Here is a 168,774-nt window from a genome sequence, read left to right as displayed (position 1 = left end):
CCTCGGCAAGCCGAGGCCTAAAGAGCGAATTGCGCAAGCGCAATCTGATTCCGGCGCAAGCGCCGGAATGAAATTCCGCAAGCGGAATTTAAAAGGCGAGGCAATTCGCGCAAGCGCGAATTGTGGGCACCCGCGCAAGCGCGGGCACCTGCGCCGGCAGTAGGGGAGGTGCATCGCGCGCGGGCCTGTGTAGGGTTTGGGAATCCCAGCCGTCATCCGTGCAACGAAGATGACGGGCCGTCGGCCTGACGGGGTGCTGGTCCCACCGCAGTGACGGGTTCCGCTGCGCTCCACCCGAACACCTCCCCCACCCTCGAAACCGGCCGCTCACGTTCACCAATGCTCCGTCAGCATACACGCTTAACCCTCCAGGTGGCGCAGAATCCGCCACCGCATCACCCTGGGCGAGCGAACCCACTACTGGAATGGTGCATCACGCTGGCTGGCTGTGTAGCTTTTGGGGCCTGGCTGCACCACCAACCCCGGCGAAAAACTACCGGAAGAATTCGAGAGTGCGCGGCCGTTAATTGCCCAGCCACAGGACGGAAGTCCTGATATGCGAGCGCCGAAATTCGACGGGCGGAGGTACCGGATCATGCGGAGTGACGGCCACCCCCACGACCACCTTCGTCGCGACATCGATGAACCACGTCACCCAGCCCTCGACCTCCATCCGCACCGGAACTCGCTTGTGATCCCCCTCCCAGCACGCATTGCGGTGCGTAGGCGGACGCTTGCCATACACGTCATAGCGGCGACGTGCCGCCTCACCGCTCCTTCAGACCCACCCGCTCCCCCGCAGACAAATCCCGCGCCACCGCACGCTGCAACGTCGCGGGAGACGGCACCGTCCCAGCCCGTCCGTCCCTTTCGGCCTCAGCAACCAGCTCACGGTGCACGCGGCCACGTTCCCACCGCACAACGCCAACAACTCACGCATCCGCGGCGTCACCGTGAAACGATCCCGCGGCACACTCCCGGCCAAGCCGCCCGTCCGGGCCGCATGCAACCACCGCCACACCTGGGGGTCTGTCCAATGAACGGTGTAACTCGGTTGGGTTGAGTTAGCGGCGGCCGGCGGAGAGTCGGCCGTCGAAGGCGATCTCGAAGGCGTTGAGCGCCGCCTTCCAGCGGGTCATCCAGCGCTTGCGGCCGGCGCCGGTCGGATCGAGGGACATGATCGCCATGTAGACGCACTTCAGCGCGGCCTGCTCGTTCGGGAAGTGCCCGCGCGAGCGGACCGCCTTGCGGATCCGCGCGTTGACCGACTCAATCGCGTTCGTGGTGCAGATGACCCGGCGGACCTCGACGTCGAAGCTCAGGAACGGCACGAACTCCGCCCAGGCGTTCTCCCAGAGCCGCACGATCGCCGGATACTTCCTGCCCCACGCCTCCGTGAACTCGACGAACCGCTCCAGCGCGGCTTCCTCGGTCGGTGCCGTGTAGACGGGCTTGAGGGCCTTGGCGACCTTGTCCCAGTCCTGCCGGGCCGCATACCGGAACGAGGCCCGGATCAGGTGAACCACGCAGGTCTGCGTGACGGCCTGCGGCCAGACCGCCTCGATCGCGTCCGGCAGTCCCTTGAGTCCGTCGCAGACCACCATGCACACGTCTGCGACGCCCCGGTTCTTGATCTCGGTGAGGACGTGCAGCCAGTACTTGGCGCCCTCGCCGCCGTCGCCGGCCCACAGCCCGAGGATCTCCCTCGTGCCCTCGACCGTGACCGCCAGTGCCACGTAGATCGGCCGGTTCGCGACCTGACCGTCGCGGAGCTTCACGTGCACGCAGTCGATGAACACCACCGGATAGACCGGATCGAGCGGCCGGTTCTGCCACTCGGACATACCCTCGATGACCTGGTCGGTGATGGTGGAGATCGTCTGCCTGGACACGTCCGCGCCGTAGACCTCGGCCAGGTGCGCGGAGATCTCACCACGCGTCAGACCGCGGGCCGACAGCGAGAGAACCATCTCGTCGACCCCGGCCAGGCGCCGCTGCCGCTTGCGAACCAGCTGCGGCTCGAACGAGCCCTCGCGGTCACGAGGCACGTCGATCTGAACTGGGCCGACCTCGGTCAGCACGGTCTTCGACCGGACGCCGTTGCGCGAGTTCCCGCTGCCGGCCCCAGCCGGGTCGTGCTTCTCATAGCCGAGGTGGTCCGTCATCTCGCCTTCGAGCGCGGACTCCAGGAGCTTCTTCGTCAGCTGCTGGAGCAGCCCACCGGCGCCGGTGAGCTGCAGCCCGCTCGCGCGGGCCCGGTCGACCAGCTGCCCGATCAACTGATCGTCCAGCGCGTCCGGCTGCAACTCGACCGGCTGGACAGCCTCCACGGCCTCAGCCGAGACGGACACGTCTGTCATCAGGTGCTACTTCCTTGATCGGGAGTTACACCGTTCTTTTTACAGACCCGCCGAGCCACCCGTCAGTTCTGCAGCGCTCGGAGGGTGGCGTCAAGGTCGGTGGTGCGGGGCTGGTTGTGGGGGAGCCTGGCGAGGGCGGCGGCCATGCCGCAGGTGTTGGTGGCGGCGGAGAAGACCAGGCCGCCTCCGATGGCGGCGGACAGCCAGCGGGCGGGGCGCCAGCGGGTGCCGACGGAGAGACCGAGGACGACGAGGGATCCGGCGGCGAGGCGGACCTGGCGTTCCATGGGCCAGACGGTTGTGACGTTGTCGGGGCGGTGGAGGGTGTGGCCCTCGCCGGCCCAAGCGGTGGTGCCGCCGGTGAGGGTGGTGGCGGGGATGTCGGCTGCGGCGAGTTCGGTGCAGGCGGTAGTGGAGCGGTTGCCGGAGGCGCAGACCATGAGGAGGGTCCCGCGGGCTGCTGCCGCCTTGAGGGCGGGCAGGGCGGTGTGGAGGTGGTCGAGGGGAATGTTGTGGGCGCCGGGCAGGTGCCCGGAGGCGTATTCGCCGGGGGTGCGCACGTCGATGACCGTGTAGTCGTCGAGGCGGGCGGCGGCCTGGGCAGGGATGAGGGCGGTGGGGGTGCTCATGTGCGGGGTGGTTCCTTCCGTGCTGTTCCGGGAGTCGGTGGCCCGATCCCGTATGATACCCCTAGGGGTATTTATGGAGGTGGATGGTGGAGCTTGAGATGGCGGCCGACGAGCTGAAGTCGGTCCTCAATCGGCTGCGGCGGGCTCAGGGCCAGATCGCGGGGATCATCAAGATGATCGAAGAGGGCCGGGACTGCGAGGATGTGATCACGCAGCTTGCGGCGGTCTCCCGTGCGCTGGACCGGGCCGGGTTCGCGATCATCGCGACCGGGTTGCAGCACTGCATGGCCGAGGGCGGCCAGGAGGCCGGTGACCGCGATCAGATGCGGGCGAGGCTGGAGAAGCTGTTCCTGTCCCTGGCCTGACGGACGCGGTGGCCGGGGTGCTCATGCGATCACGTCGATCAGCATGAACACGGCCACCGCGAGGAGCAGCCCGGCGAAGACCTTTTGAAGGCTGTTGCCGGAGACCTTGGTGCTGAGGCGTTTGCCGTCCCAGGCGCCGAGGATCGCCGCCCCCGTGAACGGCCCGATCAGCGCCCAGTCCAGGCCGCCGCCGGTCCCGGTGCGGGCGGTCAGGGCGGCGAGTGAGTTGACGGTGATGACGAGCAGGCTGGTGCCGACCGCCCGCCGCATGGTCAGGCCGAGGACGCCCACCAGGGCGGGCACGGCGAGGAAGCCTCCGCCGACGCCGAGGAAGCCGGTCACCGCGCCGAGCCCGGCGCCTGCCCCGGCCGCCTTGCCGAGCCGTATCCGCTCCGGCGGTCGGGAGGCGGACGGACGAAACATCCGCACGGCCGCCAGTGCCGCGATCGCCGCGAACGCGACGGTCAGCACGGCTTCCGGCACACGTCCGGCGGCGGCTCCCGCGAGGTAGGCGGGGATGATGCCGGCGGCCGCGAAGAGCGATCCGACTTTCCAGGCGACGTGGCCGTCGCGGGCGTGGGCGTACAGGGCGGTGGCGGAGGTGGCGGCCACGATGATCAGACTGGCGGTGGTGGCCGCGGACGGGGAGAAGCCGAGCAGGTAGATCAGGGCGGGCACGGCCAGGACGCTGCCGCCGCCGCCGAGTGCTCCGAGGGCGAGGCCGACGACGGCCCCGGCGATGAGGGCGAGAACGAGTGCGGTCACGCTATCTGGCCGTGGTTCCCGCGTTCGTCGAGGACGGGGTGTCCGGCGGCGGCCCACGCGTTCATGCCGCCCTTGACGTCGACGGCCTGCGCTCCGCGCTGGGTGAGGAGTTTCGCGGCCTGCTGGGAGCGGTGCCCGCTGCGGCAGATCACCACCAGCGACCGGCCGGAGGCTTCGGTCGGCAGGTCGGCGCCGGCCACGAGTTTCGACAGGGGTGCGTGGACGGCGCCGGGGGCGTGGCCCGCGTTCCATTCCGGCTTCTCGCGGACGTCGAGCAGAATCGCGTCCGGCATGTCGCCGCTGGTGCGGTCGCGTGCTTGGTCCACGCTGACGCGGGGCTGGCTGCGGCGGAAGAGGAACATCAGGGTTCTCCTGCTCCTTGTGGGATCTCGTGCGGTGAGCGGGGCTGTCTGTCAGCCGGTGGTCAGGGGCAGGCCGGCGTCGGTGGCGGCGTCGAAGCCGTCGTCGACGGCGACGACGTCGCGGCCGGTGGCGTCCAGCAGGGACGCGGCGATCGCGGCCCGCATGCCGCCGGCGCAGTGCACCCACACCGTCCCCGGCGGTACCTCCGCGAGGCGGCCGTGGAGCTCGTGGATGGGAATGTGCACCGATCCGGTGATCCAGCCGTTCGCCCGCTCGGAGTTCCGGCGCACGTCCAGCACCACCAGATCAGCGGTGCCGTGTGCGGCGAGTCCGGCGAAGGTGGAGCGGGGGAAGGAGGCCGGGGCCTGTCCTGTGGGCAGCCAGTCGGCGGGGGTGCCGGTGGCGGCGGCGGCCGGGCGGTCGATGCCCACCCGCACCAGTTCGCGCTGGGCGTCGGCGAGCTGCTCGGCCGTGTCGGCGAGCAGGGTGACCGGCTTGCCCCAGGGGATCATCCAGGCGAGGTAGGTGGCGAGCTTGCCGTCGGCCTCGAAGTTGAACGACCCGGCCACGTGCCCCTCGGCGAACGCGACACGGTTGCGCAGGTCGACGACCCACTCGCCGGCCGCGAGGCGGGCGGCGATCTCCTCGGCGTCCGCGAGGGCGGGCGGGGTCAGGTCGAGCGGTGCGGAACCGGCGGCGTTGGCAGGTCCCATGTGCGTGTAGTAGGCGGGCACGTCCTCCAGGCCGGCCAGCAGGTCCGCGACGAAGGTGTCCACATCGACGGTCAGCGCGGTGTTCGCGCTCTTCTCCTTGCCGATGGTGGTCTCCTCGCCCTCGGACTGGGCCGAGGAGCAGAAGCTGCCGAAGCCGTGCGTGGGCAGCACCGCCGTCTCGTCGGGAAGGTCGGAGGCCAGGCGGTGGGCGGAGGCGTGCTGGGCGCGGGCCAGTTGTTCGGTCAGCCGCGGCTCGACCAGGTCCGGCCGTCCCACGCTGCCGATCAGCAGCGACCCGCCGGTGAAGACGACCACCGCACGTCCCGCCTCGCGCAGCGCGTAGGAGGTGTGGTGCGGGGTGTGGCCCGGCGTCGCGATCGCGGTCAGCGTCACCCCGCTGCCGGGGTCGATGTCCACACGGTCGCCGTCGGCGACGGGGACGCGGTCGAAGGTGACGTGCGCGTCGGCCGGTACGAGGTAGCGGGCGCCGGTGATCCGGGCGAGTTCGAGTCCGCCGGTGACGTAGTCGTTGTGGATGTGGGTCTCCACGACGTGGGAGATCCGTACACCGCGCCGGGCGGCTGCCGCCAGGACCTGGTCGATGTCGCGCGGCGGGTCCACCGCCACCGCCGTGCTCTCGCCGCCGGCCAGCTGCGGTTGCCGAGACCTTCCAGCTCGATGGTGTCAACGAAGAACACGCCGGTACTCCTCACGAATGGAAATTACCCGGGGGGGTATCTGTTTCCACCGTAACACCAGTACCCCCGGGGGTATATTCCAGGTCAGGGGCTGCCCCGATCCGGTACCCGCCGGACATCGGACGCATCAGCGCACCGGACGACAAGAAGGAGAACGGCCATGGCCTACAGCCGCACCGTGCACGTGGACGGCGACTTCGAGGAGACCGTGAGCGCCGTACGCGAAGCACTGGCCGGGCAGGGCTTCGGGATCCTCACCGAGATCGACGTGCAGGCCACGCTGAAGGAGAAGTTGGGCCACGAGATGGAGGACTACCTGATCCTCGGCGCCTGCAACCCGCCCCTGGCCCATCAGGCGATCCAGGCGGACCGCTCCATCGGTCTGCTCCTGCCCTGCAACGTCGTCGTCCGCACCGACGGCGACCGCATCGCCGTCCAGGCCCTCGACCCCGGCACCATGGTCACCCTGACCGGCCAGGACGCCCTCAAGCCCGTAGCCGAGGAAGCCACCCGCCGCCTCGACGCCGCCCTGTCCGCGCTCACCGGACCGCCCGCATAGTTCTCGGTCCACGCGGCGCCAGGCCACCTGCCACGTCGAACACTCGCTGCGGCCGCTCCCGGACACCGGAGGCCCTGGCAACGTGCAGCATCCTCACAAGGAGCCACCCATGAACGTCGCCGCTTTCCTCGCAGGCACCACCGGCCGGGCCGTACGCGCCGCGGCGGGCATCGCTATGATCGCGATCGGCGCCACGGCCGGAGGCGCCTGGTGGATTTTGGCCGCCGCCGGGCTGCTGCCGCTGGCGGCTGGCGTGTTCGACTTCTGCCTGATCGGCCCGCTGATGAGGATGCCGCTCACCGGCACCGCCTTCCGCCGGCGCCTGGCCCCACCCCGCTGACCTCACCCTCGCCTGCCCGGCGCGCCCGACGCCCTCAAGCCGCCCGGGCCGGGGCCGTCAGAGCACCGCGGTCCGGGCCGTTTCCGCTCCGCGACGCGGACGCCTGGCCCGTCGGGTGGCGGGCTGCGGGCGCCATGTCGCGACCAGGGCGACGGCCAGGAGCAGTTCGGCGATGTCGCCGCCGTAGTACATGATCTGGGCGCCGCCCTGGACCTGGTCGACGGGGGCGTGGATGTTGATGCCGAAGCCGCCGTACATGAGCTGGGAGATCACCGCGTGCGCGGCGATCGCCACGCCCAGCACCACCAGCCGCACCGGAACACGGGGCCGGGCCGGGGCCGGGTCGGGTCCGGCGATGACGTAGGCGAACAGGCACCCCGCGAGCAGGAAGTGGGCATGCAGCAGCCAGTGCAGCCCCATGTTCGCCGACATCGTGTTGTACAGCGGCGTGAAGTACAGCAGCCCCAGCGTGCCGACGCTGAGCAGCAGCGCGGTGACCGGGTTCGCCAGGACGTGCACCGGCCGACTCTGCACCAGGCCGGTCAGACGCCGCCCTTGTTCGGCGGGCAGGTTGCGCAGCAGCAGAGTGACGGGCGCCCCCAGTACGAGCCCCAGCGGCGCGTACATGCCGATCAGCAGGTGCTGGAGCATGTGGCCTTGGAAGTCGCCGTGCGCCCACGATGCGATCGGGGGCAGCAGGCCGGCCGCCAGCAGCGCGCACCCGGCCAGGAACCATCCGGTCCGCCACCGGCTCCACCCGGCCTGCGCATTGCGCCGCCGCGCGCGGCCCGCCAGCGGCACATAGCCTCCGGCCAGCAGCACGACGAACACCGCCGGCAACGGAACGAGCGACAGTCATGATCGGTGAGCCTACCGACGGCCCGTGCCGCTGATCTTCAGCGGGTCGGTGGACGCCTGGCAGCCGCATCCGCTCTCGCCTGAGGCCTTCGGCGCGCAGGAGCAGGAGCGGCGACGCTGTCCGAGCCACCAGGTTCCGGCGGCGAGCACGGCCAGGACGACGGCGAGGGCGGGCAGCCAGCCCACCACCGCCCCGGCGCCGGCACCGACGACCCCGGCGGTGATGAGGACGGGCAGCGCGCAGCATGCCACGCAGGCCAGAGCGGCCAGGCCCGCGAGTGCTTTCGAGGCGCGCCCGGTGCGGGGGTCAGCAGCAGGGTCCGGCATGGCGGTTCTCCTCGGCGAGGTCGGTGAAGGGGATGGGGCAGCAGGCGCTGGACGCGCAGACGGTCAGGTCGTCGCAGCCCGCGTCGACGGCTGCGGCCAGGGCGGTGCGGATGGTGGTCAGGTCCGCGACCTTCGCGTCGACCTCGGCGAGCTTGGCCGCGGCGCGGTCCTGGAGCCCTGCCACGGGTCGTCCGTGGCGGTGGCGGCCGGCCTCCAGGAGTTCCGCGACCTCCTCCAGCGTGAACCCGAGCCGCTGGGCGGCCTTGATCACTCTCAGCGCGGTGACCGCGTCCTCGCCGTAGAGGCGGTGGCCGCCGTTGCTGCGTTCCGGTTCGGCCAGCAGGCCGCGCCGCTCGTAGTAGCGCAGCGTCTGGATGTTCACCCCGGCCGCCTCCGCGACCTGCCCGCTGCGCAGACCCGTGCTCACCGCTGCTCCCGGGCAGCGGCCGTCTGTGCGGCCAGGGCGTCCAGGACCGCCTCGTGCGCCTGGTCCACCGAGATGTCCAGACGGAGCAGGTCCTGGCCGGGGGTGGTGGTGAAGGTGAAGAACGAGCAGCAGCCGCTCTCGCGTTCCACCAGGTCCCGCACCCGCTCTTCCACACCTTCTCCGCCGGCCAGGTCAAGGCGCAGACTGAGCGGCTGGGGCCTCGACATGGAGGTCAGCCGCTCGGAGAACAGCGCGTCCCACTCCGCGACCCGCAGGGGCCGCTCCTCGGGGGGCAGCGTGCAGGACTGCGGCACCCACGCCAGGTCGTTCATCGCGCTCACTCCCGTCATCGCGTCCCCTGGGCGGGGACATCACCGACGGTAAACCTGTACCTGGGTACCGGATGCAAGCTCGTGAGCATGCGCCTGGTCATTCGTGGCGGGCGAGCTTGGCCGCGGAGACGAGCAGGATCGCGGCAAGCGCCGGGATGAGCACCAAGTCTGAGAACATACCCAGAAGCAGCCCGCCCAGCACGGCACCGGCGATCGAGCCGGCGGCCATCACCATGGTGAAGCGCAGGTTGGCACCGAGCACCGCGAAGCTGCCGTCACGGCTGTAGCGGGCGAAGGCCACCAGCGGCGGCTGACCACGCGCTGATCCGCCTGGCCATCATCAGGGCCAAGGGGCTCGGTCAGCGGCGGCGGAGTTCCTCGGACCAGTGCCGGAGCTGGTCTTCGAGGTTGAGGTTGTCGCCGCGAGCCACGGTCTGCAGCAACTGCGCGCACACGGTCGCTTCGGCTGCAAGGCCGACCGGACTGCCCAGGACGGGGAAGGCGTCGTGGACCCGGGCGGCGACGTCCTCCTGGAGCAGCGAGTAGGCGTAGAGCGTGGCGGCGTCGAATCCCTCCGGAGCGCGCCCCCATCCCTCCCAGTCCAGAAGCCGCAGCGGCGCCGCGGTGAGGTTTACCCAGTGCAGGTCGGAGTGGGCGGCGGTCCAGCGGGTCACGGCCGGGGCCGGGATGCCCACGAACTCGGGGATCGCCCGGTCCATGTACTGCTGCCGTACGGCGACGCGGTCGGTGTCGACGGCCGCCACCTTCTCCAGCGTCCCGGCGAGGTCCTCCCACCAAGAGTCGGGTAGCTGGAGGTCGCGCTGGAGGACCGGGTCGTCAGACAGGACCGGCTCATCGACGCGGGCCGACAGTTCCGCCCGGTAGGCGGTGGTGTCGTCGACGGTGTCGTGGACGGCCAGGAGGGCGGGCGTCTCCGTGGCAGGAGCAGGGTCATGGGCGACGTCGTAGTCGCGGGCGAAGCGGTTGGCCTCGAGAGCCGAGCCGGACATGCTGTGCAGCCAGAACCCGTAGGCGACCGACTCCATCTGCTCTGGCGACAGGTACAACACATGCCGGTTCGTGCCCTGCTCGCGCCGGGCCCCGCGCACCCGCTCCGCCAGCCCGGACGCAGGCGGCACCCGCAATTGGTCGGCGAGGGCGACGAACAGACGCAGCGCGGTCATCTGCGCCGGGATCAGCTCCACCCGTCGCAGCCCCGGCCCGGGGTCGTCCGGGGCGGGCTGGGGACGTAGACGGCTGTAGACGAGAAGGGCATGACCGCACGGGGTCGGACGCGCCGCCCATCGCACGGGACGGCCCTCCCACGCCGACAACTCCGCACGGTCCTCGCGGCCCGCCAGCTCCACCAGTCCCCGCCCGGCGAGGTTGAACACGCGCTGCTTGACCGGGCGCAGGTCCCCATCCAAGGCCCAGCCATGGCCGGCTGTCTCCTGCCGGTCGGCCACCTCCCGCAGCACCGCTACGGCCCTGTCATCGTGCAACGTCCCCACCCCCAAGCCACGGGATCACTCGTCCGCGTTGAGCGGTCCCAGCAGGGCAACGGGCGCCGGGGCGCTCAGGTCACTGCCGCCAGCGCGCGTGTGTGGCCGCGCCGTCGTCAGAGGCCGGCGTTCGCGATGCGGCGGATCCTTTCGCGCAAGCGGAAGCGCGGGATTGTCCGCGGCACGGTCGGCGACTTCAGAGGGTGGCTGGTCTGCATCGCTCCTCTGGGAATCGTGAGCGGCAGATGATCAACAGCGCCGTATCGGCCAACCCGCACCAACGTCCTGGTCCTGTCCGGACAACGGGGCGACCCGGGCGCCGGGCGCGTCCCACCCTGACCGGACTGCCCGGCGATCACCGCACCGGCCTGATCCGCCGCCGCACCCTGGACGGTGTGCTGGGCGATCCCACCCAGCACCACCGCGAGCACCCTGTACGGGAACTACCAGAGGTCGATGGGGACTGTCCGCGACCGCTCCCACAGCGGGCGGGCATGCCCAGTCCCCTCGCAATGAAAGCACTGGCCAGCCACGGGTGTGCGGGCGCCGGGAGTGCTGATGCCGAGGGTGCCGATGGATTCCCGCAGGAACTTGGTGAGGCCTGCGATGTGGCCGGTGTGCAGCGCCAGTTACTGCCGCCTGCCGACCGTGACCTCCAGCTCGATGTCGGGCACGAGAGCGAACTCGCCGATCCGACTGTCCCCGGAGAGGCCGCGCGTCACCATATTGATCAGTGCCTGTTTCTGAACTCACCCGCTACCAAAGCGAGTTGCTCGGCAGTCAAGGGTTGCTCCTGATTGCAGAGTTGGGGGTATGGATGAGACGGCGACGGTTGCTGCGTGGGACTGCCTGCGCTGGGCTGGTGAGCGTTCTCGTCGCGGGGACGGGATGCACGGGCCTTTCGCAGGGGGCAGAAGGGCCAGCCATGTCGGCCGCTGCCCGGTCCTACCTGTCGAAGGTGTTGGACATCATGGAGAAGAATGCGCTCCTGCGCCATCAGGTCGAGTGGACAGAGGTACGCCGCCAGGCGTTCTCGCAGGCCCGGGCCGCGCAGAAGCCATCAGACACCTACGACGCGATCCGCTCCGCCCTTCGGACAGTCGGCCACGGGCACAGTTCCTTCGTCGAACCCAACCAGGTGGCAAAGAGGATCGAAGCTCCGCCCGACTCCTCCTTCCGAGGGCCGGAGGCTCGCTCGCTGGGGGGTCACCTGGCCTACGTGTCACTCCCCGCGGTACAGGGATCTGACGCGGTGTACGAGCGGTATGTGCGGCAAGGCCGTGAGGCGGTCGCTAAGGCTGACCGTCCGGGGGCGTGCGGCTGGGTCGTGGACCTGCGCCATAGCCGTCGTAGCCCGCTACAAGTTCACCGCGCAGGGCATGTTCCGCGAGACGGCCGAACATTCTCGCGTTGTCGGTGAGATGCGCGAGGACGTGGCTGCGTGACCAACCCGGAAGGGCGGATGCCTCGGTGACCTGCTGGTCGCTCAGTCCGGCCACGAGCCTTTCCAGTGTCCGGTGGGCTTCGATCACTGCTGCGACAGGAGGTTGCATGACCCTCCGTCCTACAGGGCCGGGCTCTGGTTGAGGACTGCCGGGGCCTGGGCAGCGAGTTCCTTCAGTGGTTCACCGCTCAGCCGACATACCGTCCACTCGTTCAGCAGCTCCACGCCGAGCGACTTGTAGAAGTCGATCGTCGGTTCGTTCCAGGCCAGGACCCACCACTCGAAGCGCTCGTAGCCGTTCTGTTGACAGATCGCGGCCAATGAGGCGAGCAGAGCCTTGCCATGTCCTCCACCTCGGGCGTGCGACCGCACGTAGAGGTCCTCCAGGTGCATGCCGCGCGTGCCGGTCCAGGTCGAGAAGCGGGGGAACCACAGGGCATAGCCCACGGCCCGCCCCGTCTCATCGTCCTCAGCGATCAGTGCGGAAGCAGCGGGGTGTTCTCCGAACAGCGCGTCGCGGAGCTGCTCCTGGGTTGCTTGGGCCTGCTCGGCAGCCCGTTCGTACTCAGCGAGTTCGCGGATCATCGCGCGGATCTCCGCGATGTCGTCCACAGTGGCGGCCCGGATCATGCCGGAGATCATCGGCCACCGTACCGAGCCGTGTCCACCCGATTCCGCGCCTTCTCCGCGGCGTGAACCCGACGGTGGTCTTCGCCTCGACGGGGGATCTGCGGAACACGTCCGCAGCTGGGCCGACAAGAGCCTTGCGGCGCATCAACACGCTTGTCGATGCTGCCTCGATGATGACTTCCGTCGTTGCGTTCGTCGGTGCGGCCTTCCTGGTCGCCATGGTCCCAGGGCCAAGCACGGTCGTGATCCTGCGCCGAGCGGTGGTGAACGGCCGGAGGACCGGCATGGCCACGGTCCTGGGTAACGAGTGCGGGGTGCTGCTGTGGGGCCTGGCCGCGGCCTTCGGTCTCTCCGCCCTACTGCTGGCCTCGCAGGTCACCTACGACGTCATCCGGATCGTCGGCGCCGCGGTGTTGCTGTGGATGGGAGCGCGTGCCTTGTGGCAGTCGAGGCGAGCTGGACAACCGGATCAGGGACCAGCGGAAACAGCCGCGGTGTCGCTTCGGCGGGCGTACTGGCAGGGCCTCGTCACCAACTTCGCCAATCCGAAGGCCGGCGTGTTCGCCGTGTCCTTCCTGCCGCAGTTCGTGCCGCATGGAGCCCTGGCTTTGTTAGTGAGTTACGGGTTCTGGCACAGATCTTGGGGACCGGTCGCAGAGGGTGACAGTGTCGTTCGATTGAAAGGGTGATCACGAGCCCGGCTGTCCGGCTCGAGCACTCACCTCGTAGCCTCCGCGTATGACTGCTGATCCGTTCCAGTGCCGCTGCGTCCTCTGCCATGACTACGGTGACCGAGACGAAGCGGACTGCATGGATCTGACGATCAGCGAGAACGTGCAGCGGCACGGATGGCACGTCGTGATGGTTCCCGAGGACGACATCGGTCCTGGATTCGCCTACACGATCGGCCTCGCGCACACTCACAGCGCACCTGAACCGGCCATGTTCGGACTCGATATCCACGTCATGCACCGCATTCTCAACAGGCTCGGAGAGAAGTCCGCCGCAGGCGCTGTACTGGCTGACGGCCAGAGACATCCTGACGTTGTCGACGGTCACCAAGTCGCGCTCATGCGGGTTGATCTGCGCTGGTACCGGACTTTCTTCGGACAGGCCATCGGGTTCTACCGGCGGCCTCCTTTCCCTGTGCTGCAAGTTGCGTGGCCTGACGCGGATAACCGATTTCACTGGGACGAACTGGCTGAGGTGAGGCATCGGGGGTCACAGCCTCAGTTGTGGCTGCCACCGAGTGAGCACCCTGTCGGGATCTGGACGACCGAACTCTGACTCCGTGCCGGCCAAGCAACACCGTGGCGAGAAGCTACTGGAGCAAGATCATCTTGCGGAGCAGCTCGAATCCGGCTCGGCCGTAGAGTTGCCGCTTGATCTTCTTGATGCGGTTCACGGCGCCCTCGATGCTGCCGGAGCTCCAGTCCAGGCTGAGCCCGGCTGTCACAGCGTCGAGATCCCGGAGCAGGTGGAGCGCGAAGCCAGTGAGGCCGGGTAACTGTTGGCCTCGACTGCGTCGATCCAGGCAGGGAGCGTGGAGCCGAGGCGGTCGGTGAGTATCTCGCCGAAGTCGTGGACATGCCCGGCGGCCTTGTCCAGTTCGGGGCAGCGGGCCAGGACGTCCTTCATGCCAGCGCGGTCGTCCTCGCTCAGCGCGCTGGGGTGCCGGGTGAGCCAGCCGGTCACCTGCCGCACCGTAGGCGGCCGGGGCGGCGCCTCGGACGGAGCGCCACGCAACGTGGCGATGTGCGCGCGGACCATGCCGTAGGTCAACTGACGACCGGCTGGTCGCAGGAACTCGTCGGCGGCACTCTGTCCGGCCTGGTCCTCTCCGACCGTCTCCGATCTCGACTCTCCCTCGGACCGGCATGGGTCCCCTTCCGCCCGAGCTACCTGTGGATTCCCCCATGCCACGACGTGATCCACGCCGTCCACAGCGGCGGAAGCCTTGTGCACTCCAGATGATGAACGGCGCCAGCTGGAGGGCGCCCCTCGGCTGGACCGTGTCGGAGCCCAGTGGCCCGCTCGAGCCGTTTTCCGTCGACGTGGTGCCGCTCGACACCCGGCGCTCGGGCGTACCGCTGACGCGCCGGGAGGAGGCCCGCCTGGCGGCCGCCACCAACGAGGCGTTCGGGAGGCTCATCACCGCCGGCATCGACTTCGCCGTTCTGGCAGTCACCGCGCCCAAGGGCCCGATCACCTTCGGGCCCGCCCTCAAGTCGAAGGACGACGTGCTCCGTGAGCGCGCCGAGGCCGTGATCCGGCAGTGGGAGGCCGACGGTCGCCCACTCAGCGTGATCTATCTGCCAGAGCCGATCAAGTTCCGGTCGACGCCCGGCGCCTGGATCGACACGGCCGCGCTCGAGAAGGAGCTCCGCCGCCGGTGCCGCCTCGTCCTGGATGCGACGGTCGTTCAGCGACTCTGCAACGCAATGAGGATGTCGGCTTGTGACTTCATCATGGCGGGGTCCGCCTGCGGCATGAACGTGCGCTTTTTCGACGCCGGGAGCTGGCTGCCGATGTCGGCGTCCGCCACGGCGGTAACGGTCGCCTCGCCTGCCCGGACGGTTGTGATCAAGGAATACGTATCGGACGTGAACCCGTCGAGGTCGACCGTCCAGTGCATCCGGAAACTCACCGAGGTGTCGCCCAGCGCGTCCTGACTCGCCACGCGTTCGATGTCCGCAGTCGCGGGCGTGCCGTCCGAGCCCATGAAGGCCGACGACGGGCAGGCCGTCAGAGCCTTGTTCAAGGAAGCCAGGTAAGCCTCCGCGCCTTCTGGGCGGAAGCTGGAGAACGTGAGGGTCTCGGTCGGCGGGGCGAAACCGGAAGACGATATAGGGACCCAGGCGCTGGCGGCGGACGTGGTGGGAGTGCCGGCATGTGCATTCCAGAGCGGTAGGCACGCTTCAGGCTTCACACGTGAGACGCCTGGTCCGGCGGCGGCGCTCGACTTGGGCGTGCCGGTGACCCTGTAACCCGGCAGAGCCCCCTCCACTGGCAGCGCGGCCGCCAACTCGGCAGCGCCGAGTGGGCGCGCGCCCGCAGACGGTGTCCTCGAACGATCGGAAGACGTCCCCGACCGGGGTTCCGTATCGTCCGGCCCTGAAGAACAGCCTCCGACGAGAAGAAACAGGGCGCCGGCTGCTGCCAGGGCCAAGGAGGAACGATCTCGGTTCGGCCACATGCAGATCCCCATCATGAAGTGTCGAATGGCACGGAGTGTACGCACTGATCAACTTGCGCCTGCCGGTCATGTGGCGGGCATCGTCCGTCGTCGAGGAGAGCGGTGCACGATATGTCCCGTCGCCAGGGCGGGACTTCGCTTACGACCGGGCTGCGCGACGGGAGGTGTGGTCGTCGTCGCCTGATCACCTGTCCATGATCGGACCCGCTGCGCCGGTCCGGAGAAAGTTGCGCGACTGCTCCTCGATCTTCTGATTCCGGGCGCGGCCGGCAAGGAGACGGCGCAGGCGGCGGCAACAGCGGCGGCGGAGCCGGAGCCCGCCGCGCCCTCCGACTGAGTCCGGCCGTGAACCCTTTCGGGGGCTGCGGGTAATGAGGGGTGTCGCCCATCGACCGATGAGGTGACAGCCCGTCGACAGACACGGAGACCGTGTGAACAGTCCACCCGCCAGATCCGGCGACGACGCCCGCGTCATCGCCGACTCCCTGGACCGCCCCGAGCTCTTCGGCGAGCTCTACCAGCGGCACGCGGCCGTGATCCACCGGTACGCGGCCCGTCGGCTGGGCGAGGAGGCGGCCGAGGACATCACCGCCGACACCTTCCTGAGCGCGTTCCGCACGCGCAGGCGCTACGACCTGGCGCGTCGCGACGCCCGCCCCTGGCTGTACGGCATCGCCGCCAACCTCATCGGGAAGCAGCGCCGTGCCGAGGTCCGGGCGCTGCGCGCGCTCGCCCGCACCGGACTCGACCCGGTGGCCGCGTCCTGGACCGACCGCAGTGACAGCCGGGTCACCGCCCACGCCGCCCACGGGCTGCTGGCCGGTGCGCTGGCCGGGCTGTCGCGGGGCGACCGGGACGTCCTGCTGCTGGTCGCCTGGGCCGACCTCGGCTACCAGGAGGTCGCCGAGGCCCTGTCCATCCCGGTGGGCACGGTGCGCTCACGCCTCAACCGGGCCCGCAGGAAGGTCCGTCACACCCTCGGGGGAGCCGACCCCACCCTCGTACACGACGCCACGGAGATGATCGGCCATGGATGAGATGACGACTGTCCGCGGCCTGCGGGCCGACGCTCCCGTACCCGACCACGCCCGGCTCGCCCCGGCCCGGCAGCGCCTGCTGGCTGAGATTGCCGGGCCGCGCCGCGACCGTTACGGCTGGCGGCTCAAGGCCCTGGGCGCGGTCGCCGCGGTGGTGGCCGCGGCGTCGCTGTCCACGGTGACGCTGCGAGCGGACCACTCGGCGCCGGCGAAACCCGCACCCCGGCCGAACCAGTGGGTGTACCAGCACGTCCGGATGGACGGATGGCAGTGCGCCTACACGAAGAGCGGCGGCGAGTACAGCGAGATCGGGGTGCTTGATCTGTCTCCCCACGCCGGGCGGGCCTGCAGCGCCACGCCGACGAAGTCCCAGTTGTCGGACCGGTGGGTCCGGTACGACGGCAACGCGTGGGCGGGACCGGGCTGGAGAGGGAACAGACCCGACGCCGCCCTCGGTCATCACGCCTGGGAGATGCTCGCGCCGCAGGAAATGGACGCCCTCGTGGCGACGCTCCCCGACGACCCCGACGCCGCCCTGCGGACAATCCTGAAGAAGTCCGTGCCCAGCCGGTCGAGCAGCGCGTGGCGGCTGACCCAGGCCCAGCGCGACTTCGACGAGATCCTGGAGGTCCTCTCCGGATCCGCCGACCTCCCGCCGGACAAGGCGCGCACGATCCACCGGATCATCATGGGCCTGGACGGAGTGACCGAGCCGGTGAAGGTGACCGACGGGGCGGGCCGGACCGTCCTCGCGATCGGCGTCGACGGCAACTTCCGTGACTACTCCTTCCAGCGCAACGGCATCCAGGTCCTGCTCGACCCGGAGACGTACGCCTACCGGGGCGTCCGGTGGGTGGCCGGGCTCGGCTACTACGCGGGCGGCAAGGCCTCCGGGGGGCCGTTCATCGCGAAGGGCACGGTGATCGCCATGGAGACCCGCGTCGCCACCGAGATCGTCGACGGGGCGGGGAAGCGCGGCTGACGACCACGCCACCTCGGTCGCCGCCGCGTGGTCAGGCGGCCCCGGCCAGCAGGCAGTTGACCAGATAGGTCAACTGGGCCGGGGTCCTGGCGTCGGCGCACTCGCCCCCCGCGATGGCCACCCCGAACTCGCACTCCAGCCAGCCGGTCGTCTCCAGCAGGGCCGGGGAGTCCTAGCCCAGGTCGGCATCTGCTCGCCGCCGACCCCGCGGCCGCCGTGGATCACCGCGGACTGAGGGCGCCTGCCCCTTTTTCGGCTGGTGAAGCTACAGGACCTGGACGGCCCGCAGCGCCTGGTCCACGCGGTGCATGGCGTCGGCGTCGACCGGGCCGAGACACTTCGCACCGTCTCGGCACCGTGTGCATCGCCGTCGTCTGGCTGCCCGGTGAACAGCGAGACGGTGACGGCTACCTGAATGCCGCTGGACTGGTCTAGGGCGGTGATCGACTCCTCCCACGTCCGGGCCGCCCGCCGGGGCCCAAAAGCGGTCCCAGCCCGGTCGACCGCGCACGGCCGGGCAGCAAGCACCACGTCCTCACCGACGGACAGGGGCATCCCGCTCGCGGTGTCCCTGACCGGCGGGAACCGCAACGACGTCACTCAGCTCCTGCCCCTGCTCGACAAGGTGCCGGCTGTCGCCGGGGCTGTCGGCAGGCCGCGCCGACGGCCCGACATGCTCTTTGCCGACCGCGGCTACGACCACGACAAATACCGGCGCCTCCTGCGCGAGCGCGGCATCCGGCCGGCGATCGCCGAACGGGGACAACCGCACGGCACCGGCCTGGGCACCGTCCGCTGGGTCGTCGAACACACCATCGCCTGGCTCCACGGCTTCCGCCGACTCCGCATCCGATGGGAGCGACGCGACGACATCCACGAAGCCTTCCTCGGCCTCGCCGTCTGCCTGATCACCCACCGCCACGTCCAACGCCTATGTTAGCCTCGCGCTTTCATGAAGCGGGCTGTCCGGCAGGCGGTCAGGAAAGCAGAAAGTGCCTCTGACCAGCAAGAATGAGGATTGTCGAGGTCCTTGTTCCTGCCACCGCCGGAGGCACTTCCCAGGTGAAGCACTCTATCGGGTCCTATCCCCGTGTCCGCGTCCAGGACGACGGCCGCCAGGTCGTCTCCCAGGCCGGGACGGTCCTGCTCGTCGAAACGGCCCGCAAGTCCGGTCTTGACCAGGTCATATCGGCAGCTCTGGCGCCGTGGCGCAAGCCGCGGGCCGTCCACGATCCCGGTAAGGTCCTCCTGGATGTCGCCCTGGCGGTCGCACTGGGCGGGGACTGCCTCGCGGATGTCGCCATGCTGCGGGCCGAGCCGGCCGTCTTCGGTCCGGTTGCCTCCGACCCGACCGTCTCCCGCCTGATCGACACCCTCGCCGCCTCCGGCGAGAAAGCTTTGCAGGCGATCCGGTCCGCACGCTCCGAAGTCCGTGACCGTGTCTGGTCGTTGGCCGGTGAGAATGCCCCGGACACCAATGGTCAGGTCGTCGTCGATCTTGACGGCGTCCTCGTGATCGCGCACTCCGACAAGGAGGACGCGGCCGCGACCTGGAAGAAGACCTACGGCCACCATCCGCTGACAGCCTTCGTCGACCACGGCCCGGGCGGAACCGGCGAGCCGGTCGCGGCCCTCCTCAGGCCGGGGAACGCGGGCTCGAACACAGCAGCCGACCACATCACCACCGCCCAGCTCGCCCTGGCCCAGCTGCCCAAGCGCTACCGGCGAGGGCGGCAGACGCTGATCCGCACGGACTCCGCCGGCGGCACCCACGACTTCGTGTCCTGGCTCGCCAGGCGAGGACGATGGCTGTCCTACTCGGTCGGCATGACGGTCACCGAGGCGATCCACGAACACGTGCTGAAGGTCCCCGCCCCGGCCTGGACGGCGGCCGTCGAGACCAATGGTGAGGTCCGTGACGGGGCCTGGGTCGCCGAGCTCACCGGCAAGCTGCTGGACGGCTGGCCGGAGGGCATGCGACTGATCGTCCGAAAGGAACGACCCCACCCCGGAGCCCAGTTGAGGATCACGGACGCGGACGGCATGCGGATCACGTGCTTCGCCACCAACACCGCCGGCCGGCCGATCGCCGAACTCGAGCTCCGCCACCGGCTGCGGGCCCGGGCCGAGGACCGGATCCGGGCCGCCCGGGCCACCGGCCTGCGCAACCTGCCCCTGCACACCACAGCCCAGAACAAGGTCTGGCTCGAGATCGTCCAGATCGCCCTCGACCTGCTGGCCTGGATGCCCATGCTCGCACTCACCGGCAAGGCCAGGCTCTGGGAGCCCCGCCGCCTGCGGCTCCGCCTGTTCACCGCGGCCGGACAACTCGTCACCACCGGCCGCCAGCGGATCCTCCGCCTGGCCCGGCACTGGCCCTGGACCGGCCACATCACCGCCGCCCTCGAACGGCTCGCACTCCTGCCGAACCCCGGCTGACCAGCGGATTCACCCATCCCTACGACAGCCCTTCACTCCCCGGAGCAGTGGAACCCGGCGCCGCCCCGAGACGACACTCGGGCCCTCGGCCTGCCCACCCCCAACTCACGGCACGAAAACGGGCCACCGACTCCGTCGGCGGCCCGTCACGAAACTTCGAGGTTAGGAGTTCTTAGTGGACGTTAAGTCCGATCTTTCTCGGTTCGTGATCGCTCGATCGAGCCGATGATCACGGCCTGGAAACAGGACCGGGTGGCACGGTCAGCGACCGGAGATCCTGGATCCTGTGATCTGCGGGAGGTCGTGAACGTGATCTTCTATCAGAACCGGACGGGCTGCCAGTGGCGTTATCTGCCCCATGACCTGCCGTCCTGGTCGGCGGTGTTCTACTACTTCGGCCTGTGGCGCCAGGACGGGCTCGACCAGCGGATTCAGGAACTCCTGCGCTGCCAGGTACGGGAGAGAGCCCGGCGATTAGAGGACCCGTCCCTCGTGATCATCGACACCCAGTCCGTCCGCGCGGCCGCGGGTGTCCCGAAGACCACGACGGGACTGGACGCCAACAAGAAGGTCTCGGGCCGCAAGCGGGGACTGGCCGTGGACGTGCTGGGGCGTCGAAGCCCTGGTCCTCACCCTGGAGCGGCAACGCTGAAGAAGCTCAATGGTTATCTCGAACCTGCATTTCCCACGGCGGGCTACAAGGACCAGTTCCCCGGGTAGACATTGATTACTCTTCTCGGGATTACTGACCTGAAGAGGGAAATCGATTCAGTGATCGATTCCAACTCATAGAGCGAGCGAAGAAACTCCCGAAAGTTCGACTCACAAAAGTTCGAGAGACCAAAAATAGCGAGAATAAGGGGAGTCTCATCAGCCTCAACCACGTCCGCATAGCAATCAAGAAACGCGTCCCAATTTTCGCCGTAGTATTCTGGAAACTTATAAATCTTGCCGAGCAACACGAGGAATTTATGCTCCGTGACAACATTTGTCGCGTCAACCTCCAGAAGGTCGACACCGGCGCCGCCAAACTCACCTCTAATTCGCCTATATTCTTCTTCCTTAATCAGGAATGGACGCTGTCCTATATTGAGGCTCGCCGCTCCGAGGTCTTCCCACCGGGCCAGCCTTCGACGTGCCGCGACCACATAGGGGTCGTCCGTATCGGCGGGAGCCGACCTCAGCAGCGCCCACTTTCCTCTCGCGCCGTTATCTTCCATACCGCCCACAGTTGCACTCTTCCCTAATAGGTGTCCACGAGCCGGACTTGTAGTGGGGCGTGTATCAGGCTTCACCCCTCTGTCCGATGACGATGCGCCCCATGCCGCCCCGCCTTGCGCCAGCCTCAGTCGGCCAGACGTCCATCTCGGTCCAGTAACCGAGAGGCTTATCACTTCCGCCACCGGGGATGTTGTGCCCCCGATATACGCCGACGTTGTCCACGTCGATACCGCCTTGCATAACGCCAGCCGGAGGCTTACCGGTCTTATCGAAAGCATCTACAACAGTCTGTATCTGATCATGCAGGTAGTCGTCAACCGCCTCGAGATTCAGCGGGCAGCTGTTGTGAACGAGAACGGGGGCCGCACCTACCAGCACATAGTACGTGTGGAGGTCGCCGACTGTGAGGTTCCAACGGTTGGCGGATCCCGGTGTGGGCCGCGCGGAGATGACGTAAGCGTGGTGGCCGGTGGCCGTGTTGAGAGTGTCGCCGCGGTGGAGGTCACCGGCGGGGACCCATGCGTGAGTGGAGTCGTTCCAGAAGGGATGGTTGGCGGTTGTGTGGAGAGTGGCGGTTTTGCCATCCTCGCCGCGAAAGGTCAGATCGAGCAAGTCGTAGTCGCGGTTGAGCAACACGTGTTGGACCGTGCGGGCGCCTACGTGCTTGCCTGTCTTTTGATCGGCTGCTTCGACCTTGTCGCCGACCTCAATCTCACCGATGGGCTCTGTCTTGCCACCCTCCATGATACCGGCGTGTCTGGTGAGAAACTGCATGGACGGCCTCGGGAGCCGGACCCTCGGGAGCCGGTGCTCCCCTCTCCGAACCTAATGCCTTCGCCAGCGGCCAGAGCCATGACGAAATCGTCAGCAACCCCTAGGGCGCGTTCCCAAACCCGGGCATCCTTCTTGCATTCTTCCTCATTTATGACGCAGTAGGTGGCAGCAATCTCCTTTGCTCCGGCTACATCATCCGGGTGGTCAAGGTAATAGGAATATGCACGATTACAGGCGAGGCGGCCGTAGCAAACAGTTTCCGGTTTACCGAAGACATTCGTTTGCGGTGCCCAGTAACCGCCCCCCGTGGCTGTGAGCTTGTTACTGCTGAACTGATAGTAGGAACTCCCCAGCCTTCGCGCGTTGTTTGACGACGGGGTTGTTGAAGCTACCCAGCCCTGGTGTGTGCCGGCCTTACTGTTACTGGGGGTGCTACCCGAGTTGGCGTGGTCACGCATCGCGGCGTTGACGCTGGCCCTGTTTCCCGGTGTGGCATTTATGCATGACGGGCAATTACGTGTCGGGCAGTCAGGTCCTGCGCAGAGCCCGGAGGGGTCACTGTTCGTGATCGGATTGCCTGCGGCGTAAGCGTAGCCGGCGAGTTGTTGGTCGTCAGTGGTTTCGAAAAGGGGGTCGAGGCTGGTGAAGCGGCCGAGGGTGGGGTCGTATTGGCGGGCGCCGAGTTGAGTGAGGCCGGTGTTCGCGTTGTCGGGTGCGTTGAGGAAGCCTCGGTTGTCGATCCAGGTGACCGCGGTGCCGCGGGTGCCGCCGTAGGGGGTGAACTGGCGCCATGTGGGGGTTTGCGCGGTGGAGTCCAGGTAGAGGCCGCTGGTGCCGTGCGGGTCGCTGATCTGGAATTTGTAGTTGGTGCCGGTGCCTGTTCGCACTACGGTGCCGCCGCCTGGCAGAGGTCGTGTCCAGGAGTGGCCGGTGGTCGCGATCGGAGCTTCAGAAGGCGGGATCGGCCGCTGCGGCCGGCGCAAGGCAGTTCGACCGGGACGCCAGGTGCTCTACCAGTTGGTCAGGTCCACGAGGAGATCGCAGTGTGGGTCGTCCGAGGACGGCCTGTGGTGCTGGGCTTCCCCGATGAGGCTCGGAAGGGAGGCGATCAGGGCGGTGGTCGTGTCGGTCAGGCGAACGTCGACACCGACGATGCCTGGGCGGTCGGGACGCTGCACGTACAGGCGCAGCAGGCTGTGCTCCAGCATCAGGAACCCGACCAGGAAGGGGTTGTCCTCGTCGCCTGGGTCGGACAGGGCGCGTACGACGGTGAGGGTCTGGCCGTACTCGTCTTCGGGGTCCGGGGTGATTTCCTCGGGGTGGAGGCGGATGAGTGTCATGCCCATGGTTTCGCTGATGTCGCTCGTCCCGTAGAGCTGAGTGCCCGTCAGCACCGTGCGCAGGAGGCCGGGGATGTAGTACGGGGCAACGGTGTCGTGGGGGATCTCGTAGAGGAAGGTGGTGCCGTCCTCGTTGTCTCCGGCATGGACGGCAACACGGACGGCGCCGGGGGCGGGCAGAACTCCGTGAAGCCGGCACCCCTCGGCCAGGGGGCTGTTGAGGTAGTACAGCAGCAGACGGCTGACGGCCGCTTGCTGCTCACGGTCTTCAGAGTCGATCACTGGTTCATCCATGCGGGACACTTGTTGTGGGGCTGGTTGCGGCAGAAGGCATTGATGACGCCGATCTTCTGTCCCCGACCGGCATCGTACTTCTGGACCGTTGTCTTACGCGTGTACTGAACGATTACCACGAACTTGACCTGGGCCGGGTGCCCGCCGGTCCTGATGGCGACACCGTCGTACTCCAGGCGTCCGTGACCGTTGTCCCGGTCGACCTTGTCACTGCGGCGACCGACGGCAATCCGTGCGCCGACGCGCTGCGGGAGCTGGGCGCACGCTGGGACTGCGTGTTCACCGCTCTGCCTGGCGTCAGCGCGACGGCGCGGATGGTGAACGAGGAGCGGTGACCGGGCGTGCCTGTCGGCCGGAGCCCCGAGTGGCAGAGCACAACGTCCGGCATTTGAGTGGTCGCGTGCCTGTGCTCCGTCCGGGGTGGGCTCCATGACGGGCACCCGTCGTCGCAGAACTCCTTCTACACTCGAACAGGTTCGGCGCACCCAGAGAGGAGTCTCCAGGGTGCCGGAACCCGGTGCCAGCTTCATTACACCGCGGCTATGCCCTCCATGCCGGAGTCGGCGAAGGCGGGCAGACCGGTGGCCGTGGTGACCTTGGTGAGGGAGCCGTTCTTACCGACGCGGAAACCGTCGACGGTGCCGGAGGTGCCGTTCTGTACGTACAGGAACTTCTCGTCCTGTGTCACCGCCAGGTCGATGACTCCCTGGGACATGGCTGACGGCGGGGTAGCGATGCCGACGTCGTTGGTGAGCGCGAGCCTGCCGTGCCGGTCGGTACGGTAGCCGGTGACGGTTGAGTTGCCGGTGTTGCCGCCGTAGAAGAAGTCCCCGGCACGCTCGAGCCAGCACAGCGTGTTCTGGCCGTTGGTCAGGGGCCTCTGGACGACCTTGAGGCTGCCGTCAGCGCGCACCTTGTAGGTACTGACCGTCGACTTCTCGGCCTCTGCCACCAGCATACGGCCCGCCGTATCGAAGGTGACCGCGAACGGCACGCCGCCGGCCGAGTCGTTGATCTTCGCGCGATGCGCGGGGCGTCCGTCGGGTCGTATCGGGAACACCTCGATTGTGTTGGCCGACTTCGTGGTGACGACCAGTTCACGGCCGCCCGGAGTGAAAACAACCTGGCCGGGCGAGCTGCTGAACAACGGCACCTTGTCGTTCTTCAGCCCCAGGGAGCGATATGAACCGCCCAGCGGCTTGAGTCCGTTAGCGGTGATCTTGAAGCCCTGGACACTGCCTGCACCTCCCGCGTTCATGACGTAGGCGAGGTTGCCGGACACCGCGATCGACGAGGGGAAGTCTCCGCCCGAGCGCACCACATGCCGGTCCGTCAGCTTCTGTCCCTCAACCCTGAACGAGGTCACGGTGCCGCTGCCCGCGTTGACTGCCAGCAGCAGATGCGAGCTGCGGTCGTAGACGAGTGAGCCCTGGGAGGCGAGGGAGTCGGTGGGTGCGTCGACCTGGTCGCCGCCCTGCCCGCCGGTCGCGTAGGTGTTCGAGGCCGTCAGCTTTCCGTCCTCGTCGCGCTTGAAGACATGGATGGTGTTTCCGGCGAGCTCGTTGCCCTGCACGAAGACAGCGTGGTCGGCTCCCGCCTTGGCACTCTTCGTTGTCGCGCTTTCGCCTGCGCGGGGGACTTCGTCCGCCGAGGCGATGGCCACCGTGGTCGCGACCGCCGCCGAGGCGAGGATCCCGGCCCCGGCGATGGTCATCCGGACCTGCGTTTTCGACCTGCGCCTGTTGTGCCTGCTCACGTCTGACTCCTCGTACCTCGCCGCCACCACCGGCCGGTGACGTGCAGAGCAAGAGTCGCCTGTGGGGCGGATGAGTTGAACGTGTTTGGTCTCTGCGTCAGCTTCTCGTAAGAACTTCCGCTCGCCCCGGAAGACTCGATGCCGGTCTGGTGTGCAACTGACGATCAACGATTACGCCTGGGTCGTGGTCTTCTGCTTGAGGCGTTCGTAGGGGGCCTGGCCGCCGAGGCCGCCGTGGGCCAGCCGTTGACCGTGGCGTTGACGGTCGCCTCGTGCCCCGCGTTCAGCAGCAGCACGGCCGTCGAGATCAGTTCCTGCTCGGTGAGCCGGTCGCCCTCGTCGTGCGCGGCGATCAGACCGGACACCACCGGGGCGGCGCGGGCGCGAGCGCGGTCCGGATGGGAGAGGCCGCGTGGGCGGCGGAGCGGGCGGCACAGCATCGGTGGGCCAAGGTGGTTCTGCCGCTCCTGGCGGCGGCCGCCGCGGTGGTCGGCTGGGCCGTGGGCACCGTGGGGAACTGGCAACTCGGCCTGGTGGCCGCGCTCGTCGTCGGGCTCGGCGTCCGGCGCCTATACCGGCGGGCCCACAACAGCTGGGCGGTGGGTGCCGCCGTAGAGGCGCGGACGGCCAAGCTGCTGGCCCCGCTCGTCCGCCGGGGCCACGCGGTGGTGCTTCACGATCGGGCGGCCAGGGAGCGCGCCAACCCGGACCACCTGGTCTTCACGGCCGCTGGCGCCGTGTACGTCGAAACGAAGAACTGGACGTCGGACAAGTCCCAGCTGACCGTGCAGGGTGGCACCCTTCGCCCGGCCACGCTTCAGCGTAGGTGCATGCATACAGCGCTGTATGGGGCTGTTGGAGGACGCGGGACCCGACGGGCTCTGGGGACGCCGGGTACGAACGTCGCACAGGCGACACTGAGCCAGGTCGGGATGCCACGAACCGTGGAGCGGATTGATCGCTTCGAACGAGTGAACATCGGCGTGGGTGCCTTTGCGGTCCACGATTCTCCTGTTATCCGGGCATCGGTGTCTTGTCTCGTCGGCTGCGCAGCAGCGGCGCGAGGGAACGGGTGTCCTGCCGGTCACTCGTTCGTTGATCTCCGTCTCGGCCGGTCCGGCCCGTCTGCATCCTGAGATCGGATCACGGCGACCTCACGTTTCGCCGCCCTTGGCCCCGGCCGGGCCACTCGTCCCGCCTCCTGGCGGACCCGCCTGCTCCAGGCATGCCCGCCTGGGTCGGCTTCGTCTTCGACCGAGCCACCGGAGTACGACACGTGAACCACCGCACTCGCAGCACTTTGTCCGCGCTGGCACTGACTGCGGCTGCCGCTCTGGCGCCAACCGCGGCCACCGCCGCCGAGGACGTCGGCCCCCGCGCGGTACCGGCCACATCCCTGCCCGCCCCGTGTACCGGCGAGTACCAGGGAGATGCGCGGCTGGGACCGCAAATCCTGCCCCGCTCGTGGGAAGCACCGGTCGGGCCGTTGCTGAAGCACTATCAACGCATGGGTGAACTGTCCCCGCGGGCTTTCCTGGGCAAGTACTGGAAGGACGACAGCCCGCAGGGACCGGGCGGGTGGAAGTACCCGCCGAACGACGGGTTCGCCGAGACCAACTCCGGCCAGGCCGACAAGCACGTCGAGGTCCTCGAGCCCGGTGAAAGCCTGGACCGCTTCGGCTCCGAGTACGGCTCGTACCTGGCCCCTGCCGGCGACTCCTACGCCAAGCGGGCCCTGCCGCCGCAGAACCTCAACACCCGCGACCCGAAGTACCCCTGCGACTACCACCGCTACGCCGTGAAGCAGCCCTTCCTCGTCTGGCAGGGCCGCATCGCCCCCTGGTTCGAACAGCCCGGCGGCGGCCAGCAGATCAAGCTCGACCCGGCCCTCCTCGACCCCGGCACGGGTGAGCGACTGAACGTGAAGTGGCTGCTGGACCACGGCTACCTCGCCCCTTCCGCCGGCTGAACCCGGCCGGCCGGTGGACCGCAGATGTCTGCGCACCGTCCTGCGCGCCCGGGGCGTGCGGGACGGCCACTACTACATCGAGGAGGTCCACCAGCCCTCCCCCCTGCCCACCGACTTCATGTATCTGCGCCGGTCACCTGCCCTTGCAGGCATGTGGGAGACCGGCGCCTACGAGCGAGGCACCTGAGAAGTCACCGCCCAGCACACACGCGAAGAGGACGCATGCACCTACCTGCTGCGGTTGCTGACCGACGACTGATGGGTCCGGCCGGCACACGTTGTCGTCATTCATACGACCAGGCCTCTCAGTTGTTGTACGCGGCTGACGTGAGATGCCATCCGTGGTTGTCGCCCAACCAGGACCACACACGCTCCAGATCAGCCCTCCTCATGCCACCAGCACCGGACCGAGCGGCGTGGGAGACGAAGACTCGTTGCTCAGATTCTGGCCGTGACAGCCGAAGGCCGCTTCCTCGCCCCGTTCCCGGCGAGCGGTGTCGAACACGGCTCCGGCGAGGCTGCTGATCCCGGCCACCGGGCCAGCAGATCACTCCGGAGCGCGCCTTTCCCCGCGGTCGGGCCGCGCCGGTTGGCCGGCCGGTTGTGCTTGCCGAGTTCTTCCGGCACCGCCGCGATGCGCGACGTTCACCCCCGTGCGGAAATGGAGGCGAGGTGTCGACCGGTCCGGCAGGCGGACGCTAGGGAGCCCGAGGCAATGGGAAAGTGGAAGGCGCTGGCCGTGCTGGGCACGGCCCAGTTCTTGATGGTCCTCGATACCGCCGTGATGAACGTGTCCATCAGCCGGCTGGTGGAGGACTTCCACACCACCGTCACCGCGATCCAGACAGTGATCGCCCTGTACGCGCTGGTGATGGCGGCGTTCATGATCACCGGGGGCAAGCTCGGCGACCTGCTCGGCCGCCGCCGCGCCTTCGGTCTCGGGCTCGTGGTCTACGGGGTCGGCTCGGCGATCACAGCTGCTGCGCCGGTGCTGTGGGTGCTGGCGCTGGGCTGGTCGGTCATCGAAGGCCTGGGCGCCGCGATCGTCCTGCCCGCCTTGGCGGCGCTGGTCGCGGGATCCTACCGAGGCCGGGATCGCGCGCTGGCCTACGGGGTCATCGGCGGGCTCTCGGGCGTCGGCATCGCCGTCGGGCCGCTCCTGGGCGGATGGGTGACCACCTATCTCACCTGGCGGCTGGTCTTCGTGGGTGAGGTGGTCGTGGTCGTCGTCATCCTCGCGCTGCTGCGCTGGATCGAGGTCCCACCGGAGGCCGCCCGGCGGGTGCGGCTCGACGTCGTCGGCGCGGTGCTGTGCGCGGTGGGTCTGGCGGGGATCGTGCTCGGCATCCTGCAGAGCAGTTCCTGGGGCTGGCTGCGGCCGAAGGAGTCGCCGTTTACCGTATTCGGGTTCTCCGCCACGCTGTTCGTCGTGGCGGCGGGAGGCGTGGTGCTCAGCCTGTTCGTCAGCTGGGAGCGGCGTCGGGAGTCGCGCGGCGCGGACCCGCTGGTCCGCCTGGAACTGTTCCGGGTGCCAACGTTGCGGGCCGGGCTGTTCATGCTGCTGATCCAGAGCACGGTCCTGCTCGGCCTGTTCTTCGTCATCCCGCTCTACCTCCAGGTGGTCCAGGAGTTCAGTGCCTTCCAGACCGGTCTGCGGCTGCTTCCCGTCTCGGCGACCATGCTGGTCGCCGCCATGAGCGGCTCCGCGCTGGCCCGCGTCGCCTCGCCCCGGACGGTGGTGCGCTGCGGTCTGCTCGTCATGCTCGGGGCCGTCGTCTGGCTGCTGGCCACCGTCAAGCCGGTGATCGACGACCTCTCCTTCGCTGTTGCCATGGCCCTGCTCGGGCTCGGCATGGGTCTGCTGGCGTCACAACTGGGCAACGTCGTTCAGTCCAGCGTGGGCGAGAAGGCACGCAGCGAGGCGGGCGGCCTGCAGAACACGGCCCAGCAGTTCGGCTCGGCTCTGGGCACGGCCCTGATCGGCGCCATTTTGATTGCCGCCCTCGCCGGAGCGTTGAACAAGCAGATCGAGGCGGACCCGCGGATCTCCCAGGCGGTACGTCAGCAGGTCGGCGTGGCGCTCGAGGCCGGAGTGCAGTTCGTGCCGACCGACCAGGTGTCCACCGCATTGAAACAGGCGCAGGTGCCCCCCGACCAGGCCCAGCATCTCGTCGATGCGTACGCCGCCGCGCAGCTCAACGGGCTGAAGGCCGCGATCCTCGCGGCGGGCGGCATCACGCTGTGCGGCTTCGGCTTCACCCGCCATCTGCCCGCCCGGCGGCTCACCGCGGAGAAGGACGTCCCGAGCAAGCAGGGGTGAGCTCCGGGCGCACTCTGCAAAACCGGAAGCCGTCGTGCAGGTGGGGTGAGCGGGCCACCGATCCCTTTATGCGCTGGCACGAATACCGCCGCCCTGTGTGGCCACGGGAAACAAGCAGCTGACGTAGTGCAGCACCCGCCGTCAGGGCGCTGTGGCTGCCAGAACCCGGTAGGCGCCTCCGGGCCATGGGCGCACAAAGCCAGCGAGGCTGGCAGAACAAGCACCGTTGCCGTACCAGGCCTTCTTCCGGCTCGTGACTTCTCCGGCTCGTGAATTCTGTGAGAAGCATTGACGCCGGCGGCCGGATCTCTATGAGGCTCTTCGAGTTGGCCACCGATCGGGTGATGGGCCGTGAAGCGCAACGCGCGAGGCCCCCGGGCTGTTGATCGAGATGTCTGACGTCTCAACCACGCTGCTCAGGGGCCTCATTGGTCATCTATCCTGCCGCACTCGACCTGCCGCATGCACTCGTGGAGTGGGTCACCATGCTCATCGTCACCCGTGAGGGCGACCGACGCTGCAAGCTCCGCCCGTCCCAGCGCGCGATGGTGGCACTGGTGTACCTGCGCGAACACACCACTCTGGCGAAGATCGCCGCTGGATTCGGGATCAGCGAGTCCACCGCCCACGCCTACACCAGCGCGGTCGTCGGCCTGCTCGCCGCACGTGCACCGGGCCTGTTGAAGACGCTGCGCGAGCACGAACCCGACTTCGTCCTGCTCGACGGCACCCTCGGCGAGCGCGACCGGGTCGGCGACGGCCGGGCCGACTACTCCCACAAACACCGGCGCCACGGTGTGAACGTGCAGGTGGTCACCGACCCCGGCGGCCGGCTGCTGTGGCTCTCGCCCGCCCTGCCGGGCCGCACCCATGACCTGACCGCCGCCCGCACCCACCGGATCAACCGGATCCGCGAGCGCCAGGGCGTTCCCATCCTGGCGGATCTTGCCTACCAGGGCGGTGGCCCCTGGCTGACCACGGCCATCAAGCGCAGACCCCTGCAGGAACTCACCCCCACCGAGAAGACCGTCAACCGGGCCCTGGCCGCGGCACGGGCACCGGTCGAACGAGGCGACGCCCGCCTGAAGTCCTGGCGGATCTTCCGCAGAGCCCGCTGCAGCCGAACCGCATGACGTCAATCGCCAAAGCCGTCCTCACCCTGGAGCGGCAACGCTGAAGAATCTCAGTAGTCGATCTGACGTGCTGCTGTCAGGGTCTCAGCGTTCCGCCTCTGGTCAACCGGGTTAGCGGGCTGTGATCGCACGACGGGCGGCATCCCAGACCGCCTCGAATTCTTGCGCGGTCAGTTGATCGGGTTCGTGTCCCTCCCACTGTGAGACAGGGAGCTCAGCAGTAGCCCCGAACGTTTTTTCGTACTCGGCCAGACCCCCTGCCTGCTGGGCACGCTGCCATTCGTCCAGGGACGCAGCCGCGGTCGGGGTCAGTTCGGAACCCTGGAGTTCGACCTGTCGGGTCACCCAGCCGCTGGCGTCGACCTCGAAGTAGAACCAGATGGCTTCCTCGTCCCAGAAGCACTGCATCCACGTCGTCACCGGTCGGCCTGCCTCTGCGACAGGGCAATGCGGCGCCGTACGAGATCGACATCCATGATCTTCACGGTGAGGGTGTCGCCGATTTCGATAACGTCCTGCGGCGTTTGATCCAGCTCGTCGGTGTGGACGAGCCCCTCAAAGCCGTCCTCTCGGTCTTCGATGCGGACGAAGACACCGAACGGCACGATCTTGGTGACGGGCCCTGTGACCACCTGGCCGATCCTCTGCGCTACCTGCGGCCATGGGTCTTCCTGCACTGCTCGAAGCGACAGCGGCACTCGCTGCCGGACCATGTCGACGTCGAGTACCTCAGCTATGACCTCCTGGCCGACGCTGACGACGTCGGACGGGTAGTTGATCGGACGCCAGGACAGTTCCGGAATATTGATCATCGCGGTGAAGCCGCCGATGTCCACGAAGGTGACGCCGAAACTGGCGATGGACGTCACCGTGCCGGTGACGACCTGGCCGCGGCGCAGGGTCTTCAGGAACGCCCAGTCCCGGTCGCTGGGTGTCGGCTCGGTCTGCCAACGCGCGCGGAGTACCCCGTCGCTGTCAGGCAGCACGGCGGTGAACAGCGGGAGATCTTCACCGGCGTACATGGATACGACGCCGGCTCCACGCGCGCCGGCAAGCTGGGAGGGCACGTCCTCGAACTGGGTCTCGTCCGCGACCGTGCTGGTGATCTGCCCGTCTTCCTTCTCCCAGATGATCTTCACCAGCCCTTCGTCGGGCAGGGCGGCCACGGCCGTGTCGACGTCGGTGAGCAGGTCCGGCCAGACGGCCAACTGTGCGCGTGGAGTCAGCTGGGAGCGCACGGTCGCGATGTTGTCGCGGCTCAGGCGGTGCCACCGGGAGGCGTTGAAGGCGAAGGTCTCCTCCAGGAACGTGGCGCGGTGGGCGCTGACGGTCCAGCCAAGGCGGGCCCAGAAGTCGGCGTCGGCCGGGCGCTGCACGTATGCGGGGTCGTCGGGGGCGAAGTCGTACGGCGATGCGTCCAGGCGTTGCGGGAACAGGCCGAGAGCTCGGGTGCGGGTCAGCGCGGCTTCGCAGGGCCGGCTGCTGCCGAGGTAGAGGTACTGGTCCCAGCCGACGTGCACCGTGAACTCCCCCTCGACTTCCAGGCGGCACCAGGCCCCGTTGTCGCGGAGCATCGCTCGGACAAGCTCCAGGCCGACACCGATCGGCACCAGTGCCCCGTCGTGGAACCCGGCGGGGCCGGCGGGGAAGAGGCCGGCCAGGCCGTCGCCGTCGACCGGTGGCTCCAGGCCGAAGTGGACGAAGCCTGCGAGCTCCGGCTCGCGGATGGCCAGCTGGTCGACGCAGCTGTCCTCGGCGAAGGCGGCGACGGCCTGCAGGTAGGCGGCTTCGACCGGCCCGTGGTCGCTGGTCGTGTCCTCAGTGCCGGCGTAGCGGCCGTGGTGGTCGCGATCGGCGGGGTCGTACTTGGTGACCTGATAGACGTAGGGCAGCACGTCACTGCCCACCGGAGGTCGACCGCGTGGCTGCGTTCTGGTGGCGTTCAAGAACGCGGTAGACCGTGGCGCGGCTGACGGAGAAGAGCTCGGCGAGGTCGGCGATGGTGTACTCGCCGGACTGGTGCTGCTGGACCAGGTGGCTTTGCTGGCGGGCGGTGAGCTTGGGCTGCTTCCCCTTGAGCTTGCCCTTGGCCCGCGCCACCGCCATGCCTTCACGGGTGCGCATGCGCAGGAGATCGACCTCGAACTCGGCGAAGCTAGCCCGGATGTTGAAGAACAGCGGCATGATCCTTGTCGGCGTCAGCGACAAGGTCGAGCCGGGCACTGACCGCGTCGTCGGCGTTGACGCCCAAGACTTGATCGACAGGGTCGCCAGCGGCTGTCGTGAGAAGTTCGCCCCTCCCTGGGAGCCGACCTTCATCCCTGTCCCTTTCGGCGACGGCTCCGGACTCAGCGTGGTGGTCATCCGGGTCGACGCCAATACCGCCCCCCGTCCCCTGCTGATAGACCTGAAGGCCCCGATCCGACTGAGCGGGCAGAACTCCACCGCCGACCGCGACCGGCTCCTCAGGCTCGCCCGTGAGGAGCCGGCTGCGACCGTGCTGCCCATGGGCCAGGGCCTCACGGCCTCGCACCTCTGATCTCCTCGCAAGCCGAACCAGTCACACGAGCACGCCGAATCGCGTGACGCTCAAGCACCTGCTCCAACGCCTCAGCCCGCCACGAACCAGCAGCCTCGAGATTCACCAGCGACACAGCCAGGCGGACACCGACCATGTTGTCATGCTCAAACTTCACTCACCCATTGCAGCACATCCGCTGTATCCGCCGGTGAGCCAGCCGGAGTCGGCATCGTACGACACGGCGGCGACGTGCCCGGCGAGCTCGGGGGCGATGGCCGCCCACCGCTCCCGCAGCGTCGCGCCGGCGGCCGGGAGCACTCACGCGCGCTAAGGCGAGTCCGGCGGATCTTGAGCACCCCGCGCAGACGGCAACGGAGCCGGACGGAGATTGCCTGGTCCCCAGCATGGTCAGCCAGCACCATGTCCAGCAACAATGTGAGCATCTTCGGACCGGGCGTTAGTCGCGTTCCGGAGTCTTGCAATCGGAGCGGAGCGACACCATGGCATGGCCAGCTGCTGACGCTTCGCCCAAGCCAGGATCACACCGATCCCTCAGGCGTCTGAAGGACTCCGGCAGATCACGACCGGAGCCATAGGCGGATCGCAGCCACGGTGACGGTGCCGTGAAAGACGTAGGCTCGCTTGTCGTAGCGGGTGGCGACGGCGCGGAAGCTCTTCAGGCGGTTGATCGTCCGCTCGACTTCGTTGCGGCGCTTGTACTTTTCCTTGTCGAACCCGGCAGGCCGGCCGCCGCGGCTCCCTCGGGGCTGACGGTTGGCTCTCTGGTCCTTCGGCTCGGGAACGGTGTGCTTGATGTGGCGTCTGCGCAGGTAGCGGCGGTTCCTGCGGGAGTAGTACGCCTTATCCGCACTCAGGTGTACCGGTCGGGTGCGCGGGCGTCCTTCGCCGTTGCGAGCCACGCGGACGCGTTCGAGTACGGGGATCATCTGTGGTGCGTCGCCCCACTGGCCGGGGGTGACCAGCAGTGCGAGAGGTCTGCGACCACCTTCGCTAACGAGCTCGTGCATGGTTGGCGGTGAGACGTCGAGCTCTTGATCGTTGATCATGGTTGTGTGGTGGGGAACTCGACTCGTGCACTGGTCATCAGCAACCGGAGGATCACGGGCCTGACGGCCGATGTGATCGCTGAACTCGTCGCCGAAGTCGGCCCGTTGTGGCATCAACGCCACCAGACCAGGCTTGCCTCCCGGCAGCGGAAGCGGGCCATGGGCGCCGGCGCGAAGCACCGGCTGGTGTTCGTCGACCGACTGCTGGCCACTCTCGTCCATCTCCGTCACGGAACCACCCACGACGTGCTGGCCTGCTGGTTTGGCGTGGACCGCTCGACCATCACCCGGGCCATCAACGAGGTGCGGCCCCTGCTCGCCGAGCGAGGGTGCACCATCAGCCCCGACGTACGGCTGCGGACTCTGGCCGAAGTCGTCGACCATCTCGGCGCGACCGGAAAGACCGGCATCATCGACGGCACCGAGATCCGGGTCCGGCGGCCGGCCCAAGGGCGAAAGGACCGGGACAAGTTCATCTCCGGGAAGAACAAGCAGAACGCCGTCAAGTCCATGGTGGTCACGGACGGCGAAGGACGCGTGCTGTGGTGCAGCCCGACCAAGCCCGGGAGTTGCGCGGACATCACCCATGCGCGCCAGTTGGGGCTGGTGGGGCTCCTGGCCGGTGGGCCTGCGGTCAAGATCCTCGCCGATGCCGGCTACCAGGGGCTCGGCGCGCAGACCGGCGGACGTGTAGTGACACCACCGCACCGCAAGTTCAAGAAGAACGCCCCGGACTGGTACGAGGAGATGTACGAGCGCCAGCGCAAGGCGCATTCCTCACGCCGTATCCGGGTCGAGCACGGCATTGCACACCTGAAGAACTGGCGGGCACTGGCCCGCCACCTCGGGCGCCGCGAGCACATGAGCGACACGGTCCGAGCCATCGCCGGCCTGCTGTCCCACCAGCAAATAGCGGACCTGACATCGGCCCAGCAGATGTGAACCCCGGGCCCCCACCGAAGTCCTCGACGTCTCACCGCCAACCATGCACGAGCTCGTTAGGTAGGCGGTGATCACGGTACGCATGTGAGGGAGGGAGGGCGGCATCAGAACCTCGGCGCTGAGGGGACGGGTGTGTCACGCGGAACCGGCTCGAGCACGTGTTGAGCCGGGCACGGGGTCAGGGGCGGCTCGAACGTCAGTGATAGAGGACGGGCGTGACGGGACGTCATAGGTGCGTGGTCCTGGGGAGAGTTCCAGGAGTTCGAGGAAGGTTCCGCCGGCGTTGATCGCCGTACCGGCCCTGCTCGGTGATTCGGCCGTGCTCCTTCACGATGACGTGATCAGCGATCTTGGTGTTCTCCGGGCGGTGGGTGACCATGATCGTGATGCGGTCGGTGGCGATGGTCTTGATCTGCTCGAAGAACTGGTGCTCGCCGCGGGGGGCCATCTGGGAGGTGGGCTCGTCGAGGATCAGCAGCCCCGGTTGCCTGTCGACGACCGGACGCTGTCGAGGGACCAGCAGGTGCTCGTGTCCGGCAAGCGCGGTGCGACGCGACTGGGCTTCGCCGTGAAGCGGGCGGTATGCCACCGGGGCTCTCCCACGACGGCTTTTACCCCGGCTTCTACGCGTTGCAGCGGCTCATGCGCTGGGTGAACGACGAGTGATCCGGTTACCGGGAGGCAGCGGTCCGCTGGCTCCTGCCTCCGGATGCCGGGGTGCGCCCGGGACCGACGGGGATCCTCTCCGCGGCGGGCAGCGCGCGTTGCCGCAGGCCGACCACCAGGCCGGCGATCACCACGGCGATGCCCAGCCAGACCGACGGCCCCGGCACACCCGTTCCCGAGACGGTGCCGACGACCGCGGCCGCCAGGGGTGCGATGCCGGTGAGCAGCCCGGCCCGTCCGGCCCCGACGGAACGGACCGTCGAGTACCACAGGACGAACGCGACCGCCGTCACCAGCAGCGCCAGAAAGCCGACGGCGGCCCACTGGACCCCGGTCAGCTCCCGCACGGCCGAAGGCCCTTCCCGCGTTATGCCGAGGACGGCCAGCAGCACTCCGCCCAGCCAGGTCGCGTGCACGGACACGCCCCACGGGGTGTGCCGGCCCAGCACCGGCACCGCCAGCAGGGTGAACGCCGCCTCGCAGCTCAGGGCCAGCGCCGCCCAGGCCACGCCGACCGCGTCGGTGCGGCCCGTCCCCTCCACCAGCACCGCGCCCGCCATCACCACGGGCGCCGCCAGCAGGACCTGCCGGCTGGGCCTGCGCCGCTCCAGCAGGGGGCCGATCACCCCGAGCAGCAGGGGGACGCACGCCACCGCGACGGCGATCACCGCGGGCTCCGCATGTGCGACGCCACGGACCACGGCCACGTTGAACAGCACCAGTCCGGTGACGGCGAGACCCACCAGCCACAGCCACTCCCGTCCGCGCGGCCACACCAGACGGGTGCCGGCGAGCCGGGCCATGACCACGAGGATCGCGGTCGCGGCCACATATCGGACGGCCTGGGTGCTGAACAGCGGGGCGCTCACGAGGGTGTGCGAGACGGTGACGCTGCTGCCGACGAGTGTCATCCCGACCATGCCGGGGACGAGCCGGGCGAACGAGGGGGAGGGGGTGTTCATGCTGTCCACCCTGCCCGCACAATGGACGTCATGGGCAGGTCCACAACCCCGCCGTCCGAGGGGTCCAAAGAGCCGCAGCCGGGCATCGGCTCGGACTTCCTCCAACTGGACATCGGTCAGGCGCCGCCCGGCGGCCGTACCGCCTGGCTCGCCGACAGCCTGCGGTCCGCCATCGCCGACGGCAGGCTGCCCGTCGGCACCCGGCTGCCCGCCAGCCGCGTCCTCGCCGACGAGCTGCGCGTCACCAGAGGCGTGGTCACCGAGGCCTACCGACGGCTCGCCGAGTCGGGCCAGATCGCCGGCCGCGGCCGGCTCGGCACGGTCGTCGTGGCGGCACCCGCCGAGCCCCGGGGCCGCATCCACACCGCGAACGGTCCCGCACACCCCGGCGACCCCCACAACCTCTCCGGCTCGGCACCGGCCGAGCGCCGCTACGGCCTTCCCGGCCGTGCACCCGGCGCCCCCACCCGAGCCGCGTCCGAACCCGGTCACCCGCTCTTCGGATCGGCGGTCCGCGAGGGAGTCGTCGACGCCCTGCGCGCCCTCCCGTGCCGCATCGACCTCTCCCCGGGCCTGCCCGACCTCGCCGCCTTCCCCCGCACCGCCTGGCTGCGCGCCGAGCGAGCCGTCCTCGCGGACGTCACCCCGGCCGACTTCGGTTACGGCGATCCCCAGGGCGCCCCCGCCCTGCGGCGGGCCGTCGTCGGCTGGCTGGCACGCAACCGCGGCATCCGCGCCGACCCGGAGGAGGTCATGATCGTCGCCGGTGTGGCACAGGCCTTCGTCCTGCTCGGGCAGCTCCTGCGGGCCGACGGCATCCGCCGTGTCGCCGTCGAGGACCCCGGATCCCTGGGCGCCCGCCAGCAGTTGGAGTACGGCGGCCACACCGTCGTCCCCGTCCCTGTGGACGCGGGCGGCCTCGACGTCGGCGCGCTGCGCGCCAGCGGTGCCAAGGCGGTGCTGTCGACCCCGGCCCACCAGTTCCCCACCGGCGTCGTCCTCGACGGGGAACGCCGGCGCGAGCTGCTGAACTGGGCGGCCGAGGGCGGGGTGGTGATCGAGGACGACTACGACGCCGAGCACCGCTACGACCGGCCGCCGGTGCCGGCCCTGCGCTCGCTGATGTCGGACGGCGTCTGCTACGCGGGCAGTGTCTCCAAACTGCTCGCGCCCGCGCTCCGGGTGGGCTGGCTGCTCGTCCCGCCGGACCGGCTGGACGCCGTCGTGACGGCCAAGCGCTACGCCGACCTCGGCAACGGCATCCTCACCCAGCTGGTCCTCGCACGGCTGATGGACTCCGGGGAGTTGGAACGGCATCTGCGCCATGTCCGGCTGCGCCACCGCAGACGCCGGGACGCCATGCTGCGGGCCGTCGAGACACATCTGCCCGGCGCCCGCGTACACGGGGCCGCCGCAGGCTTGCACCTCATGGTCACCTTCGGCGAGACGGGGACCGGCATCCGCGACACCGACCTCGCCGCGGCCGCGCTCGCCCGGGGCGTCAAGGCGCACCCGCTGTCCTGGCACCGGATCTGCCCCGGAGCACCCGGTCTGGTCCTCGGTTACGCGGCGGGCGCCGCCCACGAGATCGACGAGGGCATCGCCCTCATCGGCGAGGCCCTGAACGAGGGAGTCGCGGTGCCCACGTGAAGGGCCGGGTTCAACGGCCGGGTGCCGCGCCGCCGCTCGCGCGGATCACCAGGTCGACCGGGACGAGCGACTCGGGCCGGGGCGGTTCCCTCGAGTCGTCGATCCGGCACAGCAGGAGCTGCAGCGACCGGGTGGCCCACGAGGCACTCGCACCTGCCGACGCGTACATGGAACGGCTCGACGCCGGCGCGCGGGCCGACACCTGGCTGACCCACGGCGAGCAAAAGCACCACGTCCACCTGTCCCATGCGCTCACCTCACTCGGAGACACCCGCCGGGCACGCGAGAACCGGGCAAGGGAGCTGTCCGCGCCGACCTCCACCATGACCCGCTCCCGGCTGACCGTCGACGCGGCCGCATGCGTCCACCACGACGGCCGTACCGACGAGGCCTGCCGCCGCTCGTCGCCGTCCGGGGACGGCCTCCCCGACGCCTACCGCGCCGGACTCGTCCACCGCCGCGCCCTGGACCTGTACCGCTCGACCCCCGCCCAACATCAACGCGAAGGCGCCGTACGCGAGCTACGAGACGCCGTCGCAACCTGAACGCGGTGAAGTCAGCCCACCCGCAACCGGAGAACTCACCCTAACGAGCTCGTGCATGGTTGGCGGTGAGACGTCGAGGACTTCGGTGGGGGCCCGGGGTTCACATCTGCTGGGCCGATGTCAGGTCCGCTATTTGCTGGTGGGACAGCAGGCCGGCGATGGCTCGGACCGTGTCGCTCATGTGCTCGCGGCGCCCGAGGTGGCGGGCCAGTGCCCGCCAGTTCTTCAGGTGTGCAATGCCGTGCTCGACCCGGATACGGCGTGAGGAATGCGCCTTGCGCTGGCGCTCGTACATCTCCTCGTACCAGTCCGGGGCGTTCTTCTTGAACTTGCGGTGCGGTGGTGTCACTACACGTCCGCCGGTCTGCGCGCCGAGCCCCTGGTAGCCGGCATCGGCGAGGATCTTGACCGCAGGCCCACCGGCCAGGAGCCCCACCAGCCCCAACTGGCGCGCATGGGTGATGTCCGCGCAACTCCCGGGCTTGGTCGGGCTGCACCACAGCACGCGTCCTTCGCCGTCCGTGACCACCATGGACTTGACGGCGTTCTGCTTGTTCTTCCCGGAGATGAACTTGTCCCGGTCCTTTCGCCCTTGGGCCGGCCGCCGGACCCGGATCTCGGTGCCGTCGATGATGCCGGTCTTTCCGGTCGCGCCGAGATGGTCGACGACTTCGGCCAGAGTCCGCAGCCGTACGTCGGGGCTGATGGTGCACCCTCGCTCGGCGAGCAGGGGCCGCACCTCGTTGATGGCCCGGGTGATGGTCGAGCGGTCCACGCCAAACCAGCAGGCCAGCACGTCGTGGGTGGTTCCGTGACGGAGATGGACGAGAGTGGCCAGCAGTCGGTCGACGAACACCAGCCGGTGCTTCGCGCCGGCGCCCATGGCCCGCTTCCGCTGCCGGGAGGCAAGCCTGGTCTGGTGGCGTTGATGCCACAACGGGCCGACTTCGGCGACGAGTTCAGCGATCACATCGGCCGTCAGGCCCGTGATCCTCCGGTTGCTGATGACCAGTGCACGAGTCGAGTTCCCCACCACACAACCATGATCAACGATCAAGAGCTCGACGTCTCACCGCCAACCATGCACGAGCTCGTAAGGGCTGTCCCGCAATGATCTTGAAGTCGCCTCGGGCAAGCGGGCCGCGTGCGGCACGCTTACCTATCCGGCGACGGCGAGGTTGTGCATCCGGGCGATGCCGAGCATGGCGTGGTGGATGCCGTCGCCTTTGAGGCGGCAGTCGCGGAGGATCTTCCAGGTCTTCATGCGGGCGAAGACGTGCTCGACGCGGGCCCGGACCTGCTTGTGGGACTTGTTGTGTTCCTCTTTCCAGTCCGGGAGGGGCCTTGCCCCTTGATTCTGGACACACGAGACACTGGATCCTGAGGATCTGAGAACGGACATCTCGTGGTCATGAAGAACTATCCGCCGCAGTTCAAGGCGGACGCGGTCGCGCTGTACCAGTCGCGGCCCGAGGCGACGATCAGGCAGGTCGCCGCCGATCTGGGGATCAATCCCGAGACCCTGCGCAACTGGGTCCGGGCAGCCGGTGCGAGCCGGCCCCGGGGGCGCCGGGCGGAGGTGCCGACCGAGCCGCCGACGCTGTTGGAGGCGGAGAACGCCGCTCTGCGGAAGAAGGTCCGTGAGCTGGAGGAAGAGCGCGAGATCCTGCGGAAGGCGGCGAAGTATTTCGCCGGGGAGACGCGCTGGTGAACCGCTTCCAGTTCGTCGCTGACCATCAGCGCCGTTACGGCGTGAAGCGGCTGTGCACCATCCTGGGCATCGCCCGCTCCAGCTTCTACTACTGGCGGGCGACGGCCGCGGACCGGGCCGCCCGGCAGGCGGCCGACGCCCGCCTCGCCGCCCGGATACGGGCCGTGCACCGCGATTCGGACGGCACCTATGGCGTCCCCAGAATCACGGCCGAGCTCCGCGAGGCGGGCGAGCGCGTCAACCACAAGCGGATCGCGCGGGTGATGCGGGGTGCCGGTCTGGCGGGCATGCGCTTGCGCCGCAGACACCGCACCACTGTTGCGGACCCGGCCGCGGCGAAGGCCCCGGACCTCATCGGCCGCGACTTCACGGCAAGCGAGCCGAACACGAAGTACGTCGGCGACATCACCTATCTCCCGCTGGACGGCGGGAAGTTCCTGTATTTGGCCACCGTCATCGACCTCGCCTCACGCCGCCTGGCAGGCTGGTCGATCGCGGACCACATGCGCACCGACCTCGTCACCGGCGCCCTGGCCGCCGCCGAACGGACCCGCGGCAGCCTTGCCGGGGCGGTCCTGCACACCGACCACGGAGCCCAGTACACCAACCGGGCCTTCGCCGACGCCTGCCGCCAGGCCGGCGTCCGCCAGTCCATGAGCGCGATCGGCAGCTCGGCGGACAACGCGCTCGCCGAGTCCTTCAACGCGACGTTCAAACGCGAGACGCTTCAGGGCCGAAAGCACTGGTCCAGCGAACGCGAGGCCCGTCTCGACGCGTTCCGCTGGCTCAACCGCTACAACACCCGACGCCGTCATTCCCGCCTCGGACAACGCAGTCCCATCGCCTACGAGACAGCACTCGACACAACATCAACTACCCTGGCCCAAGCCGCATAGCCCGTGTCCAAGATTCCGGGTCAAGGCCCCTCGCCGACTTCGCCCGGTCCCTGGACACCTCACGAACCACCGGCTGAGCACCTCACCGGCTCTTCAGGCTGCTCGGTACTCGGAGTCAAGATCTTTGCGGGACAGCCCTTACGAGCTCGTGCATGGTTGGCGGTGAGACGTCGAGGACTTCGGTGGGGGCCCGGGGTTCACATCTGCTGGGCCGATGTCAGGTCCGCTATTTGCTGGTGGGACAGCAGGCCGGCGATGGCTCGGACCGTGTCGCTCATGTGCTCGCGGCGCCCGAGGTGGCGGGCCAGTGCCCGCCAGTTCTTCAGGTGTGCAATGCCGTGCTCGACCCGGATACGGCGTGAGGAATGCGCCTTGCGCTGGCGCTCGTACATCTCCTCGTACCAGTCCGGGGCGTTCTTCTTGAACTTGCGGTGCGGTGGTGTCACTACACGTCCGCCGGTCTGCGCGCCGAGCCCCTGGTAGCCGGCATCGGCGAGGATCTTGACCGCAGGCCCACCGGCCAGGAGCCCCACCAGCCCCAACTGGCGCGCATGGGTGATGTCCGCGCAACTCCCGGGCTTGGTCGGGCTGCACCACAGCACGCGTCCTTCGCCGTCCGTGACCACCATGGACTTGACGGCGTTCTGCTTGTTCTTCCCGGAGATGAACTTGTCCCGGTCCTTTCGCCCTTGGGCCGGCCGCCGGACCCGGATCTCGGTGCCGTCGATGATGCCGGTCTTTCCGGTCGCGCCGAGATGGTCGACGACTTCGGCCAGAGTCCGCAGCCGTACGTCGGGGCTGATGGTGCACCCTCGCTCGGCGAGCAGGGGCCGCACCTCGTTGATGGCCCGGGTGATGGTCGAGCGGTCCACGCCAAACCAGCAGGCCAGCACGTCGTGGGTGGTTCCGTGACGGAGATGGACGAGAGTGGCCAGCAGTCGGTCGACGAACACCAGCCGGTGCTTCGCGCCGGCGCCCATGGCCCGCTTCCGCTGCCGGGAGGCAAGCCTGGTCTGGTGGCGTTGATGCCACAACGGGCCGACTTCGGCGACGAGTTCAGCGATCACATCGGCCGTCAGGCCCGTGATCCTCCGGTTGCTGATGACCAGTGCACGAGTCGAGTTCCCCACCACACAACCATGATCAACGATCAAGAGCTCGACGTCTCACCGCCAACCATGCACGAGCTCGTAAGGCTTGTCCCGTAAATGATCTCTGACGTGGTGGGTGACCTGCTCGTTTCTCCGTCATCCGGCCAGAGTGAGGTTGTGCAGTCGGGCGATACCGAGCATGGCGTGGTGGACGCCGTCGCCTTTCAGGCGACAGTCGCGGAGGATCTTCCAGGTCTTCATGCGGGCGAAGGGGTGCTCGACGCGTGCGCGGACCCTGCGGTGGGAGGTGTTGTGTTCTTCTTTCCAGGCTGGGAGTTCGGTCTGGCCCCGCTCGCGGCGGTGCGGGATGACAAGACCGGTGCCCCGGTAGCCGCCCGTCCGCGATCACGGTGGTCTTGCCGACGGCGTCCTTGACGCCAGACAGTTCCCACGCTTGCAGTCGTTGCGGTTGCCGGGCAGCGGCCGTCCGACGGCGACCACGAGCCGGGTATCAGCGTCGATGACGACCTGGTGATTGGTCGAATACCGGTAGTTCTTCGACTGCTCGGCGATGCTGTGGTCCCGGGTGGGCACCAGGGTTCCGTCCACGATCAACACCGTGTCCTTCCGGAACCGCTTGCGTTGCTGCAGTGCCAGCGCCGGCCCGAGGTGGTTGACGATGCGGTCCGCCGCAGACTTCGACACCCCGAACAGCGGCGCGAGTTGGCGCAGTGTCAGGTTGGTTCGCCAGTACGCGGCGACCAGCAGGACACGGTCCTCCAGCGGCAGGCTCCAGGGCCGGCCCTTGCGGACCGGGTCCGCGCCCTCGCGTAGCAACGCGGTGAGAACCTTGCCGAACTGACGCGGGCTCAGCCCCGTGAACGGGGATATCCAGGACGGCTCCGACGCCGTGATCACACCAGCCACACCAAGATCATCTCACCGGTGACCAGCAGTTACGGGACAAGTCTTACGAGCTCGTGCATGGTTGGCGGTGAGACGTCGAGGACTTCGGTGGGGGCCCGGGGTTCACATCTGCTGGGCCGATGTCAGGTCCGCTATTTGCTGGTGGGACAGCAGGCCGGCGATGGCTCGGACCGTGTCGCTCATGTGCTCGCGGCGCCCGAGGTGGCGGGCCAGTGCCCGCCAGTTCTTCAGGTGTGCAATGCCGTGCTCGACCCGGATACGGCGTGAGGAATGCGCCTTGCGCTGGCGCTCGTACATCTCCTCGTACCAGTCCGGGGCGTTCTTCTTGAACTTGCGGTGCGGTGGTGTCACTACACGTCCGCCGGTCTGCGCGCCGAGCCCCTGGTAGCCGGCATCGGCGAGGATCTTGACCGCAGGCCCACCGGCCAGGAGCCCCACCAGCCCCAACTGGCGCGCATGGGTGATGTCCGCGCAACTCCCGGGCTTGGTCGGGCTGCACCACAGCACGCGTCCTTCGCCGTCCGTGACCACCATGGACTTGACGGCGTTCTGCTTGTTCTTCCCGGAGATGAACTTGTCCCGGTCCTTTCGCCCTTGGGCCGGCCGCCGGACCCGGATCTCGGTGCCGTCGATGATGCCGGTCTTTCCGGTCGCGCCGAGATGGTCGACGACTTCGGCCAGAGTCCGCAGCCGTACGTCGGGGCTGATGGTGCACCCTCGCTCGGCGAGCAGGGGCCGCACCTCGTTGATGGCCCGGGTGATGGTCGAGCGGTCCACGCCAAACCAGCAGGCCAGCACGTCGTGGGTGGTTCCGTGACGGAGATGGACGAGAGTGGCCAGCAGTCGGTCGACGAACACCAGCCGGTGCTTCGCGCCGGCGCCCATGGCCCGCTTCCGCTGCCGGGAGGCAAGCCTGGTCTGGTGGCGTTGATGCCACAACGGGCCGACTTCGGCGACGAGTTCAGCGATCACATCGGCCGTCAGGCCCGTGATCCTCCGGTTGCTGATGACCAGTGCACGAGTCGAGTTCCCCACCACACAACCATGATCAACGATCAAGAGCTCGACGTCTCACCGCCAACCATGCACGAGCTCGTAAGGCAGACCCCCCTGCGAACGAGACGCCCTGGCCAGCCTGCTGACGGCTCTGGACGCGGTGACGAGCCGACCCGCACTACCCCTCCTGCCCACATCACGTGCAGCGCCGTAGTGATCGACCGGCGTCGGCGAGTCCTGCACATCCGGCACAAAGCGAGCGGAGGACTGCTGCTCACCCCGGGCGGACACGTCGAAGCAGACGACGACACTCTCCTGGCCTCGGCCCTGCGCGAGGTTGAGACAAGGGCCGCAATCCCAGCCACAGCCAGGAGCGGCTCGAAGGCGTCCGTTCCATCCTGCGGTTCGCCGAGAGACGCATCGCGGACCTGGAAGCCCAACTGCTTGAAAAGTGTCAATCACGACGAAGTCTCCTTGCCGGTGTCGCCGCTCGCCAGCAGCCAGGGGCGGCCGCTCCCGTTGTCCGCGAACAAGTCCCGGGCACGGCGCAGCAGTGCCTCCCGCACTTCGTCCGGCGACAGAACCCGCAGCGGGGTAGCCAGGCTGAGCAGGTATCTGGCGAGCCCGTCCGCGTCGGGACCGCCGATATCGACGATGGTGGCGGCGGGGCCATCCGAGCGGTGCCGGTGACCCGCACCCTTGCGCCTCATCCCTTGCCCGACCACGCCCCCGTCGCCGCGGTCTCCTCGGCGTAGGTGGCGAAGCGTTTCGGGGGACGGCCGGTGAGGCGGTGGACGGTGTCCGTGGGGTGGGCGTCGCCGAGGGCGGTCAGGGCGGTGAAGGCGCTGATCTCGCGCTCGACGTCCTCGGCGGGGCGGCCCTCGGCGAGTCCGGTGGCGCGGTAGGTGTCCTTGTCACCGTGGAAGTCGACTGAGAGGCCGGCGGCGCGCCCGATCAGTGTCAGCGCGTCGGTGAAGGAGAGCGCCTCGGGGCCGGTCACCTCGTAGGTGCGGCCGCAGTGGCCGTCCTCGGTGAGGGCGGCGACGACGACGGCGGCGATGTCGTCCGCGTCGACGAACGTCTGGCGGCACTCCCCGAGCGGCAGGGCGAGCGTGCCGTCGAGGACGGCCTTGCGGAAGATGCCTTCGTCGAAGTTCTGGTCGAACCAATCGGCCCGGACGATCGTCCAGTCCGCCCCGGAGTCGCGGACCAGGCGCTCGGCGGCCATCAGCCGCCCGTCACCCATCTCCTCGATGGCGCGGCTGGACAGCAGGACCAGTCGGCGTACGCCCGTCGCGAGCGCGCGGTGGACGAAGTCCGGTGCCAGCGGCAATGCGTGCGGCAGCATGAGGTAGACGCGTTCGACGCCGGTGAGCGCCGGCTCCCAGGTGGTGTCGTCGTGCCAGTCGAAGGGGACGGCGGAGCCGCGGGAGGCGGCCCGGACCGGATGGTGGGCGTCGCGCAGGCGGGCGGCGACGCGGCGGCCGGTGGTGCCGCGGGCGCCGAGGACGAGCACGGGGGGCGGACAGACGTGGGGGGTGTGATCGTTCATGCCCGGCGAAACGAGGCGGCCGCCGGCAGGACACCCGGCGGCGGTCTCACCGCACCTGGTCGGACTCCATGGCCGCGGCGACCTTCTCGCAGAGTTCCGCGAACAGGGCGCTCTCGCCCTCGGTCAGGACCGAGGCGGCGAGCCGTCCGACGTCGTGGTGGCCGCGGGCGATCCGGGCGAGGAACAGATGACCCTCGGGGGTGAGGGAGGTGCTCAGTTCGCGGCGGTCCTCTCCGGCGGGCACCTGCGCCACCAGGTTCAGGTCCTTGAGGACGCGCAGGGCCTTCGACGTGGTCTGCCGGGAGACCTCCAGCACGTCGCTCAGCTCGGAGGGCCGCATGGAGCCGCGCGCCCGCAGGAGTTCGAGGACGTCGTACTGGTGCCAGTTGACGCCCTCGGGGTTGACGCGGGAACGGCGGGCGACCAGCAGGCACTGAAGGTGGGTCAGGGCTGCCTGTAGAACCGTCGGTTCCGCATAATGGGTGGGGGTCGAGCCGTCTCGTGGAGTCATGAGTGCTTCCGGTACGGGGGTGACCGGTGGGGGGGTTCCACTTTATCAAGGAGTGTCGCGCCGGGGCCGCCGTCGGCCGAAAAATGATTTCCCTGAGGACACCATCGGGGGCGTGAGCCCGCGAAGCCGGGGTACGGGAGTGCGAGGGCCGGTCGCGAACGCGTACCGGTCGACCGCACCGAACGGGCGGCGCGCCGGACATGCCGGACCGACACGGAGGCGGGGCAGAGCCTCATGCCCCATTCCATCGGCCGGTGTGTGCGCGTAACGCACGGGGATACCCGCACAACCTGCGGATCAGCACACACGTTTGACATCGATGCGAAACCGTGATTAGCATCGATTTCCAGACGGAAACCATATTTTCACCTTTAACCGCTGACCATGCACGAGCCCAACTCAGGTTCTCCACGACATGCGCGGTACGCGCAGGGGAGCCCCGGGAGCCCTTCCTCCGGACGAACCCCCGAGGAGATCAGCGATCATGGAAAGCAATTCCCCGTCATTATCGACGGAAGAGTCGACGGAAAAGCTGGAAGCCGCATTACGGGCGGGAAGTCCACCGACCCAGGACTCCCCTCTCGTCCTGACGACCCTCTTCGCACGGACGGTCCGCCTGCACGGCGGGGCCGTCGCCCTCGCGGACGGCGCGGAACGCTTCACGTACGACCGGCTCAACCGGCGGGCCAACCGCATGGCCCGGCACCTCCAGGGTCGCGGCGTCGGCAGAGGCGACCGCGTCGGAGTGCACATGCACCGCTCTCCCGACCTCTACGCGGTCTGCCTCGCGGTCCTCAAGGCCGGAGGCTGCGTGGTCCCGCTCGACCCCGCCCATCCCACGCAGTACCTCGCCCGCATCCTCCGCGAGGCCCGCCCGTCGCCGGTGATCTGCGACGACCCCGACGACCTGCCCCCCGAGGCCCGCGCGGGCGCGCTCTCCCGGGACGACCTGGTCCGAGGCAGCGAGGGACTCCCCGACGGCGACCCCGATCCCGGCACCGGCCCGGAGGACACCGCGTTCCTCATGTACACCTCCGGCTCCACCGGCCGGCCCAAGGGCGTACGGATCGCGCACCGCGGACTGGCCCGGCTCGGCCCCCACAGCGGCCCCCTCGACATCGGCCCCCCGGACGGCCTGACCCAGTCGGCCGCGTTCTCGTTCGCCGCCTCGACCATCGAGATCTGGCTCGCGTTCCTGCACGGCGCCACCCTGCTGCCGATGCCCCCGGGACTCCCCTCGCTGCCGGTGCTGCGCGAGGCCGTCGAGGAGCGCGGCGCGACCGTGCTCAGCCTCCCCTGCGGCCTGTTCAACGCCCTGGTCGACCAGGAGCCGGAGTGCCTGCGCTCGGTGCGGATCGTGCTGCTCAGCGGCGACTTCCCTTCCCCTGACCACTTGCGCCGCGCCCTCGCCCGCACCGACGCGGTCGTCTACAACGGCTACGGGTGCACGGAGAACTCCTCCATCACCGCTCTGCACCCGCTGACCTCGCCCGACGACGTGGACGGGGCGGGCGTCGTCCCGATCGGCCGCCCGCTGCCGACGGTCACCCTGGAGGTCTACGACCCGTCGATGCGCCCCTGCGACGCCGGCGAGGTGGGCGAACTCTGCGTGGGCGGCACCGGCGTCGCCCTCGGCTACGCCGACCAGCCGGAGCTGACCGCCGAGAAGTTCACCCGGGACCCGGACGGCGACGGACTGCTCTACCGCACCGGCGACCTCGCGCGGCGGAACAACAACGGCGACATCGTGCTGGTGGGGCGCTCCGACAGCATGGTGAAGATCCGCGGGTTCCGGGTGGAGACCAGCGCCGTGACGCTGGCCGTGCGCGCCCTCGACGGGGTCGCGGACGCCGCCGTCAAGGCCTTCGAGGACGAGGACACCCACGAGAAGCGACTCGTCGCCTTCTACACCACCGGCGACGGCTGCCCGGCCGACCCCGCGGACCTGGTCCGGCGGCTCTCCGCGGACCTGCCCTCGCACATGGTCCCCTCCGTGTTCCGGCACCTGGAGAAAATGCCGACGAACGTGAACGGGAAGATCGACCGCACCGCGCTCACCGTGGAATCCCGGAAGAACCAGAAAATCCGGAACAACAGGAACGAGAAATCCGAGAAAGGCGAGAAGACCATGCAGAACCCCCTCGAAGCTGTCGTCCTCCAGTCCTGGATCGAGATCTCCGGAATGGACGACTTCTCGACCACCGACTCTTTCCTGGGACACGGCGGTAATTCCCTCCACTTCGTGCAGCTGGCCTCCCGTCTCCAGAAGATATTCGGGCTCGAGATCACCACCGAGTCGGTCTTCCGGCACGGCACGGTCGAGCAGCTGGCGCGCTTCATCGAGGAGTCCCGCGACCAGGCGGCCACCACCTCGTCGTCGCACGGCTGACGGAGACCCGACAGCGCCCGGCACGCGCGCCGCGCCGGTCGCCCGACGTCTCCGGAGGGGGCGGACCGTGAACAACCCTTTGACATCGGCTGTTCTGGACCTGGCCAGGAGAACCCTCGGTTCCCCCGGTCTCAGGCCCGACGAGGCCTTCTCCGACCACTGCGACGACCCCGCGCTGCTGGAGCAGCTGGGCGCGGTGCTGCGGGCGGTGTTCGCCGTCGACCCGCCGGTCGGGGAACGGCTGGGCGCGCAGAGCGCGGCGGCCGTGGCCGAGCGGCTCGCGCGGGGCCGCTCCGGCTCCGGCGGACAGGAGCTGACGGCCGGGTCCGCGCCACGCGACGGCGCCACGACGCAGGCCTCGTTCGGCCAGAGCGGCATCTGGCTCATCGACCAGTACCTGCCGACCCCGCAGGCCTACAACGGCCCGTTCCTGACGCGGCTGCCGTTCCGGCTCGACGGGGAACGGCTGCGCCGGGCCGTCGCCGGGGTGCTGCGGCGCCAGGAAGTCCTGCGCACCACGTACGCGTTGCGCGACGCCCGGCTCCTCCAAATCGTCTCCGACGACGACACGGCCTTCCACTACGGCGTCGAGCACTACGGTGACGACAAGGAACTCGACGCGCTCGCCCGGCGGGTGGCCAACACCCGCCTCGACCTGGAGCACGGGCCCGTGCTCTCGGTGTTGTGTGCGCTCGGTCCGGGTGCGGAGAGCGCGATCGTCTGCAACATCCACCACATCGCCTCCGATGCCGCCTCGGCCGGGATCTTCCTGCGCGAACTCCTCGACGCCTACGACCGCACCGGGCGGGGCCTGCCGGTGGAGGCCGTGCCGGGACGCCCTCAGTACGCCGACTTCGCGGAGTGGCACCGCAGGCACCTCACGCCCGAGCGGTCCACCCGGCTGCTCGACGAGTGGGCCGACCGGCTCGCCGGAGACCTGCCCGTGCTGGCCCTGCCCTCCGACCGGCCCCGGCCCGCCGCACAGGAACACCGGGGCGGCACCGTCCCGTTACGCGTCCCGGCCGGGGTGACCGAGAAGCTGGAACGGCTCGCGGAGCGCGAGGGCGTCACGCTGTTCATGGCGCTCCTGGCGGTGTACGGCACGTTTCTCGCCAAGCTGAGCCGCCAGGAGCGGGTGCTGATCGGCTCGCCCGTCTCCCTGCGGGACGACCCGCAGACCAAGGACCTCGTCGGCTACTTCGTCAACATGGTCGTGCTGCGCCAGGACGTGACGGGCGCGATGACCGTGCGCGAGGTGCTGGGGCGGGCGCGCGAGGAGGTGGCCGGCGCGCTGCGGCTGAAGTGGGCCCCCTTCGACAAGGTCGTGGAGCGGCTGCGGCCCGACCGCACCGGCGCTCACACGCCGGTCGTGCAGACGATGCTCGTCCTGACCGATCCCGGCTCCGCCCAAGTCACCTACGGAGCAACGCCATTGACCATCCGGCGTGACATGGCGCACGGCGCGAAGTACGACCTGTCGGTGGTGTTCGCCCGGGAGGCGGACGGGCTGCTCGGCAGCCTGGAGTACGACGCGCACCTCTTCGACGAGGCGACGGCGCGGAGCATGGGCGAACGGCTGGGCCGGCTGCTGACCCGGTTCGCCGAGGCGGCGCCGGACACCCCGGTCCGCGATCTCGGTCTGCTTGCCGCCGACGAGGAGCGGGAGGTGCTGGCCCACGACGACCGTGTGGACCGCTCGGCGCCTCCGGTGCCGGTGGCCGAGCTGTTCGAGCGGCAGGCGGCGGCGACCCCGGACGCCGTGGCCGTGACGGACGGCGCCCGCAGGTGGACGTACCGCGAACTGGACGAGCGGGCCGGACGGCTCGCGCGGGTCCTGCGCGAGGAGGGGGCGGCGGCGGGCCGCCGGGTGGCGATCGCCCTGCCCCGCTCGGTCGAGATGGTCGCGGGACTGCTCGCCGTCGTGAAGTCAGGGGCGTCCTACGTGCCGCTGGACCCGTCGCACCCGCCGGAGCGGGTGGCGTACGTCCTGGACGACACCGAGGCCCTCCTCGTCCTCACCGACAGCGCCACGGCCGACCGACTTCCGCCTGACACACGGCTGTTGGAGATCGACCGGGAGGCGGACCGGATCGCCGCCGCCGACCCCGCGCCGCTCGGCCCGACCCGGACGCCCGACGACGAGATCTACGTCATCCACACCTCGGGGTCGACCGGCGCCCCCAAGGGCGTCGTCATCCGGGACCGCACCGTCGGCAACCTGGTCGCCGCCCAGCACCGGATCAGTCCCTGCGGGGCGACGGGCACCACCCTCCAGTACATGACACTCTCCTTCGACGTCTCCGTCATGGAGATCCTGGGGACGCTCTGCGTCGGCGGGACGCTCGCCCTGATCCCCGGTGAACTCCACAAGGACCTGCACCGGCTGGCCGCGTTCGTCGCCGAGCACGACGTCACCCGCCTGTACCTGCCGTACATCGCGCTCCAGCGGTTCGCGGCGCTCGCCGTCGCGGAGGACCTGTGCTGCGACGCGCTGCGCGAGGTGACCTCGGTCGGCGAGGCGCTGGTCGTCTCCCCGCAGATCCGGGAGTTCTTCGCCCGGCACCCCCGCGCCCGGCTGCTCAACATGTACGGCCCGTCCGAGACCCACCTCGCCACCTGGCACGAGCTGTCGGGCGACCCCGCCGACTGGCCCGAGGCCCCGCCGATCGGGCGGGCGGTCGACGGGATGCGGCTGCGCGTCCTCGGTCCGGACCGCGAACTCCTCCCGCCGGGCGTCACGGGCGAGCTGTACATCGGCGGCCCGTACCTGTCGCCGGGCTACCGGGGCCGGCCCGAGGAGACGGCACGGCGCTTCCTGCCCGACCCGTACGGCGGCGAGGGCGAGGTGATCTACCGTACGGGCGACCTCGTCCGGTGGAACGCACGCGGCGACCTGGAGTACCTGGGCCGCGCCGACGACCAGATCAAGATTCGGGGCTACCGCGTGGAGCCCAGCGAGGTCGAGGCCGCCCTCGACGCCCTCGACGGGGTGCGCGACTCGGCGGTGGTCGCGGTCGAGTTCGGGCCGGGCGACCGGCGGCTGGTGGCGGCCGTCACGGGCGACGGCGCCGAGGACACCGTAGGGCTGCGGGCCGCGCTGGCCGAGCGGCTGCCGGAGTACCTGGTGCCCGCGCACCTGGTCCGGCTGGACCGGCTGCCGACCACGCCCAGCGGGAAGATCGACCGGGGCGGGCTGGCCGGGCGGCTGGCCGCAGAGGTGCGCGACCGGGGCGCCGACCAGGGCGCCAAGGCGGCACAACCGCCGCGGACCGGGACCGAGCGCGCGATCGCCGAGGTCTGGGCGGACATCCTGGGCGGTGGTGTCCCCGGACGGGACGGCGACTTCTTCACCCTCGGCGGCAACAGCATCATCGCCACCGAACTCGTCTACCGGCTGCGGACGTCGTTCGAGGTCGACATCCCGCTGCGGACCCTGTTCGACAACCCGACGGTCGCCGGGATGGCCGCGCGGATCGACGAGCGGCGGGCGGGCGACACCACCGCCTTCACGGAGCCCACGGCCGACCTGCGCGCCGACGTGACCCTGCCGGACACCGTCCACCCCGGCGACCGGACACCGGTCCCGCCGGACGCCGCGACCCGGTTCCTGCTGACCGGCGCGACCGGCTTCCTCGGCTGCTGGCTGCTGCGGGAGCTGACGACCGTCCCCGGGCACACCGTCACCTGTCTGGTGCGCGCCGAGGACGCGGACGCCGCCCTGGCCCGGCTGCACGCCACGGCCGACCGGTACGGCATCACCGGTGGCATCGACTGGGAACGGGTGCGCGCCGTCCCCGGCGACCTGGCCCGGCCCCGGATGGGCCTGTCCGACGCGGACCACGACGAGCTGGCCGGATCGGTCGAGGCGGTCCACCACGCGGCAGCGCACATCAACTTCGTGCTGCCGTACGCCTCGGTGAAGCCGGCCAACGTCGACGGCCTGCGCTCCGTACTGGAGTTCGCCGCCACGGGACGGCTCAAGCACGTGCACCACATGTCGACCGTCGCCGTGTTCGCCCCCGGCCGAGAGGGCGGGACGATCACCGAGGAAGCGGTGCCCGACAGGTGTGAGGGCCTCGGCATCGGCTACACGCAGAGCAAGTGGGTCGCCGAGGGCATCGCCCGCCTGGCGCGGGAGCGCGGGATGCCGGTGACCGTCTACCGCATCGGCCGGATCTCCGGCGACAGCGTCACCGGCGCCTGCCAGGCCGACGACTTCCTGTGGCGGCAGATCAAGAGCTTCATCGAACTCGGCTCGGCCCCGCCCGCCGAGGAACTCACCACCGACCTGCTGCCGGTGGACTTCGTCGGCCGGGCCGTCGCCGCCCTCTCCCGCGAGCCGTCCGCCGACGGCGCCACCTACCACCTGTTCCACCCGCGCGGTTCCGACTTCACCCCCGTGCACGCCGCCGTCCGCGACTGCGGGCACCCGCTGGACACGGTGCCCGCCGAGGAGTGGCTGACGCGCCTGGAGGAGTCGGCCCGCCGGCCCGGGGGCAACGCCCTCGCCGCGGCCGTCCCGCTGTTCCGGGAGGGCGCGCTCGAACTCGGCGAGAACACCTACGGCAACGAGCGGACGACCCGGCTCCTCGACCGTCTCGGGCTGCGCTGGCCCGACATCGACCGCCGGTCCCTCGCCCGCATGATCCGCTGGTTCGAAGCGGCCGGTGAGCTGGACGACCGGGCCCTTGCGCGGCAGGGCGCGTAGACCGGCCGTTCAGCGGCTCCCCCCACCCAGACATCCGCAGGCGGTCACTCCCCTGGCCGCTCATAACGAAGGCCGACAGCATGTCTCGATACCCCTTTCCGGGCGCCGGACACGACCCGTTGATCGCCTCGATGGTGGCCGCTCTCCCCGCCCGCCAGCAGCCTCAATGGCCCGAGCCCTCCCGCCTGGCCCCCGTGCACGACCGGCTGGCCCGCGAGTCGCCGCTGGTGTCGTACGCGAGCGTCCGCGAGCTGCGCGGGCTCCTCGCGCGGGCCGCCGAGGGCGAGTTCTGCCTCATCCAGGCCGGCGACTGCGTGGAGTTGACCACCGAGTGCGCACCCTGCGACGTCGAACGCAAGGTGGAGATGCTCGACGTCCTCGGCGACGTCATGCGCACCGGCTCCGGTCTGCCCGTCGTGCGCGTCGGGCGGATGGCCGGTCAGTTCGCCAAGCCCCGCTCCGACGACTGGGAGACCGTGCCCGGCGGACGGCTCCCGGTGTTCCGGGGTCCGGTCGTCAACGCGCCGGACGCCTGCGAGGAGGCCCGCACACCCGACCCGTCCCGCGTCATCACCGGACTGGAGGCCGCCCGCTGCGCCGTCACCGCGCTCGACCGGCTGGGCCGCGGCGAGGGCGCCGCTCCCGAGGACCGGGTGTGGACCAGCCACGAGGCGCTCCTGCTCGATTACGAACTCCCCCAGGTGCGGCGGCACGCGGACGGCGGCAGCTATCTGGCGTCCACGCACTGGCCCTGGATCGGCGAGCGCACCCGTCAGGCCGACTTCGCACACGTGCGTCTGATGACCGAACTGGACAACCCGGTGGCGTGCAAAGTCGGGCCCGAGGCGACCGTCGACGAGGTGCTGGACCTGTGCGCGGCGCTCGACCCGCACCGGACCCCGGGCCGGCTCACCCTCATCGCCCGGTTCGGCGCGGACCGGGTCGCCGCACTGGCCCCGCTGGTACGGGCGGTGCGGCAGGCCGGGCATCCGGTGCTGTGGATGTGCGACCCGATGCACGGCAACACCGTGAAGACGCCCGACGGGCTGAAGACGCGACGCCTCGACACGATCATGTCCGAGATCCGGCAGTGCGTGGACGTCCTGGCGGAGAACGGGGAGCGGTGCGCGGGGCTGCACCTGGAGGCCTCCCCCGACGACATCTGCGAGTGCGAGGGCGCGGGTCGCGTCCCCGTCCGCGGGCCGGGCTACCGCAGCCTGTGCGACCCCCGGCTCAGCCTCGTCCAGGCCGTCGCCGCCGTCGCGCACTGGCGGCTGCCCGTGGGGGCGGCCGTATGACCGCGCCGCCCGCCACCGCCGCCGCTCCGGCGCAGGCCCACGACGCGCTGCTGCCGCCGCCGGGCCAGCCCTTCGCGGTGCTGCACCGCTCCGGCTCCGGCCGCGCGGCACCGGTGGAGATCCTCAGCGGCCCGGTACGGCGCGAGGACGACCTGGACGCCCTCGGCCTGGACCGGCCCGGCGGGGCGAAGCGGCCCACGGACGGCGGCGCGGACGCCCCGGACACCCTCGTCCTCGCCCCCTACCGGCAGATCCGGGAGCGCGGCTTCGCGCACCCCGACGACGGCGAGCCGCTGCTCGCCATGGAGGTGCGCGAGCACCGGTGGGTCCCCCTCGACCGGCTGCTGGCCTGCCTGCCGGACCGGGCGCCGCGGGTGGAGGACACCCGCTTCGACATCGACGACGACGGCTACGCGGCGGCCGTGGACGCCATCGTCCACCGCGAGATCCACCGGGGCGAGGGCTCCAACTTCGTGCTGGCCCGCAGCCTGCACGGCCGCATCCGCGCCTTCGACCGCACGGCCGCCCTCGCGGTGCTGCGGGGGCTGATGACGGCCGAGACCGGCGCCTACTGGACGTTCCTGATCTTCACCGGCGACCGGTACCTGATCGGCTCGACCCCGGAGCAGCAGGTGCGGGTGCGGGGCGACCTGGTCGAGATGAACCCGATCAGCGGGACCTACCGCTACCCGCGGACCGGCGCCGACCTGCCGGGGCTGCTGCGCTTCCTGCGCGACCCCAAGGAGACCGACGAGCTGTACATGGTCGTCGACGAGGAACTGAAGATGATGGCGGCGCTGTGCGGTGACGAGGTCCGGGTCAGCGGGCCGTCCCTGAAGTGGATGTCCCGGCTCGCGCACACCGAGTACTACCTCTCCGGCCGCTCGGACCGCCCGCTCACCGAGATCCTCCGCACCACGATGCCCGCGCCGACCGTGACGGGCAGCCCGGTGGAGAACGCCTGCCGGGTGATCGAGCGTTACGAGCCGCGCGGCCGGGGCTACTACAGCGGGGTCATCGCCCTGCTGGGCCGCGAGGGCGGGCAGCGGCGGCTGGACGCGGCGCTGATGCTGCGCACGGCGGACCTCGGCGTGGACGGCACCGTACGGCTGACGGCGGGCGCCACCGTCGTACGGGAGTCGGTGCCGGCGCACGAGACGGCGGAGACCACCGCCAAGCTGTCGGGCCTGCTGGACGCGCTGTCCGGTCGGCGGCCGGCGAAGGCGCCGGTGCCGGCGTCCGCCGCGGGGCTGGCCGAGGCCGGTCCGGTGCGCGGCGCGCTGGCCGCCCGCAACGACGGGCTGGCGGCGTTCTGGCTGCGCGGGACCGGCGACGTCAGCGCCGCCCGGGCCGTGGCGGGCGCCGACGTCACGATCGTCGACGCTGAGGACGGGTTCACGTCGATGCTCGCCTACCAGCTGCGGTCGCTGGGCTGCTCGGTGCGGGTGGTGCCCTGGCACCGGACGGCGGGCGGGGTCGCCGGGGCGCCGGGCGTGGTCCTGCTCGGACCGGGGCCCGGCGATCCGCGGGACACGGCCGATGCCCGGGTGCGGGTGCTGCGGGCCACGGCCCGCGAACGGCTGACGGCCAGGCTGCCGTTGGCGGCGGTCTGCCTGGGACACCAGGTGGTGTGCACGCTGCTGGGGCTGCGGGTGGCCCGGCTGCCCGACCCGGCGCAGGGCAGACGGCTGAGGGTCCCGCTGTGGGGCAGGCCGCGCCGGGCCGGCTTCTACAACAGCTACGCCGCGCGGGCCGACGGCGACCGGCTGCACCCCCCACTGGGCGGCGGGCCGGTGCAGGTGCAGCGCGTCGGCGACCAGGTCATCGCGCTGCGCGGCCCGGCCCTGTCCACCATCCAGTTCCACGCGGAGTCGTTCCTGACCGAGGACGGCCCCGGCATCCTGGCCGACCTGCTGACCGGCGCCCTGGCGCCGCACGCGGCACCCCGGCCGGGCGTCCACGACAGCGACGGGGCCGGTGTCCAGGGCACCCGGCTCCGGGAGTCCAGGGGGACCCATGAGCATGCCTGAGCGAGGGGGCGTGGACACCGCGCCCCGTCCGATCGACCCGCGCGCCCTGCGCAGTTGCATGGGCCAGTTCGCGACGGGGGTCACGGTGATCACCTGCCGCCGCGGCGACCTCGTGCACGGCACCACGGTCAACGCGTTCACCTCGGTCTCGCTGGACCCGCCGCTGGCCCTGGTGGCGCTGGACCGGCGCAGCCGGGCGGGCGCGCTGCTGCGGGAGGACGGCGACTACGTCGTGAACATCCTCGACGCCTCGCAGCGCGACCTGGCGATGCACTTCGCCGGTCGTCCCATGGCGGAGCCGGTGCCGTGGGTGGACGAGGACGGGCCGCACCCGCGGCTGGCGGGCACGGTGGCTCATCTGGTCTGCCGGCCCTGGCAGATCCACGACGGCGGCGACCACACGCTGCACATCGGGAGCGTCGAGGAGTTCGAGAGCCGTCCGGGACGGCCGCTGCTGTTCCACGGCGGCGCCTTCCCGGAGCTGGCGCCGGACGACTCCGCCGTCGCCTGGTCGCTGTGCCTGGACGGCATGGACCCGGTGACGCACCTCCCGGTACCCGAAGAGCCCGACATGACAGACAGGACAGGGGACTGACGTACATGACGGACACGAGGCACAGCACGGGCGCGGCGGACACCCCCGACACTGGGACCACCGGCGCCGCGGGCGCCACCGGTGATGCGGCGCCGCGCCGCACCACCCGTCCGATGACCGGTGACGAGTACCTGGAGAGCATCCGCGACGGCCGGGAGATCTGGGCGTACGGGGAGCGGGTCGACGACGTCACCAAGCACCCGGCGTTCCGCAACACGGCGCGGATGACGGCGCGGCTGTACGACGCGCTGCACGACCCGGAGCACCACGACACGCTGACCACGCCGACCGACACCGGCAGCGACGGCTACACGCACAAGTTCTACCGGGTGCCGCGCAGTGTGGAGGACCTGGTCGGCGACCGGGACGCGATCGCCCGCTGGGCCCGGATGACGTACGGCTGGATGGGCCGCAGCCCCGACTACAAGGCGAGCTTCCTCGTCACGCTGGGAGCGGACCCGGACTACTACGGGGAGTTCGCGGACAACGCCCGCCGCTGGTACGCGGAGGCACAGGAGCGGGTGCTGTTCTGGAACCACGCGGTGATCAACCCGCCCGTGGACCGCAACCGGGCGCCGGACGAGGTCGGCGACGTGTTCGTGCACGTCGAGAAGGAGTGCGACGACGGCCTGGTGGTCAGCGGCGCGAAGGTGGTGGCGACGGGGTCGGCGCTGACCCACTTCAACTTCGTTGCGCACTACGGACTGCCGGTGAAGAAGAAGGAGTTCGCGCTCGTCGCGACGCTGCCGATGGACGCGCCGGGGGTGAAGCTGATCTGCCGCCAGTCGTACGAGCTGGCCGCGAACCGCATGGGCAGCCCCTTCGACTATCCGCTGTCGAGCCGCCTCGACGAGAACGACACCGTCTTCATCCTGGACAAGGTGAAGATCCCCTGGGAGAACGTCTTCATCTACGGCGACACCGCGAAGGCCGGGACCTTCCTGAACACGTCCGGGTTCACCCACCGGCTCACCTTTCACGGCGTGACCCGGCTCGCAGTGAAGCTGGACTTCCTCGCCGGCCTGCTCCTCAAGGGGCTGGACGTGACCGGCACGAAGGATTTCCGGGGCATTCAGACCAGGGTGGGCGAGGTGCTCGCCTGGCGGAACATGTTCTGGGGTCTGAGCGACGCGATGGCGCACAATCCGAACGCATGGCACGACGGCGGACTGCTGCCGAACCTGGATTACGGCATGGCATACCGCTGGTTCATGACGATCGGCTATCCGCGGGTCCGCGAGATCATCCTCCAGGACCTCAGCAGCGGCCTCATCTACTTGAATTCCCACGCCAAGGATTTCCAGAACCCCGAACTGCGGCCGCATCTCGACCGCTACATGCGCGGGTCGAACGGATACGACTCGGTGGAGCGGGTCAAGCTGATGAAGCTGATCTGGGACTCCGTGGGCACGGAGTTCGGCGGCCGGCACGAACTGTACGAGCGCAACTACTCGGGCAACCACGAGAACGTCCGTATCGAACTGCTGATGGCGCAGACCGCCTCCGGCCTGGTCGACGGCTACCGGGGCTTCGCCGAGGAGTGCATGTCCGAGTACGACCTGGACGGCTGGACGGCGCCGGACCTCATCGGGCCCGACCAGGCATGAGCGGCGGGCCGGCACGACGACGGGGGCGGCGTACGGCCGGTGTCCGGTCCGCCGCCGCCCCCGGAGGGCCGCCCTCCCGCCGGGCGTCAGCGCGGGCCGGGCGCCTCGGGCCGGTCGTCCGGGTCGGGCAGGATCACGGCCAGGGTGAAGCCGTCGTAGCCCTTGGCGCCCACCGTCTGGATCGTGGTGGCGCTGACCCTGGGCTCCGCGGCGACCTTCTCGTGGAAGCGCCGCATCCCGCGGACCCCGCCGTCGGGGTCGTCCGCGTCGGCGACGGCGCCGCCGAGCACCACGTTGTCGACGACGATGACGCCGCCGGGCCGGGACAGTTCCAGGGCCCAGTCGAAGTACTCCGGGGTGTCGGGCTTGTTGGCGTCGATGAAGACCAGGTCGAACGGCTGCTCCCCGGTCTTCGCGAGGTCGGGCAGGATGTCGAGCGCCCGCCCCACCCGCTGGTCGACGCGGTCGGCGACACCGGCCCGCGCCAGATGGCCGGCGGCGGTCTCGGCGAACGAACGCTCCCACTCGATGGTGACCAGCCGTCCGCCGGGCGGCAGGGCGCGGGCGAGCCAGATGGAGCTGTACCCGCCGAAGGTGCCTATCTCCAGAATGCGCTCGGCGCGCTGGACGAGGGCCAGCAGGTGCAGCAGCTTTCCCTGGGAGCGGGAGACCCCGATATCGGGGAGGTCGAATCCGATGTGTGCCTGGGCGGCGGCGGCCAGTGCGGGGTCCTCGTCACCGAGAACCGTGTCGAAGTAGCCGTCCACCGCGCTCCACTGATGCTGTGTCATGACCCCAGTGTTCCCCGCGAGGACGGAATTCGGCACCCCGAAGGGAGGAATTCCAGAAAAACGGCGGATTCATGTCGTCCACTTATCCCCGTCGGTTAGTGGAGCGGATTTTCGGGAATTCGCCCGCCTGAACGAGAAAGCAACGCCTTTCGTCTCCCCCCATCAGTCCACCCCTCGATCGCCCCTGGCACGACTTCAATGAGAGGAGCGCAGAATCTTGCAGCGAACCGGGACCACGACAGAGCGACCGCCCAACCCCGACCCCGGCCCTGATCCCGCCTTCGATCTCCACCTCGTACCGGAGCTGCACCACGTGGGCGTGCAGACGGACGACCTCGACAACTGCGCCGCCTGGTACGAGGAGTTCTTCGGCTGCCGGACCAACTGGACGCTGGACACCTTCTCCGACCTGACGCTGAGCCGCCTGCCCGGCATCACCCGGCTGACCGAGGTGATGGTGGCCGGACTGCGCTTCCACCTCTTCGAGCGCACCGGGCACGACGGCGCCGTCCCCGGCGCCAACACCCGCCAGTTCCAGCACGTCTGCCTCGCCACCGGCTCCCCCGAGGAGCTGCGGGCCTGGCGCGAGCGCTGGTTCCGGCTGTACGAGTCCGGCCGCTTCACGTTCGCCGGTGACGAGAAGCCCACCGACATCGTCATCGACGACGACGGAGTCCAGAGCTGCTACGTCCTGGACGTCAACGGCCTGGAGTTCGAGTTCACCTACGTGCCGCCAGGAGGAGACCGATGAGCATGCGCGCCCCCCGCACCGTGACCGAACTGCCGGTGCCCGACGGCTGGGACTTCGGGGACTTCCCCTACGGCCTGGAACCGCTGACGCTGCCCGAGCCGCCGACCCCGGGAACGGAGACCGCGATCTCGGACGTGCTTCCCGCCGACACCTCCCGCGTGCGGAGCGCCGCGCCGTGCCCGCGCACGGGGCCGGCGCTCGCCGCCGAGGAGATCTCCCACCAGCTGTTCTGGTTCCGCTGGATCACGGGACACCAAGCCACCTTCGCCATCTGGCAGTTGACGGCGCACGCCCTGCACCAGGCCCGCTCCCGTTCCGACCCCGCGCCGTCCCTGCGGGCGATGACGGACCTCACCGACGCCTACACCGCGATGCTGCTGTACACCAGTTCCTGCCCCGCCGACGTCTACGGGACGGTGATCCGGCCGAGCATGTACCTCCAGCACCGCAGCTTCAGCGGCACCTGGGCACCGGACTTCATGCCCGTGCGCTCGCTGCTGCGGGGGAAGAAGACCGAGTGGGAGGGGACGCCGGAGGCCGAGCGGCTGAAGAAGGCGGTGCAGATGTACCACAGGGTGCACGCGGGGGTGGCGGCCAAGCTGGTGCCGGGCGGCCGTTCGCTGCTCCAGGAGTCGGCCGCGGAGGTCGCACCGACCCGCCCCGAGACTCAGGCACTCATCTACGACCACTACTTCCTGACCTTGCGGGCCCCGGTCGACGCGACGGAGCTGGTCGGCCAGTTGCGGAGCCGGCTGCGGGCCATCACGCAGGACGTGGCGACCAACGGCCTCTATCCCGGCCTCGGTCCGCAGGAGGACGTCGCCTTCCCCGAGGAACTGCGCGGCGACGAGGTACGCCAGGGCTACGAGGAAGGCTTCGCGTCGGTCCTGGGCAGGATCGACGCCGCCGCCGGGCAGCTCAGGCCACGGGTGCTGCACCACAGCGCCCCCTGACGGGACGGCGTCCGGCACGACGAGGCCGGACAACGTCCGGCACGACGGAGCACCACGGCATCCGGTACGACGAAGGAGGAGTACGCGTGCGGCACGGAGTGGTGATCCTGCCCGAGCGGCGCTGGTCGCGGGCGCGCGAGCAGTGGGTCCTGGCCGAGCGGCTGGGCTTCGACCACGCCTGGACCTACGACCAGCTGATGTGGCGGTGGCTGCGGGACGAGCCCTGGTTCGCCTGTGTCCCCACCCTGGCCGCCGCCGCGGCCGTCACCTCGCGGATCACGCTGGGCACGATGGTCGCCACGCCCACCTACCGCCATCCGGTGACGCTGGCCAAGGAGGTGATGTCGCTGGAGGACGTCGCCGGAGGCCGATTCGTCTGCGGACTGGGCGCGGGGGCGGGCGGCCTGGACGACCGGGTGGTGGACCCCACCGAGCGGACCCCGCGCGAGCGCGCCGACCGGTTCGCCGAGTTCGTCGAGGCGCTGGACCTCCTGCTCACCGAGCGGAGCGCCTCGTACGCGGGCGAGCACTACGCCTTCGACGGCGTGCCGGTGAACCCCGGCTGCCTGACACGGCCGCGCGTGCCGTTCGCCGTCGCCGCGACCGGGCCGCGCGGGATGCGGCTCGCAGCGCGGCGGGCGGACACCTGGGTGACGGCCGGTCCGCCCGGGCGCTTCGACGCCCTGCCCTACGAGAAGGCGCTGCCCGACATCGCCCGGCAGCTGGACGAGCTCGACGCCGCGTGCGAGGCGACCGGCCGTGACCCGGCCACGCTGGACCGGCTGCTGCTGACCGGCGCCCTGGTCGGCGGGGTGCTCGAATCCGTCGAGTCGTACCGGGACGCGGTGGGCCGCTTCGGCGAGCTGGGCGTCACCGACCTGGTCGTGCACTGGCCGCGCGCGTCGTTCCCGTACGAGGGCGACCCGCTTTTGCTGGAGGCCGTCGCGCAGGAGGTGCTGCTCCCCGGACGGGAGGCGGCTGCGCGGACCGGGCCCGTGTCACCCCGGCCGGGCGGCGCCCCCGGTGGCGAAGGAGAGCGACGTTGATCGCGTACGAGATCGTCGACATGTTCACGGACACCCCGTACGGCGGCTGCGCCCTCGGCGTCGTCCCCGACGCGGCGGCGCTCTCCACGGCGGACATGCTGGCCGTCGCCCGCGAGACCGCCCTGACGGAGACGGCGTTCGTGGTGCCGCCGGCCCTGCCGGGGTCGACGTACGGAGTGCGGGTGATGACCCCGGACGGGGAGTCGCCGTACGGCGGGCACAGCGCGGTGGGCACCGCGAGCGCGCTCGTGCGCGCCGGGCGGCTCGCGGCCGGGAAGGCGGTGCAGGAGTGCGGCGGCAGGCAACTCGCCGTGACCGCCGGGGCCGACGGCTCCACCCTGTCCGTCGCGGGCGAGCCGCTGCTGCGGCCCGAATGGGACCCCGGCCCGCTGCTCACGGCGTGCGGCCTGACGGACACCGATCTGACGGGCACTCCACGTCTGACCGGCTTCGGACCGGCGTTCCACGTCCTGCCGGTGGGCGCGAAGGCCCTCACGCGCGCCGCGGCCGACCTGACCGACCCGGTCTGGGCGGACTGCCCGGACGCGGTGCTCGTCGCCTGGGACCAGGCCGGCCGCACCGCCCGCGTCCGCGTGTTCGCCCCCGGTTACGGCATGCCCGAGGACCCGGCCTGCGCCTCCGCCGCGCTGGGGCTCGGCGCCTGGCTCGCCGAGGAGAAGGCGCTCCCCGGCGCCGACGGCCGCCACGCCTACCAGGTCCGTCAGGGCGAGGGCCTCGGCCGCCCGGCCACCCTCTCCTGCACCGTCGACCTCACAGAGGGCCGGGCCAGCGCCGCCACGGTCCACGGCCGGGTCACCGTCACCGCCTCCGGCCGGATGACACCCCCCGGACGCCCCTGACCCCCGCTCCGTCCCGCGGTCCGACCGTACGACCAGAAAGGATCTTCCCAGGTGCTCTTCCGACCGGAACTGCACGGCACCCGCGGTGCCGTCGCCTCCACCCACTGGCTGGCCTCCCAGACGGGCATGTCCATGCTGGACCGCGGCGGCAACGCCTTCGACGCCGCGACCGCCGCCGCCTTCGTCATCCAGGTGGTGGAACCGCATCTCAACGGGCCGGGCGGCGACGTCCCGATCCTCGCCCACCGCTCGGGGACCGGCTCGGTCGACGTCGTCTGCGGGCAGGGCCCGATGCCGGCCGCGGCGACGCCGGAGGCCTTCACCGAACGGGGTCTGGCCGTCGTCCCCGGTTCCGGACTGCTGCCCGCCGTCGTCCCCGGCGCCTTCGGCGCCTGGCTCCGCCTGCTCAAGGAGTACGGCACGCTGCCCCTGGAGGACGTGCTGGAACCCGCCATCGGCTATGCCGAGCACGGCTACCCGGTGCTGCCCAAGTGCGCCGCCATGATCGGCGCGCTCACGGAGCTGTTCCGCGACACCTGGACGGAGTCGGGCCGCACCTACCTGCGGGGCGGGGTCGCCCCGCGCGCCGGGGAGCGGGTCACCAACCCGGCGCTCGCGCGCACCTACCGGCGGCTGGTCGCCGAGGCGAAGGCGTCCGGCCGGGACCGCGAGGGACAGATCGACGCGGCGACGGAGGCGTTCTACACCGGCTTCGTCGCGGAGGCCGTCGACACCTATGTCACCAAGGCCGAGGAGATGGACTCCACGGGCCGCCGCAACAGCGGCCTGCTCACCGGCGCGGACCTCGGGGCGTGGCGACCGCGTGTGGAGCGTCCTGTGAGCCTCACCCACCGGGACCTCACCGTGCACAAGGCGGGCCCCTGGTCGCAGGGCCCCGTCTTCCTCCAGCAGCTCGCCCTGCTGGCCGACGCCGACCTCGCCGCGACCGGCCCGGAGAGCTCGGAGTACGTCCACACGGTGGTCGAGGCCGCCAAGCTCGCCTTCGCCGACCGCGAGGCCTGGTACGGCGACCCGGACCACGCCGACGTCCCCGTCGGCGCCCTGCTGGACCCGGCCTACACCGCCACGCGGCGGGCGCTGCTCGGCGCGGAAGCCTCCCACGAGCTGCGGCCGGGACGGCCCGGCGGGCGCGAGCCGCTGCTGCCGCCGCTGCACGACGAGAGCGCCGCGCCCGCCGACCCGGCCTGGCTGGGCGAGCTGGAGCAGGGCATCCCGGCGATCATGAAGCTGACCGCGGCGACCGGCGACACCTGCTGCGTGAGCGTCACCGACGCCGCGGGCAACATGGTGGTGGCGACGCCCAGCGGCGGCTGGCTGAAGAGTTCCCCGGTGGTGCCGGGGCTGGGCTTCCCACTGGGTACCCGGGGACAGATGGCGACCCTCACCCCCGGCCACCCCAACACGGTGGCGCCCGGCAAACGTCCGCGGACCACGCTGAGCCCGACCTTGGTCCTGCGGGACGGCCGGCCGTACCTGGCGTTCGGGACGCCGGGCGGCGACCAGCAGGACCAGTGGACGCTCAGCTTCTTCCTGCACCACACCGAGCACGGGCTGGGTCCGCAGGCGGCGATCGAGGCGCGCACCTTCCACACCGACCACGTGCCCACCTCCTTCGCCCCGCGCCGGTTCCGGCCGGGCACCGTCGTCCTGGAGGGCGGTTGGCCCGCGGCGGAGGTCGAGGCGCTCCGGCGGCGCGGTCACCAGGTGGACCTGGTGCCCGACTACTCGCTCAGCAAGGTGTGCGCCACCGGGCTGACCGCCGACGGGCTGGTTCTCGGTGCGGCGAGTCCACGCGGCGCGCAGGCGTACGCGGTCGCGGGGTAGGAGAGGAGGACAGGACATGGTTTCCTCCAGGAAACCACCCCTCCTAGCACGGAAGGTGCTGACATGGCCGCTCACCGGAAGAACCACCGTGGGGACTTCATCGTGCTGGGCGAGGCCCGGCAGAACAATCTCAAGGGCGTCGACCTGCGCATCCCCAAGGGGAAGCTGACCGTCTTCACCGGGGTCTCCGGGTCGGGGAAGTCCTCCGTGGTCTTCGACACGCTGGCGATCGAGTCGCAGCGCCAGCTCAACGAGACCCTGCCGGCCTTCGTCCGTCACCGGATGCCCAAGTACGAACGGCCGGACGCGGGGGCGATGGAGAACCTCTCCACGGCGATCGTCGTCGACCAGCGGCAGGTCGGTGGCAACGCCCGCTCCACGGTCGGCACGATGACCGAGATCCTGCCCATGCTGCGGGTGCTGTTCTCCCGCGCGGGCACGCCCGGCGCGGGCCCCTCGCACATGTACTCGCCGAACGACCCGCGCGGCATGTGCGAGGAGTGCCAGGGCCTCGGCACGACGGTCCGTCTGGAGCTCGACAAGCTGCTCGACGAGGACAAGAGCCTCAACGAGGGGGCCATCCGCTTCCCGTCCTTCGCGGTCGGCACCTTCCAGTGGCAGCTGTACGGCGAGTCCGGGCTCTTCGACCCCGACAAGCGGTTACGCGACTTCTCCGCCGAGGACCGCGAACTGCTGCTGCACGGCAAGGGGTTCACCGTCGACCGGACGGGCCGCAACGGCGTGTACAAGAACGAGTACGAGGGCGTCGTCGAGCGCTTCACCCGCCGGTACATCACCCCCGGCCTCGACAACGCCAAGAGCAAGGAGCGCGCGGAGATCGAGCGGGTGGTGACCCAGGGCCCCTGCCCCGTCTGCAACGGCGGACGGCTCAACGAGGCCGCCCTCGCCTCCCGCATCGACGGCGACAACATCGCGGACTTCTCGGCCATGGAGATCACCGACCTGATCGAGCGGCTGGCCCGCATCGACGCGCCCGCCGTCAAGCCGGTGGTGGCGGGTGCGCGGGCCGCGCTGGAGCGCATCCAGGCGGTCGGGCTCGGATATCTGAGCCTCGAACGGCAGACCAGGACGCTGTCCGGCGGCGAGGCCCAGCGGCTCAAGATGGTGCGCCACCTGGGCAGCAGCCTGACCGGACTGACGTACATCTTCGACGAGCCCAGCGTCGGCCTGCACCCGCGGGACGTGCGACGGATGAACGACATCCTGCTCGCCCTGCGCGACAAGGGGAACACCGTGCTGGTCGTCGAGCACGACCGCGACGTCATCGCGATCGCCGACCACGTGGTCGACATGGGCCCCGGGGCCGGCCGCGACGGCGGCGAGGTGACCTTCGAGGGCACCCCGGCGGCGCTGCGCCGCTCCGCCACGGTGACCGGCAAGCAACTGCGGAGCGTGACCGGGCTCAAGGAGGAGGTCCGCTCCCCCACCGGCGAACTGACCGTGCGGAGGGCGAAGCTGCACAACCTGCAAGACGTCACGGTCGGCTTCCCCACCGGGGTGCTCACCGCGGTGACGGGCGTCGCCGGCTCCGGCAAGAGCACCCTCGTGTCGAAGGTGTTCACCGCCCAGCACCCCGACGCCGTCGTCATCGACCAGTCCTCGGTGGGGATCTCCGCGCGGTCCAACCCGGCGACGTACACCGACATCATGGACAGTTTGCGGCAGCGGTTCGCGCGCGCCTCGGGCGAAAAGCCGGGACTGTTCAGCTTCAACTCCGAGGGCGCCTGCCCGCAGTGCGGCGGCAAGGGCGTCATCGAGACCGACCTGGCCTTCATGGACCCGGTCACCACGGTGTGCGAGGCGTGCGACGGCCGCCGGTTCAACGACGAGGCGCTGCGGCACACCGTGGGCGGCCGGACGGTCGTCGACGTCCTGGCCATGACCGCCGAGGAGGCGTCGGACTTCTTCGACGACGCGCCCGTACGCCGCAAGCTGGCCCTCCTCACCGAGGTCGGGCTGGGCTACCTCACCCTGGGCCAGCCCCTGTCCACGCTTTCCGGCGGCGAGCGGCAGCGGCTCAAGCTGGCGCACCGCCTGAAGGAGACCGGCACCGTCTACGTCTTCGACGAGCCGACCACCGGTCTGCACATGAGCGACACGCGCCGGCTGCTGGACCTGTTCGACCGCCTCGTGGACGCCGGCAACACGGTGCTGGTGATCGAGCACGACCTCGACGTCGTCAAGCACGCCGACTGGGTCGTCGACCTCGGCCCGGAGGCGGGCAGCCAGGGCGGCCGGGTGGTGTTCGAGGGCACCCCCGCCGAGCTGGCCCGGGCGAAGGACTCGCACACCGGCCGCAGTCTCGCGGCGGACCTGCGCACCGCCCATGAGCACAGCTCGTCCTGAGACACGGTTCCGCAGCCCACGACACAGCCCGAGGGCACAACCCCGGGACACGGCCCCGGCACACCGTCGGGACGCGTCCCGGGGCGCTGTCCCGGTCACGCGACCGAAGGAGTCGGAGATGCCCCTCATCCGCGTCACCCTGCTGGAGGGCCGCTCGCCGCAGGAGGTGGCCGCCCTAGGTGAGGCGCTCACCGCGGCGGCGCACGAGACCCTCGGCACCCCGGTGGAGGCCGTCCGGGTGATCGTGGAGGAGACGAAGCCGGAGCGCTGGTTCGTGGGCGGCCGGTCGGTGACCGAGCGGCGTGCCTCACCTTCGTGACCCGCCCCGTCACCGCCGCGGGCCGCCCCGGAGCCACCGGGGCGGCCCGCATGTCCGGGAGCGCCGGTTCAGCGGACGGCGGCCCCGCGCGGGCCGCGGTCGGCGCGCGCGAAGCGCTCCCGGACCCGCTCGACGCGGTCCGGGGACCAGGACGCGAGGTCGTCGCGGGTGAGGCGGCCGCTGCGGGTGATCAGATGGGCGTTGAACGCGTCCGGTTGGAGGTCGGCGTACCGGTCCAGTTCCTCGAACCACTCCTGGCTGGTGCGCGCGGTGCGCTGCATGGCCGCGACCTCCGGCAGACGTTCGGCCTCGTAGGCGGCGAGCGCCTCCGGCACCGACCCGTGCTCGTCCAGGGCCAGGGCGAGCGCGAGGGCGTCCTCCATGGCGAGCCGGGTGCCCGAGCCGACGGAGAAGTGCGTGGTGTGCGCGCTGTCGCCGAGGAGGGCGATGCGGCCGTGGCTCCAGCGCCGGTTGCGGACGGAGACGAATCGGCCCCAGCGCGACCGGTTGGTGCGCAGGTCGTGGCCGTCCAGGACGTCGGCGAAGAGGTCCGCGAGCCGGTCCGTGTCGCTCCTGCCGGAGGCGTCCGGCTCACCGGCGTCGCCCTCGGTGAAGCCGGCCGCCTCCCACACCCGGTCGTCGACCTCGGCGATGAAGGTGCTGAGGCCGGGGGCGTAGGGGTAGGCGTGCGCGTGCAGGGTGCCGTGGTCGGTCTCGGCGACGGCGAAGGTCAGGGCGGTGAAGGCTCGCTCCGTGCCGAGCCACAGATAGCGCGAGCCGCGCCGGGCGGTCTCGGTGCCGAATTCCTCCCGACGGGTTTCGCGGGATGCGGAGTTGACGCCGTCGGCGGCCACCACCAGGTCGTACGTGCGGGCCAACTCGTCCGCGTCGGGGGCGCGGGTGCCGTGGCGGAGGGTGACGCCGAGGTCGGCGCAGCGGGCGCGCAGCAGGGCGAGCAGGGCGCGGCGGCCGATCGCCGAGAAGCGGTAACCGCCGTTGCGCGAGGTGCGGCCCCGGTGGTGGACGTCGATCCTCGACCAGTGGGCGCACTCGGCGCCGAGCGCGGCGAACAGCGGGGGGTCGGCCGCCTCGATGCCGCCGAGCGCCCCCTCGGAGAAGACCACGCCGAAGCCGAAGGTCACGTCGGGGGCGTTCACCTCCCAGACGTCGATCTCGCTTCCGGGGCGCAGCCGTTTGACGAGCGCGGCCGTGTAGAGGCCGCCGGGCCCGGCTCCGATGATCGCGATTCGCATGACACCTCACGGGGACTCGGTCGAGTGACGGGGTGGCGCGCGCGGGGGACGGCAAGTGGCCCCTCCAACGGACTACGTGTTGCCCGTGAGACCGAAAGTATTGTCCGCAGGGAAACCAATCGCCTCGGGCGGTCCGCCGCCGCGCGGCCGACCGGAAGGGGGCGCGGTCGATGAGGCCGACGACGGACGCGAAGGTGCTGGAGCGGCTGTACGGGACGGACGTGCCGCCCTTCGCGCTGCTGTGCAGACAGCGGCCCGGCGCGACCGGACCAGCACCGGTGGAGCTGCTGTTCGGGGACGTGTACACCGGTAAGTCGTGGGAGTCATTGGAGTTGGAGAACGCGGAGACCGTCGGGCCGCTGGACGGGGCCGGTCCGCCCGGTGCCGCGCCGGGCCCGGGCCTCCTGGCTCTGCTGCCCTTCCGGCGCCTGGCCGAACACGGCCTGCCCTGCCATGACGACGGCACGCCGGCGCGGGCCCTGCGGGTGCGCGAGCACCACGTCCTGCCGGCGGAGGCCTTCACCGACCCTCGCCTTCCCGGTGCGGGGCCGCTGGAGTGGCGGGACGCGGGGTTCACGACGACCGACACCCAGTACGAGGACCTGGTGCGAGGGTTCGTCGCCTCGGACGCGGCCCGCGGCGGGCTGAACGTCCTGCTGCGCCGCGACTGGACCGCGCGGCTGCCGGACTTCCGGCCCGCGGTGGCAGTGGACCTGTTCCGGCGGTTGCTGACCGCCGAGTCGGGCGCGTACTGGACCTTCGTCGTGCACACCGGGGCCGCGCGGCCGCTCACCCTGGTGGGTGCCACGCCGCAGGGGCACGTGGGGGTCGGGGGCGGCCGGGTGGTGATGCACCCGCTGTGCGGCACATACCGGCGTCCGCCGGCGGGACCGGACGCCGGGGACCTGCTCGCCTTCCTCGCCGACCGCAAGGAGTCGGAGGAACTGGCGACCACGGTGGACGCCGAACTGGCGGTGCTCTGCGGGCTGTCCGGGCCGGGAGTGCGGGTGGAAGGGCCGTTCCTGCGCCGGATGGCGCATCTGCTGCACACGCAGTGCCGCATCAGCGGGCCCGCGGCAGCCGGGGCCCGGGAGACCCTCTCGCGCGCCCTGTTCGCGTCGACCGTCGTGGGCAGCCCGTACGCCGACGCCTGCCGGGCGATCCGCCGCCACGAGACGACGGGGCGCGGCTACTACGGCGGCGTCCTCGCGCTGATCGGCCGCGACGCGGCGGGGGCGGAGGAGTTGGACTCGGCGGCGGTGATCCGGACCCTGGTCGTGGACCACCGGGGTGAAGCGCGGCTGTCGGTGGGGGCGACCGTGGGCGGCCGGTCCTCACCGGAGGCGGAGGCGGCCGAGACCCGCACCAAGGCGCGGACCGTGCTGACCGCCCTCGCCGCGCCACCGCCCGCCGCCGGGCAGGCGCCCGGGCCCCGCGCCCCCGGCGTGCCCGTCCTCGACGCGGCCGTACGGGACGCGCTGGACCGGCGCCACGCGGCGCTGTCGTCGTTCTGGACGGAGGGCACCGTCGCCCCGCCAGCGGGCGCCGCCCCGGTGCTGGTGCTGGACCCGGGCGGCGACCCGGTCGCCGAACTGGCGGCCCTGCTGCACCTGGTCACCGCCGTGCACGGCCCCGCCGTGGTGGTCCGCTACGACGCCCCCGGCGCCGCCGACACCCTGGTCCGGCACGCGGGGCCCGTACTGCTTGCGTCCGGGCCGGGCCGCCCGGACGACCCCGGGTGCGTACGGATGGCGGCGCTGCGCCGGACGGCCGCGTCCCTGGTACGGGAACGGCTGCCCGGCGGGCCCCCGGTGGCCGGGGTGGGACTCGGCTTCCAGTTGCTGGCGCTGGCCGCCCTGCCGAAGGCCCGGGTCGTGCCCAGGACCGGCGGCACAGGACTGGCGCGGGAGGTCGAGGTCTTCGGCAGGCCGGTCACCGCCGCGTTCCGCAACGCCCACGCGATCGTGTCCGGTCCAGCCGGGCACGAGGTGGTCGCGCTCGGCGAACAGGCCGTGCGGGGCGTGCAGTTCCATCCGGAGTCGGTGCTGACGACCGACGGGACGGAGGTACTGCGCCGACTCCTCGGCTGACTCCCCCGGCCCGTCGTGGTCCGGTGCCGTCGTCTCCCGGCCCCGTCGGCGCGGGCTCAGGACGCGTCGGCGGCCGCGCCGAGTTCCACGAGGGTGCGGGCCGCGGACTCCAGGGCGAAGGTCATCGAGCCGCCGTTGGGCTCGAACCCGGCGTGGTCACCGGCGAAGTGGATCCGCCCCTCGGGCCTGCGGATCACCGGCATCAGGGCACTGTGCCCGCGCTCGGGAAGGATGTACGCACCTTCCGCGTACGGGCGTTGGTCCCAGCAGACGGACGTGCTGGTCTCGTAGTGCTCGCGGGCGCCCGGGAGCATCCGTTCGACCTCGTCGAGCACGAAGTCCAGGCGCTCCTCCTCGGTCATGACCGACACCGCCCGCGCCCGCCACCCCGTCATCAGACACTCCAGGATCTTGCGCGGGCCCGGGAGTCGGGGGGTGGCGTCGCGTATCCACCGTATGGGCAGGTCGGTGGAGAAGCTGGCGTTGCGCTGCGGCCAGAACTGGCGGCGCATCTGGAGGTAGACGCGAACGACGGACGAGTATTTCACCCGGCGCATCACGTCGTGCTTGGCGTCGGTCAGGCCCGCGTCGGTGAAGTCGATGTGCCGGATCGCGCTGAACGGGACCGTGACGACGACTCGTTCGGCCTCCAGGGTCTGCATGCGACCGTGGGCGAGGACGGTGACCCGGGCCCGCTCCGCGTCCTGTTCGACGCGGACCACCGGACGGCGGTAGTGGATACGGCTCTTGAGACGCTCGGCGAACGCCTGCGGGAAGCGGTCGGTGCCGTGCTTGACCTTCGCCCAGCGGGGATCGGCGTTGCCGAGCGAGTGCGGACTCGCCTCGTGGCGCAACCAGGACAGCGCGGACGCCGCCTTCAGGTCGCCGCCGCGCATCTCCAGGAAGAGGGGTTCCATGAGGTCGATGGCCGCCTGGGAGGCGCCCCGTTCGGTGAGGACCTCGTGCACGGACAGGTGGTCGTAGGGGGCGAGTCGCTGGGTGACCGCCCAATCGGGGGCGCTCAGGTCGGGCTGGAGACTGTCGGCGACCGCCGAGACGTACCGCTCGATCATCCCGCCGACGCCGAGATCCTTCTCGTGCGGGTGCAGGCCCAGCCCGGCCTCGGCGACCGACTCCGGGTCGGGGGTGAAGAAACGGCCGCGCGCGAAGTAGGAGAACGTGGTGTCGACGAGGTCGGCGGTCTCCGTCTCGACGCCGAGTTCGCGCAGGTAGTGCATGGCGTAGTGGCAGTGCGGGGTGAGCGTCATCGCGCCGGCCTCGGCGTACAGGCCGTCGGCGAACGGCTCCCTTAAGGTGTACGCGCGCCCGCCGGGCCGGTCGGACGCCTCCAGGACGGTCACCTCGCAGTCCCTCGCGGCGAGTTCGTGGCCGACGGCCAGTCCGGCGAGTCCGGCTCCGACGACGATGACGGATCGCGGGGGCCGCAGCCCCGGCAGTCCGCTGTCGAAGGCACGTCGTACCTCGGTCTGAGTGGCTTCCCGCATGGAGTGCTCCGTTTCGGTGGCTCGGTGGCTCGACGGCTTGCGTAGTGCGGTGGTTCAGCGGCCCGGTGGCCGCACACCCGCGTCTGCGCCGCTCTCTGCTCGTCTACCACCTGCCACCGGGGCCATGTTCCGGCCGGCCGGCCTTCGCGGGAGTCCGGCCGGGCGGCGGCCGCCAGGCCGGCGTCATCGTTGCGCGTGCCGTCCTCGACGGCTGCTCGCAGCGCGCCGCAGATGTCCGTCACCTGAGATGCCCGCCTACTGAGGTTTTCAAGGTGGGGTCGGTGGGTCGAAAGCCGGGCCGGTGCCGGTGAGGCAGCAGTCGGTCAGCAAAATGGACCTTGACCAAGTCGGTCGCGGTCGGCAAGGACTCGCAGGATGCGTTGGTAGTCCACCGACAGCGCCGACCAGGTCAGCCCCGCACGCCACATCGGCACCATCGACTTCGACTTCGCCGGTTCCAAAGCCCCGGCGGGCAACGGCTGTTCACCGCCATTCGGCAGGTCCACAGCGACATCAGGACCGGCGACGTCACCTTCGCCTGGGGCCAGTGCCTCGCGGACACGCAAGCGAGCGATGACCCACTCGTTCCAATCGTGCTCGGCCACGGACAACTCGGCCTGGATCCGGTCGGCCTCCTCCCGCAGTTCGTCCACACGACGGCGAGCGGCGCACTCGCGCTGTTCCAGCAGTCCCACGACCGACGGCATTCCTGACCTCCACTGGAGCGACGACACAACAGGTCACCACTGCAACGGAACCGCCGCACCTATGCTTGACCAGCGGAAATGCAGTCCTCAAGCTCGGAAAGACAACGGCTTCTCAGGTACCTCAGCCAAGGGTACGGAGGGGGTCCGACAACCGGCCTCCCGTTTACAGGGCGGCCGAGGGGGCCCGCAGCGCTGGCAGGCGCCCATTCGTCGGGGGCCAGGTCCCTGCTCGGGGTTAGCTCTGGGGGCGGCGGCCATGGTGAGGACGCTGAGCGGGCCGAGGACGGAGCCGATGGACACCCTGGGCCACGCCCTGAGCCAGGACCCCCGACGGCCCACGTACCGCAGCCGTCGTCCGCTGACGTTGCCGTCAGACACCCCAGCACCTCACCGAAAACATTTCGGTGAGGCCGCTGCGGCACTCCGTGCAGAGCGGAAGCCCGCAGCGCACCGTCGACTTCTCCTGCCCATCCCTTCAGGGATGCCGAACACTGATGCACGTCTCTACTTATTCGTTACATCAGGATCAAGTACCTCTGGCAAGGGAACTATCAAGCCGATACATGCGATCACCCGCGTAAGATCAGCACTCAGGAACACTATAAAGCGATACTCTCCTCTTTCGCGGTCATCAATAAACCCGACCAGAAGTTCTTGATTACCGATTTCCTCGAGGTTAGCCACCGCCTCCTCGAACCCCAATGATGGGCGCTCGAGTTTCTGCAATCTCCGCAACCGTCTCGCGTAGGTGTGATGCAGCCTCGCGGCGGGCATCCTCCCTGGCCATATTTCGAACGACGCCCCAGCGGCAAGGGCGCTCTTGGCCTGCGAGTTGACAGTGGATTCGACAGCAAACGCTTTAATCAGCTCACCTCGCTCCACGTGCGCTCCTATCGTGATCGCGGATTGAACCATGACCCGTTTCCTATCCTGATCTCAGCCGCTTCAACGACTCCTTCGAGTAGATGTTCCTCCTCGAAGAACCCGGAGTCGATGTCCGTATCATGAACCTGAATATCTCTACTCGGATCCACGTCGGAGCGACGGATTCGCATCACTACTGAGCCCGGCCCCCAATCGTCAACCTCTTCCTGAGCTCTCCCCTCGCTGTGGCTCCAGGAAGTGTACGGACTGTCCGTATTGTTGCCGCCTACATGGCTCGCTGGAGTGGACGGACCACCGATCGGCACAGCTCGACCTTCAAGTGCATCAGCATGCTTCGGATGCCCGTCGCCGACTCCTCGATAGTAATATTCACCATCGCCACCACAATTGTGGACCAGGACCGGCGTCTCGCCCGCCAGCACATAGTACGTGTGCGTGACGGTGACCGTCAGATCGTGGGTCAGGTGTGGACGGTGCCAGATCTTGACGGCAGTTATCACAGCTACCGCACCCGAGGCCTCGTGCAGCGTCATTCCGGCCTTGAGGTGACCCGCATCGACCCAAGCCGCCTCGGACTCCGCCCAGAATGGGTGGGTCACCGTAGCCACGATCTTCGACAGCTTGCCGCCGTCGGGGTCGCGGATCGTGATGGTGGCGAAGTCCTTGTCGTGCTTGGTGGTGATTAGTTTCGCGACGGTGCGGGGCTGACTCTTGCCGGTCTCAGGGTCGGTGGCAAGGACCTTGTCGCCCTGTTTGATGTCCTTGATCTGCGTCTCGTGGCCGTCCGCCATGAGGACCTTGGTCGCGGGCAGGAAACTGTGGTCGCACTTGGCCGCGCCGCTTCGAGGTGCCGCCGACTCCGCGCGCTGGCTTCCCTTGGCCGCGCCGCTGGCGGCAGTTCCCTCCGCAGCTGTGTCCGCCGCCTTGGCCCCCGATCGGGTCGCCGCCTTGGCGGCCGAGGCAGTCTCGGTGCCCTTCGCGACTGCTGCTGCGCCGGCCCCCGCAAGGCCCATCGACCCGGCAATGACGGCACCGCCTTCAGCCGCTACTCCCACGGATGCGCCCACCAGGGCTCCTCCGAGGCTGCCCGCCTCAGCACCAGCTGTGAAACCTTCGGCGCCCGCCACCAAAACGGCCGCGCATCCGCCCGCTGTCGCGGCGACACAGGCGACCACGCCCACCACAACGGCTGTGGCTACCACGGCTGCGATCACCGGATGCTGTTGGACGGCGCGGTATGCCTTGTGAGCGACATTGGAGACGTGGCAGGACAGGGACCAGCCGCAACTGTGGTGCGAGCCGTTGCCAATGTAGTGGGAGCCCCCACCGCCACCGCCGCTGTGATGGGTCCCGCTGTCGTTGAGGGAACCGGTGTCGACCAGCGCAGACGCCTGAGCAGGCTGCGCGCAGCTGGTGCAGCCCTGGTCAACCGGCATCTGGAGGCCGGAGGGGTCGCTGCCTCTGACCGGGTTGTCAGCGGCGTAGGTGTAGCCGTCGATCTGCTGGGCGTCCGTGAGTTCCAAGATCGGGTCGTCGGAGACGAACCGGCCGATCGTCGGGTCGTACTCCCGGGCTCCCAGGTGTGTCAGGCCGCTGGTGGTGTCCTCGACGCCGGCTACAAAGCCCTTGTCGCCGAGCCAGGCGGCCGCCGTCGGCTGGATGCCGCGTGTATCGCCGAACGGGTCCAGGCGACGGCGGGTGATCGCCTGTGTGGTGGCGTCGACCGCAGTCTCCGCGGTGTCGTGGGCATCCGTCACCTTCCACTGCAGGCTGCCCGTGCTGCTGCGGACCGCGATCGTCTGCCCGGCCCAGCTGTAGTACCTAGTGCCCGTGGTCGTCGTCGTGCCCTTGGCGAGGCGGACCTCCGTGTCGCCCAGGTAGAGCGTGGTGCCCGAGGCGTCCCGGGACAGCAGCCGGTTGCCGCCCGCGTCGTACAGGTAAGAGGCCGAGGTGCCGTCCGTATTGGTGACCTTGGCGAGATGGCCTTCGTCGTCCCAGTCGAGCGTCTGGGTCTTGCCGTTGAGCGTGCGGGTGTGGGTGTTGCCGGACGCGTCATAGGTGTAGGAGTTCGTGGTGGTCGTGTCTGCGGTGACCGTTGTCGACGAGCTTAGAGTGTGTGCCTGGCTGGTGCCCGGCGTCGGGTAGGCGAAGGATGTGGTCCTGTCGTTACCGCCTGCCGTCGTGGCGTGGTTGACCTGTGTTTTGCGGTTGCCGAGGTCGTCGTAGGCGAAGCTCTGCCAGTAGGGGGCCGGTCCGCCGAGGACGGCCGTGGACGGGTCGGCGGAACAGCCGTCGGTGGCGGTCCAGGCCTCGGTGAGGCGGTCATGGCCGTCGTAGCGGTAGCACTGGACGTCGTCGGTGGCGTCGGCGTGCATGGCGACCTCGGTGGGGTTGCCGTAGTCGTCATAGGTGTAGGCGGTGTCCTGAACGGGGGCCGTCTGGGCGTCGTCCGTGACGAGTTCACGCTTGAGGCGGTGGGTGCCGTCCTCGTAAGTGTTGGTGATCTGGAGCCACTTGGCAGTGTCGGATGAGGACACCCCCAGCGTCACCTGGCCGATGTCGCTCAGCTTGGTATAGCTGGTGTCCTGGACATATCCCGTCGCGCCCTTGAGCGTCGTCGGCATGCTCAGGTCGTTGTAGCCGTAAGTCAGGGACTCGGAGGGCAGTCCGCCGGCCGCCGGGTCGGAGGTCACCTGGACGGTGCCGTCGAGGTTGTAGCCGATCGTCGACGTGTACGAGCCCGCCAGGGCCTCCTCGCCGGTGACCGAGGGGATCGTGACCCGCGTCAGGGTCGGCCGGTACAGGGAGTCGTACGCGCCGACCTGGCTGATGTACGCCTTGCCCGAGCTGCCGCCGACGTAGCGGATCGACGACGTGGGCTGGCCCTTGGCGAGCGAGTCGTACGTCCACTTGGCGAGTTCGTGGGCGGCGTCCTTGGTGGTGCCGTCGTACATGTCGGTCTGGCGACCGAGGACGTCGTAGGAGTAGCTGAGGGTCTTCGCTTCGGCGGTGCCCACTGCGGTCGTGGTGGAGGCGACCTGGTCGAGTTCGTTGTAGGCGGTGGTCGTCGTGCCGGCGTCCGGGTCCGTGGAGGTGGCCTTGCGGCCCATCAGGTCGTAGCCGTAGGACCAGGTGTTGCCGTCGTCGTCGACGACCGACTTCAGGCGGCTCTTCGCGTCGTAGGCGTACTTGATCGACGTGTACGTACCGGACGGGCTGCCGTTGTCGTACTGCCGGGTCTCGGTCGTACGGCCGAGGGTGTCGGTCAGGGTCGTTGTCGCGATGCCGCCGTTGGGCGGGATGACCGTCGTGCGGTCGCCGCCGTACGACGTGGAGGTTGTCCACCGCTTGGCGCCGTTGGCGTAGAAGTCGGCTGCTGTGGGACGGCCTGCGCCGTCGTAGGTGGTGAGGGTCTGGGCGGGGACGGCGGAGGTGATGGTGGCGAGGGTGCCGGAGGGGTTGGACGTGTCCGTGTAGTCGGCGTCGGCTTCTACTGCTAGGCCGCGGCTGTCGTACTTGGTTTCCGCGATGACGCGGCCGCCGCCCGGTGCGGGGGTCTGCGTCTGGCGGGGGCGCAGGAGTGCGTCGTACAGGGCGTGGGTGGTGTCGTAGGTCGTGCCGTCGTTGTTGAGCTTGCCGGTGGTGACCACCGAGGCGGCGGTGTTGGAGACGGAGTAGCTGTAGACGAGGCTCGCGGACTGGTTCGAGGCTTTGGACCGGTTGGCCAGCCACAGTCCGGTGACGCGGCCGAGGCCGTCGTAGGCGTATTCGGTGCGCTTGCCGTTGGGGTCGACGACGGACGTGGCGACGCCGCGGGCGGGGTCGAAGTTCGTGGTCGTCCCGTACGTCTTGGCATCGGAGGTGAGCGTGCTGGTGAGCGGACCGCCGGTGGCGGGGGTGTATTTGGTGGTGCTGACGGTCGCCGAGTTGGTGTCCTTGACCGAGTCGACGCGGCCCTGGCTGTCGTAGTGGCTGGTGGAGACCGTCTGGTAGACCGGGCTGCCGCCGCTGTAGGAGGACAGCCGCTGGGTGGCGGTCTCGTCGCCGATCGTCGGCGCGGCGCCGAAAGCTTGGCTGTCGTAGAGGGTGCGGACGTCGGAGACGACGTCGTCCGGGCGGTTGGTCGTGGCGCGGCAGGCCACGTCGACCGTCTCGACCCGTACGGGGAAGGCCCGCAGCCAGGCATTCGTATTGTCGGCGAAGGTGGTGCGGGTGCACTGCTCGTCACCGGTGACAGCGGCGTCGCCCGAGTCGTCGACGGTAAGCGCCGCGCCCGTCGTGTCGTCGTAAGTCGTGCTGACGGTGGTGTCGCGGGTGCCGCCGGAGGACAGGTCGGTGCGGGTGTGGACGGTCTGGGCGCGGGTGTAGGCGGAGGCGCGGGTGCCGTCGGTGCCGGTCTGGTGGATCCAGGGGTCGGTGATCGTGCCCGACACCTCGATGCTGCCGTTGTAGGCGATTGACTCGCGGACGGTGCCGGCGAGCGGACCGGCGTCCGTCACTGCCGTGCCCGTGGAGTCGGTGACCTTTGCGGTGCGCGTGGTCCCGTCGGACTGCTTGTCGCCGTCCATTCCTCGGAAGTACGTCGAGACGGCCTTCGTGCGCGTGGACTGTGCGTCACCGGACGTCGAGGTGACGCTGCCGTAGCCGCGCCAGACCGACCACGTCTTCCGCTTGGCGGGGGAAGTGACGTTGTCGCTGTCGTAGTGCCAAGCCGGCGTGCCGTTGTAGGTGTAGTCGGTCTCCTTCAGCGGTGCCCCGCCGGTCGGGTCGGACTCGGTGACCTGGGTGATGACGTACTTGTGGAACCAGTCCAGTTGAGGGTCGGTGGTGTAGGGCGGCTGCCAGTAGGTCGGGAAACAGCGCAGGGTGTCCGAGTCGGGGCTGCTCGGCATGGTCGTTCCCGCGACGCACTGCGGGTCGGAGTAGTTGACGGTGAGGACGGAGCCGGTCTCCGAAGTGATGGTGCGGACACGCCATTTAACGAGAGCGGCGATGTTGTCGTGCGTGGTGTCGACCCGGTTGAAGAGCTGGATGCCCTGGAAGGTGACCGGTGGCATGGCCGTAGTCGCGCCGTCCTTGCCCGTGCGGGTGATGGACTTCAGCCACAACCCTGCGGAGGTCCCGTCTCCAGGGTCGGGGAAGGAGTGCGCGAGCGCCCAGGAGTCGACGTCCCGGTAGGCCGGGGTCGCCAGGCCAGCGTCCCAGATGCTGGTCGTGACGCCGGTGAGGCGCTTGCGGGAGAAGAACGTCGGCCCGCTCGCGTCGCAGACCTTGCCGGAGGCGCAGATCTCGTCGAAGGGCACGTCAGGCCAGTGCGAGGCCGTGCTGGAGGTGAGCGAGGAGCAGGCTTCGGTGCTGGTGACCAGGCAGCGTTCGGCGGTGGTGAAGGTGACCTTCTCCGGCGCGGTGCCGAAGACGGTAGAGGCGGTGATGCCGTAGTCGATGCGCGTAAGGTAGCCGCCGCGGTCGTAGGCCGTGCCGTTGGCGGTGGTGGTGCCGTTCTTGGCGTAGTAGTTGGTCTCTTTGGTGTACCAGTACGACATCGCGTTGCCGTGTGGGTCGACTACGTAGTCGAGGTTCCAGCGCCAGGCCTGGGTGAGGGCTCTGCCGGAGAAGGCGGTGCCCTGGTCGTAGCCGGGCTCGCCGGAGTCGTCGCCGAAGACCGGCGCGGTGTAGGTGGAGTTGGTGACGGCGGCCCCGGTGGTCCAGCCCGGCAGTCGGTTCCTGCCGAAGACGTACTCGGTGCCGTCCTGGGTGGTGACGGTCCAGTACTCGCCGTCGTCGTCGCCGTTTGTGGCACCGGTGGAGCGGACGACGCGCTCGCCGTCGTCGGTCTTGGGGTGCCAGGTGCCGCTGGTCTTGTCCTTGATCAGGGGGCTGGACTTGCCGCCGAGGACGAGGGTGGCGTTGTCATTGGCCCAGCACTCGTCGTTCTTGCCGTTCTGGCCGTCGTCGTCGCAGGAGTCGTAGGAGCGTTCGATGTAGGAGGTGGAGAGGTCGAAGCCCTCACCGGCCCAGGACGGCTGGTTGTTGGTGGACGGCAGCCGGCCGTCGACGCTCTGCGAGTCGTAGGTGATCGCCAGGTTGGGAGCGGGACCGCCGTTGGAAGGCGGCACGGACAGCGGGTACGACCAGGTGAAGTCACCGCTGGAGCCGCCGGCGTTCCAAGAGGCGGAAGGGTTGAGGGAGGTCGCCTGGTAGGAACCGGCGCCGGAGCTGGCGGCCGCGGCAGTCGCGGCGAAAGCCGTGATCGAGGAAGAACTGACCGGGGCGGTTGTGGTCAGGGTGTGGTGTGGGAGGTCGTTCGTGGTGGCGACCGGTGTCGTAGTGCGGCACCTATTCAGGGCCGGGGTGGTGAGCGCGCAGGCGGGGAGGCGGACGAGGGTGAGGCGGGAGGCGTAGTCGCCGCCGTAAGCGTTCGCGAAGCCGGAGTAGTCCAGGGTGAGTCGGGTCTGGGCAGTGCCCTTGCGACCGTCGGCGCGGGCCACGGACAGCACGGGGCCGTTGATGCCGAGGGCGGCCACAGTGCTGCGCGAGGCCACCTTGATCGCTACCTTGGCCGGGGCGACGCCCTTGGCAGGGGCACTCACCTTGACCGGCAGTTTGCCGACTGAAGTGGCACTTGCCAGTGCTGCCTCGCCCGTCACGGGCAGGGTGGCGGCGGACGCGACGGGCCAGACGGCCGGCTTCGTCACTGCCGCGGCCGTACGGGCGGCGGCTGCCTGCGTCGCGTCCTTCTTCGCGAACGCTCTGGCCTTGAACGTCTCGGCCGTGCCGTTCTTGACGTCGGGCGTGTCCACCGTGTTATGCCCGTGCCGCTCGGTCGCCCACACGGCCGGTGCAGTGCCCAACCCCGCGGCCACCAGGGCGCTCGCTGTGACAGCGACGACCCACAGCCGTGTCCGCCGTAGCCCACCCATGACTGCACTCCCCATCGTGTGACGTGTAAAAAAGTCCGCTGGTGATCTGTCGCGTGCGCCGTGCCGGCGGACGGTCTTACAGAGGGATGGGCACTTCGTTGACGTACATCTGGTCGATTGCGGTGTCGGACATGACGCCCGTCCACACCCGTACGTCGTCCACGAGGCCACGCGCGTAGTCGCTGTAGGCACCCGTGCTGATCCGTCCGCGGCCGATGTTGAAGGTGCCGGTGGCCTGCCAGGGCTGGGTGAAGACGATGCCGTCACCGGTGTCGTCGTCGGTGTCGGTGTCGCCCTGGGCGCCCTGCCGGACGCCGTTGACGTAGAGGAACAGCTGGTGGTGGGCGCCGTCGTAGACGCCGGTGAGCAGGGTCCAGTCGCCCGGGTCGATCAGTTGGGCCGAGGCGATGTTTGCGGGCACGGTGACGACGGCGCCGCTGGTGGTGTCGGCTGTGGTGCGGCCGAACACCCACATGCCCTGGGTGGAACCTGCGGCCTGGTCATACCAAAGGCCCCAGGAGTCGCGGACGCCTCCCGACTGGGTAGCGATCCTCATGTGATGGGCCACGGATGTGTCGGACAGCGCCGAAGCGTCGAGCTTGGCCCAGGCCGCCACGGTGAAGTCGCCCTGCGAATCGATGATGGGGCCGGTCGCGGTGGCGTTGGCGGTCGACGTCCCGGCCAGGGAGAGTACGTTGCCCTTTCCGCCGTCGGTGTCGGTGCTCCAGGTGCCGTCGGCCGCGACGGTGGCCGTGTGGCCGTATCCGGAGGAGTCGGCGGCGGTGGTTCCCGAGGTCTCCTCCATGCCCCACTCGGCTGCCAGGGCCGGCCGGGCCCGGCCGGTGCTCGCGTCGGTCGTGGCCTGGAGGTCGGCGATCTCCTCCTCGGAGAGGATCCGGTTCCAGACGGTCACCTCGTCGACCTGTCCGGGGAAGTAGTTGGAGAAATGGCCGCCGTACTGGCCCCGGGCGATCTGGAGGCCGCCGGTGCCCTGCCAGGCGGTGGTGTAGGCGACGGGAGCGCCTTGGGGGATGCCGTTGACGAAGAGCTGGATGGTCTGTTCCTGTGCGTCGTACACACCCATCAGGTGCGTCCAGACACCGGCCTCCGGAAGGGTGGTCGAATCTGAGCGGACGATGGTCGGGGCCACGACGTCGGTGGTGTACCGGTTGAAAACCCAGGCGTTGTATGAGGTCGAGTAGTACAGGGCGAACGCTGACCCGCTGACGCCGGCCTGTGCCAGGGCCACGGAGTTGTGGGAGAGGCTGCTCAGGCGGGCCCAGGCGGACACGGTGAAGCTCTTGGTGGTGTCCAGCACCGGGGAGGTGGTGGCCGCGTACGACGTGGTGCCGTTGGCCTGCACCGATTTGCCGAGCCGGGCGTGGTCGGACCAGGCGGCCGACCCGGCCAAGGTCGCGGTCTTGCCGCCGATCGCGTCCGCCGCCGTGACACCGGTGCCTTCGTCCATGGACCACTGGGAGAGCGGTCCCGCCCCGGCCGCGACCTTGAACGTGTAGGTGTAGCTGCTCGAGGCATTGCCCGCAGGGTCCCAGGTCTGCACGGTGAGGGTGTTCACTCCCCGGACGTCGGGGGCGAGGGAGGTGGCGTAGCCGGCCGTCGCGGCTGTGAAGGTTTTGGTCCGCACCGGGTTGTCATTGAGCTGGTACGTGTACTTGATCACGTCGGTTGCGCCATTGGCCTTGAGCGTGAAGGACGCAGGCGCGCCCACACCGCCGTAGGCCGTGCACACATCCGGAGTGTCCGGACTCGCACACTCCGGATACGTCGCGGAGTCCACGTCCGGCTGGACGGGAGCGGAGGTGTCGACCCTGAACCAGCATGCTGCGCTCCAGGCCGAATACATGTAGCCGGTCGTGCCGCCGAAGGAGTATTTGTACTGACTGCGGGCTCGGAACCAGTAGGTCTGGCCGCTGGTGAGCGCCGCGGTCGTCCACGTGCCGACCGTGCCCGACGTCGTGAATGCCGACGGACTGCCTGAGCCGACCAGGGGGTCGCCGACCTTCGCGTCATAGCGGTAGACCTCGAAATTCGGGCGCAGTGTCGACTGCGAACCATCCGCCGATTTCGGCGCCCCTGCCAGCGTCGGGGTCGCATCCCGGATCACGGCGGCGGTGCCGAGGCTCGTCGCGCACGCAACGCTCGGGCTCGACAGCTTTACCGCGGTCGGCGTGGACGGCTTGGAAACGAAGGTCACCGACAGGGTGGGCTTGGTGTCCGAAGGGGAGGCGAACTGCTTCCAGGCGATCTCATCACCCTCATCGGCAGTCCGCAGACCGAGCGTAGTGGTTGCCGAGGAATGAGCGGCCGTGTAACTGACGGCGCTGGTCGCGTCGAAGGAGACGTTTCCGCCGGGGCACGCGGACGAGTAACCCTTGGCGGCACTGACGGAGTCCACCTGGGCAGACCACGATGGCTGCGCCGACCACTTCGTCGACGACGAGATCGACCCGGTGCGCCACAACTGCACCGCCTTGGCCGTACAGTTCGCCGACCACACCTCCAACGCCGTGAAGGTCGCCGAGAGGATTTTCTTGCCGCCCAGAGTGTGGGTGTCGAACTGGTAGAGCGAACGTGCCTTCTTGTTGTCCACCCAGGCGTCGTAGCCCACACCCAGTGCGTGTGAAGTCTTCCAGAAGGACGTGGAGGGGGAACTCGACCACACCGTCGTCCAGCCCGAGAGCGAGGCGCTGGTCGTCTGCGGGTCCAACACCACGGGATACGTAGTGTCCGGGTCATCAAGGAAGGAGCGGTCGGGCTTCAGCGTCAGCGCCTCGTCAGAAACCGTCACATCCATGACCTGCGACCTGGCTCCCGGCGCCGGGCCGTCCAACTCGCCGCTCCCCGACGTCGCAGCCTGGCCGGACGAAGCGGCCCTCGCGGTGTACGAAGCCTTCGAGGCAGTGGCCGACCCAGCAGGCCGCGGGGACGCGGCGACCGCCGACGAGTCGTACATCAGCGCGGTCCCCGTAGTGAACACAGGGCGCCCCTGACCGTCCACCAACGCGGCGCCGCCAGCATGCGTGTCGTACGCGGAAACACCGTCGGTAGAGACCGGAAACGCGATGCTCGAAAGCTTCTCGTTTCGAGCCGCGTCGCGGGACTTGACCACCAGGTTCTCACTGAAGCCGTCCGGCGTTGCCTGCACCACCAAATCTGTCCCGGGCATGACATCCAGATACGTTGCGGTAGAACCCGACAGCTTCGGCACCGGCAGCACCCACGGCGAACCGACGCTGTACGTCTTTCCGCCCCGCGTGATCGTGGCGAGGGCGTCGCGTGAGCCGCCTCCGGAGAACGAGACGTCCGCCGCGGCGGCTTTCGGCACGATGGCGCCGGACGAGGTCGCCTCCAGATCGGTGTCGACCGGAACCCATCCGGACGCCTTCTCCACCCGTACCGGCACCGGATCGACCTCAACGGTGAACGTGCCGTCCGGCTTAGCCGTAACCAGTTGCGTGGGAGTCGTCTCCGCACCTATCTCCACGGGCGAACCGGAGTCTGCGGCTTTGCGCGATGCGACTGCCTCGGGCGACAGGTCCCCGGCATCGGCTTTAACCGGCGCCGCTTGCGAGACTGCGGCGGCAACCGCCTGGGCGTGCGCGGCACCCATCACGGGCACGAGAAGTACCAATGCCATAAGCCAGGCCGTTCGCCCTGGAACCCGTCTGCTGCTCACACCCGCGCCGACGATACGACGCACTCCGCCCCGCCCCATGACCCCCACCTCGCGTTTACAGATCCCTCACAGCCGGGTGATCAAAGCCCGGGCGATCACCTCCCGTCAATCGATCAACGGAAGGACCATTAGGACGAAGCCATCCCATAGGGGACATCAGAGAGGCAAAGAAAATAGATAGAGTGAATAATGTAATCACCAACAATGAGTAACAAAACACTCAAGAGTTCAACGGCAAACGCAGATAGATCCAAAAGATCAACAAGGGACGGGAAAATCCCTTCCCACTTATCGATCACGCGGTGAGGCCACAGGGATCGTTCCCGTGGTGCATACGCCGAGCCAGGTCGCCCCGGCGTTGAACGCCGCGCGGACGACATCGATCGCGCCGAACCCGTAAGCGTCGGCGATGACGACGGCCATCACGGTGGTGATGGGCAGCCGACGAATTTCAGTGCGCCATCGGCCCGCCACCGGACTTCGTCGCCGGTGCGGTACACCGGCGAGGACGTCCACGGCGGCCGTCGTACCGGGCGGGCAGAAGACGCAGCCCGCGCAGGCTGAAGGGATGCTGTTGGTCGCTCAGTCGAGGTCGGCAGCCACTTCCCGGGCGGCCCGCGCTCCCTTACGAGCTCGTGCATGGTTGGCGGTGAGACGTCGAGCTCTTGATCGTTGATCATGGTTGTGTGGTGGGGAACTCGACTCGTGCACTGGTCATCAGCAACCGGAGGATCACGGGCCTGACGGCCGATGTGATCGCTGAACTCGTCGCCGAAGTCGGCCCGTTGTGGCATCAACGCCACCAGACCAGGCTTGCCTCCCGGCAGCGGAAGCGGGCCATGGGCGCCGGCGCGAAGCACCGGCTGGTGTTCGTCGACCGACTGCTGGCCACTCTCGTCCATCTCCGTCACGGAACCACCCACGACGTGCTGGCCTGCTGGTTTGGCGTGGACCGCTCGACCATCACCCGGGCCATCAACGAGGTGCGGCCCCTGCTCGCCGAGCGAGGGTGCACCATCAGCCCCGACGTACGGCTGCGGACTCTGGCCGAAGTCGTCGACCATCTCGGCGCGACCGGAAAGACCGGCATCATCGACGGCACCGAGATCCGGGTCCGGCGGCCGGCCCAAGGGCGAAAGGACCGGGACAAGTTCATCTCCGGGAAGAACAAGCAGAACGCCGTCAAGTCCATGGTGGTCACGGACGGCGAAGGACGCGTGCTGTGGTGCAGCCCGACCAAGCCCGGGAGTTGCGCGGACATCACCCATGCGCGCCAGTTGGGGCTGGTGGGGCTCCTGGCCGGTGGGCCTGCGGTCAAGATCCTCGCCGATGCCGGCTACCAGGGGCTCGGCGCGCAGACCGGCGGACGTGTAGTGACACCACCGCACCGCAAGTTCAAGAAGAACGCCCCGGACTGGTACGAGGAGATGTACGAGCGCCAGCGCAAGGCGCATTCCTCACGCCGTATCCGGGTCGAGCACGGCATTGCACACCTGAAGAACTGGCGGGCACTGGCCCGCCACCTCGGGCGCCGCGAGCACATGAGCGACACGGTCCGAGCCATCGCCGGCCTGCTGTCCCACCAGCAAATAGCGGACCTGACATCGGCCCAGCAGATGTGAACCCCGGGCCCCCACCGAAGTCCTCGACGTCTCACCGCCAACCATGCACGAGCTCGTTAGCCTCGCGCTTTCATGAAGCGGGCTGTCCGGCAGGCGGTCAGGAAAGCAGAAAGTGCCTCTGACCAGCAAGAATGAGGATTGTCGAGGTCCTTGTTCCTGCCACCGCCGGAGGCACTTCCCAGGTGAAGCACTCTATCGGGTCCTATCCCCGTGTCCGCGTCCAGGACGACGGCCGCCAGGTCGTCTCCCAGGCCGGGACGGTCCTGCTCGTCGAAACGGCCCGCAAGTCCGGTCTTGACCAGGTCATATCGGCAGCTCTGGCGCCGTGGCGCAAGCCGCGGGCCGTCCACGATCCCGGTAAGGTCCTCCTGGATGTCGCCCTGGCGGTCGCACTGGGCGGGGACTGCCTCGCGGATGTCGCCATGCTGCGGGCCGAGCCGGCCGTCTTCGGTCCGGTTGCCTCCGACCCGACCGTCTCCCGCCTGATCGACACCCTCGCCGCCTCCGGCGAGAAAGCTTTGCAGGCGATCCGGTCCGCACGCTCCGAAGTCCGTGACCGTGTCTGGTCGTTGGCCGGTGAGAATGCCCCGGACACCAATGGTCAGGTCGTCGTCGATCTTGACGGCGTCCTCGTGATCGCGCACTCCGACAAGGAGGACGCGGCCGCGACCTGGAAGAAGACCTACGGCCACCATCCGCTGACAGCCTTCGTCGACCACGGCCCGGGCGGAACCGGCGAGCCGGTCGCGGCCCTCCTCAGGCCGGGGAACGCGGGCTCGAACACAGCAGCCGACCACATCACCACCGCCCAGCTCGCCCTGGCCCAGCTGCCCAAGCGCTACCGGCGAGGGCGGCAGACGCTGATCCGCACGGACTCCGCCGGCGGCACCCACGACTTCGTGTCCTGGCTCGCCAGGCGAGGACGATGGCTGTCCTACTCGGTCGGCATGACGGTCACCGAGGCGATCCACGAACACGTGCTGAAGGTCCCCGCCCCGGCCTGGACGGCGGCCGTCGAGACCAATGGTGAGGTCCGTGACGGGGCCTGGGTCGCCGAGCTCACCGGCAAGCTGCTGGACGGCTGGCCGGGGGCATGCGACTGATCGTCCGAAAGGAACGACCCCACCCCGGAGCCCAGTTGAGGATCACGGACGCGGACGGCATGCGGATCACGTGCTTCGCCACCAACACCGCCGGCCGGCCGATCGCCGAACTCGAGCTCCGCCACCGGCTGCGGGCCCGGGCCGAGGACCGGATCCGGGCCGCCCGGGCCACCGGCCTGCGCAACCTGCCCCTGCACACCACAGCCCAGAACAAGGTCTGGCTCGAGATCGTCCAGATCGCCCTCGACCTGCTGGCCTGGATGCCCATGCTCGCACTCACCGGCAAGGCCAGGCTCTGGGACCCCCGCCGCCTGCGGCTCCGCCTGTTCACCGCGGCCGGACAACTCGTCACCACCGGCCGCCAGCGGATCCTCCGCCTGGCCCGGCACTGGCCCTGGACCGGCCACATCACCGCCGCCCTCGAACGGCTCGCACTCCTGCCGAACCCCGGCTGACCAGCGGATTCACGCATCCCTACGACAGCCCTTCACTCCCCGGAGCAGTGGAACCCGGCGCCGCCCCGAGACGACACTCGGGCCCTCGGCCTGCCCACCCCCAACTCACGGCACGAAAACGAGCCACCGACTCCGTCGGCGGCCCGTCACGAAACTTCGAGGTTAGTAGGTCTCGACTACGCTTCAGCAGAGCTCGCTGCGGATGTACTTGCCCGGCTGTGTGATGATTGAGTAAAATTCAAAAGACGGCAGTCAGTAACGCTCAGGCTTGGGGACGCCGCGTGGGGCGAGGAAGTGCAGTGCGACCAGGAGTCCGACGACGGATAGGTGCTGGGCCTATACTCTGTAGGCCCAATCATATGGTTCTCGCGTTGGGCTGGTTCGGGTGTCATGTACTCTCGTGAAAGAGATCTGATAAAGAGATCTGATAGCGACATCGAGTGACCGTTTCGGAGGGATTTGATTGACTCAACTACACGGGGTAATCACTTGAATGTCGTTGCAGTTGTGAACCGATATGGAGTGGAAGCAGTCCCAACCATGGTTGCTAGGGCGATGGGGGCAGCCTGGTACAGGGACCATCTGGCCAGCATGGATCCGCTACGGGGCACGCGGCCTGAGGGGGCGCTGGTCGAGTACGTCGCTGACGTGGATGCTGTGGCCCACGTACGCGGGAACCCGGTTCTGGTGCTGGCCTCGCACGGACGCAGAATCGCGGCACGTCTGGTAGACACCCTGCTCGCGTTCGGGGTGGCATACCTTGTCCTCGTCACCCTGGCGGGTTCGGTGAACGACGACGGGGCGATACTGATCATCGCGCCCTTTAGCCTGGTGGCCGGCGCGGTGCTCTACTATCTGCCCTTGGTGCACTGGTGGGGTACCACTGTCGGTAAGCGCGTCTTTGGGCTCCGCGTGGTCCGGCTGTGGTCGGACGGAACGCTTGCGCCGTCCTGGAAGGACACGTTTCTTCGGGAATTCGACCGGGCGGCCTTCTTGTCAATCCCTGTGTTAAATCTTTTGGTCGGCGCGATTCTGTTGATTCAGATGGCTAAAGACCGGGGAACCTACCACCAGAGCAAGTACGATCGCGCGGCGCGCACCGTTGTAGTGCGTGTCTGAACTGAAACTGTAAGACGTTCGGTGTAACTCCTGGCCAAGGAAGACGCACCGATGTGATGACCAGTGAGCTTCTTCGAGTTGGCCACCGATCGGGTGATGGGCCGTGAAGCGCAACGAGTGAGGCCCCCGGGCTGTTGATCGAGATGTCTGACGTCTCAATCACGTTGCTCGGGGGCCTCGTTGGTCATCCATCCTGCCGCACTCGACCTGCCGCATGCACTCGTGGAGTGGGTCACCATGCTGATCGTCACCCGTGAGGGCGACCGGCGCTGCAAGCTCCGCCCGTCCCAGCGCGCGATGGTGGCACTGGTGTACCTGCGTGAACACACCACTCTGGCGAAGATCGCCGCCGGGTTCGGGATCAGCGAGTCCACCGCCCACGCCTACACCAGCGCGGTCATCGGCCTGCTCGCCGCACGTGCACCTGACCTGCTCAAGACGCTGCGCGACCACGAACCCGACTTCGTCCTGCTCGACGGCACTCTCGCCGAATGCCACCGGGTCGGCGACAGCCGCGCCGACTACTCCCACTGTGAGGATGGTGGGGCCTTCCCCCATGAAGGTGGGCACGCGGTTATTGATCACGCGGCGAGCGTGAGTTTAGCGGTGTGGTGTCGGCGTTCGTATTCGTTGGGGCTGAGGTGGCCGTTGGCGGAGTGTCGACGGCGGGTGTTGTAGCGGGTCAGCCAGGCGAAGACGGTCCTGCGGCAGGTGCCGGGGTCGCCGTAGTCGTGGGCGCCCTGAAGGGTCTCGCGTTTCAGGGACGCGTGGAAGCTTTCGCAGGCCGCGTTGTCGGCACTGGTGCCGACTGCGCCCATCGACCGGGTGACCCCGAACTGGTCACAGAGGCTGGCGAAGGCCCGGGATCCGTACTGGGCGAGTTCAATTGGTCGGAGTGGAACACGGCGCCCTCCAGGCCGCCGCGGGTCGAGGCTGCCATCCGCAGTGCGTCGGCGACCATGTCGGTGCGCATGTGGTCGGCGATGGACCAGCCGACGACCTTGCGGCTGAAGCAGTCCAGCACGGTCGCGAGATAGAGGAACTCCCCGCTTGCGAGCGGGAGATACGTGATGTCGCCCATGTACTTCCGCCCCGGCTCGGTGGCGGTGAAGTCCCGCTGGAACAGGTCCGGAACCGGATGGGCTGCCGGGTCCGGGACGGTGGTGCGCACGCGTCTGCGCAGACGGATGCCGGTGATGGAGAACGTCCGCATGATCCGGGCGACCCGTTTCTCGTTGACCCGCCGCCCTTTCCCGCGGAGCTCGGCGGTCACTCGCGGGGAGCCATAGGCGCCGCCGGACTCGCCGTGGACCGCGCGGATCTCCTCGGCCAGGACCCGGTCCTTGTGCTGCCGGGCGGCCCGGGCCTCGGCGCTGGCGAGCCACTTGTAGTAGCTGGACCGGTTCACCCCCAGGACCTGGCAGAGCCGCTTCACCTCGTAGGTGTCCCGGTGGTCGTCAACGAACTGGAAGCGGCTCATCACCAGTTCGTCTCCCCGGCGAAATACTTGGCCGCCTTGCGGAGGATGTCCCGCTCGGTCGCCAGCTTCCGCTCGCTCGCCTCGAGCTCTGCCACCCTCGCCTCCAACTGCCGAATCCGCTCGTCCGGAGCGTCGGACGGCACCGCCGCCCCCGCCTGGACGGTCGGCTTTTCAGCCGTGGCGGTGACGCCGCGGCGTTCGCGGTCCCGCAGCACCCACTCCCGCAGGGTGGCCCGGTTGACGCCCAGATCGGCGGCGATGCTCTTGTACGTTGCCCCGGGTGTGGACTCGTACAGGGCCACGGCATCGGCCTTGAACTCGTCCGAGTAGTCCTTCATCGCCATCGGCGGTCTTCTCGCTTCCTCCGGATCAAGCAGATCCAGTATCAGCGTGTCCACCACTCAGGGGGAGGCCCCGTCTGGCGTCGGTGCCATAGTAGGCAGTGATGTTCATTGAGCAGACGACCTTGCAGTCGTCGGTCTTCTGCTGGAAGAACCAGCCCGGTCCTGACCCCGGCACGCACACGTCGTGCACCACGACCAAGCCGGGCGACAGCGGTGTTCGGTCGGCGTACGCCTGCGCCACGCCCCGAAGCCGTCGCTCCACCCGCTCCCGGCCCTGCACCGCTTGGCCGCTCTGGCCGAGCTTGCGCAGCTGCTTGTCGCTGACGGCACGGTCTGGGGTCGTGGAACAGCCCGAGACGGCCAACAGGACGACCACCGCCCATGATCCCCACACGCTCTTCGAGCCGGCGGCACGCCGCGCTAAGACGTCGTCTCATTTGGCGAGTCGGCGGTAGCAAATGAGGGTGCAGGCGATAGCGGTGAAGGCCAGGAAGTGTTCGGCTTTGCGTTCGTAGCGGCGGTGGAGCCGACGGCAGCCGGCGAGCCAGGCCATGGTGCGCTCGATCGTCCAGCGGTGACGGCCCAGCCGTGTGGAAGACTCGATGCCCTTGCGTGCGATGCGGTGCGTGATACCGCGCTTGCGCAGCCATCGACGCAGGTGGTCGTAGTCGTAGCCCTTGTCGGCGTGCAGCTTGGCGGGCTTGCGTCGGCGTGGGCCGCGGCGGGAGCGGATCGGCGGGATCCCGCGGACCAGGGGCTGCAGGGCCTGGCTGTCGTGGAGGTTGGCGCCCGATATGCCGACGGAGAGGGGCAGACCAGTCCGCTCGGTGATCAGGTGGATCTTCGAGCCTTTCTTCCCCCGATCGACAGGATTCGGACCTGTCAGGTCCCCCCTTTCAGGGCCCGCATGTTCACCGAGTCGATCGCGCACCTCGACCAGTCCAGGTCCCCGCGCGCCGAGTTCGTCCAGCACCAGGCGGTGCAGCTTGGCCCAGACCCGGGCCCGGCTCCATTCGCTGAACCGGCGGTGCGCGGTCGGCCCCGACGGGCCGAAGGATGGCGGCAACTGCTTCCACGTGCACCCTGACGTGGCCACGAACACAATCGCGGCCAGCACCTCGCGATCTCCATACCGCCGTCGGCCACCACCTTGAGGCCGTGTCGGGGCCGGTGGCACCACCCGCGCGAACAACTCCCACAACTCATCCGGCACCAGACGCTCCACGATGTCCACGACCGCAGACTATCGAACACGCCAAATGAGACGACGTCTAAGGCCCTCATACTGTCCGCCTCTCATCGGCAACTGCCTCTCCGTTGCCGTACGCCCGGCCCGACCGTCACTGTCCACCAGGACGGCCGGGCCGGGCATGAGCACCCGTACTCCGAGGGCCACAGGCTCATGCCTGCCATCTTGCGCTCTCCCGGAGCAACTGCCGGCCACGTCTCCTGAAGCGTGCTCCAGGGAGCTGGCGCAGAGGGAGTGGTCCCGTCGACGAAGCCTTGGGCGAGATCGAGACTGAGCGGTCAGCGGTAGATGACGATGAAGGAGGCCAGAAGCAGCAGGACGCAGTGGACAGCCCCAGGATCCGGTAGGGCCGCCAGACGAGGGCGGCAGCGGCGCTGCCCGCAGATGCTGATCCGGTTCAACTACGGCCCCGAGGGCGCCCGCACGCCGCGCGCGGCTGTGCACGCCGCACCGCATCGCGCGCCCCGACCCCATCCGGCAGCCTAGTACTGCAACGGTGTTTGTTCTGAGTGCTGGGCAGTTTTCAGGGGCTGTGTCCGCGTCGTTTGTAGTGACTGATGCGGGCTTGGTGCTGGCGTCTGCGGCGCCATGTCGACCAGTGCAGGATGTGGCCGACCGGGGTGGGGCGGCGGTTGGTGAGGCGGGTGATCAGGCGTCGGATCTCGGCGAGGCTGAGGTGGATGAGCTGGGAGGATCCGTTTCTGCTTTCTCCGTGTCCAGTTGACGGGCTCGCAGGACGGCGAGGCAGGCGTGGGCGGCCATGGCCAGGGTCATGTGGCGGTGCCAGCCCGGGTAGCGGCGGACCTGGTAGTCGTCCAGGCCGCACTCCTGCTTCGCCGTCTGGAAGCATTCCTCGACCGCCCATCGGCTGCCCGCGACGCGGATCAGCTCGTCCAGGGTGGTGTCGGCGGGGCAATAGGCGATGTAGTAGGAGATCTCCTCGGGCCGGGTGACGCTGCGGCGGGCGAGAACCCAGTGCCGGCGGTCCTCGCGGTGCCAGGGGCGCACTTCGACGCGGGCCCAGTCGTAGATCCGCCGGCCGTGGGCTCCTTCACCGCAGGAGCGGCGTTTCCACTTCTGCCGTGGCAGTGCGGGAAACAGGTCGTGGACGGGGTGGTCGATGGACCAGCGGGTGACGACGGTGTCGTGCCGGGTGGTGGCCATGACGTGGAAGACATCTGCCTGCTCCAGCTCAAACCGCCAGCCCTTGCTGTACCCGTAGGCGGCATCGGCCGTGACCCAGCCGAACGGGATCTTGTCGGCGATGGCCTTGCGGACCATCGCCTTGGCCATCGCCACCTTCGTCTCGAAGGCGACACTGTCATCGATACCCGCCCGCCGGCATCGCTCATGGTCATCCGTCCACGACGTGGGCAGATACAGCCGCCGGTCGATCAACGTGCGCCCTCGACCGGTGGCGTAGGCGAGGAACACCCCGATCTGGCAGTTCTCGGTGCGGCCCGCGGTGCCGGAATACTGCCGCTGCACTCCTGCCGAGCGGATGCCCTTCTTCAAAAAGCCGGTGTCGTCGACGATGAGCACCGCCTCGCGGTCACCGAGGTTGTCGACCACGTAGCGGCGCACGTCGGCGAGGACTTCGTCGGCGTCCCACTCGATCCGGTTCAGCATCCGCTGGATACGGTCCGGCCCGCCATGGCCCGCTTCCTCGGCCAGCGTCCAACCGTTCTTGCGCTGCAAAGGAGCGATCAGGCCCCGCATATAGGCCAGCGCCGACTCCCGCGGCTCCGACCGGCTGAACCGGTGCACGAACCGCCCGTGCACCGCATCCAATTCACGCGCCCACACCCGCACATCAGCAAGGTCCCCACCCATAACCACAACAACGACGAACCTGGCCAGCAGTCACGGTAGACACCGTTGCAGTACTAGACGAATGAGTCCGATGTGATCAGTGGTCATACGCGATTAGCGAGCGGGTGACAGGTGCACCGATCTTGTTGTTGTGCCAGATGCCGGCGGCCAACGCGAGGACGCGCTGGGCGACCCGGATCGCGACGCCCTCGAAGGTCCGCCCGCCGTGTTGTTCCAGGTCGAGCTGCCCTTTGAGGGTGTCGTTGACCGACTCGATCAGCTGGCGGACCTTCTTGAGCATCGGCTCGCCGTAGCGCTTCTTCTCCCGTTTGAAGGACGGTCGCAGCAGCTCGACGCCGAGTTCGGCGAGGTCCTTCTCGAACACCTTCGAGGCGAAGCCCTTGTCCGAGATGAGCAGGATGCCCTCGCGCTGGGCGATCAGTTCGGCGTCGACTTCGAGCATCGCGGCCAAGACCTCGCGCTCACCGATCTCCGGGTTGGCCAGCGCCCACAGGATCGGCATGCCGGTCGACGTGCAGACCAGGTACAAGCGCAGCCCCCAGAAGAACCGGGAGTGGGAGGCGCAGTAGCCGTAGCTGGCCCAGCCCGCCAGGTTCGAGCGCTGGACGGTCGGGCGGGACATGCCGCACGGCACCGGGGTGGAATCGGTGATCCATACCGTGTCCGTCCAGAAGTCGCTGTCCATGGCCAGCTCCCGAATCATGCGCTTGACCAGTGGCAGAGCCGCCCGCAGGCGCTTGTTGTACCCGGATTGCTGGGGCAGATAGGGGAACAGGCCGGACAGGCGCTTATGGGCGAAGCGTAGCCACCGCGCCTCGGAGCGGTGGCCGAGCAGTGCCTGGGCCACCGCCAGGCAGACGAGTTCGGAGTCGCTGAGAAGGGGCGGGCGTCCCATCCATCGCATTCCTCCGATCTCGTCGTCGATCTTCACATAGAGTGCGGTCAAGAGGGTCTCCAAGTCGGGCATCACAACCGGATCTTGGGGGCCCTCGTCCGGTCAGCAGGCCCAAAGTCCTGAAGTTCTGGCCCAGCGCGCGAATGTCGTCCACACGTTGACTGAACGGAGTCCAACAGCCATGCCGGAGACAACCTCGGCCAACCTCGGCCCTCGTGAGGTCTTGGCCCGCTATCAGCAGGCAATGCTCGACAAATCCGCGGACGACCTGGCCGATCTGTACGCCGTCGATGCCGTGCACGAGTTTCCTTTCCTCTTCCCCGGCATGCCTGAGCACTACCAGGGACGCGAAGAGGTCCGCGCGGGCTATCGAGCGGCCTGGGGTGCAAGCCCGGCGCAGCCGCAGGAGATCCGCGAAGTCGTCGTGCATGAGAACACCGACCCGGAGGTGATCGTCGTCGAGCAGATCGTCTCCGGGATCGTGACCACGACCGGCCAGTCCTTCAACTTTCCCGGCCTCCTCGTGATCCGGATCCGGAACAGCCAAATCGTGCATGTCCGCGACTACATGGACGGGCTCGGCGTGGCTCACGCGATGGATCGACTGACCGCCGTGGCCGCCAGCCTCAGCAACCGCTCCTGAGCCTCTGACATCGGACTCATTCGCCTAGGCGGACGGACCGCTGCCTCCGTATGACGGTGTCCGGTCAGCAGGCACCCTGCCGACCGGATACGCATCACCAACGCCCGCGCCGGGGTAAAGCTCATCGCATGGTGCGCGCCCCGATTTCGCGTCCGGTGACCAACTCGGACTCGATGCGCAGGAAGACTCCGTCCCGCACGTGCATCCAGGAACGCGGGCCGTTCTGCGAGAGCCGGTCGTGCTCGGCGGGGTCGGTCACCACGCCGGCTCGGCCGGTGACCACCACGCTCCAGCCGGACCGGGTCGCCGCAGTGAACTCGTCCGCCTCGAAGGCGACGACGACGCCGTCGATGGCGCGTACGAGGTCGGAGCCGGCCGAGGTGTACAGCAGGACGGAGGCATCCTCGTCCAGGGAGAAGTTGACCGGGAGGACCGCGGGCAGCGCCTGCCGCGTGTACACGACCCGGCCGACCGGCACCTTGGCCAGCAGGCGAAGGCATTCCCGCCGGTCGAGAATGCGAAAGGCGTCGTTCTCGAGCATCTCACCATCCTCAGCGCGGCGGCTTGGCACCGGATAGGGCCGGTCGGCCCTACTTTCGTCATCCCGGCGGCAGAGGCCGCAGCCGCCGTATGGAAGGAGTCGTGCGAGCAATCCAGGACAAGGGGCAGTGGAGGAGGGCCGGCCGGATCGGAGTGGGGACCGTCAGCCCGGCGGCAGGGACCCTTGGCCCATGCCGCCCAGGTGCCCCACAGCCGACAGTGGCTGAGGAACCGCCGGTCCGCAGGCAAGGTCCCGGGGATTCCTCTGCGGCCCATGCCGCAGAACGACATGAGCAAGAGGGAAGGGACGGACAGCATGGTCCAGTCTTCGACGACGGAGAGCAGCAGGACGGCCTCGGGTGCGCCGGTATCCGGCCGGGCCTGGCTGATGCTGGCCCTGGCCACTGTCGGGTTCGCCGTCAACTTCTGGGCCTGGGCGCTGCTCAGCCCGCTCGGCCCTCGTTTCAAGGACACCCTGGACCTGACCTCTTTCCAGCAGTCGCTGCTGGTGGCTGTGCCGGTCGTCGTCGGTTCCGTGGGCCGTATCCCGGTCGGCGCGCTGACGGACCGGTTCGGCGGGCGTGTGATGTTCCCGATCGTCTCGGCGGTCACCATCGCTCCGGTGCTTTATCTGGGGCTGGCCGGCCATTCCTCGCTCGCCGCGTTGCTGGCCGGCGGGTTCTTCCTGGGTATCGGCGGTACCGCCTTCGCCGTGGGCGTGCCCTTTGTGAGCGCATGGTTCCCGCCCGAGCGGCGGGGTCTGGCCATCGGCGTCTTCGGCATGGGGATGGGCGGCACCGCGATCAGTGCCCTGACCACGGTGAAGCTGGTCGATGCGAACAGCATGTCGACGCCCTTCCTGATCACCGCGGGCTTCCTTGCGGCATACGCGGTCGTGGCCGCGCTGGTGCTGCGGGACGCCCCGGGCCGCACCGTGCCGACCGAGCCGCTGGGGCGGCGTTTGGCCGCCACCCTGCGCCTGGGCGTCACGTGGCAGGCGTCCGTTCTGTACGCGGTGGCCTTCGGCGGCTACGTCGCCTTCTCCGTCTACCTGCCTACCTACCTCAAGACCGGCTACGCCCTGCCCCAGGCCGACGCGGCCAACCGGATGGCCGGCTTCGTGCTGCTCGCGGTGGCCATGCGGCCGGTGGGTGGCTGGCTGTCGGACCGCATCGGGCCGGTGCGGGTGCTGGCCGGCACGCTCGCGGTGGTGCTGGCCGGGGCGCTCGCGCAGTCCTTCACCCCGGCCCTGGCGCCGGTGGGCACGATCGCCTTCCTGGCCATGGCCGCCGCGCTGGGCGCGGGCAGCGGTGCGGTGTTCGCGCTGGTGGCGCTGCTGGCTCCGGCGAACAAGGTCGGTTCGGTCACCGGCATCGTCGGCGCCGCGGGCGGCCTGGGCGGCTTCGTGCCGCCGCTGGTGATGGGCTCGCTGTACGGCGCCTACGGCTCCTACGGGATCGGCCTCATCCTGCTGGCCGCTGTCGCGGCGGCGGCGCTGGCCTTCACCGAGACCGGCGTGCGGCACGCACTCACCCGCCGCACGCCGCCCACCGTCCACTCAAGCTGAACCGACGCAGAGAAGCCGGAGTCCTCCGATGTGCGAATACTGCGGCTGTCAGTCCGTGGCGACGATCGACGAGCTGACCCGCGAACACGACGAGGTCGTCACCCTCGTCAGCCACGTGCGCGACGCCCGGCGCGACGGCGACCTCACCGGCATGGCCGAACTCGCCCGCCGCATCACCACCGTCCTGGTCCCGCACACCCAGGTGGAGGAGCACGGGCTGTTCCCCGCGATGGCCCAGGAGTTCCCCGACCACATCGCCACGCTGGAGGCCGAACACCGTCGCATCGAGGCGGTGCTGGCCGAGGCCGCTCACGGCATACCGGCGGATCCCGCCTGGCCCGACCGGCTGCTGGAGGTGCTCGCCCTGCTGCGTGATCACATCCTCAAGGAGCAGGACGGCGTCTTCCCCGCCTCGCTGGCGACCCTGTCGACCGAGCAGTGGGAAGCCGTCGAGGCGGTGCGCGCCGAAGCGGGCAGCGCCCTGTCCCGGCCTGCCGCCTGACCGCTCTCGGCGGGGCGGACCAGCCGCCAGCCCGCCCATGCATGGTGCTCGAAGACGGGGAGCCGCTTCGGCGCGCAGACGATCTCCGTCAGCCGCGTTTCGCCTGATTGTGGTGTGACGGTTGACCTTTCGGGGGACGGCGCTCATAAAGTCGTCTGTGACCGGACTTGATCACGACTCGAACGGGCTCACGTCGCCCGGAGCGGAGTGGCACGGTGAGCACGGAGACCAGCCGGGACAAGACACGGGCGGGCCTGGACGGCGATCTGGCGGAGGCGCTGGTGCGCAGCCGCCGGTTCTTCACCCGGGCGGAGGTCTCGGAGGATCTGCGCACCCTGCACCGCAAGGGCGGCCGGCAGGCGGACGAGTTCTACCGGGACCGCTGGTCGCACGACAAGGTGGTGCGCTCCACGCACGGCGTGAACTGCACCGGCTCGTGCTCGTGGAAGGTGTACGTCAAGGACGGCATCATCACCTGGGAGGCCCAGCAGACCGACTACCCCTCGGTCGGCCCGGACAGCCCGGAGTACGAGCCGCGCGGCTGTCCGCGCGGGGCGGCCTTCTCCTGGTACACCTACTCGCCGACCCGGGTGCGGTACCCGTACGTGCGCGGCGTGCTGCTGCAGATGTACCGGGAGGCCAAGGCACGCCTCGGGGATCCGGTGGCGGCCTGGGCGGACATCGTCTCCGCCCCCGAGCGTGCCCGCCGCTACAAGCGGGCACGCGGCAAGGGCGGCCTGGTGCGGGCGAGCTGGGACGAGGCGGTGGAGATGGTGGCCGCCGCGCACGTGCACACCATCAAGGAGTACGGCCCGGACCGGCTGGCCGGGTTCTCGCCGATCCCGGCGATGTCGATGGTCTCGCACGCGGCCGGGGCCCGTTTCTACTCGCTGCTCGGCGGGGCGATGCTGTCGTTCTACGACTGGTACGCCGACCTGCCGGTCGCCTCCCCGCAGGTCTTCGGCGACCAGACCGACGTTCCGGAGTCGGGCGACTGGTGGGACGCCGGCTACCTGATCATGTGGGGTTCCAACCTGCCGGTCACCCGCACCCCGGACGCGCACTGGATGGCCGAGGCCCGCTACCGCGGCCAGAAGGTCGTCGCCGTGTCCCCGGACTACGCGGACAACGTGAAGTTCGCCGACGAATGGCTCGCCGCCCAGCCCGGCACCGACGGGGCCCTCGCCATGGCCATGGGACACGTGATCCTCAAGGAGTTCTTCGTAGACCGGACCACGCCGCAGTTCACCGCCTACGTCACGAAGTACACGGACCTGCCCTTCCTGGTCGCCCTCGACGAGGCTGAGGGCGAGCCGGGCACCTTCACGCCGGGCAAGTTCCTGACCGCCGCCGATCTGGGCGGCGAACACGCCGAGGCCGAGCACGCGGAGTTCCGCACCGTGTTGCTGGACGCGGCCACCGGCCGGCCGGTGGTGCCCAACGGAACGCTCGGCGACCGTTACGGCGAGGCGGGCGCCGGCAAGTGGAACCTCGACCTCGGCGGCATCCAGCCGTTGCTGTCCGCCGAGGGCGGCGAGGAGGCGCCGGTCGCCGTCGACCTGGCCCGCTTCGACGCCCCCGACGGCAGCGCGGCGCTACTGCGGCGCGGGGTCCCGGTCCAGCGGGTCGCCGGGCGGCTGGTGACCACGGTGTACGACCTCCTGCTCGCCCAGTACGGGGTGGTCCGCGACGGCCTGCCCGGCCGGTGGCCGACCTCGTACGAGGACGCGGAGGAGCCGTACACCCCGGCCTGGCAGGCGGCGATCACCGGAGTGGAGGCCGGGAAGGCGGCGCGGATCGCGCGGGAGTTCGCGGCCAACGCCGAGGAGTCCGGCGGCCGTTCGATGATCATCATGGGGGCGGGCACCAACCACTGGTTCCACTCCGACACCATCTACCGCGCGTTTCTGACCTTGACGACGTTGACCGGCTGCCAGGGCGTCAACGGCGGCGGCTGGGCGCACTACGTCGGTCAGGAGAAGGTCCGCCCGATCACCGGCTACTCGGCGATCGCGACCGCCGCGGACTGGAACCGGCCGGCCCGGCAGATGATCCAGACCGCCTACTGGTACCTGCACGCCGACCAGTTCCGCTACGACCCGTTCTCCGCCGACACCCTCGCCGCGGCCGGCCCGGGCACGGGCGGCCCGTTCGCCGGGAAAACCACGGCGGATGTCATCGCGCAGTCGGCGCGGATGGGCTGGATGCCGTCGTATCCGACCTTCGACCGCAACCCCCTCGATCTGACCGACGAGGCCGAAGCCGCCGGCCGGCCGGTCGCCGAGCACGTCGTGGACGAACTGAAGGCGGGGCGGCTGCGGTTCGCGGGCGAGGACCCCGACGCCCCCGAGAACTTCCCGCGCGTGCTGACCATCTGGCGGGCCAATCTGCTGGGCTCCTCGGCCAAGGGCAACGAGTACTTCCTCAAGCACCTCCTCGGCACCGACCACTCAGTGCGGGCCACCGAGGCGCCGCCGGAGGCCCGCCCCCGAGACGTGGTGTGGCGGGAGGAAGCCCCCGAGGGCAAGCTCGACCTGCTGCTCACCCTGGACTTCCGCATGACCAGCACGACCGTCTTCTCCGACATCGTCCTGCCCGCCGCCACCTGGTACGAGAAGCACGACCTGTCCAGCACCGACATGCACCCCTTCGTGCACGCCTTCAACCCGGCCATCGCCCCGCCCTGGCAGACCCGAACCGACTGGGACGCCTTCCACACGATCGCCAAGGAGTTCAGCCGCCAGGCCGCCGATCACCTGGGCGTCCGCAAGGACGTGGTCGCCGCCGCGCTGCTGCACGACACCCCCGACGAGATGGCCAACCCGCACGGCCGGGTGCTCGACTGGAAGGCGGGCGAGTGTGAGCCGGTCCCCGGCCGCACGATGCCGAAACTGGTGACGGTGGAACGCGACTACGGCGCCGTCGCCGACAAGATGGCCGCCCTCGGCCCCCTGCTCGACACCCTGGGCGCCACCACCAAGGGCGTCACCTTCAAGGTCGAGCGCGAGCTGGAGTACCTGCGGCACAAGAACGGCACCGTGCGCGGCGGCACGGCCGACGGGCGGCCCTCGATCGCCCGCGACACACACGCCTGCGAGGCGATCCTCGCCCTGTCCGGCACCACCAACGGCCACCTCGCCACCCAGGGCTTCCACACCCTCGAAGCCCGCACCGGCACACGGCTCGCGGACCTGGCCGCCGAGCACGAGGGCAAGCAGATCACCTTCGCCGACACCCAAGCCGCCCCCGTACCGGTCATCACCTCCCCGGAATGGTCCGGCTCCGAGACCGGAGGACGCCGCTACTCCCCGTTCACCATCAACGTCGAGCGCCTCAAGCCCTGGCACACCCTCACCGGCCGCCAGCACTTCTACCTCGACCACGACTGGATGACCGCACTCGGCGAACAACTGCCCGTCTACCGACCACCATTGAACATGCACGCGCTCTTCGACGAGCCCCGCATCGGCGAGACGGGCGAACTCGGCGTGACCGTGCGCTACCTGACCCCGCACAACAAGTGGTCCATCCACTCCGAGTACCAGGACAACCTCTTCATGCTCTCCCTGTCCCGGGGCGGCCCGACCATCTGGATGAGCACCCAGGACGCGGCCAAGGTCGGCGTCAAGGACAACGACTGGGTCGAGGCGGTCAACCGCAACGGCGTGGTCGCCGCCCGCGCCATCGTCTCGCACCGCATGCCCGAGGGCACCGTCTACATGCACCACGCCCAGGACCGCCTCATCGACGTGCCCCGCACCGAGACCACCGGCCGGCGAGGCGGCATCCACAACTCCCTGACCCGCCTGCTGATCAAACCCAGCCACCTCATCGGCGGCTACGCCCAGCTGACATACGCCTTCAACTACCTCGGCCCCACCGGCAACCAGCGCGACGAGGTCACCGTCATCCGCCGCCGCACCAACCAGGACGTGGAGTACTGACATGCGTGTGATGGCCCAGATGGCGATGGTGATGAACCTCGACAAGTGCATCGGCTGCCACACCTGCTCGGTCACCTGCAAACAGGCGTGGACCAACCGCACCGGCGTCGAGTACGTGTGGTTCAACAACGTCGAGACCCGCCCCGGCCAGGGCTACCCCCGCCGCTACGAGGACCAGGAGAAATGGCGCGGCGGCTGGGAGCTGAACAAGAAGGGCAACCTCGCGCTGAAGGCCGGCGGCCGGTTCAAGAAGCTGATCCAGATCTTCTCCAACCCGGTCCTGCCCTCCCTCGACGACTACTACGAGCCCTGGACCTACGACTACGAGACCCTCACCAACGCCCCGCTGCAGGAACACACCCCGGTCGCCCGCCCCAAGTCCCTGATCTCCGGCAAGGACATGAAGATCTCCTGGTCGGCGAACTGGGACGACGACCTCGGCGGCTCGGCAGCGACCAGCGAGCAGGACGTCCTGCTGAACCAGGTCTCCGAGAAGATCAAGTTCGAGTTCGAGCAGACCTTCATGTTCTACCTGCCGCGGATCTGCGAGCACTGCCTCAACCCGTCCTGCGCGGCCTCCTGCCCCTCCGGCGCCATCTACAAGCGGGAGGAGGACGGCATCGTCCTGGTCGACCAGGACCGCTGCCGCGGCTGGCGCATGTGCGTCACGGGCTGCCCGTACAAGAAGATCTACTTCAACCACCGCACCGGCAAAGCCGAGAAGTGCACCTTCTGCTTCCCGCGCGTCGAGGTCGGCCTGCCCACCGTCTGCTCCGAGACCTGTGTCGGCCGGCTACGCTACATCGGCCTGGTCCTCTACGACGCCGACCGCGTCCTGGAAGCCGCCTCCACACCCGACGACACGGACCTCTACGAAGCCCAGCGAGGCGTCTTCCTCGACCCCAACGATCCGGAGGTCGTTCGCCAGGCAGAGAAGGCGGGCATCCCCCGGGACTGGATCGAGGCCGCCCAGCGCTCCCCGATCCACGCCCTGATCAACACCTTCAAGGTCGCCCTGCCGCTGCACCCGGAGTACCGGACGATGCCCATGGTCTGGTACATCCCGCCGCTGTCCCCGGTGGTCGACGCCGTCCGCGACACCGGACAGGACGCCGAGAACCACCGCACCCTCTTCGCCGCCGTCGACGCCCTGCGCATCCCCGTCGACTACCTCGCCCAGCTGTTCACCGCGGGCGACCCGGCACCGGTGGACGCGGTGCTTCGCCGCCTGGCGGCAATGCGGGCGTACATGCGCGACATCAACCTCGGCCGCGAACCGAACGACGACATCCCCGAGGCGGTCGGGATGACCGGGGAGCAGGTGTACGACATGTACCGGCTGCTGGCACTGGCCAAGTACGACGAGCGGTACGTCATCCCTCCCGCCCACGCCGAACAGGCCCACAAGCTCGAAGAACTCGCCACCGAGTGCAGCCTCGACTACGAGGGCGGCCCGGGCATGGGCGGCTCCGGCCCCTTCGGGGAGACCTCCGGCGGCGCCGCGCCGATCGCGGTGGAGAACTTCCACGCCCTGCGCGACCGGCAGACCGCCGACACCCCGGCCACCCCCACCGACAAGGCCACCCGGGTCAACCTCCTCAACTGGGACGGCAAGAGCTCCCCACCCGGCCTGTTCCCGGACAGGCCGGCTGGCGACGGCACCGGTGCGAACCGCGACGGGCAGGTGGAACCGAAGCCATGAAACGGAAGACCACCCGCACCACCCGCATCCGGCCATGGCACGCCGACGCCTGGCAGGCACAGTCCTTGCTGCTCGCCTACCCCGACGAGCGGTTCGAGCAGTACCTGGCCCTGGCCGGACGGGCCGCCGCCGCCCTGCCGGAACCGGTCGCCCGCCCCCTGCTCCGTTTCACCGCACACGCGCAGCAGACCGACCCCGCCGACCTGGCCGCCGCCTACGTGGCCACCTTCGACCACCGCAAACGCTGCTGCCTCTACCTGACGTACTACGCACACGGCGACACCCGCAAGCGCGGCCTCGGCCTGCTGCGGCTGAAGCAGACCTACACCGCGGCCGGATGGCGCCTGGGGGACGACGAACTGCCCGACCACCTCGCCGTGGTTCTCGAGTTCGCCGCGACCGACCCGGCGACGGGAGCGGGCCTGCTCACCGAACACCGGGCCGGCCTGGAACTCCTGCGGCTCGCCCTGAACGACGACGGCTCGCCCTGGGCCCACATCCTGGACTCCGTCTCCGCCACCCTGCCCGCTCTGGCCGGCGACGACCGTGAGGCCGTCATGCGCCTGGCCGCACAGGGCCCGCCCGAGGAACAGGTCGGCCTCGACCCGTACGCGCCCCCCATGCCATCACCCGGGTCAGCCCCCGTGTTCCTGCCCGACCCCGTCGTAGGAGGTCCCCGATGACCGCACCCCCGCAGCCCCTCACCCTGGCGGCGGAGGCAGGCACCGGCGCCATCCTGCTCTGGGTCGCCCTTCCCTACGTCTGCCTCGCGGTGTTCGTCCTCGGCCACATCTGGCGCTACCGCTACGACAAGTTCGGCTGGACCACCCGCTCCTCCCAGCTCTACGAGCGGCGCCTGCTGCGCATCGGCAGCCCGCTGTTCCACTTCGGCATCCTCGTCGTGCTCCTCGGCCACATCGGCGGCCTGGTCATCCCCAAGAGCTGGACCGAGGCGGTCGGGATCAGCGAGCACACGTACCACATCGGCGCGGTCGTCCTCGGCACCATCGCCGGCGTCGCCACGCTCGGCGGCCTGGCCATCCTGATCTACCGCCGCCGCACCGTCGGCCCGGTCTTCTCCGCCACCACCCGCAACGACAAGGCCATGTACGTCTCCCTGACCGTGACCATCGGGCTGGGCCTGGCCGCCACGGTGGCCGCGAACGTCGTCGGCGGCGGCTACGACTACCGCGAAACCATCTCCCCCTGGTTCCGCTCCATCTTCTACCTCCAGCCCGACCCCGGCCTGATGACCGAAGCCCCGGTGCTCTTCCAACTGCACGCGATCAGCGCCCAGCTGCTGTTCGCGGCCTGGCCCTTCACCCGCCTCGTCCACATGCTCACCGCACCGCTCGGCTACCTCACCCGCCCCTACATCGTCTACCGCAGCCGCGACACCCAACTCGGCGCCCGGGCCCCGCATCGGGGCTGGGAACGTACGGGTTCATGAGCGGCCGACACACGTCCTGCGGCGATCAGCCTCACGGAGCGGCCTGAGGGTTGCCCGGCGGCGGCTGACGCCCATGTCCGTGCACCTGCTCGGCGCCTTCGCCGTCAGCGGCTTCGATCACCAGCTCGCCGCCGTCGAAGGGCACCGCCGGCGTCACCAGATCGGCGCCGGACAGCATCCTGACCGTGGCGGCGACCCGGTGCAGGACCTGTTCGGGGTCGGTGCCCGACAGCAGGCTGCGCGTCAGTTCGCTGCTCGCCGCCAGCCACCGCTCCCGGCGTCGGCTGTCCTCGTACAGTCGGGCGTTGTCGATCGCAACACCGGCCGCGGCCGCGAGCGTGCGCAGCACCGCCTCGTCCTGGGCGTCCACCAGGGTGACGGCAGACTCGGTGATCCGCCGCAGCACCGCGTCGAAGCGCGCTGAGCGCAGTACCGGCAGGGGTACTTCGTCTTGCGGGCGCTGCACGGCGTTGAACGCACGCGGGGACCTGCTGACGCAGCGCCTCGATGGCCTGCTGCCGGGGCGCCGGGCGGCGCCGCCTGTTCTTGGCCCCTCACGCGCCACGGACCGTCAATGTGGTGATGCAGCACCATACGCCCAAGGCAGGGCAACGATCGCCCCTTTGACCCGCCCCGGTCTCTCCCGGCTCCCCAACGGGCGTCTGCGTACGTCCCGTTCGGTCGCCGCCTCCCCCGGCCGCGGGGCCCGCCCCGGTGTCCGTGTCCCGAGCCCGTCCCAGCGCCGGTCCGTCCTCGCAGGTCACAGCCGTGTCGGCGTCCCGGCGTCCCGATCTCGGCAGGCGGCGACCACGACGGGACGTCCGCTGCCAGCATCACTCGGGCCGGGAGGGCTCCTGGCGACTCACCAGCAAGAGGGGGAACACCAGATGGGAAAGAGGACGCTTCTGCGGGGTCTGACCCTCGCCGTGGCAGCGGTCCTGCCCCTGTACGGGCAAACGGCCATGCAGGCGGCACAGGCCGCGGCCACCGCGGTCTGCGGGCACACGAGCGCACAGCCCACGCTGCAACAGGGATCGACGGGGGACGCGACGGTAGAGGCGCAGTGCGAGCTCGACCTCGCGACGAAGCCGAGCCGGTACGCGCCGATCTCGGCCGACGGCACGTTCGGTACGGCGACGGAGACGCGCGTCAGGGAGTTCCAGCGGTGCGCCGGGCTGAGCGCGGACGGCGTGCTCGGCCCGAACACCTGGGCGGCGCTCCACAGCTGGGCCGCCCAGCCGCACACCTGCGCGACCCAGGGCACGGCGGGCCCGGCGCAGGCGACCGTGTGCGGCCACACCGACTCGCGCCCGACCCTGAAGAAGGGGGCGAAGAGCGACGAGGTCAAGGAGGTGCAGTGCCGGCTCAACCTCGCCATGGAGCCGTACCACTATCCCCCGCTGACGATCGACGGCGACTTCGGCGGCGGCACCGAGGACCGGGTCATCGAGCTTCAGCACTGCGCCAACCTCAGCGCCGACGGCACGGTGGGCCCGAACACGTGGGCGACGCTGGTCGACTGGTCCAGCCGTAACACGTACTGCACCCCGCCCCGCCCGGCCGGGCACTCGATCGACGGGCTGGACACGGCCAAGTACCAGCACCCGGGCGGTGCGCCGATCGACTGGAAGGCCGTCCGTGCTTCGGGCGTCGAGTTCGCGACGGTCAAGGCCACCCGGGGCATGAACGTCACCGACGAGTACCTCGCCACCGACCTGGCGGCGGCCCGGACGGCGGGGCTGGCCGTCGCGCCGTACCACTTCTACACGGGCTCGGCAGCCGACACGGGTGCCGCGCAGGCCGACCGGTTCATCGCCGCCGTGCGGGCGACCGGCTACACCGGCAAGCGCGCGGGCGACCTGCCTCCCATCTTCGACCTGGAGCGCATGGACGACGGCAGCGGGCGCTGTCCCACCTACGGCACGGTGGCCGACGCCAAGGCCTGGCTGGACCGGGTCGAGAACGCCTTCGGCCGCGTCCCGATGATCTACACCCAGAAGTCCTTCCTGGACGACTGCATGGGGTCGACCACCGCCTTCGCCCGGTATCCGCTTCAGCTCGCGGACTACCGCCAGTCGATCACCCAGCCTCCGCTGCCGAACGGCTCGACGACCTGGGCGATGTGGCAGTACACGGACGCCGCGCTCTTCCCCGGCCTGCGGGCGCCGGCGACCGGGGACGTGTTCAACGGCACCCAGGCCGACCTCGACCGCCTGGCCAACCGGTGATCCCGGCCGTGGCCATCACCGTACCGAGGAGGAACACCATGACCGACCGCCTCTCCCGCGCGGCCCTCGTCGCCCTGCTCGCCGTCCTGGGCTTCACCGCCCCGGCGCCCGCCTCGGCCGCCACCGCCACCGCCACCGCCACGAGCTGCTACGGCGGAGCGGTCACGGTCCACTACGGGGAGGTCCGCGACTTCGGCCCCTACGTGACCACGAGCCGCTGCACGGACATCAACATGCGGATGACGGGCGGCGACGCCGACTTCGGCTGGGCCTGCGTGCAGTTCGCGAGGGCCAGCGGCTGCAACTACTGGACCAAGATCGGCCGGAGCTGGACGACCATCGCCACCGACGTCCTGAACGGAACGAAGTTCACCGTGCCCAACGGCGTCGACCTGGAGGGCAGTTCCGCCACCTTCCAGATCGCCTTCTGACCTCCCGCCCACTTCACCGAACGGAGACCACCATGCTCAAGACCCGGGCGCTCGCCTCGGCTCTCGTCACCGTGGCCGCACTGCTGGCAGCGGGTGCCGCGCCCGCCGCCGCACAGTCCTCGGCCGCGGCGACCAGCTGCTACGGCGGCGCGAAGAACCTCAACTACCGCTACCAGGTGGGCCCCAGAGACTACGGGCCGTTCACCACGTCCTCGCGGTGCGGTGACATCAACATGCGGCTCACCACGGACGACGGCGGATTCCTCTACGCCTGCGTGGTGTTCGTCGAACACACCGACAAGTGCAACCACGACAACACGTACTCCCTGCACGGCACCCCGTGGGCGACGGTCGCCACCGACGTCAAGGACGGCACCCGCTTCGTCCTGCGCGTCGGCCCCTACGACACCGACGCGCAGAACGTGAACTTCCAGCTCGCCTACTGATCTCCCTCCGCACTTCTCGCGCCACCGTTCCGACCGTTCCGACCGTTCCGACCGTTCCGAAAGGACGACGATGACCTTCCTCTTCCGTTCCGCCGGCGGGCGCTCCGCCGCCGGCCACCCGCTCGACCGCCGCAGCATGCTGCGGGGCACGCTGGCCGTCGGCGCCGGCCTGGCGTTGGGCCCGCTGCTGCTCTCCGGTACCGCGCAGGCCTATTCGTGGTCGCGCACCATGAAGCAGGGCGACAGCGGCGCCGACGTGCTCGAGCTGCAGATCCGGGTCTCCGGCTGGGCAGCCGGCAGTGCGAGCCACACCCGGGTCGGCCTCGACGGCGACTTCGGCCCCGGCACGCTCGCGGCCGTCAAGCGCTTCCAGGCCGCGTACGGCCTCGACGACGACGGGGTCGCGGGCCCCAACACCCAGGCGAAGCTCAACGCGCTCGAGCAGTCGGACGGCTCCACGGCCCACTTCAACTGGAGCGAGTTCGTGGACCAGTCGAGCGGCACCTTCAACGGCGGCAAGCTGAGCGCTGCGCAGACCAAGGAGAACGCCCGCCGCTGCATGTACAAGCTGGAGGCGCTGCGCAAGAAGCTCGGGGACAAGCCGATCACGGTCAACTCGGGCTTTCGCAGCATCGCGCACAACGCCGACATCGGAGGGGCCAGCGACAGCATGCACCTGTACGGCACGGCGGCCGACCTCGACGTGCCCGGCGTCGCCACCAAGACGGTCTACCAGAAGGCGGAGACCTGCGGGTTCTCCGGCCTGGAGCGGTACACCGTCGACCACCAGCACGTCGACAGCCGGGCCGACCTGGGCCGCGACTGGTGGTGGGAGAGCGGCACGATCTGACGCGGTCACGGCCCGGCCGCGACCGTGCACCCCGGGTACCGCGGCGGCGGTACCCGGGGCTTCGCGCCTCAGGCCTTGGGCGTGTCCTTCAGCGCCGCCTCGCAGGAGGGCCAGTCGTGGAAGTCGTGCTGCGCACTCCACAGGCGGTGGGCCGCCTTGATGTTCCACTCCGGGTCGAACGCCCGCAGCGGGGTGCCGCCGAGCTCGCGCAGGCGGCCGTCGGAGATCTGGAAGACGCCCCAGTTGCGGCTGCCGTTGGTGTTGGGCAGGACCCACAACGGGTCCAGGAAGGACGCGCAGCGGGCGACGGCCACTGCGGACGCGGGATCCTCGGTGAACACCTGACGGATCCGCTCCGCCACTCTGACCGGCGACCAGGTCGACATGCTCACCGTCCGGGCGTAGAGCGCCTTCTTGGTGTCCTCGTCGACCACATTGTTGGCCGGCAGGCCCGCCAGCACCTGGAAGGCGGTCAGCCTGCGCAGGGTCTCCGGCCCGAAGTCCCCGTCGACGGCGAGCCGGCCCTTCGCCGCCACCAGCAGGCTCTGGACCTCGCGCACGCACTCGTCGTGCTGGCCCATGCTCACCGATCTGCACGCGGAGGAGTACAGCAGCCCGTCGTCCGCCGCCGGTGACCCGTCGGCGGAACGACCGCCGGGCAGCCACACGAAACCGGCCACCAGCAGCACCGCGACCACGGCCGCCAGCACCGCGAAACGGGGGGATACTTTCTCGGGCATCCGGGACCGTCCGGGCCGCCCCGCCGTACCGAGCTCTATCTCCAGCGGGACGACGTCGTCCGCCCCCGCGTCCGTCCCCGCGTCCGCCGCCACGGGCGGTACGCCGTGCCTGGAGCCGGGCTCCGAAGCCCCGGCCTCAGCCGTGGTTGCCGCCAGGCCGGCCTCCCGGCTCGCGTCGGCGTCCGATCGTGTCACCGTCTCCGCTGCGGCCTCGCGTTCCGCCGCGGGGCTCTCCTTGACGGTCCCGGTGACTACGTCCCGGTCGGTGTCCGCCAGTGCCCAGAGCCGGTGGAGTTCGCGGAGCTCCTCCGCACTGGCACCGCACACCTTGGCGAAGGAGTGCACGACCCGGTAGTCCGTCGGAACACCGACCCCCGAGCAGTACCGATGCAGACTGGAACCACTGACGCCCGCCTCCTTGCCGAGGCGGTCGTACCCCCGGCCGCTGCGCTCCTTCAGCATGCGAAGACAGGCGGCGAATTTATCGGTATGCGGAGAGGCAACCACACTTCCACCCTTGCTCAGGCCCCTACTGACGGGTAGAAGCTACACCGCACGCCGCAGCGCGTGCGCCCTTTCGCCCATGCAATACGATCGCCATCAGCCTTTCCCTCGACGCCATTTGAAGCAGTGACCTCTTTCAGCGTGGCCACTGGGTGAAGGGATCGGCGCCCTCAACGCACGAGGCTCCCGTGCCGTTGGGGGAAGTCTCGACCCACAGGCACCACCCTCCACTCAGTGCCCTGGAAGCTGATCGGCCGGCGCGTCGATGTCCGCTCGACCGCGCCCCTGGTCCAGATCTTCCACGAGGGCGTGGCAGGTGATCTCCAGGTCGTAACCCTCGTGCGTGCCGTCCTGGTCGATGGAGTTGACGCAGATCTGCCCCGCGCCGAGTTCCTCGCCCCGGCGCGCCCACGCGATGGCGTCCATGCCGGTGGCCTGCCTGGCACCGTCGATGAACACCTCGTACCCGCTGGGGGTCTCGGCCGTGACCGAGACGCGCTTGACCTGCATGGACTGCACGATGCACTGGCGGCCGAACTCGGCCGCCCCCTCGGTGATGATCGAGGGGTTGCGCACCGCCATCGAGTCCAGGCTGATCTTCTCCGCACCGGCGGCCAGCACCGCGTGCATGTCCTCCAGCGACCAAATCCCGCCGCCCACCGTCAGCGGCAGGAGCACCGTCTCGGGCGACCTTGCGGATCGTGGCCAGGTCCGCCTGGCGGCGCTGTGCGCTGGCGAGGATGTCGTAGAAGATGATCTCGTCGATGCCGTCCGCGTACACCGACGCGGCGACCTCGGCTGCGTCGCCGACGTCGATGTTGTTCTCGAAACGGCGGGCCTTGGTGACCCGGCCGTCGATGATGTCGAAGCAGGCGACGAGCCGGGTGGTCAACCCCGTCGCGGCGTTCAGGCCGGGCACAGCTCCTCCTGCGGGGTCCTGGCGAACCGCTCGATGAGGCCCAGCCCCAGCGGGCCGGACTTCTCGGTGTGGAACTGCGTGGCCATCATGTTGCCGTGCGTGACGGCAGAGGTGAACGGCAGGCCGTACTCCGTGGTCGCCGCGCCCTTCCTGCTGTCTGCGGGGTCGGCGTAATAGCTGTTCACGAAGTAGAAGTGACCCGCTTCCGGCAGGCCGGCCAGGAAGGGATGCGCCGAGGTGCGGTGTACCTGGTTCCAGCCCATCTGCGGCACCCGCACGTCGGCGCCATTGAAGGCCGTACGGTCCCGGGTAGCCGGCCCAGGCATGTCGCGTCCTGTTCTTCGCTGGTCTCGAAGAGGACTTGCAGGCCCACACAGATGCCCAGGAACGGGGGGTGCTGCCTGCCTTCGATAACCCGGGCGTGAAGCGCCTCGGGCCATCCGGCTTCGCACAGACAGGTCATCGTCGTCCCGGCTGATCCGACACCAGGCGGGCCCCGTTGGCGCTCCTGTACATCGAGGGAGAGCCTGGAAAGGCGTAGCAGGGACCAACCGGCCTGGAGGTGCCATGAACAGCAAGATCACCGTCGGAGGCCACCCATTCACCCGATGCCCGTCGGTCTCCCCATCGCCTGCTACACCGGCATGCTGGTGGGTTTCGCCGTCTGTGCGGCCAATGGACAGCAGTTCTGGCTCAACCTTGCCATCGCCCTGAACATAGCTGGGGTCGGCACGGCACTGCGGTGCAGAACGCCGAACTGATCCACCTGCATCGTGGCTCCCACGTGGCGTGAGCGGCGTAGCCCGGCCACTGAGCGGCGGGAGTTGTCGGCCGGCCGTTCCACCGACTCCGCACCCCTGGCCGGCCTCCTCCTCGACCAGGAGGCAGCGGATTAGCGAAAAGGGCGCCCTCAGGTGACACCTACACCGTCCAGTTCGGGTTCTCCATCCTCGGCACCGGATATGCCCGGGAGCCGGCAGCCGGACCTGCCAGATCTGAGCGACGTCTCGGCTGGCCGACCGGCACGCGTGGACGGGTACACGGAACTGCGCAACTACGCGGTGATCGGGGACGGCCGCTGCGTCGCGCTCGTCTCCCGGGACGGCTCGGTGGACTGGCTGGCCTGGCCGGACCTCGACTCGCCGACCCTGTTCGCCGCCGTGCTCGACCACGTTCAGGGAGGACGGTTCGTCCTGCGGCCGGAGGGGCCCTACACGACCTCCCGCCGTTACCTGCCTGGCACCAACGTGCTGGAGACGACGTTCACCACCGCAGGCGGCACGGTTCGGGTGACCGACGCACTGACCATTCCCGGCCACCGCTCCCTGGCGCCTGGCCGGGAGCTGGTCCGGCGGATCGAGGGCCTGGCGGGCAGCGTCCCCATGCGGTGGAGTGTCCAGCCGCGCTTCGGCTACGGCGCGCACGCCCCCCGGCTGACCCGCCGCGCAGGAGTTCCCGTCGTCACCTTCGGTCCTGAGGCGGTCGGGATCTGTGCCTGGAACGCGGGAGAGCCCCAGCCCACCTCCGAGGCCGTCGCATCCCGCTTCCGTGCTGATGCGGGCACCCGGTCCCTGCTCGCGCTGCCGTACGCACACCGGGAACCGCTGGTGCTCCCGACGCGCGCCGACTGCGAGGCCCGGCTGGACCACACGGCCGCCGCCTGGAGGCAATGGACCGACAGCCGCACCTACACGGGGCCCTGGTACGAGGCGGTGCTGCGCAGTGCCCTCGCTCTCAAGCTGCTGGTCTTCGCCCCCTCCGGCGCGGTCGCCGCCGCGGCGACCTGCTCCCTGCCCGAGGAACTCGGTGGGCAACGCAACTGGGACTACCGCTTCAGCTGGATCCGCGACTCCGCCTTCACCCTGAACGCCTTCCTCAAGCTGGGCTGCGCACCGGAAGCGACCGGCTACTTCTGGTGGCTGATGCACGCCTCCCAGCTCACCCACCCCCGCCTGCACGTCCTGTACCGACTCGACGGCGGCGCCCGCGCACCCGAGAAGACCCTTCCCCTGGCGGGCTACCGCGGCTCGACGCCCGTACGCATCGGCAACGCCGCCGCCGATCAGCTCCAACTGGACACCTACGGGGAACTGGTGCAGACCGCGTGGCTCTATGCCACAGGGGGTCACCGGCTGGACGCCGACATCGCCCGCCGGCTGGCTCAGACCGCCGACTTCGTCAGCACTGTCTGGCACCAGCCCGACACGGGCATCTGGGAGGTCCGCAGCGATCCCGAGCACTTCACCCAGTCCAAGATGATGTGCTGGGTCGCCCTCGACCGCGCCCTCGACCTCGCCCAGCGGCGGCTGATCCCCGACCGGCACGCACCTGTCTGGCGGCGCGAGCGGCAGGCCATCACCGAGTTCATCGACGACCGCTGCTTCAGCCCGCGGCTGAACAGTTACGTGCGTTCCGCCGACAGCGACGACCTGGACGCCGGCCTCCTGCTCGGGCTGCTCCACGATTATGGGTCGCCCGACGACCCCCGCATGCGCGGCACCGTCGCCGCGATCCAGCAGTCATTGCAGGACGGCCCGTATCTCAACCGCTACCTCGCCACCGACGGAGTGCACGGCAGCGAGGGCGCCTTCCTCGCCTGCTCCTTCTGGCTCGCCGAAGCCCTCGCGCTGACCGGCCGCGCCGACGAAGCCACCCGCCTCATGGATCAGCTCGTGCTCCTCGCCAACGACGTCGGCCTCTACAGCGAGGAGATCGACCCCACCACCGGCGACTTCCTCGGCAATCTGCCCCAAGGTCTGTCCCACCTCGCCCTGATCAGCGCCGCCTGCGCGATCGGCCAGGCCACACGATGAGCATCTGGGCCGCACTGGCGGGCGGGCTTGTCGGCACCCTGGTCCTGACCACCGGCCTGCGCGCGGCCAACGCCTTCAGCCTCACCCGAATCGATCTGCCGTTCCTCCTCGGGACCGCCTTCACCAGTGACCGGACCCGCGCCAAGGCCCTCGGCTACGGCGCACACTTCATCAACGGTCTGATCTTCGCCCTGCTGTACTACGCCGTCTTCGTCGCCATCGACTACAGCAGTTGGTGGCTGGGATGCGTCTTCGGCCTCGTCCACGGCCTGTTCGCCACCACCGCACTCGTCAACATCCTGCTGCCGCTCGTCCACCCGCGCATGGGCCAACCCGAAACCAGCGCCCCCCATGTCGCGCTGCTCGAACCTCCCGGATTCCTCATGCTCAACTACGGGCCCGGCACACCCGCCGTCACGCTCACCGCACACCTCGCTTACGGCACCATCGTCGGAGGGTTCCTCACATGGTCAGGCTGAGAACCCGTGACCGTGCCCCCCTGTGGGCCTGCTGGTGACGTTTCCAGCGAGCACGACACGGTCCGGGTAGCGTGGAAACCGGACCCGGAAACCTCCCAGGGAAGCCCTCGCATCGCGGTCGAAGTTGGTTGGAAGGGGGCCCTATGGCCTACCCACATGAAGCGGCGTCCTCTGGCCCGCTGCACGCGCATGCTGCACCGGGTTCGGACCCGGTCGACAGCGGATGGGATGCGCGCGGGCCCCGGCTGGCGTCGGTCGTGGTGTTCGTCCACGACCACGACGCATCGGCGGACTTCTACGGGGAGCTGCTGAACATGAAGGTCACCGTACGCACGGCGACTGCCGCACTACTCGTGAGTCGTAACGGCTTTCAGGTGTACCTGCGCGCCGTTGGCTCGCGCGCCCTCCACCCGTCGGGCCACGCCGGCGCGCAGTACGTGATCTGGACGGCGGACGGCCCCGACGACTTCCAGCGGTGCGAGCGCGTGCTCAGAGCCCGCTCCGACCGTGTCGACACGAGGGAGGCTGAGGGCTTCACTCTCATCGAGGGCCGGGATCCCAGCGGCTTGCCGGTGCTGGTGGCGTATCCGGGACCGGACGAAGTGGCGCGGCTCGAGATCATCTCTCGTTACTACGTGTGACACCGGAAGTAGCGTAGACCTGGCGGGAGGCCCTTCATGGCACAGAAGCGAACCGTGCACGTCCGCCGGGTCTACGACACACCGGCCCGGACTGACGGCACCAGAGTGCTGGTTGACGGCCTCTGGCCCCGGGGCATGACCAAGGAGAAGGCCCACCTCGACGAGTGGTGCAAGCAGGTCGCGCCCTCCATGGAGCTGCGCAAGTGGTACCTCCGCAACCCCGATCGTTTCGCGGAGTTCAGCCACCGCTACCAGGCCGAGCTCCAAGATCCCGAACGTGCAGATGCTCTGGCGCACCTGCGCGACCTCGCCGAAGACGCCACCCTGACACTCCTCACCGCCACCAGACATCCCGAGACCAGCAAAGCCGAAGTGCTTGCCGCGCTCATCCGGAGCTGACAGCACAGGAGACTGGTCTGCTGCCACTGTGGCGGTGGTGATGACGAGGGCGCCCTGGAGGGCGAGGTGGTTGGCGGTGAGGGCACCGCGGGCGGGTGACGACGACTCGATCCTGAGCTGGTCTTCGGTGTCGTAGGTGCCGCGTCAGTAGGTGGTGCGGGTGCTGGACTCGATCTCGCAGACGCCTCGCCTCTGCGTTCCCAGATGTACCGCCTCCAGGTGCACGGCGAGGCCGGGTGGTTGCCGGATCCGCTTGAGGGCGTCGGTGAGTTGCCGGCCGACGCGTTCCTCGATCGGTTCCAGTGGCTGCGGGGACGGGTCCTCGTCGGGTGCACTGCTGACAGGTCCGTGTTCTTCCAGGCGTTCAGCCTTCGCAATGTGCGCCACCACACTCGAAGTGACCCACCAGCAAGGCGCTCTCCGACCGGCTCGGCCAGCCGTCGATCATGGTGGACGAACTCCTGCGCCGTCCTGCGGACCCGACGGCCAAGCCGATGCGCAGGGACTGGAAGGGTGAGACCTCGGCACCGGTCTGGACTCGTGACGTGGCCTGGATGGTCCCCGGGCCTGGCCGGGCTTCGGTTCCCCGTCGGGGCCAGGTGGGCGAAGCCTGGCGAAGATGTCCTCGCCGGATTCACCACCGCCTGGGCGACCAGGTGAACTTGTCGCCGCCGACCCAGCGGACCACACCCGGGTCGTCCAGATCGTGCACGATGATGCCGGCCGCCAAGGCGGCGAGCAGCACGTCGGTGATGGTCTTCGCCTCGCCGACCACTTCGCCGTCGATTTCCACGACCCGGAAGGGCGGGGTGGCGGGCTGTACACCGAGCACCGTGATCCGTGGGCTGCCGATATGTGGGACTGCGCTTTCGGTCACGATGAGCCTCTCTTCTCGGATCCGTATCCGACAGCGCCCCGGCAAGTGAAGCACTCGGGCTCCGTCCGCTGGGCAGTCCATCGGGTCCGGGGCGGCGTCGGCGGGCGGGGTCAGTGCGGGCGTTCGGGTTTCGCCGGTTGATCGGGGCGTGGACGGATCTGCATGCCGGGGCGGCGTCGATGGACCGTGAGGTATTGGATGCCGCCGTCGCCCGCGGTGATGCTGCGCGTGGAGCCGTGCGGAAGCCAGAGCAGCATGCCCTCGGCCACGTGCTGCGGTTCGTCGGCCGTGCCGATGCCGACGGTTCCGTCTCCGCCGACGACGACGAGCAGGACATCCAGGTCCGGTTCGGTGTGGGTCTTGATGCGCTCACCGGGTGGCAAGTGGATGACGTTGGCGTCCATCTGACGCCCGGGCTCGGCCAGTTTCCACAGTGCTCCCATGGTTGCGGGCACCTGGCCGGTCAGCACCCGGGTGTCGCACAGGATCTGCGGTACAGCTTCCTGCGGGCCATCGGCGGCGTGCGGCTCAGTCATCCGAGCCCGCCTGCCGGCCGATGCGGACCTGCCATTGCTCGGGGCCCGACTCGACGTACTCCCAGGTGAAGGTGCCGGGGTGGGCGGACTGGAACTCGTGGTGCAGCGGCTTGGGGTCGTGGTTGTTGACCAAGGTGAAGGTCTCACCCGGTGCCAGGCGGGCGAAGCGTGTGAAGATCCGCGGGTGCCGCTGGCCGTGCGGGATCTCGCGTACGTCGATGACGGCGGGGCTCTCGAGCCGGCCGCCGCCGAGCAGCGTGTCCAGATCCGCGACCAGAGCGGGCAGGTCGGCACCAGGAAGGCGGACGAGGGCCGGCAGCAGCACACTCCGCTCCACCGCGAGATGCGCACGCAGTACAGCCTCGGTGGCCCGCGCGATCACGGCAGCGGAGGCTGCACCGTCGGCCGAGGACAGCTTGTCGATGTGCTGGCGTACCACGCTTGCGGTGGTGCGCAGCGCGCGGACCAGCAGCCGGGTCTCGGCCGCGCCCGCCGCGGCGGCGTACAGGGTCTGATCGCACGCGCTCAGGTAACGGAGCAGTTCGCCGGTGCAGAAGTCGCTCACGGCGGTGCGGACCGACTCCCCGGCGTCCGCGACGGGGTCGATCTCGGTCAGCGTGGCCAGCCGGCCCTGAAGCCGCTGGTTGGTCTGCTGCAGAACGCTCTGTGCCCGGACCACCGGGTCGGTCTCGGTCGACTCGATGTAGATCTCGGAAGGCGACGTCATCGTGGTGCCCCTTTTCTTTCCACCCCGTAGGTCAATTATTACATGTAGTATTCGTAAAAACCTGGGTACCTCCGGGATGCAAGGGAAGCGGGATCATGACGTATGTGATCGCACAGCCGTGTGTGGACGTGAAGGACAAGGCGTGCATCGAGGAGTGCCCCGTCGACTGCATCTACGAGGGACAGCGCTCGCTCTACATCCACCCCGACGAATGCGTCGACTGCGGGGCCTGCGAGCCGGTCTGTCCTGTCGAGGCGATCTTCTACGAGGACGACGTGCCAGGTGAGTGGCGGGACTACTACAGGGCCAACGTGGAGTTCTTCGACGTGCTCGGCTCACCCGGGGGCGCGTCCAAGCTGGGCCTGATCGAGCGTGACCATCCGCTGATCGCCGCGCTCCCGCCCCAGGGACAGGCGGCGAGCTGACATGCCCCCCGCGCCGAGGAGCCCTCGCCGCCGTGAGGTGCTGGACGAACTGCGTGCCGCCCCGGCGCCTCTGGGCGTGACGGAGGTCGCCGAACGGATCGGCGTCCACCCCAACACCGTGCGCTTCCATCTGGACGCACTGGTGGCCGAGGGCCTGATCGAGCGGCAGCTCGAAGAGCCCGCCGGCCCCGGCCGGCCTCGCACCGTCTACGCGCCGCAGCCGGGAATGGACCGCGGAGGCACCCGGAGCTACCGCCTGCTGGCCCAGATCCTGCTCAGCCACCTGGCGTCGACCGGACCCGACAACGCACACCGGGCCGCCATGGAGGCCGGCCGGGCGTGGGGCCGCTTCCTGATCGACCCCGTACCGCCCTACCACCGTCCCACGGCCGAGGAGTCGGCGGTCCGGCTCACGGCCCTGCTGGACGATCTCGGCTTCTCACCCACGCCAGAAGGGGGCGGCGACGGCGGGGCGCCGGAGCGGATCCGGCTGCGGCACTGCCCCTTCCTCGAACTTGCCCAGGAGCACGGGCAGCTGGTCTGCTCCGTGCATCTGGGGCTGATGCAGGGGGCGTTGGCCGAGCTGCGGGCACCGATGGCGGCAGACCGCCTGGAACCGTTCGCCGAACCGGACTCCTGCCTCGCCCATCTGGCACCCGCGCCCCCTGCCGGCTCCGCCACCGCCTGAAGCGGCCGGCTGGCGTCCTGGCCCATTGCCTGACCACGTATGCGCGCCAAGTTGATCCGTAGGAGAAAGGCAGTACATCGATGAACCACACGTCAGCCGCCGTGACCGGTGCGGCGGCCTTCCTATGGCTCGGGATGGTGCTGGCCATCTCGTTCCTGGAGACGCCGTTGAAGTTCCGCGCCCCCGGAGTGACCGTCCCCATCGGACTGGGTATCGGCCGACTCGTCTTCCGAGCGCTGAACCTCGCCGAGACGGCACTGGCCGGCGTGGTGGTCGTCGCGGCCGTCGGGGGAAACGCACCCGCTGCGGTCACCCTGCTGGCCGTCGTCGTGGCCGGCCTGCTCCTCGGGCAGCTGACCGTGATCCGCCCGCGGCTCAACCGGCGGTCCGACCTGATACTGGCCGGCGAGGACCTTCCGCGTTCGCACGGCCACCTGCACTACGTGATCGCCGAGATCGCCAAGGTCATGCTTCTGATCGGCCTCGGCACCAGCGTTCTGGCCGTGTGACCCTCCTCCTGGTCACCTTCCTCCCGGCGGGCTGACGGGCGTCATCCTGGCCTCCCCGCCACTGGACTTCCACGTCACCGACTCGTACTTCGTGGTGGCCCACTTCCCTTACGTGGTCTTCGGCACCGTGGTGTTCGCGATGTTCTCCGGGTCTACTTCTGGTGGCCGAAGTTCACCGGGAAAATGCTCGGCGAGCGCCTCGGGAAGATCCACTTCTGGACGCTGTTCGTCGGCTTCCACACGACGTTCCTGGTCCAGCACTGGCTGGGCGCGGAAGGCATGCCACGCCGCTACGCCGAGTACCTCGCCGCCGACGGCTTCACCGCGCTCAGGACGATCTCCACGATCGGAGCCTTCCTGCTGGGCTTGTCCACGCTTCCCTTCCTCTACAACGTCTGGAAGACCGCCAAGCACGGGCGTGCGGTCAAGGTCGATGACCCGTGGGGCTACGGCCGTTCGCTGGAGTGGGCCACGTCTTGCCCGCCGCCGCGGCACAACTTCCTCACCCTGCCGAAGATCCGCAGCGAGTCTCCGGCCTTCGACCTCCGCCACCCGGACGTCGCGGCCCTGGACCAGGCCGAGAACCTGGGCCGGTGCGCCGACGCCCGCCGTGGCTCAGCCCCCGCACGCACGAACGGCCTGGACGACGGTGCCATGGACTGAGGCGGAGGCGGCGCACCGATGGACAACCGACATGGCGCGGGCATCGCCCCGCCACGGCGGGGCGGTGAACCAGTCAGACCTCGATGCGGCGTCCCGACAGCGAAACTTGCGTGGAGGGGCCTTCGGCGGGACCGTGGAAAGGTGTTCCGCTGGCGAGTGTGGCCTCAGCTCATGGCCGCGTTTGCCAAGATGCGCGGAGGGCTGAGGGCAACGCAAAGGCATGGTGCGCAGCTGCCCGGCGTCGCGATGATGTCGGTGATGGCGTTGGCCGTTCTCCTGGTCCTGCTGGAGCTGGCGATCGGCGACAGCACGGTGAGACTGATTCCCCTCATGGTCATGTTGCCCGCGCTGACGGCAACGGTCGGCACGCTGCGCGAGACGGCCTACGCCGTCGTGTGGCGTACAGGCCGCTTCCCTCGCTCGGCGACCAGGTCATCGTGATGCTGCTGGCCTTGGCGCTGGGTGCGCTGTGCGTCCTGACCTGCCGTAACCGGATCAAACGGGAGGAGGAGACACGACGCATGCGATCCGGCGCTGCCACGCTTCAGCGTCAGATGCTGCGCGCGTTGCCCGTGGCCATGATCGGGTGATCGTCGACGGAGTGTGTCTGATGGTAGAGGAGACCTGCTGGTGGGCGGAGACGCCTACGAGGCCGGGGCCTCACCCTACGGAACGCGTCTGCTCATCGGCGACGTTCAGGGCGAGGGCTTGCCCGCGGTGGCAGCTGCCTTCGCGGTGCTCGGCGCGTTTCGGGAAACCGCCCAGAGTGAGCCTACGCGCACGGCTGTCGCCGACGCCCTGGGGGCGGCGGTGGAGCGGCACAACGCCTTCGCGGCGCGGTCCGGGCCCGAGCGCTTCGTTACCGCGCTGCGCTTTCCCGTACGGCGCGACACTCCTGCTCTGCAGCGACGGCGTCACCGAGACACGTGACGCCGCCGGCGAGTTCTCTCCCATCGAAGAGGGACTGCGGGGCTGGGCGGATGTGTCCCCATGGAAGGTGGCCCGCAAACTGACCGCTGACCTGCGCCGATATACCGATGGCGAGCAGCGGGACGATATCACCGCGCTGGTGGTCCGCAAGGTCAACTGAACGGGAAGGCATTCCATGACGCAGTCCACCACTCGTGCACCCGTCGTGGTGGGAACCGATGGCTCAGGAGCTTCGGAACTCGCCATGCGTTTCGCCCTGCAGGAGGCACAACTGCGCAGTACCAGCGTGCGTGCCGTGTGTGCGTACGACTTCACCGTCACCAGGGCAACTATGTCCGGCTGGCTGACCGTGCCGGATTCCTACGATCTGGACACACAGATACGTGACGCCACCTACGAGTCCATCGCCCGCACGGTGGAAGAGGCCAGGCAGGAGTTGGGCGGTCCTCCCGTCGAAGTGGAGATCAAGGTGGAGCCGGGTCGTCCCGCGCAGGTCCTGCTGGACGCGAGCGCAGACGCCTGCCTCCTGGTCGTGGGCAGCAGAGGCTCTGGGGCGTGGGGACGCCTCACCCTGGGTTCCACCAGCACCGAGGTCGTGCATCACGCCCACCTCCCCGTCGTCGTCGTGCCGTCCAGGACGCATGCAGAACCAACCTGACGCGTGCCCCCTGCCGCGTGCCACCGACAGACCCACAGGCATGTGGCCCGATCCGCAATCGGATGAGGAGGAAGCATCGTGGATGTGCTTACCCGCCTGTCGAAGAGTGGGGTGTCCATCTGGCTCGACGACCTGAGCCGGCAAAGACTGACCGACGGCAGCCTGGCGCAGTTGGTCAGGGACCGGCATGTCGTGGGCGTGACGACGAACCCGACGATCTTCGCGAAGGCCATCACGGGCAGCGACACCTACTCCCCTCAGATCAAGGACCTGGCGCTGCGCTCCGTCGAGGTGGGCGAGGCACTGCGGGCCCTGACCACGTTCGACGTGCGCTGGGCCTGCGATGTGCTGCATCCGGCCTACGAGGCAAGCGACACCGTGGACGGGCGGGTCTCGATCGAGGTCGACCCCAGGAACGCGCATGACACCGCCCGCACGGTCGCCGAAGCGCGGGCGCTGTGGTGGCTGGTGGACCGGCCGAATCTGTTCGTGAAGATCCCGGCAGCCAAGCAGGGCCTGGAAGCGATCAGCGCGTGTCTGGCCGAGGGCATCAGCATCAACGTCACGCTGCTGTTCTCGCTGGAGCGCTACGACGCTGTCGCGGAGGCGTTCTTGACCGGCATGGAACGCGCCCGCGACAAAGGGCACGACCTGTCCGAGATCGCGTCCGTGGCGTCGTTCTTCGTCTCCCGGGTGGATACCGAGATCGACCGGCGGCTCGACCGCCTGGGCGGCGACCGGGCCGCCGCCCTGCGCGGGCGGGCCGCGGTCGCCAATGCCCGGATCGCCTACGAGCACTACGAGCACACCCTCGCCACGGACCGGTGGAAGCGCCTGGAACGGGCCGGTGCCAGACCGCAGCGCCTGCTGTGGGCTTCCACGGGCGTGAAGGACCCGGCCTACGCCGACACCCGCTACGTGATGGACCTGGTCGCCCCCGACGTCGTCAACACCATGCCTGAGGCGACACTCAACGCCGTTGCCGACCACGGCGTGCTCCCGACCGGCAGCATCCGCGACACCTACGGCGAGGCACACGACATCCTCGACGAACTGGCCCGACTTGGCATCGAGTACGCCGACGTCGTCCAGACGCTGGAGGACGAGGGCGTGCAGAAGTTCGACGCCAGCTGGGACGAGCTGGCCGGGAAACTCGCTGAGAGCCTGACCACGCCGGCAGCATCCGGACGCGAAGCGGCCGACAAGAGCAGGAAGGACGCGTGATGGCCAAGGCCACGTTCGTGATCGCCGGGGCGAGCCTGGCCGGCGCCAAGGGCGCCGAAGCACTGCGCGGGCACGGCTTCGAGGGCCGGATCGTACTCATCGGGGATGAGCCGGAGCCGCCGTACGAACGCCCGCCGCTGTCCAAGGGGTATCTGCAGGGCAAGCAGGACCGCGAGACGATCTTCGTCCACCCTCTTCAGTGGTACACCGACCACGACATCGAGCTACGGCTGGACACCACCGTCACCGCGCTCGACCGCCACCGGCGCACGGTCACCGTCTCCGGTGGCGAGACGATCGGCTACGACAAGCTGCTGCTGGCCACCGGCGCCTCCCCGCGTCGCCTCCCGGTACCTGGCGCGGACTTCGACGAAGTGCTCCACCTGCGCCGCGTCGGCGACTGCGAACGCATCCGATCGACGTTGCGGACCGCCTCCCGCATGGTCTTCGTCGGCGGAGGCTGGATCGGCCTCGAAGTGGCCTCCGCCGCCCGGACCGCCGGCGTCGAGGTCACCGTCCTGGAAGCGGGCGAACTGCCCCTGCTGCGCGTCCTGGGCCCACAGATCGCGCCCGTGTTCGCCGACCTCCACCGGGAACACGGCGTCGACCTGCGAGTCAGCGCGCAGGTCACCGAGATCGCCGGCACCGGCCAGAAGGCCGCCGGGGTTCTGCTGGCCGACGGGACCCGCATCGACGCCGACGCTGTCCTGGTCGGCATCGGCGCCGTCCCCCACACCCAACTGGCCACCGACTCCGGTCTGCAGGTCGACAACGGCGTCGTGGTCGACGCCTCCCTGCGCAGCTCCGACCCGCACATCTACGCGGTCGGTGACGTGGCCAACGCCTTTCACCGCGGGCTGGACAGACACATCCGCCTGGAGCACTGGGCCAACGCCCTGCACCAGCCCGAGACGGCCGCCCGCTCCATGCTGGGCGAGCGGTCGATCTACGACCGGGTGCCGTACTTCTTCACCGACCAGTACGACCTGGGCATGGAGTACGCGGGCTATGCAGAACCCGGAAAGTACGACGACGTCGTCGTACGTGGCGACCTGTCCCGACGCGAGTTCCTCGCCTTCTGGCTGGCCGACGGACGTGTACTGGCCGGCATGAACGTCAATGTCTGGGACGTCAACGACACGATCCAGCACCTGATCCGCTCCGGCAACCAGATCGACCGGGACAAACTCGCAGATCCGGACCTACCACTGGACCAGCTCATCCCCAACTGACACAGCGCTTGGGCCAATTGCACCATCCACTGAGCGTTTTCAGAGCAGCCACTGATCTGCACGCCGCCGCTCTGCACCGGGGGCGGCTGTGGGGGCCGACCGGACACAGCTCTGACGGGTTCGGATGAGCTGTCGCCGATAAAATGGAGAATCGGAAACATCTGCCTCGCACGGGATGCACATGTCGGCCCGCCTGAGAGCTGGGGCGGGCGACCGACCTGAAAGGCACCCTTATGGCCAAACAGATCACCTATCGCCGAGTCTACGAGGAGCCCTCCCCGAAGGACGGCAAGCGCGTGCTGGTCGACCGTGTCTGGCCGCGAGGCATGCGCAAGGAGGAGGCGCGTCTGGACGAGTGGCTCCGCGATGTCGCCCCGTCGACCGAACTGCGTAAGTGGTACGGCCATGAACCCGGTCGCTTCGCCGAGTTCCGCCGCCGCTACCTCGCGGAACTGCGTGACGCTGGACACCGCGAGGCAGTCGAGCATCTGCGTGCTCTGGCTGGGAACGACAGGCTCATGCTGCTGACCGCCACCAAGGACGTGGACCACAGCCAGGCCGCCGTCCTCGCCGAGTGGCTGACCAAGAGCCGCTGACCAATGCGCGAGACACTGGTGGTGTCGGCCCCCGGCGGACCGCGATCGGGTACGGGCGTGCCCGATCGACCGTCCTCGCTTCGCCGTGCCGGGGAGTTCCAGCGTCCGGAGCCATGAAAAGGGATGATCATGCGAACGAACATCATCCGGCACGAGACCATGATGGTGAGCTACGACTTGGTCAACGGCTGGACGGTCGTCGAAGTCGACGGTGACGTGGACGCGCATACCGCCCCCATGATCCGCGAAGCAGTCATCAGGCTTGTCGACGAGGGGCACCGCCACTTCGTACTGGACCTGGGCTTCGTCACCTTCATGGACTCGATGGGGCTGGGCGTGATCGTGGCGATCACCAAACGCATCCGTGAACACAAAGGTTCGCTGCGTATCGCATCCGTCTCCGTCCGGGTACTCAAGATCTTCGACCTCAGCGGCATGCGCGAGAGCTACGACATCTACCCGACGACACCGGAAGCGACGCAATCCGTTCCCGCGTCCGGCAGCCTCGCGCACTGGCCGCATCGCTCCTCCCACTGAGGAACGCCGCTGGGCCGCCGACTCGGAGGTCCAGACGGCGACCAGCAGACGAGGCAGGCAGCCGCCGGTGACGTCCCGTTCCTGCTGTCCGACGGCAGGGGGACGCCGCGCGTGTCACTCACCCCCTTTTTGGGCTGTCCAAGGGGGTGCGCAGGGCGAGCAGGGCGACATCGTCGTCGAACACCTGCCGGCTTCGGCTGATCAGGGCGTCGCACAGTTCCTCCAGTGGGGCCGTGACCAGGCGTGCGGCCTGCTCGGCGAGGTCGTCAAGTCCGGTGTCGATGTCCTGGTCGCGACGCTCGACCAGCCCGTCGGTGAACAGCAGCAGGGTGCTGCCGGGCAGAAGGGGGTGTTCGTGGCTGTACCGGGAGACGGACGCATCGATGCCCACCGGGATGCCGTGGCGAGCGGGGGCGAGGTAGCGCGCGCTGCCGTCCGCGCCGACCAGCAGCGGCGGCAGATGCCCCGCGTTGCTCCAGCTGAACGTGTACTCCCCGCCCCCTTCACGGCCACGCTCGATGCGGCCGAGTACCAGGGTGGCCGTGGGCGGATCGTCGAACATCGTCAGGGCATGGTCCAGTCTCGACATGACCTGGCCGGGCGGCTCGCCCCGGTCGAGGGCGAGTGCCCGCAGCATGTTGCGGATCTGGCCCATCAGCGGGGCGGCCTCGACATCGTGGCCGGTCACGTCGCCCACCACCACGCAGATGGCGCCGTCGGGAAGGGTCATGGCGTCGTACCAGTCTCCGCCCAACCTGGGCAGAACCGAGGCCGGTTCGTAGCGGGCGGTCGCCTCGAGCGGCGCAAGGTCGGGAAGAACGGGCAGCATGCGACGCTGGAAGTGCTCGGCGGCGCGTTTCAGATGCTCGTAAAGGCGGGCGTTCTCGAGACTGACGCCCGCCGCACTGGCCAGCGCGGTCAGCAGCCCCTCGTCATCGTCGTCGAAGGGTGTGCCGTCCTTCTTGTCGGCGAGGTAGAGGTCGCCGTAAACGGTGCCACGCACCATGAGCGGAACACCTATCAGGGTCCGCATGAGCGGATGCCCGGACGGAAACCCGACGGAACGCGGGTGCGCGGCCACATCCGCCACCCGCAGCGGCTCCCGGTCGTCCACCATGGTGTGCAGCAGCCCGTGGCCCTGCGGCATGCCCATGTCGGCACACAAGTGCGGGTCTTCGATGCCCACCGTGATCAGGTCGATGACCTTGCCGCTCTCCGAGAGCACGCCCAGTGCCCCGTAGCGCGCGGCCACGAGGTCGGTGGCGGCCTCCACGATGCGATGCAGCACCGTGCGGGTGTCCATGTCGGAACTGACCGCCCCGATCGCGTCCAGCAAGTGGCGCAGCCGCTGCCGGTCCAGGTCACGCTGCGGCGGCCGGGCGGCCACGCCCTCCAGGGTCCGGCCCCGCTCCCGCCTGTGCCACGGGTTGTGCGCCATGGTGCTTCCTCCCGGCGCCATCAGGCACCGTCATCACGTCGCCGTGCCTTGTCACATTACGCGCTCACCTGAAGGGAAGCAGGCCACACCGGCACGCCGGACCTGCGCCCGCCCGACGAGGCCGCTGCGTCCGGCATTCCCGGCCGTGCCGACCGCACAGAGGCCACGGTCAGGCCACGATGACGACGGGGCAGTGCGCGTGGCGGGCCATCCACGCCGGCATGGTGACGGAACGCGTCGGCGACCTGGGCATCGTCGATGGCTTCGTGCGGGAGAGTGTCGACGAGCTCATGTTGGTGGCCCGCTTCCGGTGGTTGGCCAGTGGCGATCCGTCCACTGTGGTGCCCGCAGTCATGGCGGCGGCAGGGCTGCCGCATACGCCCCACCGAGCGAGCGGACAGTAAAAACGGCGACGGCCCGCCACGGCGCAGCCGTCGCTGAAGCCGAAGTGCCACCTGCAGGCCGCTGTTACCGCCGCCCACCCGGACGCGCCTGTTGGACCTCTACGGGTCGGCCGGCAGCGGGCCCGTACCTGACCGTCAACGCTACTCAATGTGCTGCCTCAGACGCGTTGTGAGCTCACGCAGCGCTCGCGCACGGATCGGCCGATAATGGAAGCGATCGACTTTCGGTGAGACGAGACGAGAGCGCACGTCGCGCGTCTTGAGGCTGCAAATGAACGATCAATCCATGCAGATGAATGGCCCCCCGCCGGTCGTCGGGCTGGTTGGTGAGAGCCTGGTACCCGTCACGGACGAGGTGGAGTGGGCGGCTGTGTCGCCGCGGCACATCGCCCCCGAGGAGTGGCAGCGGTTCGAGGGCTACGTCAAGGAGATCTTCGAGGCGCTCGGCCTGGCTGTGGGATCAGCGGCCACCGCGGACACGCCCCGCCGCTTCCTGCGCGCCCTCTTCGACGCCACCAGCGGGTACGAAGGCGATGAGAAGCTGGTCACCGCCTTCGAGACCGAATGCCACGGCGGTTCGGACTGCCGAATCAGTCAAATCGTCGAAGGGCCGATTCCGTTCTTCGCTCTCTGTGAGCACCACGCTCTGCCGTTCTTCGGCAAGGCGTACGTCGGGTACATCGCCCATGAGCACATCCTCGGCCTGTCCAAGCTGACCAGGCTGGTGCGTTTGTTCGCCCGCCGTTTCTCGGTGCAGGAGCGCATCGGCCGCCAGCTCGCCGAATCCTTGCAGCAGATCCTGCTGCCGCACGGCGTCGCGGTCCACCTGGAAGCGGTGCATCTGTGCACGCAGATGCGCGGTGTGCGGGAGATCGAGTCCAGCACTCGTACCACCCACTGGCGGGGCACCTACGACGAAGATCCTCAACTGCGCGGCGAATTCTTCACGCTGTGCGGCCAGCGCGGCCTGGCCGGACATGGCTGAGGCCGGCGCCGCGCACACCGCCGGCCCAACACGGACAGGCTCGGTGAGGCCCCTGGAGTTGCTGTATGAGAAGGCCGGGCAGCCCCATTTCGGTCTGCCCCCTGCGCTCGCCACCGCCTACGGCGGCAACCTGGGCTTCACCACGCCCTGCGTGTACGCAAACTTCGTCACCTCACTTGACGGAGTGGTCGCCCTCGGCCCCGCATACCCCTCTTCCGGATCGGCGATCAGCGGGCGTGAACCCGCGGACCGCTTCGTCATGGGCCTGCTGCGCGCATGCGCCGACGCGGTGCTCATCGGCGCCGGTACACTCCGAGCCACACCCCGCCACCTCTGGACCCCCGATCACGTCTGTCCGCAAGCCGCGCCCGACTTCGTCGACTTACGACGCAGCCTGAAACGTGCCACGCAGCCGCAACTGGTTATGGTCACAGCGAGCGGCGACGTGCCCACCGAGCACCCAGCGCTGCAGTCCGGCGCGCTCGTGGCCACCACCACGGACGGCGCCCGCCGGCTCGAGGGACACCTGCCGCCAACCTGCGTGATACTCACCGCGGTCGAAGGATCCGCCCTCCGTATGGCCGACGTCCTCTCGGCTCTCCACGCCCGGGGCCACACTGCGGTCCTCACCGAGGGCGGGCCGCAGCTCATCGGTCACCTGCTCGGCGAGGGCCTGCTGGACGAGCTGTTCCTCACTACGTCCCCAGTGCTCGCCGGCCGGGACGGCACATACCGGCCCGGGGTGATCTCCGGACTCGAACTGCTGCCGGACCAACCGGTGTGGACGGACCTGATCAGCGTCCGTCGACAGAACTCATACCTCTACCTGCGCTACCGGCTTCGTACCCCAAGCGGCCGAGGAGCGATCCCGAACGCCGAGCCGCCGGCGGACGATGCGGAACCTCCCGCTCAGGAAGGCGGTGCAAGGGACGCGTCCCTCTGAGCGGGACACACCTCAAAGAGGGACAGACGAAAAGCAGCGGCGCGCGAAGTTGCGGCGCCGAGGGACGAGTGGGACGAGGTTGGCGATGCGTGCATTGACGGTGCGGCCCGGCTCAAGGGGGCCCGTTGAGGTACGGGATGTGCCGGAGGCCGTCCCGGCAACCGGTGAACTGTTGGTGCAGGGCTTGGCGGTGGGGGTGTGCGGAACGGACAGGGAGATCGCCCGAGGTGAGTACGGCTGGGCCCCTCCGGGCCGTGAGTGGCTGGTCCTCGGGCATGAGTCTCTCGGGCGAGTGCGCCAGGCGCCTCCTGGCAGCGGTTTCTCGTCCGGTGACCTTGTCGCCGGGGTGGTGCGCCGGCCGGACCCCGAGCCCTGTGGGGCCTGCGCCCGGGGGGAGTTCGACATGTGCCGCAACGGCCGCTACACCGAACGCGGTATCAAGGAGATCGACGGCTATGGCGCGCAGGTGTGGTGCGTGGAAGCCGACTACGTGGTGAGGCTGGAGCCGCATCTGGAGCACGTTGGTGTGCTCATGGAACCGACCACCGTGGTGGCGAAGGCGTGGGAACAGGTGGGGCGGGTCGGTGCCCGTTCGTGGTTCGAGCCGCGCCGCGTCCTGGTGACCGGTGCGGGGCCCATCGGCCTGCTCGCCGCCCTCTTGGGCAAACAGCGCGGCCTGGAGGTGCACGTGCTCGACCGGGCGACCGAAGGGCCCAAGCCCGCTCTGGTTCGGGACTTGGGCGCCACCTACCACGCTGAGGGGATTGAGCAGGTCATCTCCGCCGTGTGTCCGGATGTCGTCATCGAAGCCACGGGCGCGAGCGAGCTCGTCTTCGCCTCGTTGACGGGCACCGCGCCCTACGGGGTGGTGTGCCTGACCGGTGTGTCGCCCGCAGGCCGCAGGGTGAGCGTGGACGCGGGCGCCATCAACAGGGAGATCGTGCTGGAGAACGACGCGGTGGTGGGATCGGTCAACGCCAACCTGCGCCACTACCGCCAGGCTGCCGACGCGCTGGCCAAAGCCGACCTGTCATGGCTTGAGCGACTGATCACCCGGCGTGTGCCGCTGGAGCGCGCGGCAGAGGCATTCACTCCGCAACCGGACGACGTCAAGGTGGTCATCGAGTTGTAGCGGGCACGATCCGCAGGCAGGCCCTAGCCTGGACGGATGTCGCACCACACCGCTCCGCTGGTCGTGATCATGGGCGTGTCGGCCTCGGGAAAGACCACGGTGGGCCAGTTGCTGGCGCAGCGCCTCGGTGTTCCGTACGCCGAGGCGGACGACTTCCACCCCCCAGCCAATGTGACGAAGATGCGAGCCGGCCACCCGCTGGATGACGAAGACCGCCGCCCCTGGCTGGACGAGATCGCACGATGGCTGGTTGATCATGAGGACAGCGGAGGGGTGGTGTCCTGCTCGGCGCTGAAGAGGCGTTACCGTGACCGGCTGGCTTCCGCCGCGGCGCACGTCTTCTTCTTGCACCTCGATGGCTCGCGTGAGCTGATTGCCGCACGGATCACTGCGCGAAAGGGCCACTTCATGCCGCCCGGCCTGCTCGATTCGCAATTTGCCGACCTAGAACCGCTGGGCGACGACGAAGCGGGCGCGGCCATCCCGGTCGACGGTACGCCGCAGGAGACCGCTGCCCTCGCTCATGCCGCCGTCACCCCCTCCTGAACATTGCGCTGCTCCATCCCTCGAACCGCCTGCCAGCCAAATGGAGGGCATCGCCGCCGCTGCCGTGCCCGTTCTCCGTGTCCTAGCGTCGTCAGTGGTTCCGGTTCGGCAGCAGCACGCCGGCAGCGTCGAAGCCAGGAAATCGAGCAGCACAGCGGGCTTGACGACCCGTCTCCTCGATGTACGGACAGCCCGGTTCACCGATCAGCGGGAAGAGGTGAAGGCGGGCCGGGTGACAAGTTCAGCTGTCGCGGCGCGCCGGGTCGGTAGCCGACCGATGCCGAGACCGAAACGTTCCTTGAGGGACACATCGCGAACGAGAACGTCCAACAGTTTGTCAGTACGCGAGTTTGCGGGCCAGCAACTGGGCGGGCACGCGCCGAGTCGGGATGAGGCGGGCGGGGCTTCCAGGTGCTCGCCGGAGACGACTCCGCCGCCAAGAGCAAGATCGCGGAGCTTGTCCGCTCCGGCGCGATGCGCCCGTTTGACGTAGGTCCGCTGCGCAGAGCCCGTGAGCTGGAGGCGATGGGATTCCTGCACATCGCCGTCCAGCAGCCCCTCCAGCTGAACTGGCACAGCTCGATCAAGATCCTTCCTTGACCGACGTCTGGTGCGTGGACCTGTGTCTGTGGCAGACAATCCGCCGGTGCCTACCAGCCAGAATGCCGCGACGGAAAGCCGGCTGAGCGCGCAGCGCACGGTGGTGGACGGCGTCTGTGTCGTGACCGTGCACGGCGAGATCGACCACCAGTTCCGCTGCTGATGCGGCGCAGCAGTTCTCGTCCCACTTCTCCGTCGGTCAGGTCGGTGCCGGGCACGAACACCGGCCCGGGGTCGATGTCGCGGGCGAGCAGGTCGGTCAGCGGGATGCGCAGGGCCATTGCGAGCGCGTCGAGGGTCTCGATGGTCGGGTCGCCCCGGCCGGCCTCCAGCTGCGAGAGCGTCGCCTTGCTCAGGCCCGCCCGGCGGGCCAGTTCGGCACTGCTCATCCCGCGTTGTTCGCGGCGCCGGCGGATCTGGGCTCCGACCGCGATCACGGTGCTGCTGGCGGGCCGGCGCTCCCCTGACGGCGTCATGACCGCTCCCGGTGAGCGGCGCTGTAGGAGACGCGGATCCGGCCCTTTTTGACCTTCCGTGTCGGCAGGACGAGGCAGAGACCGCCGATCCATGGACAGACCTTCCTCTCCCGCCCCCACGCGAGCGCCCCTACGGTCGAGCTGCGGGTGCTCACCGGCCCGCCGTAACCAAGGAGCGGGACACCCATGAAGATGACCGGCAACACGATCCTGATCACCGGCGGGACCTCGGGCATCGGCCTCGGTCTGGCCCTGCGTCTGCACGAGGCCGGCAACAAGGTGGTCGTCGCCGGCCGGCGCAAGGAACTCCTCGACGAGATCACGGCCGAGCACCCGGGCATCGACGCGCTCGTCCTCAATGTCGCGGACCCCGACTCGATCGCCCGGGCCCGTGAGTCCGTGGCGGCGAGCCACCCGGGGTTGAACGTCCTGGTCAACAACGCCGGCATTCAGCTGCAGGAGAGCGTCCTCGATCCGGCCGGACTCCAGGTCGCCGAGGATCACGTCGCGGTCAATCTACTCGGCCCGATCCGGATGACGTACGCCTTCCTGCCGCTGCCCATGCGCTGGAAGACCGCACTGAACGCCTTCGACATCACCTTCGACGGCCGTCTCTCCGCAGCCGGTCAGTAACCTCAACAACCCTAGTTACACCGCTCGTTTGACAGACCCGAGACGCCTCCTCGCGGAGCAGGATGCGAAGGCCCTCGTGGCTGATGTGGTCGACCACCCCCTCGGCGACCAGGAAGTCGGCCGGCTTGGCCAGGCTCCAGGTCGAGAACGGCAGGCCGTGCTCGACCGGCTTGGACTCGGCGATCTTCTTGATCTCCCGGCGCTCCGGCAGGGTGAAGGTCTTCGGCCGGCCGCCCTTGTACTTGGGGTAAAGCGAGTCGAAGCCGTCCGCGTTGACGTTGTGGAGCACGTCGCGGACCCGGTCGTCGCTGGTGAACAAGAAGCTGCGACGCGAGGCCGTGCGGGCGCCGAGGCTGATGTGCCAAGGGTTCAGGGGAGAGGAACGCGGGTCCGCCGCCCGGGGCTGGATTCAGCATGGACCGCGTCACGGGGTTGGCGATCTGCTGTTCGATCAGGCGGGCCGGGGTCGGGGGCAGCAGAACGGGAGCCTTGTCGAACGGGATGCAGAACCCACGGATTCCGCAGCTGTTGCCCGAAGTCCCCCGTGGGCGCCGTGCCGACGCGCAGCGTCGATGTCCCCGAGTATCCGGCTCGTCCGGATACGAGCCACCGGCAGAAGTACGGCCGCCGGTACTTCTGCCGGGAGAACCGCCTGGGCGAGGGACGCCGGGAGTGATCGACTGAGGACGAACGCGGGATGCCGCCCCTGGCAGGCACTCCGCCCGGCACCTCCCGGGCGGACGGCCGGTGGGGGCGGATCCGGTGCGCTCAGGGAAGCGGCGGCGACCACCCGCTCCACCGGCCGCCCCGGACGTGTCGCCGACCACGGGCGACCGTCGTCCCACTGACCATCGACCACCGACTGACGGCCAACGGCCGACGACCACCGACCGACGACAGCCGTCGTGCCGTCGTGCCGTCGGATCATCGAACGGGGACCTCTCACATGAACAGCAACGCCGCAGACTCCGCGGGCCCGTCCAGGCGCAGCGTGTTGGCCGCCGGCGCGCTGACCGCCGCCGCCATGGCCTACCAGACAAGCCGGGCCCCCGCGGCGTCGGCCGCCGCCAAGCCGGCCATCTTCTACGCCCCGCACCAGGACGACGACGCGATCGGGTTGGCCGGGTCGATCCTGGAGCACAAGGCGGCAGGCCGGCCCGTCTACCTCGTCCTGGTGAGCAATGGCCGCAATCCCGACCTTGCCGTGCGGATGAACGCCGACCCGTGCCCGCTGACCCAGTGGTCCAGCCCGCATCCGTGCGCCGCGGGCGGCCGGCACAACCTGTCCTGGCCGACCGACGGAACCACCAAGATCGTCGCCGCGCGGACGGCCGAGTTCATGGCGTCCGCGAAGGCGCTGGGCGTGGACAAGGTCATCAACTTCAAGGTGGTGGACGACGGGTTCTCCAGCACCTCGGCCTACAACAAGCTGGTCGACCGGATCGAGGCGAAGGTCAGGGCGCTCGCGGCGCAGTACCCCGGCGCCTCGCACAAGTTCACCGCCGGGTGGCTGGAGCACACCGAGACGCACAAGGCGGGCAGCGACGTGGCCTACCGGCTGATGAACGACGGCACGATCTCCGACGTGCGGTTCAACGACGTCTACGCCTACAAACGCCCCCAGCAGGACCGTGCGGACGGCGCCGCCTACGTACTGAACATCCCCAGCTCGCACATGAAGATCAAGCGCAACGCGATGTACGCCTACAACACCTGGGACCCCTCCCGGAACCTCTACGCGCTCGGCTATCACAGCGTCCCGGAACTGCTGGAGGCCGCGCACGCCGACCCGCGCGAGTTCGTCCACACCCTGCCCTCCGACTACCGGCCCGGCAAGGGCAACTGACCACCGGGATCACCGCGATATCCGGATAGACACCACCAAACCGGCCGACGGCTTCGAGCCGCGGCCCTCTACCGCTCACGGGGAACGTTTCATGAACACCGCACGTCACCGCTCCACCCTGCTCACCCTCGCCGGCACGGCCCTCGCCCTGTCCCTGACCGCCTGTCAGAACGGCTCGGGGGTCAAGTCCTCGTCCGCGGCGACCCCCGCGGCCACGGTCGCCTCGTCCTCGACGACGTCCGGGGCGACGGTCGCCGCCGGCACGGACGGCTCCGGTGCGGCAGGATCGGCCGGCACGGCCCGCTCCACGGGATCGGCAGGCTCGACGGGATCGACGGGCTCCCCCGCCTCCGCCGGTTCGGCCGGCGAGAGCGGCCGGCAGGCGGCCGCCTCCACTCCGGCGTGCACCGCGCGGAACGTCCGCGTCACCGCCGCCGGACAGGACGGTCCGCCCACCACCCACATCGTCCTGACCGCGAAGAACACCTCCGGGCACTCCTGCCGGCTGCCGGGCTTCCCGCACGTGCAGTTCCTGGAGAGCCACAAGCAGGACGTGCCGGCCGTCGCCAAGAGCAAGCCGGCCGCACCGGTCGTGCTGGCGCCGGGCGCCCCGGCCTACGCGCTGGTGAAGCTCTCGGACGGCGGGGTCGACGAGGACAACGAACCCGTGTCGGCGTTCTCCGTGACGCTGGAGGGCGACTCCACCGTCGTCGCCGTCGCCGCGCCCGGCAGCGAGGGCATCGCCGTCGACCCGGCGAAGGCCCTCACCGGCTACTGGACTCCCGAACTGCGCAACGGCGCCGACGACTTCTGAGTCCCGCCGCCCGGGACGCTCGGGTGACAGCGCAAGCCGCCGCCGTCGGCCGCCCCCGGTCGGCGGCGGCCACACGTGCTGCCGGCCGGGACTGCCGTTCGGCCAGCGCCACACGCGGATACGGTCACCGATGCGGAAGGTGAAGGCGTGCGCCGCGTCCTCCATGATGGCGGGGTCCCGGCTGGCCGGCTCCGGACGGATAGGGGCGCAGTCGATGGCCCGGCCGGCAAAGAGGACGTCTCGGAAGTCCGGTGTCCGACCTATCCGGCGGCCCGATAGGCACTCGGCGGGCGGCCCAGCAGGGTGCGGAAGGCGGTGGTGAACGCCGCTGGGCTGTCGTAGCCGAGGCCCGCTGCGACATGGGTGACCGGCGCACCGGCGGCCAGGTGTCGCAGGGAGTGCACGATGCAGGCCCGTTGCCGCCACTGCGCGAAGTTCAGCCCCGTGGCGCTGCGGAACTTCCGGCCGAGGGTGCGTTCGCTGACGCCCAGGGCTGCGGCCCAGCGGGCGGGCGGATCGTGGACGTCGGGGTGGCGCAGGAACGCGTCGCACAGCTGCCGAAGAGCCGGGTCGGCGGGCAGCGCCCTCGCCGCCCCCGCCCTGCACGCCCAGGGCGGGCGCATCGGCTACATCGATCTGCCCGCCTGCGCTGCGCTGCTCGGCGGTTCGCTGCCCGCCATCGCCCTGGCTCGCCGCGCTACAGCCCGCGTCCCGGACCGGGCGCACTCTGTCGCCTACGTCACCCTGCTGGTGACCGTCCTGCTCGTCATGGGGATCTGAACGGCAGGCTGAAGACCGCCACGCCCTCGTGCTTTCGGCCCCCGTACGGCAAGAGGTTGCTGTCCGTCTTCGCCAGGCGGCGCTCACCCGAGCGTTCTCACGGCCCTCACCGCAACAGCGCGCTCCACGCTGCACGGACCGGCGTCGGCAGGGGTCAGCGTCAGGCCCACCACGGCTCACTGTCCCTGACAAAGTCGTTGGACGTGGCGGTGGGTGATCAGGCAGACGGCGAGCCTGAGGAAGGCTTCGTGGATGTAGGTCACGTCGTTCCCCACGGATGCGCAGGCGGCGGAGGTCGCGGAGCGAGGCGATCGTGCCCTCGATGACGTAGCGGAAGACGCCCAGGCCGGGTGCGGTGTGGTGGGCTCGCTTCGCGATCACAGGGGCGGCCAGGCCGCGCAGCGAATGGTCGGCCCGCTTCTGCCTGCTCGGCACGTGCTCGATCGCCGGCCGGGCGGTAGGAGTCAGCATCGGTCTCGATGACGGTGCCGTCGCATGTCAGCCGGTCGACGATGGCGGCGCACGGGCGGGGACCGGTGAAGGTCTTCGTCCAGCCGCCGGAGGACTCGCTGGAGGCCATGGCGATGCTGTTCTTCTCCAGCGGTGGCCCGCCTCGGGGTCTTGGGTTCATCCACTGGACGCCACCCGCGGTGTCGCGCCCCCGCTTCACGTCCGCGTCGTGAGTCGCGCGACCGCCGCGTCGTACCGTGACCGTAGCCTTTCGTCTGCCGATACCCTCAGCAGCGCGCCGAGCGCCCGCACCGCGCCGTCGTCATAGCCGGACGACTCCGCTTCCCGGGCCGCCAGCTTGAGTTGCCCGATGCCCTCGGCCTCGCTCCCGAGCCCCAGCAGCGCCTCGCCCCTCACCATGAGGAGCAGAATCCGGGGTACGTCGGCCGTGCCCGATCGGTCGTCGAAGGCCAAGGCCTCGGTCGCTGTGTCGAGGGCCCGGCGCCATTTCCCCGCGTCGGTCCAATGGCGGGCGAGGTGCTGCATGGCCAGTCTCTCCGTGGTCCGCTCACCGGCCTTGCGCGCCAGCTCCACCGCTCGCTCACACCCCTGCGCGGCCTCGTCCAGGCCGCCGAGCGCCGCTTGTGCCACGGCGAGAACGATCAGGGCGTTGGCCTCGGCCACCGCGTCGCCTGCCCGGGAGGCAAGCGTGGAGGCCACCCGCAAACGCGTCAGTGCCTCCGTGATGCGCCCTTCCTCGATCAGCACCCACCCGAGCACGTTCAGCACCCGTGACTCGCCGTGCTGATCGTCGTCGGCCCCTGCCGCCTCGAGCGCGGTCTCCAGTAGCGGGACCCAGCCGTCACGCACACGCCACACGATCAACGGCCACAACGCCAGGACGATCCGCCAGGTCCTGCCGTGCAGTCCGGCGGCGTGCGCCGCCGCCACCGCCCGCGTGAGGTCGTCCCTCTCGGCTGCGTACCAGGCCACGGCGGCGGACCGGTCGCCGAACTCCCGCACGGCGGAAGGCGGCAGATAGTCCTCCGGCAACGGGAAGCAGTCCTCGTTGCCGGGCTCGGCCGCCGCCACGGCCGCGAGGCCCGTGGCGACGTAGTGGTCGAGCACACGCTTGAGTGCATCCGGCCCGGCGTCCAGGCTGCGCGCGTAGAGCCGCACGAGATCGTGCATCGTCCATCGGCCGGACGCCGTCTCCGTGACGAGGTGCGCGACGGCCAGCCGCTCCAGGGAGCTCTCGGCGGATGCCGGGTCCGTGTCCGCCAGAGCGGCCGCCGCATACCGGTCGACGTGCGTACCGGGGTGGCAGCCGAGATGGGCGAACAGTCGCGACACGTGCTCCGGGAGCTGTTGCAGCGTCACACGCAGTGCCGCTCGTACGCCGGTGTCCTCCACGTCCAGCAGGCTCAGCCGGCGCGTCTCGTCCGACAGTTCCGCGGCCATCGCGGTCAGCGACCAGCCGGGCCGTTGCGCCAGCCGGGCGGCTGTCACCCGCAGCGCGAGGGGCAGGCCGCCGCACAGCTCGGCCAGCCGTCGGGCGGCCACCGGCTCCGCGCGTATCCGCTCCGCGCCCAGTACACCGGCGAGAAGCATCGTGCCGTCCTGCGGCCCGAGCACGTCCACCGCGACGGGCCTGGCCGTGTCGGTGACGATCAACCCGGACAGCCGGTGTCTGCTGGTGACGACGGTGACACAGCGCCGGCCCCCCGGCAGGAGCGGCCTGACCTGCTCGGAGTCCCGCGCGTTGTCGAGCACCACAAGGAGCCGGCGATCGGCGGCGAGCGAACGGAACAGCGCCGCCGCCGCGTTCACGGACTCCGGGATCCGGCCGTGCGGCACACCGAGTGCCAGCAGGAACTCGCGCAGCACCTCGATGGAGGCCGGCTCGCCCGTGTCTGCGAAGCCGCGCAGGTCGGCGTAGAGCTGGCCGCCAGGGAATTCGGCACGGCCGTGGTGGGCCCAATGCAGCACCAGGGCCGTCTTCCCCACCCCGGCGGGCCCGATGACCAGGCAGACGGGCGCCTCGCCCGCGGCCGTCCGGGACAGAACGGCGAGTTCCGCCGCCCGCCCGTGAAAGCCACGCGGCGCGCGCGGCAGCAGATCGGGCGCGCCAGTCCGCGCAACGGCATCCGGTACGGACGCAGGTGGCGCAACGTCCGTCACGGGGGCTTGGCGGGTACGCCCCAGGCTCGCGGTGTGCTCCAACTCCCGAGCGCCAGCCGCGTCCAGGCCCAAGGACGCGGCCAACGCCCGCACCGTGCGGCGTTGCGGTCCCCGGGTGCGCCCGCGCTCCATGTCCGAAAGCGCCCGCACGCTCACTCCCGCAGCATGCGCCAGCCCTTCCTGGCTCAGCCCGGCGCTCGCGCGCAGAGCATGCAAAAGCGCGCCGAAATTCCCGGTGGCCTGTGTACCGGTGCCCATGTCCGCATGTCCCCTGGTCAGTGCGGCCCAGCCCAGACGCCGTACCTCACCTGCAAAAGTATGCACGACGCTACTTTTACGGGTGAAACTCATCGCGCCCCCCGCTCCCACAGGGTCGGCGAGGACCCGGGGACGGCCGATCCGCCTTGTTTCGTCGGCGGCCAGACGAGCTCCGCCGCGCATGAGTGACTACGCACGCGTCTGCTCGCCCCGGTGGCCCGCAAGAACAGCCGGCAGCTGACCGAGGAGGCCGGCCACCCCACGCCCGTGTGCAGCACCTCCTACGTCCCGGACAGCCGGCTGACGGCGAACGGCTGGATCGACCCGCTCACTCTCGCGGCCTGCAACCCCGCGAATAACCCGCTGCACGGGTAGGGCCTGTTATTCGTCAGCCTGGAGGGGGCGGCACGTTGCACGTCCACGGCCTGAACTCCGGCGGATCGTTCACCATGTTCGGCGCGATCACCACCGGCCAGCGCTCCATGACGGGGTGTCTTTCGACCCCGCATTTCATCCGCTCGGATCGCAACGGTCCTTCAATCCGCCGGGCATTGCCCGGGCAGGCCCAGACCCTCCGGCGCAGGCGACGCCGTCGTAGGGCTCACCAAGCCCCCTCGAAGAAGTGACACCACTGGTCGACGCATGGGTGACCTCACCGAGCACTCCAACGTCATGCGCACCGCAGGGTCTGGCCCAGGGCGTGGGAGTGCCAGTCGGTGCAGGCGCCCGGCGAGAAGCGGACCAGTTGGCGCGCATCCGGGACGGGGCCTGGCCGGCCACGATGACGTCCCACCACACGTCGCCGGTGAACCAGTCCGCCGGGGCCTTGCTGCTGGGCTGCGGCCTGATGAATTCCATGGTTTCCCTCAGATCACTTGCATACAGGCTGGCTTCAGCGGGCGACGCAGCCGCCGTCCACGGGGAGGGCGACGCCCACGACGAAACCCGCTCCGGGGCTGCACAGCCACAGCACGGCCTGGGCGATCTCCTCGGCGGTGCCGAGCCTGTTGACGGGCTGGTCGGCCTCCGCCTCGGCGCGGGCGAGTTCTCCCTTGGCGATCATGTCGCTGACCATGGGGGTGTCGATGGTGCCGGGGCAGACGGCGTTGACGCGGATGCCGCGCGGGGCGTATTCGAGTGCCGCGCTGGTGGTCGGGCCGATGACTCCGTGCTTGGAGGCGTGGTAGGAGGCCCGTCCGGGGAGGCCGACCAGGCCGCCGAGGGAGGAGCAGTTGACGATGGCGCCACTGCCCTGTTCACGCATGTGCCGCAGCTCGTGCTTCATGCACGTGCACACTCCGCGGAGGTTGACGGCGTTGACGCGGTCGAAGCGTTCGGCGGGTTCGTCGGCGGCGTCGCTGGGCGGGATCTGGATGCCGGCGTTGTTGTAGGCCATGTCGAGACGGCCGAAGGGCTGCACGGTCCGGTCGACGGCGGCGGCGACCTGGTCCTCGTCGCTGACGTCACACATGAGGGCGAGGGCCTGGTGGCCGGCGTCGGTGAGTTCTTTCGCGGCCGCGTTCAGCGCCGCTTCGTCGATGTCGGTGAGGGCGACGGCGGCTCCGGAGGCGGCGAACGCGCGGGCGGTGGCCAGGCCCATACCGGCGCCGGCCCCGGTGACAAAAGCGACCTGGCCGGTGAAGTCGTACGTGGGATTCACTGGTGTTGTCCCTTCAGATGAGGGGGATGTGGGCACGACTGATGTCAGGGGCGCCTGGATTCGGCTTCGAGTCAGTGCTGCGACGGCAACTGAGCGGCCTCGTCGCATCGCGTCTGCCCGGGCGCGCTGCTGCGGGCCACGATCCGGTCCCTGCCGGATGAGCCGTGGACGGCGAGGGCGATCAGCGGGAGGAGGGTCAGGGCGGCGATGACGGTGCCGACCAGGGGCGGGCCGGTCAGGCCGAGGGAGGAGTCCAGGGCCGTGCCGGCGACCATCGAACCGCCGGCGATACCGGTGTTGAAGGCGGACGTGGTCAGTGCCGAGGTGAGGGTGGGCGCGTCGCCCGCGAAGCGCATGGCCAGCGCGGTGACGACCGGGTTGACCGTGAAACCGGTCAGGCCCATGAGGAAGACGAGGAGCGTGGCCGCGACCGGGTTGCCGGACAGCGGGATCATCAGCAGCAAGACCAGGGCGGTGGCCGCGGCGGCTGTGAGTGTGGTGGCCATCGGACGTCGGTCGCCCAGGTGACCGCCCGTGGTGGTGCCGCCTAGGGCGCCGACGCCGAAGGCGATGAGAACGAGCGGTACGGCGCCTTCGGGGATGCCCGCGCGGCCGGTCAGCAGCGGCGTGACATAGGTGTACGTCGCCAGGACACCGCCCATGATGAGCATCGCGGCAGCGAGCGCCAGCCACAGCCGGCCCTGCCGCAGGGCACGGACCTCGGCCCGCAGGGACACCTCGACGCGCTGTTCCTGGGTCGGGATGAAGCGGCCGATGAAGAGGGCGGCGAGCCCGGAGAGGACGGCCAGCGCCCAGAAGGGGCCGCGCCAGCCGGCGAACTGGCCCGCGAAGGAGCCGACCGGGACGCCGACGACGTTGGCCAGGGTCAGGCCGCCGATCATGACGCCCGTGGCGCGAGTGGCGTTCTGCGATCCCGCGGCGGTGGTGGCGACGACGAAGCCGACGGACCAGAACGCTCCGGTGGCCAGGGCGGTGACGACGCGGGCGGCGAGGACGATCGTGAAGGACGTGCTGAGGGCGGCGACCAGGTGTCCGAGGCAGAACACGGACAGGGCGAGGATCAGCGTCCGGCGCGGGGAAAGGCGCAGGGTCACCATGGCCATGGTCGGCGCGCCGACGATCATGCCGATGGCGAAGGCGGTGATCAGCAGGCCGGCGTGGGAGACGCTGACTCCGAGGTCACCGGCCAGCTCCGGCAGCAGGCCGGCGACGACGAACTCGGTGGTGCCCATCAGGAACGTGCCGGCGGCGAGCACCCAGACGACGAAGGGGAGCCTGCCGGGGGTGGTCGCGGGTGCGGAAGGCATACCTGGGGTCTCTCCTTGCGGGGACATCGAGGGGTCGTGGTGGCGGCCGAGACCGTCGCGTCGGACCGTGGACGACGGGTACACGTCTTCGACGGTCCCATGCAGCGAACCGGACGAAAAGGGGAGGATCTCCTCCCCCTTCGCGCGAGGGCGCACGGGGGGTCAGGGCGCGGCTTCGATGGTGATCCGGTCGGCCTCGGCAAGCCGGTCGGCGTCGGCGTCGATGTGGCCGAGGATGAGCAGGTCGGGGTTGGCGGAGTCGCCGTCGCGGTAGAAGAGGGCCAGGTTGCCCCAGGGCGCGTAGTAGGTCAGGTCGCCGGCCTTCGGCGCGCGCGGCTCGGGAGCGCCCGAGGTGGTCAGCTTGCGTGGCAGGTCGGCGATCCGCTCGGTCTGGTGGAAGTCCTCCAGATCCAGGGTGAGCGGGAGCCGCTCGGCGAAGTCACGGGCAGCCGGACTGTCGTTCAAGGTGGCGTCGACCGGGCGGCCGTCGAGGGTGACCCGAATGTCCATGGCGGGGTTCCTGTCGAAGGGCGTGGTGCGCGCCTCGGCCGTCGGCGTCTGCTGCCGGGCGGAGGACGCGGAGGATGTCCTGTGCGGGGAGGCAGGCGAGGTGTCGCCGCAGGCCGCCGCGGCCAGCAGGACAGCGGTGGCCATGGCGGCACGGGCGACGGCGCGGCGGGTGGCCGAGTTCACGGTGTCGTCCCCCGCGTCAGCCGGGGCAGGGGCTCGGCATAGTGGCGGAAGCCGTCCCGCTTGGCGTGGAGGCCGTACAGGCGCTCGGCCAGCGCGCCGGGGCTGCTGTGCTCGGCGTCGGGCCGGATCGCTCCGGGGATGATCAGCTGCGCGGCGTGGATGTTCTCCGGGGCGAGCGTGTCGTGCAGCATGCGGGCGTAGGCGCTCTCGGCGGCGAAGGCGATCGAGGTGCCGGCGACCTTCGGGTTCGGTCGTACGGCACTGGAGCCGTTGACGAACAGCAGCGTGCCGCGGCCGAGTTCGCGCATGCCGGGCAGGACCGCGTTCACGGCGGTGACCGGGCCCTTGACGGAGAAGGCGAGCGGCGCGTCCAGGTCGTCGGCGCTGGTATCGAGGACCGGCGTCATGAAGTCGGCGCGGGGCACGGGGCTGTACTGGAGGACCTCGATGGGCCCCAGGTCGGCCGCAGCTGTGTGCAGGGCCGCGGTCAGGGACTCGCCGTCGAGGACGTCGGCCGTGTAGCCGCGCGCCTGGACGCCGTCACGGGCGAGGTCGGCTGTCAGGCCGTCCAGCTTCTCCGCGTTGCGGGCGATGAGGGCGACGGTGTGGCCGGCGGCTCCGAAGCGGCCGGCGGTGGCGAGCCCGAGACCGGGGCCGGCGCCGACGAGGGCGAAGGTCGTCATGGTCAGTCCTTGTGTGAGCGGGGGGTTGCCGGTCCTGTGGGCCGCATCGCTTGGGAGCGGCGCCGGGTGCGTCTGCGGTCAGGGCTTGAGCAGGGCCTTGACGGCGCGGCGCTCGTCCATCGCCTTGTAGCCGTCGGCGACCTGCTCCAGCGGCAGGGTGAGGTCGAAGACCCTGCCCGGGTTGATGCGGCCGGAAAGGACCCGGTCGATCAGGTCGGGCAGGTAGCGGCGCACGGGGGCGGGGCCGCCGCGCAGCCCGGCATGGGAAAAGAACAGTTCCTCGCCGTCGACGGCCACCTCGTGCGGGACGCCGACGAAACCGACGTTGCCGCCGGGGCGGGTCGAGTGCAGGGCCTGCCGCATCGACTCGGCGGTGCCGACACACTCCAGGACCGAGTCCGCACCGATGCCGCCGGTGAGGTCCTTGACGCGGGCGATGCCGTCCTCACCGCGTTCACTGACGATGTCGGTCGCGCCGAACTCCAGGGCGAGCTTCTGCCGGGACTCGTGGCGGCTCATGGCGATGATCCGCTCCGCGCCGAGCTCGCGCGCGGCGATGACACCGCACAGGCCGACCGCTCCGTCACCGACCACCACCGCGGTCGAGCCGGGCTTCACCTCGGCGGCGAGGGCGGCGTACCAGCCGGTGCCCATCACGTCGGAGACGGCGAGCAGGCCGGGCACCAGCTCACCGGACGGGTGCTCGTCGGTGGCGACGAGGGTGCCGTGGGCGTTGGGGATGCGGACGTAGTCGGCCTGGCAGGTGCTCATGAACTCCCGGTGCAGGCAGCTGGACTGCCAGCCGTTACGGCAGTTGACGCAGGTGTTGTCCGAGGTGGCGAAGGAGCCGACCACGAACTGGCCCGGTCTGACGTCGGCGACCTCGCTGCCCACCTCCTCGACGATGCCCACGTACTCGTGCCCCATCGGGTGCGGGTCGCCGACGGGCTCCAGGCCGCGATACGGCCACAGGTCCGAGCCGCACACACAGGTGGCGACCGTACGGATCACCGCGTCGGTCGGCTCGATGATCTTCGGGTCGTCGAGGTTCTCGAGGCGTATGTCGCCGGGGGCGTGGATGACTGCTCCGCGCATGAGGTGCTTCCTTCAGTACGGGGGTCTGCGGACCGCAGCCGCGGTGGGAAACGACTGCTCCCGATCGAGACTCACACGCGAGGACAGGCGCGAAAAGCGGAGAGAAACTTCCCGGGAGGGAAACATCCTGGGAGGAAACTCTCCCCCCTTGCGCAGGTGCGATCGGTGTCATGCTGGGCAGCATGACCGCCGACCTTCCCCTCAATGAGCTGGGAGAATTCCTCAAGAAGCGCCGCTCCGAGCTGAGCCCGCGCACGGTCGGCCTGCCTGAGACGCGACGGCCCCGCCGGGTGGACGGGCTGCGCCGCGAGGAGGTCGCCCAGCTCGCCAGCATCAGCACCGACTACTACACCCGCCTCGAACAGGGCCGCATGCAGGCGTCGGCGCCCGTGCTGGATACCCTCGCCCGTGTACTCCATCTGGACGACGACGAGCGCGGCTACCTCTTCCAGCTGGCGGGCAAGACCACGACCCGCACCCGGCGCCGCGGCCGCCAGAAGGTCCAGCCACAGCTGCAGCGGGTCCTCGACGACCTCACCGCCACTCCCGCCGTCGTGCAGGGCCGGCGCGGAGACGTCCTGGCCTGGAACGCGCTGGCCGCCGCCCTGGTCACCGATTTCTCCCGCATCCCGGAAAAGCACCGCAACTACCCGCGGATCATCTTCACGGATCCCGCCATGCGCACTCTGTACGCCGACTGGGAGAGCTCCGCGCACATCGCCGTCGCCCAACTGCGCATGGAGGCGGCGAAGTATCCCGATGACCCCCGCCTGATCGAGCTGGTCGGTGAACTGTCCCTGCGGGACAAGCAGTTCGCGCGCTGGTGGGGTGATCACCATGTCGCCGCCCGCACCGTGGGCACCAAGACCCTGAACCATCCGGTCGTCGGCGAACTCGTCCTGGACTGGGACACCCTCACCGCCAACACCGACCCCGACCAGCACCTCACCGTCTGGACCGCCGGGCCCGGCTCCCCCACCCACGAACGGCTGCGCATCCTGGCCTCATGGGCCGCCGACCAGGACCTGCCGGCCTCCTCCCCCATCAGCTGACCGCGACGGGCCGCCGCCATGAAGGCGGCTGGACGACTGTCCGTGACACCGAGTTCGAGCGATGGACGACATCGAGGGTTTTTCGCACGCCTTGAGGAGATGCACGATGCCCGACCGCCGGAGCGTTCTGTTCGTCACCGACCTCGCCTACCCGGCCCGGGGGCGACGCTACTGCGACGAGGACATCTTTCTGACCTCCCGACTGCGTGACGACTGCGACATCGCCCTGTGCCACCCGCTGGACGCCGCCGCGCTGACGGACGCCTTCGATGCGGTCGTGGTTCGCAACAGCGGACCGGTGCTGCACTGTCAGAAGGAGTACGACGCCTTCCGCGAGCAGGCCACGGCTAGCGTCATCCGGGTCTACAGCCCCCTGTCCGGCCGCGGCGACATGGCCGGCAAGCAGTACCTGCTGGACCTGACCACCGCCCGATACCCGGTCATCCCCACCATCGACCGGCCCGAGGACCTGCACCTGCTGCCCGAGGCCGGCCAGTACGCGGTCAAGCCGAAGGCGGGCGCGGACCGAGCTGGTCTCCGACCAGGCCCGTGATCCCTTCGTGGCGAGCATGACGGCATCCCTCCACCGGTACCTGGACGCTCAGCCCGCACCCGGTGATCGCTCAGGTGCCGACTCCGGGCAGGCCGAGGAGCACGGCCCACCCAGAGCCCTCGTCGGTGGCGGTCGCCCAGGCATCAGACGACCATCCACCGCTGGTTGGCGCCGGCGGTGCACGTCGCCTGGTCCAGGGCCGCGCCGTTGGCGGTCGACGCCCCGTTGCTCAGATGAATTACGGGACAGCGCTTCGCTAGCCGCCTCCGAAGACCCGGTCGCGGTGCTGCCGCCAGCGCTCCATCATGGCGGCGATCTCGGTGTCGACGAACTCGAAGAAGGCGAGGGTCTCGGACATCCGGCGCCCCGCGGCGGTGTCGCCGCCGAGGCTCTCGACGCCCTCGCGCAGCGCCCCCTCCCACCGCTTCAGCACGGCCTCGCGGTTGGTCAGCGCCTCGTACCACTGGTTGCTGTGCACGCGGTAGCGCTCGCGCCGGGAACCGGGCTCGCGCTCGCGGGAGACCATGTGCTGCTGGGCCAGGTAGCGCACCGCGCCGGAGACGGCGGCGGGACTGATCCTGAGCTGTCCGGCGAGTTCGGCGGAGGTCATCGTGCCCTCGTCGGAGGAGAGGAGCGCGGCGAAGACCCGGGCGGGCATGCGCTGCATGCCCGCCTCGACGAGTTGGGCGGCGAAGGACTCGACGAACCGGGACACGGCCTCCTCGTCCCGCCCCCCCGCATCTGTTTCGGTCATGCCCCCACCTTATCGACGGTTCACGCATTTCCTTAACTTCACAAATTTCTGAAAGTCGCGTACGTTCGGCGTCATGACGAAGGCCATCACGGTGTCGGGACTGCACAAGTCCTTCGGCCGCACCCACGCGCTCGACGGGCTCGACCTGGAGGTCGAGTCCGGGGAGGTGCACGGCTTCCTCGGCCCCAACGGCGCCGGCAAGTCCACCGCCATCCGCGTCCTGCTTGGCCTGCTGCGCGCCGACTCCGGCACCAGGCGGGTCCTCGGCCGCGACCCTTGGAAGGACGCGGTCGAGGCGCACCGGCGCATCGCCTACGTGCCCGGCGACGTGACCCTGTGGCGCAACCTCTCCGGCGGCGAGGTCATCGACCTGTACGGACGGCTGCGCGGCGGCGGCCTGGACGCGGCCCGCCGCGCCGAGCTGATCGACCGCTTCGAACTGGACCCCACCAAGAAGGGCCGCACCTACTCGAAGGGCAACCGCCAGAAGGTGGCCCTGGTCGCCGCGTTCGCCTCGGACGTCGACCTTCTCATCCTGGACGAACCGACGTCCGGCCTGGACCCCCTGATGGAGGACGTCTTCCAGCGCTGCGTGAGGGAGGAACGCGACCGGGGCCGGACGATCCTGCTGTCCTCCCACATCCTCAGCGAGGTCGAGGAACTGTGCGACCGCGTCAGCATCATCCGCAAGGGCCGCACGGTCGAGACCGGCTCCCTGGCCGACCTGCGCCATCTGACCCGCACCAGCGTGACCGCCGAACTGGCCGGCGCCCCCGACGGGCTGGCGCACCTGCCGGGCGTGCACAGCCTGGAGGTGCGGGGCAGCCGGGTCCGTCTCCAGGTCGACTCCGACCAGATGGACGCCGTGCTGCGGTCGCTGAGCACGTCGGGCGTGCGGTCGCTCACGTCGACGCCTCCGACGCTGGAGGAACTGTTCCTGCGGCACTACCAGGACACGGCACAGTGACGGTCCTGGCCGCACCCCGGCTCACCCAACTCACCGGCGCCGTCCCGCTGCTGCGTTTCGCGCTCCGCCGTGACCGGCTGCTGATCCCGGTGTGGGTCGCCGTGAACACCCTGATGGTGCTGTCCATGCCCACCAGCCTCGAGGGCCTGTACGACACCCCGGCCGCCCGGGCCGGCCTGTTGCGGCAGATGGACGCCAACTCCTCCTTCCGCGCCCTGATCGGCCCCGTGTTCGACGACTCGCTCGGCGCACTGACTGCCTGGCGGGTCGGCGTGTTCGCAGCCGCCCTGGCCGCGGTGACGAGCCTGCTGGTCGTGGTCCGGCACACCCGCGACGAGGAGGAGAGCGGTCGCCAGGAGCTGATCGCCTCCGCGATGGTCGGGCGGCGCGCCTCCCTGACGGCGGCCCTGCTCGCGGCGGCCGTCGCCAACGCCGCCCTCGGTCTGCTGGTGGCGGCGGGCCTCGCCAGTCGAGGGGCGGCGGGCGCCGCCGCGTTCGGCCTCGGACTGGCCGGGGCGGGCATGCTGTTCGCGACGACGGCGGCGATCGCCGCCCAGCTCACGCAGAGCGCACGGCTGGCCCGCGGGCTGACGGCGGCGGCCCTCGGCGCGGCCTTCGTCCTGCGGGCGGCCGGCGACTCGGCCACGACCGACGGTTCGTCACCGCTGACCTGGCTCTCGCCGCTCGGCTGGCTGGAGAACCTGCGGGCGTTCGCGGACGAACGATGGTGGGTGCTGGGGCTCTTCGCGGCGGCGATCCTCGCACAGGGCGCGCTGGCCTACGGCCTGGCCGGCCGCCGGGACGTCGGCATGAGCTTCCTGCCGACCCTCCCCGGCTCCCCCACCGGGCGGCTCGGCAGCGCCTTCGCCCTGGCCTGGCGGCTCCAGCGGGGCGGGGTGCTGGGCTGGAGCGTCGGCTTCCTCCTCGCCGGCGTCGTCTACGGCGGCCTGACCGAGGGCGCCGCCGACCTGGTCGGCGACAACGACAAGGCCCGCGAGATCATCGAGCGGATGGGCGGGCAGTCCGGGCTGACGGACGCGTTCCTCGCCTCGATGATCGGCATGCTCGGGCTGATCGCGTCCCTCTTCGTCGTCGCGTCCGTGCTCCGACTGCACGGCGAGGAGACGTCCGGCCGCGCGGAACCCGTGCTGGCGAACGCGGTGGGACGGCTGCGCTGGGCGTCCGGGCACCTGGCGATCGCCTTCGGCGGCGCGGCCCTCATCATGCTCCTGGCCGGCCTCGGCTTCGCCGCGGGCTACGGCAGGCAGACCCTCCCGCTCCTGGGTGCCTGCCTGGTGCAGCTGCCCGCGGTGTGGGCGGTCGGCGCCCTGACGCTCGTCCTGTACGGATGGGCTCCGCGGCTGGCCCCGGCCGGCTGGGGCGTGGCCGCCGCGATCCTCCTTCTCGGCTGGATCGGTCCGGCCCTCGACGCACCGCCGACGGTCCTGGACGTCTCGCCCTTCGCCCACCTGCCGAAACTGCCCGGCGACGAGATGGCATGGGGGCCGGTGCTGGTCCTGCTGCTGTCGGCGCTCGTCCTGTCCGCCATCGGCCTGGCGGGACTGCGGCGGAGGGACATGACGACGTGACCGTCCGCCACGGTCGCGGTGACCGTCGTGGTCACGGGGGCGGTGCCGGCGCCCCGGCCGTGACGGTGGCGGGGGCGGTGGCGGTGGCCCGACTGTGGCGGTGGCCGGGGCGGGGGCGGCCCCCGGCCGTGCGCGGTGACGGGGACAGTGACGGCGAACCGGCCGTGCGCGGTGACGGAGACAGTGACCGCGAACCGGCCGTGCGCGAAAAGTGACGCCTGGCCCTGGACACCCTCGACGAGCCGGCCGCGTGGGGCCTTGTGCCGCCGGTAGTGGTGACCGACGCCGGCTACGGGCAGAACGCCGACTTCCGCGACGCCTGACCGGCCGGGGCATCGGCTATGTCGTGGCGGTCCGCTCCGACGTGACCGTCCACTCTCACGACGTGCGGCTCACCGTCGCGGCCTGGTCCGGAAACGGCCGCAGGCCGCAGCCCCGCTACCGCGACAAGCCGTCCTCGGTGGCCACTGCGGCCGACCCGCTGGCTGGACAGGGCGATCTACAGACGCCGCAACGAGGTCGAACGCACCATCAACGCGCTCAAGAACTCCCGGGCCGTGGCCAAGCTATGCCAAGCGCGCCTACGTTTTCCACGGCACCGTCACCCTCGCCACGATCCGCTTATGCTCGATGCGATCCCACCGGTCCGCGGCCGCATTGGCCGGCCCCGCCGCAAACCCGACTCCCTCTTCGCCGACCGCGGCTACGACCACGCCATCCACCGCGACCAAATCCGCGCCCGCGCCATCGTGGCCGCGATCGCCCACCGCGGATCCTTGCACGGCTTCCGGTGCCTGCGCATAACGACCGAAGTGTGACACTTCCGCGAACGCATCCCGCACGCCTCAGGCACCAAACAAGAGGCTCGCCGCATGCCATCTCGCGCTTCCACAGCACGCGTTTCTGTCCCGGCTCGCCACGACCCACCCGCACTACCTCACTTGGAGGACCACGCGTCGGCATCATGACAGGACTCGTTCGGTTCACCCGTCTGCCCGTGGCTCTCGTGGGCACCGGGGCAGGCCACTGGCCCTCGATTGGCCCTCGTGCCGAAATGGCGTGCCGGGAAGACTGTCGAGCCGGTGCCGTACTTCGAGGAGTTGTGATGCGGGTAGCAGTCGTCACCTTCGACGGGTTCAACGAACTCGACAGCTTCATCGCTTCCGCGCTGATCAACCGATGCCGTAAGGACGGTGTGGAAGCGTTCATCACGACACCGACGCCGGTGGTCACATCGATGAACGGCGTCGAGGTGACCGGGCAGCGCCCGATGGAGTTCGTCACCGAAGCCGAGGTCGTGTTGATCGGCAGTGGCGTGAAGGCGCGCGAGGTGGCGGCCGACGATCGGATGCTCTCCCGCTTGCCGCTCGACCCGTCACGCCAGCTGATCGGCGCCCAGTGCTCCGGCGCGCTGGTGCTCGCCCGGCTGGGGCTGCTGAACGGAATGCCGGTATGCACGGACGTGAAGAGCAGGGCCTTTGTCGAGGCCCTCGGCGTCACAGTGCTGGACGCTCCGTTCCATACCGAGGGAAACATCGCCACTGCGGGCGGCTGCCTTGCCTCCCCATACCTGGCCGCGTGGGTGATCCAGCGGACGCTCGGGGACGAGGCGGCGCGCGGTGTCATCGACTACGTGGCCCCGGTCGGCGAGAATCAGGAAACGGTGGAGCGGGCGATGCAGGCTGTCCACGCGGGCAGGGCCGCAGTGCACTGAGTTTGTTGGTCGTTGTGCCCCACGGAGGCGCGGCGGTCCTGGAAGAGGCCGGTGCGGGTGTCGCGGCCGACGCCGGTGTGGACGCCGACGGTGGCGCGGCCGGCCAGGCGGTAGTCGTGGAAGGTTCAGCGGTGGCCGGAGTCGTCGCTCAGGGTCCAGTGGCCGAGGTCGATGCTCTGGCGGGTGGTTCGGGGGCCGAGGCCGTCCTGGGGAACTGCAACGGCGCGTCCACTCAGCGCTGGACCGTCCGATAACGAGGACCCGACTCGACCCGGGACAGAAGAAGGACGAAGTACCCCTTCGCGCAAGGCTCTTCGGCCGTCGCAGGGACCCTGGGGCCGGGCGCCAGCGGATCGAGGAGGACAACTGCGACCACGGCACAACGCTGCGCACGCCTCGTTGATCCGCTTGATGAAGGAGATCCCCGCCTCGTGGGCCCTCGCGAAGAGCACGGTGAAGTGCCACGCGCAAAGGGCCGGACGAATGCGGGGTCGGCCGGCAGGTGGGATGGCACGTGGGCAGATGACGGCGGTAAGTCGTCCCCAAGTCCCCCTGAAGAGGACTGTCCGGAACGGGCCCCCGGTCAGCGGAAGGATCGCTTCATCGAACCGGTTCGCAGGAACTTAGCAGCAGGGAAAGCTCACAGCAACGTCTGTGACGCAAGCGGAGTCCGCTGATCATCCGGGTTACGACACTGTTTCGCGAAGTATCGCCGCAGGCGTTGACAACCCTCCAGGTCGTTCCTATCTTCGCTTCATCGAACCGGTTCGACACCGGTGATCGTTTGACTTTTCACCGCAGTACCAACTCCCCGTAGCTACACGGCCGCACGGTCCGTTTTCACGGAACATCGAATCGGTTCGAGTAAGGAGTCGCCGTGAACATCGGTGAGATTGCCCGGCGGGCCGGTGTCTCGCGCAGCACCGTGTCCTACGCGCTGAGCGGCAAGCGCCCGGTGTCGGAGGACACGCGCCGGAAGATCCAGCAGGTCGTCGACGAATTGGGCTACCAGCCCAGCGCCAGTGCCCGCGCCCTGGCCAACGGACGGACCAGCACCATCGGCCTGGTCTTCCCACCGGCCGGCAACCACTACACCGGGATGCAGCTGGACTTCATCGGCAGTGTGGTGGAGGCCGCCGCGGCCTACGACTACGACGTACTGCTGTCCCCGAGTGGTGCGGACAGCGACCGCTCGTTCCAGCGGCTGCTGGGCGAACGTCGGGTCGACGGCGCGATCCTGATGGAGATCAGGTTGAAGGACGACCGGATCGATCACCTGGCCGCCCTGGACTTCCCTTCCATCGCCATCGGCCGTACCGCCCATCCGGAAAGCGGCTGGTGGGTAGGCCTGGACCACACCGCACTCGCCGCGGCGTGCGTCCACCATCTGGCGGACCTCGGCCACAGCCGAATCGCCCTCGTCAACCGCCCCGAACAGCTGCTGCGGGCCGGCTACGAGTCGGCCCAGCGGGGGCTGGAGGGCTTCACCAAGGCCGCGGCCGAACGCGGGCTGACGGCGCAGACGTACTGCTGCGGGGACGACGCCGCTTCCGGCCAGGCATGCCTGGAGCGGATCCTCCATGACGACCCGGCCACCACGGCCGTGGTCACCCTGAACGAGGCCGCTCTGGGCGGCCTCTACCGGGGGCTCGCCCAGGCGGGCCGCCATGTGCCGCGCGACTTCTCCGTCACCGGAGTCGTGGCCGGTCGGTGGGCGGAGACGGTGAGCCCGCAACTCACCGCGGCCGACGTACCGGCGGAAGAAATGGGCCGCCTCGCCGTCGAACTGCTGGTGGAGCGGCTCGGCAGTCCCGGCGCTGTGCCCCGGCACCGTCTCCTGACGCCGCCGATCTCGCTGCGGGCGAGTACAGGGCCCGCACGCGCCACACCTCCCGCGCTCCACGGGCCCGCCGGCGCCCTCTGACCCTCCACGCACACCGCCCCATACCACCCGACGACCCGAACCGGTCAGCGGCGCCGTTCTCCGTGCCCGCCTCTGCTCCCCGCCCCGTGCCCTCGGCACCCGCATGCCGAAAGACAAAGGAACCCTGCAATGAACAGTTCCTCCAGACACCGCCGTCTGACCGCAGCGGCCCTGACCGTCCTCACCGTGGCCGCCGGTGCCACCGCCTGCGGTTCCGGCTCGGGCAGCAGCGGCACCCACGGCGCCGGCAGCGGCACGTACACCATCTGGGACCCCTACCCGCAGTTCGACAAGACCTCGGCCTGGGCCCAGGTGCTGGACACCTGCGGCAAGGGCGCCGGCGTGAAGATCAAGCGGACTGCCTTCGACACCAGTGACCTCACGAACAAGGCGCTGCTCGCGGCGCAGCAGGGCAATTCCCCGGACGTGCTGATCGTCGACAACCCCGTGGTGTCGACGCTGGCGGAGGCGGGTGTGCTCACCACGACCGACGACAACAAGATCGACACCTCCAAGGTGGACCCCAACCTCCTCGCGGCCGGCCAGTCGGGCGGTAAGACGTACGGCACCCCGATCGGCGCCAACACCCTCGCCCTCTACTACAACAAGAAGGTCCTGAAGGCCGCCGGCGTGGACATCTCCTCGATCAAGGACTGGAAGTCGCTGACCGCGGCACTCGCCAAGGTCAAGCAGGCGGGGAAGAAGGGCATCACGTTCTCGGCGATCGGCACCGAGGAGGGCAGTTTCCAGTTCCTGCCGTGGTTCTGGGGCTCGGGCGCGAAGCTGACCGAACTCGACTCGCCTCAGGGCGTCTCGGCGCTGTCGCTGTGGAAGAACTGGCTGACGATGGGGTACGCGCCCAACTCGGTCATCAACAACACCCAGACCACCAGCTGGCAGGAGTTCGCGAGCGGCGACTACGCGTTCGCCGAGAACGGCACCTGGCAGCTCGCAGCCGCCGACAAGGGTGGCCTCGACTACGGGGTCCTGCCCATACCCGCCGCCGCGGGAGGCAACGCCTCCGCCCCCACCGGCGGCGAGTTCGTCACCGTCCCGGTCCAGGACGACACCGGCCGCTACACCACCTCGCAGAAGCTGGTCTCCTGCCTGACCGGCGACGAGAACCTGAACTTCACCGACAAAACGCTGTCGTACGTGGCACCCACCGGCACTGTCCAGGCCAAGCAGAAGGCGGCCGATCCGGAGCTGACGCCGTGGATCGAGGCGGTCAAGACGGCCAAGGGCCGCACCAGCGACGACCTCGGCACGAAGTACCCCAAGATCTCCGAGCAGATGTGGAAGGCCGTCCAGTCCGCCCTCAGCGGGTCCCGGTCAGCCAAGGACGCGATGGCCGCGGCCCAGGCCGCCGCCGCCAAGTAGCAAGGACCCTCGACCCCAGATGAACCACACCACGCATCTGCCGGACCGGCAGCCGGTGTGCGACCTGAACGGGGCGGCCACCGCCGCCCCGCCCCCGGCCCGCGCAACCGACCGGCGCCGTCGTCCCGCCTCCGCGCAGTGGGCCGCCTGGGCGTTCCTCGCCCCGGTGACCCTCTACCTCGGCCTCTTCTACGCCTATCCGCTGTACCGCAACATCGACCTGAGCCTGCGCCACTACACCGTGCGCTCGTTCGTACGGGGCGACGCGCCCTTCACGGGCCTGGCGAACTACCGGATGGTCTTCGACGACCCGACCTTCGCCCCGGCCCTGCTGCACACCGTGGTGTTCACCGGCGTGTGCCTGGTCCTCCAGTACGGGATCGGGCTGGCGCTGGCGGTCTTCTTCCACCAGAACTTCCGGCTCTCGGCGACCCTGCGGGCCCTGTTCCTGGTGCCGTGGCTGCTGCCGCTGATCGTGTCGGCGTCGACCTGGTCGTGGATGCTCAACAGCGACTCCGGCATCGTCAACGCCGTCCTGCACGCCGCCGGCATCGACCCGGTGAACTGGCTGACCTCGCCGTCCTGGTCGCTGACCTCGGTGATCATCGCCAACATCTGGATCGGCGTCCCCTTCAACCTGGTCGTGCTCCACAGCGGCCTGCAGTCCATTCCCGCCAGCCTGTACGAGGCGGCGGCCCTGGACGGGGCGAACGCCTGGCAGCGCTTTTGGTGCATCACCTTCCCGCTGCTGCGCCCCGTCTCCGCCATCACCCTGCTGCTGGGCCTGGTCTACACGCTCAAGGTCTTCGACATCATCTGGATCATGACCAAGGGCGGTCCGGCCGACTCGTCCACTACCTTCGCCACCTGGTCCTACCAGCTCGGCTTCGGCAACCTGCTGCCCGCCTTCGGCCCCGGCGCCGCCGTCGGCAATCTGCTGGTGCTCGCGGCCCTGGTCTTCGGCCTGATCTACCTGCGGGCCCAGCGAAAGCAGGCACTTTCATGAGAACGAGGCCACTGAAGACAGTCCTCGGCCTGCTGCTGACCGCGATCATGCTCTTCCCGGTCTACTGGATGCTCAACGTGTCCCTCACCCGTGACCAGGACATGCGCAAGAGCCCGCCCGACCTGTTCCCCGCCCACGCCACCCTGGAGGGCTACCGGGCCGTCGTCGACCAGCAGTTGCCCTACCTCGGCACCAGCTTGGTCATCGGCCTGGGCACCGTCGCCCTGACCGTGGCCCTGGCCGCCCCGGCCGGCTACGCGCTGGCCAAGCTGCGCCCGCGCGGCGGCGGCATCCTGGGCTTCGTCCTGCTGGTCGCCCAGATGATCCCCGGCATCATCATGGCGATGGGCTTCTACGCCATCTACCTCCAGCTCGGTCTGCTCCAGTCGGTGCCCGGCCTGATCGTCGCGGACTCCACCCTCGCCGTGCCCTTCGCGGTGCTCATCTTCACCGCGTTCATGTCCACCATCCCCGGCGAACTCCTCCAGGCCGCGCAGATGGACGGGGCGCACGTCCTGCGCACCTTCTGGTCGGTCGTGCTGCCGATGAGCCGCAACTCGATCGTCACCGTGTCGCTGTTCGCGTTCCTGTGGTCCTGGTCCGACTTCATCTTCGCCAGCACCCTGGTCAACGGCGGCGCCCACGAGCCGATCACCCTCGGCATCTACCACTACATCGGCAACAACAACCAACAGTGGAACGCCATCATGGCCACCGCCGTCGTCGCCTCCCTGCCCGCCACGGTCATCCTCGTCCTCGCCCAGCGCTACGTCGCCGCCGGCGTGACCGCCGGCGCCGTCAAGGACTGACGTCCGCCGCGCCCGCCGTACGGCAACGCTCCGCACGAGCCGCCGCGCGAGCAGGACGGCGCCCGCCCCGGCCGACCGCCGACCACTTCGTCCAAGAAATGAGTGCCGCCGTCATGAGCGCAGCCCCGCCCGGGCCGGCCTTCTCCGTCCACGACGTCCCCTTCAGCACGTACGGGTCCTGGTTCGGCATCTCCCCCGTGCTCGCGGAGCAGACCCGCGCCGAGGACCTCCACCTCGTCTCGCACCAGAACGGCATGCACGCCGTCCTGAGCCTCGTGCCGCTCGACCCCGCGACCGGCGAGCGGGCCGAGACCCTGGTCGAGGCGACACCGGGCCTGCTGAGCTGGACGGGTGCGGACGGTCGCATCGACCTCGCCTACGAGACGCCGGACACCGTACGCGTGCACGGCGAAGGGCTGGGGCTGCGCGTCACCGCGGCGGCGCGGACCCTGACCCCCTTCGGCGGGACCTACTTCTACCGCGACCCGGTGGACGACGCCCACCTCTTCACCTCCTACGAGACGGGCCGCCGCTACCGCATCACCGTGCTGTCCGGCACGGTCGCCGCGGTGTCCGGTGCCCAGGCCCTGGGGGCCGGTGACCGTGGTCTCACGGTCACCGCCTCCACCGACGGATCGTGGGAGGTTGCGGTCGAGGAACTCGACAGTGCGCGGCAGCCCTACCGTCAGTCGGCGGCGTTCGGCGAGGTCGTGCAGGCCGCACGCCAGTCGTTCGCCGGGTTCGTCGACGCGGTCGCTCCCTGGCGTTCGTCCGACACTCCGGCGGCCGAACTCGCCGCCTATGTGGTCTGGTCGGCGACCGTAGGTCCGGCCGGTCTGGTCACCCGGCCCGCCGTGCTGATGTCCAAACACTGGATGGACAAGGTCTGGAGCTGGGACCACTGCTTCAACGCCCTCGCCCTGGCCGCTGGTTCACCCGCGCTGGCCTGGGACCAGTTCTCCCTGCCCTTCGACCACCAGGACGAGACAGGCGCTCTGCCCGACTCCGTCACCCACTCCGAGGTCCTGTACAACTTCGTCAAACCGCCCATCCACGGCTGGGCCCTCGGTCACCTGCGCCGCCGACTGCCGATGCCCCCCAGCCGCGCCCAGCTGGCCGACGTGTACGCACGGTTGGCGCGCTGGACCGACTTCTGGCTCACCGCACGGCGCGCACCCGGCGCCATCCTGCCGCACTACCAGCACGGCAACGACAGCGGCTGGGACAACGCCACCACCTTCGATTCCGAACGCGTCGTCGTCACCGCTGACCTGGCCGCCTTCCTCACCCTCCAATTGCGCGAACTCGCCGATCTGGCAGACGAGCTGGAGCAGCCGGACGACGCCCGCCGATGGACGCGCACGGCCGACGCGACGCAGGCCGCGATGCTCGACACCCTGTGGACCGGCGACCGGTTCGTCGCCCGCTCGGCCGACGGCTCGGGCACCTGGAGCAGCGCCAGCCTCCTCGACCTCATGCCCATCGCACTGGGCGAGTATCTGCCCGAGGACATCAGCGCCGTACTGGCCGACCGGATCGAAACCCATCTGACCCCGCACGGCCTGGCCACCGAGCAGCCCACCTCACCGCACTACCTCCCCGACGGCTACTGGCGCGGCCCCATCTGGGCCCCCGCCACGATCCTCGTCCAGGACGGCCTGCGCCGCGCCGGCCACCAGCGTCTCGCGGACGACATCAGCGCCCGCTTCCGCACTCTATGCGAGGCCAACGGCTTCGCGGAGAACTTCGACGCCCTCACCGGCGCCGGTCTGCGCGACCGTGCCTACACCTGGACCGCCAGCAGCTACCTCCTCCTCGCCGAAGCACACGTGCACCGTCACTCATCCAGGAGCCGCACATGAACTCGCCTTGGACACCCAGGACCCCCCGGACACTTCCCGGTACCCGAAACCGCACGGGGCGCCGAGCGGCGTCCTGCCTCGCGGCCCTCACGGCCGCGGTGGCCACCACGCTGCTGCCCGCGACCCCGTCGCAGGCCGCCGACACCAGTGTCACCGTCGACTTCGCCACCGCCGGGGGCGCTCCCACGTACCACGCCTCCGGGATGATCTACGGGATGACGCCGAACGGCTCACTCCCGCAGGACCACTTCTTCAAGGACATCAAGTGGCACTTCATGCGGGCCGGCGGCGCACAGCTCAACAGCGGCGGCTACGCCACCAGCCTCGCCGACTACCAGACCCGCTGGAACTCCACCCTGGCCCAGTACAAGCGGACCGTCGCCCTCGGCGGCACCTTCGAACTGCTCCCGCACGACCTGTGGGGTGCGGACGGAACCACCAACCAGGGCTGGCCCGGCGACAACAGTGACTGGACGCAGTTCGACAACTTCGTCACCCAGCTCGTCAACGACGTCAAGGCCAACAACATGACGGTCCAGTGGGACCTGTGAAACGAGCCCGACGGCGCAGGCTTCTGGGGCCGGTCACAGACCCAGTATCTGCAGATGTGGTCACGCTTCCACGCCCGGGTCCGCGCCGCGTTCCCCAGCCAGCTGATCGTCGGCCCCAGCATCGCCGGCCAGCCCAACTCCTCCAACACCTGGTGGACCACCTACCTGAACTACGTCAAGGCCAACAACGTCGCCCCGGACATCTACAGCTGGCACGACGAGCCCGGTGACCCGGTCACCGATGTCGGCCGTGCCAACTCGACCCTCTCCGCGGCCGGACTGACGAACACCCGGCCGTACGAGATCAACGAGTACGCGACGGCGTCCATGCAGTCCCCGGGCGGCGGTGCCTGGTTCATCGGCCGCCTGGAGCGGGCCGGCGCCGACGGCCTGCGCGGCAACTGGGCCTCCGGCACCCACCTGCACGACTACGAGGCGGCCCTGCTCACCAAGAACAGCGCCGGCCAGTACCTGCCGCTGGGCGAGTGGTTCATGTACCGCTACTACGGCCAGCAGACCGGCAACATCGTCAACCTGATCCCGGGCACCGGCACCGACGGCCTGGCCACCAAGGACAACACCGCGAAGAACGCCAAGGTGCTGCTCGGCAGCAGCGGCAACACCGGCAACGTCACCGTCAACCTGATCGGCCTGAACACCACGTCGGTGGTGGAAAGCGGCAAGGTCCGCGCGGTGGTCCAGCGCATCCCGTACAACGGCGGAGCCGCCGTCGCCGGACCGACGACCGTTGCCGACACGACCCTGACGGTCAGCAACAACGCGGCCTCGGTGTCCCTCCCGTGGACGAACGCCAAGGACGGCTACACCGTCACCCTGCTGCCTCCGTCCAACGCCACCATCTCCACCGTGGCCGTCAGCCAGAACAGCGGCCAGTGCCTGGACGACACCAACCTCAGCACCGCCAACGGCACCCAGTACCAGCAGTACTACTGCGAGGGCGGCTACCAGCAGATGCTCGACCTCAAGCCGGTGAGCGGCAAGACCGACACGTACACCGTCGTCAACGAGCTCAGCGGCAAGTGCCTGGACGTGTCCCAGGCCTCCACGGCCGATGACGCCGCCGTCACCCAGTACACCTGCAACGGCGCCGCCGACCAGCAGTTCACACTCAACCCCGTCACCGCGCTCGGCAACAGCCAGGACTACCAGCTGGTCGCCGTCCACAGCGGCAAGTGCGTCGACGTCAGCAACGTCTCGACCACGGCCCGCGCCCAAATCCACCAATGGACCTGCGATCCCGCGAGCGCACTGGCCACCAAGAAGAACCAGATCTGGCGCCTCCTCGGCAAGAGCTGACGACGGACGACTCGCACGACTCCGCGGCGAGGAACTGCCCTCCGACCACTACAAGCCGAGCACGGTTTCTTCCACGGCCCGCCGGGCCCCTGTCTGTAGCCGCAAGCCCCCAGCGAAGGGAGAGACAGCAGCGCCAAGCCGTGTTCGTGGCTCAGATTCACAACGAGCTTGCGCCCGTGTGAGTGCAGCGGACGGTCGGTGAGGGCGACGACGATGTCCCAGTTCTCCGCACTCCCACGGTCCCTGATCCGGCGCATCAAGGTGGGCGGGTCCTCGGTCCCTGAGGTCAAGGGCTCGCTGACCACCTCGACGCCGAACCGTCGCCCCCGGCCCGACTTGTCGGTGAGCCGAGCAGGAAGTGACTGGGCCATCCGCTGCGCGATCTCCGTCGGCGCATCGGGATCCGCCAGGAGAGCTACGACCGTCACGCCCTGAGACGACACTTGCATGGCTGGACTCTCCCTTTACCCTGGCGGATGTGGGCACCCAGCTCAATCTGCAGGTCGCCACGTGCGTCTGGAAGATCATCCTTGGGGGGCGGCGCTGACCGCGGCCCACCCGGAGGCTGGACGCAGCGGGCCCCGCCCGGCACTCCGACAAGTCGCCTGTGACCTCGCCGGACACATCACTTCGTTGAAGCCCGCAACGTCCCGTGCCGACCAGCACCAATGGCGCGCACCCTGCTGAATACCGACGCGGCGGCGTGCTCCCCTCACGACGGCGACACCGAGCAGGCGTGCCGTCGTGCGATCGCCGCCCTGACAGCGCTGCCCGTCGACGACCGCGCCGGCCTGGTCCGCCGCCAGGCCCTGGACCTGTGACGGCACGCGCTCGGGGTGATCGTCGTCGTCGCCGAACCACAGCGCCATGGCTTCATATTCTCGTCTTCCAGCCTGCGCCGCCCCGCTTCCGACGGCAGGGGCCATTCGTACCTCGGCCGCGCGGCCCGCCAAGGGCCGACCGGCACAGAGGCTTGGCCGCGGGGACGGCCTCGGGGGCGACGGCTTCGACCGGCCGAACCGAGACCTGCCGAGACCTGCCGCTGCTCAGCCCCGATCGGCCTGCTCGAGGGCCCGGGGAAGCCGCACCGTGAAGGTCGTCGACCCCGGTGCGCTCTCGAGGCTGACGCTCCCTCCGTGTGCCTGTGCCACCGCGGCGACGATCGACAGGCCGAGGCCCGCGCCGCCTCCCGCGTCCTTGGTGTGGCGCTCTGCGCGGGTGAAGCGTTCGAAGACGCCGGGCTGGATGTCGTCGATGACGCCGGGTCCGTCGTCGTGGACCTTCAGGGTGGCCGTCGTGCCGTCCGCCTCCAGGGTCACCGTCACCTTGGTGCCGGCGGGAGTGTGCAGACGGGCGTTGGCCAGCAGGTTGGCCACCACCTGGTGCAGGCGGTGTCCGTCGCCGGTGACCGTCATGGGGTCCTCCGGAAGGTCCAGCTCCCAGCGGTGAGCGGGGCCCGCGGCCCGCGCGTCCGTCACCGCGTCGAGGACGAGGCGCGTGACGTCGACGGGCAGTGCCTGAAGGGGGCGGCCGGCGTCCAGGCGGGCGAGGAGCAGGAGGTCGTCGACCATCGCGCCCATGCGGGAGGACTCGGCGGCGATGCGCTCCAGGGCCCGGGTGACCTCCGGCGGCACCGGGCCCGGGTGCAGCAGGGCGAGCTCGGCGTGGCCACGGACGGAGGCGACCGGGGTGCGCAGTTCGTGGCTGGCGTCGGCGGCGAAGCTGCGCAGCCGTTCCTCGCTGGCGTGCCGTTTGGTCAGCGCGTCCTCGACATGGCCGAGCATGCGGTTGAAGGCGCCTGCCACCTGGCCCACCTCGCTGCGCGGGCCGGACTCGGGGGCGCGCGGGGGCAGGGTGACCTCGCCGCTGGCCAGCGGAAGTTCGCTGACCCGGGTGGCGGTCGCGGCGACCCGGCTCAGCGGGCGCAGCGACCAGCGCACCCACAGGGCTCCCGCGACGCCGGTGACGGTGAGTGCCGCGCCGAAGACGATTCCGGCGACCAGTTCCAGGCGGTGGACGGCGGCCTCGACGGGCTCCAGAGGCAGCCCGGTGACGAGTACATCGCCGTCGATGCCGTCCGCCGCCATGACCCGGTAGTCGTCCAAGGCGGCGAGGTCGATGGTGTGGCCCTTGCCGTCGACGGGGACTGCGGCGAGCCGTTTCCCGTCGGTGGGGGTCAGGGTGACGTTCAGGGTGCCGGCGGAGCGTACGACCGCCGCGTGGGTGACCGTGCCGTCGAGCAGACGAGCGCCGAAGGTGCCCGTTGCCTGCCGGCGTGTGTCGCCGTGCTCGTCGCCGTCGTGGTCGTCGGGCAGCCGGCCGCCGAGCTCCAGGCTCGCCGGGAAACGGGGTCCCGCCTCCGTGAGCTGTTCGTCGAGGCGGCTGGTGAGGAAGCCGCCGAGTTCGACCACGGCGGCCAGACCGACGGCGGCACAGCTGACCGCCAGCAGCACCACGAGCCCGAAGGTGAGCCGGGCGCGCAGGGTGTGCGGCCAGGGCAGCCGTCGAGCCCGGTTGCGTGCCCTCCTCATCGCGTCGCCGGCTTCAGGACGTATCCGGCCCCGCGCACCGTGTGGATCATGGGCTCACGGCCGGTGTCCACCTTCTTTCGCAGGTAGGAGATATACAGCTCGACGACATGGGCGCGGCCGCCGAAATCGTACGACCAGACACGGTCGAGGATGTGAGCCTTGCTGAGCACGCGGCGGGGGTTGCGCATCAGGAAGCGGAGCAGCTCGAACTCGGTCGGGGACAGCTCGATCAGCTCACCCGCGCGGGTCACCTCGCGGGCCTCCTCGTCCATGACCAGGTCGCCCACGGTCAGCCGCGGGCCCTCCTCCAGCTGCCGGGCCATGCCCGCGCGGCGCAGCAGCCCGCGCAACCGGGCGACGACCTCCTCCAGACTGAAGGGCTTGGTGACGTAGTCGTCGCCGCCCGCGGTGATGCCCGCGATGCGGTCCTCGACGGCGTCCCGGGCGGTGAGGAAGAGCACGCACACGTCCGACTTCACGGCCTGCAGGGCCTTCAGGACGGCGAAGCCGTCGGTGTCCGGGAGCATCACGTCCAGCACGACCGCGTCCGGCATCAGTTCCCGGGCCGCCGCGAGGGCCGAGGCCCCGTCGCCGGCGGTACGGACCTGCCAGCCCTCGTAGCGCAGGGCCCCCGACAGCACCTCGGCGAGGTCGGGGTCGTCGTCGACGACGAGGACACGCAGCGCAGTGCCGTCGGGACGCGTGAGGGCGGGGCGGCCGGAGCGGGTGGTGTTCATGGCGTCTCCAGGATCACCCCTCGCGGGTGCGGCGGGCACGCGCGGATGCTCTGAGTTTCCTCTGAGTGCGCCGGCAGGGGTGCCGTTTCAAAGCGTTCTGAGAGGTTCCGCCCGCACTGTTGCGCACGGAACCTGCGAAAGGACGCCCCCATGACCACCATGTACCAGCGGCGGACAGCACCGCCCGTGCGGCTCGCCGCGCGCAGCTCCCCGGCGGGCCCGGTGCTGGTCCTGCTGTGGGCCGGGGCGGCGGCCGTGATCGCGCTGTGGTGGCGGAACACCGGTTCGGTCGTCGGCACCGCGGGATGGCTGAGCGGAGCGGGCCGGATCGCGGGTTTGCTCAGCGGGTACGCCTGCGCCGTCCTCGTCGGCCTGATGGCCCGCGTCCCATTGCTGGAGCGGCGGATCGGATCCGACCGGGTCGCGCGCTGGCACGCGATGGCCGGCCGCTACACGATCTGCCTCCTGATCGCGCACGTCGTGCTCATCCTCGCCGGGTACGCCGCCCAGGACCACGCCTCACTCTGGCACGAGACGACCACCGTGATCCTGGACTATCCCGAGATGCTGAAGGCGACAGCCGGGACGGTGATCCTGCTCGCGGTCGGCATCACCTCGGTGCGCGCCGTACGCCGCCGCACCAGCCACGAGTTCTGGTACTACGTCCACCTCCTCACCTACGCCGCCGTTTTCCTCGGCTTCGGCCACCAGCTGGCCCTCGGCCAGGACTTCTCCGGCGACGCGGCGGCCACAGCCGCCTGGTACGTGCTGTACCTGGGTGTCGCTGCCCTGGTGGTCTGGTTCCGGATCCTCGCCCCCGTACGGCTCAATCTGCGTCACCGGCTGAGTGTGCAGTCCGTGCACAAGGAGGCGCCGGGCGTGTACTCCGTTGTCGTGCGCGGCCATCGGCTGGACCGGCTGGGCGCACTGCCAGGGCAGTTCTTCCGCTGGCGGTTCCTGGGGGCGGGGCTGGCGCGTACCTCGACGCCGTACTCGCTGTCGGCGCCGCCCCGCCCCGACCGGATGCGCATCACCGTCAAGGCGCTCGGCGACCACAGCGCGGCCGTGGCAGGGCTGCGGCCGGGCACCCGGGTGTGGGCGGAGGGACCGTACGGCTCGCTGACCGCGGACCGGGGCACCACCCACAAGTCCCTGCTGATCGCGGGAGGGGTCGGCATTACCCCGCTGCGGGCGCTGTTCGAGACGCTGCCCGGCGAGGTCACCCTGCTCTACCGGGCCCGTACGACCGAAGACCTCGCACTGGGTGGTGAGTTGGAGGCGGTTGCCCGGTGGCGCGGGGCGAGGGTGCTGTATGCGCTCAATGGGCCGGACGGACAACGCCCGATCGTGACGGCCCGATCCCTGCGGGCCGCCGTACCCGACCTGTCCGGACACGACGTGTACCTCTGCGGTCCGCACGGTTTCGCCCGCGACGTGTACGAGGCGCTGCGCACCGCCGGGGTCCCGGACCGCCGTATCCACCACGAATCGTTCGAGCTGTGAGAGCTGCGGAAGTTTCGACAGCTTCGAAGGTCTTGAGAGCAATGAGGTCATAGACGTGCACGCGCTGAAGAAGAACCACCCCCTGCGCCGCATCGTGCTGGCGAGCGCCGCCACCGTCTCCGGGATGGTGCTGCTGCTGTCGCTGAAGCCGCACACGACGCCGCAGGTCGCCGTGCAGGCCCCTGCGACCGCCCCCTCCGGCGGTTCCAGCGCGGGCACGGACACGGGCACGAGAACCACTATCACCGGCGACTCGGTCCAGACCCGTTGGGGCCCTGTCCAGGTCCGTATCACCCTGGGGAACGGCAAGCTCACCGACGTGACCGCTGTCGCCTACCCCACGGACAACCCACGGGACCAGGAGATCAACAGCTACGCCGTCCCCCGGCTGAGGGCCGAGGCCCTCCAGGCGCAGAGCGCCGACATCGACACGGTTTCCGGCGCCACGTACACGAGCGACGGGTACCGCCAGTCACTCCAGTCCGCCCTGGATTCGGCGAGCGGCTGACAACGCGGGCGCCACGGGCGGCACCGGGTGCCGGCGACTTGCGTCCGGCCTCCGCCGCAGGGCGACGGCGGCAACGGCGGCGGAGGCCCCGCCCGAAGCGCAACCAGCCGAGCACGCAACGTGCTGCCGCAGGCCCTGGAACGAGTGGGCCACGCGTCCGGGGCTGCGGAGGCGCCGGTCGGAACAGTTCTGCCCGCGCGGGCTCGCGCCCTGCGGCCGCCGGATCCGCAAGAAGGCGGTCGTCGGTCCAACCGCGGGTGGTCGTCATCAGGCCCTTGGCCAGGCCGAAGGAGTCGTCGATCACCTTCACCACGGAGCCACGCAGGTGGTGGTGCAGGACGCGTTGGACACCACGTGGTGACGACACCGCGACCGGCGGGCGCAGGGCGGGCACACGCACGAAGAGACAGGCCGACCGGGAGGACGATCTGGGCCGATCGGCCCTACTGCCGGGCGCTCGGCCGACGTTCCATCGAAGTGTTCCCTCCGTACGCGGTCCGTCGAACGTCCGGCGCTTCCAGCACCGAGGTCACCGGTCACCGCCCAGCCCAGGAAGGCAGAGGACCGCCCATGTCATCCCGGCCCACCGGCCGCCGGTTCGCCGCACCGCCTGCGGCCGCCGGCCAACGTCCCGCGCGCACCGCACCGGCGCGCGACCTCGTCATGACCGTCGAGGGCGCCCTGCCCGCCGCCTGGCCGCGCCACAGCATCGAACTGGACGCCGCCGAGGCGCTGAGCCTGCTCGGCAGCGTGTCCTTGGGCAGGATCGTCTTCACCCGGCACGCGCTGCCGACCGTCCGTCCGGCCAACCACGTGCTGGACGACGGTGACATCGTCATCCGCACCCATGAGAGCGCGGCCCTGAGCAGCTACACACGCCACGACGACGCTCAGGGCGTCGTCGTGGCCTACGAGGCGGACGACATCGATCCCGACACCCTTCTCGGGTGGAGCGTCATCGTCACCGGCTACGCACGGCTGATCACCGATCCCCGTCAGGTGGCGAGATATCAGAAAATGCTGCGCCCGTGGGGGACGGAGACGACGGACCACGCGGTGCGTATACGGCCCGATCTCGTCACCGGGCTGAGGCTCGTCCCTTCCGCGCAGGTGTCCGAGCACCCCTCCGGGCAGCCCGGCTCGCAGCCGTCCGGGCCTCCCTTCTCACCGCCGTGATGACGCCGGCGGCTCGCGCTTCGCGCGGAGCACGCCACGGCAGTGCGCCGCGGCAGTGCGCCGCGGCGTTCCTGAGGCGGCGGCCGGACGAGTCGGCCCGTCGCGCGCTGCGGAAAGAGCGCGGCGGCGCGTGACGGGACGCCGGCCCGACGGAGCAGGCCCGCACTGCCCTCGCGCAGAGCCGGTCGGTCCATCGGGGCCGGCGTCAATGGCGGGTCACGCTCCGTCAGTCGTCGTCGCCCCGGACGCTCTGGGCACCCTTGGCGCTCTTGGAGAAGCCGTCCTTCCAGGCGGCCTTGGCGCCGGAGTCACCGATCCGGTACACGTCGACCATCGCTCCCGCGGCCACCCCGAGACAGAGCACCGCCGTCACGACCCGGACGGCCGTCGCGGAACGCGTCGCGACCGGCCGACCGCGCTCCCCGGCCTCGGCCTCCGCCTGCGCCGACCTTCGGGCCGTCCACCAGACCAGCGTCGCCAGCAGCAACAGGGCCACCGCCCAGGGAAGCAGACCGTCGCCGAGTTCGGCATGCCTGCGTACCAGGGCGTTGCTGTCCACGTGCTCCTCCAGCCACTCGCCGGCCCCCGTGGCCAGGGGCACGCTGACCAGCGTCGCCAACGCGAGCACGGGCAGCAACAGGCCCATGCGTCGCGCCGCGCCCGGCCATATCGCGCCGACCACCACGGCCAGTGCGCTCAGGGGCACGAGCACGATGACGAAGTGCACGATCAGGACGTGTGCGGGCAGACCGTTGACCACGGTGAGACTCATGGGGTGCTTCCTCCAGAAGGTGGCCGTGCGGAGTCGGCGCGCGCACGGTCTCCCCGCGGCGGCCGGTACGGCGCGTCAGCCTGGCACAGGAAGTTCTCAGCTTCTTCTGAATCCGCCCCTCGCGGGTCGCGCACGGCAGGCATCGGACCGGCGCGTCGGAGGCCGGGCCCGCGCAGCCGCGTCCCGGTCTCCGGCCTCCCCCGGCCCTCCCGTCCGCGGACGGGAGGGCCGGCGCCGACGCCGGCGCCGACGTGGGCGCGGGCTGGAAGAGGAGTCGTCGCAGTCGAATGCCTCGTCCGGAAGGCGGGTGTCGGCCATGAACGACCAGGTCCCGAGCGGGGCAAAGGAGACGCGGGTGCTGGTCGTGGAAGGCGACCGCGGGATCGCGGAGTCCCTGGTGCGCGGACTGCGGCAGGCCGAATACGTCGTCGACGGCGTCCGGACCGGGCGGGCGGCACTGTCGGCGTCCAGTCCCGACGTCGTTCTGCTCGATCTCGGGCTGCCCGACGCCGCAGCGAGCCGTCCGGCCCTGTCCGTGGGCCCACGGGTCTCGCGCGAGCCGAGTCGCCCCGGCGGCGCCGGGACCTGACGGTCGCTGTGCGCCGCCCTCGTACCGCGCGGCTCGCGTCAGTCGTGCGGGACCACGGCCACCGGTGCGCAGGCGTGGTGCAGCACCGCGTGCGCGATCGGGCCGATGCGGCCCACGGCAGGCGCGTGGCTCTTCTTGCGTCCGACGACGACCAGCGACGCGTCGCGCGAGGCGTGGACGAGGTGGCGGCCCGCGCTGCCGACGACTGCCTGTGCGCGCACCTCGACCCCGGGGAACTTGTCCTGCCAGGGGCGCAGGACGTCCTTCAGGCCGTGCCGTGTCTCCGCGGCCAGTTCCGCCTCGAGCCCCGAATCGAGGACGGCTCCGTATCCGTAGGCGGCCTTGGGGTTCCAGCCGTGGACGACGCGCAGACCGGCCGCGCGACGGCGGGCGCTCTCGAAGGCGAACTCGACGACCGTGTCGTCCGGTTCTGCCAGGTCCAGCCCCAGCACCACGTCACGGCAGGAGGTCGTGCCCGGACCGCCTCCGCCTCCCTCGGCGTTCGGCAGGTGCTCGTCGTGCGCCTGCTCACCGGCCCGTACGAGGACGACCGGTCGTTCGGAGCGCGCCACGACGGCGAGGGCGACGGAGCCGACCAGGAACCCGGTC

At 69.7% G+C, this 168,774-nt stretch carries 153 protein-coding genes and 23 pseudogenes (1 of these 176 running past the window's edge); 100 read left to right on the top strand and 76 right to left on the bottom strand.

Annotated elements, in window-relative coordinates; all coding sequences use genetic code 11:
* Nucleotides 1-1,064: 1,064 nt before the first annotated feature.
* Both OG802_RS35085 and OG802_RS35080 read right to left on the bottom strand, forming a co-directional pair.
* A complete protein-coding gene (locus OG802_RS35085) occupies nt 1,065-2,360 on the bottom strand; it encodes an IS256 family transposase (RefSeq protein ID WP_329416861.1) in 1,296 nt (431 codons plus the stop codon).
* A 62-nt stretch (nt 2,361-2,422) separates the two neighbouring features.
* Nucleotides 2,423-2,989 carry a rhodanese-like domain-containing protein gene (locus OG802_RS35080; RefSeq protein WP_329416860.1) on the bottom strand — a complete coding sequence of 189 codons (567 nt, stop codon included), beginning with the start codon at nt 2,987-2,989 and terminating at the stop codon, nt 2,423-2,425.
* Between the two features lie 86 nt (nt 2,990-3,075).
* Between OG802_RS35080 and OG802_RS35075 the strand changes: the two genes are divergently transcribed.
* Nucleotides 3,076-3,354 (top strand): metal-sensitive transcriptional regulator, encoded by a 279-nt coding sequence (locus tag OG802_RS35075; protein ID WP_056792769.1) that lies wholly within the window; start codon nt 3,076-3,078, stop codon nt 3,352-3,354.
* Between the two features lie 21 nt (nt 3,355-3,375).
* On the opposite strand, the gene OG802_RS35070 is transcribed toward OG802_RS35075, so the two are convergent.
* The 3 genes and pseudogenes from OG802_RS35070 to OG802_RS35060 all read right to left on the bottom strand — a co-directional run bounded on the left by OG802_RS35070 (nt 3,376) and on the right by OG802_RS35060 (nt 5,893).
* Nucleotides 3,376-4,119 (bottom strand): sulfite exporter TauE/SafE family protein, encoded by a 744-nt coding sequence (locus tag OG802_RS35070; RefSeq protein ID WP_329416859.1) that lies wholly within the window; start codon nt 4,117-4,119, stop codon nt 3,376-3,378.
* The gene (locus OG802_RS35065) at nt 4,116-4,481 is read right to left on the bottom strand and encodes a rhodanese-like domain-containing protein (protein WP_329416858.1); all 366 of its coding nucleotides are present in this window, start codon (nt 4,479-4,481) and stop codon (nt 4,116-4,118) included. Before OG802_RS35065 ends, OG802_RS35070 begins: the two co-directional genes overlap by 4 nt.
* 51 nt (nt 4,482-4,532) lie before the next feature.
* Nucleotides 4,533-5,893: pseudogene (locus OG802_RS35060) on the bottom strand (MBL fold metallo-hydrolase).
* Nucleotides 5,894-6,053: 160 nt separating this feature from the next.
* Here OG802_RS35060 and OG802_RS35055 point away from each other — a divergent pair.
* The gene (locus tag OG802_RS35055) at nt 6,054-6,452 is read left to right on the top strand and encodes a DUF302 domain-containing protein (protein WP_329416857.1); all 399 of its coding nucleotides are present in this window, start codon (nt 6,054-6,056) and stop codon (nt 6,450-6,452) included.
* 109 nt (nt 6,453-6,561) lie between these two features.
* Nucleotides 6,562-6,792, top strand: a complete 231-nt coding sequence (locus OG802_RS35050; RefSeq protein WP_329416856.1) for a YgaP-like transmembrane domain — start codon at nt 6,562-6,564, stop codon at nt 6,790-6,792.
* Between the two features lie 57 nt (nt 6,793-6,849).
* On the opposite strand, the gene OG802_RS35045 is transcribed toward OG802_RS35050, so the two are convergent.
* The 6 genes from OG802_RS35045 to OG802_RS35020 form a co-directional block, all read right to left on the bottom strand.
* Nucleotides 6,850-7,623, bottom strand: a complete 774-nt coding sequence (locus OG802_RS35045) for a cytochrome c oxidase assembly protein (protein WP_329416855.1) — start codon at nt 7,621-7,623, stop codon at nt 6,850-6,852.
* A gap of 39 nt (nt 7,624-7,662) precedes the next feature.
* Nucleotides 7,663-7,977 carry a hypothetical protein gene (locus OG802_RS35040; RefSeq protein WP_329416854.1) on the bottom strand — a complete coding sequence of 105 codons (315 nt, stop codon included), beginning with the start codon at nt 7,975-7,977 and terminating at the stop codon, nt 7,663-7,665.
* Nucleotides 7,958-8,404 (bottom strand): MerR family transcriptional regulator, encoded by a 447-nt coding sequence (locus OG802_RS35035; protein WP_329416853.1) that lies wholly within the window; start codon nt 8,402-8,404, stop codon nt 7,958-7,960. The genes OG802_RS35040 and OG802_RS35035 overlap by 20 nt, the downstream gene beginning before the upstream one ends.
* Complete coding sequence (locus OG802_RS35030) at nt 8,401-8,754, bottom strand: hypothetical protein (protein WP_329405929.1); 354 nt, start codon at nt 8,752-8,754, stop codon at nt 8,401-8,403. The genes OG802_RS35035 and OG802_RS35030 overlap by 4 nt, the downstream gene beginning before the upstream one ends.
* Before the next feature lie 79 nt (nt 8,755-8,833).
* Nucleotides 8,834-9,037, bottom strand: coding sequence for a hypothetical protein (locus tag OG802_RS35025; protein ID WP_329405930.1), 204 nt, complete (start codon nt 9,035-9,037; stop codon nt 8,834-8,836).
* Nucleotides 9,038-9,095: 58 nt separating this feature from the next.
* A complete protein-coding gene (locus OG802_RS35020) occupies nt 9,096-10,238 on the bottom strand; it encodes a DUF6417 family protein (RefSeq protein WP_329405932.1) in 1,143 nt (380 codons plus the stop codon).
* A gap of 512 nt (nt 10,239-10,750) precedes the next feature.
* On the opposite strand from OG802_RS35020, the gene OG802_RS35015 reads away from it, so the two are divergent.
* A complete protein-coding gene (locus tag OG802_RS35015; RefSeq protein WP_329405933.1) occupies nt 10,751-11,035 on the top strand; it encodes a hypothetical protein in 285 nt (94 codons plus the stop codon).
* A gap of 495 nt (nt 11,036-11,530) precedes the next feature.
* Here the strand turns inward: OG802_RS35015 and OG802_RS35010 are convergent, their stop codons facing one another.
* Both OG802_RS35010 and OG802_RS35005 read right to left on the bottom strand, forming a co-directional pair.
* Complete coding sequence (locus OG802_RS35010) at nt 11,531-11,791, bottom strand: maleylpyruvate isomerase N-terminal domain-containing protein (RefSeq protein ID WP_329405935.1); 261 nt, start codon at nt 11,789-11,791, stop codon at nt 11,531-11,533.
* A gap of 11 nt (nt 11,792-11,802) precedes the next feature.
* Nucleotides 11,803-12,312: a GNAT family N-acetyltransferase gene (locus OG802_RS35005; RefSeq protein WP_329416864.1), complete on the bottom strand. Its 510-nt coding sequence runs from the start codon at nt 12,310-12,312 to the stop codon at nt 11,803-11,805.
* 134 nt (nt 12,313-12,446) lie between these two features.
* Between OG802_RS35005 and OG802_RS35000 the strand changes: the two genes are divergently transcribed.
* Both OG802_RS35000 and OG802_RS34995 read left to right on the top strand, forming a co-directional pair.
* A complete protein-coding gene (locus tag OG802_RS35000; RefSeq protein ID WP_329405937.1) occupies nt 12,447-13,001 on the top strand; it encodes a LysE family translocator in 555 nt (184 codons plus the stop codon).
* Nucleotides 13,002-13,050: 49 nt separating this feature from the next.
* A complete protein-coding gene (locus OG802_RS34995; protein ID WP_329405939.1) occupies nt 13,051-13,599 on the top strand; it encodes a DUF4262 domain-containing protein in 549 nt (182 codons plus the stop codon).
* A gap of 165 nt (nt 13,600-13,764) precedes the next feature.
* Here OG802_RS34995 and OG802_RS34990 read toward each other — a convergent pair whose 3' ends face one another.
* On the bottom strand, nt 13,765-14,007 hold the full coding sequence (locus OG802_RS34990) for a hypothetical protein (protein ID WP_329405941.1): 243 nt from the start codon (nt 14,005-14,007) through the stop codon (nt 13,765-13,767).
* 278 nt (nt 14,008-14,285) lie between these two features.
* On the opposite strand from OG802_RS34990, the gene OG802_RS34985 reads away from it, so the two are divergent.
* The 6 genes and pseudogenes from OG802_RS34985 to OG802_RS34960 all read left to right on the top strand — a co-directional run.
* Nucleotides 14,286-14,984 (top strand): hypothetical protein, encoded by a 699-nt coding sequence (locus tag OG802_RS34985; RefSeq protein WP_329405942.1) that lies wholly within the window; start codon nt 14,286-14,288, stop codon nt 14,982-14,984.
* A gap of 955 nt (nt 14,985-15,939) precedes the next feature.
* The gene (locus OG802_RS34980; RefSeq protein WP_329405943.1) at nt 15,940-16,545 is read left to right on the top strand and encodes an RNA polymerase sigma factor; all 606 of its coding nucleotides are present in this window, start codon (nt 15,940-15,942) and stop codon (nt 16,543-16,545) included.
* Nucleotide 16,546: 1 nt separating this feature from the next.
* A complete protein-coding gene (locus tag OG802_RS34975; RefSeq protein WP_329405945.1) occupies nt 16,547-17,527 on the top strand; it encodes a hypothetical protein in 981 nt (326 codons plus the stop codon).
* A 415-nt stretch (nt 17,528-17,942) separates the two neighbouring features.
* Entirely contained in the window at nt 17,943-18,467 is a 525-nt protein-coding gene (locus OG802_RS34970) for an IS5 family transposase (RefSeq protein ID WP_329405947.1), read from the top strand.
* A 122-nt stretch (nt 18,468-18,589) separates the two neighbouring features.
* On the top strand, nt 18,590-19,966 hold the full coding sequence (locus OG802_RS34965) for an IS1380 family transposase (protein ID WP_329405949.1): 1,377 nt from the start codon (nt 18,590-18,592) through the stop codon (nt 19,964-19,966).
* A 225-nt stretch (nt 19,967-20,191) separates the two neighbouring features.
* Nucleotides 20,192-20,578: pseudogene (locus OG802_RS34960) on the top strand (transposase); the annotation flags it as partial.
* An 83-nt stretch (nt 20,579-20,661) separates the two neighbouring features.
* Here OG802_RS34960 and OG802_RS34955 read toward each other — a convergent pair.
* The 4 genes from OG802_RS34955 to OG802_RS34940 all read right to left on the bottom strand — a co-directional run bounded on the left by OG802_RS34955 (nt 20,662) and on the right by OG802_RS34940 (nt 23,583).
* The gene (locus tag OG802_RS34955) at nt 20,662-21,186 is read right to left on the bottom strand and encodes a barstar family protein (protein ID WP_329405951.1); all 525 of its coding nucleotides are present in this window, start codon (nt 21,184-21,186) and stop codon (nt 20,662-20,664) included.
* Between the two features lie 64 nt (nt 21,187-21,250).
* Complete coding sequence (locus OG802_RS34950) at nt 21,251-21,961, bottom strand: polymorphic toxin-type HINT domain-containing protein (protein WP_329405953.1); 711 nt, start codon at nt 21,959-21,961, stop codon at nt 21,251-21,253.
* Nucleotides 21,844-22,848, bottom strand: a complete 1,005-nt coding sequence (locus tag OG802_RS34945; protein WP_329405955.1) for an RHS repeat-associated core domain-containing protein — start codon at nt 22,846-22,848, stop codon at nt 21,844-21,846. The genes OG802_RS34950 and OG802_RS34945 overlap by 118 nt, the downstream gene beginning before the upstream one ends.
* 123 nt (nt 22,849-22,971) lie before the next feature.
* On the bottom strand, nt 22,972-23,583 hold the full coding sequence (locus OG802_RS34940; RefSeq protein WP_329405957.1) for a hypothetical protein: 612 nt from the start codon (nt 23,581-23,583) through the stop codon (nt 22,972-22,974).
* 26 nt (nt 23,584-23,609) lie between these two features.
* Between OG802_RS34940 and OG802_RS34935 the strand changes: the two genes are divergently transcribed.
* Nucleotides 23,610-23,930 carry a hypothetical protein gene (locus OG802_RS34935; protein WP_329405960.1) on the top strand — a complete coding sequence of 107 codons (321 nt, stop codon included), beginning with the start codon at nt 23,610-23,612 and terminating at the stop codon, nt 23,928-23,930.
* Between the two features lie 194 nt (nt 23,931-24,124).
* On the opposite strand, the gene OG802_RS34930 is transcribed toward OG802_RS34935, so the two are convergent.
* Both OG802_RS34930 and OG802_RS34925 read right to left on the bottom strand, forming a co-directional pair.
* Nucleotides 24,125-25,351, bottom strand: a complete 1,227-nt coding sequence (locus OG802_RS34930) for a lactonase family protein (protein WP_329405962.1) — start codon at nt 25,349-25,351, stop codon at nt 24,125-24,127.
* A gap of 239 nt (nt 25,352-25,590) precedes the next feature.
* Nucleotides 25,591-25,719, bottom strand: a pseudogene (locus OG802_RS34925) (cytochrome P450); the annotation flags it as partial.
* Nucleotides 25,720-25,749: 30 nt separating this feature from the next.
* Here OG802_RS34925 and OG802_RS34920 point away from each other — a divergent pair.
* From OG802_RS34920 to OG802_RS34900, 5 genes and pseudogenes are all read left to right on the top strand, one after another.
* On the top strand, nt 25,750-26,487 hold the full coding sequence (locus OG802_RS34920) for a nuclease-related domain-containing protein (RefSeq protein ID WP_329405964.1): 738 nt from the start codon (nt 25,750-25,752) through the stop codon (nt 26,485-26,487).
* An 89-nt stretch (nt 26,488-26,576) separates the two neighbouring features.
* Entirely contained in the window at nt 26,577-27,320 is a 744-nt protein-coding gene (locus OG802_RS34915; RefSeq protein WP_329405966.1) for a TNT domain-containing protein, read from the top strand.
* 13 nt (nt 27,321-27,333) lie between these two features.
* Nucleotides 27,334-27,507, top strand: a complete 174-nt coding sequence (locus OG802_RS34910) for a hypothetical protein (protein WP_443055148.1) — start codon at nt 27,334-27,336, stop codon at nt 27,505-27,507.
* Nucleotides 27,508-28,035: 528 nt separating this feature from the next.
* On the top strand, nt 28,036-29,640 hold the full coding sequence (locus tag OG802_RS34905; protein ID WP_329405968.1) for an MFS transporter: 1,605 nt from the start codon (nt 28,036-28,038) through the stop codon (nt 29,638-29,640).
* 428 nt (nt 29,641-30,068) lie between these two features.
* Nucleotides 30,069-30,817 (top strand): annotated as a pseudogene (locus tag OG802_RS34900) (transposase family protein).
* 67 nt (nt 30,818-30,884) lie between these two features.
* On the opposite strand, the gene OG802_RS34895 reads toward OG802_RS34900, so the two are convergent.
* The 3 genes from OG802_RS34895 to OG802_RS34885 are packed head-to-tail and all read right to left on the bottom strand — an operon-like array spanning nt 30,885 to nt 32,957.
* Nucleotides 30,885-31,193: a hypothetical protein gene (locus tag OG802_RS34895; protein ID WP_329405970.1), complete on the bottom strand. Its 309-nt coding sequence runs from the start codon at nt 31,191-31,193 to the stop codon at nt 30,885-30,887.
* Nucleotides 31,190-32,668 carry a S1 RNA-binding domain-containing protein gene (locus OG802_RS34890; RefSeq protein WP_329405971.1) on the bottom strand — a complete coding sequence of 493 codons (1,479 nt, stop codon included), beginning with the start codon at nt 32,666-32,668 and terminating at the stop codon, nt 31,190-31,192. The genes OG802_RS34895 and OG802_RS34890 overlap by 4 nt, the downstream gene beginning before the upstream one ends.
* A 1-nt stretch (nt 32,669) precedes the next feature.
* Nucleotides 32,670-32,957: a helix-turn-helix domain-containing protein gene (locus OG802_RS34885; protein ID WP_329405973.1), complete on the bottom strand. Its 288-nt coding sequence runs from the start codon at nt 32,955-32,957 to the stop codon at nt 32,670-32,672.
* Between OG802_RS34885 and OG802_RS34880 the strand changes: the two genes are divergently transcribed.
* Entirely contained in the window at nt 32,938-33,312 is a 375-nt protein-coding gene (locus tag OG802_RS34880) for an ATP-binding protein (protein WP_329405975.1), read from the top strand. The two genes, OG802_RS34885 and OG802_RS34880, sit on opposite strands and share 20 nt — an antisense overlap.
* Before the next feature lie 153 nt (nt 33,313-33,465).
* Here the strand turns inward: OG802_RS34880 and OG802_RS34875 are convergent, their stop codons facing one another.
* Nucleotides 33,466-33,612 carry a hypothetical protein gene (locus OG802_RS34875; RefSeq protein ID WP_329405976.1) on the bottom strand — a complete coding sequence of 49 codons (147 nt, stop codon included), beginning with the start codon at nt 33,610-33,612 and terminating at the stop codon, nt 33,466-33,468.
* 260 nt (nt 33,613-33,872) lie between these two features.
* Nucleotides 33,873-34,313: pseudogene (locus tag OG802_RS34870) on the bottom strand (IS5 family transposase); the annotation flags it as partial.
* 57 nt (nt 34,314-34,370) lie between these two features.
* Between OG802_RS34870 and OG802_RS34865 the strand changes: the two are divergent.
* Nucleotides 34,371-35,303 (top strand): transposase family protein, encoded by a 933-nt coding sequence (locus tag OG802_RS34865; protein ID WP_329405977.1) that lies wholly within the window; start codon nt 34,371-34,373, stop codon nt 35,301-35,303.
* A gap of 246 nt (nt 35,304-35,549) precedes the next feature.
* On the opposite strand, the pseudogene OG802_RS34860 reads toward OG802_RS34865, so the two are convergent.
* A pseudogene (locus tag OG802_RS34860) lies at nt 35,550-35,793 on the bottom strand (ABC transporter ATP-binding protein); the annotation flags it as partial.
* A gap of 181 nt (nt 35,794-35,974) precedes the next feature.
* Nucleotides 35,975-36,931, bottom strand: coding sequence for a DMT family transporter (locus OG802_RS34855; protein WP_329416852.1), 957 nt, complete (start codon nt 36,929-36,931; stop codon nt 35,975-35,977).
* A 21-nt stretch (nt 36,932-36,952) separates the two neighbouring features.
* Here OG802_RS34855 and pdxR point away from each other — a divergent pair, with 21 nt between their 5' ends.
* The gene (gene pdxR, locus OG802_RS34850; RefSeq protein WP_443055426.1) at nt 36,953-38,581 is read left to right on the top strand and encodes a MocR-like pyridoxine biosynthesis transcription factor PdxR; all 1,629 of its coding nucleotides are present in this window, start codon (nt 36,953-36,955) and stop codon (nt 38,579-38,581) included.
* A gap of 131 nt (nt 38,582-38,712) precedes the next feature.
* Nucleotides 38,713-39,126, top strand: coding sequence for a hypothetical protein (locus tag OG802_RS34845; RefSeq protein ID WP_329416850.1), 414 nt, complete (start codon nt 38,713-38,715; stop codon nt 39,124-39,126).
* Nucleotides 39,127-39,226: 100 nt separating this feature from the next.
* Here the strand turns inward: OG802_RS34845 and OG802_RS34840 are convergent, their stop codons facing one another.
* Nucleotides 39,227-40,159 carry a transposase family protein gene (locus tag OG802_RS34840; protein ID WP_329405977.1) on the bottom strand — a complete coding sequence of 311 codons (933 nt, stop codon included), beginning with the start codon at nt 40,157-40,159 and terminating at the stop codon, nt 39,227-39,229.
* A 126-nt stretch (nt 40,160-40,285) separates the two neighbouring features.
* Nucleotides 40,286-40,471: pseudogene (locus OG802_RS34835) on the bottom strand (transposase); the annotation flags it as partial.
* 60 nt (nt 40,472-40,531) lie between these two features.
* Here OG802_RS34835 and OG802_RS34830 point away from each other — a divergent pair.
* A protein-coding gene (locus tag OG802_RS34830) for an IS3 family transposase (RefSeq protein ID WP_329416849.1) occupies nt 40,532-41,733 on the top strand; the annotation gives its coding sequence in 2 pieces (ribosomal slippage) (nt 40,532-40,823 and nt 40,823-41,733; 1,203 coding nt in all).
* A gap of 197 nt (nt 41,734-41,930) precedes the next feature.
* Here OG802_RS34830 and OG802_RS34825 read toward each other — a convergent pair.
* From OG802_RS34825 to OG802_RS34815, 3 genes and pseudogenes are all read right to left on the bottom strand, one after another.
* Complete coding sequence (locus tag OG802_RS34825) at nt 41,931-42,863, bottom strand: transposase family protein (RefSeq protein WP_329405977.1); 933 nt, start codon at nt 42,861-42,863, stop codon at nt 41,931-41,933.
* 117 nt (nt 42,864-42,980) lie between these two features.
* A pseudogene (locus tag OG802_RS34820) lies at nt 42,981-43,742 on the bottom strand (transposase).
* A 111-nt stretch (nt 43,743-43,853) separates the two neighbouring features.
* Nucleotides 43,854-44,786 carry a transposase family protein gene (locus OG802_RS34815; RefSeq protein WP_329405977.1) on the bottom strand — a complete coding sequence of 311 codons (933 nt, stop codon included), beginning with the start codon at nt 44,784-44,786 and terminating at the stop codon, nt 43,854-43,856.
* Here OG802_RS34815 and OG802_RS34810 point away from each other — a divergent pair.
* A pseudogene (locus tag OG802_RS34810) lies at nt 44,682-45,035 on the top strand (hypothetical protein); the annotation flags it as partial. The gene OG802_RS34815 and the pseudogene OG802_RS34810 sit on opposite strands and share 105 nt — an antisense overlap.
* Before the next feature lie 170 nt (nt 45,036-45,205).
* On the opposite strand, the gene OG802_RS34805 reads toward OG802_RS34810, so the two are convergent.
* The 3 genes from OG802_RS34805 to OG802_RS34795 are packed head-to-tail and all read right to left on the bottom strand — an operon-like array spanning nt 45,206 to nt 46,810.
* Entirely contained in the window at nt 45,206-45,457 is a 252-nt protein-coding gene (locus tag OG802_RS34805; protein WP_443055425.1) for a hypothetical protein, read from the bottom strand.
* Entirely contained in the window at nt 45,454-46,299 is an 846-nt protein-coding gene (locus tag OG802_RS34800; RefSeq protein WP_329416848.1) for an SDR family oxidoreductase, read from the bottom strand. The genes OG802_RS34805 and OG802_RS34800 overlap by 4 nt, the downstream gene beginning before the upstream one ends.
* Nucleotides 46,300-46,345: 46 nt before the next feature.
* Nucleotides 46,346-46,810: a MarR family winged helix-turn-helix transcriptional regulator gene (locus OG802_RS34795; protein ID WP_329416847.1), complete on the bottom strand. Its 465-nt coding sequence runs from the start codon at nt 46,808-46,810 to the stop codon at nt 46,346-46,348.
* A gap of 484 nt (nt 46,811-47,294) precedes the next feature.
* Here OG802_RS34795 and OG802_RS34790 point away from each other — a divergent pair, with 484 nt between their 5' ends.
* The 6 genes from OG802_RS34790 to OG802_RS34765 all read left to right on the top strand — a co-directional run bounded on the left by OG802_RS34790 (nt 47,295) and on the right by OG802_RS34765 (nt 59,437).
* Nucleotides 47,295-49,199 (top strand): non-ribosomal peptide synthetase, encoded by a 1,905-nt coding sequence (locus OG802_RS34790; protein ID WP_329416846.1) that lies wholly within the window; start codon nt 47,295-47,297, stop codon nt 49,197-49,199.
* A gap of 67 nt (nt 49,200-49,266) precedes the next feature.
* Entirely contained in the window at nt 49,267-53,907 is a 4,641-nt protein-coding gene (locus OG802_RS34785) for a non-ribosomal peptide synthetase (protein ID WP_329416845.1), read from the top strand.
* An 80-nt stretch (nt 53,908-53,987) separates the two neighbouring features.
* On the top strand, nt 53,988-55,205 hold the full coding sequence (locus OG802_RS34780) for a 3-deoxy-7-phosphoheptulonate synthase (protein WP_329416844.1): 1,218 nt from the start codon (nt 53,988-53,990) through the stop codon (nt 55,203-55,205).
* Nucleotides 55,202-57,235 carry an anthranilate synthase family protein gene (locus tag OG802_RS34775; RefSeq protein ID WP_329416843.1) on the top strand — a complete coding sequence of 678 codons (2,034 nt, stop codon included), beginning with the start codon at nt 55,202-55,204 and terminating at the stop codon, nt 57,233-57,235. The genes OG802_RS34780 and OG802_RS34775 overlap by 4 nt, the downstream gene beginning before the upstream one ends.
* Nucleotides 57,222-57,830, top strand: coding sequence for a flavin reductase family protein (locus OG802_RS34770; RefSeq protein ID WP_329416842.1), 609 nt, complete (start codon nt 57,222-57,224; stop codon nt 57,828-57,830). The genes OG802_RS34775 and OG802_RS34770 overlap by 14 nt, the downstream gene beginning before the upstream one ends.
* Before the next feature lie 113 nt (nt 57,831-57,943).
* A complete protein-coding gene (locus OG802_RS34765) occupies nt 57,944-59,437 on the top strand; it encodes a 4-hydroxyphenylacetate 3-hydroxylase family protein (protein ID WP_256916666.1) in 1,494 nt (497 codons plus the stop codon).
* An 86-nt stretch (nt 59,438-59,523) separates the two neighbouring features.
* Here the strand turns inward: OG802_RS34765 and OG802_RS34760 are convergent, their stop codons facing one another.
* On the bottom strand, nt 59,524-60,228 hold the full coding sequence (locus tag OG802_RS34760) for an O-methyltransferase (protein WP_329416840.1): 705 nt from the start codon (nt 60,226-60,228) through the stop codon (nt 59,524-59,526).
* A 217-nt stretch (nt 60,229-60,445) separates the two neighbouring features.
* On the opposite strand from OG802_RS34760, the gene OG802_RS34755 reads away from it, so the two are divergent.
* From OG802_RS34755 to OG802_RS34725, 7 genes are all read left to right on the top strand, one after another.
* A complete protein-coding gene (locus OG802_RS34755) occupies nt 60,446-60,979 on the top strand; it encodes a VOC family protein (RefSeq protein WP_329416839.1) in 534 nt (177 codons plus the stop codon).
* A complete protein-coding gene (locus tag OG802_RS34750) occupies nt 60,976-61,932 on the top strand; it encodes a hypothetical protein (RefSeq protein WP_329416838.1) in 957 nt (318 codons plus the stop codon). The genes OG802_RS34755 and OG802_RS34750 overlap by 4 nt, the downstream gene beginning before the upstream one ends.
* An 86-nt stretch (nt 61,933-62,018) precedes the next feature.
* Complete coding sequence (locus tag OG802_RS34745) at nt 62,019-62,978, top strand: LLM class flavin-dependent oxidoreductase (RefSeq protein ID WP_329416837.1); 960 nt, start codon at nt 62,019-62,021, stop codon at nt 62,976-62,978.
* Nucleotides 62,975-63,838: a PhzF family phenazine biosynthesis protein gene (locus tag OG802_RS34740; protein ID WP_329416836.1), complete on the top strand. Its 864-nt coding sequence runs from the start codon at nt 62,975-62,977 to the stop codon at nt 63,836-63,838. The genes OG802_RS34745 and OG802_RS34740 overlap by 4 nt, the downstream gene beginning before the upstream one ends.
* A gap of 51 nt (nt 63,839-63,889) precedes the next feature.
* Nucleotides 63,890-65,683, top strand: a complete 1,794-nt coding sequence (locus OG802_RS34735; RefSeq protein WP_329416835.1) for a gamma-glutamyltransferase family protein — start codon at nt 63,890-63,892, stop codon at nt 65,681-65,683.
* A gap of 63 nt (nt 65,684-65,746) precedes the next feature.
* Complete coding sequence (locus OG802_RS34730; protein WP_329416834.1) at nt 65,747-68,050, top strand: excinuclease ABC subunit UvrA; 2,304 nt, start codon at nt 65,747-65,749, stop codon at nt 68,048-68,050.
* Between the two features lie 118 nt (nt 68,051-68,168).
* Nucleotides 68,169-68,369, top strand: a complete 201-nt coding sequence (locus tag OG802_RS34725; protein WP_329416833.1) for a tautomerase family protein — start codon at nt 68,169-68,171, stop codon at nt 68,367-68,369.
* A gap of 68 nt (nt 68,370-68,437) precedes the next feature.
* Here the strand turns inward: OG802_RS34725 and OG802_RS34720 are convergent, their stop codons facing one another.
* A complete protein-coding gene (locus OG802_RS34720; RefSeq protein ID WP_329416832.1) occupies nt 68,438-69,622 on the bottom strand; it encodes an FAD-dependent monooxygenase in 1,185 nt (394 codons plus the stop codon).
* Nucleotides 69,623-69,792: 170 nt separating this feature from the next.
* Here OG802_RS34720 and OG802_RS34715 point away from each other — a divergent pair, with 170 nt between their 5' ends.
* Nucleotides 69,793-71,712, top strand: a complete 1,920-nt coding sequence (locus OG802_RS34715; RefSeq protein ID WP_329416831.1) for a chorismate-binding protein — start codon at nt 69,793-69,795, stop codon at nt 71,710-71,712.
* Nucleotides 71,713-71,768: 56 nt separating this feature from the next.
* On the opposite strand, the gene OG802_RS34710 is transcribed toward OG802_RS34715, so the two are convergent.
* The 6 genes and pseudogenes from OG802_RS34710 to OG802_RS34685 form a co-directional block, all read right to left on the bottom strand.
* The gene (locus OG802_RS34710; protein ID WP_329416830.1) at nt 71,769-73,217 is read right to left on the bottom strand and encodes a flavin monoamine oxidase family protein; all 1,449 of its coding nucleotides are present in this window, start codon (nt 73,215-73,217) and stop codon (nt 71,769-71,771) included.
* A gap of 332 nt (nt 73,218-73,549) precedes the next feature.
* A pseudogene (locus tag OG802_RS34705) lies at nt 73,550-73,924 on the bottom strand (hypothetical protein); the annotation flags it as partial.
* 504 nt (nt 73,925-74,428) lie between these two features.
* Nucleotides 74,429-74,806 (bottom strand): hypothetical protein, encoded by a 378-nt coding sequence (locus OG802_RS34700; RefSeq protein WP_329416828.1) that lies wholly within the window; start codon nt 74,804-74,806, stop codon nt 74,429-74,431.
* Between the two features lie 8 nt (nt 74,807-74,814).
* Nucleotides 74,815-81,660 (bottom strand): polymorphic toxin-type HINT domain-containing protein, encoded by a 6,846-nt coding sequence (locus tag OG802_RS34695; protein ID WP_329416826.1) that lies wholly within the window; start codon nt 81,658-81,660, stop codon nt 74,815-74,817.
* A 145-nt stretch (nt 81,661-81,805) separates the two neighbouring features.
* On the bottom strand, nt 81,806-85,360 hold the full coding sequence (locus tag OG802_RS34690) for a LamG-like jellyroll fold domain-containing protein (protein ID WP_329416825.1): 3,555 nt from the start codon (nt 85,358-85,360) through the stop codon (nt 81,806-81,808).
* 393 nt (nt 85,361-85,753) lie between these two features.
* Nucleotides 85,754-85,900: pseudogene (locus OG802_RS34685) on the bottom strand (alanine racemase); the annotation flags it as partial.
* 215 nt (nt 85,901-86,115) lie between these two features.
* Here OG802_RS34685 and OG802_RS34680 point away from each other — a divergent pair.
* The 4 genes and pseudogenes from OG802_RS34680 to OG802_RS34665 form a co-directional block, all read left to right on the top strand.
* Nucleotides 86,116-87,048: a transposase family protein gene (locus OG802_RS34680; RefSeq protein ID WP_329405977.1), complete on the top strand. Its 933-nt coding sequence runs from the start codon at nt 86,116-86,118 to the stop codon at nt 87,046-87,048.
* Nucleotides 87,049-87,230: 182 nt separating this feature from the next.
* Nucleotides 87,231-88,606, top strand: a pseudogene (locus OG802_RS34675) (IS1380 family transposase).
* Between the two features lie 591 nt (nt 88,607-89,197).
* On the top strand, nt 89,198-89,725 hold the full coding sequence (locus OG802_RS34670; protein ID WP_329416823.1) for an RDD family protein: 528 nt from the start codon (nt 89,198-89,200) through the stop codon (nt 89,723-89,725).
* A gap of 180 nt (nt 89,726-89,905) precedes the next feature.
* Nucleotides 89,906-90,256: pseudogene (locus tag OG802_RS34665) on the top strand (helix-turn-helix domain-containing protein); the annotation flags it as partial.
* 50 nt (nt 90,257-90,306) lie between these two features.
* Here the strand turns inward: OG802_RS34665 and OG802_RS34660 are convergent.
* The 5 genes and pseudogenes from OG802_RS34660 to OG802_RS34640 form a co-directional block, all read right to left on the bottom strand.
* Nucleotides 90,307-91,549: pseudogene (locus OG802_RS34660) on the bottom strand (IS3 family transposase).
* 25 nt (nt 91,550-91,574) lie between these two features.
* The gene (locus OG802_RS34655; protein ID WP_329416821.1) at nt 91,575-91,925 is read right to left on the bottom strand and encodes a hypothetical protein; all 351 of its coding nucleotides are present in this window, start codon (nt 91,923-91,925) and stop codon (nt 91,575-91,577) included.
* Between the two features lie 57 nt (nt 91,926-91,982).
* Complete coding sequence (locus tag OG802_RS34650) at nt 91,983-92,783, bottom strand: IS5 family transposase (RefSeq protein ID WP_329416820.1); 801 nt, start codon at nt 92,781-92,783, stop codon at nt 91,983-91,985.
* Between the two features lie 663 nt (nt 92,784-93,446).
* Complete coding sequence (locus OG802_RS34645) at nt 93,447-94,631, bottom strand: IS701 family transposase (RefSeq protein WP_329416819.1); 1,185 nt, start codon at nt 94,629-94,631, stop codon at nt 93,447-93,449.
* 76 nt (nt 94,632-94,707) lie between these two features.
* A complete protein-coding gene (locus tag OG802_RS34640; protein ID WP_443055424.1) occupies nt 94,708-95,598 on the bottom strand; it encodes an IS982 family transposase in 891 nt (296 codons plus the stop codon).
* A 109-nt stretch (nt 95,599-95,707) separates the two neighbouring features.
* On the opposite strand from OG802_RS34640, the gene OG802_RS34635 reads away from it, so the two are divergent.
* The gene (locus OG802_RS34635) at nt 95,708-96,169 is read left to right on the top strand and encodes a nuclear transport factor 2 family protein (RefSeq protein ID WP_329416816.1); all 462 of its coding nucleotides are present in this window, start codon (nt 95,708-95,710) and stop codon (nt 96,167-96,169) included.
* 121 nt (nt 96,170-96,290) lie between these two features.
* On the opposite strand, the gene OG802_RS34630 is transcribed toward OG802_RS34635, so the two are convergent.
* Complete coding sequence (locus tag OG802_RS34630; RefSeq protein WP_329416815.1) at nt 96,291-96,710, bottom strand: pyridoxamine 5'-phosphate oxidase family protein; 420 nt, start codon at nt 96,708-96,710, stop codon at nt 96,291-96,293.
* Nucleotides 96,711-97,025: 315 nt separating this feature from the next.
* Between OG802_RS34630 and OG802_RS34625 the strand changes: the two genes are divergently transcribed.
* From OG802_RS34625 to narI, 6 genes are all read left to right on the top strand, one after another.
* On the top strand, nt 97,026-98,276 hold the full coding sequence (locus tag OG802_RS34625) for a nitrate/nitrite transporter (RefSeq protein WP_329417634.1): 1,251 nt from the start codon (nt 97,026-97,028) through the stop codon (nt 98,274-98,276).
* Between the two features lie 28 nt (nt 98,277-98,304).
* Nucleotides 98,305-98,778, top strand: a complete 474-nt coding sequence (locus OG802_RS34620) for a hemerythrin domain-containing protein (RefSeq protein WP_329416814.1) — start codon at nt 98,305-98,307, stop codon at nt 98,776-98,778.
* A gap of 215 nt (nt 98,779-98,993) precedes the next feature.
* Entirely contained in the window at nt 98,994-102,722 is a 3,729-nt protein-coding gene (locus tag OG802_RS34615) for a nitrate reductase subunit alpha (protein WP_329416813.1), read from the top strand.
* 1 nt (nt 102,723) lies between these two features.
* Complete coding sequence (gene narH, locus OG802_RS34610) at nt 102,724-104,424, top strand: nitrate reductase subunit beta (protein ID WP_329416812.1); 1,701 nt, start codon at nt 102,724-102,726, stop codon at nt 104,422-104,424.
* The gene (gene narJ, locus OG802_RS34605; RefSeq protein WP_329416811.1) at nt 104,421-105,107 is read left to right on the top strand and encodes a nitrate reductase molybdenum cofactor assembly chaperone; all 687 of its coding nucleotides are present in this window, start codon (nt 104,421-104,423) and stop codon (nt 105,105-105,107) included. The genes narH and narJ overlap by 4 nt, the downstream gene beginning before the upstream one ends.
* Nucleotides 105,104-105,874 carry a respiratory nitrate reductase subunit gamma gene (gene narI, locus OG802_RS34600; RefSeq protein ID WP_329416810.1) on the top strand — a complete coding sequence of 257 codons (771 nt, stop codon included), beginning with the start codon at nt 105,104-105,106 and terminating at the stop codon, nt 105,872-105,874. Before narJ ends, narI begins: the two co-directional genes overlap by 4 nt.
* A 31-nt stretch (nt 105,875-105,905) precedes the next feature.
* Here narI and OG802_RS34595 read toward each other — a convergent pair whose 3' ends face one another.
* Entirely contained in the window at nt 105,906-106,340 is a 435-nt protein-coding gene (locus tag OG802_RS34595; protein WP_329416809.1) for a hypothetical protein, read from the bottom strand.
* Nucleotides 106,341-106,761: 421 nt separating this feature from the next.
* On the opposite strand from OG802_RS34595, the gene OG802_RS34590 reads away from it, so the two are divergent.
* From OG802_RS34590 to OG802_RS34575, 4 genes are all read left to right on the top strand, one after another.
* Entirely contained in the window at nt 106,762-108,102 is a 1,341-nt protein-coding gene (locus OG802_RS34590; RefSeq protein WP_329416807.1) for a GH25 family lysozyme, read from the top strand.
* Between the two features lie 38 nt (nt 108,103-108,140).
* Nucleotides 108,141-108,533: a hypothetical protein gene (locus OG802_RS34585; RefSeq protein ID WP_329416806.1), complete on the top strand. Its 393-nt coding sequence runs from the start codon at nt 108,141-108,143 to the stop codon at nt 108,531-108,533.
* 32 nt (nt 108,534-108,565) lie between these two features.
* Nucleotides 108,566-108,979, top strand: coding sequence for a hypothetical protein (locus tag OG802_RS34580; RefSeq protein WP_329416805.1), 414 nt, complete (start codon nt 108,566-108,568; stop codon nt 108,977-108,979).
* A 70-nt stretch (nt 108,980-109,049) separates the two neighbouring features.
* A complete protein-coding gene (locus tag OG802_RS34575; RefSeq protein WP_329416804.1) occupies nt 109,050-109,829 on the top strand; it encodes a D-Ala-D-Ala carboxypeptidase family metallohydrolase in 780 nt (259 codons plus the stop codon).
* Nucleotides 109,830-109,897: 68 nt separating this feature from the next.
* On the opposite strand, the gene OG802_RS34570 is transcribed toward OG802_RS34575, so the two are convergent.
* The 4 genes and pseudogenes from OG802_RS34570 to OG802_RS34560 all read right to left on the bottom strand — a co-directional run bounded on the left by OG802_RS34570 (nt 109,898) and on the right by OG802_RS34560 (nt 112,318).
* Nucleotides 109,898-111,031: a helix-turn-helix domain-containing protein gene (locus OG802_RS34570; protein ID WP_443055422.1), complete on the bottom strand. Its 1,134-nt coding sequence runs from the start codon at nt 111,029-111,031 to the stop codon at nt 109,898-109,900.
* 273 nt (nt 111,032-111,304) lie between these two features.
* The gene (locus OG802_RS34565) at nt 111,305-111,751 is read right to left on the bottom strand and encodes a HisA/HisF-related TIM barrel protein (RefSeq protein WP_329416802.1); all 447 of its coding nucleotides are present in this window, start codon (nt 111,749-111,751) and stop codon (nt 111,305-111,307) included.
* A gap of 70 nt (nt 111,752-111,821) precedes the next feature.
* A pseudogene (locus OG802_RS36070) lies at nt 111,822-111,992 on the bottom strand (imidazole glycerol phosphate synthase subunit HisF); the annotation flags it as partial.
* Nucleotides 111,980-112,318, bottom strand: a complete 339-nt coding sequence (locus OG802_RS34560; RefSeq protein ID WP_329416801.1) for an imidazole glycerol phosphate synthase subunit HisH — start codon at nt 112,316-112,318, stop codon at nt 111,980-111,982. The gene OG802_RS34560 and the pseudogene OG802_RS36070, both read right to left, overlap by 13 nt.
* Nucleotides 112,319-113,020: 702 nt before the next feature.
* Here OG802_RS34560 and OG802_RS34555 point away from each other — a divergent pair.
* From OG802_RS34555 to OG802_RS34540, 4 genes are all read left to right on the top strand, one after another.
* Nucleotides 113,021-114,805 (top strand): glycoside hydrolase family 15 protein, encoded by a 1,785-nt coding sequence (locus OG802_RS34555; RefSeq protein WP_329416800.1) that lies wholly within the window; start codon nt 113,021-113,023, stop codon nt 114,803-114,805.
* Nucleotides 114,802-115,284, top strand: coding sequence for a hypothetical protein (locus OG802_RS34550; protein WP_329416799.1), 483 nt, complete (start codon nt 114,802-114,804; stop codon nt 115,282-115,284). The genes OG802_RS34555 and OG802_RS34550 overlap by 4 nt, the downstream gene beginning before the upstream one ends.
* Before the next feature lie 143 nt (nt 115,285-115,427).
* Nucleotides 115,428-115,925 carry a VOC family protein gene (locus tag OG802_RS34545; protein WP_329416798.1) on the top strand — a complete coding sequence of 166 codons (498 nt, stop codon included), beginning with the start codon at nt 115,428-115,430 and terminating at the stop codon, nt 115,923-115,925.
* 36 nt (nt 115,926-115,961) lie between these two features.
* Nucleotides 115,962-116,324, top strand: coding sequence for a DUF488 domain-containing protein (locus OG802_RS34540; protein WP_329416797.1), 363 nt, complete (start codon nt 115,962-115,964; stop codon nt 116,322-116,324).
* A gap of 144 nt (nt 116,325-116,468) precedes the next feature.
* Here OG802_RS34540 and OG802_RS34535 read toward each other — a convergent pair whose 3' ends face one another.
* The 4 genes from OG802_RS34535 to OG802_RS34520 all read right to left on the bottom strand — a co-directional run bounded on the left by OG802_RS34535 (nt 116,469) and on the right by OG802_RS34520 (nt 118,464).
* Nucleotides 116,469-116,714, bottom strand: coding sequence for a hypothetical protein (locus OG802_RS34535; RefSeq protein ID WP_329416796.1), 246 nt, complete (start codon nt 116,712-116,714; stop codon nt 116,469-116,471).
* A gap of 244 nt (nt 116,715-116,958) precedes the next feature.
* Nucleotides 116,959-117,201, bottom strand: coding sequence for a hypothetical protein (locus OG802_RS34530; RefSeq protein ID WP_329416794.1), 243 nt, complete (start codon nt 117,199-117,201; stop codon nt 116,959-116,961).
* A 110-nt stretch (nt 117,202-117,311) separates the two neighbouring features.
* On the bottom strand, nt 117,312-117,737 hold the full coding sequence (locus OG802_RS34525) for a hypothetical protein (RefSeq protein WP_329416793.1): 426 nt from the start codon (nt 117,735-117,737) through the stop codon (nt 117,312-117,314).
* On the bottom strand, nt 117,730-118,464 hold the full coding sequence (locus tag OG802_RS34520) for a DUF2249 domain-containing protein (protein WP_329416792.1): 735 nt from the start codon (nt 118,462-118,464) through the stop codon (nt 117,730-117,732). The genes OG802_RS34525 and OG802_RS34520 overlap by 8 nt, the downstream gene beginning before the upstream one ends.
* 95 nt (nt 118,465-118,559) lie before the next feature.
* Here OG802_RS34520 and fdxA point away from each other — a divergent pair, with 95 nt between their 5' ends.
* From fdxA to OG802_RS34455, 13 genes and pseudogenes are all read left to right on the top strand, one after another.
* Nucleotides 118,560-118,889, top strand: a complete 330-nt coding sequence (gene fdxA, locus OG802_RS34515) for a ferredoxin (protein WP_266395360.1) — start codon at nt 118,560-118,562, stop codon at nt 118,887-118,889.
* Nucleotide 118,890: 1 nt separating this feature from the next.
* Complete coding sequence (locus OG802_RS34510; RefSeq protein WP_329416791.1) at nt 118,891-119,577, top strand: helix-turn-helix transcriptional regulator; 687 nt, start codon at nt 118,891-118,893, stop codon at nt 119,575-119,577.
* 80 nt (nt 119,578-119,657) lie between these two features.
* Complete coding sequence (locus OG802_RS34505) at nt 119,658-120,086, top strand: hypothetical protein (protein ID WP_329416790.1); 429 nt, start codon at nt 119,658-119,660, stop codon at nt 120,084-120,086.
* A 25-nt stretch (nt 120,087-120,111) separates the two neighbouring features.
* Nucleotides 120,112-120,749 (top strand): annotated as a pseudogene (locus OG802_RS34500) (cytochrome c oxidase subunit I); the annotation flags it as partial.
* Nucleotides 120,750-120,920: 171 nt separating this feature from the next.
* Entirely contained in the window at nt 120,921-121,190 is a 270-nt protein-coding gene (locus OG802_RS34495) for a hypothetical protein (protein ID WP_329416789.1), read from the top strand.
* Nucleotides 121,187-121,339, top strand: a complete 153-nt coding sequence (locus OG802_RS34490) for a hypothetical protein (RefSeq protein WP_329416788.1) — start codon at nt 121,187-121,189, stop codon at nt 121,337-121,339. Before OG802_RS34495 ends, OG802_RS34490 begins: the two co-directional genes overlap by 4 nt.
* 40 nt (nt 121,340-121,379) lie before the next feature.
* Complete coding sequence (locus OG802_RS34485) at nt 121,380-121,679, top strand: SpoIIE family protein phosphatase (protein WP_329416786.1); 300 nt, start codon at nt 121,380-121,382, stop codon at nt 121,677-121,679.
* Complete coding sequence (locus OG802_RS34480) at nt 121,645-121,839, top strand: SpoIIE family protein phosphatase (RefSeq protein WP_329417633.1); 195 nt, start codon at nt 121,645-121,647, stop codon at nt 121,837-121,839. The genes OG802_RS34485 and OG802_RS34480 overlap by 35 nt, the downstream gene beginning before the upstream one ends.
* 15 nt (nt 121,840-121,854) lie before the next feature.
* Nucleotides 121,855-122,337: a universal stress protein gene (locus OG802_RS34475; RefSeq protein ID WP_329416785.1), complete on the top strand. Its 483-nt coding sequence runs from the start codon at nt 121,855-121,857 to the stop codon at nt 122,335-122,337.
* A 75-nt stretch (nt 122,338-122,412) separates the two neighbouring features.
* Nucleotides 122,413-123,561, top strand: coding sequence for a transaldolase (gene tal / locus OG802_RS34470; protein WP_329417630.1), 1,149 nt, complete (start codon nt 122,413-122,415; stop codon nt 123,559-123,561).
* A complete protein-coding gene (locus OG802_RS34465) occupies nt 123,561-124,793 on the top strand; it encodes an NAD(P)/FAD-dependent oxidoreductase (RefSeq protein ID WP_329416784.1) in 1,233 nt (410 codons plus the stop codon). The genes tal and OG802_RS34465 overlap by 1 nt, the downstream gene beginning before the upstream one ends.
* Nucleotides 124,794-125,026: 233 nt before the next feature.
* Complete coding sequence (locus tag OG802_RS34460; protein WP_329416782.1) at nt 125,027-125,389, top strand: DUF488 domain-containing protein; 363 nt, start codon at nt 125,027-125,029, stop codon at nt 125,387-125,389.
* A gap of 129 nt (nt 125,390-125,518) precedes the next feature.
* Entirely contained in the window at nt 125,519-125,926 is a 408-nt protein-coding gene (locus OG802_RS34455; RefSeq protein WP_329416780.1) for an STAS domain-containing protein, read from the top strand.
* Between the two features lie 118 nt (nt 125,927-126,044).
* On the opposite strand, the gene OG802_RS34450 is transcribed toward OG802_RS34455, so the two are convergent.
* Complete coding sequence (locus tag OG802_RS34450; RefSeq protein WP_329416779.1) at nt 126,045-127,364, bottom strand: PP2C family protein-serine/threonine phosphatase; 1,320 nt, start codon at nt 127,362-127,364, stop codon at nt 126,045-126,047.
* Nucleotides 127,365-127,543: 179 nt separating this feature from the next.
* Between OG802_RS34450 and OG802_RS34445 the strand changes: the two genes are divergently transcribed.
* From OG802_RS34445 to OG802_RS34420, 6 genes are all read left to right on the top strand, one after another.
* Nucleotides 127,544-127,768 (top strand): hypothetical protein, encoded by a 225-nt coding sequence (locus OG802_RS34445; protein ID WP_329416778.1) that lies wholly within the window; start codon nt 127,544-127,546, stop codon nt 127,766-127,768.
* 271 nt (nt 127,769-128,039) lie between these two features.
* On the top strand, nt 128,040-128,753 hold the full coding sequence (gene folE / locus OG802_RS34440) for a GTP cyclohydrolase I (RefSeq protein ID WP_329416777.1): 714 nt from the start codon (nt 128,040-128,042) through the stop codon (nt 128,751-128,753).
* 43 nt (nt 128,754-128,796) lie between these two features.
* Entirely contained in the window at nt 128,797-129,696 is a 900-nt protein-coding gene (locus OG802_RS34435; protein ID WP_329416776.1) for a RibD family protein, read from the top strand.
* 85 nt (nt 129,697-129,781) lie between these two features.
* Nucleotides 129,782-130,828, top strand: a complete 1,047-nt coding sequence (locus OG802_RS34430) for a glucose 1-dehydrogenase (protein WP_329416775.1) — start codon at nt 129,782-129,784, stop codon at nt 130,826-130,828.
* Nucleotides 130,829-130,864: 36 nt separating this feature from the next.
* Nucleotides 130,865-131,374, top strand: a complete 510-nt coding sequence (locus OG802_RS34425; protein ID WP_329416774.1) for a gluconokinase — start codon at nt 130,865-130,867, stop codon at nt 131,372-131,374.
* 411 nt (nt 131,375-131,785) lie between these two features.
* On the top strand, nt 131,786-131,974 hold the full coding sequence (locus OG802_RS34420; protein WP_329416773.1) for a hypothetical protein: 189 nt from the start codon (nt 131,786-131,788) through the stop codon (nt 131,972-131,974).
* Nucleotides 131,975-132,024: 50 nt separating this feature from the next.
* On the opposite strand, the gene OG802_RS34415 is transcribed toward OG802_RS34420, so the two are convergent.
* A complete protein-coding gene (locus OG802_RS34415; protein WP_329416772.1) occupies nt 132,025-132,450 on the bottom strand; it encodes a helix-turn-helix domain-containing protein in 426 nt (141 codons plus the stop codon).
* Between the two features lie 186 nt (nt 132,451-132,636).
* Between OG802_RS34415 and OG802_RS34410 the strand changes: the two genes are divergently transcribed.
* Nucleotides 132,637-133,083, top strand: a complete 447-nt coding sequence (locus OG802_RS34410; RefSeq protein WP_329416771.1) for an SDR family NAD(P)-dependent oxidoreductase — start codon at nt 132,637-132,639, stop codon at nt 133,081-133,083.
* 46 nt (nt 133,084-133,129) lie between these two features.
* Here the strand turns inward: OG802_RS34410 and OG802_RS34405 are convergent.
* Nucleotides 133,130-133,399, bottom strand: a pseudogene (locus OG802_RS34405) (helix-turn-helix domain-containing protein); the annotation flags it as partial.
* 630 nt (nt 133,400-134,029) lie between these two features.
* Between OG802_RS34405 and OG802_RS34400 the strand changes: the two are divergent.
* Complete coding sequence (locus OG802_RS34400; protein WP_329416770.1) at nt 134,030-134,929, top strand: PIG-L deacetylase family protein; 900 nt, start codon at nt 134,030-134,032, stop codon at nt 134,927-134,929.
* 91 nt (nt 134,930-135,020) lie between these two features.
* Nucleotides 135,021-135,743, top strand: coding sequence for a DUF4232 domain-containing protein (locus OG802_RS34395; protein ID WP_329416769.1), 723 nt, complete (start codon nt 135,021-135,023; stop codon nt 135,741-135,743).
* 260 nt (nt 135,744-136,003) lie between these two features.
* Here OG802_RS34395 and OG802_RS34390 read toward each other — a convergent pair whose 3' ends face one another.
* Nucleotides 136,004-136,234 carry a helix-turn-helix domain-containing protein gene (locus OG802_RS34390; RefSeq protein ID WP_329417628.1) on the bottom strand — a complete coding sequence of 77 codons (231 nt, stop codon included), beginning with the start codon at nt 136,232-136,234 and terminating at the stop codon, nt 136,004-136,006.
* Here OG802_RS34390 and OG802_RS34385 point away from each other — a divergent pair.
* On the top strand, nt 136,149-136,523 hold the full coding sequence (locus OG802_RS34385) for a hypothetical protein (protein WP_329417669.1): 375 nt from the start codon (nt 136,149-136,151) through the stop codon (nt 136,521-136,523). The two genes, OG802_RS34390 and OG802_RS34385, sit on opposite strands and share 86 nt — an antisense overlap.
* A gap of 415 nt (nt 136,524-136,938) precedes the next feature.
* Here the strand turns inward: OG802_RS34385 and OG802_RS34375 are convergent.
* A pseudogene (locus tag OG802_RS34375) lies at nt 136,939-137,121 on the bottom strand (ATP-binding protein); the annotation flags it as partial.
* 68 nt (nt 137,122-137,189) lie between these two features.
* On the bottom strand, nt 137,190-139,412 hold the full coding sequence (locus OG802_RS34370; protein ID WP_329416768.1) for an ATP-binding protein: 2,223 nt from the start codon (nt 139,410-139,412) through the stop codon (nt 137,190-137,192).
* A 213-nt stretch (nt 139,413-139,625) separates the two neighbouring features.
* Between OG802_RS34370 and OG802_RS34365 the strand changes: the two genes are divergently transcribed.
* Complete coding sequence (locus tag OG802_RS34365) at nt 139,626-139,787, top strand: hypothetical protein (protein WP_329416767.1); 162 nt, start codon at nt 139,626-139,628, stop codon at nt 139,785-139,787.
* A gap of 307 nt (nt 139,788-140,094) precedes the next feature.
* On the opposite strand, the pseudogene OG802_RS34360 reads toward OG802_RS34365, so the two are convergent.
* The 6 genes and pseudogenes from OG802_RS34360 to OG802_RS34335 all read right to left on the bottom strand — a co-directional run.
* Nucleotides 140,095-140,270 (bottom strand): annotated as a pseudogene (locus OG802_RS34360) (cupin domain-containing protein); the annotation flags it as partial.
* Between the two features lie 34 nt (nt 140,271-140,304).
* Nucleotides 140,305-141,072, bottom strand: a complete 768-nt coding sequence (locus OG802_RS34355; protein WP_329416765.1) for a glucose 1-dehydrogenase — start codon at nt 141,070-141,072, stop codon at nt 140,305-140,307.
* Nucleotides 141,073-141,143: 71 nt separating this feature from the next.
* Nucleotides 141,144-142,400, bottom strand: a complete 1,257-nt coding sequence (locus tag OG802_RS34350; RefSeq protein ID WP_329416764.1) for an MFS transporter — start codon at nt 142,398-142,400, stop codon at nt 141,144-141,146.
* 162 nt (nt 142,401-142,562) lie between these two features.
* Entirely contained in the window at nt 142,563-143,093 is a 531-nt protein-coding gene (locus OG802_RS34345) for a cyclophilin-like fold protein (protein ID WP_329416763.1), read from the bottom strand.
* Nucleotides 143,090-143,776, bottom strand: a complete 687-nt coding sequence (locus OG802_RS34340) for an SDR family NAD(P)-dependent oxidoreductase (protein ID WP_329416762.1) — start codon at nt 143,774-143,776, stop codon at nt 143,090-143,092. The genes OG802_RS34345 and OG802_RS34340 overlap by 4 nt, the downstream gene beginning before the upstream one ends.
* Nucleotides 143,777-143,854: 78 nt before the next feature.
* Nucleotides 143,855-144,871: a zinc-dependent alcohol dehydrogenase family protein gene (locus tag OG802_RS34335; RefSeq protein WP_329416761.1), complete on the bottom strand. Its 1,017-nt coding sequence runs from the start codon at nt 144,869-144,871 to the stop codon at nt 143,855-143,857.
* Nucleotides 144,872-145,041: 170 nt separating this feature from the next.
* Here OG802_RS34335 and OG802_RS34330 point away from each other — a divergent pair, with 170 nt between their 5' ends.
* Nucleotides 145,042-145,923 (top strand): helix-turn-helix domain-containing protein, encoded by an 882-nt coding sequence (locus OG802_RS34330; protein ID WP_329416760.1) that lies wholly within the window; start codon nt 145,042-145,044, stop codon nt 145,921-145,923.
* Nucleotides 145,924-146,029: 106 nt separating this feature from the next.
* Nucleotides 146,030-146,461: pseudogene (locus OG802_RS34325) on the top strand (hypothetical protein); the annotation flags it as partial.
* Nucleotides 146,462-146,732: 271 nt separating this feature from the next.
* Here OG802_RS34325 and OG802_RS34320 read toward each other — a convergent pair.
* Entirely contained in the window at nt 146,733-147,230 is a 498-nt protein-coding gene (locus OG802_RS34320) for a GbsR/MarR family transcriptional regulator (protein WP_329416759.1), read from the bottom strand.
* Between the two features lie 73 nt (nt 147,231-147,303).
* Between OG802_RS34320 and OG802_RS34315 the strand changes: the two genes are divergently transcribed.
* The 12 genes and pseudogenes from OG802_RS34315 to OG802_RS34255 all read left to right on the top strand — a co-directional run bounded on the left by OG802_RS34315 (nt 147,304) and on the right by OG802_RS34255 (nt 160,349).
* Nucleotides 147,304-148,197 (top strand): ABC transporter ATP-binding protein, encoded by an 894-nt coding sequence (locus OG802_RS34315; protein WP_329416758.1) that lies wholly within the window; start codon nt 147,304-147,306, stop codon nt 148,195-148,197.
* Complete coding sequence (locus OG802_RS34310; protein WP_329416757.1) at nt 148,194-149,786, top strand: ABC transporter permease; 1,593 nt, start codon at nt 148,194-148,196, stop codon at nt 149,784-149,786. The genes OG802_RS34315 and OG802_RS34310 overlap by 4 nt, the downstream gene beginning before the upstream one ends.
* A 215-nt stretch (nt 149,787-150,001) precedes the next feature.
* Nucleotides 150,002-150,261: pseudogene (locus OG802_RS34305) on the top strand (transposase); the annotation flags it as partial.
* A gap of 148 nt (nt 150,262-150,409) precedes the next feature.
* Nucleotides 150,410-150,571 (top strand): annotated as a pseudogene (locus OG802_RS34295) (IS5/IS1182 family transposase); the annotation flags it as partial.
* A 320-nt stretch (nt 150,572-150,891) separates the two neighbouring features.
* Nucleotides 150,892-151,500 carry a DJ-1/PfpI family protein gene (locus OG802_RS34290; protein WP_329416756.1) on the top strand — a complete coding sequence of 203 codons (609 nt, stop codon included), beginning with the start codon at nt 150,892-150,894 and terminating at the stop codon, nt 151,498-151,500.
* Nucleotides 151,501-152,377: 877 nt separating this feature from the next.
* Entirely contained in the window at nt 152,378-153,424 is a 1,047-nt protein-coding gene (locus tag OG802_RS34285; protein ID WP_329416755.1) for a LacI family DNA-binding transcriptional regulator, read from the top strand.
* A 129-nt stretch (nt 153,425-153,553) separates the two neighbouring features.
* Nucleotides 153,554-154,804, top strand: coding sequence for a sugar ABC transporter substrate-binding protein (locus tag OG802_RS34280; protein WP_329416754.1), 1,251 nt, complete (start codon nt 153,554-153,556; stop codon nt 154,802-154,804).
* A 19-nt stretch (nt 154,805-154,823) separates the two neighbouring features.
* Nucleotides 154,824-155,810: a carbohydrate ABC transporter permease gene (locus OG802_RS34275; protein WP_329416753.1), complete on the top strand. Its 987-nt coding sequence runs from the start codon at nt 154,824-154,826 to the stop codon at nt 155,808-155,810.
* The gene (locus tag OG802_RS34270; RefSeq protein ID WP_329416752.1) at nt 155,807-156,619 is read left to right on the top strand and encodes a carbohydrate ABC transporter permease; all 813 of its coding nucleotides are present in this window, start codon (nt 155,807-155,809) and stop codon (nt 156,617-156,619) included. The genes OG802_RS34275 and OG802_RS34270 overlap by 4 nt, the downstream gene beginning before the upstream one ends.
* A 113-nt stretch (nt 156,620-156,732) precedes the next feature.
* Complete coding sequence (locus tag OG802_RS34265) at nt 156,733-158,481, top strand: amylo-alpha-1,6-glucosidase (protein WP_329416751.1); 1,749 nt, start codon at nt 156,733-156,735, stop codon at nt 158,479-158,481.
* Nucleotides 158,482-158,579: 98 nt separating this feature from the next.
* Nucleotides 158,580-159,032: a hypothetical protein gene (locus OG802_RS34260; protein WP_329416749.1), complete on the top strand. Its 453-nt coding sequence runs from the start codon at nt 158,580-158,582 to the stop codon at nt 159,030-159,032.
* Nucleotides 159,033-159,086: 54 nt separating this feature from the next.
* On the top strand, nt 159,087-160,349 hold the full coding sequence (locus OG802_RS34255) for an RICIN domain-containing protein (RefSeq protein WP_329416747.1): 1,263 nt from the start codon (nt 159,087-159,089) through the stop codon (nt 160,347-160,349).
* Nucleotides 160,350-160,400: 51 nt separating this feature from the next.
* On the opposite strand, the pseudogene OG802_RS34250 reads toward OG802_RS34255, so the two are convergent.
* Nucleotides 160,401-160,798, bottom strand: a pseudogene (locus tag OG802_RS34250) (hypothetical protein); the annotation flags it as partial.
* A gap of 219 nt (nt 160,799-161,017) precedes the next feature.
* Between OG802_RS34250 and OG802_RS34245 the strand changes: the two are divergent.
* On the top strand, nt 161,018-161,170 hold the full coding sequence (locus OG802_RS34245) for a hypothetical protein (protein ID WP_329416745.1): 153 nt from the start codon (nt 161,018-161,020) through the stop codon (nt 161,168-161,170).
* A gap of 225 nt (nt 161,171-161,395) precedes the next feature.
* Here the strand turns inward: OG802_RS34245 and OG802_RS34240 are convergent, their stop codons facing one another.
* Both OG802_RS34240 and OG802_RS34235 read right to left on the bottom strand, forming a co-directional pair.
* Entirely contained in the window at nt 161,396-162,880 is a 1,485-nt protein-coding gene (locus OG802_RS34240; RefSeq protein ID WP_329416744.1) for a sensor histidine kinase, read from the bottom strand.
* The gene (locus tag OG802_RS34235; RefSeq protein WP_329416742.1) at nt 162,877-163,617 is read right to left on the bottom strand and encodes a response regulator transcription factor; all 741 of its coding nucleotides are present in this window, start codon (nt 163,615-163,617) and stop codon (nt 162,877-162,879) included. The genes OG802_RS34240 and OG802_RS34235 overlap by 4 nt, the downstream gene beginning before the upstream one ends.
* Nucleotides 163,618-163,767: 150 nt before the next feature.
* Here OG802_RS34235 and OG802_RS34230 point away from each other — a divergent pair, with 150 nt between their 5' ends.
* The 3 genes from OG802_RS34230 (at nt 163,768) to OG802_RS34220 (ending at nt 166,804) form a co-directional block, all read left to right on the top strand.
* Nucleotides 163,768-165,120 carry a ferredoxin reductase family protein gene (locus tag OG802_RS34230; protein ID WP_329416741.1) on the top strand — a complete coding sequence of 451 codons (1,353 nt, stop codon included), beginning with the start codon at nt 163,768-163,770 and terminating at the stop codon, nt 165,118-165,120.
* A gap of 55 nt (nt 165,121-165,175) precedes the next feature.
* The gene (locus OG802_RS34225; protein ID WP_329416739.1) at nt 165,176-165,628 is read left to right on the top strand and encodes an FMN-binding protein; all 453 of its coding nucleotides are present in this window, start codon (nt 165,176-165,178) and stop codon (nt 165,626-165,628) included.
* 663 nt (nt 165,629-166,291) lie between these two features.
* Entirely contained in the window at nt 166,292-166,804 is a 513-nt protein-coding gene (locus OG802_RS34220; protein WP_329417626.1) for a pyridoxamine 5'-phosphate oxidase family protein, read from the top strand.
* Between the two features lie 226 nt (nt 166,805-167,030).
* On the opposite strand, the gene OG802_RS34215 is transcribed toward OG802_RS34220, so the two are convergent.
* Entirely contained in the window at nt 167,031-167,576 is a 546-nt protein-coding gene (locus OG802_RS34215; RefSeq protein ID WP_329416738.1) for a DUF2231 domain-containing protein, read from the bottom strand.
* Between the two features lie 316 nt (nt 167,577-167,892).
* On the opposite strand from OG802_RS34215, the gene OG802_RS34210 reads away from it, so the two are divergent.
* Nucleotides 167,893-168,165: a hypothetical protein gene (locus OG802_RS34210; RefSeq protein WP_329416737.1), complete on the top strand. Its 273-nt coding sequence runs from the start codon at nt 167,893-167,895 to the stop codon at nt 168,163-168,165.
* Between the two features lie 38 nt (nt 168,166-168,203).
* Here OG802_RS34210 and OG802_RS34205 read toward each other — a convergent pair whose 3' ends face one another.
* A protein-coding gene (locus OG802_RS34205; RefSeq protein ID WP_329416736.1) for a universal stress protein crosses the window boundary here: on the bottom strand, nt 168,204-168,774 show its 3' portion. The gene runs 350 nt beyond the window's last position; 571 of the gene's 921 nt are visible here — the last part of the coding sequence; its start codon lies beyond the right edge, outside the window — the gene reads right to left on this strand; its stop codon occupies nt 168,204-168,206.

This window comes from Streptomyces sp. NBC_00704 (assembly GCF_036226605.1).
Lineage (GTDB): Bacteria > Actinomycetota > Actinomycetes > Streptomycetales > Streptomycetaceae > Streptomyces.
Note: the sequence above shows the minus strand (reverse complement) of the source record. Positions and strands in the feature narration are given on the sequence as shown.

Bases quoted from the DNA above. Each gene is read 5' to 3' on its own strand.
- OG802_RS34335 (WP_329416761.1), bottom strand. From the start codon at position 144,871: ATGCGCGGAGCAGTCATCCACGCCCCCGGCGACATACGCCTCGAGAAC.
- OG802_RS35040 (WP_329416854.1), bottom strand. From the start codon at position 7,977: ATGCCGGACCCTGCTGCTGACCCCCGCACCGGGCGCGCCTCGAAAGCA.
- OG802_RS34550 (WP_329416799.1), top strand. From the start codon at position 114,802: ATGAGCATCTGGGCCGCACTGGCGGGCGGGCTTGTCGGCACCCTGGTC.
- OG802_RS34590 (WP_329416807.1), top strand. From the start codon at position 106,762: ATGGGAAAGAGGACGCTTCTGCGGGGTCTGACCCTCGCCGTGGCAGCG.
- OG802_RS34230 (WP_329416741.1), top strand. From the start codon at position 163,768: ATGACCACCATGTACCAGCGGCGGACAGCACCGCCCGTGCGGCTCGCC.
- OG802_RS34395 (WP_329416769.1), top strand. From the start codon at position 135,021: ATGAACACCGCACGTCACCGCTCCACCCTGCTCACCCTCGCCGGCACG.
- fdxA (WP_266395360.1), top strand. From the start codon at position 118,560: ATGACGTATGTGATCGCACAGCCGTGTGTGGACGTGAAGGACAAGGCG.
- OG802_RS34765 (WP_256916666.1), top strand. From the start codon at position 57,944: ATGACCGGTGACGAGTACCTGGAGAGCATCCGCGACGGCCGGGAGATC.
- OG802_RS34430 (WP_329416775.1), top strand. From the start codon at position 129,782: ATGCGTGCATTGACGGTGCGGCCCGGCTCAAGGGGGCCCGTTGAGGTA.
- OG802_RS34520 (WP_329416792.1), bottom strand. From the start codon at position 118,464: ATGACGTCGCCTTCCGAGATCTACATCGAGTCGACCGAGACCGACCCG.
- OG802_RS34725 (WP_329416833.1), top strand. From the start codon at position 68,169: ATGCCCCTCATCCGCGTCACCCTGCTGGAGGGCCGCTCGCCGCAGGAG.
- OG802_RS34340 (WP_329416762.1), bottom strand. From the start codon at position 143,776: ATGACGACCTTCGCCCTCGTCGGCGCCGGCCCCGGTCTCGGGCTCGCC.
- OG802_RS34800 (WP_329416848.1), bottom strand. From the start codon at position 46,299: ATGAACGATCACACCCCCCACGTCTGTCCGCCCCCCGTGCTCGTCCTC.
- OG802_RS34970 (WP_329405947.1), top strand. From the start codon at position 17,943: ATGCCGCTGGACTGGTCTAGGGCGGTGATCGACTCCTCCCACGTCCGG.
- OG802_RS34750 (WP_329416838.1), top strand. From the start codon at position 60,976: ATGAGCATGCGCGCCCCCCGCACCGTGACCGAACTGCCGGTGCCCGAC.
- OG802_RS34425 (WP_329416774.1), top strand. From the start codon at position 130,865: ATGTCGCACCACACCGCTCCGCTGGTCGTGATCATGGGCGTGTCGGCC.
- OG802_RS35055 (WP_329416857.1), top strand. From the start codon at position 6,054: ATGGCCTACAGCCGCACCGTGCACGTGGACGGCGACTTCGAGGAGACC.
- OG802_RS34690 (WP_329416825.1), bottom strand. From the start codon at position 85,360: ATGGGTGCCGCGCACGCCCAGGCGGTTGCCGCCGCAGTCTCGCAAGCG.
- OG802_RS34235 (WP_329416742.1), bottom strand. From the start codon at position 163,617: ATGAACACCACCCGCTCCGGCCGCCCCGCCCTCACGCGTCCCGACGGC.
- OG802_RS34445 (WP_329416778.1), top strand. From the start codon at position 127,544: ATGACGACGGGGCAGTGCGCGTGGCGGGCCATCCACGCCGGCATGGTG.
- OG802_RS34630 (WP_329416815.1), bottom strand. From the start codon at position 96,710: ATGCTCGAGAACGACGCCTTTCGCATTCTCGACCGGCGGGAATGCCTT.
- OG802_RS34540 (WP_329416797.1), top strand. From the start codon at position 115,962: ATGGCACAGAAGCGAACCGTGCACGTCCGCCGGGTCTACGACACACCG.
- OG802_RS34215 (WP_329416738.1), bottom strand. From the start codon at position 167,576: ATGAGTCTCACCGTGGTCAACGGTCTGCCCGCACACGTCCTGATCGTG.
- OG802_RS34775 (WP_329416843.1), top strand. From the start codon at position 55,202: ATGACCGCGCCGCCCGCCACCGCCGCCGCTCCGGCGCAGGCCCACGAC.
- OG802_RS34920 (WP_329405964.1), top strand. From the start codon at position 25,750: ATGGGAGAGGCCGCGTGGGCGGCGGAGCGGGCGGCACAGCATCGGTGG.
- OG802_RS34510 (WP_329416791.1), top strand. From the start codon at position 118,891: ATGCCCCCCGCGCCGAGGAGCCCTCGCCGCCGTGAGGTGCTGGACGAA.
- OG802_RS34220 (WP_329417626.1), top strand. From the start codon at position 166,292: ATGACCGTCGAGGGCGCCCTGCCCGCCGCCTGGCCGCGCCACAGCATC.
- OG802_RS35030 (WP_329405929.1), bottom strand. From the start codon at position 8,754: ATGACGGGAGTGAGCGCGATGAACGACCTGGCGTGGGTGCCGCAGTCC.
- OG802_RS34585 (WP_329416806.1), top strand. From the start codon at position 108,141: ATGACCGACCGCCTCTCCCGCGCGGCCCTCGTCGCCCTGCTCGCCGTC.
- OG802_RS34290 (WP_329416756.1), top strand. From the start codon at position 150,892: ATGCGGGTAGCAGTCGTCACCTTCGACGGGTTCAACGAACTCGACAGC.
- OG802_RS34625 (WP_329417634.1), top strand. From the start codon at position 97,026: ATGGTCCAGTCTTCGACGACGGAGAGCAGCAGGACGGCCTCGGGTGCG.
- OG802_RS34275 (WP_329416753.1), top strand. From the start codon at position 154,824: ATGAACCACACCACGCATCTGCCGGACCGGCAGCCGGTGTGCGACCTG.
- OG802_RS34460 (WP_329416782.1), top strand. From the start codon at position 125,027: ATGGCCAAACAGATCACCTATCGCCGAGTCTACGAGGAGCCCTCCCCG.
- OG802_RS35065 (WP_329416858.1), bottom strand. From the start codon at position 4,481: ATGTTCCTCTTCCGCCGCAGCCAGCCCCGCGTCAGCGTGGACCAAGCA.
- OG802_RS34885 (WP_329405973.1), bottom strand. From the start codon at position 32,957: ATGCCGCTGTTCTTCAACATCCGGGCTAGCTTCGCCGAGTTCGAGGTC.
- pdxR (WP_443055426.1), top strand. From the start codon at position 36,953: ATGGACGTCATGGGCAGGTCCACAACCCCGCCGTCCGAGGGGTCCAAA.
- OG802_RS34450 (WP_329416779.1), bottom strand. From the start codon at position 127,364: ATGGCGCACAACCCGTGGCACAGGCGGGAGCGGGGCCGGACCCTGGAG.
- OG802_RS35080 (WP_329416860.1), bottom strand. From the start codon at position 2,989: ATGAGCACCCCCACCGCCCTCATCCCTGCCCAGGCCGCCGCCCGCCTC.
- OG802_RS34210 (WP_329416737.1), top strand. From the start codon at position 167,893: ATGAACGACCAGGTCCCGAGCGGGGCAAAGGAGACGCGGGTGCTGGTC.
- OG802_RS34280 (WP_329416754.1), top strand. From the start codon at position 153,554: ATGAACAGTTCCTCCAGACACCGCCGTCTGACCGCAGCGGCCCTGACC.
- OG802_RS35050 (WP_329416856.1), top strand. From the start codon at position 6,562: ATGAACGTCGCCGCTTTCCTCGCAGGCACCACCGGCCGGGCCGTACGC.
- OG802_RS34855 (WP_329416852.1), bottom strand. From the start codon at position 36,931: ATGAACACCCCCTCCCCCTCGTTCGCCCGGCTCGTCCCCGGCATGGTC.
- OG802_RS34720 (WP_329416832.1), bottom strand. From the start codon at position 69,622: ATGCGAATCGCGATCATCGGAGCCGGGCCCGGCGGCCTCTACACGGCC.
- OG802_RS34265 (WP_329416751.1), top strand. From the start codon at position 156,733: ATGAGCGCAGCCCCGCCCGGGCCGGCCTTCTCCGTCCACGACGTCCCC.
- OG802_RS34880 (WP_329405975.1), top strand. From the start codon at position 32,938: ATGTTGAAGAACAGCGGCATGATCCTTGTCGGCGTCAGCGACAAGGTC.
- OG802_RS34730 (WP_329416834.1), top strand. From the start codon at position 65,747: ATGGCCGCTCACCGGAAGAACCACCGTGGGGACTTCATCGTGCTGGGC.
- OG802_RS34575 (WP_329416804.1), top strand. From the start codon at position 109,050: ATGACCTTCCTCTTCCGTTCCGCCGGCGGGCGCTCCGCCGCCGGCCAC.
- OG802_RS34790 (WP_329416846.1), top strand. From the start codon at position 47,295: ATGGAAAGCAATTCCCCGTCATTATCGACGGAAGAGTCGACGGAAAAG.
- OG802_RS34255 (WP_329416747.1), top strand. From the start codon at position 159,087: ATGTGGTCACGCTTCCACGCCCGGGTCCGCGCCGCGTTCCCCAGCCAG.
- OG802_RS34760 (WP_329416840.1), bottom strand. From the start codon at position 60,228: ATGACACAGCATCAGTGGAGCGCGGTGGACGGCTACTTCGACACGGTT.
- OG802_RS34505 (WP_329416790.1), top strand. From the start codon at position 119,658: ATGAACCACACGTCAGCCGCCGTGACCGGTGCGGCGGCCTTCCTATGG.
- OG802_RS34330 (WP_329416760.1), top strand. From the start codon at position 145,042: ATGCTGGGCAGCATGACCGCCGACCTTCCCCTCAATGAGCTGGGAGAA.
- OG802_RS35085 (WP_329416861.1), bottom strand. From the start codon at position 2,360: ATGACAGACGTGTCCGTCTCGGCTGAGGCCGTGGAGGCTGTCCAGCCG.
- OG802_RS34905 (WP_329405968.1), top strand. From the start codon at position 28,036: ATGGGAAAGTGGAAGGCGCTGGCCGTGCTGGGCACGGCCCAGTTCTTG.
- OG802_RS34315 (WP_329416758.1), top strand. From the start codon at position 147,304: ATGACGAAGGCCATCACGGTGTCGGGACTGCACAAGTCCTTCGGCCGC.
- OG802_RS34715 (WP_329416831.1), top strand. From the start codon at position 69,793: ATGAGGCCGACGACGGACGCGAAGGTGCTGGAGCGGCTGTACGGGACG.
- OG802_RS34780 (WP_329416844.1), top strand. From the start codon at position 53,988: ATGTCTCGATACCCCTTTCCGGGCGCCGGACACGACCCGTTGATCGCC.
- narJ (WP_329416811.1), top strand. From the start codon at position 104,421: ATGAAACGGAAGACCACCCGCACCACCCGCATCCGGCCATGGCACGCC.
- OG802_RS34525 (WP_329416793.1), bottom strand. From the start codon at position 117,737: ATGACTGAGCCGCACGCCGCCGATGGCCCGCAGGAAGCTGTACCGCAG.
- OG802_RS34350 (WP_329416764.1), bottom strand. From the start codon at position 142,400: ATGCCTTCCGCACCCGCGACCACCCCCGGCAGGCTCCCCTTCGTCGTC.
- OG802_RS34245 (WP_329416745.1), top strand. From the start codon at position 161,018: ATGGCGCGCACCCTGCTGAATACCGACGCGGCGGCGTGCTCCCCTCAC.
- OG802_RS34400 (WP_329416770.1), top strand. From the start codon at position 134,030: ATGAACAGCAACGCCGCAGACTCCGCGGGCCCGTCCAGGCGCAGCGTG.
- OG802_RS34465 (WP_329416784.1), top strand. From the start codon at position 123,561: ATGGCCAAGGCCACGTTCGTGATCGCCGGGGCGAGCCTGGCCGGCGCC.
- OG802_RS34415 (WP_329416772.1), bottom strand. From the start codon at position 132,450: ATGACGCCGTCAGGGGAGCGCCGGCCCGCCAGCAGCACCGTGATCGCG.
- OG802_RS34770 (WP_329416842.1), top strand. From the start codon at position 57,222: ATGAGCATGCCTGAGCGAGGGGGCGTGGACACCGCGCCCCGTCCGATC.
- OG802_RS34995 (WP_329405939.1), top strand. From the start codon at position 13,051: ATGACTGCTGATCCGTTCCAGTGCCGCTGCGTCCTCTGCCATGACTAC.
- OG802_RS34320 (WP_329416759.1), bottom strand. From the start codon at position 147,230: ATGACCGAAACAGATGCGGGGGGGCGGGACGAGGAGGCCGTGTCCCGG.
- OG802_RS35005 (WP_329416864.1), bottom strand. From the start codon at position 12,312: ATGATCCGGGCCGCCACTGTGGACGACATCGCGGAGATCCGCGCGATG.
- OG802_RS34710 (WP_329416830.1), bottom strand. From the start codon at position 73,217: ATGCGGGAAGCCACTCAGACCGAGGTACGACGTGCCTTCGACAGCGGA.
- OG802_RS34955 (WP_329405951.1), bottom strand. From the start codon at position 21,186: ATGGAAGATAACGGCGCGAGAGGAAAGTGGGCGCTGCTGAGGTCGGCT.
- OG802_RS34805 (WP_443055425.1), bottom strand. From the start codon at position 45,457: ATGAGGCGCAAGGGTGCGGGTCACCGGCACCGCTCGGATGGCCCCGCC.
- OG802_RS34570 (WP_443055422.1), bottom strand. From the start codon at position 111,031: ATGCTGAAGGAGCGCAGCGGCCGGGGGTACGACCGCCTCGGCAAGGAG.
- OG802_RS34495 (WP_329416789.1), top strand. From the start codon at position 120,921: ATGGCCGCGTTTGCCAAGATGCGCGGAGGGCTGAGGGCAACGCAAAGG.
- OG802_RS34455 (WP_329416780.1), top strand. From the start codon at position 125,519: ATGCGAACGAACATCATCCGGCACGAGACCATGATGGTGAGCTACGAC.
- OG802_RS34620 (WP_329416814.1), top strand. From the start codon at position 98,305: ATGTGCGAATACTGCGGCTGTCAGTCCGTGGCGACGATCGACGAGCTG.
- OG802_RS34385 (WP_329417669.1), top strand. From the start codon at position 136,149: ATGCAGGCCCGTTGCCGCCACTGCGCGAAGTTCAGCCCCGTGGCGCTG.
- OG802_RS34985 (WP_329405942.1), top strand. From the start codon at position 14,286: ATGAACGGCGCCAGCTGGAGGGCGCCCCTCGGCTGGACCGTGTCGGAG.
- OG802_RS34635 (WP_329416816.1), top strand. From the start codon at position 95,708: ATGCCGGAGACAACCTCGGCCAACCTCGGCCCTCGTGAGGTCTTGGCC.
- OG802_RS34795 (WP_329416847.1), bottom strand. From the start codon at position 46,810: ATGACTCCACGAGACGGCTCGACCCCCACCCATTATGCGGAACCGACG.
- folE (WP_329416777.1), top strand. From the start codon at position 128,040: ATGAACGATCAATCCATGCAGATGAATGGCCCCCCGCCGGTCGTCGGG.
- OG802_RS34580 (WP_329416805.1), top strand. From the start codon at position 108,566: ATGCTCAAGACCCGGGCGCTCGCCTCGGCTCTCGTCACCGTGGCCGCA.
- OG802_RS34915 (WP_329405966.1), top strand. From the start codon at position 26,577: ATGCCCGCCTGGGTCGGCTTCGTCTTCGACCGAGCCACCGGAGTACGA.
- OG802_RS34640 (WP_443055424.1), bottom strand. From the start codon at position 95,598: ATGCCCGACTTGGAGACCCTCTTGACCGCACTCTATGTGAAGATCGAC.
- OG802_RS34475 (WP_329416785.1), top strand. From the start codon at position 121,855: ATGACGCAGTCCACCACTCGTGCACCCGTCGTGGTGGGAACCGATGGC.
- OG802_RS34950 (WP_329405953.1), bottom strand. From the start codon at position 21,961: ATGCAGTTTCTCACCAGACACGCCGGTATCATGGAGGGTGGCAAGACA.
- narH (WP_329416812.1), top strand. From the start codon at position 102,724: ATGCGTGTGATGGCCCAGATGGCGATGGTGATGAACCTCGACAAGTGC.
- OG802_RS35010 (WP_329405935.1), bottom strand. From the start codon at position 11,791: ATGCAACCTCCTGTCGCAGCAGTGATCGAAGCCCACCGGACACTGGAA.
- OG802_RS34975 (WP_329405945.1), top strand. From the start codon at position 16,547: ATGACGACTGTCCGCGGCCTGCGGGCCGACGCTCCCGTACCCGACCAC.
- OG802_RS34410 (WP_329416771.1), top strand. From the start codon at position 132,637: ATGAAGATGACCGGCAACACGATCCTGATCACCGGCGGGACCTCGGGC.
- OG802_RS34545 (WP_329416798.1), top strand. From the start codon at position 115,428: ATGGCCTACCCACATGAAGCGGCGTCCTCTGGCCCGCTGCACGCGCAT.
- OG802_RS34645 (WP_329416819.1), bottom strand. From the start codon at position 94,631: ATGGGTGGGGACCTTGCTGATGTGCGGGTGTGGGCGCGTGAATTGGAT.
- OG802_RS35015 (WP_329405933.1), top strand. From the start codon at position 10,751: ATGAAAGCACTGGCCAGCCACGGGTGTGCGGGCGCCGGGAGTGCTGAT.
- OG802_RS34560 (WP_329416801.1), bottom strand. From the start codon at position 112,318: ATGCCTGGGCCGGCTACCCGGGACCGTACGGCCTTCAATGGCGCCGAC.
- OG802_RS34670 (WP_329416823.1), top strand. From the start codon at position 89,198: ATGGATCCGCTACGGGGCACGCGGCCTGAGGGGGCGCTGGTCGAGTAC.
- OG802_RS34270 (WP_329416752.1), top strand. From the start codon at position 155,807: ATGAGAACGAGGCCACTGAAGACAGTCCTCGGCCTGCTGCTGACCGCG.
- OG802_RS34370 (WP_329416768.1), bottom strand. From the start codon at position 139,412: ATGGGCACCGGTACACAGGCCACCGGGAATTTCGGCGCGCTTTTGCAT.
- OG802_RS34240 (WP_329416744.1), bottom strand. From the start codon at position 162,880: ATGAGGAGGGCACGCAACCGGGCTCGACGGCTGCCCTGGCCGCACACC.
- narI (WP_329416810.1), top strand. From the start codon at position 105,104: ATGACCGCACCCCCGCAGCCCCTCACCCTGGCGGCGGAGGCAGGCACC.